Raw genomic sequence first — 230,686 nt, forward strand, 5'->3', positions numbered from 1 at the left:
AGGCATCTGCACATCGAGCACGATGACCGCGAATTCGTCCTTTAGCAAGCAGCGAAGGGCTTCTTCTCCGGAAGTTGCCTTAACCAGGCTATACCGCTCCGACTCCAGAACCGCCTCCAGCGCGAGCAAATTCTCGGGGCGGTCATCTACCAATAAGATATGGATTGGTTCTTTGAGCCCCATCGTCAAAACCTAACCCCCTATTTTATCTTCCGATATATTTTTTCTGTTCGGTCCAACGGCTCGTAGGCCTCGCTGAATTCCGTGAAATGCACGGACTCCTTGGAACCCAAAACAAGAATGCCGAAATGGCTCAGGCTTTCGTGAAACAACCCGTGCACGCGATTCCGCAATTCATCGTTGAAGTAGATCATGACGTTCCGGCAAAAAATGACGTTAAACTCGTTAAACGAGCGGTCCGTCGCCAAGTTGTGTTCGGCGAATATGATGTTTTTCCGCAAGAACGGGTGGAACATGACCGAATTGTATTTGGCCGTATAATACTCGGAGAAAACCCCTGTCCCGCCGGCCTCCAAATAATTCGTCGTATACAGCTTCATTTTTTCAATCCCATATACTCCTTCCTTAGCCTGCTGCAAGGAGCGGTCGTTCATGTCCGTGGCATAAATTCTGGCCTTGTCGTACAGTCCTTCCTCATGCAGCATGATGGCCATGGAATATACTTCTTCTCCCGTCGAACACCCCGCATGCCATATCCGGATATATGGATACGTGCGCAGCACGGGAATGATCTGTTCGCGGAACAGCCGGAACAATGACGGGTCTCGAAACATTTCGGTTACAGGAATGGACAGGGTATGGACGAACCGATCGAACGAGGAACGGTCATGGAGAATGCGTTCCTGCAACCCCGATATCGTTCCGACGCCCTCGGCATGGGCATAATGCCATATTCTTCGTTTGAGGGATGGCAGCGCGTAATTTCTGAAATCGTATCCGTACAATCGGTGCATCCCTTCCAGCAGCAGCTGGATTTCGATCAGTTCCCGCTCTTCTTCCTGAGGCATATTTGAAGGGCCCGTTTCCTTCTCCCTTGATTCCCACGATGTCATAATTTTTCTCCACTTCTATGTTTATGGTTGCACGTCATGGTACTGTTGTTTCTTCATTACCCCGTCCTGAGGCCTACGAATACAACCATACCCGCATTAATGACAATAATTGATCGGTCTGGATCGGTTTTTTCACATAATCGGAAGCCCCTGCCTCGATGCATTTGCCGCGGTCGTCCTTCATGGCTTTGGCCGTAAGGGCAATGATCGGCAGCTTCTCGAATCTCGGCATCTGGCGGATTCGCGTCATCGCTTCATAGCCGTCCATTTCCGGCATCATCATGTCCATCAGGACCAGGTCGATGTCTGGATTGGCTTCCAGAATGTCCAAGGCCTCCCGTCCGTTTTCGGCGAAAATGACCTCCATCCGATAGCCTTCGAGAACGCTGGAAAGCGCGAACACATTGCGGATATCGTCATCGACCAGCAATATTTTTTTGCCTTCGAACAATGTCTCCTTGTTATGCAGCTTCTGCAGAATCTTGCGTTTGTCTTCCGGCAGATTGGCCTCGACCCGATGCAAGAACAGCGTTGTCTCATCCAACAGCCGTTCCGGCGATTTCACGTCCTTGATAATAATCGATTCGGCGTATTTGCGAAGTCTCGTCTCTTCTTTGGTATCCAGATCTTTTCCGGTATAAATAATGATCGGCAGGTCATTCAGACCTTCATCGTCCCGAATTCGATCCAGCAGCTCAAAGCCGGTCATGTCGGTCAGCATCAAATCAAGCACCATGCAGTCGTACCGTTGACCATGGAGTTCATTCAACGCATCCTGCCCGGTGGAAACGGCCGTGATCGCTACATCGTCATGACCGATCAGCTCGATGATTGACTTCCGCTGCACCTCGTCGTCCTCAACGATCAGCAATCGTTTCAATTGTTGTTCCGTATAGGATTCAATATGAGAAAAAGCTTTATCCAGCGCTTCCTTGCTCGAAGGTTTTCGCAGGTAAGCAATGGCTCCCATCATTAAACCTTGTTTGACATCATCGATGACGGAAATGACATGTACCGGAATATGTCTTGTTGCGGAATTGCTTTTCAGCTCTCCCAGAATGGACCAGCCGTCCATAATCGGCAATTGAATGTCCAGAATGATGGCGTCCGGCAAATAGTGACGGGCCATTTCGAGCCCTTTGTCCCCCTGCAGCGCGACGATCGCCTTGAATCCGCGTCCTCTCGCCATATCCATCAAAATATGAGCAAATTTCACATCATCCTCGATGATCAGCAATACCTTGTCGCCTGCCGTGATATGCTGTTGATCATCGTCGATGGCCGCCTCGGCTGGCGGGTGTGGAACGTTCCTGCTGATGACAGGGCTTCCTTGTGTCCCCATCAGGCGGTTGTCCACGTTGTTCATCGCGGAGGTCCGGTGCTCGAAAAGCCTTGTTTCGCTTTCCCCCGCCTCCTGTAACGCACTCTCGGCGGAAGGCGCTGCCTCAGCCAATGCCCGATGATCAATCGACTCTGCATTGTTGTCGGGAAGATACAGCGTAAAGGCGCTGCCAACGCCTTCCGCAGATTCCACCTTGATGGCTCCGCCCAGCAAACGCGCCAGTTCCCGGCTGATGGATAGCCCAAGTCCCGTGCCGCCGTATTTGCGGCTTGTAGTGCCGTCCACTTGCTGGAAAGCCTCGAAGATCAGATCGGTCTTGTCCGGCGCGATGCCGATCCCTGTATCCTGCACGGTGAAGCTGACGTAATCTTGGTTTGCGTTCAAATATTCCGGAATTTCTCCGGCTTTCAGTTTTTTGGCGATCAGACTGACTTGGCCGCGATTGGTGAACTTGAAGGCATTCGACAGCAGATTCCGCAAAATTTGTTTCACGCGATGGCCGTCCGTATAAATCCAATCCGGCAGATTGGCGTCGAATTCGACGTTCAATCCGAGTTCCTTTTTGCTCGCGACCGGCCCGAAATTTTGTTTGGTGAACAGGGCCAAATCCTCCATGTGGACGGTCTCGTAGTTGATATCCATTTTGCCGGCATCCACTTTGGACAGATCCAGTATTTCATCGATCATCTTGAGCAAGTCCGCACCGGACATGTATATCGTATGTGCATATTCCCGCTGCTTTTCGGTCAGATTGCCGTCCTTGTTCTCGGACAACAACTGCGACAAGATGAGCAAACTGTTTAACGGGGTGCGAAGCTCGTGCGACATGTTTGCCAAAAACTCGGATTTGTACTTGCTTGTCATCGACAATTGCATCGCTTGCTGCTCCAGCTGCACCTTGGTCTGTTCGATCTCGTCGTTCTTCTCTTCGACTTCCCGAACCTGCTCTTCCAGCGCGCGCGTCTTGGCAATCAGTTCGGTATTAAAGTGTTCCAGCTCTTCCTGCTGCCGCTGCAGCAGCTCCTCCGAACGTTTCAGCGCGGCCGCCTGTTCCTCCAGGTTTTCGTTCGATCGGCGCAATTCCTCTTGCTGGGTCTGCAATTCCTCGGATTGCACCTGCAGTTCCTCGGTCAACGCCTGGGACTCGCGCAGCAGTTCTTCGACCCGCAGCCGTCTGCGAACGTTATTCAGGATAACTCCCAGATTGGAAACGAGCTGCGTGAACAGATTTTTTTGAAGGTCGCTAAAACCGTTAAAGGAAGCCAGTTCCACCACCCCGATCAATTCATCCTCAAACACGATGGGATGGATCATGATGCTTGTTGCCTGGGAATGGCCGGTCGCCGACGTGATGCGCACGTAATCCCCCGGGGCTTCTTCAAGCTGGATCGGCCGTTCGTCCAAAGCCACCTGACCAATGAGCCCTTCGCCGATCCGGTACGCTTTTTTGCCTGCTTCGCTCGTTTCTTCAAGCGCATAGACTCCGTAACGCCGGATTTCGTCGGGATGTTTCTCCTCGTCTATCAAATAAACGGCACCTGCCTGGGCACCGAGAACCGGGGCGAATTCGCTGATAAACATCTGCGAGATCTGGCGGATGGATCCGATGCCGCGCAGCAGCTCGGGAACCCTCGCGATGTTTGAGTTCGTCCAGTTCAAATCCTTCTGGGCCTGTAAATAGGCTTTCTCCACTTCCAGCTTCTCTTCCAGATCGCCCGATACGGCCTTGAGCACTTCGGCGACCTGGCCGATCTCGTCGCTGGATTTCACCCGAATGCGCCGGACCGTCCGGTAATGCCCCTTGCCCAAACTGGCGATCATCATATTAACGGTATTGAGGCCTTTGGTTATGCTGGGCAGCACCCAAAGGATAACTCCCAGAGCCAGCAGCAAACCGGCAATCGTAATCCCCGACGTGATCTGGACCGCGCGGGTATACTGTTCATTGGCCTGCGTAATTTGCGTATCAATCTCCTGATCCTGGTACCGGGAGAGGGCATTCATGCTGTCCATTGCTTCTTGCTGGACCTGCAGCCCGGTCGTATTGCGATATTGGTTCGCTTCCTCCACCCGTCCTTGGGACAACAGGTTGATCTGCCTTTCGGCGTACTTCTCGAACGCGTTCCAAGCCTCCTCCACCCGGTCGACCAGTTGGTGCTCAGACGCACTGCCTGCCCGTTCACGCACTTGCGCAAGAAACCGTTCGGCGTCCTCCACCATTCCACCCAGCTGATTGTTGGCCGTACTAACCGAATTGCTAGGATTGAGCAGCAAATTCGCCAGCACTTTGGCCACTTCGTTCACTTCGCCTCTTATCCCGGTCGAATACCTTACTTTCAGATAACGCTCTTGGTACATCTGGTCCAACTGCTGGTTGCTGTTGTGCAACCGTTCATAACTGACAAACGTCAACACGATCAAAATGGCCATCAGAGCGGTGAATCCGATCAGCAATTTGTTCCTGATTTTCATTCTGTCTCCGCTCCTTTATTTTTCAATGTGATCCATACCAGGCATTTGTCGTCGTCCCGCTCGGGCGGAGCTTCGGTTTCGAAAAACAAGGATTGCATTGCCGGCTCATCCCATTGGTGCGCACCCTTTAGGCGGGTTTTGAGAAACTCAAGCTGTGTGTCCTGGTCTCCCTGTACCGTCTCCAGCAGCCCGTCCGTATATAAAGCGATATGCCCTTCCCCCTCGTAATGGACCGTCTGCGGGTCAATTTCCATCTTGTCGAACAAGCCCACAGGGCAGCATACGCTGTCGAACGTATCCACAGTCCCGTCTTCCCGGAAAAAAAGCGCCGGCGGATGCCCTGCATTCACGTAATCGATCCGCTTCATCCGCGTATCTACAACCAGATAGATCGCGGTAAAATAGTACTGCACAAGCTGTTTTTCCAAATGCAGTTGATTGAATCTTCGGTTCAGCTCTTGAATGACTTTTTCCGGATCCACATACGTCGTTACGGTATCTTTTAACACGGATGCGATAAACATCGTAAACAGGGACGATGAGATGCCGTGCCCCATCATGTCCAGAAGCAGCACGCCGTAACGTCCTTCTCCCAACGGGTACCAGGAGTACAAATCTCCCGCCAGCTCGAACGAAGGTTTGTAGATCGCATTGACGTGAAATAAAGGATCTTCGATGGCAGGGCTCAAAACAGCATTCTGGACCATCGCTGCCAGCTTCAGCTCATCCTGAATTCGCTGATCGCGCTCCTTGTGCCAGTCCTTCTCCTGCTTCAACCGCAGCGCAAGCCGGATGCGGGCCATCAATTCGACTTTGTTAATAGGCTTGGTTACATAGTCGGACGCCCCGGCGTCAAGCGCTTCGGCCAGCTTTTTGGAATCGCCGATCGCGGTGACCATAATAATCGGAATATCTTTCAGATTATCGTATTTTTGCATGATCCGGCATGCCTCGATGCCATCGATCTCGGGCATCATCATATCCAGCAAAATCAGGTCGATATCCGATGGTTTGGAACGAATCTCGCCTCTCTCTTCGCCAATTCCCAGCACGTCGAACATTTCCATGGCGGAACTTGCGGCAACGACGTCACGATAATTCTCTTTTTTCAAAATCTCTCGAATGATGATGATATTTGTCGGATTGTCGTCAACAATAAGTATGCTCATTAGGATCTCCTTATCTGTGGCGTTCCGTATTTGTCGTTTCGAATCAGGTTATGCAAAGGTCCAAAACATGCATGATTCCACATTTTTCGGGATGGTCAACATAACATTTCCTACTATAACCATAAGCCAAAATGAAGGAAAGTGCATGGAGTGAAACGTTGCCAATCAACATTTTCCAGTCAAAAGAGTGCTTCTATGGAGCAGCTCTTCTCTCTCTATTAATGATATTTTGCGCTATCATGGGCCGCAACCCATATACTCGCAAAAACATAGCTAAGGAATGAGGATACCCCCATTCCTTAGCTATGTTTTTGATAAAGTCCGCTGCAATACCGCTAACAAACTTATGTTTACGTATCGATGCGGCAGAGCGATCCTACTCTTCCTTTTTAGCGATGACGAGCACCTTGCCTTTGTCCAGCTCGCTCTCGTAGAAGTCGGCCTCTGCTTGGGTGAAGCCCATCGACTCGATTTTCGCTCGAAGTTCATCGCCCCGGGATCTGAACAGATTGGCAATGGAGTCAAACAGACCTTCTTGCTTCATGCCGATTTCTTTGGCGTCCGCCGTATCGGCAATGCGGTCCGTGCGGTCCTCTTCATGGGCGAGAACGAAGATTTGATCAGCAAGGTAGCCGGCGCGCTGCAGTTCTTTCACTGCTTCTACCGCTTGAACTCCGTTTTCCACCACTTTGGCATATGCTTTTGCGTTGGTTGAATTCATCGTTTCCACTCTCCTCTGAACATCTTCATTTTCGGCCTCTAAGTTGAACCAATGATTTTTACACGGAGTTACTACGTGGTCAGAACCATCTTCCGATCGCTGTTATCCTCAGATTTTTTGAATCCCCTTATTTAAGGGGAACATCCGGTGATAAATGCGAACGCTTTGCTTCTCCAGATTCTTTCTGCCCCCTCCGTTAACGTGTAAATGTCTAGTTCAACATATATAGTATATAAACATGCCATCTTGTATTGAAACATATCATTCGATTCCAAAAAATCAGGTAACGGATTCATCAAATAAATCAATGCCCAGGATGCGTTCTGTTCCGGGAGCCATATACACTTTTAACGCCCGGTCTCCCCGCACAAACACCTCGCCGTCCTGCGCCTTGGAATAGGGCTGCCCCAGAGCATTCCGAATGGAGTCGATATCCATGTCAATCCATTGTTGATTTAGCATGAAGCGCTTCATGCGGCCTTCGACATGGATGTATTGAATGACATCCTCGTCCTGGCACACCCCGATGCGGGCATCCTCAAAATCAAATTCCGGGCAACCCAGATAAGGATCGTCCAAGCGTTTCAGCGGTTGTCCCTTTCGGGCCATGACGTCGGCCAGTCCGTGATCCAGCGAGATGCCGTTCAACGTACTGAACGACCCGAACTGCCCGGACCTTTCATCCGCAACGGTAACAACCTCTGTCACCTGCGGCTCCACTGCCGTCCATGACGTTTCGGGGGCAACCGGAAGAGCTGCCACCTGAACGGAAAAGGGAGAAATCACGCCAAACATCAGAAGCATCAGTTTCATCATTATTCTCACCCTCCATCGGTTTCGCTGGTTCACCGTCCTGACGAGTTACCCGAAATCAAAAATTTATTTTCTTATGCGCTGCCATATGCTTGCTGCAAGGTCGACGTATTTGAGCCACTCCTTACCGCCCTTTGCCCCTTGGTTATATGTAGCATCATAACTGTTCACCGTCCGGTCGACAGGCGTTGATGGCTGGTGGGCGGGATGCACGACGGACTTTTGTTCCCGTTCCTTCTCTGCGCGCTTGGTTTGAAACCGCGAAATCATCGTGGTCGACACCTGCTTTGCCGCAGCACTGACTTCATTCAATACGTCTCCCAGGTTTTGCACCGACTCCATGACCGGATCGATCTGCTTCATTTTGTGCTGTACGTCCGCAGTGATGTCATTGGCATGCCTTACCGTTTGTTTTACCTCGTAGCTCAACTCATCGATCGTTGTTCGTACCTCTTGCAGCGTTTGCGAGACATTGTCAAGCGAAGCCTGAGCGGACTTCAATGTACGAATCAGAAAAAACACAAGCACAGCAAATGCCACGGCAATGATCGCCACGCTAATTTGGTAGATCATAATCCAACCTCTCTTTCCTAATTGCATATCGATTTGTTAATGCTTTAGTTACCCGGCCGTTTCTGCGGCGAAACAATGGCATACGGCCGTTTCTTATCACACCTGCCGCTGCTCGCGTCGTGTGATTCAAGCGCTCTGGGCCCGGTTAAAGACAACTACACAAGGGCAGGGAGAGACTAAACGGCCCTTCCCATTCCAAAATGAAAGGATGATGACTTATGCTGAAATGGTCGGTCGTTTTTCTGATTATTGCTCTGATTGCAGGCATTTTCGGTTTCTTCGGCATCGTTGAAGCTGCAGCTTCCATTGCCAAGGTCCTGTTCTTCGTTTTCGTGGTATTGTTCATCATTTCCCTGATTACGGGACGAAGCGGCATGCGACGAAGCTAAACGGAATACCCGTTTCACTCGCTGTTCATTGTACGCACAAGGCCTGCCATGCTTGGAAAAGCGGCAGGCTTTTGCTGTGCTGCTTCATATGTATTTCCCTCCTTTTCGCTCTATTCCGCTGCCGCTGACCCCATTTGCAAATAGGACCTTTTTGTCATAGCCATCCCGGTTTTATGCCTCTCTGGTACGATAAAGATTCGGACCCACTTCTACCCAAATTTGACCAAAATGACTCTAGAGAATAAAAGAAAGTATTGCTAAAATTGTGATTCACAGGTGACCTTGCTTGGTTACTTTTATCACAGACAACATACTACATATCTAACCGAGGAGGAGTAACAAATGAAAAAAATCGTAAGTTTCGCTGCTGCCCTGACGCTGATGGGTTCCATGGCTGCCGCTGCGGGTGCCGAGGAAGCGGTTACCGGCACAACGACTCCGACAAGTTCCGAAGCAACGACTTCCCCTGCGATTGAGGTGAATGCCCCTGTCGTGGAAACGATCCAAGGCACCGTCGAAACGGCTCCGGGCTCACAAACCGCTTCCGAAGAAAGCGAGGGTGTAACCGGCCAAACTGCGGAGGGTACAACAACGGAAGCATCCACGTCTACGACAGACAAAATGTTCGACGAACCACTTGTTAAACCCGGCGACGAGGTTCAAGCGCCTACGATGCTGCTGAAGCTTCTGGAGCGCACATGGTTCTATGACGCCCCTAATGGCAAGCCGATCGGAGCGTTGGGCACCCAAATTGTCGACACCACAGGCGAAGTCGTGAATGGGTTCGACGGCGGCGAATGGGTTCAGATTTACACATGGAAAGGAAAAGGCTGGATTCACGTCTCCATTCAATAGTATCGTATTATCGTTGGAACGATAAGTCAAAAAGAGGATAGCCGCATTCGCGGCTATCCTCTTTTTCATCATGTATGCGCACCCCATGAAAAAGGGGTTTCAGTTATAGTAAACATCGCTTTGGAATGTCGGTTAGGTTCCCTGGGGAAGATTGTCCATTTTGGGTTCTACATGCACGTGAACATGCATGATATTATGCTTGTGTTTCAGACGTTCCTCGACCCGGTCACAGATTTGATGGCCTTCGATCAAACTGAGCCCGCCGTCCACTTCAATGACGACATCCACGAGCACATGGCTTCCATGAACGCGCGCCTTGACGTCCTTGATCAATTCCACGCCTGGCACGCGCGATACCGTCGTGCGAAGGTCTGTGAGCTGGTCTTGATCGAATCCGTCGGTCAGGCTATGCGTCGCATCCCTGAAAATATCCCATGCGGTTTTGCATATCATTAAACCAACCACGATGGCGGCGACCTTATCGAGCCAAGGCAAGCCGAATTGCGCGCCGACGATGCCCACGGCGGCCCCGATGCTGACCAGGGCGTCCGAGCGATTATCCTGGGCGGCAGCCAAGAGCGCCTGGCTGTTGATTTGCCGGGATAACCGGTAGTTGTAGCGATACACGCCCATCATCACCAGCGCACACACTGCCGCCACTCCGGCGGCCCACAGATTAGGCGCGGTGAACTCCCCCTGATACCAGGATCGAACCGCTTCGAAGAGTACTTGCAGGCCGACCATGGCCATGATGAAGGAAGCAATCAGTGCGGCAACCGTTTCTGCGCGAAAATGACCGTAAGCATGGTCGGAATCGGGCGGCTTTTGGGATATGCGCAATCCGATCAATACAGCCACGGAGGCCACGATATCGGTAAGGTTGTTGAAACCGTCCGCGAGCAAGGCGCTGGAAGCAAATATATATCCACAGATCAGCTTGAAAGTGGACAGCACGAGATAAGCAGCGATGCTAACCCAGGCTCCCCGCTCTCCCTTGCGTATTTCGTCATAAGCGTTCAACTTCAACGACACTCCTTTAACTTTCATAATACGTTGTTCCATGTTATCAAACGAAACTCGTGTGGGTCTACAGAAACAGTGTTGCCAAGCCGCAGTGCTGTAGGGATACCGAAAAAAAGTTGCAAAGCGTCATGGCTGTAAGCTTTGAGAAACAAAGTTTCATTAAGGAAAAATGGACACGTTCCGAATGATCACGCATTTTAACAGGTTGCCCTTGTACAGGCTTCGCAAAACGTATAAAATGGGAGCATCCCGTCCTTATTCGGACGGCTTATTGCAAGACCGGGAGGGATTCACATGAGCGACAATACGAACGAACCGCGCAAGATCAGTTTGCAGGATGCCATACGCCAAAAGCTGGCACAAAAAAAGGAGCAGGCCAAGAACGGCAATCAGGCCGGAGCTTACTTCGAGGGCGGAACCAAAACATTGAAAAGCCAAAACAACAAAAAGCCGAACAATCAGCGCCGCCGGACAGGCGGGTCCTAGCCTCAAAATTCACAATGAACGTTGCTTTTATGGCAAACAAAAAGAAGCGCCATTCTCCTTTCGGAGATTTGGCGCTTCTTTTATTATAAGGCAGAACAGAAATCAATTCCGTTGAAAGACCGATTGTTTACGCTTCGGCAGGGTACAGCTTTTGACGAAGCTCTTTGATTTCATCGCTTTCCAGATACTCGTCATAGCTCATTTGACGGTCAATAATGCCATTCGGCGTAATTTCGATAATGCGGTTCGCGATCGTCTGAATGAACTGATGGTCATGGGACGTAAACAGCATCGTGCCGTCGAAATCGATCAATCCGTTGTTCAATGCCGTGATCGATTCGAGATCCAAGTGGTTCGTAGGCTCATCAAGAATCAGCACGTTTGCGCCGGTTTGCATCATTTTCGCCAACATGCAGCGAACTTTCTCGCCCCCGGACAATACGTTTGCTTTTTTCAGCGCCTCTTCGCCGGAGAACAGCATGCGACCAAGGAAACCGCGCAGATACGTTTCATCCTGATCCTTCGAATACTGACGCAGCCAGTCCACCAAGCTCAATTCCACGCCATCGAAATACTTGGAGTTGTCTTTCGGGAAATAGGCTTGGGAAGTCGTAACGCCCCATGTATACTCGCCGCTGTCGGCTTCCGTTTCGCCCATCAAGATATCGAAAAGAAGGGACTTCGGAAGGCCGTTGGGTCCAACAAACGCAATTTTGTCGCCTTTGTTCACTACAAAGCTTACATCGTTCAACAATGGCTCGCCTTCCACCGCTTTGCTGATGCGATCGACGGTGAGCAGCTGCTTCCCGGCTTCGCGTTCAGGCTTGAAGTTGATGAACGGATATTTACGGTTCGACGGACGGATGTCGTCCAGCGTAATTTTATCGAGCTGTTTCTTCCGGGAAGTGGCCTGCTTCGATTTCGAAGCGTTCGCGGAGAAACGCTGGATGAATGCCTGCAATTCCTTGATTTTTTCTTCTTTCTTCTTGTTCGCGTCGCGTTGCAGGGCGATCGCCAACTGGCTGGACTCGTACCAGAAGTCATAGTTTCCTACGTACAACTGGATTTTGCCGAAATCGATATCCGCGATATGCGTACACACTTTGTTCAGGAAGTGACGATCGTGGGATACGACGATAACGGTGCCTTCATAATCCATCAGGAAGTTCTCGAGCCATTGGATGGACTCCAGATCCAAGTGGTTGGTAGGCTCATCGAGCAACAGGTTGTTCGGACGGCCGAACAGCGCCTGAGCCAGCAGGACACGGACTTTTTCGTTACCGCTCAGCTCTGCCATTTTTTTGTCATGCATGTCGCGGTCAATGCCAAGGCCAATCAGGAGTGCAGCCGCATCCGGCTCGGCATCCCAGCCGTTCAATTCCGCGAATTCACCTTCCAGTTCACCCGCACGCAAGCCGTCTTCCTCAGTGAAGTCCGCTTTGGCGTAAAGCGCATCTTTTTCCTTCATGATGGAGTACAGACGGCTATGACCCATGATTACCGTTTCAAGAACCGGGTACTCATCGTATTCGAAGTGGTTTTGCTTCAATACGGCCATGCGCTCGCCTGGGGTGATGTGCACCTCTCCCTGGTTTGCTTCGATTTCGCCTGACAAAATTTTGAGGAACGTTGATTTGCCGGCCCCGTTGGCGCCGATCAGGCCATAGCAGTTGCCTGGCGTGAATTTGATGTTCACGTCTTCAAAAAGTGCACGTTTTCCGTAGCGGAGCGTGATGCCGCTTGTACTGATCATTAAGCATTACCATCCTTTTTATTTGTTAATCTGCATATTGCATGAATAGCAGCTCGTATACTTACGGATTCAATAACCCTAAGCCTATTCCGGCACCATATTATAACACAAAAAAACGGCTAATTCGAAGATTGGCCGCTTTTTTACGCATTAAATATTTGGCATGGGACTGTTTCCGGTTTAGATGAACCATAAATCCATGTTGATGTGGAAAGAAAATCAGGTTTGCTCGTCCTCGCCATGGCGAATGCGCAGCGTCTCGCCGTGACCGAGAACCTGAATGCGCTCGGCGGCGATACCAAGGCGCTGTCGTTCGGCTTCCAGGCGATCCAGCGCCTCCCGCGGCGTATCGTCTGCCAGCCTGAACGTGCCGTAATGCATCGGCACCATCAGTTCGGAACCCGTTTCAACGAACCCCTGCAGCGCTTCTTCCGGCGTCACGTGCTGGGACGTCATGAACCATTCGGGTTCATAGGCCCCGATCGGCATAAGAGTGATGTCGATGTCGAAACGTTCTCCGATCGTTCGAAAACCGGGGAAATATCCGGTATCCCCGACGAAATAAACGGTGGGCGGAGATACGGAAAAGTGGTGGGCCGCTCCGCCTTCCGGTTTGCGAATGCCGCCTTTATTCCGGTGCTCTCTTGAACCCGATCCCGCTGACGTTTGAGGGCTCCCCTCATTCGAAGCTTTAGCAATCGCGCTTTCCGCTGCTGCAGGCGAAACCGTCGCAGCGCTCTCCAGAACATACCCGCCCCAATGGGAAGTATTCGTGTCGAACAACGTGCGGCGCGTCCAGTGCTGGGCAGGCACAAACGTAATTTTCACGCCGCCGACGGACAGATGCTCCCACCATTTCAGTTCGTGGCAGCGGTGAAACCCCTTGCGCACCATTTTTCTTTTGAGTCCGTCCGGCACGATCAGCAGCGTTTTGGCGGACACCAGTTTGCGCAAGGATGCCAAATGCAGGTGATCATAATGAGAATGGGAGATCAGCACCACATCCAGCGGCGGAATGTCCCGGATCGGAATGCCCGGAGGCCCAAGCCGACGCTGGAACCCCATCTTTTCGGCCCAAACCGGATCGGTGACGATGTTCAGACCGTTATATTGAATGAAAAAGGTGGAATGCCCCACCCACGTCACCGTTGTCTCTTCCCGGTTGGCATGCAGGAAATCCAGGTCAGGCGGGTGATGCGGCACCTTGAACGTATAATCCTTCGACTTTCTGCGCCGTTCCTCCCTCCACTGCCTGAATTCCTTCAACGTTTTGTCTGTGCTTACATTATCCAGATTGTTATAGCGGATTTTAGGCATGAAAGGACCTCCTCCCTTCACCTATTTTAACCCATATTTCGCCGAATTGAAAAAAGGCTAGTCCTTCGGATTGCCGCTTGCCGCCATATAGATGAACAAAAAAGCGATCGCTGCGACGATAATAAGCGGCGGAGCGTACATGATCGTGAACGTTTCGAAAAAACTTAATCCCGTTACGCCCGGAATGCCGGATGCGCCTTCTGCATACATCGTATTCATCCTTTCTTTTTCCCCGCTCGGCCTCGCACGTAATCGGCATCGAACAGGAACAGTCTCATGATCAGCACCAGCGACGGAATCAGCACCAACAACCCCAGACTGAACGCGGTAATCAGCGCGATTCCCATCGTGCGGTTCGTGAAGCTGTCGTAAATGTTAACGTACGGATACAGGATGTAGGGCAAATGCGAGCGGCCATACCCGTACCAGGCAAAAGCAAACTGCAGCATGACAGCTACGAAGCACCACCCCATGTACTTGCGTTTCCATACGAGTGATACCGCAATGACGAAGCAGACGAAGGAGGCAATAAACATCCATGAAATGCCCAGCATGTTCTGAAAATGCTGCGGGTTCTGCTTGTTGATTTGCAAAAACGCCAGAAAGCTGGCAAAGATGGTAGGCAGGCTCCATAGCAAGGCATATTCCCTCAATACTTCAAACGCTGTCTCATCTTCCGCTCTCTTGGCGTAGTAGGACAGGAACATGGCGGAAATATAAAGCACGCTCACCAATGCCAACAGCACGACAGACCATGTGTAAGGATTGGTCAAAAATTCGCCCCAGCTAAACAAAACCCTCTCTCCCGACTGCTCGATAATGCCCCCTTCGGAGATCGCCAAAATGGTGGAGAACACGGCGGGAATCAGCAGCCCTGTCGCCCCATACAAGGCCATGTATATCCGGCTGTTCTGGCCGTTGTTTCCATAGGTGTTATAGGCGTAATATACGCCGCGAATCGCAAGCAGCACGATGGCAAGCGAGCCGGGCACCAGCAGCGCAGTTCCATAGTAAAACGCGCTGTCCGGATAAAATCCGACCAATCCGACCACGAAAAAGATGAGAAAGACGTTCGTCACTTCCCACACCGGCGAGAGATAGCGCTGTATGATGTTGTGGATTTTATTCTCATGCCCGGAGAGCACACTGTAAAAGCTGAAGAACCCTGCGCCAAAATCGATCGACGCGACGATCAGGTATCCGAACAGAAACGTCCACAAAATCGCAATGCCCGCAATTTCAAAGCTCAATGCACGATCCCTCCCTCAAGCCCGAGCGACTCCAGCTCCTTCTCCGCTTCCTTGTTGCGAAACAGCTTGCTGAGGACACGGATGCAAGAGAAACAAAGGACCAGATAGAGCAAAATGAACAGAACAAGCATCCAGCCTACGGAAGTGGACGTCGTGGCAGCCTCGGATACCTTCATGTATCCGCGCAAAATCCACGGTTGGCGTCCAACCTCCGCGAACATCCAGCCGAGCTCGATCGCAATCATCGCTAGCGGTCCCAGAAACACGATGCCCATGAGCAGCCATTTCGGATACGGTTTGCGTCCCGGAAGCCAGCGCCGAAACACGTACAGGACAGGAATCAGGAAAATGATCACTCCTGTCGTCACCTTCAAATCGAACATATAGTGAATCGAGAGCGGCGGCCTCAGATCGGCCGGATACTCCTCAAGCCCCTTCACTTCGGTATCCGGCCGATTTCCGGCAAGGATGCTTAGCGCGTAGGGAATTTCAAGCGCATACTTGACTTCGTTGTTCTCGTCCAATATGCCTCCATATACGAGCGGCGCTTCTTTCATCGTTTTGAAATGCCATTCGGCCGCGGCCAGCTTCTCCGGTTGGTATTTGGCCAGAAATTTGCCGGAGGAATCCCCGAGCATAATAGTGCTGACGGCAAATACAAGTGCGCTGACGGTCGTCAGTTTCAATGCCTTTTTATAATAAACATGGCCCCTGCCCCGCAGCATGCTGAAAGCGGCAATGCCTGCAAGCAAACCCGCGCTGAGCGTATAGGAGGATGCAAGCACATGGGTTACCTTGGTTGGCGTAGCGGGATTCAGCATGGCCGCTATAGGATGAATGTCCTTCATGATGCCATCGATCAAGGTGAAGCCCTGCGGCTGGTTCATGAACGAATTGACGGTAGTGATAAAAATGGCCGATGCCGACGAACCGAGCGCAACCGGGATGAGCAGCAGCATGTGCGTGTATTTATTTTTGAAACGATCCCAGGTGTACAGGTATATGCCAAGGAATATCGCCTCTATGAAAAAGGCGAACGTCTCCATGAACAGCGGCAGGGCAATCGCCTGTCCCGCCACCCGCATGAACATGGGCCATAACAAGCTGAGCTGCAATCCAATCGAGGTGCCGGTTACTACGCCGACCGCTACGGTGATGACAAAGCCTCGCGCCCACCTGCGGGCAAGCAGGGTGTAGTGCACGTCGTTCTTGCGCAATCCACGCCACTCCGCAAGAGCGATCATGAGCGGCACGCCAACGCCGATCGATGCAAAGATAATATGTACAAACAGGGTTAATCCGGTCAATATCCGGCTTAGCAGAACAGGGTCCAGCGTTGTCATCAGGGTGACACTCCTCACTGTTAGTCAATGATAGGTTCCGGGCATCGCCCTTCTTCCTTCGAACAACTAATAATTCATGATGCGAATGATGCTCTTCACCACGGCGTAAAGTACTACGACCGCGGCAACCAGACAAACGATCACAAGCGTTTTCTCTTCTTTGCGAAACATATCACGCCTCCTCCCTTTAACGGATGCGAATGTCGTTTACCTATACCGTTTGCAAAAGATTCCTTTTTTATCCGCTTTTATCCGCGAATGTGAAAACTGACACAAAGAAGCCTTAACCGCTACTTGAATGCGATGCATCCAGTAGGGTTAAGGCTTTATCCCGTCAGCCGTCAATTATTCATACGAGCGCCTCTTGTTTGGGAAGCCGGACCTTGAACGTGCTCCCCTTGCCTGGCGCAGACATCACCGTCAGCTTCCCATGGTGATCTTCCACGATTTTACGCGAAATATATAACCCCAGACCCGTTCCGCCAATCTGGCGATGGTCCGAATTGTCCACCCGGTAAAACTTCGTAAACAGCATGTCCTGCACCTCTTCGGCAATGCCGATGCCGTAATCCCTTACATCGATGCATAACCACTTCTTCTCTTCCCATAACGTAATATCGATGCGATCGGCACCAGGCGAGTATTTGACCGCATTGCCAACGAGGTTGTGCAGCACCTGTGCCATCCGGTTCTGATCGGCATAAGCGAAGAAGTCCCCGTTAAAGGCATGCACATATATGCGTTGTACTGATTTGATGTTCCACTGTTCGGCCACGCCCTCCACCAGTTCCAGCATAGGAACATAGGTCATGTGATAGGTCAAGCTTCCGTTATCCAATCGTTGGATATCCAGCACGTCATCCAGCAAACTGCTGAGCCGGGCCCCCTCGGACGTAATTTTCCCTAAAAATTCAAGGCGCTGCGAGGCGGGAAGATCATACAGCATCATCAGTTCCACATACCCCATAATAGTGGCGACTGGCGTGCGAAGTTCATGTGAAACAACGCTGATCAGCTCGTGCTTCATGCGGTTAAGATGTTCTTCTTCCGTCCTGTCCCGGAACACCAGCAGGAAGCCATGGTTTCTGCCGGGTACGTCAATCTGTTTCATATATAGAGAAAAAACACTTTTGGACGCATTATCCAGAACAAATTCGGTTTCCGCAAAAGCCTGCTCGCCTTTCAGAAACGCGCGCGTCTGATCGAGCAGGTTGAAATTATCCGTGAGCACGGACCGCTCAATGGACAGGGCCAGATCTTCGATGGAGCGTCCAAGGAAATCCCCCAAACCGAACATCTCCTCAATGCGGCGATTGACGATCGTGATCGTTCCAGACCGGTCGGACATGACCAAGCCTTCGCGGACCGATTCAATGAACTGCTCGCTGATGTCGCGCTGTTCCTGAATGGCCTGTTTCTCGCGCATCAATTCGGCGTTCAGCTGTTCCAGCGCAAGCGCATCGCGCACGCGGTCCTCTTCAGCTCTTGTTCGCTCGGTAATATCCTTGATAAACAGATTGTATAATGACTCTTTGTTGCCTAAGCGAATTTCGACGATTTTGTATTCGATCGGAAAAACGGATCCGTCGCGCCTGATGCCGTAAATTTCCTCGATGTGGGTATGCCGCTTGCCTGTATTAAACTCGCGACGTTCAAGCTTTTGCTTGATTTCATCGCAAGTGGCTCCCTGAAACAGGGAAGGGGCATTTTTCTGATATACCACGTCTTCCCTCCGCAGCCCGAACATGCGCTCGGCCTCGGGATTGAACTCAATGATTTTTCCGCATGCATCGACAGCAATGATGCCCTCGATGGATGAATCTACGATGGCCCGCTTGATTTCTTCGCTGTTTCTCAGTTCCTTGGTACGCTCCCTTACACGGTCCTCCAGCGTTAACTTGTCCTGTCGAATCTGCTCGAACTGCTCAAGCAGCACGTCGGACATTTTGCGCAAGTTGCCGATCAAAATCTGGACTTCCGTTACATGGCTTATCGGCCATTTCATTTCCCCTTGTCGAATCAGCAGTCTGGAGAGTGCACTCGTCATAAGCGTAATCCGTTTCAATGGGCTTACGACTTTTTTGCTGATCGGCGCGGCAATGATCATGGATACCAAAATAATGACCAACAGGGATTGGATCGTGGTCAGATAGATTGATGCAATATGAGGATAAAACTTGGAAGGGCTTGACAGTACGATAAGACGATACCCCTCGGCCGGCGCCTGCCATTTCTCATTGATGAAAACCGCCTGCCTCCAGTAATCCAAAATATCGCTGGATGCCATGGCATCCGAGAGTAACAAGGGGTCGCCCCCTGCCTGCAAAACGTGTTCCTGCTTCGCTGGCAATGCTGCACCAACCGGGTAAAGCTCGGAGGACGAACCCACCACACGATCGTCTGATCCCAAAATGATGATGCCGACATCCATAAATTCGCTATATTGCCTCAGGGTTGATTGCAATTGTCCCGAGGGAACCACTGGAACCCCCACTTTCTTGTCAATCAGATCGGTAGCATGTCTTAGGCTGGTCACAATGGCATCCCGAATTTGATCCAGCTGTCTGCGGCTATCCGCCGACAACAGTACAAGTGAAACGGATACAACAAAGGCAACCACGTATTTAAACGCGATTCTGTGAAGAGGAATCGCGCCCGCACGCTTCATTGGATGCTCGCTGTGCGTAATCCAGAAGTCGACGACGATTCCCGCCAATAGCGCATTCACCATACCAACCAGAGCGGCATGCATATACGCAAATCTCAACTCATCCATTTCCATACCAAAGACAAAGTGGCCGAGACCGACAATCGGCAAAAACAATACTAGCCAAAACGTGGCGTTGGCCGTCATCATGCTGCCGTTTTTCCAACGCTTTTGCCACCCCAGCATCCAGATGAATTCCAAAGCATGGATCGCTGCACCGACCCAAATGCTGTAAGGCATGTCTAAGAGGAGACATTTTAAACCGAAAATGCCCACCAAAGCCATGCCGCCATACTTTCCGCCATGCAGGCGCAAGGCAACAAGCACTGCCGCACCGCCGAGCATCAATTGAACGCCGTAGAACATCGTGATGGCGTATACGCTGCCCAATGTACCCAGCACAACGAGCACCATCGTGGCGATCCAAGGAATGCGCAGCCGCGACAGCGTCCAATCCAGCACCGTTTTTCCGATTTTTGTGCGAATCATAGGCAATGTTTGGCCCAACCTATCATTTTACGTCTATTTTTTAGCAACTTCGTTTCCTCCCCATGCAAACAAACTGTTTCATTAACGCCCTATTTGACGAAAATACGTTAGGCTTCCGAATTGCGCTTGATTTGTCGAGTGTTTTTCGGGGTTCCCTTTTCTTCTCCAAATCGTTCTGATCCATTATACTGTAAATATGACATGGCATAGTTTTGGTAAATGTTGATGGATTTGCAAAAACTTCATACATGATAAAATGTTGAATTTGCGGTGCGTGGAATTGGGACAAGTCATCATATATACATGTACATGGGATGACCAAAACCGATCCGTACTCCATGCTTCGGCAATCTCTAACAAACTACATCCATTGGATTCCGTGTTTCTTTATAAATTTCCACCAGGAGTGTGACCTCTATGTCTATCAAAGTACTTCTTATAGAAGATGAAAAAAATCTTGCCGACATGATTGCTTTCTTTCTTGAGGAGGAAGGATACATTACAGAACGGGTTCATCATGCCCGCGAGGCACTTCAGCTTTTCCCCCGATTCCAGCCGGATATCGTCGTGACGGATCTGATGCTGCCCGAAACGGACGGAAATGCGCTGGTGGATGCGTTTCGTCAGCATTCGACTGTTCCGATTCTCATGATTTCGGCCAGCACGATGCTGAATGACCGTCTCAAAGCGCTTCATAACGGTGCCGATGACTTCCTGTGCAAACCGTTCAGCCTTAAAGAGCTGGATGCGCGGATCAAGGCACTCTTGCGCAGGTCTGCTCTCTCTTATTCGGGGAAAACGGTTCAAGACAGCAAGGAAGACACGCCAACGAATGCCGGTCATGTCAGTGTGAACGAGTATAGCCGAACGCTGTTTGTGGACGGAGAAGAAATCGAGGTTACGCACATCGAGTTTGAAATCATGAAAGAGCTGTATAAAAATCCTGGCAAAGTATTTACCCGCAACGAGCTGATGGACCGGATCAAAGGTTCGGAACGGGCATATCTGGACCGAACCATTGACGTCCACATTTCAAGCCTGCGCAAAAAAATCGAGCCTGATCCCAAAAAACCCCGTTACATCAAAACGGTGTGGGGCACGGGATACAAATATGTCATATAGCCCGTTTGTTGAAAGAGCCTGTTTGATTCATTTCGCTCTGGCATTCCCATGTTCTTGCGAAAGGTTCTGTCTGTTTACGGATTCAAGCCATTTCCGCATCTCTGACGCCATTTGCTGAGGATGTTGCACGTCCCAAAGAAACATTTTCATCGGTCCCGCACCCGTGATTTGCTGAAGATGGCGCTTGCGAATCATGGATTGAAAATCCGTAACGATCAACAATGGAACGTCCGGCATGAAGGCCCTGATCGCATTGGATGCCGAAACGGCCTGACCCGACTCCTGATAATCAATGATACAATAACGAGTCGTGTCCCACCCGGAGTCAGGGCTCTCATGCGAGTCCTCTCCTTCCATCCAGTTCTCAAGCTGTTCCATGATGTCGTCAAACGCAATACCGCGACTTTCGTCGGAGAGCACTGTAATGGATCCCATCGATTCATAACCTCCCGTAAAGATATTACACTATTGTGTCATGGTTGGTTTAAAAATGTTTGTGCATGATCATGAAAGAAGTGTTAACAAAATTCGCAATCTTCACATATTTCGCAGTTTGCACCCATTCATGTAAAATAGAGATATCCCTTTTTTGGGACAGGCATTTTTAAATCATTACCACACGGTACAGGAGGTTTATACCCTATGAATATTGTGTCTGTTGAACCGACACCAAGTCCGAATACAATGATGCTTCGTCTGGACGAACGTCTGGAGGACGGTATCCGCCGAACGTACACGCTGGATAATGAGCGCTCGGCGCCTGCCTTCATCCGGCAAATGCTTCACATTCCCGGCGTGAAAAGCGTTTTTCATACAACTGATTTCGTGGCCCTGGACCGTAAAGGCAATGCCGATTGGGCCGCCATTCTGGGCGAAGTGCAGAGCCGTCTTGGCCAGGAAGGGCTTGATCTGGAATGGATCGAATCCGAAGACGCAACCGGCGAACATTATGGCGAGGCCCAGGTATTTGTACAGTTTTTCCGGGGAGTCCCTATGCAAATCCGCGTAAAAGCCGGTGCGAAGGAGGAGCGCATCTCGCTCTCTGACCGATTCGTGCAAGCGGTGACCGAAGTAGCCAGTGCCACACTGATCAAAGAACGAAAATTGACGGACTATGGCGTTCGTTACGGCGAGCTGCCGGATATTGCCCGTGAAGTGGAACAGGAGATTGAAGCGGCATATCCGCCGGAACGGCTGAACCAAGTCATTAAACAAGCGATCGAGCATGGCACCAAAACGGAGGAGTTCGTTGAACGTCGCCGGCAGCTCGAGGGCGCAGAACTTGAACAAGCGCTGCGCGACGAAAACTGGAACGTTCGTTATGCTGCATTGGACGGCATGGAACCTACACCGGAGCGGCTTCCACTCATCGCACAGGCACTTGAGGACAGCAAAATGCAGATTCGCCGCCTGGCTGTCGTATATCTCGGCGATATTCGCACCCCTGAAGCCATGGAACTGCTGTACAAGGCGCTGAAAGACAGCTCCCCGGCAGTTCGCCGCACGGCGGGAGACACGTTATCCGATATCGGCGACCCTGCGGCGACTCCGGCCATGACGGCCACCCTTACCGACAGCAGCAAGCTGGTCCGATGGCGCGCCGCCCGTTTCCTGTATGAAGTGGGTACGGAGGAAGCGGAAGAGGCACTGCGCAAAGCTGCCGATGATCCGGAATTCGAAGTCAGCCTGCAAGCCAAAATGGCACTGGAGCGCATCGAATCGGGAGAACAGGCCGCAGGCACCGTATGGCAGCAAATGGCCGGACGCCACCGGAAAACCGAATAGTTTGTGCCCATTCCAACTTTTGTTATTGCGCTCGAAATCGATGAGCGTTATACTGAATGTCTGTTTGGATTATAGAACATCGTCTGTCATGTTCTGTTGTCAATAATTGCATACACATGTAGATACGCCTCATCCATGAATGGTGAGGTAGAGGTCGCGGATGCAATCAGTAAGCTGAGCGAGGCGTCAGGAAACCGCCGATGAACTCAGCCGAAAGGTGCATCCGCCGAAGCTTGCCGGACGTTTCCGTTCGAGATCCGGCAGAGCTGGGGCTGTCGCCGAAAGGCACAGAACTGTCACGGAACGATTATTATGCCGCATTGGCATGAATTGTTCCGTGTTGAGCTATCTTAAACATCAGGGACAAGGTGGATTTTGGACGATATAAGACCGCCGGCTCAGAGCCTGTGGTCTTTTTTCATGTATTTGCGCCATTGATTCAGTTCATTATCAGTACGCGAAATGAAGGAGTGTTTTCATTGCAAGACCGCGACAAACAAGGTGCGGCCGGTTCTTCCTTGAAGAAAGGGTTGCGCGCAAGACATATGACCATGATCGCCCTTGGGGGCTCTATCGGTACGGGGCTGTTCCTGGCCAGCGGTACAGCAATCTCAACTGCAGGACCTGGCGGAGCGTTAGTCGCGTACGCGGCTGTGGGCATCATGGTGTATTTCCTGATGACCAGTCTGGGAGAACTCGCCACGTTTATGCCGGATTCCGGCTCATTCAATACGTATGCTGCCAAGTTCGTCGATCCCGCCCTCGGCTTTGCCATGGGATGGAACTTCTGGTACAACTGGGCGGTCACGATCGCTGCGGAGCTCGCTGCGGCGACGGTGCTCATTAAATATTGGTTCCCGGACAGCAATTCCATGCTGTGGAGCCTGTTGTTTCTCGTCCTGATCTTCGCACTTAACGTTTTATCGGTCAAAGGTTACGGAGAATCCGAGTACTGGTTTGCCATCATCAAGGTTGCCACGGTTATCATTTTCCTAACGGTAGGCGTGCTTATGATTTTCGGCATTCTGGGCGGAGAAGCGGTCGGATTTTCCAACTTCACCGTAGGAGATGCTCCATTTAGCGGCGGTTTCTTTGCCGTTTTGGGGGTGTTCATGGCTGCCGGCTTTTCCTTCCAAGGCACGGAACTGATCGGGGTTGCCGCCGGAGAGAGCGACAATCCGCGCCAAAACGTGCCCCGCGCCATTCGCCAGGTATTCTGGCGCATCTTGATATTTTATATTTTGGCAATCACCGTGATCAGCCTGATCATTCCGTACACACATCCCAATCTGCTCAAAAGCGATCTGGAAAACATCGGAGTCAGCCCGTTCACGCTTGTGTTCGAAAAAGCAGGCCTTGCCATCGCCGCTTCGGTGATGAACGCCGTTATATTGACCTCCGTGTTGTCGGCAGGCAACTCGGGCATGTATGCTTCGAGTCGAGTGCTTTATGCCTTGGCACGGGATGGCAAAGCCCCGAAGTTTCTGGGCCGGTTGAACAAAAGAGGCATTCCGATGAATGCGCTCCTGGTTACGACCGCGGTCGGAATGCTCGCTTTTCTCGCTTCGCTGTTCGGAGACGGCATCGTGTACACTTGGCTGCTTAACGCATCGGGCATGTGCGGGTTCATAACGTGGCTGGGTATCGCCATCAGCCATTACCGCTTCCGGCGGGCTTATGTGGCTCAAGGCAGAGACTTGAATGACCTGCCATATCGTGCGCGCTGGTTCCCGTTCGGTCCGATTTTTGCGTTTGTGCTGTGCATCATCGTCATTCTGGGACAGAACTACCAGGCCTTTACGGGTGATCGGATCGACTGGAACGGAGCGCTCGTGGCTTACCTGAGCTTGCCGCTTTTCCTGATCCTATGGCTGGGGTATAAATGGATCAAGAAAACCAAAGTGGTTCCGCTTCAGGAATGCGACTTCACTTCCAACGATTAAGATCATCGTAGCGCAGCTTGAACGGCTGCTCTAATAAAATACAGGCAGCATCCTCTCTGACTGGAGAGAATGCTGCCTGTTTATTTTGCTTATAAAGTCCAATTGATTCTGACGCGCAGATCGGCCGTATCCTCCATCTTGGAAATATAATAGGAGATCGTCTTCATCCCGAGCTGGTACAGATCCTGCAAATCCTCCAGTAACCCTTCCTCGGTTCCCTTATACCTGAACGTCAGCGTAGTGCTGCCCTCTTTCAACACGTTTTGAACTTTCTCCAATAAAGCCTTATCGCTGCTGATGGCGTCCTTCTCATCATACAAGGAGTACTCCAGGGAGTGGTACAGCTTCCGGTATGTTTCCGCTTTCCCCCCGTCCGATTGCGCCAGATTAAACAAGGCTTGGCGATAGGGTTCGGGCGCAGCCGGGTAATTGTTGTTGTTCGTCCAAATATGATCCCGCGCCATCTCATCATCGCTAAGCAAATAGTATCGATGGCTCACCTTCCCTTTGCGATCCGGCGTGGGATCGTCCCAAGTCGTGTCCAGATGGTACCACTTCCCGTCCAAATTCACCAGATTCCAGGCATGAAGCTGCTCACCGGCCGTGCCTTCCACGATCCGATTTTCAATGCCCGCTTGTTCAAGCATCCGATAAGCCAACAGCGTATATCCCTGACATACCGTACTGCCGGTAACGAGTCCGTCATATGCCGTATATTTTTGCAGCGTTGTATCGTACGAAAGGTGGAGCACGATCCAGTCGTGAATGGCCTTTACTTTCTCATGGTCCGTCATGCCCGGTTCAATGATCCGATCCAGCACCTCGGTCGCTTTCCTGTTAACGTATTCCGTTTGCTCCTTCGTCTCCCGATACGTCAGTTTGACATGAACGTTTGCTGTGATGTTTGAGCCTTTGTAGTTAAATGCATAGCTTTTGACGGTATATTGGATGTAGGGATCGCTTTTCATGGCTGCATCGATGGAGATCTGCAACTGCTGTTTGAGGTCCTTCACATTGCCCCGGTACGTAAAATCAAGCTCTTCCGTTCGCTCAGCCATCGCGTCAAGCAACGTCTGCTGCAAATTCGAATTCGTGGTCGTGATTGACGTTTCCGATGCGGCAACCAACTGGTTTAAATCAACCGTGCGCGGAAGGGCTACGGCAATCAGGCAGCCTGCCAGCAGAATGGTAATGATGCGTCCTCCATTTTTGCCCATGAAAGGATACCACCTCTCTTCGCCAATATCTATTGACTCATTGTATCATAAAAGCCGTCCATTGCCGGGTTCTAGTTTTGTCGAAAAACAGGAAAGGGACCTCCCCCGGAAGGTCCCATAACCATATTGAAATTACAGCTAAATTCAGTACAGGCGGCTGCCGTCCATAAACGTATCCGTCTTACCTTGAAGCTTGGCCAACCGCTCCAGCACCTGAGCCGCTTCGGCCACCGTAACCTTGCGAGCAGGCATGAAACGGCCCTCGATGGAAGGCAACAGCCCCAATTTCAGACTGAGGGACGCTGCCCCCTTATTGGTAATGGATCCCGCATCGGCAATGTTCGGAAGGTCTGACGGCAAGGTATAAAATCCGGCCAGCTTCTCATAGCGCAAAATGCGTACGAGCAGAACAGCCAGTTCCTCCCGCGTCAGCTCCTCGTCGGGTTTCAAGCTGATTTCCGGATCTGAACCCGCAATCCAGCGTTGGTCGATCAGTACACGTATGGCTTGATAATATGGACTTTCCGGCGTGACATCCGCAAATAGCTTGCTTCCATCTCCGCTATGATAAATATCGAGATTCGGCTGAAGCGCTCGCGCCAAAACCGTGAACCATTCCCCGCGCGTAATCACACGGTCCGGCATCACCCGGCCCTGATCATCCGGAATGATCACTCCATGCTGCAGCATATTCCGGATCGAAGCCTCTGCCGCGTGTCCCTCGATATCACTCGCTTCTGCCTTCCCTGTGGAAGCATCGCTGCCGTACTGTTTCTTCCACTCACCCGTATTGGCATCCAAAACATCCATCAGAGGGGAGATGGATGTTTCACTGCTGGAAGGAACATAAGCAAGTTTGACCCCGAAAGGTACGGACTCTGCTCCTCCCAAAGAGTATCCTCCGTATCGGGAGAAAGCCAGAACTAAATGGAGTTGCTCAAGGTAGCTTGCCTTGGCCTTTTCATAAGAAATGGCCGGCTTCGTGTCTGTCGGCAATTGCTCCGGAGCAGCCAGCGCTCTGGTGTAGAATTCGCTGATCGTCCCATCCTCCAGAACCTGCAATTGGACCATATCATCCTGCACGACAATGTCTCCTACGTAGCGCTGGAAAACGAAGGTTGTCGCTCCCTCCAGTTCAAGCACCTGGGACAACTTGAATTCTTTTGCGGCATTCGGAACAAGCTCGATGACCTTATTCATCGCCAGCTGCTCGGCTGCCTCCTGATCCATCGTCTTGCCCGCCGATTCCTCTGCCTGCTGTTCTTCCTTGATGCCCGTCATGTTACGCTGGTATACGTTGTAGCTATAAATCTGTCCCGTTGCAGCATCCACCTGTGCAGAAATGTCCCGCATGAACATATAAGACGCGCTCGCATTACGATTGCTCCAGCTCAAGCTCCACACCTGACCGTTTGGATTCATATATTGGCTTTTATTTAGTTGGCTGTACTCCAGCTGGTAATTTTCAGGAATGTCAAAATGTTCTCTAACCCGTTCCTCCGCCTGCTTGGCAGTCAATTTCTCCCCGCTGTGGGCCGCAAAAGCATTGGCGCTGCCTTTCAAAGGCCGGTCTTTACGGGTCGATTCCTTGGTCGATGCCTTGCCTGTCATAGCATTGATGTGCTCGAGCGTACTCGCATCCATCGGAGTAAGGGTCATCCCTGCGGGAACATAGCCCAGAACGTATTTTTGCCCTGCGCGGGAAGAATACCGTTCTTTCGGAATGTATGCAAGCTGTACGTCAAATTGTTTCTCAAACTGCCGTCTCGCTTCTTCGGCGGTTGCTCCCGGTTTCGAAGACGGGTATTCCTTGCCGAGCGTTGATCTGGAAAATCCGGTAACGCTGCCCCGACTGTCCACGCTGACGTTGGCCGTCTCGGCATCGGACAGCAAACCGTCGCGTTTCAACTGGTAACTGTAATGATATTCGGTTCTACCGAACAGCGCTTGCGGCGAGACAGAAACGTAGCTCTCCTGAACGGGGACGTAATCTGTTTCTTTCAGCCCTGGAATGGCTTTGTACAGAAACTGTTCAGCCAACTTGTCCGCCTCGTCCGAAGTCAGGTCGTTCCCCGGTTCGCCATGCTGTCTGCTTAACAGCTCCGAAGGCAGATGGGCGCTGAGTACTTCGCCTGTCACGGCGTGCACGGTAGCACTGAAGCCCAGCGTATGATTACCCTCCGTAACCGAAAAGCCGATTTCCCATGTCTTGTACTCCGGCTGGGGGTATACGTGGCTTGAACCGAATTGCACGGATGCAATGGTTGCCCTTTTCAACACAGGGAATAGCTCAAGTATATGGTTTCTGGCCTGTTCCGAGGAAATCTTGGCTCCTTCAGGCACTTCATTGCTCGTTGAATCGGAACCTACCGTCGCCTGTACGGCAACGTCTGTAACTGGTTCCGCTTTAGCTGCAGACACGCTGCCGGCAAATCCCGGAGCTTGCGTCGCCAATAGCCATGCCGCCATCGTTGCGGCAGCTGCTTTGGCCGTCCCCCTTCTCAAACGGTCGTTCAAAAACAATGCTGGACCTCTCCCTTCAATTTCAGGCAAGTACAGGACATGCCTCCCTAAAAACTCGCACGAATATTGACAGTCTACTCTATGATACCATAAGCTTCCTTTTAGAAGGTCGTTTTCCCAAAAAGTTTACAAATGTTCATTTTCTGAGAACGCTCTGCACAACAAAAAAACGCCAACCAGCCAGGTTGGCGTCTATCGCTCGGCCTCATACTATGTAAATGCAGGCCGTTCCGAAGCCCCACATTCCATCTCCTGTGGGTTAACTGGATCTGAAGCAGACTCCTTTTGAACCCGGACATGGCTTTGAATAAACGGTATTACCGCTGCCCAAAATGCGGGATCTTCTTCAGAGCAACTGTGCCCGTCACTGTTAACCCAGAGATGCTCGACGGGTGGATCGGCTTTGGAAAGAAAGTACTCCAGCTCGCTTGGCGGAATAAAACGGTCCCCCTTGGAATGCACCATAAGGATCGGCAGCTGCATCATTCTGCGCCGTTCGTTCAGCAACAAAATCGGATCGTGCTGACGGTAGGTTTTGAGAGATTCGCCGAGCCGCCAAAACCAGATTCGGGGAATCACCTGAGCGAGCGGAAACTGGGGCAACCTCCGCCTGCGCAGCTCTGAGCTGACGATGACCTCGAACTGGGCAGGCATGGAATCCGTAATGACTGCCGCCACCGGAATTCCTTCCGTGAGGGCCATGATCGTTCCAAGGCCTCCGAGCGAATGTCCCAGCACTCCGATGGCTTGGGGATCAATTTCCGTTCTGGCGCAGGCATACCGCACTGCAGCCAGCAGATCATCCCTGAACAAATAAGCCGACGCGGCCTTGACCGGATCGCTGGCACCATGGCTTCTCACATCGTACATGAGCAGCGCATACCCCGCTTCCCAAATCGGCCGGGCGTAGCGCAGCACCCGCGATCTGTTGGAACCCCAGCCATGAGCAATAATAACCAATGGCCAAGGTTGAGGCACCGAAGCATCTGCCGGTATAAACCATCCATGCACGTTGCCGTCGCCGCTCTTAAAGGTGACGTCTTCGAACGGCATGGGTGGTTTCAGCGTAATGGGTATTTTCTTCGGCGTCTGGCTTTTCACCGCTGCTCTCCATAACCCTCCCGCAGTGACCGCAGCAACCGCGATCACTCCGCCAATCATCGTTTTGGCCTTCATGGGCACGCTCCTCTCCGTCTATTGCTTACGTTCAGCATACGAAAGTATCATCATCGCTCTTTAAAGCAAAGCATCATTTTATGTCAATCCTCTCGATCGCCCGCCGCTGCCCGAACAAAGGCTTTGGCCTGTTTCGCGATCTGCTCGCTGTTCCCGGCGGTCAAAGCCTGCTTGGGAAGCAATGCACTGCCAAGTCCAACCGCGGCCGCACCTGCTTCATAATACTGGGCGATATTGTCCAGATTGGCTCCGCCTGTCGCTAACAGTGGAATATGATTCAAAGGAGCTTTGACCTCTTTCAGGTAAGAGAGCCCCAAACTGGCCATCGGAAACAGCTTCACGACCCGGGCTCCTGCTTCGTGCGCCGCGACGATTTCGGTGGGCGTCATGGCGCCAGGCCAAATGTCTATCCCTTGTTCTACAGCATATTCAATGACGGAGAGATCGACATTGGGAGACACCAGAAATTGCGCTCCCGCCGCCACTGCCTCTTTGGCCATCTGCACATTAAGCACCGTGCCGGCGCCGATGTAAGCCTGTCCTTCATGGCGTGCTCGCCAGTCGGCAATGATGTGCTGCGCACCTGGCGTGTTCAAGGTAACCTCCATCAAGCGGATTCCGCCATCGGCCATTCCTTTTCCAGCGGTTACCGCTTCTTCACGGCTGATGCCGCGCACGATCGCTACAAGCCTGGATTCAATCAATACCTCTGATAAATTCATCATATCTACCCCTTAGTATGTAAATTTGGCACCAGAATTCATGCATGCTTCGAAAATCCGGTGATAAGTTATTGCTTCCGACGCCGCTTTCTTTCAGAAAAGCTTTTAAGCGAACACTTCGCTTCTTCAGATTGGTTCTGCCTCTCCGTTAACATGTATTTGTTCATTACGGCTTGTATAGATTCATTGTAAAGCATCTGCTTGCCCTATTGGAAATTTTTCGTCAAACCGCGGCATTGGCAAAATGCAAAAAGGCATCCGCCAAGGCGGAAGCCTGCTGCATGAATCTCTTCATTTAGTATAATAGCGAAGCCACGAATCAACGATATTGCGCCAAACGATCATTCAGACTGCGGGTTTGGCCGTATACTTCCTGATACAGCGCAAACAATTCATCGTATACCGCAACCGTCTCCGGATTCGGCTCATACGACTTCGCAGGACGGATAAATGCTGCCGCGCATTCCTGCAACGATGGGAACCAGCCGCAGCCGTAAGCCGCAAGCATCGCTGCCCCCATTGCCGGGCCCTGCTCGCTTTCCAGCTTCACCACTTTGGCGTTGAATACGTCAGCCTGCATTTGCAGCCAAGCTTCGTTCTTCGCGCCGCCGCCGATGGAGATGACTTCTTTGACGTCTTTGCCTGCGCCACGCAAAATGTCGATCGACTCGCGCAGCGAGAACGTAATGCCCTCCAGCACCGCGCGTCCGAAATGCTCCAGCTTGTGTCCTGCGTCCATGCCGATGAAGCTGCCGCGAATGTTGGCATCCGGATGCGGCGTGCGCTCTCCGACGATGTACGGCGTGAACAACAGCCCGTTGCTTCCGGCCGGAATGGCATCAATACCCTGCAGCAACAGATCAAAGGACTTATCCGCAGCAAATGTATCTTTAAACCAAGAAAGGCTGTAACCTGCAGCCAGCGTCACGCCCATAATATAGAAGGCATCTTTCTCGCCGTGATTGAAAAAGTGGACTTTGCCCTCGAAATCGAGATCCTTGCGCTCCTCGTAGGAAAGCACTACCCCGGACGTACCGATGCTGCACATGGTCTGTCCTTCGCTCAGAATGCCTGCGCCAATGGCACCGCATGCGTTGTCCGCGCCGCCGCCGAACACTTTCGTGCTCGCTTGCAGACCCGTCTGGTCGGCGATTTCCGGCAGCAATGTGCCCACTTCCTCGAACGACTCAACCAGTCGCGGACAGAGCGAGAACGGCAAATCAAAAGCGTCCGCAATCTCTTTGCTCCACTGTTTGCCCGCAACGTCCAGCAAAAGCGTACCTGCTGCATCCGAGTAATCCATGGCGTAATCGCCGGTGAGGCGATAACGAACGTAATCCTTTGGCAGCAGGAACAGCGCTGCCTGCTTCAGCAGCTCCGGCTCATTCTCTTGCACCCACAAAATTTTCGGCAGCGTAAAACCTTCCAAGGCACGGTTGCGTGCAATGCTTAACAATTGTCCGCCCAGCACCTTTTCGATGCGGCGGCATTGCGCCGTCGTGCGCGTATCGTTCCACAGGATGGCATTGCGCAGCGGTTTGCCTTCGCGATCCACCAAGACGAGGCCATGCATCTGTCCGGAAAAGCTCAGTCCTTCGATTTCGGATGGGTGAACACCGGAGACTTCAAGCAGCTTACGCAGGGATACAATGGTTTGCTCTACCCAATCCTCCGGATTTTGCTCACTGTATCCGGCTTTTGGCTGGTACAGCGGATAAGCCTCGGAAGCTTCAAACGCCACTTTTCCTTCACGGTTGACCAGCACGGTTTTGACCGCACTTGTCCCCAGATCGACACCAATTACATAACTCATTACGATATGCTCCTCTCTAATCCAAAAACCGTCCCCGCCTTCCCAGGGGAAAGTCGGGGACGGTCCGAATGTCCTGTAATTAGTCAGCCAAGATGTACTGGTTCAGTTTTGCTCTCAGCAATTCTTGACGTCCGGATTGGTTTTTGCGTGGGCTTTCGTTGTTCAATGCATATTCAGCCAGGGAAGCAAGCGTAGCTTTGCCTGCGACAACGTCAGCACCGATGCCTTCTTTGAAGCTGCTGTAACGTTGCTCGATGAAGTCGTCGAATACACGATCCTCGATCAATTTTGCAGCGACTTTCAGACCTTTGGCATACGTGTCCATACCAGCGATATGTGCCAGGAACAGATCTTCAGGCTCGAAGGAACCACGGCGAACTTTTGCATCGAAGTTGACGCCGCCACGGCCAAGACCGCCGTTTTTCAGCACTTCATACATGGTCAGTGTAGCATCGTACATATCAACCGGGAACTCGTCTGTATCCCAACCGATCAACAGGTCGCCTTGGTTCGCGTCCAGGGAACCGAGCATGCCGTTGATGCGTGCAACGCGGATTTCATGATCGAACGTATGGCCTGCCAGTGTAGCATGGTTCGCTTCAAGGTTCAGTTTGAAATGTTTGTCCAAACCGTATTTTTGCAGGAACGCAATGGATGTTGCCGCATCAAAGTCGTATTGGTGTTTCGTTGGCTCTTTTGGTTTAGGCTCGATCAGGAATTGGGCGTCAAAGCCGATTTCCTTCGCGTAATCTACAGCCATGTGGAACATGCGGGCGATGTTGTCTTGCTCCAGCTGCATGTCTGTATTGAGCAATGTGTCGTATCCTTCACGACCGCCCCAGAATACGTAGTTTTCCGCGCCAAGGCGTTTACCGACTTCAAGGCCTTTTTTGATTTGTGCCGCAGCGTGAGCGTACACGTCAGCGTTGCATGTGGAAGCCGCGCCGAACATGAAACGTGGGTTGGAGAACATGTTCGCCGTGTTCCAGAGCAGTTTCTTGCCGCTGGACTTCATGTGCTCTTCGAGCAAATCAACGATGGTGTCGATGTTGCTGTAGAATTCGCGCAGCGTTGCGCCTTCCGGAGCGATATCCACATCATGGAAGCAGTAGTAAGGCAGGTTCATTTTTTCCATGAATTCGAAAGCCGCTTCTACGCGAACTTTCGCTTTGTCCAGACCGGAATAGCTATCCCAGGAACGTACAGCTGTTTCTGCGCCGAACGGGTCGCTGCCGCCTGCAGTCAATGTATGCCAATATGCCATGCCGAAACGGAAATGCTCTTCCATCGTTTTGCCGGCTACAACTTCTTGAGGGTTATAGTGTTTAAACGCAAACGGGTTCGTGGAATCTTTGCCTTCAAATGCAATTTTATTAACGGATTCAAAATAGGCCATGTAAAATGCCTCCTCGGTAGTTTTAAAGAAATCGTTTACACCGATATCCTACCACATCGTATTCACTTTGTCTATTGGTTAAACAAAGTAAAAATAAAAATGTTTTTTCGTTGGAAGTTTGCGCTATAATAGTCGAATAGCTTGCGCTCGGATGTTATGTTAACCCTTTTATCCAAAGAATAGGAGTGCCTTTACATATGAAAATTACCGGAGACCAGATGCTGGTCAAAAAAATAAACAAGTCCATCGTGCTGGACACGATTCGGCGCAATGCCCCTCTCTCCCGCGCCCGGGTATCCGAAGTGACAGGCCTTAACAAAGCAACGGTATCCAACCTCGTCGCTGAACTGATTCAGGATGAGCTGGTGCAGGAAATCGGTCCCGGCGAGTCCAGCGGAGGCCGCAAACCATTAATGCTGTTATTTCGGGCTACCGCCGGATATGCCGTGGGCCTAGAATTGAGCGTCTCGCATTTGAAGGGTGTGCTTACCGATCTGGAAGGAAACGTCGTCGCCGAATCTACGGCGAAGCTGGAAGCCCATGATGTGCCTGCCGTCTTCGGTCAGCTGAAGCTGGCTGCATCGGAGCTGATTCAAGCTGCTCCCGCCTCGCCCCACGGCGTCATCGGGATCGGAATCGGCGTGCCGGGTATGGTCGACGAGGACGGCACCGTTCTGTTCGCGCCCAACCTTGGTTGGGAAGGCGTTCCGCTCCGTTCCATGCTGGAAGAAGCGTTCAACGTGCCGGTCACGATCGACAACGAAGCCAATGCCGGCGCTCATGGCGAACTGAATTTCGGAGCGGGCGTCGGTGTGCGCCACCTGATCTATATCAGCGCAGGCATCGGGATCGGGTCAGGCATTATGGTCGATGGCGAACTATACAAAGGCGCTTGGGGATATGCTGGCGAAACCGGCCACATGTCCATCGAAGCGGAAGGCCGTGCCTGCTCTTGCGGAAACCGCGGTTGCTGGGAGCTATATGCTTCGGAAAAAGCCTACGATCACCCCGAGCAGAAACTTAACCTGCCTGCCCATACGACGCGAGAACTGATCGAGTACGCCAAACTGGGGAACAGCTCCGTGCTGGCTCTCTATGAAGGAATCGGACGCAAGCTTGGCGTCGGCATTACCAACATCGTCAACAGTTTCAACCCGGAACGGATCATCATCGGCGGCCCGTTGTCCGAAGCCGGTCCCTGGATCGAATCTTCCTTGAAACAGGTGGTGGAGGAGCGCACGCTGCCGTACCACCGCCGCAGCCTGCAAATCGAATGGGCCGGGCTTGGCAGCCGTTCGACCCGGATCGGAGCCGCGTACTCGGCGATATCCCAATTTTTAGGAAAAATAAAAGTGTCTGTGTAATACAGGATGAAAATTGACAACATTTCGCCCCATTTTCTCCCTTTTTGCCAGAGAATTAGACGAGTATAATGGGAATATGTGATTTTTGTCATGGCAACATCATCGTTGCTGTGTTATACCCCTAACGAAACGGAGTTGAACACCTGTGACCTACGTGGATACATCAGATATCTCGGCGCAAATGTTTGTCACCGTACTCCTGTTCCTGATCGTCATCGCGCCTTTGTTCAGCCTTGGCATCCTGCGCCTGTTCCAGAGCAAAAAGAAGGCTGGTTTCATGTACATGCTGTCAGGCGTAGCGGTATACGTTGTGTTTCAGACCTTTATGAGCGTTGTATTTTAGCCTTTGCAAGTGAACATCCCGTAATATACACAAAGAACCGTACCATCGATGGTACGGTTCTTCCATATACAAACGGCTCGCGCGGGCCGGAAAGTTTCATGGTTCGCTTGTCGATCCAATCCCGTTAAGGGGAGGATTAAGCGTCCAGCACTTTTGCGAATTGCGTTTTGTTCATGCCCAGGATGCGGTGCTCGCCGATCACTGTCAGAGGTACTGCACGCACGCCCATATCCCATACTTGTTGCGCGAATTCATCGTTGGTTTCGATGTTGCGCTCTTCGTAAGAGATGCCTTTCTCAGCCAAAAACGTTTTAACCGATTTGCAGTTCGGGCAGTTGGTCGATGTATATACAATTACGTTTTCCATGTTCTCGTCACCTCATATTGTTTTTTGGGTTTTCAATGTGTATCCCATTGGAGACCGGTGTTACCGGCCTCCGAGGGGTTTTATCATTATTTGGTTACTGCAGCGTGCTCCAGACTTTCAATAAATTTCTCCACGTCCATGGCTGCCATACATCCGCTGCCTGCTGCGGTGATCGCTTGTTTGTAACGAGTATCCTGCACGTCTCCGCAAGCGAATACACCCGGAATGTTCGTTTCGGAAGTGCCTGGAGTCGTCAGGATGTATCCATGATCATCCGTAGTTACTTGTCCATTAAGGAAACCGGTGTTAGGCGTATGGCCGATAGCCACAAACACGCCGCTCGCCGTAATGATTTCCTCTTCGCCTGTTTCGTTGTTGCGGACTTTCAATCCGGTCACACCCGCGTCTCCGGCAATGACCTCCAGTGGCGTGCGGTTCAATGCCCAGTCCACTTTTTCGTTGCTGCGTGCACGATCCTGCATGATTTTGGAAGCGCGCAGTTCGTCACGACGGTGTACCAACGTTACTTTGGACGCAAAACGTGTCAGGAAGTTCGCTTCCTCCAGCGCGGAGTCCCCACCGCCGACAACGATGATTTCTTTGTTGCGGAAGAAGAATCCATCGCAAGTGGCACATGTGCTGACACCGCGGCCCACGTTGTTTTCCTCGCCAGGAATGCCGAGATATTTCGCGGAAGCGCCTGTGGACAACACGACTGTTTCGGATACCAATTCACCCATGCCTTCAACGGTCAGTTTGAATGGACGCTCGCTCAGGTCGATGCTGTTTACCCAGCCTGTGCGGAATTCCGCACCGAAGCGCTCTGCTTGTTTACGCATGTTGTCCATCAGTTCAGGTCCCATGATGCCTTCAGGGAAGCCCGGGAAGTTCTCCACTTCGGTTGTCGTTGTCAACTGGCCGCCTGGCTGCGGGCCTTCGATGACGAGTGGGTTCAGGTTGGCGCGTGCCAGGTAAATTGCTGCTGTCAGCCCCGCAGGGCCTGTTCCGATAATAATGGATTTATACATGTATAGTTCCTCCCCTGTCTTCTGCAAAAAGGTCATGCTCCATAAGGCATCAAATGTAAATGACTCAGCATACACTAAAGCGGAAAGTCCACCGTCATGTCCACTAAACCGGCCTATAGGATAACCAATGCCCTATGCAGAAATGGAAATGTAATTTATAATCATTCTAATCTGTTGTTCATTATGATCTGTTTTCTGAAAGGTGTCAATGCTCGGCAGCGATTATGAAGAAGTCTTCATCAGGAGGGAATAATGAAAGCATGAACGATGCACTCATAGGCAGCATTATCTCGGCCATGTCCACGGGCCTTGGTGCCGTACCCATTTTGTTTATGCGCAAAGTCACGCACCGTCTGCGCGATATTTTGCTTGCATACGCGGCAGGCATCATGACCTCGGCTTCTATGTACAATCTCATTCCGGAAGCGCTTGGCCAATCGAACTTATTCGTATTAACGCTTGGCGTATTGCTTGGCAGCATGGTGCTGTTAGTGTTGGAGATGAAGATTCCGCACGTCGATCTGGAAAATCCGGAGAAAATGCCTTTCAAGATCGAAGCGAAGGCTTTCATGATCATCGCGGCCATCACGATGCACAATTTGCCGGAAGGCCTCTCGGTCGGCGTCAGTTACGCCAGCACGGATGGGAACCTCGGCAACTTGATCGCCTTTTCCATCGGTTTGCAGAATGCGCCGGAAGGGTTTCTGGTTGCCCTCTTTCTCGTAAACCAGAATATCGGGCGTTTCAAAGCCCTCGGCATCGCTACGTTAACCGGTGCGGTGGAGATTGTGACCAGCATGATCGGATACAGTCTCAGCAGCCTGGTTGCGGGCCTGGTTCCTTACGGGCTGGCGTTTGCGGCCGGCGCGATGATGTTCATCGTTTACAAGGAGCTCATTCCCGAAAGCCATGGCGACGGCAATGCCCGCGTTGCGACCGTCTCCTTTTTGCTCGGACTGATTACGATGATTGGATTGACCGAGTTGTTCTAAGCAGGGGCGGAGAACCCCTGAACGTATGTTTAAGAACCCGGACGGACGGCGAACACGCCGCAGCCTTCCGGGTTCTTTTTTTGTTCACATATGAAGATTGCATGAAATAAATGGAGGTAAATCAAACCACCTCTCAACGCAGCAGGCGCAGCCCGTTCAAAATGACCAAAATGGTGCTGCCCTCATGCCCGACAACGCCAAACGGCAGTGCCACGTTCTGCAGAAAATTGGCTCCGATCAGAACCGCAATGACCGAAATCGCAAAAGCCATGTTTTGTTTCATCGTGCGCTGCGCACGGCGCGATTGTCGGATCGCCCAGGCGATCTCCTCGATGTTGTCGTTCATCAGCACCACGTCGGCCACGTCCAGTGCCGTGCCGCTTCCCGACATGCCCATGCCCATACCAACCGTGGCCGCCGCCAATGCAGGGGCATCGTTAACGCCGTCCCCCACCATCAGCACTGCCCCGTAACGTTCACGAAGCTCCTTCACCTGTGCAACCTTGTCTTCGGGAAGCAAGCCCGCATGGACATCGCATACCCCTGTCTCCCGTGCAATGACCGCGGCCGTTTCAGGACGGTCCCCCGTCAGCATCACCACTCGGACACCCATCGCTTCAAGTTTGCGTACTGCGGCGGCAGCCTGTGGCCGAACCTCATCCCGCATGGCGATCAGACCCGCGGGTTGACCATCCGCATTCACCACGGATATCGTTTTTCCCTGCTGCTGCAGCCGGTGGATGGCATCCTTCCAACCGGAAAGATCCGGAAGGTCATTCGCCTCAAGTTTGCCTACGCTCCAGTTCACTCCATTTACGCAGCCCTCAATGCCTGAGCCAGTCAAAGCCTGCACCTGCCCGGCATCCGGCAAGGCTAGCCCTTCCATCATGGCATGATCTACAATCGCGCGCGCCAAGGGGTGCATCGACTGATTTTCGATCGCAGCCGCCGCTGCAAGCACCTCATCACGTTCATAGCCATCCGCAATCAGCATATCCGTAACTTGCGGCGTACCCATCGTCAGCGTACCTGTTTTGTCGAAAGCAACGACACGGGTTTGAGCCAGATTTTCGACGTGTGCCCCGCCCTTGAACAGAATGCCTCTGCGCGCACTGCTCGACATCGTTGATAACATGACGGGCATAATGGAGGATACCAAAGCGCACGGCGATGCAACGACCAGGAAAACCATCGCTTTGTAAAACGCCTCTCCCCACGACCAGCCTAACAGGATCGGCGCCCCGCCAATGACCAGCAGCGTGGCCGCGACGACAACGCGGGCGTAGATTCCCTCAAAGCGTTCAATGAACCGTTGGGACGCCGGAACATCAGCCTGCGCTTCCTCTATCAATTTGATGATTTTACCGAATACCGAGCCTTCTGCCGACCGGGTAACTTCTATATATAAGGCTCCTTCCCCGTTCACCGTACCCGCATACACTTCGTCTCCATGGGATTTATCCACGGGCATCGGCTCCCCGGTAATGGATGCCTGATGTACGAACGAGCTTCCGCGGCAGACGACCCCATCCGCCGGAATAAGTTCGCCCGGCTTGACGAGCAGCAAGTCTCCCTGTTCAAGTTCATCAATGGTTACGCGGTTCAACTGACCGTCTTCCATGCGCAGAGCCGTCTCCGGTTTGAGTGCCAACAAGGATGAAATATCCTTGTGGCTGCGTTCCGTCGCGTAGCTTTCCAATGCACCGCTCAGGGCAAATATAAAGATGAGCATAGCCCCTTCGTTCCAATAACCAATCGCGGCCGCGCCAAGCGACGCAGCAATCATAAGCAAATTGACGTCCAAGTCCCGCTCCTTGACCAGTGTTTCTACGCCTTCCTTCGCTTTGGTCCATCCCCCCATGACATAAGCCGCGATATATAAAACCACGGATAGCACGCTTGACCACGAGGATATTCCCCATGCGAAGAGCATTAACAACCCGCTGCCAAGTGCAGCCTGCATTTCCTTATTTCGAAGCATGGCCCGGAAGTTCGGCCGACGGCCCCGGTTCGGTCCGGTAGAATTTGCCGGTCTACGTTCGTTTGCTTTGGTTTGTAAAGGCTGATGTACAGCTTGCATAAGGATCACGTTCCTTTCGTATGAAAAAATGTGTCGCCGTATTGAGAATGAGAGCCATTGTTACTGCCCCTAAAATGACACATGCTGCTGCGGGAATCCCGCAGCAGCATGCTGGTCAAAATGAGAATGATAATCATTTTTGTACTTATGCAATTATTTTTACTCAATACAACTTTTCTATATTATATGCCTGATCTTCCCCATTTGTAAATGGTCCCCATGCAAAAACTCCAACATCTGCCTGCGCAGACCAAAAACCGCCATCCAACGGATGACGGTTCCATATGCAAAAACGTTGAAGTTGCAAACACCATGCCAGCTTCATATCAAGGATTGCCCTGCGTTATCCCTGTTACGCGCCAACGCTCGCCCCCTGGCTTGCCTTGATGGCTTGTTCCAGGTCATGCAGAATATCCTGAATGTTCTCGGTTCCGATGGAAAGGCGGATCAATTCCGGATTGACCCCGGCGGCACGCTGCTCCTCCTCGCTTAGTTGCTGGTGTGTCGTGCTCGCCGGGTGAATGATCAACGACTTGGAATCGCCGACATTCGCCAGGTGAGAGAACAGCTTGACGTTTTCGATCAGCTTGCGGCCTGCTTCAAGGCCGCCCTTGATACCAAATGTGAGGATCGCGCCCTGTCCTTTCGGCAAATATTTTTGCGCGAGTTCATAGGATGGGTGACTTGGCAAACCGGCATAGCTCACCCACTGCACGTCCTCATGTTTCTCCAGATATTCGGCTACCGCCAAAGCATTGCTGCTGTGGCGTTCCACCCGCAGGTGCAGCGTCTCCAGTCCCTGCAGCAGCAACCAGGAGTTAAACGGAGAAATGGTCGCTCCAAGGTCGCGAAGCAGTTGTACGCGGGCTTTGATAATGTATGCAATCGGCCCAACCGCTTCCGTGTACACGACTCCGTGATAGCTCGGGTCCGGCTCGGTCAGCCCCGGGAACTTGCCGCTGGCTTTCCAATCGAATTTCCCGCTGTCTACGATCACGCCGCCGATGGAGGTACCGTGCCCGCCGATGAATTTCGTCGCCGAATGCACCACGATATCGGCTCCGTGTTCGATTGGACGAAGCAGGTACGGACTCGGGAACGTATTATCAACGATCAGCGGAATCTGATGTTCATGCGCAATGGCGGCCACGGCTTCGATATCAAGCACATTGCCTTGCGGATTGCCAATCGTCTCGGCATACAGCGCTTTGGTTTTGTCCGTAATGGCTGCTCGGAAATTTTCGGGATCGCTCGAATCCACGAATTTCACGTTCAATCCAAGCTTCGGCAGCGTGGTGGAGAACAGATTATACGTGCCTCCGTACAAGCTGGCGGAAGACACGATCTCGTCCCCGGCCCCGGCGATATTCAGCAGCGAAAATGTGATGGCTGCCTGACCAGAGGCGGTAGCCAATGCCCCAGCGCCTCCTTCCAACGCGGCAATGCGTTGCTCAAATACGTCGGTGGTCGGATTCATCAGACGTGTATAGATATTGCCAAACTCTTTCAGGCCAAACAGGTTGGCGGCATGGTCCGTATCCCGAAATCCATACGATGTTGTTTGATAAAGGGGTACTGCGCGTGCATTGGTGGTCGGGTCAATCTGCTGACCGGCATGAATGGCCAATGTTTCGAATGAAAGTTCACGTTCGTTTGACATATAATCGAAATCCTCCCTTGGCATAAGGCTTGAGATCCATGGTGTCTTCGCGTGGTGTCGCCTGTTTTTTCATATTCTCTCACAAGATGTGGCATTTGGAAAGAGATATTTCCGATTTTTCCGATGAGAAATATATTTTTTCAATTATCGACGCTACACATTGATCATGAACATACCATTCCATAGCTACCAAAAAAGCCTTTGCAGAAGGCAAAGGCTTTCGGTGGCTTCATATGGGCAACGAATCGGAACCACTATACATGTACGCCGCCCCATACTTCCCGTAAATGCTTGGCAGCCGGAACGGCCTGCTCTGCCGTCACGCCCTCGAGGGAAATGTCGATGTGCGGCTTATAGGTTTTCAGCAATTCGAAGAACAAAGGATAATCCAGAATGCCTTCGCCAGGCACCGGATTGAATTTTTCGCCTTGTGCATTGAAGGCCACGTCTTTGGCGTGGATCACGATAATGCGCTGATAGAGCGTCTCCATGACTTCTTTCAGAAATCCTGCCTGATCGGCTGCATGCTCCTGTTTAATCAGATTGCATGGGTCAAATAACATGCCAAGATTGGAAGACGGGATCTCCTCGAAAAGTCGAACCATATGCTCCCGCGTATGCAGCGTGTGTGTGGATACAGGCTCGATCGCGGCATGCACGCCCCATTTCTCCGCTTCCTCCGTCAGTTCTTCCAACGTTGCTTTCAATATTCCCCACGCATGCTCTTCATAATGATCGGGATGTGTGGTTTGGTACGTATCCAGACCCCCGGTCTCCGTAGCTACCATGCTGCAGCCGAAATCGCGCGCATAGCGCAAATGCTCCTTGAAACGGTCAATGTCGGCTCTCCGGCGAACCGGATCGGGATCGATCGGGTTAATGTAACAGCCGAGAACCGCAATCTTGACGCCCCGCCGGTCGAATTGTTCCCCGATTTCGTTCGCCAGCCCCGGGCTCAGCTTGCCGTTAGCCGAATCAACGTCGGACAGCGCCTTGGCGAGCGCCAGCTGCACGGAGTTGAAGCCATGGTCCGCTACGGTTTGTGCAAGCTGCGCTGTCGGCAGCTTTCCGAACGTATGCGCAAGTATGCCGAGCTTCATCGTATCGTCCTCCTCATGCATCAGAATCATTGCCAAACGTACGGACTAGCGGGCCATCCAGCCTCCGTCAACGTTAAGCACATGTCCATTCAAGTAATCCGAGGCTGCGGAAGCAAGGAATACGACCGGACCTTTCAAATCCTCCGGCGTTCCCCAGCGGCCGGCCGGAATACGTGCCGTAATGTCGTTGTAGCGCTGCTCATCGGCGCGAATCTGGCTTGTATTGTCCGTCACCATGTATCCAGGCGCAATCGCGTTAACCTGCACGCCTTTGCCTGCCCATTCATTCGCAAATGCTTTGGTCAGGCCCGCTACGCCATGTTTGCTTGCCGTGTATCCCGGCACGTTGATTCCGCCCTGATAGGACAGCATCGACGCGATGTTGATGATTTTCCCGCTGCCGCGTTCCATCATATGTCTGCCTGCCAATTGGCTCAGGAAAAAGACCGTGTTCAGGTTCAAACCAATAACATCATGCCAGTCCTGCTTGGCATGGTCCGCAGCCGGCGTCCGGCGAATGATACCGGCATTGTTGACCAAAATGTCGATCTTGCCTTGAAAGGACAATGCTTTTTCGAAAACATCCGCAAGCTCGTCCTCACGGCTCAAATCGGCTTTAAGCAAATAAGCCTTACGTCCAAGCACCTCTATGGCGCGGGCTGTCTCCTCGGACGACGAATAGGAGGCCAGCACGACGTCCGCTCCCGCTTCGGCAAGCCCGATCGCCATCCCTTGTCCTAAACCTCCTGTAGTACCGGTAACCATTGCCACTTTTCCATTCAAATCAAATGGGTTCATGATGGATTCCTCCGCATGTTATAAGATGCAAATCAAATGGTTGAACGTTCTAGCTGCAGGCGAACATGCCGCGCAGCAGCTTCGAACAAAGAGATCGTCAACTGCCATTGTCCACGCGGACGCCGCTCTGCTCATACAAGGCCGCCGTATCGGCATCCAGCCGGCTGTCGGTGATGATGCAATCCAGTTCCGAGCAATGCGCAAACGTGCGCAAGGCGAACTGCCCGAATTTGTGATGGTCAACGACGCCATAAACCTGCTGGGAAGCCGAGATCATCGCTTTCTTTAACGGAACCAGATCTCCCGTATAGATGGACAGGCCAAACTCCGGATGAACTGCCGTTGTGGAAATAAACGCTTTATGAATGTTAAGCCCCGATATAAAAGCCGCCGTATCGTCCCCCACCAGCATGTTTCTGACCCGGGCCCCACCCGGAACGACAAGACGAATCTGTTCCTTCTTGGTGAGCTCGGCAATGATGAACAGATCGTTCGTGATGACCGTCAGCGGCTGGTTGTCCAACCGCTTGGCCATTTCGAGCGTTGTGCTCCCCCCATCGAGAGCGATGATATCGCCCATCTGGATATAACCAAGCGCCCGCTCGGCAATCTCCGATTTTTCCGGTTGATGCTTTTCGTTTACGCTGCGCATGTTGAGAATGCCATACTGGTCATTCTGGGCCAACATGGCACCCCCGTGCACCCGCACAAGCAAGCCCATGCTCTCCAGTTTGTCCAGGTCTTCCCGCACCGTTTTGCCGGTCACCTGCAGCAGGTCGCTCAGATCGCTAACGGTCACTTCCTGGCGCTCCAGCAGTGCTTCCATAATTTTTTCATGTCTTTTCAATGAGTTCATATCGATCAACTTCCTATGCAAACATAATAATTTCGGATTCGGGCCGAAGCGGAAGCTGTCCTATTTCAGATCTTTCATCGCCACGCCGTCCATGTCTTCGAACGTTTGGTTCTCGCCGGCCATCGCCCAACAGAACGTATAGCTGCTCGTACCGACGCCGCTGTGAATGGACCAGCTTGGAGAAATGATCGCCTGACGGTCCCGTACGACCAAATGCCGCGTCTCTTGCGGTTCTCCCATCATGTGGAATACCACCGCGTCTTCCGGCAGGTTAAAGTACAAGTATACTTCAGAACGGCGATTGTGGGTATGCGCAGGCATTGTGTTCCACATGTTGCCCTTGTCGAGTTCCGTAATGCCCATCACCAGCTGACAGCTTTTGATCCCGCCTTCTCCTTGGTGGATGTAGCGGTAGATTGTGCGTTCATTGGAACTCTCGATGCTGCCCAGATGGTTCGGCTGTGCCTGCTCTTGCGTCGCCTTTGTGGTCGGATACGTATGGTGTGCAGGCGTGGACACAAAGTAGAACTGCGCCGCATCTTCTTGCCCGTTGCTTTTGAACACGACTTCCTTAACGCCCCGGCCGATGTACAAGCATTCCTTCGCTCCGATCTCATAACCCTGGCCATCCGCCGTAACCGTGCCATGTCCACCTACGTTGATGATACCGATCTCGCGGCGTTCCAGGAAAAAGTCTGTACCAATATCCTTCAGGTTAACTTCAAGCGTAATATCTTTTGATTTCGGGACAGCGCTTCCAACAATATAACGATCAACATGAGAATACACCGTAACGAGCTCATCGACAGCAAACAGCTGCTCCATCAGAAACTCTTCTCTCAATCTGGACGTGTCGTATTGCTTTACTTCATTCGGATGAGCTGCATAACGATTTTGCATGAAAACCATTCCCTTCATCTCATTAATAAGTTCGTATATGTTCATTTTAGTTCATTTCGTATCGTTTGTGTACCTTTTTTTGAATGTTGAAATAAAAAAAGAAACCCTGCCTCCTCTTTCGAGGTAGACAGGGTTTCTGCATTCATTAATGTGCTACAACGTTGTTCAGCATGATCCAAACGGATCCGACCACGATCGTCAGCATGATCAGCAATCCGAAGATCAGACCCATGACGTTCCAACGAGGCGACTTCTCTTCACGGATATGCATGAAGAAGAAGAGCTGCACGATGAATTGAAGTGCTGCCGTTACCAGTACGACAACCAACGTTCCGGTTTTGCCCATCATGTCGTTGAGTACAACCACCAGTGGGATGATTGTCAGGACGATGGACAGGATAAAACCGATGACATAAGACTTGAGCGAACCATGTTGTTCATGTCCATGGGCATCATGCGAGTTGTGCTGTGCCATCTTACATCACCCCCATCAGGTAGACGACCGACAGGAGGAAAATCCATACGACGTCCAAAAAGTGCCAGTACAAGCTGATCACGTTGACTTTACCACGCGTAACGTCGGTAATGCCGCGTTTCTTCAGCTGGAACATCAAACCGATCATCCAGATCAGACCAAGCGAAACGTGAAGTCCGTGCGTACCCACAAGGGTAAAGAACGCGCCGGAAGCTGCGCTAGTCGTGTAGTTGAAACCTTCGTGGATCATTTCGATAAACTCGGTAACCTCAAGCGCGATAAACCCTGCGCCGAGAAGGGCCGTAACGACCAACCAGCTGATCAACTGTTTCACTTTGCCTTGGTTCATGGCCAGAACGGCCAAACCGCTGGTAAACGAACTTGTTAACAAGATAAACGTTTCGGCGATAACCCCTGGCATTTTGATCAATTCTTCCAGCGTAGGACCGCCTGCCGTATTGTGGCGCAAAACGATGAACGTTGCGAACAATACGGAGAACAGGATTACGTCGGAAATCAGGAAGAACCAGAAACCGAGTACTTTCAATTCTTGCGGGTCATGGTGACCGTGATCATGACCATGTGCATGGTCATGACCTTTCTTAGCGGCTGCTTGAGCCATTATACCGACCCCCTTAACGACGCCTCTTCGGTACGCTTAATTTCATCGACCGGAATGTAATAGTCCGTATCGTAGGAGAATGAACGGGCAATCATGCAGATTCCGACGCCTGCGAGTCCAAGGATCGCCATCCACAACCATCCGAATACAAAACCGAAACCGGCGATGAACCAGAATACGGATTTGATGAAAGGAATGGCAGAGTTTTTAGGCATATGAATCGGCTCAAGCTTAGGCGCTGGCGGATTGATGCCTTTGCCGCGGCGTTGCTTCTCTTCCCACCATTCGTCCAGATCATTCACTTGCGGAGTTACCGCAAAGTTATATTCAGGCGCTGGCGATGGAATCGACCATTCGAGCGTACGGCCATCCCATGGATCGCCGGAAGCTTTGAGCGATTTGTATTTGCGAATGCCGTCTGCGATTTGAGCAACCTGGAACAGGAAGCCTGCACCCATCAGGAACGCACCGATCGTGGAAACGAAGTTGAGTTCCCACCAGCCGGTATCCCATCCGTATGTGCTCAGACGACGTGTCATCCCCATCAGACCGACAGCATACTGCGGCATGAAGCAGATGTAGAAACCGATGTTCCAGAACCAGAATGCCCATTTGCCCAGTTTCTCTTCGAGTTTGAAACCGAACATTTTTGGCCACCAGTAGTACAGACCAGCGAAGTAACCGAAGGCAACGCCACCGATCAACACTTGGTGGAAGTGGGCAATCAAGAAATAACTGTTGTGGAACTGGAAGTCAGCAGGAGCAACGGACAAGAGAACCCCCGTCATACCGCCGACGATAAAACAAGGAATAAATGCGATGGTCCACAACATCGGGGTAGCCATCTTGATTCTTCCTTTGTACAGCGTGAAGAGCCAGTTGAAAATCTTGACCCCCGTTGGGATCGCAATAAGCATTGTTGTCACTGCGAAGAACGCGTTGACATCGGCGCCCGAACCCATCGTGAAGAAGTGATGCGCCCACGTAAAGAAGGACAGGAACGCGATAATCAACATGGCGAATACCATGGATTTGTATCCAAACAGTTTTTTCTTCGCAAAGGTGCTTACGACCTCGGAGAATACACCGAATGCCGGCAGGACCACGATGTATACCTCAGGGTGACCCCACATCCAGATCAAGTTGATGTACATCATCGGGTTGCCGCCCAGATCAAGCGTGAAGAAGTGCGCCCCGCCGAAGCGGTCCAGGAAGAGCAGCGCAAGGGTCACGGTCAGGATCGGGAATGCAAACAGGATGATGATACATGTGGAGAATACCGACCATGTAAACATCGGCATTTTCATCCAAGTCATGCCTGGCGCACGCATTTTAATGATGGTAACCAAGAAGTTGATACCGGTCGCCAGGGAACCGATACCGGATATCTGTATACCCCATATATAGAAGTTCTGTCCTACCCCCGGACTATGTGAAAGCTCCGATAGAGGCGGATAACTTAGCCATCCTGCGTCCGGCGAACCGCCGATAACGAAGGACAGGTTGAACAGCATTGCTCCCAGGAAGAACAACCAGAAGCTGAGTGCGTTCAGGAACGGAAATGCAACGTCCCTTGCCCCGATCTGGAGCGGAACGATGACGTTAAACAAACCAAACATAAATGGCATCGCCATGAAGAGGATCATGATCGTACCATGTGTTGTAAAGACTTGGTTATAGTGCTCGGGATGCAAGAAATCCATGTTTGGCATAGCCAGCTGAAGGCGCATCATCAACGCGTCCACGCCACCGCGGAACAACATGATGATCGAAGCAAGGATATACATGATACCGATCTTTTTATGATCGACAGTTGTTAACCAGTTACGCCAGAGCCAGCCCCATTTTTTGAAATAAGTCAGCACCGCAACAATCGAGATCGTCGTAATACCGATCGCTACGTCCGCACCATAGATCAGCGGGTCGCCGGTTACGAAAAACTCGGATGCAAACTCCTTAATTCTGTCTAACATTGGGGGCCTCCTTTCGAATCATTAGTTAGCACTTTTGCCCGGTGTAAGGGACGTATTCATGCTTTCGTGGTTCATTTTAGTCGTATTATCGCCGGCGCCTGCAGCTTCGTCCGAACTTCCATGATTGTGGGCGCCAGAGCCTTCGACGACATATTTGGTTACGATGTCTTGGAACAATCCTTCTGGGAAGGAGGAATAGTAAGCCACATTGCTTGTTCCCGGTGTTGCCAGAGCATTGTATCCTTCTTGAGTGAGCGGCTGGGATTGCTGCTTCACTTCATTTACCCATTTGTCAAAATCTTCGTCTGAAGTCGCATTGACGTCAAAACGCATCTTGCCAAAATGTTCGCCGGTGAAGTTGGCGCCGGAGCCCCAGTACTTCCCTTCATGGTCGGCCTGCAAATACAGGGTCATCGCCATGCCCGACATCGTGTAAATCTGTCCGCCCAATTGCGGAATCCAGAACGAGTTCATCGGTGAATCCGCAGTGAGTTCGAATTTCACAGGTCGATCTGTCGGAATATTCACGGTGTTCACCGTAGCAATCCCCTGCTCCGGATACATGAACAACCATTTCCAATCCAAGGAAGATACCTGAATAGTAACGGGCGCTTTTTCCGAAGCCAGCGGCTTGGAAGGCTCAAGATCATACGTGTAACGAACGGTTACGATGGCAAGCAAACCAATGATAACGATTGGAATGGTCCACCAAATGACCTCGGCTTTCGTGCTATGAGCCCAGTTCGGCTCATAAGCGTTTTTGTTGTCCGGTCTCTCGCGGTAACGCCATACGATTACAGCAGACATAATCAGTACAGGAACGATAACGATCGCACAAAGAATGGTCGAAATCACGATCAGATCCCGCTGAGATGCACCGATAGGTCCCTTCGGATCCAGAACAACGTACTGTCCGCCTGCCAGCATTGGCCAAACGATCAGTGCAATTGTAACCAACGTCAGGACAATCGGAATGATGACCCGGGTAAGCAACCTAGGTTTCTTGTTCATCTTGATCCCCTCTCCTTAAATTCGCTAATACTAAAAAATTAGTATACTACTCTCTTCCTTCTAAAGATATCAGAAATGAGCAGGTTTTTTGTTCTTGTTAACAAATTTGTCGATTTTACACCCCAAATGTGTGAATTTTTTCTCACAAATCGCTTGCATGCTTGATATTTCCTTACAGTAAGACTTCACATCCGAAGTTAAAAATACGCCACGGGTGAGTCATTCTTGGTCAGGACGAGCCCATACAAAAATAAAACCCTTTGCAGTCCCGTTGAATCATTCAACGGATCCGCAAAGGGCTATTTGGGCTGGGATTCCGGAGACTCATCCAGCCTTATTATGTTCAAATCATTGAAGAATTATAATCAATCGGCACCTTCATCTTCTTTTCGTGAGTGAACCAAACCAATCGATTTGGCAATAACGTAAATGAACACACTGCCTACAAGAAAACCGATCCCTACCATCAAGCCAAGGTTGCGGTCGTTAAATTCGTTCAAGTTGATCAGGCACATGACTACTCCCGCAATCAATGCCACCCAGGCCAAAACGGTCATCGTCAACACTGCGCGCCGCATGTTTCTGTCTTTGCGCTCCAACTGGCTTACCATTGCTGTCTTCGATGCCATAGTAAACACTTCCTTTTCCATTTTTGTAAGTGCTTCCTTTTCATCAATATACCACATCAATATGAGTTTTAGTCATAAAATGTTCAAATTATTTTCGTTTTTTGGACACTTTATTTCTTGTCGAACTATTGACAAATAAGATAGCCCCTGAAATATTTATAACCCAAAAACCATCTCTTCATAACAACTTACGTTCCCTGGTCCTTGTCCAATTATGGAAAAGCGCTGAGCAAGCATGCCAAAAAAGGCAGAACCGCGGACGAACCGGATCCTGCCTCATGGCGAGACATGTGCTGTATAACATCCATTAACGCAATTCCAGCATTAACGGATTTCCAGCCAATTGTTTTTGATTACGTTCTGGTACCAGTAGTAGCTCTCTTTGGGCGTGCGTTTCAATGTGCGGTAATCCACATGGATGAGCCCGAAACGCATGCGATACCCTTCTGCCCACTCAAAATTGTCCATAAGCGACCACGCCATGTACCCTTTGAGGTTGATCCCGTCGCTGATGATCCGGTGAATCTGGGCCAAATGCTGCTCATAATACGAGATGCGGCGCTCGTCGTTGACGATGCCATTCTCGGGCTGATCGTTGATGCATGCACCGTTCTCGGTGATATACACTTCCACGTTTCCGTATTTTTGCAAATAGTGCATGAACTCGTACAAGCCGCGCGATTCGATCGGCCAGCCAATATCGGTACGCGTCAGACCCATGTTGAGTTCTTCCGATTGCAGCACGCCTGCTTCAGGGTTATACCGATTGATGCCCATGGTGTAATAATTAATGCCCAGCAGGTCAATCGGCTGCGAAATGATCTCCATGTCCCCATCCTGGATCGGTACCGTCGCCCCGGCTTGCTCGAACCAGTCCACCATGAATTGCGGGTAGGAGCCTTTATAGATCGGGTCAAGGAACCAGTCCGTGTTCAGCGCGATGGAGCGATCGCAGGCAGCCTGGTCTTCCGGCGTTTTGCTGTAAGGCTCAGCCCAGCATACGTTCGGAGCGATCCCGATTTTGCCTGTCGTGCCGAGACGACGGAACGATTGGACGGCTTTGCCGTGCGCAACGAGCAGGCCGTGGGCAACGTTCAGCGACGTTTGCAGGTCTTTGTTGCCCGGTGCGTGCACGCCCAGCAGATTGGACAGGAACGCGATGCACCATGGCTCGTTGAACGTCAGCCAGAAGTTGATTTTGCCGGAGAACTCTTTGAAGATGACTTCCGCATATTTCACGAAAGCATCTACCGTTCTGCGGTTGCCCCAACCGCCGATGTCTTCGAGCACTTGCGGCAAATCCCAGTGATAGAGGGTGCAGAACGGTTCGATTCCCGCTTCAAGCAATTTATCGACGAACCGATGGTAGAAGTCCAGCCCTTCACGGTTGATCTCTCCATCACCGTCCGGAATGATGCGCGGCCATGCGATGGAGAATCGATACGTATTGATGCCCAGTTTCTTCATTAACTCAATGTCTTCTTCATAACGATGGTAACCGTCGCATGCGATATCCCCGTTATCCCCGTTGAATACTTTGCCCGGCGTACGCGCAAACGTATCCCAGATGGATACACCGCGTCCTCCCTCTTGTGCTGCACCCTCTACTTGGTAGGAAGCCGTAGCCGTCCCCCAGCGAAAGTCTTTCGGAAATTGAAAAATGGTCATTGTACTCTCTCCCTGTCTTCGGCTGACACGCGGATCGTTTGTCCCGCGCCCACCATTAAATTCAATACATAATCTCCTTGCGGCGATTGCTCCACCTCTACCCCTTGCAAACCTTCCGCCAAAAGAGGTACTGCGCTGCGGATCGTCAGCGTTCCCTTGCGATCGGCCCGGATATTGGCCACGACCAATCGGCCATCGGCCCATTCCATATCCACGGTAAAGCCGCCTCTCGCACGCAGGCCGCTCACGCTGCCTTCTTTCCAGGCTCCCGGGAGCGAAGGCAACAGATGCAGCTCGCCCAAGTGGCTCTGCAGCAGCATTTCCGCAATACCGGCCGTGCCGCCGAAGTTGCCGTCAATCTGAAACGGCGGATGATCGTCGAACAGGTTCGGATGCGTCGATCTGGACAGCAGCGTGCGCACGAACCGATATGAATTGTCGGCATCCAGCAAACGTGCATGCAGATTGATCAGCCAAGCGCAGCTCCAGCCCGTATGCCCGCCCCCTTGGGAGATGCGGCGCTCCAGCGTAACGCGGGCCGCTTCCACAAGTTCAGGCGTACTGAGCCGATTGATCTGGTCTCCAGGGTATAAGCCATACAGATGGGATACATGGCGATGTCCCGGTTCGGACTCGGGGAAATCCTTGAACCATTCCTGCAGCTGGCCTTCTTTGCCGATCAGGAACGGATACAGCTTGCTGCGGGACTCACGAAGCTCCGTCACCAGCTCGTCATCCACGCCAAGCACGCCCGCTGCCTCGATGCAGCGGTCGAACAGCTCGCGAATCAGCGTCATGTCCATCGTGGACGCCATCGATACGCTGCGGGCCGTTCCGTCCTCTGCCACAAACTTGTTTTCAGGCGACGTGGACGGCGACGTCACCAAATATCCGTCCGGACCTTCCACCAGCCAATCCAGGCAGAACAAAGCGGCCTCCTTCATGATGGGATAAGCTTTCTCCGCCAGAAACGCCTCATCCCTCGTAAAGCTGTAGCGCTCCCAAAGATGCGCCGTCATCCATACGCCGCCCATCGGCCAGAATGCCCAGCTGGCATCCCCTCCGGTTGGCGTCGATTGCCGCCAGATGTCCACGTTATGATGCGTCGTCCAACCGCGTGCACCGTAAAGGATACGCGCAGCTCTGCGCCCGGTATGGCTAAGATCCTCGAGCATGGCAAACAAGGGGTCATGGCATTCGCTCAGGTTGCACACCTCTGCTGGCCAATAGTTCATTTCGACATTGATATTGGTCGTATAATCGCTGAACCATGGCGGCTCCACCTGATGGTTCCATATGCCTTGCAGGTTGGCAGGCTGCGTGCCAGGACGGGAACTGCCCATGAGCAGGTATCTTCCGTACTGGAAATACAAAGCCTCCAGCCCCGGATCGGCGGCGCCCCCTTGATACGCTGCCAAACGTTCGTCGGTTGGCAGCTCCGCATTGGCGGACGAGCCAAGGTCGATCGACATACGTGCGAACAACGAGCCATGGTCTGACACGTGCCGCTCACGAAGCTGCTCCAACCCGGTTTGGAGAGCCTGTCGCAGGATGGCATCGCATGTTTGTTCCAGTTCTGCGGCTTCCTTAACCGGCATCACATCATAGCCGGCAAATGCTGTTGCCGCAGTCAAGCACAACAGCACTCGGTCAGCGCCCTGAATGAGCAATGTGCCTTCGTCAGCGGAGATCACGGCTTTTTCGCCCAACGCTTGTACAGACAGTTTGGCGGCATATGCCATTCCGCGATCTTCTTCATAAACGACCGATTCCGGATGATCGCGGAAATAGTTCGACTCCACATGGCTCGGACATCGGCTGTACATCACGACGCTGTCACCGCTGGCCTGCACGGTATAGGGATGCGGGCTGTCCAACGTCAGACTGACGTTGACGGCCCCTGCACGATCCGCGGACAGGGACAGTACGATGACATCATCAGGCGCACTTGCATATATTTCGCGTGTATAGCGAATTCCTTCATATTGATAGCGGGTTGCGGCAATTCCCGTTTCCAGGTCGAGCTCGCGTTCGAAATGCTCAAGTTCAGCACGTTCCAATCCATTCTGCCGGAGCAATAAATGGCCCATGGGTTGATAGGCTTCCACGTCGTGCCCCAACATTTCGCGGTTCAGCAAATCTTCGGCTTCGCTGTACTGTCCGGCCGCGATCAATTCACGCGTGCGTTTCAAATATCTCTGGCTGCTGTAGTTCACCGTATCACGCGGGAATCCGGACCACAGCGTATCTTCATTTAATTGGATGCGTTCTTCCGCCGCACCGCCGTAAACCATGCCGCCAAGGCGACCGTTCCCGATCGGCAGCGCTTCTTCCCATTTTGCCGCCGGTTGACGATACCACAAGCGATTCATGCCTGTTGTTCCATTCGTTTGGCCCATATTCCGACTCCTGTTCATTGAGTATCGTTCTAAATATAAAACGTTTTCGTAATATCCAAAAAAATATAAAACTCACTTTTCCATAAGTCTTTTTTTGCTTTCATCCTACCGTCTCTGATACCGATCACCTGAAAGTGCTTACACCTGAAAATTATATTGGATTTCGAAAAAAGCGTCAATGGAAAGCATCACAACCGAAGCAAAATATATAATAACGAAAAAAGAGGCTCCATTGCTGGAACCCCTCTCCGATTCATCATGTATCTTTACGTATATGGCTGAACGTATTATTGTACGTCTTTGCCCGTCCACAACGACACGCGGTCTTTGACCCAAGTCGTATATTGTTTTTCCATCTCTACCGCGCCTGCTTTGTCCAGCTCGGCAAGGAAATCGTCATACACTTTGTCGAAGTTCTCCGGCGTTGTCAGAACAGCCTCTGGAATCCGTTTGCGTACGATGTCCTGTGTTTTTTGGAAAGTGACGTTATAGTCTGTATCAGAAGGAACCGGCATGTTGTATGCTGCTCCCCATTCTTTCAATGGAAGGTCTTCTTCCGCAGGGAAGAATTCTTTCCATGTCGTAATGCCGTAAGCCTTCAATGTTTCTTTCTCTGCCGGCGTGTAACCTGCCACGATCTGCTCAGGGAAGTTCGTAGTGTAATAGTTGCCCGTAGAGTCTTTCACGCCATCGCCGTATCTTGCGCTGAAAATGTTGTACATGCCGATTCCTGTTTCTTTGGAGAAGGCAGAGTTGTCATTCGTTTTGCGGTCCTGGATTTCGTCAGGAATGACGCGTTTGCCATCTTCCACTTTATAGTGTTCGCCTTCGATACCCCAGTTTCTGAGCACTTGTCCTTCATCCGAAGCAAGCCAGTCCATGAACTTGATGATGCGAACCGGATCTTCGGCGGAAGTTGTAATCCCGATACCGTAACCGTCAAAACCGGTTGGCTGGAACGAATGGTCGACGATCTGGTCGTTCAGGGATACGGAGAAGTGAGCATAAGTGCTGTCGTCTTTACCCGCAGCTTTCAGCGCGTTCTCAGCCTCTTGATAGTTCCACTCTTGGTCGATCAGACCAAGTACGCGGCCGCTGGCGATTTTGGATTTGTATTGGTCGTCTTTTTGCACGAAGGTGTCTTTATCAAGCAGTCCTTCATTGTACATTTTGTTCAACCAACGGAAATATTCTTTCTCTTCCGGACGTTTGTAGTGAAGCATCGCTTCGTACGTTTCCGGATTGATGTAGTACTCGCCGTCATCCGGTGCTCCCGTAGCTTGGAAAGCCGGGTTCGTTACGGTGATCATGATTTTCCAGTCGTCGGCATTCAGCGTCAGCGGAATCGTCGGCTGTCCGTCGATCGTCGGATGTTTTTCTTTATATGCTTTCAGCACGTTTTCGAAATCTTCAAGCGTTTTCACTTCAGGATATCCAAGCTCCTTCAGCACTTTCTGCTGAATCTCGAATCCACCTGTTGCGTCAAACGTCACATTATCTACACCCATGTTGGTTGGGATCGTATAAATCGCTGGATCTTCCTTGCTGTATTTCAGACGGTTCATCTGATCACCATAGATTTTCTTCAGGTTGGGAGCATGCTCCTCGATCAGATCCGTCAGGTCAAGCATTGCACCGGCATCAACGAGCTTGGACAAGTTTCCTTTCGGGAAAATAATGTCCGGGTAGTCGCCGCTCGCTGCCATCAGGGAAATTTTTTGCTCGCCGCCATTGTTGACGTCGAATTCGGCTTCAATGGTAACGCCCGTTTTTTCGGTAATCTTCTTGCCTACGGCATCCTGCATTTTGTTCCAGACCGGATTCGGATCGGCCCCAAAGAACGAAATCGTGATCGGCTCTGTTCCGGATGATTCACCGGATGAAGCGGATTCCTTGCTTCCCGAATTTCCGCAACCAGCAGTAACGAGCAACGCACTTGCAAGCAGCAGCATTGCAAAAGTCTTGGGTGTATTACCTTTCATTTTGCCTTTCATTGTCTAGTTCCCCCTATTTATGAAGGTTTTATCTGTATAACAGGCCAAGCCTGAAAATACCAAAGCATTTGGATCAACGATTCAAAGCAAATGAATGCGCTTTAAATTATGCGTGATACAGGTGTAACTGCCTCGATCCATCCGGGACAGGAAACTTCGCACTACACATAAGATAAAACGTTTTCGAAATTCACTTTAAAACGCTTACTGAAAGTGCTTACACGTAGATTATATGCTATATTTCGCCATCGGTCAATAGAAAAAAAGGGCTTCCGACGGAAACCCTTTTTTCAAGAAATTCAGCAGCTTATTGCGCTGTCCCTTCTTTTATTGAACGTCTTTGCCGGTCCACAGCGATACGCGGTCTTTGATCCAACCGGTGTATTGTTTTTCCATCTCCACCGCGCCTGCTTTGTCCAGCTCGGCCAGCATGTCGTCATACACTTTGTCGAAGTTTTCCGGTTTGGCAAGAATGGCTTCCGGGATCCGTTTGCGAACGATATCCTGCGTTTTTTGGAAAGCTACATTATAATCCGTATCGGAAGGAACCGGCATGTTGTATGCTGCTCCCCAATCCTTCATAGGCAGTTCATCTTCCGATGGGAAAAATTCCTTCCATGTCGTGATGCCATACGCTTTCAATGTTTCTTTCTCTGCCGGCGTGTAGCCCGCTACGATTTGCTCAGGGAAGTTCGTGGTGTAATAGTTGCCTGTAGAATCCTTCACGCCATCGCCATATCTTGCACTGAAGATGTTGTACATACCGATCCCTGTTTCTTTGGTGAACGCCGAGTTGTCATTCGTTTTGCGGTCCTGAATTTCGTCAGGAATGATGCGTTTGCCGTTTTCCACTTTGTAATGCTCGCCTTCAATCCCCCAGTTTCTCAGCACTTGCCCTTCATCCGAAGCAAGCCAATCCATGAACTTGATAATGCGAACCGGGTCTTTGGCGGAAGTCGTGATTCCGATGCCGTAACCGTCAAAGCCGGTTGGCTGGAAGGTATGATCCACGATCTGGTCATTCAAGGATACCGAGAAGTGTGCATACGTGCTGTCATCCTTACCGGCTGATTTGAGAGCGTTCTCAGCTTCTCCATAGTTCCATTCCTGGTCGATCAGACCAAGAACGCGCCCGCTGGCGATTTTGGCCTTATACTGGTCATCCTTCTGTACAAAGGTATCTTTATCAAGCAGTCCTTCATTATACATTTTGTTCAGCCAACGGAAATATTCTTTTTCCTCGGGACGTTTGTAGTGAAGCATCGCTTCATACGTTTCCGGGTTGATATAATATTCCCCGTCATCCGGCCCGCCTGTTGCTTGGAAAGCCGGGTTTGTAACTGTAATCATGATCTTCCAGTCGTCGGCATTCAATGTCAGCGGAATCGTTGGCTGGCCATCGATCGTTGGATGTTTCTCATAATAAGCTCTTAATACGTTTTCGTAATCCTCAAGCGTTTTTACTTCAGGGTAGCCCAGCTCTTTCAGCACTTTTTGCTGGATTTCGAATCCGCCCGTGGCATCAAACGCTACATTGTCTACACCCATGTTGGTCGGGATGGTATAGATCGCCTGGTCTTCCTTGCTGTATTTCAAGCGGTTCATTTGGTCGCCGTAAATTTTCTTCAGGTTGGGAGCGTGCTCCTCAATCAAATCGGTCAGGTCAATCATTGCGCCTGCATCAACCAGTTTGGACAGGTTTCCTTTAGGATAAATGATATCAGGGTAATCACCACTGGCAGCCATCAAAGGTATTTTCTGATCTCCGCCATTATTCACGTCATACTCGGCTTCAATGGTCACGCCTGTTTTTTCGGTGATCTTCTTGCCTACCGCATCCTGCATCTTGTTCCAGTTTGGACTTGCATCTGCGCCGAAAAACGTAAACGTTACCGGACTTGTCGTATCATCCGTTTCACCAGGCTTTTCCGAGGCCGTACTTCCTCCTGTGCTTCCGCATCCTGCCGTAATGGCAAGCGCGCTTGCGAGAAGAAGCATTGCGAACGTTTTTGGTGTTTTCCCCTTCATGTGTAATCCCCCTTATGGATATAATGAAGCATTATAGTGTATAACAGGCTGGCCTGTAGATACCATGGACTGGCGAAAAACCCTGCACTTTTTTTGCTTAAATGCAATTAAAAGCGTTTTCTTAAATGAATTCGACGATTCATCCTCGCCTCAATTGAAGTACAAGTTGCCATCAAAAAGACGTTTACATCGGTACAAGGATCCATGCTCAACTGAAATGTAAGTGCTTTCATACCTGAATAATAATACCTTGCATAACTCCTTGTCAATAACCAATTTTAAAAAATGAAAACGGTTTTGGGAAAACGTTTTAGGCATAAAAAAAAGACCCAAATCAATGGGTCCTTTCTTTTTTAAACTTGACTCGCCGCTCAAACGAGAAGATCTTACTGGCCATTCCACAGTTTTACGCGGTTTTGAATAAGCTCTGTATATTGTTGTTCCATTTTCGTAGCTCCTGCTGTCTCCAAATCAGCCAGCATCGTATCATACACACTGTCAAACTTGTCGACCGGACTCAGGATCGCTTCCGGAATGCGTTTGCGGATAATGTCCTGTGTCTTCTGGTAGATGACGTTATAATCCGAGTCGCCAGGAGTCGGCAAGTTGTAGGCTGCGCCCCACGCTTTAACCGGGAACTCATCCTCTTTCGGGAACAGATCCTTCCAGGTTGTTGCACCGTAAGCCTTGAGGGTTTCCTTCTCGGCATCGGAATAAGACGCTACGATTTGTTCAGGGAAGTTCGTTGTATAGTAGTTGCCTGTCGAATCCTTCACGCCATCGCCGTAGTGACCCGTCATGTTGGTGTACAGACCGATCCCTGTTTCCTTCTGGAAAGCCGCTGCATTGTTTACTTTTTGGTCCAATACATCTGCAGGGATAACGCGTTTCCCGTCCTTCACTTCATAGTGTTTACCTTCAACTCCCCAGTTTATCAATACTTGGCCTTCCTCGGACGCCAAATAATCAAAGAACTTGATCGTACGTACCGGATCGGGATTCGAAGTGGTGATTCCTACACCCCAGCCAGATACAAAGCCCGGATCTTGGAAAGAATGGTCCTTGATGTCGCTGGACAGCGTTACAGGGAAGTGGGAATATGTTGCTTCATCCTTTCCTGCCGCCTTAAGCGCGTTCTTGGCATCAGCATAGCCCCAATCCTGATCGATTACGCCAAGTACGCGGCCGCTGGCGATTTTCGATTTGTACTGGTCCGTTTTTTGCACAAAGCTGTCTTGATCAAGCAATCCCTCATTGTACATTTTGTTCAACCAACGGAAGTATTCTCTTTCCTCCGGACGTTTGTAATGAAGCATCGCTTCATACGTTTCCGGGTTGATGTAATATTCTCCATCATCCGGAGCGCCTGTGGACAAGAAAGCCGGATTCGTTACGGTAATCATGATTCTCCAGTCGTCCGCATCCAGCGACAGCGGGATGGTTGGCTGACCATCAATGGTTGGATGTTTTTCTTTGTAAGCTTTCAACACATTCTCAAAATCCTCAAGTGTCTTCACTTCAGGGTAACCGAGCTCTTTCAGTACACGGTGTTGAATACCGAAACCGCCGCCTGCGTCAAAATATTGCTGATCTACCGCGTAATACGACGGCAGCACATAAATGGCCTGGTCTTCGTTGCTGTATTTCAGCCGGTCCATGTAATCACCATACAGCTTTTTCAAATTAGGAGCATATTGATCGATCAGATCCGTCAGATCTATCATTGCACCGGCATCCACAAGCTTGCTGAGTTCACCTTTCGGTGAAACAATGTCGGGATAGTCTCCGCTTGCTGCCATCAAAGAAATTTTGTCCTGGCCGCCGCTTACCGCGAATTCTCCGTTAAGGGTAACCCCGGTTTTCTCTGTGATCACCTGGCCTACTTCGTCTTTCATACTGTTCCAGTTGGAACTTGGGTCAACGCTGAAAAAACTGAACGTAATTGGAGACGTATCCCCGCTTGTGTCCTCGTATGCTCCATTGCTGCTGTCACCGGCTCCGCCACCGCAGCCTGCGAGTAAAGACATCGCAAGCACGGGAGCCAGTGCGGCTTTCATTTTGAAATTCGCCATGATGGTAATTCCTCCCTAATCCATATGTCTATCTTGTGCGGGACTTTTTTGTCCCTGTCTATAGCTTCATGGATGCCGTCGCCGCAGCCCTATACGGTGAAACGCCAACCGAGGTTGGCATTTCGGGCATCCCGAGCTTTTTTATTATACTGTTTCTCTTTACAGTTATCTTTATCTCTGTATTTTCTGTGACTTTCTTATATCTGTGTTGACCAAGTCTTATGATTTTACAGCACCCAGCGTCATACCGCCCACAAAGTATCTTTGCAGGAACGGATACACGATCAGGATTGGAACCGTAACGACGATGGTAATCGCCATTTTGATGGACTCAGGAGAAACCTGTGCCATCTGCTGTGCCAAGTCGTTGACATTACGCCCTGCACCAGAGCCTTGTTGGGTACTTTGCAGTACCTTCATCAGCTCGTACTGGAGCGTAGTGAGATGCGCTTTCGAACCGTTGTACAGGTACGTATCGAGCCATGAGTTCCATTGCCCTACAGCCAGGAACAATGCGATCGTTGCCAGTACCGGCTTACAGAGCGGCAGGATGATTTTGTAGTAGATCGTGAAGTCATTCGCACCGTCCAGCTTCGCGGATTCCTGCAAGGCGTACGGCAGGCCGTCGATGAAGGAACGGATAACGAAGACGTTGAACGCACTGATCATGCCCGGCAATACGTAAACCCAGAACGTGCCGATCAGGTGCAGGTCGCGCATCAGGATGTATATCGGAATCAGACCGCCAGTGAAATACATCGTAATCGCCAGCGTAGTAGAAACGAATTTTCTCAATTTGAAATCAGGTCTGCTGAGCGTAAAGGCAATCATCGAAGAACTGATCAAACCGAGCAATGTACCTACAATCGTACGGAGAATAGAGATTTGCAAACCTTGAAGCAAGCTGTCATATTGAAAAATCGTTTTATAGTTTTCCAGCGTAAATTCCCGAGGCCATAAGTAAATTCCGCCACGCACCGTGTCCATCGAATCGTTCAATGAGATCGCGAGTACGTTCAGGAACGGATACAGCGTTACGATCAGCACCAGGGCCAGCACGAGAACATTGAATAGATCGAACAGTTTATCGCCACGAGTTGCATTGAATGATTTGTTCGCCATATGGTCTCCCCCTCCCTACATGATGCTTTCTTTCGTGAATTTTTTGAACAATCCGTTCGCCGTGAACAAGAGAATGATACTTACGACGGAGTTGAATATCCCGATTGCCGTACCGTATGAGAATCGTCCCAAGTTCAAACCATAGTTCAGCGCATATAGATCAAGGACTTCCATATAGTCGGTGACGAGGCTGTTACCCAGCAGCATCTGTTTCTCGAACCCGTTGCTGACCAAGTGACCGATGGACATGATAAACAATACGGAAATGGTTGTCCGGATACCAGGCAGCGTAATGTGCCACATCTGTCTCCAGCGGTTTGCACCGTCAACCCGGGAAGCTTCGTACAGCTCTTGGTCGATCCCCGTGATGGCCGCCAAGTAAATGATCGCGTTCCAGCCGCTTTCTTTCCACATGTCTGAAGCGGTTACAATGTACCAAAACAAGTTGCCTTTCGCCATGAACTGGATGGGTTGATCAATTAAATGCAGGCCCATCAAAATGTCGTTGACAATACCGCCGTCCGTCGAGAGCATTTTGGTAATAATCCCTGCAACAACGACCCAGGATACAAAGTGAGGCAAGTATGATACCGTTTGCACGGTACGTTTAAAGAATTTGCCTTTAAGTTCGTTCAGCAAGATCGCAAGGAAAATCGGCACAACGAAACCGACAATCAGTCCCATAAAACTCATTGCCAGCGTATTTCTAAGTACCAGATAGAATCGTTCGTCACTGAACAGCTCTGCAAAATGCTTGAAACCAACCCACTGCTGTTCCGAGAAACTTCTGGCCGGTTTATAATTTTGGAAAGCCATCGTCCATCCCCATAGTGGCAGATAGTTGAATACAAAAACCCAAACTACGAATGGCAATGACATGAGATAAAGAAACTTTTGTTGCTTGATACTCTCCCAAATTGCATTCCGCCGATTTGTGGGCGGTTTGGGGTCACTGCTCTTTTTCGCGGAAGCGGATTGTTTTGTCAGCGTTTCCATCTCCGTTCCCCCTCCTCTAATTTATAGATTAATCATACCTGATAGAGCGTTTTCAAAATACCAGCTTGATTTTAGAGAAAATCATATAAAAATTAGATATGGACCAGGTCAATGAGACATTTTGCATGCAAAATCAGTCATTATTCAGCCTTTTAATTTAATAAAATGAAACATTTTGGTAATTATAATTCGAAATGGAAAATAACGAAAACGTTTTTGGAAATCGTTTACCCGTGCTAAATCAAACGCACGTATTCATGTATTTCTCTCCACATTTCATTAGGAAGCCCTTCCCGTCTCTATATAAGCAGAAACAAAAAAAGAAGCCTTTGCAGGCTCCTTCAATCTATAACGCGAAACGAATGGGCTGCAGCTTCACCAGACCTAGCAGCTGCCCTGCCGAAATGGACGATTCCGGCCTAAATTCGTCCCCCAGCAGATAAGCAAGCATTTCTTGAAACAGAAAGCTCGCTTCCGGACGTTTCATCATCGCAATATCGGAAAAAGGAAATGTCGATAAGAGCAGTTTGCCCTTGCCTACGTTGGCCTCAAAAGCGTAGGCCAGCCGTTTCGCCCTGTGAAAGTGATCGATCACTTCAATTAAAGGCTGTACCCCTGCCAATGTGTCCAAACAGATCGCTGGCGTGCCCTGAATGAGATGATACCAATGCCAGTCGGACGCTTGATCATGGGGAAACCTTCCCAGCAATGGCAATCGATCAGGCAGGCATAGTCCCATGGTTGCGCCATGCTGGGTGGCAAACATAAGATAGTTCCAGAAGACGGGCAGGTATTTGGTCTCTACCGCATCATACAAACCCTCGGCATTCGTCTGGAGCCAAACACTTCCCCCATTGACCAAAACATCGAGTACATTGGGGGTCAAAGATGGCGTAATGATCAGGCCGGTACGATCTTCACGCAGCAAATGATGCCCGTTCAGATCATCCAACTTTCCTTCGTGAGCCCCCAGCAGGTAAGGCTGCAATTCGCTGATACTGTTCCAGATCCGGTGGCTCTGTTCATGGACCTGATACCGCGGGAATGACCACCCGTGCCAAACATTTGCAGCTATTACCTCTCCACGGGTTGACCTGATCTCCGCTTCGATGCAAAATCCGGTTGCCCCCTCCCGCGGGGCATTTACGTTCAACGTTCCCAGAGATCGGACAGATCCGCAAGCCACGTCATCGCAGCTCCATCCTCCTTCGCTTATCGTTTCGCCATCGCGGACCAAACGCCACTGCACCGATACGTTCTGAAGGGGCTCCGTTCCGTAATGCGATACGCTGACCTGGGCTTGAATGGCCTCCCCGCCAAAGAAGGTGCGCTGATCGCAGCCCAGCAGCAGAACGATTCCGGCATTGCACCGCCGGAATTCCTCGGGCTCAATCATGCCTTTGCTCTCCCAGAACACATCCAGGATGCCTGTCGTGGCATGTCCCTGCCCGGGAAAATCGCGAATATCAAGCAGCTGCAAGCCTGCTGCATCCGACGTCCGGCGCACCCGCTCCATGGCCTCCTTGAGCGAACGGACCAAATGCCGGCCGCTTGCCTGCTGATAACGCTCCAGAATGTCGCCCTTCATCCCTTGGCGAGATAGCGATTCTTCAATCGGCTCCAGCCAGCTTGGCCGAAGAACGCCCGTGTATTTACCCTTCTCTTGAGGACGCACGTACATGGTGAACTGCGCGTGTTCATGCCCGATGACCGGACGATCGGACAGCCGGGTCACCGCACGGTAATCAAGCGTGGTGTCAGGTACAGCAGACCATTCCGACTCCAACGGCGGGTGCCAATTCAACGACTGGATATAAAAATCCGCCATTCTGCCTTGGGCCGGCAATTGCCCGAACCCCGTGTTGTCCGTGTACAGCCGCGTTGAATCCATGCTGCGGGCATGCTCTACAAGCTCGTTCAGCTCGGGATGGCCATTCGGCCCGATGAGCTCGTTGCCCAGCGAAAAGAGCACGAACGATGGATGCTTCTGCAAAGCGTCAAGCAGCCCGTCCAGTTCGCGCTTCAGAAAAGAGAGGACATCTTTCGGAGCGGCCTGTTCCCGATTCTCGAACCATCTCGACCAATGCGGGAGCTCGGCCTGCACCAGCATCCCCTCTTCATCCGCGGCTTGCCAGAACGGTTCCGGCGCGCTCCAGCCGTGCAAACGAACATGATTGAATCCGTATGACTTGGCCGTCCGGAACTGTGAAATGTATTGCTCCTTGTCCCATACCGGATACCCTGTAAGCGGGAAAATGCAGCAGTCCACGTACCCTCGCAGGAACACAGGCTGTCCGTTCAAAAGAAACCGGGTTCCGCTCGCCTCGAAGGAGCGCATACCAAAGGTCAGTTCAACCCGGTCCAACTCCTGTTCTCCGTTCTGCAATCGAACAATCATCTTATACAACTGTGGAGAAACATCCGACCACAGGGCCACCTTTTTTTCCCGCCCCAGATCCAGCTCCCATGGCTGAAGCTGAACAGAACTACCAGCAAGCTCCGCCCGGTCATTCGCTTTTAAGATATCCGTGGTCACATCATGTACTTTTTCCGTTAGCCATGTGCCATCAGGATGCTGAACCCGCACATGCAGCTTAAGTTCATCAAACACTTGCCGATGAGGAAGGTTCAATGAACCACGGAGCGCCATCGTACCTCGTTCGGGATCCTGGTCTGCCTTCAGGCTCTCGATATGGTACGGCGGCATCGCATCCAGCCATATTCCTCCCGTCACGCCGCCCCACGCCGTTGCAGTATGCAGGGAATGAATATGACTGCCGCCAAGCGGATATTTCATCGTGTTGTCTACGCGCAGCACCACTTCGTTAGAGGTCCCTTGTTTGACCAGTGAAGTAATGTCCCACGCATGCTTGCAAACGAGGCTTTCCTGCAGGCCTGCATGCTGGCCATTGATCCAGAGATCGGTCGTCCAGCGAACCCCGTGAACCCTAAGCACATAATGCATGCCAGGATCAGCCGGGATATGTACCTCGCGCGAATACCAAGCCGCTCCCTCATATTCCCGAACCTTGGTCCATGTGTCGATTCGCTGGTACGTTGGCGCTTCGCCATACCCCTGTTCCTCCCATGAACCCGGAACTTGAATCTCCCCCCAATCCAGGTCAGGTAAAGCCAATGTCTGTTCTGGAGTCTGTTCGCCAGAATCAGGATCCAGCGCAAATTGCCATATGCCATTCAAATCCATCGTTTGCCGGGCCGTCCTCACTTCCAAAAAGGTCATCAATGTTCTCCTCCTCGCTCAAGGCCTACAAAGTACATCCAGTTTACGTTGGTTCTTCCAAGATCACCATTGCTTATCCATTGTTCTCGATGGACGATTTCATGAAAATCCGTCGTTCCCCCATTTCATGTACCAAGACCAAAAACCACCAACCCTTTTATGGCTGGCGGTTTTCATGTTTATATAGATCATGACCAAGATAACCGAAAACGTTTTATTTTATGAAGACGAAGGTGGATCGTCCGGAGAATTCGACAACAGATTATTCTCCTCCGGACTCCCCGGATTGACCTTTGGATTGCGAACGTGCCTGTTTATAGGCCGAAGGTGACTCACCCACGTATTTTTTGAATTTTCCGTGGAAATAGTCCACATTGGCATAACCGACTCTGGCCGCCACCTGATGAACCTTCAGCCCTTCGTCGAGCAATTCCTTCGCCTTTTCCATCCGCACCTTGTCCAAAAACGCATTGAAATACTCTCCCGTGTGGTTTTTGAACAATTTACCCAAATAGCTGCTGTTATAATTAAATACTTCGGCTAACACTTCCAGCTTGAGATTCTCTCCGGGATTACGCCGGATGAAATCAATCATCTGCTTCAGCACCGTATCTTTGCTGCCGCCGCCCATACGCCCGATCAATCCGGTAAGATGGCCTTCCGCCATGATTTTCAGATCGGACAAGGTTTGCTGATGGTATACTTCCGTAATCAACATGGAATGCTCCTGCATAATCGGCTGCATATGCTCGTTCGCTGCAGCAAGCTTGTTCAGGGCAAGGGAAAAAATTTGCGAGAACGCCGTTTTGATGGCCTGTTCTGACCGGTGATAGGGAACGATGCGCTCCTCCATCTCCGACAATACGCGCATAACCGATTCGCTGCTGCGAATGTCGAGCGCGTAGTAGAGCTTGTCTGCCAGCTCAGACTCGTCGGGCGCGCTCATTTCTTCCGCAGGCAAAGACGTGCCCCGTTTCAACTCGTCGCTCCACAGCATCACCCTTTTCTCCGCAAACAGAAAACGGTCGTTCAGCACCGCATTGGCTTGCTCGTAGGACAACGCCATGTCATGGACGGAATGCACGGGTTGGCCGGCGGCCGCATACATGCGGATCTCCCACTCTCCAAGCAGTTGGCTCCATTCTTCGTACAGCCCCTTGGCCGCTTCCTCGGTCGTCAGCGGTTCCCTGCACAGCAATCCCAATCCGGAATGGAAGGAAAAAACGATCCCCCTGTCCTTGTGGTCAAAGGCATCCACCAGTTTCCGTTTCACTGCATTGCTCCGCTGCACGTCCGGAGCCGCATGCAATTCGAACAGCACGATCTGGTACATCGGCCACCGCAGCCCGAGCGTGTCCGCTTCCCCGCGGCCCTCGAGATGATCGAACAGCAATGCTTCGATTTGATGTTCACGGTACGCCGTATCTTCGCCGACATGCCGGGTCAACGCTTCGCGCTCACGTTCAAACATCCCTGCAATACGCTGCAATTCAGCAATCATCTCTTCCTCGTCAACCGGTTTAAGCAGGTAACCGTCTACGCCGAAGCTGATTGCTTTCTTGGCATAATCGAAATCCGCATAACCGCTCAGGATCAAGAAATGCGATTCGGGATACTGCTTGCGGATCTCTTCAATGACGTCTAGTCCGGTCATGCCGGGCATGCGGATGTCGATGATCGTCAGATCGGGGCGGAGCTCCGGAAAAAGCGAGATGGCTTCCCTCCCGCTGCCAGCCGTGCCCGCAATTTCAAACCCGTATTGTTCCCAATCGATAATGGTGGTGAGTCCTTCGCGTATGCTCGGTTCGTCATCCACCAAAAACACTCTATACATGCTCGTCCCCTCCTGCAGGCAAGGTAAACGTAATTTCGGTCCCTTCCCCATACTCGCTTGAAATCTGTAATCCATGCTCCTCACCATAGGTCAGCGTCAGCCGCTGATGCACGTTCCTCAAACCGATTCTGCTCTTCTCCTGTTCCTCCGGCCCGCTGACGAATTGCATCACCTCAGCCAACCGTTCTTCCGTGATTCCGGCACCATCATCGCGTACGCGGACCTGAACCATGCCCCGTACCGGGCGAATGTCTACTTCGACATGAACCGTGCCTTCCTTATTTTCCAGGCCATGCACGATGGCGTTTTCAACCAAAGGCTGAATGATCAATGGCGGAATGTACATCTTTTCCAAGCCCGCATCGACGTGAATCCGGAACGCCAGGCGGTCAACGTACCTGAATTTCTGAATCTCCAGGTAAGAGCGCACCATTTCAAGCTCGGCCTGAAGGGTTGTTTTGCCGCTTCCGATCTCTAGGCTTTTCCGCATCAGCTTGCCCAACAGCCGAACGATATTGGCAATCTCCGCTTCGCCTTGAATATGCGCTTTCATGCGAATCGACTCCAGCGCGTTGAATAAAAAGTGCGGATTGATCTGGCTTGCCATCATTTTAAGTTTAATCTCTTTTTGGGCAATTTCCAATTGGTTGTTCTGCTCCGTGGTCTCCACGACCTGAACCATCAGTTCGTTGATGCTCTTCACCATGTAGTTGAACTGGCGGGACAGCTGTCCGATTTCGTCATTGCCGTCGATGCGCGAGGTCACATTCAAATCGCCCAGCGCAAGCTTGTTTAATTGTTTGCTCAGCCGCAAAAGCCGATTCGAAGTCAGAAACGAAATAATGTATACCAATAACAGGGCAATCATAAGCACAAGGATAATGAAAATAAGGCCGATCATGCTGATCATATTCGCATCTTTCACAATGTCCTTCGTTTCGAAAACCGAAATGATCTTGAGGCTGTTTATGCTCGAACCCGGCCGGAGCTCGTCAATGACGATATTGGACGGTTCACCCCGAAAGTCGGCTTCCAGCGTTCCCTTCGCCTGGTTCTGCAAATCGACGCCGAAATCGAGCTCATTGAGCGTTTTGCCGACCCAATTCGTATTTTTGGCTGCGATGACATATCCCTGCTCATCCGTAATCAACGTTTCGAAAGGCTCCTGCCGTAACAGCTCATTAAGCTCGTCCTGATTGATTTCGATCATCAGCACCCCTCGCGAACGATATTCAGGAAAAGGTACTTTTCGAACCAGGCTGAGCTTGTGCACCGGATTGTCTCCCTTGTCGGGAATGTAAAACCAGCCGATGCTGGTGGAGGTCAACGCCTTTTTGTACCAATAACTATCCCTGGTCTGCTCATCCACCGGAATAAACTCCAGATTGTTGATCAACGTCGGGTTGGTGGAATAGAAACGAATGCCCGCCACTTCGCGGTAAAGGCGCTTGTATTCCTGAAAATCCTTGTAGGCCAGATAGGCGCTGGTCAGTTCGACCACGCTCTCATAACGTTTGTTCACGATTTCCTTCAGGTCCTCGTTAAACATAAGAATGTTGGAAATGTCCGTAGGTACGCGCAGCAGCGTCGTCGTTTGGGTCTTCACTTTCTCCACGTTATTTACCGTCTGCTCGATGGCATTGTTCAATGCCTGCTGCCGGAAATAGGCCGTCACCGCCAGTCCGATAATTAAAACGGGAACCATCACGACAAGCACGTACGATATAAGCAATTTATGCTTCAATTTGAGATTGTTGGAGATCCGTATCAGCCTTCTCAGCATATTCTGCACCTTCTTCGTTGGTCTAAGCGCTTACAAATAGGGTACAGGATCACGGCAATCCTGCCCTTCTGAACTATCATACCATATCCTGAAAGCAAAGAGGCCGCCACTGCCATGGCGACCTCGTTATGCATTTATTTATTGCCCCTATACATTATGGGCGCGGCGTTTCCACGCCGTTCAAAATGAGGATGGGATGAATGTCCGCGCTGAGGGACGCGGAGACCGCGCAATATTTTTCTTCGGCCATTTGGATCGCTTTCCAAATCCGGTAGTCCGGAATATCTCCATCCACGCGGAAAATCAGGTCGACCGACGTAAACCCTTTGGGCATGCCTTCACTGCGCGTGCCTTGTGCTTCGATCTCGATGGATGAAATTTTGTCGAGGAAGGCATCCAGAATCATCGTGATGTCGATGCCCATGCAGCCGCCCAGGCCCGCAAGCAGCAATTCCATAGGGGTGGCTCCTTTTCCGTCGCCGCCGTATGCAGCCGTGGCATCCAAACCTACGGGGTAACCTGAAGGTCCTTCCGAGACGAAGGCGCGTTTGCCTTTCCATACCGTTGTTACGTTCATGTTGTTGTCCTTCTTTCCCTATTATAATAAATTCAAAATTCCGTCATCTGTTGTAAAAATCGGCGCGTGCGCTCCTGCTGCGGACGTTCGAAGAAATCCTTTGGGTTCGCTTCTTCCACAATGACGCCATCGGCCATGAACACGATTTTGTTCGCGACGTTGCGGGCGAACTTCAATTCATGAGTCACGACAAGCATCGTCATGCCTTCCTGCGCCAGCTCCTTCATGACGGATAACACTTCGCCGACAAGCTCGGGGTCAAGCGCCGAGGTCGGTTCGTCGAACAGCATGACTTCCGGCTCCATCGCCAGCGCCCGGGCAATCGCCACGCGCTGCTGCTGCCCGCCGGACAATCGCGAAGGATAGGCATCCTGCTTCTCAAGCAGGCCTACCCGATCCAGCAGCATGCGCGCACGGGCGGCCGCTTCGTCGCGTTTCACTTTTTTCACCGTGACGAGCCCTTCCATGACGTTGCCAAGCACAGTTTTATGCGGGTACAGATTGAATTGCTGAAACACCATGCCTGTACGGCGCCGGATATCCTGCACGCGGGCGCGCTGGGTTTTCGGCGCATCCTTGCTGTCCACAACGATGCCGCTGACTTCGACCCGCCCGCCGGTCGGCTGTTCAAGGCCGTTGATGCAGCGCAGCAATGTGCTCTTGCCCGAGCCGCTCGGCCCCAGCAGCACGACGATGTCTTTGGCATTGACATGCATGTTAATATTTTTGAGCACTTCATTTTGATTAAAGTGCTTGCTTAATCCCGTTATGTTAATCACCGGTACTCCCCCATTCAGTAAGCCCGGGCCAACCGGCGCTCCACCTGTTCCAAGATGGCCGAGAAACCGATGCTCATTATCCAATAAATTACGCCGATCGCCAAATAGAACGGCATGTTCACATAGTACTGCGATACGAGCAGCTGCGCGGAGCGAAGCAATTCGGTGACGCCGATGGCGGCCACGAGCGACGTTTCCTTCAGCATGCCGATGAAGGTATTCCCCATCGGCGGGATCGCGATGCGGACCGCCTGCGGAAACACGATCCTCCACATCGTTTGGGATCTCGACATGCCGGTAGCATAAGCCGCCTCGCTTTGCCCTTTAGGGACAGCCTGAATGGCACCCCGGAACGTTTCAGACAGGAAGGCCCCTGCGTTCAGACTGATAGCAAGACAAGCCGCCGTAAGTGATCCCAGCGTGACGCCGTAATCCACCAACCCGTAATATATGACGAATAATTGCACCAGCAGCGGGGTTCCCCGCATGATGGATACATAGAAGCGGGCGATCAGCCGGAGCCACACCGGACCTTTCAAGCGGGCGATGGCTACTAATATCCCGATAAAGAAGGCAAAGAACATCGATATTACCGTGACGTACAGCGTGTAATACGCCCCCTTCAGAAAGAAGGGGATATTTTCAAATACCAATTCCATGGATCAAACTTCCCTTCGTCCTGCATGTTTTTACTTCGCAGGCTCTTCCCCGAACCATTTTTTGAAAATGGTCTTGTACGTGCCGTCATCCTTCATGGCTTTCAGAGCTTCGTTCACTGCAGCTACCAGTTCCGGATTGTTTTTGCGGACCGCAATGCCGGCCTGATCGCTTTTAATCGCTTCCCCTACCGCTTTGATCTGGAATCCGTTCTCGTCCACGATCGGTTTGAGGGCGTACATGTTGTTGATGGTTGCATCGATTCGGCCTGCATCAAGATCCTTCAAGGAAGTGATGACGTCATCGTAGGTTTTGATCGTGAAGTCTCCGACTTTCGGCAGCACTTCATTGCGCAGATACGATTCATCGTTGGTGCCAAGTCCGACGCCGATCGTTTTCCCTTTGAAATCCTCCAGCTTGGCGATGTCGTTGTTCGTCTTTTTCACGATGATTTTAACTTCGTTCGTGATGTATGGATCGCTGAAATCCAGCGCTTTCTTGCGTTCATCCGTAATCGTCATCTGGCTGACGATGGCATCCAGCTTTTTGGATTGCAGGCTTGGGATCAGTCCAGAGAATTCCTGGGAAACAAACTCGACCTTAACGCCGATGCGTTTGGCTACCTCGCGCGCGATATCCGCGTCGAAACCGTCCATTTCCTTTTTATCGTTCAAGAAGTTGTACGGAGGGTATGTACCCATCATGCCTACCTTCATGACACCGGCCGATTTGATCTGCTCCAGTTCATTGGCGGCTTTGGCCTCGTTGCCGGTTCCGCTGTTGGACGTTTTGCTGCCACATGCGCTAAGTACAAGCACGGTCAACAGCAGCAGGGTCGTCGTCAGTGTCCAGCCTTTGCGATGTTTGATTCCATCGGATTTCGTACGAATATTCATGGGATTAACTTCCTCTCATTCATGTTGTTAATGATCTTGGGCCAAGTTCATTTGGCCATCAAAGGTGACGGGACGGGACATTAGCATTATTCCCCTTGCCCGGCTGAATCATGTAAACCTTGGAACGTAGCATACGTCCCGCTATGAACCGAGCAAACCGTAGAACTCAAAACTTGCCGCCTCGGAAGCAAGAGCTTCCGGGCTAATGTGCCCTACATCTGTGTGCAGTTCATCGGAGCCGAATAACCACCGTGTAATCATGCCTTCAATCATGCTTACAAGCAGCGCCGCCCTGACGGGAACATTCATCGTCTTTGGCAGCATGCCGAGTTCAATCGCACGTTCCATATTGTGTCGAAATGCCTTTTCCACCGCTCCACGTGTATCTTCCACAAGATGGCTGACCGATTCTTCTCTCACAATGCCGCGCAAGAGCAGTTCCATGAAATAACGATTTTCTGCGGCAAACGTAAACAAATCGATGAACAGACGTTCGGACGCCTTCACCATGTCTTCGATGCTTCCCGCATCCTTGCGGTATCCTTGGCCTATGGCCTCTAGCAGTTTCTCCCGCCCGGTCAGAACGATCTCCTCTGCGATGGCTGCCTTGCTCTTGAAATGCCAATAGAACGTTCCTTGAGCGACGCCGGCTTCGCGCACAATATCCGATATTTTGGTCTGTTGGTATCCCTGTACGGCAAAACGCTCCGTGGCAATTCGAATAATCTGGTCGCGGCGTTCTTCGCCCGGTTCCATTGGGTTGACTTTGGACATTTGAAATCCTCCCGATTGATCAGTCAGTCAATAGTAATATCCTATTGGATAACTGGGTTTTTGTCAATATGGTTTTAATTTCATAATTTCCTGCATATGTTGAAGTTAGAGGCGTTTCTGATCATAATAGATGTTAGTCTGGTTCAGCATGCGATTTCTGGACTGGCATTGTCAAGCAGGACAGGCTTTATGCCGTCGTCTGCATTTCAAGGAGGAAGAGCATTGGATATTTTATCATCGATTATTATGGGCATTATCGAAGGTTTGACTGAGTTTTTGCCCGTGTCCTCGACCGGACACATGATTCTGACTGCCCACCTGTTGGGCTTATCGGAGGACAACGAGTCAGTCAAAACGTTTGAGGTGGTGGTTCAACTCGGGGCCGTGCTTGCTGTAGTGGTGTTATATTGGAACAAATTCATCGATATGTTCCGCTTCACCGGGGGCAAGCGAAGTTATGGCAATCGTTTGAATCTCCTCCACATCTTCTTGGCAATGGTTCCTGCGGTGGTGATCGGTCTGGTCTTCCGGGATTGGATCAAGGCTCACCTGTTTGGACCGCAAACGGTCTTGTACAGCCTTGTTATCGGCGGGATCCTGATGATCGTGGCAGAGCTTTGGAGCAAACGCAGCCGCCGAATTACGACGCATGACGTCGATGATATTACCTATACCCAGGCATTTGTTGTAGGCCTATTTCAAATTTTGGCCCTGTGGCCGGGCTTTTCCCGCTCCGGATCGACCATCTCGGGCGGTTTGTTCGCCGGAATAAGCCGGGTCGCCGCAGCCGAATTCACCTTTCTCGTATCCGTGCCGATTATGTTCGGTGCCACAGGTTATGATCTATACAAGAGTATGGACCATTTGGCCACGACGGATTTCCCGGTGTTTGCCGTTGGTTTTATCGCCGCATTCATCGTAGCCATGCTGGCCATCAAAACGTTCCTTTCCGTTCTGAAGCGTTTGAGCCTTTCCGTATTCGCGGCGTATCGCTTCGTGCTTGCAGCAGTCTTTTTCTTCATCTTGATGTAACGCAAATGGCGGCCTTCGTTCCTTTCGGAACGCGGCCGCTATTTCATTGTTCTCCTATAGCTACAAATATATGTATACGACAAATTACGACCACTTCTTGGCTTGAACTTCCTTTCTCGACTTGCGGTACTCCAACCTTCGAAGCAGATTAAAGCGGTTCCGCTTCCTCTCCTCCAACATTTGCCTCATGCCTCGAATCAACAAACGGTATCTCAGATCGTCTTCATGGCTCAACTGATGCATTTCTTGAAAAAAAACTTTATTCATCATTGTCTCTCCCACTCCACAATTCTGTCTATACTCTATTCATTATATAGATACGTACTAAACAAAATCTCAACATAGCTCGTTTCTTGTCGAGAACTGCCTTTTTGAGTCGGAAAATAAAAAAACAAAAACCGCCTGAATGTAACTTTCAGGCGGTTTTTGTTGTCGCATGATTTATACTTTGGATTCCAGTGTCTCCAAATACTCGGAAATTTGTGCCGGGGTTTTTGCCCATTTGCTGTGAAGGTGAGCAAGCTTTTGTCCATCCTTGAACACCAGCAGGCTCGGGATGCCCCGTACGCCGTTTTCTTCAGCGATCGGCTGGAATTTCTCCGCATCCATGGCATAGAACGTTTTGTCTGCATGCTGATCGATGACGTCACCGATAAAACGGTCGAGGTTTTTGCAATCCGGGCACCAGGTCGTGTCGAATTTGATGACGGTCAGGCCGTCTCCTTGAATCAATTCCTGATATTGTTGTTCGCTTTGAATACGTTCCATAGGTTCTTCACTCCTTGATTGGTTTTTCTGATTTTAGGGTGCTGCCTTCTCATTGTACCTCTTTTGGTTACAATTGAAAACAGGCCTGCGTTGATCATCGATGCTGCGTGTACCGATTCGCCGGACGAATCGCTTGAATCTCTTCGATTTCGGCCGACGTAAGCGGTGCTGCATCCGCTGCCGCAATGTTGTGCAGCAGCTGTTCCCTTGAACTTGCACCCGGCACGACTGCAGCAACTGCCGGGTGAGCCAGCGCATACCGTATGGCCGTCTGGGCCATGCTCCGCTGTTCGCTTACAAACCGGGCGAGTCCTTCGCGAATGGCGAGCAGCTCTGCTGGCGTGTAGTCCAAGTACCCTTTTTCCACTTTGGTTGCCCCAGAATCGGCAAGCACGCCGCTGGCAACCGGACCGCGCGCAATCACGCTGATCCCGTTCTGCTTCAGCAGGGGCAATACTTCTTCTTCGGCACGGCGGTCTGCCACGCTGTACTGATTCATTACGCTCGCAATGGATGCTCTGCGCACATATTCCCGAATCACGTTGGGACGTATGGAGGAGATGCCGTAATAACGGATTACGCCTTCCTGCTTCAACTCCTCGAACGCCTCGATCGTCTCTTCGATTGGATCGTCGAGGGTTCCTCCGTGCAGTTGATACAAATCGATATAATCCGTCTTCAAACGCTTCAAGCTCTCATGAACCGCAGACTTGATATAAGCCTTGGACGGATCCCAAACCCAACCTTCTTTCCCGGGGTGACGCCGATTGCCTACCTTGGTAGCGACGATAACCCGATCGCGGCGGCCCTGGATGGCCTGTCCCACGATTTCTTCGTTCCGTCCGGCATCGTACAAATCCGCCGTATCCAGCAGGTTAACCCCACGATCCAACGCTTCATGGATAAGAGCCACCGCAGGCCCCATCTCGGTTCCGAGCGACATGCAGCCCAGGCCGATTTCTCCAACCATCAGCTCTGATGAACCCAATCGGTTTTGCTTCATTATGGTTCTTCCCTCCCATACGTTGCCTCATTTTGCACCATTCGATCCCATTCGATTTCTATAGAAACCTGCATTAATCAATTACACAAGGCCACTGCGAGTGCAGTACCATCTTCCGATCGCTGTTATCCCCAGATTTTTTTGAATCCCCTTACTAAGGGGAAAATCCGGTGATAGCCTATGCTTCCGATGCAGCTTTCTTTCAGAAAGCTTTTAGGCGACCGCTTCGCTTCTCCAGATTGGTTCTGCCTCTCCGTTAACGTATGTATGTTTATTGCGGTTTATATAGCGGGATACTTTGTTGCTCTACAGGTATCCATTGTAACATTGTTCATTGCAAAAATCGCTTCATTCGAAACGAAAAAGCAGCCTGTCCGACGAATTGCCGGGCAAGCTGCGGTTATGTGTTCGTTTTCCATCAATCCGTTGGCGTGGCTGCATGGGTCATTTCTTCGTGTTTATAAGTGGAGCCGTCCGCAGTCAGGTAGAAATGACCTGTCGGATGAAGATCATCATCAAGCTCATATACGAGCGGAATGCCTGTCGGAATGTTCAAATCCATGACGTCCGCTTCCGACATTTGATCCAGATGCATGACCAAGGAGCGGAGCGTATTGCCGTGAGCGGAAACCAGCACTCTTTTGCCCGATGCCACTGCCGGTTTAATCTCATTTTCCCAATAGTCCAGTACCCGCTTGGACGTGTCCATCAGGTTTTCGGTACGCGGAATGGTGCAGCCCAGCCGGGAGTATTTGTCCTGATCCTGCAAATAACGCTCATCGTTACCATCCAAGGGCGGCGGGGAAACATGAACGGAACGTCTCCATTCCCGAACCTGATCTTCCCCGTATTTGAGCGCGGTTTCCTGTTTGTTGAGCCCTTGGAGAGCGCCATAATGACGCTCGTTGAGCTTCCACGTTTTGGTGATCGGAATCCACATCCGGTCCATCTCGTCCAGCGCGATATCCAGCGTTCGGATGGAACGTTTCAACACAGAGGCATACGCGCAATCGAAATCAAAGCCCTGCTGCTTCAAAATCCTTCCCGCCTTGCGGGCCTCACCGTAACCATCCTCGGTCAAATCCACGTCGGTCCAGCCTGTAAACCGGTTTTCGACGTTCCACATGCTCTGTCCATGACGAATTAAAACGATCCGGTGCATCGTCGCGTTCCCTCCTTCCGAGCCTCATCTTTCATTGACTTAAACTTTTGGTGTGGCAGTGTATCGCTCCATCAATAGTAAGGTGCCATCATCAGGTAAACAACGACTCCCGTGGAACTGACGTACAGCCAGATCGGCATCGTCCAACGGGCAATTTTGCGGTGCTTCTGCAATTGGTTCGTCCAGCCCCACACCAGCGTAAAGAGTGCAAGCGGAACGATAATGGCCGCAAGGACGCTGTGCGTGATCAGAATGAAGAAATAAATGGAACGAATGATACCCTCTCCACCATATTTGGACGTCTCTGGAGAGAGATAGTGGAAGCTCAGATACGTCACCAGGAATAATAACGTGGTCGAAAACGCGGCCAGAATAAAACGTTTGTGCAGCTTCACGTTCCGCTTGATGATGGCGATCAGCGCCGCAAGCAAGAAAATGAAGGTGAAACTGTTAAACACCGCATTGAAGCGCGGCAGCACCGTAATATCGAAGTTGATGTCACCCTTGTAACCGATCGACGGCGCAAAAAACAGCAATAAAATAATGACATTGGCAAGAATGGAAATCGTGATAATGATGCCTGCAAAGTTTTTGTTCGTTGTCGGGGCCGGGGTATTGGCCTTCTTGCTCGGGTCCCCTTGATCATATTTGCCCAATGCAAAATCCTCCTCATATGCTACATCTATGCTCTATGTCATTATATCTTGCCAATTGTCGACTGTTAAGTGACAACACTTCGAACAAACCAGGCGGTATCCAGCATTTAATCTGCCCTTTTCTAGCGAATTCCATCCAAAGGTGCACTGGCCGTTTTGCCTTTAGCATCGTTATATGGTATAATTGAATAAATCACATATGAGCGTTAGAACTGGAGGAGCCTGTCACCAAGGGCTTCTCTTTGTCTTTTTCAGGGCATGTAGAGGCACTCACTTGAGCGTCGTTTTACATGCTTTTTTTATTTGAGAGAAACGCGCAATGAATGCATGTCCTTGGTACAGGTTATTTTAATAACGCTGCAGGAAGGAGCATTTCATGGAATTCATTTTGGTATTGGCCCTTATTTTAATATTCACCAAACTTGCCGGCGATTTATCGGTGCGTCTTGGCCAGCCCTCTGTGTTGGGAAAATTGATCGTTGGCGTGATTCTTGGACCTGCATTGCTTGGCTGGGTAGAGAACAGCGACTTCATTCATTACATGGCCGAAATCGGCGTTTTGCTGCTGATGTTCATTGCCGGTCTTGAAACAGACCTCGAACAATTGAAGAAAAACTGGAAAGCAGCGTTTGCCGTTGCGGTGGGGGGCGTGATCCTTCCGTTCATCGGAGGTTATGGCTCCGCTCTTGCTTTCGGCATGACGCAAGCGCATGCCTTGTTCTTCGGCTTGCTCTTCTGCGCCACGTCGGTCAGCATTTCGGTACAAACGTTGAAGGATATGAATCAGCTCGGCTCTCGCGAAGGAACGACGATACTCGGTGCGGCCGTGGTGGACGATGTGCTTGTTGTTGTTTTGCTTGCCGTCATGATGAGCCTATTGGGGACTGGGACAGGTGCCGAAGAGGTATCCATCGCGTTATTGATCGGCAAAAAGCTTTTGTTTTTCGTGGTGGTCATCGCCGCAAGCGTCTTCCTTGTCCCGCGCGTCATGAAATGGATGGCGCCCCTGCGCGTCACCGAAACCGTCATTACGGCAGGGTTGATTATTTGTTTCGGCTTTTCTTACTTTGCCGAATGGATGGGCGTTGCCGGAATTATCGGTGCATTTGCGGCAGGTATTGCCATCTCGCAAACCGGCTTCAAACAAGAGGTAGAGCATAAAATCGAGCCCATTGCCTACAGTATCTTCGTGCCCGTATTCTTTGTCAGCATTGGACTTAACGTTACTTTTGAAGGTGTAGGTTCGCAAATCGGCCTGATCGTCGTCATCAGCCTCGTCGCCATCGTCACGAAGCTGCTCGGGGGCGGTGCAGGCGCCTTATTAACCGGATTCGATCGGAAGTCGGCGCTGGCCATCGGTTCAGGCATGATTTCCAGGGGAGAGGTTGCCCTGATTATCGCATCGACGGGGCTTGCCTCCGGACTGCTGGACAGCCAGTATTTCACAAGCGTCGTCATTATGGTGATTGTGACCACTCTGGTAACGCCGCCGCTGTTGAAATTGACGTTTGCGAGGAAAAAAGGGACGGATCGGATTGAAGAAGACGTTAAACAGTCCGGTGTTCACGGATAATTATCTGTGTTATCCCCGTACTTTTCCAAACGGAATATTCGGTGAACAGTCCATGCTTTCCGATGCAGCTTTCTTTCAGTAAGCTTTTAAGCGACTGCTTCGCTTCTTCCCCCCGTATTAAGCATTCGCAATTGGACTCTGCTGAGAGACGATGTTATTGTCAATATGCTTTGTTACAGCTATACTGGATCTATCATATAATCCGGTCGTGAAGCACACGCCGCTTTGACATATATCCTTACCTTCATGGGTGAGGTGATTGTCGGAGCGGCTTTTTGCGTTCATGTTTATTGGCACGAGCGCTCGATGGTGCAGAACGCCGCAACCGTAGACGGTAGATGAAAGTGGATTAGAACATCATACGATCCAAACGATATGAAGGAGTTGAACAAGTTCAATGGCCATTGGTTTTGAGGAAACCTATGAGAAATGGTTACAATCGTTGTTGGCCGGAGAGACCAACCCGAGAAGGAGGACAAGAATTGAAAACGGTCTGGAACATGACACGTTGGAGTTTTTAGCAATGTCTGGTTTCCGGCTGTTGGAAGCTTCAGACACTTGCAGCCTGAAGGGGAGGTACGCGACTTTCACAACAGTTATCGATATCTCGATTTGGCCTACCTGCCCGGTAACGGTGTCAAAGGGGGCATCGAAATCCAGGGATATGGACCTCATGCCCGCGATCTGGACGTTCGCCGTTTCAAGGATTTATGCTAGAGGCATTGTCTACTCACACTAGATGGTTGGACCTTTCTACCGATTGCGTATCTCTCCATTAAGGACGAACCTAAACGGTGCCAACAGCTGGTGCTGGCGTTTATCGGCCCCTTGGCGCTGAATTGGGTCGAAGCAGAAACCGTGCGGTTTGCCAGACGTTTGCTGCGTCCCTTTACGCCGGCTGAGTTGGCTGCCCATTTGAGAGTGACCGACCAGCATGCGCGCCGAATTCTGCACAGTATGGTGGATCAACAGGTTCTGGAAGTAGCCAACGGCCAGGAAAGGTACCGTACCTATATGTTACGAACCTGAGACACCTTATTCCCTGCTTCTCGTGCAGGCTCATTTTCTAACGAACTTTAGACACGTTATTTGGGAGTTAAATGTATTTCTCTGGCCCAATACTCCAAATAGCGACGCTCAGGTTCGTTACAAGTATTAGCGCCCCTAAAACATATAATTAAGACGCCTCATGTTCGTTAGGGTTTGGGTAGCTGATTCGCGTTCACACGGGTAGGTTTATATCAACTATAAACCGAAAACAAAAAAGACCACTCCGTATAAAAAGAGGTCTTTGTCCTTGCCGTATACATCAGCTTGTCCATATCAAGTAATGACGCCTACGTAAAATCCGATCGAAATAAACACCACGCACCATATGAACGCACCAATGCCGGATACGACAACATATCTTCCAAAGGCCATACGGCTTATTCCCGAGAAGCAGCACATCAAATGGCGAATGCCGGGAATGAAGTATCCAAGAATGATCGACCAGTATCCATATTTCTGAAACCAGGTCTCTACCCTGATCAAACGTTTGGGGTTAACGCCGATCCATTTGCCGTACTTTTCCACCAAGGGCCTGCCTGCTTTTTTGCCGATGGTGTAGCTGAGCAGCCCGCCGGTAAAGGCCCCTCCAAAGCTGACAACGATGGATGCGGAATAATTCAAGACCGAGATCGAGGCGAGATAACCGACAAAGGTCATCATCACCTCATCCGGGATTGGCATGCCGATGACGCCAAGGGCCAGCAGTCCGTAAATGGCAAAGTAGCCGTACTGGCCGATAAACTCTTTTGCTAACTCCATACTGTGTCGCTCCTTACCTCTTGCTTCGATTCCACGAGATCCTTCTCTCTTGCGGGGCTAACACCTGTTTCAATGATGGAAAACGAATTTGGCTAACCATTAGTGCGGATAAAACGACAATAACCAGGTAAGCGACACCATGCGTAAAATACGGACTCCAGAGGGCGAAAAAGGACATCAACCCGCCCGCAAACGTAATCGGCATGCCGACAAAACCGTTCGTCGCCGTCTTCTGGCAATTGTAACGCGCCAAACGAAGCGCACCGCATACCGGGAACAATGCCGTCAGTGCCATGCCCAGCACACCCACGCTGCCCATGGAATTCAAATATAAAATCAGCACCGGGGCTGTCCCGAAGGATACGACATCCGCCAGAGAATCCAGCGCTTTGCCGAAGTCGCCCTCACAATGCAGTTTACGTGCGGCAAAACCGTCAAACAGGTCAAAAAACATCGCAACCCAAATCATCGTAACCGCCAGCGCGAATTCGCCATGAATGGCCATGATGATCGCCAGCATGCCCGAAGCCAGATTGCCCAGCGTTAAAATGGACGGTAAAGCTTTCATAGACTAACTCCCTTTCGTACTAATCATTAGGAAAAATAATATAAAAACGAACTCCATCAGGCGTGTTTTCCACGCCGTAGCTGCATCCGTGCAGGTCAAGAATTTGCTTCGCAATGGCCAGACCCAGACCGGTCCCGCCCATTTTGCGATTGCGGGAGCGCTCCACGCGGTAGAACCTCTCCCAAATATATTGGCGATCGGCTTCCGAAATGCTTTCTCCTTTGTTCTCGATGGAAATGCGCACCCGGCCTTCAAGCCTGTTGATTTCAATCATAATATCGGTTTTCGGCACGGCATGGCGGATCGCGTTCATTAACATGTTATATATGACTTGCTCCAGTTTGCCGCGATCCCCTTCCACCGTCTGTTCCGTTGTGGCAGCCAGCACCACGTCCAAATGTTTTTCTTTCAGCTGCGGGCCAAGCCGCCCGGCAATATCTTCAACCATGTCCACAAGGTCGACCGCTCCCATCGTTAACTTGATCGCTTGCGATTCCAGCCGAACGAGATCAAGCATCTCTTCCACCATCGTCTCCATCTTGGCGGCCTCATCGGCGATGATTTCGATGTAGCGTTCTTTTTTGCTTTCGCTCACACCATCCTTAAGGCCTTCAGAATACCCTTTGATGATGCTAAGCGGCGTTTTGAGCTCATGGGACGCATCGGCGAAAAATTCCCGCTGCCGCTTTTCGATACGCTGCTTCATTTCCATGTCTGATCGCATTTGGCTGTTGGCCTGCCGCAGTTCCTTAAGCGTCTGGTCCAGCGTTGTCGACAACGCGTTCAGACTATCGGACAGGCTGCCGATTTCATCGTTGCGCCGGATGGGCGACCGTACAGTGAAATCCAGCGTGGACATTTTTTTGGCCACATGGTTCAGCGAAAGCAGCGGTTTCGTAACAATCCGGGATAATAACAGGGACAGGAACACAATCAACACGACGGCTGCAATTCCGAAATAGGCATAGAACAACTGCGTTGCTTCGCCGGCCTCTCTCATTTCCTGCAAAGAGGTCAACGAAAACAACAATTGGTTTGGGGAACCGTTGCTGCTGTGCACGGCAGCGATGGTGATAACATTGCGCACGCCGCTCCAGCTGTCGGTCCATTCCTCACTGATCATTTTCCCATCTGCCAGGCTGAGCTGATCTTCCGTCGACAAGGGAAAGCGACTGTCCAGTGCCTGCACCAGCAAACCCTGCCGCTGGCTCCAGGTGGACAGATTCGGAAGAACCACTTCCGTAATGACGCCTTTCCAATCTTGAACGGGCTCCCCCAATTCCTGAAAATCCTCAATCCCCCACACGGTGGAACTGTCATCCCTGATCTTGAAAGGATAGACCATCGTATCGTCCTGGGCGGCACTCGCCGGACCCGTCACGTTCAACGGCTTCCCGAATCTCAGGTGCGTGGCAATCCATCCGGCATTTTCGCTGTTGATGAACAACGACAAAGATACTTTGATCTTGCTCCCGTCTTCCAGTTGCAGGGTAACGTGAAAAGGATCGTTTACCAGTTTGCCGGTCTTCGTCAGGATGACGAGATGCGACTGGCTTTGTCGCATGAATCTCCCCGTTTCCTTTGCCAGCTGCATGTCGCTCCATCCGCCCGCTGCATATTGGCGTTCGAAGTTGGCGAGTTTTTTCTTGACGCTGCTGATCTTCTGATGCTGATAAAAATCGGGAAACCAGGCCAGTTGGGCAACCATCGTCGTTCCGTATAAAAGAATAAGAAAGCCCGCCATGATCAGAAACAGCTTGATCGTAATGCCGTTGCGTCTCATACCTCCGCCTCGAACCGGTATCCGGTGCCGATGACGGTCCGGATGCATCTCGCTTCGTCCCCAAGCTTGCTGCGCAGCTTCTTGATATGGGTATCCACCACCCGGGAATCGCCGTCGAAATCGAATCCCCATACCCGATTTAATATAGCGTCACGGGATAACACGATGCCTTGATTGCGTGCCATGTAGAGCAGCAATTCATATTCTTTGGGCGCAAGCTCGATCTCCGCCCCGTTCTTCTCCAGCCTTCTTGCCCATGGGTCCAACACGGCTTCGCCGAAACGAATGACGCCCTGCTCCCTGCTGAGCGCGCCTTCCACCCGTTTCATTAGCGTCTCTGCCCGTGCGACCAGCACGCGTGGGCTAAAAGGTTTAGTCACATAATCGTCCACGCCAAGATGGAAGCCATGAATTTTGTCATCATCCTCTGACTTTGCCGTCAGCATGATAATAGGTACGGTCGATTTGGAACGAATATGCCCGCATAACGTCCAACCGTCCATTTCCGGCATCAGTACGTCGAGAATGACAAGGTCCACCTGGTGAAGTTCAAACAATTCCGAAGCTTCAACGCCGTTCTCCGCTTCGATCACGTTCCATTGTTCTTTTATGAAATAATCGGCCACAATCTCGCGAATGCGGCTCTCGTCTTCCACCAGAAGCACTGTTCTGACCATGACCGACTCTCCTTTTATCTTTCTTTCATTAACATAACGAGTCCATGTGTCGTTCATGTGTCCTCTCCAATGAAGGAAGGTATAATGATGTATACGAATAATACATGTAAGAAGTTACTAATTTAACCAAGGCTCCGCACAAAAAAAGGTTGTCAACGAGCCTGCCTGCCCATTGACAACCACCACATTCGATCCCTTTTTCTCAGGTTTGCTTCTAATTACGGCGTCTATCCGTTCTGTTTATCCAAACGGTGCGCCATATGCAACGTCGGGCCGACAAAACGATTCAGCGGGAATCCTCCGGCAATCGCTTTGGTTACGAAGGCTTTTCCTTCGCGAACGGCGTCCTTCACGGACAATCCGCGTGCCAGGCCTGCGGTTATTGCCGCAGAAGTGGTGCAGCCCGCGCCATGCGTATAACCGGAGCCCACGACATCGGCTTCAAACCATTCGTAGTTTTTACCGTCATAAAGAAGGTCCATCGCTTTTCCCGGATTGATCACGCCTCTGTCCTTAATCAGGACGTGCTTTGCTCCGTGATCGTGAATGGCGGCGGCAGCCTCCTCCATTTTCTCTTTGGAACGGATCGGACCACTCTTGGCCAATTGCGAAGCTTCGAACAGGTTCGGCGTCACCAGATCGGCGCCAGGCAGCAAAAATTCGATCATGGCTTCCGTATTTTCGGGTTGCAGCACTTCATCCGTGCCTTTACACACCATAACAGGATCAATGACGATCTGCGGCAAACCGCTGCGGCGAACGTGTTTGGCCACGAGCTCGATAATATCGACGGAACCGAGCATGCCCGTTTTCATGGCATCAAAGCCGATGCCGTCCAGGACCGTGCGAAGCTGCGCTTCCACCACATTCAGCTCCACCGGGAAAACCTGGTGATCCCATGTCTCGGGTTCCATAGCTACAACCGTCGTCAGCACGGTCATGCCGTAAACGCCAAGCTCCTGGAATGTTTTTAAATCAGCTTGTATTCCTGCACCGCCGCTCGTATCCGAGCCGGCAATAGTCAATGTTTTTGGAATTGTCATGATAGTCGCATTCTCCTTCGTGGTTCAGTTGACCTTATCCTATCCCTTGTAAGAGCGGATGTCAATGGCCTCAGAAGCCCGCTGGAGAAGGGGTTTCCCCGGATTTCAATGCACGTCCTTCATCTCCAGGCGATGCATGGACATCGAAGCAATCCACAGCCCAACGAGGCCAAGCGCAACAGGAATCACGATGATCGTATTGATGGATACGGAAGGACCGTTAACGCCCGAGCACACGACGAAAACAAGCAGGACGGAAGCAACGATCGTCGATGTCGCCGAATGTTTGCGCATGCCGAAAAATAAAGGAATGAGGGCCATTGCCGCGGCCGAAAGCGAACTGATTGTGTATTTTACCAACAGCAGACCGATCTCTTCCATAGTTACCGAGTCGCCGATAAATGGATAATAATGATTGACCGTCATCAAGGCAGCCCCCATCAGCAGGTCGGTAAACAGGATCATGGCAAACGTGAAGGCAAAAACGATGATCAATTTGGCGGCAATCAGCTTATGGCGTTTAATCGGATAAGTAAACATCACGCTCATCGTTTTATTTTTGTATTCACTGATGATCATCCTGGACAGCAAAGCCCCCGCAAATACGATATACACTGCCCTCGAAAACGTATCAATTAGGATGAAGGAAACAGCATGCGTTGAAAACGCGTAGTCTTCTGCTCCCCAATCCACAATTCCAATCATGATTAAAAAAGCGAGAATGATCGAATTCGCAATGGCTGCGTACATAAAGTTCCGGGAGAACCGATGTTTGCGCCATTCCAGTGAAATCAATTTAAGCAACGTCATCATCCCCCTTTACCAAGTTGATGAAGTGCTCCTCCAAAGAGTGTGCCCGTTTGAAGACCGATTCAATCGCCACGTCATGCCGGACTAACCCGGTTGTCAGGTCTGCCGGGGACAGGCCCGGATCGTACACGCGCAAAGTGCGCTCATTCAACAGCTTGTAATTGTTCAGCTTCAACTCGTGTTCCATCACGTAAGCCGCCCTGCTGGCATCGACGACCTGCAATTCAATGTACTCCCCATGCGTGGTGCGAATTTCCTCCATCGACACTTCCTCGATCAGCCGCCCGCGTCGAATGACGCCGACCGTGTCTGCCATCTGTTCGATCTCGCCGAGGATGTGGCTGGAGATGATCAGCGTAATCCGGTATTCCGAACGAAGCATCTTGAACAACTCGCGCAGTTCCTTGATGCCGATCGGATCAAGACCGTTGATCGGTTCGTCCAGAATAAGGAGTTCAGGTGTGGTGATCAGCGCTCTCGCTATGCCTAGCCGTTGTTTCATGCCCAGCGAGAAATCCCGGACCGGCTTATTACCCGTATCTTTCAGGCCCACCGTCTCCATCATGCTGCCAATAACCTGTTTGTTGTGAAATCCCATGTATTCGCAATGCAGCTCCAGGTTTTCCCTTGCGGAAAGCTTGTCGTAGAAAACAGGATATTCGATGATGCTGCCCATACGTTTGAGAACTTCATAGGAAGATGGGGTCAACTTTTCCCCGAACAGTTCGATTTCGCCGCCCGTCGGTTTCACGAGATTGGTCAACATTTTCATCAGTGTTGTTTTGCCTGCCCCGTTCGGACCCAGCAGCCCGTAAATTTCGCCCTGTTTGATATTCAGGCTGACATTGGATACGGCCTCTGATCCTTCATAAGCTTTGGTCACGCTAATCGTGCGCGCAATATATGTCATCGTTCTCGCATTCTCCTTTGGTACAGTCCCCGGCGGGTCGTTATATCTATATTATAAAGAGAGAAACCGTCATTTCTATTACTCGAAACTTACAAAAATCTTAAGCTCGGCATCATATCTCCCTAACAAAAACCCCGCGGGGCATCTAACCGCCCTGCAAGCAAACGGAAAATACGGTTTCCTCATACGGAACGCTGTGCAAACCGATGCTTCCGCCCATGCGCTCCACAAGCCGTTTGGTGATGGTCAAGCCGAGGCCGCTTCCCTGATAGAGCCGGTTTCGGGAATCTTCCAGCGTGTACATTCGCTCAAATACGTGATCGTGCTCCCGTTCGGGAATACCCCTTCCCTGATCGCGGACGCTGATAACGACCGTTCCGTTTTCCTGCTTATCGACCGACAGACCGAGCACTTTGCCGTCTGCCCCGTATTTCATGGCATTGGTCACGAGATTATCGAGCACACGTTCAAGGGCCTCTTCGTTGGCTCTGACGAACACGTCCTCATCGGGAATGGACAGCTCGACCTGCATTTCCAAGTTTGTCAACAACTCGTAAAACGAAAGCACCTTCAATCGGCACAGCTCGCTGGCATTGACCCGGTCCATAGTTAACTCCACATCCCCCGACTCCAGCTTGGCCAGGTTAAAAAAGGAAAGAATCAGGCGCAGCACCTCTTGCGTTTTGTCATGCAGCTTGGCGGTCATCGCCGCTCGTTCGGCTTCGGTAAGCTCTGTACGGTGAAGCAGCGTTTCGCTGTAACCGAGCACAACGGTAAGAGGTGTTTTCAAATCATGCGAAATGTTGGAGAGCATATGGCGTATTTCCTTTTCCTGATTGGCATAACGCGCGCCTGTCCGGTGTGCGTGGTCCAGCAGCAAGTTGACGTCGGTCAGAATTTGCCTGATCTGAGGGTCGCTGCTGAACAGCAGCACCCTCTCGTAACTGCCTTCGTTAAGAATGGATGCCACTTTGTCGTGGATGTAGGTTAACTGCCGAGATCGTTGATGAAGTTTGGTTGCCAAGATCGCAACGACCAGAACCAGAACGGCGCTGAAGCCGCATACCACCCAGATCACCCCTGCCCCACCTCCAGTTTGTATCCGATGCCCCACAGCGTTTTAATATATTGGGGCTCAGACGGGTCGGCCTCTACCTTCTCCCGCAAACGGCGCATGTGCACATTGATGATATTTTCATCGCCATAGTACATGTCCTCCCACACCGAAGCGTAGATTTGCGCCTTTGTATACACTTTGCCCGGATGGGCAGCGAGCAGTTTCAAAATGCCGAATTCCTTGGATGTCAGCTTTACAGGTATGCCGTCGCGTTCTACTTCATACGTCTCCAGATCAATGACAAGCCCGCCGATGGAAATGCGTTCCGATTTTGATTTTTCGGTTGCGGCCGGCGCCTGCGCTCCGGCATAGTTGGCCCGGCGAATCGCCGCTTTGATCCGGGCAGTCAATTCGATAAGCGAAAACGGCTTCGCCACATAATCGTCAGCGCCGAATCCCAAACCAAGCGCCTTGTCCACGTCTCCATCCTTGGCAGATAAAATCAACACGGGTACCAAACTAACGGCGCGGATGGCCTGAAGAACATCCATCCCGTTTTGATGCGGCAGCATGAGGTCAAGAATGACCAGATCGAAATCCTTCTGCCGATCCATAAACAACTTCTCCGCCTCCAGTCCGTCATATGCATAGTGCACCTCATAGCCCTCATTTTCCAAATAAGGTCCCACCATCTCGCTAATCGAGCGATCATCCTCTACTAGCAGCAATCGATAAGCCGGCACAAAATCCCCCCAACAAACGTTTTCTCTAATTACCGCACAGTTTGCGAAAATTGGCAATGAACGGCTGCATCACAACATCAGCATATCGATTCTGCTCTCCAGAATAAAGACGCAAAAACCCGGGGCACGCTTGTCGGGAAGCGATTCACCGGGTTTAAATCGGATACTTCATATCGTTAATCTTTATGCACTATGCCTTTTCGCTGCGAATCCAGCACATGCCGATGGTTCCCGCACCTGCATGGATGCCTACAACGGAGATGAACGGCATGATCTCGGTTTTCAGTTTGGGCAGAAGGGACGCGATCTGCTGTTTGATGGACAGTGCTTCCTCGTGATTATCGGCATGCATGATGCAAACATGCTTTATTTTCTCCATATCCAGTTTGAGCACGTCCAGAATGCGCTGCTTGGCGCGTTTGAACGTACGGATTTTATCGTTGACCACCACTTTGCCTTCCTCAAAGCGCAGCAGCAGATGTATCTTGAGCAGCTGGCTGAGGAGCAATTGCGTTCCCGATACCCTTCCGCTTCGATGAAGCTGTTGCAGGCTGGCCGGAATGATATAAAAAGACATTTGTTCGATCATGCCTTCGATGTGCGATTTGATCTCGGATGCGGTGCAGCCTTTTTTCTGCAATTCCAGTCCGGCCAAAATCATTTCCCGAAGAGGGTACGCCCCTGCCATGGAGTCAATTGCAGTCACCTCCACTTCCGCAATTTCCGCCGCTTGCATCGATGTGTTCAGCGTTCCGCTAAGGCCGGTTGAGCAATGTATGGCGATGATTTCGTCATACTCCCCCTTTAGCGATTCATATAAGGCAACGAATTCGCCTATGGGCGGCTGTGACGTGCTAGCCCGGGAAGCTTCGGCGAGCTTCTCGTAAAACTGCTCCGGCGATAGTTCCTCCGTCTCGCGGAAACATTCTTCTCCAAATACGATGCGCAGCGGCACAATATACACGTGGTTTTGCCGTGCGAAAGCGGGTTCGAGCGTGCTTGTGCTGTCGGTGACCCATGCAATTTTCTTCATGACATCCTTCTCTCTTGCCGGATTGGTGATCCTGCATTTTTTCTCCAATGACATGCCCGGCTTGTTATTTTTGGGGGTTAATCATTCATGGTGTAAACGATTACGACCATACCCTTCCAGTATATAAGAACAGACCTGCCGCTGTCTTGCCGGCCATCGCGGAAGCGCTTCATAAATACCGTATTTTTCTAAAAAAATGTCTTGCCCGTGAAGGAATAAATTGGTATGATGTTGTCCTTCTCTCTTTTTCGCCTTGACTGAAGTGAACGGAAACGCCGTTCAATACACTTATCGGAGGTGTCACATGCTTTATCTTACGTTGGCTTCCAAAGCCTACGCCCGAAATTTGCAATACCGCGGGGCCCATATGGTTCACAACCTGGCAAGCGCCATGTTTGGGTACATGTATGCCTGCCTCTGGATCGGGATCGGGGCCGATCATTCACTCGGGGAATACGGGACACAGGGGATGGTCAGTTACATTGCGTTTACGCAAGCTTCCCTCTGGATTTCGGGTTTCATGACTCAAGGCCTCGGCATACCGGCTGCGGTCAGGACAGGGCAGATTGCGCTCGACCTGATGCGACCGGTTCACCTGTTCACCCAATTGGTGGCTCGGGAATGGGGCCAAATCGCCTACCAGTTTTTGTACAAAAGCATCCCCATCTACTTACTCTTCACCATTGTTTTTTCCCTGTCATGGCCTTCACAGGCCGAAACCCTGTTTACTGCAGCAATGGCTCTCGCCGGTGCGTCCTACCTGTCGATCTGCATGAATTACCTGATCGGGGCCACCGCGTTGTGGACGACCGAATCATCGTGGCTGCAATGGGGCAACCATGCCATGATCAATCTGCTGGCCGGATTTTTCATCCCGCTGGAATGGCTGCCGGACTGGCTGGAACGTGTTGCATGGCTGTCGCCTTATCCTTATTTGTTATATGTACCCACCCGAATCTATCTGGGCTATGAAACCGGCTCCCTGCTCTGGGGAACCTTGTTTTGGTGCGTACTTATGACCGGGTCCTGTCTGCTTGCCACCCATTTGCTGCGGCGCAAGGTGGAGGTGCAAGGCGGATGAAAAAGACATCCTGGTTTTCGTTATATACCATGCTCATTCGGGCAAGCATCCGCAGCCGGATGCAGTACAAATTCAACTTCATCCTCGCTTCTGTCCTGGCCGCGCTGATTCAAATCTGCGAATTTCTCATGGTCGCCCTTGTCCTGCACAAATTCGGTGCCATTCGCGGCTGGTCGCTGCATGAAATCGGATATCTGTTCGCCATGATGACGCTGTCCAAAACGCTCTACCGCTCCTTCGCAAACGAAGTGCATCACCTGGAAAAATACCTGGTCGGCGGCGAATTAGACCAGCTGTTAACCCGGCCCATGCCCGTTCTCCTGGCGCTGCTTCCGCAAAACTTTCGCATTATGGCCGGCGAGGTGCTGCAGGGCGGTTTCATTCTGTGCTGGTCGCTCGCCGGCATGATGCAAAACGGACAGATTGGATGGACGGCCATCCCGCTATCTTTGCTTATGATCGTTACCGGGGCCGTGATCCTGTTTTCCATCGGTCTGGCGACCGCCACCCTTGGATTCTGGACGACACGCATCGAGGAACTGCAAACGATTACCGAGGATGCCGCACGTACGGCGGCGCAATACCCGCTGACGTTGTATCCCAAATGGATGTCAGGCTTCCTGCTGACGGTCATTCCCGTCGGTTTCGTCAATTACATTCCTTCGCTCTATCTGTTGCGGGGACAAGGAGGAGCGTGGGTATTGGCCGCTGTCGCTGCCGTTGCCGCAATCTGTCTGGCTGCCAGCCTCCGCTTCTGGAAATTCGGCATGACCAAATACCAAAGCACGGGAAGTTAAAGGAGGACATCTGCCATGAACATGATTACGGCAAACCAGTTGCAAAAGGAGTTTCGAACGCCAGTCGTGAGCGAAGGCCGCTTCTCCGGCTTGCGCACCCTGTTTTCAAGACAGTATCGCACCAAAGAGGCTGTCCGGGATATCAGCTTTGAGATCGCCCAAGGCGAATTTGTAGGGTATATCGGGCCCAACGGTGCAGGCAAATCCACCACAATCAAAATGCTGACAGGCATTCTTCACCCCACATCGGGGGAAGTTTTGCTGGCAGGCATGAACCCTCATCGCGAGCGCCGCAAAAGCGTGCGTCGCCTCGGCGTTGTATTCGGTCAGCGCAGCCAGCTCTGGTGGGACCTGCCGGTGAAGGATTCATACGACATTTTGGCTGAAATGTACGGGGTTCGTGCTTCCGACAAAAAACGGCGGCTGGACCAGTTCGCGGATCTGCTGGATCTGGAATCTTTCTGGGCTACGCCGGTCCGCAAGCTATCACTCGGACAACGCATGCGGGCCGATCTGGCCGCCTCCATGCTGCATGATCCGGAGCTGCTGTTTCTCGATGAACCCACCATTGGGCTCGACGTCAACGCCAAACGAAATATCCGTCAGTTTCTGAAAACATTGAATGAAGAATTCGGCAAAACAATACTGCTCACCACCCACGATATGGATGATATTGAGCAGCTGTGCAGCCGTGTCATGGTCATCAACCACGGCCAGCTTACGTATGACGGCAGCATTCCGGCACTGCGTGACACGATTGGCCTGCCTACGCTGATTCAAGTCACCTATCGCAATGGGTTCCGCAGGCCGCATACGTTACCTGCTTCGATTCACATCGCCAATGTGGAGGAACGGGTTGTCACGGTGGAAGTCAATCGGAAGGAATGGCGCACGATGGATATTCTGAAACAGCTGGAGCAATGGGGAGAGATTGAGGATGTCGAGATGAAGGAACCCGACTTCGAAGACATAATCCATCGCGTGTACTGAGCTATATCGCAAGCGTTGTTCGGCGGAAGCCCGATCTGGTCAAATTAGGCTCCTGCCTGTTCATTTGCCGTTTCGAACATGGGGGACATGACGTACTGTAGTAGTGGAGGTGAAGCGTCATGTTGGTCACAAAACATAGACTTGCGGCATCTACCCCCTATGCCACTCCCTACTATATAGTTAGAGCAGCCAGGCCGGGGCCGGTCATGATGATTACTGCAGGCATTCATGGAAATGAAACGGCGAGCATGACGGCCGCGCAGAAACTGGTAAACGATTGCGATACGGAAAGCGATTACATTCGGCGCGGGTTGTTGATTGTCGTTCCACGGGTGAACCAACAGGCATACAGTCGCAAAATCCGCGGCAAACCGGACCTGAATCGCACTTTTCCGCGAAAAAAATCAGGCAAAGCGACTCATCCACTCGCTTCAGCGCTATTCAAGCTTGCTTTAAAACATCACCCGGACTGGTGGCTTGACCTGCATGAAGCGAATGGATTATCCCAATTAAGCCGAAACGTGCTTGGACAGACACTCATCACCAATCCAGGAAGCAGCGCAATTCCTGCCTGCAGAAGGGCGATTCAGCGAATAAACCGGACCATTCCCAGACGTGATCTGCATTTCAACTTAAAGCAGCACGAATTGCCGGGGTCTGCCCGTACCGCAGCAAACCTGGTCCTTCAGGCACGTTCCGTGACCGTTGAAACGTGCTGGAGTCTGAAACGTTCGGATCGTATCCAATATCAGTCGGAAATGCTGCATCACTTCCTTAAGGAAGCTCGCATGATTTAAATCTAAGCATGGCGAAACCGCTGCGCTTTAGCGTAACGTTTGTTCAACGATAAAACCACCGTCTCCATAACTATGGAAAGCGGTGGTTTTTTGAATACATGCGATACCTATTTAGATATTGAACTCCAGATTCCATTTGCAAAGCTCTATTTGCATGCAGGGTCCGACCGAGAAAGCCGAGATGCCTGTGGCATCCGGACCAGGATAGATGCGCGCCGTCATCACCTGCTCTCCCCCCTGAATAAATACTTCAACCGAAGAGACGTCCACAAAAATTCGCAATTCCAATCGCCCCTGCTGCAATTCAACCTGCGTTGCCCGTTCTCCACCTGGGCCGCTTCCAGCTAGATCCCGATTAAGGGAAAGCCTCTGCCGTTCCACATCATACGAAATAACCGTTTCCTGTCCGTGGCCTGTGCGCAGCTTTAATCCAAACTGCTCGGCTTGCCCGGCTTCAAACACAGCATGCAGTTCGTAACAATTCCCATGCATGCCTGGATCACATGTCCCATCCAGCGAGGCACGGTACTGCTCCATGCCTTCTGCACGATAACGCGTAAGCTCCGCGACGGGCAAAAAATGCAATCGATCGCCCTTCAAGACAAGCTCGCGCGGCAAGGTCATTGCTCCAGCCCATCCGTGCCCTTGCTGCGTGGGTATATCCGTCTCCCAAGTTTCCATCCAAGCCATCATAATCCGGCGTCCTTGCTCATCCACCATCGTTTGGGGGGCGTAGAAATCAAACCCGCAATCCAGCGGATGGTATTGTTCATAGTCAAGCACGCCTCGTTCCACATCGAGGGAACCAACCATATATACTGTGGAATGCAAATTCCGATAGTTGTCCATCTGGGCCGGCATCCGCTGAGGTGACATGATTAGGACGTCCTTGCCACCAAGGGAAAACAGGTCGGGACATTCCCAATTGTCCCCAAGCGTTCCATCACTTTGCGCCAAAACGTTCACATAGCTCCATGTCTCGAGATCGTCAGAACGGTACAGCAGAATGACTCCCTGCCCTGCCCCATCATTCGAGCCCAATACGCAATAATAGCTGGCATCGCGCATAAACACCTTCGGGTCCCGGAAATCCTTGGAGCTGGTATGCTGCGGAATCTGATCCACACGGATGACCGGGTTCAGCGGGCTTTTGACGAAATCAATGCCATTGTCCGATACAGCCAGATTTTGCGTTTGGATATAATCGTTCTCTTTGTCGGGTCCAGTTATGACATGTCCGGTATACAGGAGCACCAAATTCCCATCCTTCACAATGGCGCTTCCAGAGAAGCACCCTCCGCTGTCGTATGTCTGATCCGGAGCGAGCGCAATCGGCAGATAGGACCACTTCACCAGATCCTTACTTACGGCATGTCCCCAATGCATCGGCCCCCATACTGGCGAATATGGGTAATGCTGATAGAAAACATGATAGAACCCGTTGTAATAGATCATCCCGTTAGGATCGTTCATCCACCCTGCTTCGGGCATCAAATGATAATTGAGCCGGTATGTTGGGTCGATATGGCTGTGCTGGTCCGCAATATATCCATCGGCTTTCTCCCGCGTGTACCTCGGTTGTTCGTTCGCCTGCAATGGGCCAGCCCACGCTTTCTTTTCAGATGATTCCTGATTCATTAGCCTTCCACTCCTGTCTCTCTATGTGTATCAACAGATCATCGTTATTTGATGGAGCCTTGCATTACTCCTTGAATGATATACTTTTGGGCAAACATATACACGAGCAGCACGGGCAGCAGCGTCAGCACCAAACCAGCCATCAGTGGCCCGTAATCGACCGTGTAGGTGCCATAGAAGTAAAACGTAGACAACGGCAGCGTCCGCTGCTCGGATGAAGTCAGCACCAGGGACGGAAGCAAAAAGTCATTCCATATCCATAACACATTCAGCACCGTAATCGTCACGCTCGTTGGTAAAAGCACCGGCAGTACGATTTTGAAAAACGTTTGAATCCTGCCGCAGCCATCCATTAACGCCGCCTCTTCCAATTCGAGAGGGATGCTTTTGATGAAACCGTGATAGATGAAAACCGCCAGCGGGCTGCCAAAACCGATATACATGTAAATGAGGGACCATTTGTTATCCAGCAGGTTAAGCGAACCGTAAATTTTCACCAAGGGGATCATAATCGCCTGGAAAGGGATAATCATCGCAGAAACCATCAGAAAAAAAAGGTACTGGTTAAGCCGGCTTTTATGCCGAACGAAGAAATGCGCCGTCATTGCCGCGAGCAGGGCAATCAGCACAACTGCAGTTATCGTGATCAGCAGCGAGTTCCCGAATGCGGATACATAACCCATTTTAGTGAACGCACTTACATAGTTATCCCATCGAAAGGCGGACGGCAGTCCCAGCGGATCGGACGTAATGACCTGGTTTTCCTTGAACGAATTGATGATCAGCAGCAAAAAAGGAAACACAAACAGAACAACGGCGATCACTAGTAAAAAGGATTTGCTCCAGGAGATGATGCGTGATTGTCCTGCCATTATGCCTCAACCTCCAGTTTTTTGCTAAAGTAGACCTGAAGCAGCGTAACGGTGGCAACAAGTATAAACAGTACAAATGCCTCCGCCTGGCCCAACCCGTAATCACGCGCCAGAAAAGCCTGTTCATAAACGTGCATCGAAACCATTTCCGTGCTTTTGAAGGGGCCTCCGCTCGTCAGTGAAACGTTAAGGTCGTACACCATAAAACCTCGTTGAAGGGAAAGAAACACACATACGATAAAAGAGGGAACCATCAACGGCAATACGATGCGCATTAACATTCTGCGGCTGCCAGCGCCGTCAATGCTCGCTGCTTCCATCACGTCCTTGGGCACATTCATGAGCCCCGCAATATAGATCACCATCATGTACCCTGCATACTGCCACACCGTAACAATCACGAGTGCCCAAAAGGCTTTGTCAGGGTCCGCGAGCCAGGAAGCGCCAAACAGCGCGATGTTCAGCTTTTGTCCGGCGAACACCAGCACCTGATTGAAGATAAATTGCCATATGAATCCCAACACAATGCCGCCGACCAGATTTGGAAGGAAAAATCCCGCCCGAAACCAGCCTTGTCCCCGCATTCCCCGAGTAACGGCATAGGCCAGCAAAAACGCGACGGCGTTGGTCAGCAATACGGTGATGAACACATATTCCAGCGTCATGGCAAACGAAGTCCAGAACACCTTATCCTTGAATACGCCAACGTAATTCGCCCAGCCGACAAAACTTTGCTCCACGGCGATGCCGTCCCAGTTGGTAAACGTCAAATAAATACCGTATAAAAAAGGAACAATCATCACAGTAGCAAAGGCCAGCAGCGTGGGTCCCGTAAAAACCAGTCGTGTGCGCAAGCGCGCCCACATTCCTTTTTCGGTCAGCATGGTCATCCTCCATCCACTTCCGGTTTTGAATGCCGTTTTTTCGGCCGGAGGCCAACCAGGTTTGGATCATCATTCTCTGCCTGGGGCACTCCGGCTTAACGGCTGTATGTTTAGGCATGCGTCAGAGTCAGTGCAGTTCAAGAGCCTCGTCTCACCACAACTCTTCCCTGTTACGGTTATTTCACGTTTGTCCAATAGGACTGGATTTCCTTCGCAAGTTCGCCCCGATCAATGACATCCGCCAAATACTTCTGCATGGATGCCCCTAATTTGGACCAATGATCTGCCGGCAGCGTACTGACGGATTCCTCGATCTTGCCTGCTTTGATGTATTCGCTAATCGACTTGCCCAGCGGATCATTGGGTTCAAGGGTGATATTTTTGAACGCCGGAATTACGCTCGCTTGATTGACCAGAAAATCCTGTCCTTTGTCCTGATAAACGATCCAATCAAGGAACTTCTTGGCGGCGTCCTGCTGCGCCGGAGTGCTCTTCTCTTTATCAATCAAAATGCGCTTGGACACGGCTGCGGAAATTTGTGTGTTGCCGAAATCCCCTGGATTGTTGCTTACAGGAACAGGGAGGAAACCGTATTTTCCATCCGCGGTATCGAAGCTGTGGATTTGCGGCCAAGCCCAGTTTCCTTGGAACCAGAGGCCCACTTCGCCTTTCCCTAAAACTTCCGGTCCGCGTTCATATGTGCCCGAAAGCGGAGACGCTTTGTCGATATTGTAGGTTTTCATCAAATCAAACGTATCCATAAGTCCGTTAAAAACCGCATTCGAAGCAAGATCGACCTGTCCTGCCTTGAGATTGGCGATGAACTGCTGTACCTGAGCCTGATCCGGCGATTGGCCTCCGTAGGCCAGTCCGAGATAATGCGCTCCAAGCGACCAGTCCATTGGCGAAATGATCAGCGGCGATTTCCCGGAAGCCGCGATCTTTTGAAACAGATCATCAAGCTGTGCCGTTGTCTGGATCGTTTGCGGATCGAATGTTCCGCCTACCGCCTGATCAAGCACGTTCTGGTTGTAAATAAAACCGTATCCTTCGATGGAGAACGGAAAAGCATAATTTTTGCCATCGAATGTCGTCGTTCCCGTGCTATTTTCCACAGCATCCTTCATCCACGTTTCATTCGTTAAGTCAAGGACGCGATCCTTGAATTTCTCGACATCCCCGGTGTCCAGCATCATCATCGTAGTCGGGTTGCCTGAAGCATACAGTGCCGAAGCCTTCTCAAAAGGGGATTGGCCGTTTCCTACAGGCACGATTTCCAACGTAATCTCCGGATGATCTGCATGAAAATCCTTTGCAGCCTGCTCCAATTGGCTGTTGATTTCAGCTTTGGAATTCAACAGGGTAATTTTGACGGAGCTATCGGAGGAAGCACCATCGTTGCTTTCAGTTCCTGTCTGCCCACCGCCGCAAGCTGATAGCAAAATCACCATAATTAATGATAAAACCGATAACTTCATCCATGTCCGCTGTGTTTTCATCTGTCTTTTGCCCCCGTTCGTTGAATTAAAAAGGAACCGCTTACAAAACCGATTATAGTGTCAAAGGTTTGACATGTCAATCGTTTGACATAAATAAAAAAAGAAAAACAACCTCGTCTCAGGTTGTCTCTCGTTCTACCATAGTCACAGGCAGGATATGTTCCATTTCTATCTCTTCCTCGGCCAATTGCTGCTGGATCAATTGAACCGCAAGCTCCGCCATGCTCTCGATCGGCTGCCTTACTGTCGTAATCGCCGGGACGACATACTCCGCTGCCCGAATATTATCGTAACCCACGATGGCAATGTCCTCAGGAACTTTTCGCCCATGATGCATGATCTGTTTCAATGCATGAATAGCCATCAGGTCACTGGTAAAAAACAGCCCATCGACCTCCGGATGGCCGACAAGAAGCTCTTCGACAAGCTTTGTGTATTGCTGCTGGCTAAACACGTTGAGATCGGTTTGATGAATCATGGTTGGGTTGATCCCATGGGCCTTCAAGGTATCCAGAAATCCCGTCGTTCGTCGATTGGATAGCATCTGCAGCTCCAGATTCCCGCAAATGTGGGCCAAATGCCGTCTGCCTTTAGAGATCAGCAGTTCGGCAGCCATCACACCTCCCTGGTAGTTATCCGAGGAAATGAAGGGGATATGCGCTCCGATTTGCCGGTCAAAGGTAACGATGGGCGAATGAAGATTCATATACTCGTCCACCTCAAGCGTATGGCTTCCCATAATAATGCCGTCAACGCGGTTTCCTTTGAGCATTTCCACATACTCACGCTCTTTGGCAGGGTCCATGTGGGAGTTGCACAACATAATCTTGAAGCCGTTCTGGTAGGCATGGTACTCAATAAAGCTTGCGAGTTCGCCAAAAAACGGATGCGAGACGTCTGGAATGATCAAACCTATGACGTTGGACTGCTTGCGCAGCAGCGAGCGGGCAATCTCGTTCGGACGGTAATTCAACTCGTCCATGCACTGATACACCTTGTCGCGTGTCTTCTGACTGATATAGCCCCGATTGTTCAATACACGGGAAACCGTCGTTACGGAAACCCCTGCCTTGAGCGCAACGTCATGAATTGTTGCCATAACAACCTCTTTTCCACTGCAATTTCATAATGTAATTATACAACCATCCTTGCACACAAACCCAATCTTCGTCCTATTCGCTGTACATCGTCATTCGACGATAATCTTTTTCTTCGGCATGCTGTGCATGGCGCCATGCGTGACATGAACCTGTACGATATACGTACCCGGCTCTTCGAATGTATGCTGGATTTCATATAAGCCCTTGTCCACTTCCATAGCATCCAGAGCCCCCAGTTCTTTCAAGTCCTCCGCAGTCATCAAGGCTTGCTCGGGAGCACCGTCAAGCTCATTCCATACCTGGAACTGGACGTGATCCGCCGCCTCAACAGGCTGCCCGCCCTGCGTCAGTTTAATTTGCAGCGCCACGGGCTTTTGCACGGTTGCTTTCTCAGGCACCACAAACTGGACCTTGATCATTTCCGGCATCTCGTTCGTCGCCGCATTTTCCGAACCGGTACACCCCGTAACCAATACGATTAGTATCGTGAGAACAGGTACTACCCATTTGACTTGTCCGAACATCCATGATCCGTCCTTTCCCGAATTAAGCGGATTTCGATGTTTTGCCGATGCCCCACAGCATCACGGTGATGATCATAAACGCAATGAGTGCCAGCAGCGGAATCGTGATAAATCCGAACCAGTTCAAATAGTCGGTATAACAAGGAATTTGTCCGCAAGCCACGGCGCTGCCTGTAGCCGAGTACACTCGCTGAATCACGACATGGTACAAGGAGATGCATCCTCCTATAATGCTTAGTGGCAGCACGTATCTTCCGATTTTGAAATCGTCCTTGAAGTAGGCAATGCCCAGCACAATCGTTAGCGGGTACATAAAAATACGCTGGAACCAGCATAGATCACATGGAATAAATCCTTTGATTTCACTGAAATACAGGCTGCCTCCTGTCGCAATGACCGAAACGGCCCAAGCCAAAAACAAACGTTTGTCCGCATGTTTCGCAGAGTGCCCGGTTGCGGATGGTGTACTCATCCAATCTGTCCTCCCCCAAAAATGTGCTCTTATCGGATAATCATACAATAATCACGGCGTTCATGGCTATTCTTGGCATGTCCATCCCGGCACACGCATGATTAGTATACCAAATATTTGAATATTTTGGATATGAATCTTACATCCCATGCCATCCTGGAGTACAATCATATCAAGGCCTCACGCCTTGGCAGAATACGTTCTTCAATGGAGGTTGTGCCATGACGATGCTTCCCTATATTTTGATCGTAACCATCGCCCTGTTCGGTGGAATTGCCACGCTGATGATCGGAAATTCCAAAGCCAATCAGAAGAGCAATCCCGAATATGATCGCAGAACCAAGCAAAATTTAAGCCGACTGACGTATGTATATATAGGTGCCGTGGTCTTTGGCATAGGCGGGCTGGTGCTGTATCTCGTTAACGGATGATTCCGCGTTGGTAATCTCATCAAGGTATTTTCACACCAATAGCGATTTATACTCCTCCAATATGTTCAACTGCCGTTCAATGTAGGAAACGTTAGGGGCACTTATCCCCTGCTCCATTACAAGCGCAAGCATTCCGCGCAGCAGCCATAGGTGCAACTGCTCAAATAAACGTCGGTTGTCCCACACCCTGTGCTCCTGCGCGTATCCTCGTTCGAAAAGAGAGAGTGACTTCTCCATCTCTGTTCTTGAAGCGGTTAAAGGGATGCTCGAAGTAATCACCGCTGCCAAATCAAAATGGCGATCCCCCATCCTTGCTTCCGCCATATCAATAATGAAAACATGCCGCTCAGTAAATAATAAATTCCATATTCCCAAATCACCGTGGATCACTGTCTCTCTATTAACGGAATAAGACTTGCATTGCATCATATGATTGCCCAATATTCGAATGTTAGATTCAGACGAATTCCGTATCTCCTGCCCCACAGCCTTCCATAACAAAAGAAGATCATAACGATCCTCCTGTTCTCCTAATCTCACTTCCCCAGTCAAGTGATGAAACTGGCCGACAAGCTTCCCCAATTGTAGGAAGTTCAGTTTTTTTGCTCTTGACTCGTTCACTGGGCCCTTATATTCTTGGATATTAAAATATACACCGAGGTATGTCGCATACGGCATTCCATTTTTCGCACAACGAATTTTCGGACTAATGTTTGTCGGCGCAAGCTTCTGCGTTAGTATATATTCTTTCCAGGCCTGCTGTTCGCTGCTCAATTTACGTAAAACAAACGCTCCCGCTTCCGTATCCACCAACATCGCATCAGAGGTATTCCCCTTGTTCAACGGTTTGCATGACTTGACTCTTCCGATATCATATTGCTTCAATACATCCGGTTGAGCAACCACATTATTCCCTCATTTCCTCATTCACGTATCCTTGATGATTTGTTGAGATGTACAAAATGATGCCGCGTCGCCGGCATCATAAACAATCCGGCTACGGTCAGATTGCCCCAATAATCCAATAACCAGTTGTTTTCCGGCAGTACGTCCCCCATTTCCGACAATTGGCTCAAATGTGCAGAAGACACTTTTCGTCTAAAGTCTGCTGCCGACAATTCCATCACAATCTCGCGCGTCCGTTGGCCGACAGCAGCTCGGTACGCGCGCAAAGAGGGTATATCCACTACGGAACTCAGGTGCACAAGCTGTTCAAGCGACATTCCATTTCCGGTATCGCGGACGTTCAAATGCATGGATTGCATCCACAAGTCACTATCGATAACCTGCTTCATTTGGGCCACCAGCACATTCATGGTCATGTCTTCGATCCGGGTCGAATGATAGATATGCCATGCAACCGAGTTGGCTCCAGAATCCGGGACATGTCGAAACCGGTTTTCAGTCATATGATCCAGTACTTCATCTTCAAAAGACCACGCAGCCCCATCTCTGCTTCGAGCCGAATGGACAGCCCCGTGCTGCAAAAGCAACCATTCCCGCGCATTCTCGTACTGTGCGGGCTTCGCCAACATGGACTTTAGCTCTTTTTGCCGCTGATTCCATAACTTCCGATCTTCAAGCACATGGATTCCCCCATCTTTATGACATTCCTTTCCAGGGATCATTATACACCTTGGCATTCTGCGGATGGATGATGAAGTTTACAAGTTGGATATAATTCAGAATTATTCTGGATATCTTCCGTGAGTAATATATAGCCATAAGGGACAGCGAGCCCGGACATCATAATCCACTACATCCATAAAGGAGCGTTATATCATGAACAAAAACATAAAAAAATCCGCAGCAGCCGTCATGGTGCTTGGCATGACATTAACCGGGGCGGCAGGCGTATTCGCAGGCACGCAATTGGAAAAAGTCTCGGCATACCTCAACCACGGCATCAGCTTCAACGTAAACGGCTCGGCCTACACTCCAACGGACGGCAGCGGCAACAAACTGGCACCGATCACCTACAACAATTCCACCTACCTGCCTGTTCGAGCGCTTGCCGATGCACTGCATGTACCTGTATCCTACGATAGCAAAAAAGGTCAGGTTATCATCGGCGAAGCTGCGAATGCGGAATTGACCTCCGTTTCTTACAGCGCAGCACAAAAACAAGCCATTCAAAAAGCATTTGCACAATTCGCCGGATTCGAAACGGCCTATGCTCCTGAGCAAATGATTGCCGGCGATACATTCAAAAGCGTTGGCGCAGGCGGAGACGGCGTGAACTTTGTGTTCGCACACATGAATGTTTCCATCTCTCCCAAAGATTACTCTTTCGATTACGAGGGCAAAACGGTTACATTGGCAAACGGAGTATCCGCCAAATGGTACACGCCTTCGGATACAGGCATGCTGACATTCAAACTGGATGATCGGTATGTGACGCTCAGCTCGCCGGATCACAAATTGACCCAAGCCCAACTGGAGCAGGTTGCCGTGAACGTCAACAAATTGGGCAGTAACAGCAATAATGGTTCCGACCAGGGTATCGCCGCTTATGCTGATGTAAACTACAACAAGTCCCAAGTCTCCGCGATTCAAAAAGCATTTGCGAAATTCCAAGGTTTCGAGACGGCTTATGCTCCGAAGCATATGGTTGCAGGTGACCAATTCAAAAGCGTCGCCGCTGGCGGGGACGGTGTAAGCTTTGTGTTTAACCACATGAAAGTGGATGTTTCGCCGAGAGATTACGCTTTCGACTATGACGGCAAAACCGTCAAACTGCCCAACGGCGTATCCGCCAAATGGTACAATCCCGACAAAACGGACATGCTGACGTTCCAATTGGATGACCGGTATGTAACACTCAGCTCGCCGGACCATTCCCTGACCCACGCCCAATTGGAGCAAATGGCCGCAGCCGTTCAAAAACTGAAATAATTGGCACGAAAACTCTGAAAATGAGCATGGGTAATATACCTGTTTTCGATAGAACAGGTATATTACCCATATTATTTTGCCTCTAGTTACATAAGATAGATCATCAAATATAAAGGATGATGTGTCCATGCCTACGTTCGATAACGTAAACGTGACGGGAAATGCCACAATTCAGCAGGATTTTCAAGTCAATGGCAATGCGACGTTTGGTCAAAATATACAGGTTAATTCTAACCAGACCGTGCAAGGCTCCTTGCAGGTGAATTCCAACGAAACGATCGCGGGAAGTTTACAAGTCAACGGAAGTGCGACAGTGAACTCCAATTTTGGTGTCAATGGCCAAGCAAGCGTCGGTGGTAGCTTGACGGCTGGGCAAAGACTGAACGTAACCGCTCTTCCTACCGCTCCAGGCGTTGCCTCAACCGCAGCCAATGTTCTCTTGTACCCTTCCGGCAACCCCAACCAACCGGGATTATTGCTCAAAGGGACCGACGGATCCAACTACGTGCTCTTCATTGATGCTTCTTCCGGCACGTTGGCCATTGGAATTCAAAAAGTCTGATTACGTCATCCTGCCGTTTCCAACGAAAAATGCGCGTCATATTTAAAGAGAGGTACCCCGGTCCTCTCTTATTCGTTCTCCGAGGATTCCAGCGCCTTCTTCACAGCCTTCAAATAAGCATATTCCCCGTCTTTATCCGGCTCCAAATACGCTCCTTCTCCCCACTCGTTCCATGCGTTAATAAACACAAATTCACTGCGATACAGCTGTCTGGCTCGTTTGAGCTGCCTCCTCAAATATTCTTCGAATTTATGAGGCGACGCGCCAAACCCGCTCTGCCCCTTCACACCGAGACGTGGTGTATTGTCCCAGCCAACAAAAGCCCCTGGAAAAATCATTTCCCCTTCCCGACGCGGCGAACGATTCAACATCAACCGCCACACTTCGTCGTAATCAAACACAAGATGTTCCCCGCCCATCGTGCGCATGGTGCTCCAAATTCGCTCCGAACCGCTGTGTCCGAAGGTGTAGTGGGGCTCGAACTCTACGCTGGCATCGAATCCTTCCTGTTTAGGCAACCCAAAGCCACCCAGCGTCCGTACCACGAAAAGGCCGTCCATCCCTCTGCGTAACGCGAGTCGCTTCCAGAAGGCCAACATCTCTTCGCAACAAGGAATGTTTCCGGGACGATAAATCAGGAATACCGGTTTGTTGTCGATACGAATATATCTTGGATCGCTAAATGCCTGCAGCAGATAGTCGAAATGCCGCTCCCAATCTTCCTCTTGACCATAATCCTGCCGAAGGATCAGTTCATTGTCGCTGCCATCCCATTTGCGGGTCCACGATTCATTCGCCCATGACAAACAAAAAGGAAAGTCCGGCTTCCCGGAGCTCAGCATCTGTTCCAAAGGCTGTTCCAACAGCTTTTTTCCTTTAAACCAGTAATGATAATAACAGAAGCCGTGCAGCCCGAATTTCTTCGCCAACCCGGCCTGCCATTGCCTTGCAGCCGGATCGGTCAGATCATAATAATAATCGTTATAAGGCTCCCTTGGTTGCCGATGCCCTTGGTATAACGGTACCGATTTCTTCGTATTAGTCCACTCGGTGAATCCTTCTCCCCAAGCGGCGTCATTTTCAGGAATCCGGTGAAATTGTGGCAGCAAATAGGCAATCAGTTTCAAAAGGCCTTCCTCCCGTTCATTCCCCGGCGGTGATTCTTTTAAGGAGCCGTAATATATTTTGAAAATAAGAGTAATCGTACTTGCTGCCCTCCAATGCCTTACTGGCGATTTTGCGCTTCAAGTCCGGATGATGCCTATAATATTCAAGGAGGTTGTGGAGCTCTGTCGTGGATTGAAAAGTGACAATGTTTTCGCCTGGACTCAAGTGCTCATAGAGATGCGGCTGATCCTGAACCATCTGAAAAGCGCCGCAAGCGGCTATGTCGAACAATTTTTGCGGGCAACGGCACGAATCGAAATGAATAATAACGTTCGCGCCGTTGTAACACGAATTTGCATCGTCCTCTGTATGAATGGAAGTAATGATCGGTTCGTTCTCCCACCCTTGCCCCATCGCATGCACCCGTCCTCCAGCAAAATGTCTTGCCACCTCGGATACATATGCGGATCGTTCCGGTACCGCATCCCCGATGATTAACACATCGGATTGGAACTCCCTTGAGACAGCCTGCGGATAAAATACGTTGCGGTCGGCAGCAAAAGGGTGATAGTACACACAGGGAACGCCCCCAGCCTGATAAACCGCCACATGTTCCAGATTTTGCGATAGAACTACATCACCCAAATGTGCCAGTTGCCAAGTCGCATCGTTCGTGCCATCCGCATCGTCAAGCCACATTACCTTGCGAGCCGGGCATGAGGCCAAGGCTTTCCGTTCCTCTTCCGAAAGCTTGCGCGAATTGCCGAGAAGCAGTACAAGATCCGGATTCAAATCCTGCAAACGCGTCGCCATGGAGGGTAGCAGCCCGACAGTCGTCACTTCACCCACAACCATTTTTAAATGCTCGACGATCACTTCTGCGGTTTGCCATCTGCAATCAGGAAGCACGGAAATCAGGCAAATCCGCAAGTTTTTGAGATCGGCCGGTTGAAATAAGGGATCGCTTATCTCTTCCACCTTTGGTTGTATCGTCGATTGTGTTCGCGAAGACTGTCCTTCGTTCGCGATCCACTGTGAAAACTGCGAGCTTAGCCATGGCTGGAGTTGTTCAAGCATTTCGCCGATCACCGCATCGACGATCTTGCGCTGCTTGGGAGGCAGTGCCGATTTACGCCGGGACATCCCGGATTTCGGCCGCCTCTCCCGCCCACTGACCTTTTTTTTCACCATGTCTTGTTCTCCTATGCCACGTGTCGTTCTTTTATCTTATGACGTGACCGCGATATTGTCTGAGACAGATGACCATTCTTCCCCATTCCGTTTTAATAAGGTGGTATCCCTAAGCTCGCAAAAGCAGTTAAAAAACAGCAAAAAAGCACAGCAACGTGGCTGTGCTCTTAGTACTTGCATGTAATCCTTAAAAACCGGAAGAATGGGGTGACCACAAACACCTGCACAGCCTCTTTATCGGTCATTTTTGAGAAGGAGCACAGGACGAAGAAATTTGAATGACTCGCCGATAATACATGCCATCGATGAGTTCCTCCCATTCCAGTTCGCCGATGTTGGCATCCCGATAATATACGACCGTAGCGGGCAAAAAACCGGCCACAGGACCAAGCCCCCCGCAGATCAAAGAGCCGCCGTCCCCACCTTTGGGCATAAGCTCTCCAGTCTGACTAAGCGTAAGCTCGCAACGATAGGGATCGCCTTCGAACCGGATGCCGAAGAAATTGGGCAGCTCCAGATCGTAAGCACGGCCGTCGTCCTCAACCATAGAAGGGTCCGGCTCCGCATTTTCATCCACGATGCCTGGAACGCCCTGTAAACTTCCGAAATGCTTCAGCTTCATCGTGTAGTCAAAGCTATCTCCCCACGGAAACAGCGTACGGCAGCCCCCGCCGTAAAGGTACTCCCACTCCTCTTCCGTCAGCAAGGAAAACCCTGTTTTCTCGGTTTCTTCCTTCAACCGCTCCAGCGTCGGGTCTTCGTTGAACCAAAAGATTCGTATACCTCCTTCATGGCGCACCAAACGAAAATGCTGGTAACGTTCGTACTCGCTGATGTCAGATTGTTTGAATTTCTCCCATTCTTTCGCGAGTTCCCCATCGTCCCAAGCCATAGCTTCTTCTTCGCTCACTTCAAACCAACCCAGGGAACGGGCCTGACATTCGACCAGCATCGGAGAAATGTGGACTTCTCTCACCGGAGACGAAAATTCGCGAAGATAAGCATCGATATCGTGTACGCCGTACCCACTGAAGGTTTCCCGAATATCGATGGCCGTCTCCTCGTTCATGCCTTCGTGCCAACCGTCCCACCCCAACGTCACGAGATCACCTGGAACAAATGCGAAGTCCCGTTGTTCATAGGAGAACACACCTGTCTCCGTGCACCGACCGTACCGTTCAAATTTCCGCAAGCCTTCGTACGCCATGCCTTCCGGAAGTTCTGTCAGCTCCTGCAAATATTGTTCCTTTTCAACTGATGAAAGAGCAGCCCACGCTGTACGGTTCAAATGTTGTAATTCCATATCCCCCGCCCTCTCCCTGAATGGTACTCTCGTCACTTGCCCGCTGCATGCAGCAATGCCTGCAGAAGCTCCTTGCGCCGGCCTTCGGCCTTTCGTGCCAAACCAGCCAGTTTCTCTACCTTTCCCCATATCGGATACAACACGCGCTGGACCTCATAAGCCTCTAATCCTTGCACCTGTTCTACCCATAAAGCCAGCTTGTCCTCATCTTCCAGCACAGGCTGAAGGGCTTTCAGCTTCAAACCATCGGTGGAACGTTTCAAACATGCGATGAGTGGCAGGAGCGATTGCTGCGTCAGTCCGTGTTGTTCGACAAAGGCTGCCGTGAACTTGTCCTGCACCATCTGATGCTCGTCATCCACCAGACCCATGTATGTCTCCACCAGAGGGAAATAACGCTCGTCCGCAAGGCCAAGTCCGAAGGTGGCGTAGGAACCAGGCATGCAATTTTTCTCTCCCTCCGTGTCCTCATACCATTCGAACTCCTCCATCACTTCGCGTGCGTATTCTTCCAACAGCGGATGCAATTCGGGATAACCCAGCGCATTCGCAAAAAAACGGTGGGTATCCGATTTCGCCAGTCCTTTGACCGGCAAGTAGTGCTTGGCTTTCGATTTCAGCTTGATTTTGTAGCTTTTGGGGAAACCCTGCTTCAGCAGACGGATGATGTATCCAAGCGCCTGTTCGTAAGCTTTCGCCGCTTCCTCGCGAACTACGATGGTGATGGTCGAAAAGACGTCATTGGCCGTGCATTCCACCTGTTCATTCCGCATTTGAATGTCTTCCTTGGCGAAGGTGCCGCTGCCCTCTTCCATCATGTGCGCGGCCTGACTGCTTCCAAGCTGCTCGGCAAGCTCAAGGAAGGTTACCCCCGTCGATTTGCTGTAATTGGGCTCATACCTTAGAATCATTACGGCTCCATATAACAGCAGCCTGACGGGATGATGATCAGCATCGTGTTCACCCAGAGACGCTCCTGGTTTAAGCGTATACTCATTGGATCTGTAAGCCGAGCGCTGGACGTCAAAATACAAGGGCAAAAACTGATTCTCCGCCCAGTTCCTCAAGCTTTGAGTAATATTTCTCCGATGCTCCGAGAGCGCTTCCTGGCGCCCCTTGTTCAACGCCTGAATGCGATCGTATTGCGCGATGATCCATGGCACGTCCAACTCCGGGAACAACACGGGATCGAGCAAATGCCGGACTAAAAAGAACGTTTCCAGCGGTTTCGTTGGATAAGACCCATTGGTCAGCTTCCGATCGACATAAGCATGTATCTGTTCAAGCAGCAACCGCTTTTTTTCCTCATTGACTGATTCAAACAGCGTGATCCGCAGAGAACCTTCGTCCGTCGGGAACTTGCCCCGAAAAGTAAATCGATAGTCAATCAGCGGCGTATCTGCCAAACGTTCCAGTCTCTCCTGAATCACCTGTGCCAAACGAGGACGGATTTCAGTCTGAACCTGCTCCACCGTAAAAACATCGTTCTTTCCGGGTCTCAATCCTTCTTCATCCATACCGAGATCCAGGCTGTCCACGGTTGTTCTTCCCGGCCGATAATCCAGCAGCACATCATCATAGATCCCTGATTGCAGCTTCGTTCGTTTCACTGTTGACTCGGCATCGTCCCGTTTCTCCGTTTGGTCGAACCATTGATGGATCTCCGCGATCATCTCCTCCACGGCCTCTTCTACAATGATGCTCATTGATCCGTCTCCTCCTTATATGGACATGTTCCCCTTAAAATGCACCACTACTTCTATCACAAATATGCGCATCTACGTTCGTATCCTGCCTATTATTGTACTATCGCTTGCCAGGCCTAAACAATAAGTCTCACGTACGGTTGTCCGCCGTCCTGCCCGCTTCGACGATCAACTCCAGATCGCTCATTAAACTCCCCCGGCAGAATAAAAAACACCGAAATCAAGGCCTGTTCCAGCCCGATTCCGGTGCAATTGCGAAAATGATTATTGATTGTAATCCTTTAGTACGACTTCTTTCAAACCACTTAATTTACGGTTTTGAACCATTCGTTCACTTCGACCGTAATGTCATCGCCGCCCATCGATTTCCATTTTTCCACGAATGCGTCGAACTCATCGATGCCGACTTGGCCGTAGATGATTTTGCTGAACGTGTCCTTCTCCAGCTTGTCGAGAGCATCCTTTTTCATTTTCATCGTATCGGTCGGCGCACCGGTGAACTTGTTCTTGATCGCATCGTCTTTGTGTGCCACGACGACCTCTGCAGCGGCGAACACTTCCGGTTTGTTGGCCATGCTCGTGTTTTTCTCGAACGGCGTTTCGGGCTCCTTGCCGGTGGCCAGTTCCGCGAGCGTATCCATCATCAGGTTCGGAATGCGCGCGCCGTCATACGTAATGGTGTACTTGAGCGGCGATACGCCATCCTTGAGATCGGCTTCGCCGACGACTTTGCCGTCCACGATATCGAAGTCGTACCCCTGGGCAAAGCCGTGCTCGAATTCGCCGCCCACTTCCGGGTTCGCAAAATGATCGAACAAGTAATTTTGATACGTGAAGAAAATTTCGGGATTCGCCATGTCCTTGTTGATCAATACTACGCCATTGCTTGCGCCGGAACCATGGTGGTGGCTTTCGCCAGTCGGGCCTGTCGGCAGCGCAATGGCTTTGTAGGCAGCGCCCTCCACGTTTTTCTTCACATCGTCGATCGGCCAGTTCGGCATCCAGTGCGGCCCGACGATGATGCCGGCTTTGCCTGCGGTAAACAGCTCGGCAGCTTTGATTTCATCGTAAACGCCGGCTTCCTTCGGCAGGTAGCCTTTGTCCAGCCACTCTTTCATCGTAGCGAGCCCTTGCTTCACGCCAGGCTGGATCGAGCCGTATTCAAGCGTGCCGTCCGCGGCTTCGTTCCATTGTCCGGGCATCGTGCCGTACATGCCGAAGATCCAGCCGGATTCCGTCATCCACGTATTCAGCGCGTTCTTCATGCCGACGGTCAAGCCGTACGTATCCTTTTTGCCATTGCCGTCCGGGTCCTGGTTCGTGAATGCGTCCATGACGGCCACCAGTTCGTCGATCGTTTTCGGCTCTTCCAGCCCAAGCTTTTTCAGCCAATCCTCGCGAATGAACATGACCGGATCGCCGTTGTAGGCATAATCGAAAATCGGAATGCCGTACCTTTTACCTTCGTACATGTAAGGGTACCACTCTTCCGGCGCGGAGGCGGCCGCCTCTTTCCACGTATCCGAAGCGTATTTGTCGAACAGCTCGCCAGCATCGGCGAACTTGCCGGACTCGATCAACTCCCGGACCAGATTATAATCGCCCCGGATCGAAACGATGTCCGGCAGCTCCTCGTTGGCCGACAACGACAGACGCAGCTTGGTATAGAACGCATCGTTGGTCACCGATACCGCCCATGGCGTGCTCAGCTCGATGCCTAACCGTTCCTTGGCCCACTTGGTGTGCACGTTGCTCTGGGCGGTTTCGCCGTTTTTGAACCGGGTATCGTCGTTCCAGGCACGCAAGTAGCTCATCTGCACCGCCGGCTCATATTTCCCGTCCTTCAGGGCAAGCGGTGCCGCCGCTTCCGGCGCGGCTTCTTCCTTGGCTCCCGAGCTGCATGCAGTCACGACGACCATCGTCAGCGCGAGCAGCGCCGTCATCATTTTTCTATACATGAAAACCCCTCCTCAGTGACTGTGTATCCCCTTACATGAAAAGGATAGTTCAGCCGGGAAAGCAAACAAATATCACAATTTCAATGTTCATATCGATTTGTTAACCGTTCCGGAAATCCTGCGGCGTCAGCCCATAGTGCTTGCGGAACACTTGAATGAAATAAGGGGTGTTGTTGTAACCCACCTCCTGGCCGACCTCATAGATCTTCATCGAGGTATGCTTCAACAGGTGTACCGCCCGGTCCATCCGGGAACGCATAATGTAATCGCTGATGCCTTCGCCGGTGGATTGTTTGTACAGTTTGGACAAATACACCGGGTGCAGATGCACCTCACCGGCAATGACCTGCAGGGACAAGTCCTCGGACAGATGGCGGTCGATCCATTGCTGCACCTGGCGAATCAATGGCGGAACGTTGTCCTGGCGATCTTCCTGCGCGCTTGTCTCCCACTGAAGCATCACTTTCTTCGTCCATGCATCGAGGCTGCGCAGCGATACGCCGTATCCGTCCTTCAGCAGCTGCTGATACTCTTCGCCGAGCACCTCGGACAACTGCCTCCCTTCCCGATGCGCCATATAGGAGAACGCGGCCGCCAAATAGTGAAAAGCGACATACACATGCTCCGGAAATACGCTGCCTGACAGCTCCGCAAAGATGCCGTCGATTTTACGCTGTGCCTCATCTACTCTTCCCGCCTCCAACAGCGTGGTGAGTGCAGGCGGTTCATAGAGCGACGACAACGATTTCAGCGCCGTTCCCCGAGGTTCGGCGGTCGCTTGAAGATGCAGGCCCTTTCCGGCATCCGCTTGTTTGCGAAGGGCGCTGACGGCCTGCAGGTACAGCTGGGGGACATGTTCGGGAAAACGCCCCATTCGGCTCGAAGACACCGAAATGCTTGCATTCAGATACTGCCTCACGCTGTGGATCAGCCGATCCCCCAGCCTGCCGAGCAGCAGCTCGGCATCGTCCCCCTCCTGCTTCGGGCTGACCATGAATACAAGGTCATCGTAAGCATCTTCGGTATGGCACAGATGATAGCTGCCGCCGAAGATTTCCTCGACCACGTTGGAGATGGCGTATTTCATCAGGCGGAACGCTTGGTGCGCCTCTTGCGCGTCATCGTAGCGAACGATAAGCACCTGCATTTTATCCTGCGGGCGAAAGCCGATCTCGAGCTGTTCCAGCTTCGCCGTCAATTCCCCATCGGCAAATCGCCGTCCCAACAATACGTCTTTCATCAGTTCCGCCCGCTTCGCCGGCAGATGCTCCCTCACCGAATACATGGCGCGCTGATGCATCATGCGTTTCTCCCCTTCAAGCCTGATCTGCACGGAAGCCTGCTGCACCGCTTCAATAAGTTCTTCGTCCCTTACGGGTTTGAGCAAATAGCTGACCGTGCCGTGCTTGAGCGCCTGTTTGGCATAGTCGAAAGAGGCGTGGCCGGACAAAATAATGCACTTGACCTGCTCCCACCGCTGCCTGACATGGCCGACCAGATCAAGGCCCGACAAGCCCGGCATGCGAATATCCGTGATGATGATATGAACGCTGTGCTCGGCCATCGTCTGCAAAGCCTCCTTTACGGAATAGGCTTTGAATACCCGGCCAATGCCATGCTCCCTCCACGGAATGGACGCAGCAATCGATTCCACCGCCGAATGTTCGTCATCCACGACCATCAAATTCATCATGGGAAAGTTCCTCCTTAAACCATCGTATTTCAACGCTAAGCCCTCCCTGCGGAATCTCCGCAAAATGAAGCCCTGATGACAACCCGTATCGCGTAACCAAGCGCTGATGAACGTTCCACGTCCCCGTGCCGATCTCTTCGCCCATCGGTTCGTGCAGTTCCCGTTCGAGCCGCTCGATCGCCTGCGGCGTCAGCGCGACGCCATCGTTGTCCACGAACAAGCTATAACGCGCATAGGTTTTGCTGTCGATCTGCTCGCGGGCAACCATGCCTGTCACCACGATATGGCCGCTGCCTTCCATCGGCTCAATGCCGTGGATGACCGCATTCTCCACGATCGGCTGAATGAGCAAGCGGGGAATGCGCTGCTGCATCAGTTCTCCGGGAACATCGATTTCATAGGAGAGCCGATTCGTGCGCATCTGCTGGATGGACAAATAATTGTTCAGCAGCTCCACTTCCCGTTCGACGGTAGTCATGTCGTTCTGGTCCTTCGTGATGTAACGGTAATAATCGCCAAGACTGAGCGCCATGGCTACGACCGCTTCGCGGTTGCCGAGCTGGGTCATGTTTTTGATGTAAGACAGGCAATTGTACAGAAAGTGAGGGTTGATCTGGGACTGCAGATGCTTCAGCGTCGCTTCCCGCGAACGAATGCGTTCCTCGTACACCTTCTCGATCAGCTCCTGAATTTGCTCCGCCATATGGTTGAAGCTTTGGGTCAAATAACTGAATTCGTCCCGTGAATGGTCGACCGCAATCCGGGTGGAAAGCTGTCCCTTGCGAATCTGCTGCAACCCTCTCATCAGGCGGTAGATCGGGATCTGTACCTTGCGGTAGAGCAGCAGGGCCGCCCCGATGCTAAGTACAAGCAGCAGCAGGATGGACGTCACGAACATGTTCCTGCTCTTGTCCATCGGATTAAGCAGGTCGTCCAGCACGACCGGGTTGACATATATCGCATCCAGCTGTTTGGAGCGGACGTAGCTGACGAGATATTGCTTGCCGTCCGCTTCGAGCTGCCAATTCCCGGCGTCCTGCCCCAGCGCATCCAGCGGCATACCGCGCCGAATGGCTTCCACCAGTTCCGGCTCCGCACTGCGATTGACGAACGGGTCGCTATTCGGGACGAGCAGAAACGGATCGCCGCCCTGCGTCTCCTTGAAATCGTCGAGCATGGCCACAATGTTCATCGGGTCGAAGCTGATTTCCATGACCGTCCGCACGCCCGTTTCAGCCGGTTTGTCGCTCCATTCATAATGGTCGGTGAAAAAATACGTAAAGCTCCCTTCGTTCAGCTTCCACGCACCCGGCTCCGGATACTTGAGCATGCTTTCTTTAAACACCGTAAGATTCGCCTTTGTGGATAATACAAGCTCCGCCTGCGGCAGCACAATCGTGATGTCGTTTTTCCACTGGCTGGTGGACTGGTACAACGACAATTTGTCGAGAATATCGAGATAAATGCTGTTTTTTTCGTATTGGCTCGTTGCATCGTTCATGTAGCGATAATGCAGTATGCTCGGATCGCGCAGCAAGGTCAAAGCGTATAACGAGAGCTGCTCTATGTTTTTGTCCACCTGTGAACTGAAATAACTGAACTGGTTCAGGCTGGACTGCTGCTTCTCCTCCACGACCATATCCACGTTCGCCTGATTCGCATAACTGTAGAGCAGCAAAATCGGTACCAGCAGGCACACCAGCAGCACGACCGTTTTGGCGAACACCGTCAATCTCATGACTCCACCCTGCTTCCGGTTAAGAATAGGAAAACACCGAAGTCCTATTTTATATTGAAACCCCTTACATATCCATATTGAATTTTGGTTAACAAATCAACATCCGTCTTGAAAAGTTGCTCTATAGCCGGCCTGTTTCCATTGCTATAATTCAGTTGCTCCACCCGTGCAGAGGCGATTCTGCCTTGATTTCTGGCACGGCTGGACGATCAAAGGAGGGACCTGATGGCTATGGAACAACCGATAACAAGCCCTGCTCCGGCAAGCCGGATAAACGGGCAACCGCGCAAGCGCACCCGCTGGAATTGGAAACGGACCTGGCCGCTGCACCTGATGCTGCTGCCTGCCGTATTGCTTACTTTGCTGTTCGCCTATGTCCCCATGGGCGGCATCGTGATCGCTTTCCAGGATTTCAAACCTTGGCTCGGCTTGACCGGGTCCAAGTGGGTCGGCTGGGAAAACTTCCGTTTCATGTTCGAATATCCCGACAGCGTGCAGGTCATCTGGAACACCGTGCTGATCGCTTCGATGAAAATCGTGGCCGGACTGGTCGCTCCGGTCGTCTTTGCGATTTTGCTGAACGAAGTCCGCCATTCCGCGTTTAAACGTTTCTCGCAAACGCTCGTATACCTGCCGCACTTCCTGTCTTGGGTCGTGTTGGGCGGTATCTTGCTCGACATGCTGTCCCCCGAAGGCGGACTTGTGAACCGGGTGCTGGCGGCGGCCGGCATCGAACCGATCTTTTTTCTGGGCGACGGCGACTGGTTCCGCGTAACGGTGGTGATCAGTGATGTGTGGAAAGAGTTCGGATTCGGGACGATTGTATTCCTCGCTGCACTGGCGGGCATCAATCCCGCGCTTTACGAGGCTTCCGAGGTGGATGGGGCTTCGAGGCTCAAGCAGACGCTGCACATTACGCTGCCTGCGCTGGTTCCAATGATTATCGTAGTAGGTACACTGTCGCTGGGCAACATCCTGAATGCAGGCTTTGACCAGATTTTCAATCTGTACAACCCGCTGGTCTATGAAAAAGGGGACATTATCGATACGTTCGTGTACCGTATGGGGATTTTGAGCGGGAAGATGAGCTTTGCGACCGCCGTCGGATTATTTAAATCCTTCGTGGCGATGTTCCTGATCATTACGGCCTACCGGATGGCTTACAAAATCGCCAATTACCGCATTTTCTAAGGAGGAATCAAGGTGTACCACAAAACGACCGGCTACCGTATCTTCAACGGATTCAACTTGTTCTTCATCGCGGTGCTCTCGCTCCTGTGCGTGCTGCCGCTCATCCATATTCTGGCGGTGTCCTTCAGCGGCAAAGCGGCGGCATCCGCCAACCTGGTCACGTTCTGGCCCATCGACTTCACGGTCGATGCCTATGCCAAAACGTTCGGCAACAGCAACTTCCTGAATGCGCTCTGGATTTCGGTTCAGCGGACCGTGCTCGGCACACTGCTCAGCATGGTGCTGGTCATCCTGACCGCCTACCCGTTGTCCAAAGAAAGCCTGCATTTCAAGGGCCGCTCGCTGTACGCATGGTTTTTCATCTTCACGATGCTGTTCAGCGGCGGACTCATTCCTTCCTACATTCTGATTCAGAAGCTGGGGCTGACGAACACGCTATGGGCACTTATTCTGCCCGGAGCGGTCGCGGTATGGAATCTGATTCTCATGATGAACTTTTTTCGCAACGTGCCGAAGGAACTGGAGGAAGCTGCGTTTATCGACGGAGCCAACCATATTACTACCCTGTTTCGCGTTTACTTGCCGGTATCCATGCCGGCCATCGCCACGATCTCGCTGTTCACGATGGTGGGACAGTGGAATTCCTGGTTCGACGGACTGATCTATATGAACGATGCGTCCAAATATCCGCTCGCCACGTTGATGCAAACCATTATCGTGCAGCAGGATTTCTCCAATATGAATGTGGACGCCACCCAGCTTCAGAACATGTCACAACGGACGGTCAACGCTGCCCAGATCTTCATTGGTGCGCTGCCGATCCTGCTCGTTTATCCGTTCCTGCAGCGTTTCTTCGTGAAAGGGATCGTTCTCGGAGCGGTCAAAGAGTAAGACCTTATTCGCCTAAATCAGCCTCATGGCAAAACCAAGGCACCCCGGAAAGTGAAGGCAGTTGCCCGGTTCACTTGCTGCGGGATGCCTTTTTTCGGTACATCATCTCGTTGTATTCATTGATCAACTCATCCAGAAGCATCGACTGGCGAATGACATCCGGATGCCATAATTCGGCATGGGCGCTGGCGATCTGATGCAGCTTCCGTCTCGCTTTTTCAATGCATTCCTGAATGGTTTCCGGATTCTTCACCATACTCCCGCCCCCTGTTGACATTCCGATATTTCATCCAAAAAAGACCATCTAATATAATATTCGGAACAAAGAGGGCCAATAATTACCCCAAAATTAAATTTATCATTGAAAGCGAGAAGACTCCCTCCACAAAAGCGTCAGCTTTAGGTGTGGGATGAATCGCCATTTTTTTCTATTCGAAACCGAACATATGTGCTATAATAACTGCAAGGAACGGAGGTGTATGGCATGCTCTTCCATAAAGCATACAAGTATCGGATCTACCCCAATCGTACACAGCAGCAGCTAATCCATCAGATGTTTGGATGTTGTCGTTTTGTGTTCAACTATTTTCTGGGACAATGGAAGGATACGTTTGCCGCCGCGGGTAAGGGCTTGTCGTACCATGCTTGTGCCACGCAGCTTCCAGATCTAAAGCAAGAACATCCTTGGATGAAAACAACGGATAGTATTGCTCTACAATCGGCTGTTCGGCATGTAGCCGATAGCTTTGATCGTTTTTTCAAGAAGCAGACGCAGGCTCCGCGTTTCAAAACCCGTAAACATCCGTTGCAAAGCTACACCACCCGATATACGAATGGAAATATCGCTGTGAATGGGAGTAAGCTGAAGCTCCCCAAGCTGGGGTGGCTGCGGTTTGCAAATTCCCGCCCCTGTGAAGGACGCATTCTCTCGGCGACGGTACGGCGAAATGCCGCAGGTAAGTATTTTGTTTCGCTCGTCTGTGAAGTCGAGATGGAGCCCTTACCGCATAACGAGAAGTCGGTAGGGATCGATCTGGGACTTAAAACGTTTGCGGTATCTTCCGAGGGGATGCGGGATACTCATCCGAAAGCCTGGAGCCGGTATGAAAAGAAGTTGGCAAGCTGGCAGCGGAGGCTGGCCCGGCGTACGAAAGACGGATTCAATTGGCAAAAAGCCAAACGGAAGATCGCCCTGATCCACGAGAGAATGGTGAATATCCGCCATGACTTTTTGCACAAGCTGTCCACCAAGCTGATTCGTGAAAACCAAACGATCAGTACCCTAGGACTTAAAGGTGTCTAACATGCTCAAGAATCACAAGCTGGCCAAATCGATTGCCGATGCGTCCTGGAGTGAGTTTAGAAGGCAGCTCACGTATAAAGCGGAATGGTATGGGCGCACCCTCAAGATTGCGAATACGTTTGCTCCGACAAGTCAAACCTGCCATGTATGCGGAGCGCTGCACCGAGAAGTGAAAGATCTTTCGGTACGGCAATGGGTGTGTCCCTCCTGCGAGACCCTCCATGATCGGGATGTCAATGCAGCCCGAAACATTAAGGATGTTGCCATATCGATCGTCATAGCGGCCGAGAACTGTGGGGACCACAGGGATCGCTTGGTCCACTTCGAACCAAGAGGTTCGATGACCCAAGAATCCCCCACTTCAAGCAAAGGCTAAGTGGTGGGAGTGTTCAAATGGAAAATGCAAAAAAATACCGTTCAAAGCTTTGCAGCCTAAACGGTATTTCCCAACCTGTTTGCAGCAGGGCATGCTGCCCTCGCTTTTGCTTACCTGAGTCCGATATCGCCGAAACGGTTGCTGATCGTCTCTGCAAACGCCTCCCGGATCGCATCGACCGCCTTTTGTTCAGTTTCTGCTGCTCTTTGGAGTAGTACGCTGACCTTGCGAACGAAAGATTTTTTCTTATCCTGCCAAGCCGCCGTCGAGTCTTCCATGGCCTCCTCGATTTTCGAATGAATAGTGGCCAGCCGTTCATATTCCTGAATGACATACGGCATCCGTTCCGACAGATGCTCCAGTTCGGCGGCATATCTGGCCATATCCTGCCGCGACCCGGCATAATAACGCAACGTCAGAGCAGCCTCTTCCGGTGCGTAATTCCCCGTTTCCAGCGCCTCCACCATGGCGGCATAAGCCGCGGAACCGCAGAAGTAGTCTTCCGGGGGCAGCATCGGATCATGCACCTCCCATTTGAACACGGCCTGAATGAGCGATTCCTTGCACACCTCCCACATATCCACCGTTTCTCGGGATTCGAGCACCTGATAGTACCAGTACGGCGTGCCGTTCTCCCCGAATGCGTCATAAGGCAAACCGCGGTATTCATCCCCGTCGCTGTCGCAGATCCACAATGTTTGCTCTTCATCGTCGTATCCGGTTACGATCACGAAAGGATTGTGCCATAGAATCGCCCCCGTGCCGCGATCAATCGATGCCTTGATATCGAGCAGAGCCTGTGCGCGATAAAGCGGGAACGTAGGCTCGAACGTAAATCCGGCCGACTGGCTTGCCGTAATTCCGATCAAGTCTGCCGCGACGAATTGTTCTGCCATCCAGTTGTACGCCGTGGTCGATTCCACGCTCATACGCCGATCCGTGACAAGCCGAAAGGCGCTCGCCGTCATGCCGGCGATCATATGTCGTGGAAACGATGTCCACCCTCGATGGACTAAGAGTCGATGCAATGCAGCCGAGTACGTTCCCCTCGTTTGCGATTCCGGGCCATCCCGTATGACGGGAGGCAGGTCAAGCTTACTTTTGCCCATGGTCCTTCCTCCTATCTTGCCGAATGCATGCCCCAACGCGGTACGGTAGAACGTTTGCGGTCCGGGTGGCGCGCAGAGATCTGACGGAAAATGCATACGGCCCGTTCTTCAAGCTCTTGCGCCTGCGGAAGCAAATGCGCGAGATGGTGGGCCATCTCCCGTGGTATGCTCTTGGTCTGTTGTTCACGAGAGAGGCAGCGCTTCATTTCGGACATCTGCTCCTCAAGCTGCTCGTAACACGCAAGCGCTTCGTCCAACCCGTTGCAAACAGGCCGTGCGTCACGCAAATAATGCTGAATTTCCATCCGGGAATGGCAGTAAGAATCTAGAATATAGGCCGCGCCCGCCTCATCGTATTCTCCGCCAAGCAATGCTTTTCTCCAGACTTCGTACGCCTTCCTGCCAGAAGCAATCGTCTTATCCGGCAGCAGACGATAAGGCGTATCCCAGTCCTCAATCGCCAGCCTCAACGATTCAAGTATCTGTTGATCTTCGGCAATCTGAACCCGATCACCGAAGATTTGGCAGTACCAGAACCCCGTATGATTCAGTCCAAAGTTATCGTACAGCACGACCTGGGACTCTTCGCTCCACCCATCCTGCACGTAGAATACGCGATCCGTATCGTCATACCCGTAAATCACTCCGAATTCGGGAATCCAATAAATGATGCCTTTCCCCTCGTCCAAGCTCTTTCTGACCCAATTCACCGCATCTTGTTGATAATGTTCAAAAGTGGAATGCCTTGTTCGCCCGGCGTCCCACACCGTAAATATGCCCAAATTATCCATGCCTGGCTTATGGGAATCGCCCCACTGGCCATATGCCGTCACAGACATCGGCAGCAGTCGTTCATGGATGGATAACTTGAATGCCATGCCTGTATAACCAGATAATGCATACTTTGGCCCACGGAACAATTCCGCATGGGTCAATACGGCATGCAAACTGTCCGTGTAGGATTTGGATTCCCGCTTCATGCTCAGGCCTTGTAATATAACATCTGCCAATGCGAGCTCCCCTCACTTTCACTACGGATTCAACTTCCGTTCGTCCTGTCCAATCTGGCCGCCATACGTGCAATATGGTTCTGAAGCCGCTGCCTGAGCCATTTTGGGGCAAGCAGTTCTTCCCATTCGCTTGTGAACAGATGCTCTTCGAATGTATCGGCATCATAAAATTCAATGGTATGAACCCGATCCTTTCGTTCCCGAATACGGTATCCCATCCACATATCCGCGTCGCAGATTTCGGGCAGAAGGATTTCAGCCAGGAACGGCTTGCGGACGGGCAGCGGCCTTTCCCAGATGGACTGATTCGCTGCTGCATCGCAGACAAATCGTTCATCAGATAATCGGATGCGGCGCACCCCTTCCAGTCGCAGCAGCATGTTTTGAAGTGGATCCGTTTCGTAACCCGCCACATAGTCCGCATTAAACCTTGAAACAAATCCAAGCGGGCAAAACGGAAATTGGCGCTCTCCCTCATGATCCTGGTAGTGCATGTGCACTACGCGGAATTCTTTGATCGCATGTGATAACAGCTCCCTATATTGCAACTGCCTTGGAGCGGCCGAAAATGAAGGGAACGCCTCCTTGATGCCCTCACTTTCCGAATCCTCTACGGTAAAACGCTCCAACAAATGGGCTACGCGCTTCACCGCATCAGAGCGATCATAATCGTAGTGGCGGTATCGATGCGCCAAATATTTCAGGACACGCTGTTCTTCTTCCGTCATATATAACTGGGGTAACCGATAAGTTTGATCCTCGTAACAGTACCCCCGGTATTTCGCCATGTAGACCAAGGGGGCACGGAGGGTGGCTGCCATATATTCAATGTCGCGTTGAGCCTGACGCCTGGAAATTTCGAATTCCCGGGCAAGCAGGCTGCTGTTCGGATAACGGCCGCTCCGAATCTGTTCGTCGAACCAGTGAATTCGGTGCATGTTGCTCATGGTTCTTCCCTCCCTGGTCATTGATGTGTTCTATTATAGTCTTCAGACGGTAAGGAAAACAGCGTGCCTTGCTGCCTTTCCCAGCGCTGCAGAAACCATGCAATGACCTTGGTTGTACGCATAGATGGTTTCTTTCCCCCTACTCCCTGCATCCGGTCATCGTTAAGCCTGATCGACTCTGGACTGGGCGGCTTTTGAGCATTTTTTGCAGACTTTCAGGCTCGTGCCATCCGTCTTCGTCTGCGTGTACAACAGTTTGATGCGCGTGCTTCCGCACACGGGACATGTTCCCCTTCCCCTGGAAGGCAGGTTCCACAATACGCGTCCTCTTTTCGTTTTTGCCAATGCTGGTGCCCCTTTTCTAAATTGGTTTGTCGTTCACCGTTATTATAAAGGGCATGGTACGACATAGAATGTCGCAGCAGTCGGCGTGAAAACACTGGCTGACACATAAAAAATGCCCCTTCTTCGGCTGAAGAAAGGACATCGTTCAAGATTGCTTATCCACCGACTCGGCCGCCGCCCGCAGCAAAGGCTGCAGCAGCCCGGGAAAACGCGCCTCCAAATCCTCGGATCGCAGCGTGATGAAATGCTGCGTCCCTTGAACGCGCACCCGAATGACCCCCGCTTCACGCAGTGTCCGCATATGGTGCGACAGCGTCGATTTCACAACAGGCGCCTGGAAATAGCTGCATGGCTGTTCCCCGATGCGTGACGCTTCAACGACGATGCCAAGCCTCACAGGATCGCTCAGTGCGTTCAGGACCGTGGACAATTCAATATCTTCAGCCTGCGGATGATGTAAAATTTTCATGCAAAGGTCTCCTTTTTTACATGAGATCCATTGTATTTTAGCACAATTCCATGATATATTTCTAATGTTCGATATCAATCGAACTTAAATCGATGAAACTTCCCCTGATTGCCAGAATCGGTTTCATTGCGATTGCACGTTTTTGCAAACATTACATCTCGTTTCTGAAACGTTCATTATTTTGCATTATTTAATATTCAACTATTTATGGATCAGGAGGTTACTTATGAGCAATACCGCAAATGCAACATCGGCAGGAAGGCCCGTCGGGATTCAGGAAGGGTTAATCGTAGGACTGCTGGGCTTCACGGTTGTGCTCGTCGTGATGAACACGATGATGTTCAATCTGGCCTTGCCCCGGATTTCGGTTGATTTCCGTCTGTCGTCCGTCGCCTCATCCTGGATCGTTACCGGGTATTCCATCGTGTTTGCCATTTCGTCCATTACGTTTTCGCGCCTGTCCGACTTCGTGCCAATCCGCACGCTCTTTACGATCGGCCTGACCCTGCTTGGCAGTGCATCGATCCTTGGCTTTTTCAGCGATCATTTCGTTATCCTGCTCTGCGCACGGCTGATTCAGGCTGCGGGCGCCGCATCCGTTCCCGGGCTGGCCATCGTATTGATTACGCGTTACATCCCCAGCGACCGCCGCGGCAAATCGATGGCCGTCATCATGTCAGCCAGTTCGCTTGGCCTCGGGCTTGGCCCCGTCATCGGAGGCAGCATCACCGAGTTCCTCGGTTGGCATGACCTGTTCATCGTTACTGGCTTGACCCTTGTTTTGATTCCGGTATTTTTCCGGCTGTTGCCGGGCGAAATGCCGCAAAAAGGTTCTTTTGACGTATGGGGCGCCTTGCTGCTGGCGATCGGAACGACAGGCATTCTGTTGTTCCTCACCACCCGCAGCTGGATCACGATCGTGATCGGTGCTGCTTCGCTGGTCCTGTTCTGGATCCGCATTCGCCGGGCAGCAGACCCGTTCGTGCAGCCAACGCTGTTCAAAAACAAAAAATACATGATGCTCAGCTCGCTCGGCATCGTGTCCTACATCAACAACTTTGCGACGTTATTCCTGCTGCCGCAGGTTCTGGCACATCTGTATGATTTGACGCCTGCCCAATCGGGCCTGGTTATTTTCCCGGGTGCCCTGGTGTCCATGCTGATGTCCAACCGGATCGGACGTATGATCGATCGCCACGGCAACACGCTGCTGCTCAAATTCGCGCCATGGCTGCTGCTGGCCGCCGCCGGACTTTTTGCCCTTTTCGCCGGCAGCAGTCTCTACGCGATCATGGCCGTTTACGTGCTGCTTAGTGTCGGCTTCTCCGCCTTGACCACGAGCGTGTCCAACGAGCTGTCGAACAGCCTCACGCAAGATGAAGTCGGAGCAGGCATGGGTCTGTTCCAATTGAGCCAGTTCTTCAGCGGAGCCTTCAGCGTCGCTGTGACCGGCGTGGCACTGACGGCCATGCAGCAGCTTTCGTTGTCCTCCGCGTACGCCTGGATTTTCTGGGGCATGACAATCATCGCTTTGGGCGCCGTCGTCTTCTCATGGGCTTATCTGCAGATGCAGAACCGCAAAACAGCAGCATCCAAAGCTTAAACTCAATGAACTGTACATTGCCGTCGCACAGTCCCGGCATTGCCCGGATGCAAAGTTGGGAAACGCGCCGCCTTTTCCCTAACCCGAACACCCCAAGCGTGTTTCACGCATGGGGTGTTTTTTTGCTTTGTCTTATTCAATCCTATTCGACCAGATCGAAACGAAGGCGTTTCAAGCTGGTGTACTTGATGACCCATTGTCCGTCGATGTTCACGTATGTTTCATGATAATGTCCGTATCCGTGAAACGATTTGTTCTCGTTTCCTTCAGGGAACGTCACCAGATCCTCCATAGGCGAGATGACTTTTGCCTCCGTGTCGGAGATGAATTCCACTTCCGCGCCGTGCACGTGATGCACGGTAACAGCCGGATCAACCAGATCCTTAAATACCTGCACGATCGTTTCGCGACCCGTCAACAACGGGATCGGATTGCCTTCCGTGCTGAAATCGGCCACGGCGTCCGGAGCGAACACTTCACCCAGTGAATCCCACTGCTTGGTATCAATCAGTCGGCAATAACGCGCCTTGGTGTTGCGTATATTTTCCAGTGCAAGCAGTTGTTCCAGTCCCGTGATGGTTGATTGGCTCATGTGTTGTCCCTCCAGCGATGTAAGATATTTGTTGGAATATGTATTTAAAATTGCCCTTCCTTATTGTACCACCCTGCTTGTCATGGGTACAATGTCGTATTCTCTTTCCTCCCTGTCAATCTGAGAAGCGTTGTCCACATTTCGTAAAGCACAAAAAATCCTTTCCTACAGAGGACGAAAAGGATTTTTCATTATTATGTCATATGCCGATTGTATTGGATTCAATGCATTGTCCCTTGGGAGCCCGCTTTCCAGTCTTTCATCTGAGAGGCGATTTCGGACATTTTGCGATTGCCCAAATAACTTTCCATCTGCTCTTCGGCGCGAACCATCACCTGCTGAATCAGACAATTCTCGTTATGGTCCTGAGAGCATTCGAACAGGGATGCCTGTCCTTCGATCGCTTGGATAATGTCGAGAAAGGACGGGTCCGGGTTCCTCCGGCTGAGGCGATACCCCCCGTTGGCCCCCGAGGTCGACTCGATCATGCCTGCTTTGACCAGCTTGGTCAAAATTTTGGACAAGTAGGTTGGCGATACCTTTTGCAGCTCTGCAAGCTGATGGACGCTGATCAATTCCTCCGGCTCCGTCGCCACGAGATGGAGGATCGTATGCAGGGCATAGTTCGTTGCTTTGGAATATTTCATGAGACCACCTCATTGTTACGGACTTTATGCATCCATAATAGTCCTGATCAAACATGCTGTCAAACGCCCCTGTTCCCTATCCAGGCTCCATAACCCGAAATAAAGACTAATTATGGTACAATCCCCGGTACTCCGTCGGTGTCATGCCTTCATGTGCCATGAATTGGCGATTGAAATAACTCGCATTCGGATAACCGGCCTCCTCGGCAATCTGTCCGATATTGGCGGTAGGTCGTTCCAACAACCACTGTTTCGCCATTTGCAGGCGGGACCGCGTGATGAATTCCATCGGCGTCATTTCAACGGCGCTTTTGAACAGCTTGCAAAAATAATACGTGCTCACGCCCGCCAGATCGGCCCAATCCTGCAGAAGGAACGGCTGGCAAGCCTCCTGCTGCATTCTTGGCAGCAGTGCAAGAATACGGCCTTCCGGATTGCCCGTACGCATGCTTTTAAGCGGTACCGCATGCTGGATGAATTCAGCCAGCACGGCATACGTCAACGTGGACAGCTGCGCCGGGCGCAGCATCCGGTTCTCCTCCGCCTCCGCGAGCAATGCCAAGTGTGCTTCCTCCCATGAATCCCGCTGCCGCAAGGTCCACAATCGGTTGCGATGCAAGCCCCTCTCGATCATGTAATCATGAAGCCGTTCGCCATAGAAATGCAGCCAGCGCACATCCCAAGGATCGTCCTCGCTGCTGTAGTAATGCTGGCGCTGCTGCGGAAAATAGAGCACTGCCTGGCCTGCCCTGAGCTCATGGACGACGCCGTCTTCCTCCACGTATCCTTTGCCGCTGGCCACATAGTGAATATTGAAGTTGCCCAGCGCTCCTATCTCGCGCAGAACGCTGTGCTGAGGATGTTCTGTGTAATGTCCCACCGACTCGGGATAACAGAAATACGGAATATCCTGCAGCGTCAGCAACACGGTTTGTCTCATCATGACGTTATCCCCCTAACCAACAATATCGTGTTAACAAATCTCAATATATTATCATTTTCATTCAATCATCTATTTCATATAATCACAATATACATTTATCCAAAGGAGGATACCCACGATGAATTCCAATCGCAAATTACGCTGGGGCATTCTTGGCGCCGCCAATATCGCCGTAGGCTCCGTCATTCCCGGCCTGCAGCAATCCGAATTGAATGAAGTCGCCGCCATTGCCAGCCGGGACGAAGAGAAAGCCAAGGAAACTGCCGATCGCCTCGGAATTCCGCAAGCCTATGGCAGCTACGAAGCGCTGCTGGCGGATGATTCCATCGATGCCGTATATATCCCGCTCCCCAACCATCTGCACCGGGAGTGGACGATTCGCGCCGCAGAAGCGGGCAAACATATTTTGTGCGAGAAACCATTGGCACTAAACGAACAGGAAGCAAGCGAAATGGTTCAAGCTTGCGAACAAGCCGGCGTACATTTGGCCGAAGCCTTCATGTATCGCCACCATCCGCGATACGATCAAATTCGCAGCATCATCGAAAGCGGCGAGATCGGTACGATCCGCGGCATTCACAGCACCTTTTCGTTCAACAATTCCGGTTCGTCCGGCAACGTTCGTTTCCGCAAAGAATGGGGTGGCGGCGCGTTGTATGACATCGGCTGTTATTCCATCAGCGCGGCACGGCTATTGCTGGGAAAAGAACCCACCGCGGTAACGGTCGTCGGCCTGTTCTCCCCGGAACATGATCACGTCGATATGATGGCTTCCGGTCTGATGGAATTTGGCGACAATGTCGGCGTAACGTTCGACAGCAGCATGTGGGCCGCCTTCCGCAATACGCTTGAAGTGCTCGGTTCGGACGGGATCATTGAAGTACCATCCGCTTATATCAGCCGTCTGGACAACACCTCCAATTTTTACGTCACGAAAGACGGTGAACGCACGGAAATCGAGGTGCCGAAGGTCAACCATTATTCCCTGCAAGGGGACGACATGGCAAGGGCCGTGCTGCAAGGCAAGCGGCTGCGTTTTGCGCCGTCGGATGCCGTAGCCAACATGAGAGTGCTCGATGCCTGTCTTCGCTCGGCAGAGCAGCGTCAACGAATCACACTTTAAGGAGGACTGAACGCTCATGGAATACATTAACATTGCAGGTACGGATAAACGCATCTCCAGGTTGATCAAAGGTTCCGATTATTTTGTTCACGATGCCTACGAAAAGGCTTCTGCCAACATGGATGCCTTTCTCGCGATCGGCGGAAATACCGTGGATACGGCTCATATCTACTGCGGCGGACAGAGCGAAGAAGTACTGGGCCGCTACATGCAGGATAAGGGAAACCGCGACCAAATTGTTATCCTCACCAAAGGAGCCCATCACGACAGCCAAGGCCCTCGCGTAAATGCCGAGGCGATCCGCAGCGATCTGCTGACAAGCCTGGAGAGGCTCCAGACGGATCACGTCGAGTTGTATGCCCTGCACAGAGACGACCCAAACATGCCGGTCGGCGTCATTCTGGAAGCGCTTAACGAGCATGTGGAAAGCGGAAAAATCGGTGCCATCGGCGCTTCCAACTGGACGTGGCAGCGGCTTGAGGAAGCGAATGAATATGCCGCCTCCCATGGATTGAAGGGCTTCACCTTCAGCAGTCCCAACCTGAGCCTCGCCAAAGCCAATGAACCATTCTGGGCCGGCTGCGTATCGGCAGACGCCGAAACGCTGGCGTGGCATGAGCGGACGCAGCTTCCGCTGCTCTCCTGGTCTTCGCAAGCACGGGGATTCTTTACAGGCCGCTTCACGCCCGAAGTCCGCGACAATGCCGACCTCGTGCGCGTATTCTACAGCGACGGGAACTGGGAAAGGCTGCGCCGTGCCGGAGAATTGGCCGAGACAAAGCATACGACGGCGATTCAGATTGCGCTGGCTTATGTATTGAACCAGTCCTTCCCGACCTGTGCGCTGATCGGTGCGCAGAATCGCGAAGAGCTGCTGTCCTGCGATGAAGGCTCCCGCTTGACCCTGTCAGCGGATGAAATCGCCTGGCTTGATCTTGCGAGCGATGTCAAACCTGGCGTTTAATCCGGTTCTGGAAGGGCGAAGCAATCCATATCGACCGTATCAACCGCCATATTACCACGGTCTACCATGCTTTCAAGCAGGTGGGCCTTCTTCCTTTTCAGCCGTTTACCCACATCCCTGTATAAGCGTCTTTAGTGAGAAAGAACATAAAGAGGGCACCAGCCAGAGAAACGCTGGAGGTACCCTCAAGAGAACATATATAAGCGATCTGGATAATTCCGTCTTACAGCTTAACGATTTGGCCTGTTTTCTCGGATTCGAATGCGGCCAGAATGACCTTCAGCGAAGCCAGTCCTTCTTCTCCGGAGATCGAAGGCGGTGTTTGCGTAACGATCGATTCCACGAAAGCGTCGATGACGCCGCTCGGTACTTGCTTCTCGTTCGTCGCCATGGCACCGACTTTGTACGTTTCTACCGTACCGTTCGTCAATTCAACGATAACTTCGTCGCCGTCCACCGTACCGATCTTCATCACGCCGTTCTCGCACCACAGCACGGTGCTGTTGTCGCCGGCTCTGTATTGAGTCCAGCTGGCTACCAGCGTGCCGATGGCACCGCTCTTCATACGTACGATGCATGTAGCGTTGTCGTCGACTTTGGTATCCTTTTTGTCCAACGTGCTGATGAATCCAGCCACTTCAGCGACTTCATCACCCAGCAAATAACGGATGAAATCCGATTTGTGCACGCCCAGGTCGCCCATGGCGCCCATAATGGCTTCTTCTTGACGGAAGAACCAGCTGCCTGCACCGTCCACGCTCCATGCTTCCGGTCCGGGGTGACCAAACGACGTACGGAAGTTCAGCACTCTGCCCAGCTTGCCGGAATCCAAAATTTCTTTGGCTTTCACGTGAGGAGGCATGAGGCGCTGGTTGTGTCCAACCATCAGGTACACGTTGTTTTTCTTTGCTGCCGCGATCATTTGCTCCGCCTCTTCGGCTGTGCTGGCCATCGGCTTTTCAACCAATACGTGTTTGCCGGCGTTCGCGGCGGCAATCGTCATCGGGGCGTGCAGGTAGTTCGGCGTGCATACGCTCACTGCATCCACGTTTTCTTTGGCAAGCAATTCTTCGTAACTGGAATAGGCCGTTCCACCATACGTTTTGGCCATTTCTTCCGCACGCTCCACGATCGGATCGGCAAAAGCGACAAGCTCCACGTTTTCGTTGGCAGCATACTCCGGAATGTGTCTGCGTTGGGCGATCGCGCCGCAACCAAATACGGCAACCTTGATTTTGCTCATATGTTTGAAGTCTCCTTTTGGCAATGGATTAGAATTGGTTCAAATAGTTTTGCTTCAGCCAGTTGTAGCTGTTGGTCACGCTTTCAAGAGGTGGATTCTGACATACGTCCTGTTCCACGATCAGCCACTCCACGCCTGCATTCGTAGACGCTTCGATAACTCCCTTCAGGTCGACAACGCCTTGTCCAAGCTCGAGCGTTTTCATCTGGCCTTGTTCGTCTTTGCTGAAGTCCTTCAGGTGAAGCAGCGGCAGACGGCCCGCATATTTCTGAATATACTCGATCGGATTTTGTCCCGCAAACTGTACCCAGCATACGTCCATTTCCACTTGTACGGCCTCTGGCGCAGTCTCGGCGAACATCGCGTCGAATGCGTTTTCGCTGCCGACCTGGCCGTGGAATTCGAAGTCATGGTTATGATATCCGAAGATCAGTCCCTGTTTGGCTGCTTCCGCACCATATTGCTGCAGTTCGGCAAACAGTTTGCTCCAGCCTTCCGCCGTCTCCGGGCGATCTTCAGGCATCAGGTAAGGGCAGATCATATATTTTGCGCCAATCGTTTTGAGGTAGTCGATTTCTTTTTGCAAATTTTCGCGCATGGCATGCAGCGATACGTGGCTGCTGAACCCTTTCAAGCCAAGCTCATCGAGAAGCGCTTTCATTTCCTCTGCCGGAATGTCTCCGTAACCGGCGAATTCAACGCCTTCATAGCCCAATTCGGCTACTTTGCGCAGGGTTCCAGGGAAATCTGCCGCTGTCTCGTTGCGGAGCGTAAACAATTGCAAACCGATGTTAAGTTTTTTCATGAACTGTACACCTCTGCTATTCAATTTGTTGGGATTGCTCTATCTGGTACCATCCTACCTCAAAACAGGCTAGAATGAACATATACAATATCGTCAAACCATGAACTATCTGGTCATTTTTTAAAGCGAAAGGTTGGATTATTTTGGAGACGGCCGTATTGATCTGCGATTACTCCTATCATTATAAAGCGTTTAACCATAATATGAGGGGCGGCTTGCAGTCCTACCTGTTCCGTTTACAAACAGAAGGTTCTTGCAAGGTATACGCCCGGAATGAGGAGTTCGTATTGTCGGGAGGGGATCTCCTGCTGCTCAAACCCGGGGACGACTATCATTTGGTCGTGGAAGATCCTCACAAAGAAGGGCGGTTGTCGAGCGGCGATTATTATCTGTTCTGCGAAGGCGCCTGGATCGACGAATGGTGGAAAAGGCTCAAACGCCCGCCGGTCAACCGAATCGGGTTGGATGACAAACTGATTGGCCTGTGGCGCAACATGCTGCTGGAGAAACGCCGCGGCCCGCTGGAGGAGGATGCAGAGTTGAAAGATGCCCTGCTCCGGGGATTGTGCCTGTACATTGACCGGGCGATCAAGGAGAACCTGCAAACCGATCGTAAAATTTCCGCCACGCTCAAGCTGAAGCGGTACATCGAAGAGCATGCCACCATTACGTTCAAGCTCGAAGAGGCCGCCCGTTACGCGGGGCTAAGCTTGTCGCGCGCCGTGCGGCTGTTCAAGGAGCAATACGGCAAAACGATGATCCAGTATGCGATCGAAATCCGGCTGAACGCCGCGCTGGAACGCATCAAATACAGCGAAATGACGCTGGAGCATATCGCCGAAACATGCGGCTTCGCGAGTTACTCCTATTTTCACCGGGTATTTCGTGCACACTTCGGCATCTCCCCGGCGGAATACAGGGAAACGGAACAGGCCTCCCTTCCTTAACAACAAACGGGCAACAATTTCTCTATGACTCTCTTCGCATTCCCATGTATAGTAATATTAGATTTTCCATGAATTGGAGCGAAAACCATGCATGATGCACGAAAAGTGTTAATGATCGAAGACGAGCAGGATATCGCCCGCATTGTAAGGGACTATCTGAACAAAAACCGATATGAGACCGCCATCGCAGGCACGGCGGAAGAAGGGCTGCAGATGATGGAGCTGCTGCAGCCGGATTACATCATTTTGGATATCATGCTTCCCGACCGGGATGGCATCGAGGTATGCCGTGAAATCCGGCGCAGGAACAATATCCCCATTTTGATGCTCAGCGCGCGTGGGAGCGATACGGACAAAGTGCTCGGCCTTGGATTTGGCGCGGATGATTATATGACCAAACCGTTCTCGCTAAGCGAGCTGCTGGCCCGGATCAATGCCCATTTCCGCCGCTATGACCGCCTAATAGCCGAACGAACGGAAGGGCATGTGCTTCGGTTCGGCGACTTAACGATCGACAAAAAAGCGTACCAGGTCACGCGGAACGGCTTGGAGATTCCTCTTTCCGCGAAGGAATTCGAAGTGCTTCATGTTTTGGCAAGCCATAAAAACCAGGTCTTTTCCAAAGCCCAAATTCTCGATGCCGTTTGGGGATATGCCTCCTATGGCGACGAGAATACAGTTACGGTGTACATCCGAAGATTAAGGGAAAAAATCGAAACAGACCCCTCTCACCCCCAACTGCTGAAAACCGTCTGGGGTGTAGGCTATAAATTCAACGTGGATTAAACCCCGGATTGGAGTCAAAGCACATGTCTCTGAACGCCTGGTCCAAACGATGGCTCATCGGCGCATTGCTTACTTTATTGCTGCTCGCCGCATGCAGCCTGCCGTTGGCGCTAAAAACGAATTCGCTCAACGAAGCAGGCGGGACGGAACCGTACGTCAAGCAGCTTCGATTGATTGCCAATCCACTGCTGCTTGAATTGGAAAACCGACAGCACCAGCTTAAAAATCCGGCCTTCCGGGAGAAGCTTCGTTCCTTGGCCCGCGAAATCGGGATAACGTTGACCTATGCTGCACTGGATGGCGAAATCCTGCTGGATTCGAATCCCTCTGCGGAAGGCAAACATCTCAATCTGCGAACGCTGCTGTACGGAGAAGGTGATGATTTTCCCCTCCTGCCAACGAACGAAGGAAATTCGTTTACCGTTGCGTTTCCCGTAATGGACGATCCCTCCGGGATCCGTCAGGTCGGCCATGCCGTAATTTCCGTCCCTGTATCGTTGCTTTCTTCCGCCCATTCCGCACCGATTCCTTATACGTTCATGCTCAGCGGCGTATTCATCCTCTTGCTGGCCATGATGCTGATCATCATGAGAATAAAGGTAAAGAAACGCCTGATTTCCCCCATCAGGGAACTGCGGCAGCACGCAGAGTCGATCCTGAAAGGGAACTATGCCGAGCAAGTCCGGTATTCTCGCCCGGATGAAATCGGTGATTTATATGCCATGTTTGACCTGATGCGCACGGAAATTGAACACCTGCACCACCGGCGCAACCGGCAAGAACAAGCGCAAAAAGAACTGATCACGAATATATCCCACGACCTTCGCACGCCCATTACAACCTTGAAAACATATATCGAGGCCATTATGGACGGCATAAGCCCCGATCACGACACGCTTATGGAATACATGCAAGTCATGCGTACAAATGCGGATAAAACGGCAAGTCTCGTCGAAGATTTGCTTCTGCATGCCCTTCAGGAGCTCGGCCACATTTCCGTGGAAAAACGCGAGACTTACAGCCGTCCGGTCTTTGAAGCCATGCTCGCCCCCATCGGGCATATGGTGCATTTGAAAGGCCTTCACTACGAGGGGCCTGCCCGCATTCCCAACGTGCTGATCCGCATGGACCCGACAAGGATGGAGCAGGTCATCTCCAATCTCGTTGCAAACGCGCTTAAACACACGGAAACCGGAGACACTCTGCGGATCAGTACAGAGCTCGAATCGGGGCGTTTCATAATAGCGATCGAAGATACCGGCAAAGGCATTCGTCCCCAAGACATGCCGTTTGTGTTTGAACGTTACTTCAAGGGGCAAGCATCGCCGGCAGCCGGTCACGTTCATGAAGGTACGGGACTGGGATTGTCTATATGCAAAAACATTATCGAGGCGCATGACGGGCACATCTCTTTCTCCAGCCAAGAGGGCAAAGGCACCCGCTTTCGGATCGACCTGCCCATCGTGTAATACTTTATTCATATTTCGATAAGTCTTTCTCAATATCCCCTGCCTACAATGAAGGCATAACTTACGAACCGGGAGTGATCGGCTTGTCCAAAGAAATGAAAGTTCCCCTCATCCGGGCACGCAATCTCTGCAGAACCTACAGCACCGGGACGGAACAATTCCATGCGATCCGAAACATCGATCTCGATATTTATGAAGGGGATTTTACCGTCATTATGGGCAACTCCGGCTCCGGCAAATCCACGCTGCTGTATCTGCTCAGCGGCCTTGACCGCGTGACGGCGGGAGAAGTCCATTTCCGCGACGAACAGATCGACAGGTATTCCGAGCGCAAAATGTCCGAGTTTCGTGCCCGCAGGATCGGCTACATTTATCAAAGCAGCAATCTCGTCCCGGACCTGCCTATTCGGGAAAACATTTCGCTGCCCGGTTATATCGCGGGCCGAAAAAAAAGCGAAGTCCGCGCCAAGGCCGATCAACTTATGGATCGCATGGATATCGCCGGCCAGCGCAACCGTCTCCCTTCCGAAACGTCGGGTGGGCAGCAGCAAAGGGCAGCCATCGCCCGGGCGCTGATCAATTCGCCGGACGTCGTTTTTGCCGACGAACCGACGGGCAGCCTGAATTTCGAGCATGGTCAGGCCGTACTGGACATTCTGACGGAAATAAACCAGGCAGGTCAATCCGTCGTGATGGTTACGCATGACATGAAGGCGGCATGCAGGGCGGACCGGCTCATTTTCATCCAGGACGGCAAGGTCGGCGGCATCCTCGAATTCGACAAATATGACGGAACGCGCCTTCCGGAGCGCGAATCCATCATTTTTGCTTTTGTATCGGGGAGGGAATAGACATGCTGGCCGTGCTGAAACTGAGTTTCTCCCGTCTGCGCAAAAGCAAGCTTCAAAATGTTTTCATTGCCCTGCTCATCCTGCTCTCAACCCTGCTTGTATCCACGGCTTTCATCGTATTGGCCAACACGGGCAACCAGTTCGAAGAAATGCATGCCCGCACCAACGGCTCGCATCAGGTGCTGACCTTTGAAAAAGGCTTGAACGATCCCCAGGCCGACCACGACTGGTGGACCTCCCAAAAAGGCGTCGACGTCTCTCCACTGCTCAGATATCGGACGTTGTCGGGAATCACCTTCCATGGTGAGCAATTCCCCAACATATACCTATATATGATCGATACGCCGGAGCAGCCTTGGGCCGTTGATAAACCCGTTTTTGCGGATGGTACACCCTCTGATGTCCCTGCGCGGGGCACGATCTGGATTCCAACCTCCATGTCGAACGCATACGACATATCCTTAGGCGATACTGTCAGCTTTAACGCAGACGCAGCAACCATCGATTTGGTCGTCAGCGGCATTCGGATTGACGTGCCTTATGGCGCCCCGTTCACCAATACTGCCCGGATCTGGATGAACGAAGCGGATTACCGCAACGTATTCTCCGGAAGCGGCAAAGATTATTCCATGATAGGCCTCCATTTCGATGACTACGAGACGAGTCCAAGGTACTGGGATCGCTATGCCGACGAAAACGGAATCCCCTTCCTCGAAACGAAGATGGAATTCGAGAGCATCGCTTCCTTTTATCTGATCATCCATCAAATCGTCGGTTTTATCATGATTTTTCTAGGCATTGTCATGTTGATTATTGCATTGATGACCATCGGGTTCACGATTTCGGATTCGATTCTGGCGAACTATAGAACGATCGGAATTTTGAAGTCCCTCGGCTTCACATCCCTTTCGACCATCGGCACTTATGCGATTCAATACGCCCTGCTCGCTTTCGCTGCCATCCTTCCCGGAACTGCGCTGAGCCTCATCATGTCCAGGTTCATCATCGGCATTTCCACGTCATCCCTTCTTGCAGGCAATGAAGATTTGGCGATTCGGGGAACAGGCTTGGTACTGATGTTGGCCGTGCTGCTTTTCCTGCTTGTCATCCTGTTCGTCATCGTATATGCCTCAAAAGCAGGCCGCATCCAGCCTGTACAGGCCATCCGGTACGGCATGTCGGAAACGGACCATGCCCGCGCAGCGCGAAGAATGAATTTATCGCTGACGCGCTGGATGAGTTTTGCCACGATACCTGTTGGCGCTGCGGTCGGCATGCGAAACATCATGAAATACGGAAAAAGTTCACTTCTATTGCTGCTGCTTACCACCATGGCCTCCTCCGTGCTGGTCTTCGGGTATGGGTTAATGACAAGCATCACTGAGATTCATCAAACTGCCGCCAAGTGGGGTTATGATCAGGCGGATATTGCGGCAGTCATCGTGGACAAAGGCGCCTTTCCGCGCGCCGAAATGGAACGGGCCTTGGAAGAGGAAGCACAGATCGAGAACGTGGCGTGGCAAGGGAATGTCACTGGAATTACGGTACCCGAAACGAATCATGCCAATCAGCACGATTCGGTTAGCCTGGCGCTCAGCGTGCTGGACGGAAACTATCGGGAGCTTGGATTCGAAACGCTGCACGGCAATGACCCTGTGCGGAAAAATGAGATTTCGATCGGCGTAGGGGTTAGCCGCATGTTAAACAAAGATGTAGGGGACCTCATCGAGCTGTATATCGAAGGCCAAAAACGTACGTTCATCATCACTGGCACGTATCAGGCCATTGCCAACATGTCCATATCCGGGCGCATCACGGCCGAGGCCATGCGAACCGTCGATCCGGATTACAGCGATGCCGACGTCGCGTTCATTCAAGTCCGAGACAAAACGGATGCCGCTGCGGTCGCCAAACGGTTGAATGAGCCATTCCAGGGATCGGCCTCGGTCGTCACCCAGAAAGTACTACTTGATTCTGTATATACCGAGGCCGCCAACGTGCTGATCTATCCGATGAGCCTGATCGGAATGCTGTTCCTTGCCGTTACGTTCATCATCATTTTCAGCACTTGCCGAATCAACATTCGCAAAGAATCGCGGACGTATGGCATCTACAAATCCTTGGGCATGACGTCGCGTCAGCTCCGCCTGTCGATTGCCGCTGCTACCGCGGGCCTGGCGTTGATCGGTTCCCTTTTCGGAATCGCGGTAGGCGTATATTTGCTGCCGTTTCTGCTTGAAACGGTCCTCTCAGGATACGGCATTGTCGATCTGCCCCTTATTTTGAACGGATCCGGCATCCTGATGTTTTCCAGCTTGAGCATACCGGCTGCCGCGCTTGGATCGTGGGCATCTTCACGAGTGATCAGGGAAGCCTCTCCACGGGATCTGGTCGTTGAATGAACAGTTATACGCAAATGAAAGCAGGCTGTCCTTCTTATCTGGAAGATCAGCCTGCTTTCATGCCTTCATGCGTTCATTCGTTATTGCGTCGACGATCCCGGGTTGGTGATGTTTACTTTCACGTCATACGTAATGGGCACTGTGCTGAAAACTTCGTCCCAATCCTTTTTTACCTTTTTCCAAACCTTTGGATAATGAATGCGCAGGCTCTCCCCGAAATCGCCTACATCCACTTTATGGGTATGCTGCATCTTGTACAGGACCTGTTTGATCTGCTGTTCGGCCAATTCGGCAAAGTCCTTTTCCAGTTCCTTCAGGTAAGCGCCCTTTTCTTCCTTCTCGGGCGCGGTCCAGTCTTCCATCATCCATCCTTCCGATTTCACGTCCACATGAAACGAAATTTCGTTGCCGCGGACATGCGGAATGACCTTCGTTTTTTTCTTTTTCATCTCGTAAACGATGGTAAAGCCGTTCTTTCTATAGCTTTTCAACACTCCCCCGCCGGATCTGTCCGTGATCCATGCTAACCCTTCCAGGTCGGTTTGGCTAAGCTCTCCGATGAATTTGGTCGTTTTGCCATCGATAATGCTCGCCCCCGAAAACTTGTCCTCTCCATCGTAGGAAAGCACGTTCTGCAGCAGAAAGCTGGAACCGGCCTGCATTTTGGCATCCACCATGGCGAGCGTCACCGGTTCCATAATTTTCGTCGTCATATAGGCATTGCGGGTTGTGTTGGTCAGGTAGAATGCAGGGATGCGGGTAGGATCTTGGGAAGTCAACACTTCCCTGGCGCTGCGATGGCTGATGATGACCAGCGTGTTAGGCCGAATGTCATTATCCCGCAGCACGAAATCAAGCAGTTGGTCCATCCTGTATTTTTTCAAAACGTCTTTGGATATGACGATGACCTTCAAATGATGCCCGATTAACGGACGATCCCGCCGAAGGGCAAATTGGCGAAAGATTTGCAGCAGCGAATCCCCGCTGAGCTGTTCGTTGGAATACGATGTTTTTCCGGACGAAGGAGAGCCCGATCCTCCGCCCTGTTGTTGTTTGGAAAATCCCGGCGCAATTTGGACCGTCGCTGTCACGTTATTTTCCTTCGAGTAGTTGCCCCCTTGGGAAGCGATGTTTTTTTCGAATGCCGTCTCCTCGCCGACGTCGAGGCCGAGGCCCACGTAAACGCTCAATTCCTCGATCTCCCTGCTGCTCCAGCAACCCGATATAATCAGCAGTGCAGCAAGTGCAGCCATAATGCGCAACAAGGAACGCACTTGATTCATGCCTGTTTTCCTCCTTTCTTGCGAATCATGCTGAGAAGCAAAAGAAGCAGCGGCAGAACGGCAAACAGGGCTATCGAGATCGTTCCCAGCATGTCGCCTAAAGCAAAGGTTTCATCCAAATTTTTCGGCATCAGCGCAGCGATATAAATGACGGGAAGCAGCAGGTACATGATGAAATGGGTCTTCTTGGACCGAAACAACTCGCGAATGCCGATCGAAGCACAATAATGCGTAATGGTACACGTGGAGAACATTTGCATAATCCAGAGAACCAAAAGCAGGGATTCAAAACGTTCGAAAACAAGTCCCTTGATTTCGAAGCTTCGGACCAAATCCAGAGTCGGCCACGTTCGGGTCTGGATGCCATCCAGCGAAAGACTGCCTACAACCATAACCACCGTAATCAAATAAATGATGGTGGAAATGCTGACTCCCCAAGCAACCGCCCTATTGCTCGTTTTTGGATTTTTCATGTACGCGGTCAGAATAAACATCGCTTCATACCCTGTAAATGACAGGAGCGAGGGCTGTAATCCCTTGAAGACCGGCATGATTCCTTCGCCAAGCACAGGACGCAGATTGCTGATTTCAAACAACTGCATCCCCAGCAAAATTTGCACGACGAAAATCACCAACGTCAGGGGCAAAATGATCTCGAGCACCCGAATGATGACCTGGAGTCCTCCCGTGATCAGATAAATACCGATCCACATAAATACCATGACCATGGCCCAGGTAGGGGTCCTTTCCAACAAATACATGCCCGTCACATCCGCCATGATGCGAATTTCGAACGCGGAGATCACGATAAAGTAAACAATCATCGCGAATCCCAAGATGAAGGCAATCCATGTGCCGGTTATTTCTCCCATGAATTCGAAGACCGTCTTTCCCGGAAATCTCTTGCACAAGGTGACCAGAATGAGACCGACGCCCGTGATGACCAGGCCGGACAACAGGATCGAAATCCATACGTCGGGTGTCCCGACTGCTTTGCTCGTCGTGCGGGGCAGTGTCAATATGCCCGCACCAAGCATGTAGTTTACGATGACCACGACAGCCTGAGCCGTACTAATCTTTTGCTGGGAGCCTTCCATTCTGTCTCACCTCCATGCCTCATTGTTTATTTGTGCGATCTTCGTCCTCCGGATTGGCCAATTTCGGCCGCAATCTCATCATTCGGATAGGAGCGCGAATGATGAAGTCTTTCCAGTCCCGCAGACTGTAAGGAACGGCCGGAGCCACGTAAGGCGCACCGAAGCTCGACAAACGGGCCAAATGCGTGCAAATCAACAGGAAAAACATGACCACGCCGAACAGCCCAAGCACCGCCGCGCTGAACATGGCTGCAAAACGCAATATCCGCAAGGTCAATCCCGCGCTGTATACCGGGATGGTAAACGAAGAAATGGCCGTCACGGCAACGACAATAACCAGGAACTGACTGATGATCCCTGCCTGCACGGCAGCCTGTCCGATAATCAAACCGCCAACGATGCCCATCGCAGGCCCGATCGGTTTGGGCAGCCGGATTCCGGCTTCGCGAAGGATCTCGATCGAAAGCTCCATGATGAGCACCTCGATAATCGACGGAAACGGCACCCCCGTCCTGGTTTCGATAATCGTTAGAACAAGCTTGGTCGGAATCAGTCCGGGGTGGAACGAGATAAACGAAATGTACAAGGCGGGGGCAAGCAGTGCCAACATCGCCGCCAGAAATCTCAGCATTCTCAAGAAAGTCCCCGGAATCCAGCGTTCGTAATAATCCTCGGGGGACTGAAGCAGCATGCTGAAGGTCACCGGAACGACGAGTACAAAAGGCGTGCCGTCCAGCAATATGGCCACCCTTCCTTCCAGAAGCGCACCCATAACCCGGTCAGGCCTTTCGGTGTTGAGCACTTGCTGAAAAGGACTAAACGTGTTGTCCTCGATCAGCTGCTCCACATATCCGGACTCCAGCATAATATCCATTTCCATCGCATTGACCCGTTCTCTGACTTCCTCGACCAATTTGGGGTCCGCAATATCCTGCATGTACGCAATCGCCAGATCTTTTTTGACCCGGGTGCCTACCTGATACTTCTCAATAAATAAGCTTTGATCGCTTCCATATCGACGCAATATGCCCGTGTTGTCGCTCAACTGCTCCGTGAATCCGATTCGCGGTCCACGGAGAAGCGCCTCTGATAAGGGTTCATCGATGCTGCGGGTCTTTCCCTGCGGTCCCCCGATAATGAAAGCTTTAGGCACGCCGTCCACAATCAATCCCGTTTTACCCCCGAGGACGCCCAGAGCGAACTTCTGCAGCGATTGCGTCTCTTCGTATACACTCACCATAAGCAAGCGATTCAACAGAAACGATTCGAGGAGGCTGGATCCCTCGGCTTGGGAAAAGCGCTCGAGCTCTTCCTCAGGGATACCATCCGTCATAAGCGGTGCCATCAGGGACTGGTCGAAGAGACTGGGATCGATCAATCCTTCGGTAAATACGGCCGCAATTCGGATGTCGGTCCCCTTGATCGTCAGCTCCCGAATGTAAACGTCCGCATTCCGGGCCACCGTTTCCCTGATACTAACGATGTCCGTGGAATATTTCCCGCTTATTTTGATGTTGGCATATCTCCCCGTTTCCGGATGCTGGTCTTGCTCCGATGCGCTCCCTGGAGAAGCTCCCCCCGCCCGCTCCAGATTTGAAGGTTTTGCCTTTTTGAAGCTGCCTCTCTTAATGGCATCATTCAACCAACGGGAAACGTACAGTATGACGACGGGAACGATGACCAATACGATGGCTTGAAACCATACGGAACCTTCCGGTATATAACTGAGCAGCTTAGACCACATCTTCCTCCCCCCAATACCATGGCTTCTCATAGCTACTGACTTCCTTGCCTCTGAAAGAAAATCCCGCAGTTGTTACAAAAGGCATGATTTAAATGCAAGGCATCGCCATAAGCTTTTGAGTTTTCCAAAGTATTGTGTCCCCGTCGGCTCACAATAATTCCCGTTTTTGCAAGCTTTTCGCACGTTGCCTTGCATCGGCAACGGCAAAAGGGCAGATTCCGTATTCGGGAATCTGCCTGTATTTTTAAATCAGGAATTGACCATCGCCTGGTTCATACCATTTTGGATACGTGCCCTGCCTTGATGTCGAGCAGCTGCGCGGATTCCGCCGTGTTCGTAAAGTCCCGAAGCGTAACCTCGATCTGTTTTTCGCTTTGTTCTACATACTGTCTTACCTGCTCGGTGCCTTTGGAAATGTTGTGAATTTCCTGGGTGATCCCTTGCACGCTGTCGCGGATTTCGTTGATGGAGTTTTCAACCATGGCGGACAGCTTTTTCACTTCCTTCGCCACGATATCGAAGCCTCTTCCATACTCCCCGGCATGCGCCGCCTCAATGGCAGCATTCAGCGCCAATAGTTGCGTTTGCGAAGCAATGTCCCGGACCGTTTTGACTACGCCCTGAATGTCAGCCGCCTGCTGCTGCAGATGGGCAAGCGTGGATTGGTTGTTAGCAGCCACCTGGGAGATCAGTGCTATGCTGGAGAGCAGTTCTTTGCTTCGCGCCGTTCCCTCTTCCGCCTGCTCGTTCAATCCGTGGGATAACGTTTTCAATTCATTAACAACGGTGGCGATGCTGTTCTGTCGCTTCGTAATATTCGTAGCTATTTTGGAGACCCCTAGAATGCGTTCGTTCTTTTTATCATAAATCGGCATGTAGGTCGCTTCCAGCCAGACAGAACTCCCCTGTGCATGTTTGCGTTCAATCTTGTCCTGGAAGCTGTTCCCGTTTAAAATGCTCTTCCAGAACGCTTCGTACTCGGGTCGGTTTACAAATTCGTCAAAACATAGCTGCCTATGGCTCATGCCAATCATCTCTTCCTTGGTATAACCCATAGTGGATGCAAATACATCATTGACATACACTACCTGACGATTCAAATCAAAACGAATGATGGCCAAACTTCTCTCGATGGCCTTAACAACCAAATCATCAGTGACCGCATCTTCCTTCAGCGCCTCTAACACAGTAATGGATCCCTCCGCCTAAATACTGTAATGCAGCGATCATACAACATTCGGATCATTTATTCTATGACCTTATGTGACAATATTTGCAACTAAACGACAAAAAAGCCGCGCAACGCACGCGGCTTATGTCGATGCAAACATAGACATCTTAATTAGAGGCCCCGTTATCCTCTAGGCAACTTGTCCGCATAACGGCTGCGCAGTTCGCCAAGCCGCTCCAACTGGGCTAACGCCTGTTCTTTCTGTTTCAATCCGACAGCGAGCACCATCTGTTCCATCAATAATAGCGGCGTGACCATGGAATGGAACTCCCCAAGCTCTCCCCGGCTGACATAGAACGAAATCGATGCCCCCATCCCGTATAACAAATCTTCCCTGTCTGTCACCAAAACGGCCTGGCTGCCCGTATTGCTGGCGTAATCGAGAATCACCTCGGCTTCCGGAAGCAAGCGGGTAAAGCAGAGCAGCAGCACCACATCCTCCTTCTGCATATGCATCAGCGTTTCCAGCAATTCATGTCCGCCTCCTGCCAATCGGACAACGGTCATCCCGAATCTGGACAAACGGAAGGACAGCAGCTCAGCCAATCCTGCCGAAGGTCCTGGGGCATAGACATATACCCTTCTCGCTTCCGAGAAAAGAACGGCGGCCTGCTCCAGATCTCCGCTCTTCATGCGAGAGAGCGTTTCCTGTAAATGCGCGACGGATGCCTCCAACAATTGAACGGGCAGGCTGTCGGTGTCCATGCGGGATATCGTTTTATTCAGTTTGAGGGCGGGAGTGGTATCCTCCGAAGTCCGTAGACGGATCTTGAACGCTTTGGCATTGTCGTAGCCGACGGCACGCCAAAAACGGGATACCGTGGCGATGCTGGTTCCAAGCCTGTCCGCGATTTCCTGCTCGGTCATGAATAACATGTCCTCCGGGTGGCGCTCAATGAAATCGGCGATTTTTTGATGTCCTGGCGATAGCTGATCTTTATGGGCAAACAAGTTCATATCCCTTGCACTCCTTTGAGGTCTCTGCAACCAGTATACCAGCAGCGCGAAACGAAAGCGGTTTGTTTCTGTAATATTTTTTTCATTAATTATGTAATGTTGTAATAAAAATTACGTTTGATTTACAAATCTCTTCTCCCCCGTTAATATTCCGGCTCTAGACTGTGGCTATGATCCACTGATCGATAAACTTTTCGGGAGGTATGACCAATGAAGAAGATGACTGAGCGTTATACGCTGACGTCTTCGCAGAAAATGATGGTGTTTGTGCTGTCCATGTCGCTGTACGGTTTGTCCAACATGTTCACCGAGTTGATTCCGAAATTGCAGCTGGGCCCCATCGAATTATCCGTAGAATATTTTGCGTTCATTCCGCTTACGCTGTGCATTTTGTTCCATCCGATGATTGCGGCCGTTGGCGCAGCCATGGGTGAGGTCATCTTTGGAGAATTAATGCTGGGGCAATTCGGGGGACTGGGCGAGCTGGAGAAGTTTATCACGTTCTCGTTTGCCATGTACGTCGCAGGCCGCATGGTGAGTGATCCCCGTAACCGCAGACAGGTTGGCGTCGCAGCGATGACGGGTGTCATCATACACCAGTTTCTCAGCTCGTTGGTCGATATCGGAAAGGTATGGATCGGCGTGGAACAGCTTGAAGCCGTTTCCGGGCTCGCCGAGAGCATCGTTGTTATTGAAGGCGTCGGGTTTCTGAATGACGTGTTGTTTTCGGGCATCCTGTTTGCCCTGCTGCCAACGCTCTACCTCGTTCCGATGCTGTATGGCAAAATCGAACCGCTGCTGGGCATCAAACCCCGCAATCCCGGCATGAAGTACGAAGGACTGGGCCTGTTCCGTCCAAAGCTTCTGTTGATCGGGCTGCTGCTGTTCCTGTTTGCCTTCGGGGCCGAGTCGCTATCCGAGATGGACATCAACTTCGCGGTATGGGAGACGGATTACGCGGACGAGTATGGCTCGGCCTCCATCTGGATCAGCATTGGCGCTGCAGCCGTCATCGCGCTGATTACCCTGCTGTTCATGCGGGCCAGACGCGGGAAAAGCAAAGTCGCGCCAGGGACGGAGAATCGTCCTTATGCGTAAATTCATGTCATTCTGGAGCACAAAGAAACCCGGTGAGCGCCTGGAGGAGCTTCACTTCAAAACGGGGCCCCTTTCTGGCCAAAACATCCATACCGACATCGAAAGGACTGCCCCGCGGAACGAGCCAAGCGAGTTTCTGGATGAGGGGGAGGTGCACTCTCACGAGGATATCCTTCCCTCCAGTGCCGTGGACGTTCGGAACGTAACCTTTACCTATCCCGGCTCTGCGGAGCCTGTCCTGAACGGACTGACACTTGAACTGGCACGGGGCAGCTTCACGGCTATCATCGGAGGCAACGGATGCGGCAAGTCCACCATGTGCAAGCTGTTCAACGGCCTGATTCCCCAATTCTATACGGGGGATTTCTCAGGAGAAGTCCATGTGCTTGGCATGCCGGTCGAAGGGCGGAACGTGGCCGAACTTTCCCGCAGCATCGGTTACGTTTATCAGGATTTCGATAATCAACTCGTACGTCCGACCGTACTGGATGAAGCCTGTTTTGCGCCGCTCAATTACGGTTTGCGCAACTACCGCGAACTCGGCGAACGCGCTCTCGCGATGTGCGGGCTCGAAGGAATCCAAGACCGTTACATCTGGGAACTGAGCGGCGGGCAAAAGCATCTGCTCGCTCTCGCTGGTGCACTTTCGATGGACCCGGAAATCCTGATCGTGGATGAACCGGTTTCCCAACTGGATCCGCAGCATGCCAAACAGATCTACGAGTGCCTGAAACGGCTGAACACCGATTATGGCAAAACGCTGATCGTTATTGAACATCATACCGAGTTTATCGCGGATTTTTGCCATGATGTCGTATTGATGGATCAGGGGCGTGCCTTATGGAAGCTGCCTGTTCAGGAGGGCCTTAACCGCGTAAGCGATTTGGAGCGGCTGGGGATTCAGCCGCCGGATGTTACCCGGGCAGCTATGGCTGCCGCCAAAGTTGGCTTGACCGTAGAACCCGTTGGGACACCAGCGTGTGCCACCGTCGGCACGATACCAACTTCCTACTGGCAGAATGGAACGGCGCCGTTCCCCGTCACCGTGGAGGAGGCAGCCATTTACTTTGCCGAGCGGTACATACTGGAAGCCCGTGCTTCACGAACAACGCCGGACGAGGCGACCGCTTCCGACTTGTCCGGGCAGGCCAACCATCCCAAGGCGGATCGTGAAGGGTATGATGCGTCCATAGCTCCACTGGTTCGCTTTAACGACACTCGTTTGCGATACAGGGGCCTTGGCAAACAGGAGCATGAGGTGCTTCGCGGCATAAATATTTCATTGCATGAAGGAGAACGGGTCGCGCTCATCGGCAACAACGGTGCAGGGAAATCCTCTCTCCTGAAATTGATTGCGGGTATTCATCTGCCCCAGGAAGGCAGCGTGACTGTGCTGGGGGAAAAGACGAATCGCTCTTCCATGGAACATCTGGCGGGAAAAGTGGCTTACATCTTCCAACAGTCGGCCGAGATGTTCATTCAGGACAGCGTCCGCAAGGAGGTCGGCTACTACTTGAAGGCTCGCGGCATGAAAGATGCCGATTCACGTATTGCCCATATGCTCGATCGGTTTCGACTGATTGATCTGCAGGATCGCGATGCGCGCCTGCTTAGCGGCGGACAGCAGCGCCGCGTCACCTTGGCCATCGGTGCAGCCATGCACCCCCGCCTGATGCTGCTGGACGAACCCACCGCCAATTTGGACATGGCTACACGCGAGGAACTGATTGGGGTGCTCTCCGAGCTGGATGAGCATGTGCGAACCACGGTCATCGCCACGCATGACATGCAGCTGGTCACCCAATGGGCCAGCCGCGTCATTGTGCTGCACAACGGACGAGTCGAAGCGGATGGGACGCCTGCCGACATTTTCTCCGATGCAGCGCTGCTTCGCCGGGCCGGTCTGGCGCTTACCCAAATTATGGAGCTGTCGCACCGCCTGAACATGCCTGGGCTTTGTCCAACGGCAGAGGCTTTTGCTGCCCGGCTGCTGCCATTGAACCATGCTGAACCGCTGAAAAAGGAGGCACATCATGCAGCTTGTCCGCAACTGGCTTGATAAAATTTCAATCGAACGCATTCAACTGGAGTTAATGAATACCGTATATGGAAGCGGGCATGCGAGCCTTTCGCGGCTTGACCCGAGGGTAATGCTGATCTGGTACCTTTTCTTTGCCATCGCGCCCTGGTTCATCCATAACGGAACGGTGCTGCTCGGATTGTTCCTGTTGATGGTCACCACGACCATTCTGTCTAGGGCAGCCATCTTTATCATCATCATTCTATGTCTTGGCCTGATTGGTCAGGTCGGCTGGATGTTCGTCATTTCACTGTTCTTTGGCGGGAGTCTGGAATCGGCGCTTCCTTTATTGCTGTTGACGCTGAAATTGTCCATCGTTTCGCTCGCCAGCATTACGGTGTTCTCGGGCATGGACCCCGAACGCATCGGGGACGGACTGCTCGCGCTGGGCATGCCGGCCGCGTTTTCCTTCAGCATGTCGTACGCCTATCGCATCCTGCCCGTATTGTTCGGGGAGTTCCGCAACATCATGTTGTCCTACAAGCTGCGCGGCCGGGCGCCATCGAAACATGGCTGGTTATATTGGAGATCGGTCGTTTATTACATGAAACTGCTGATGTTCTCGTTTTTCCCATTAATGCTGGCCACCGCCAAACGTTCGCGCACGACCGTTGAAGCATTGGAAACGCGCGGTTTCTCCTACGGGATGAACAACCCCGCGTCCAAACGGCTGAAGTTGGCCCACCTGCACATCGCCCCCCGCGATATTGCGTTCCTGACCGGGTCGGCGCTGTATGTCGCGCTGCTCTTCTGGGCCGGCGGGCAGTATGACATTTTATAATTTTTTATATAGGTTGAATTAGACAGTTACACGTTAACGGAGTGGGCAGAAAGAATCTGGAGAAGCGAAGCGTTCTAAAAGCTTTCTGAAAGAAAGCTGCATCGTAAGCATAGGCTTATCACCGGATTTTCCCCTGGAATAAGAGGATCAGAGGGATAAGAGTGATCGGAAGATGGTTCTGACCACGTAGTGGCTCCGTGTAAAAATTATTCGTTCAACTTATATAATCTAGAAAATTCATTACATCAATCATTCACGGTATGAAAGGAAGTGCCTTGCCTCATGCGCATTGACCTGCACACTCACGGCAAATTGTCCAAAAACTCCGATTTCTCCGTCGATTATTTCACGGAAATGATTCATGAAGCCAAAACGAACGGACTTGACGCGCTCGCCTTGACCGAGCATTTCAATACCCGCCATTTCTATGATGTCTACGAAAACCTGGATCGACTCTACCCGTACAATGGGGAGTATTACGATGCAGACGGGCTGCGCATCTTTCCCGGCATGGAAGTGGATATCGCGGAAACCGGACATATTCTGCTCATCGGCCAAAAGGAACATATTCTCGCCGTGCGCGGCGCATTGGAAAACTATACGGCCAAAGGGTCATTCATTCCTTTTGCCGACCTGCTCGACCTGGCCGAAGCCCGGCCCCTGCTGAAAATCGGGGCGCATCCGTTCCGCGAGTCCACCCCGCTGCATTCACTGGATCGTGCGTTGCTTGCACGCCTGGATGCCTTTGACCTGAACGCCAAGGACATGTACAAAGTCGGCATCCAGGCCACTCGCGATCAAGTCGGGCAATTCGCCGAATCGCTTGGCAAACCGGTAACGGCCGGCAGCGACACCCATCAATGCCTGCAATACGGCAGTGTATTTAATGTGCTGAAACGTCCCGCCGGCTCAAACGCCGAGCTGAAGGAACTGATTTTGGCAGGGGCCTATTCGATTGAAATCTCCGACGATCTGCCGCTTCGCGTCAAAGCTTCCGTCATGCTCAAAAAGCTGATGAAACGCCTTGCCAAGCTGGAAGCAGCCCGTTTCCAGGAGGCTTAATTCTCTGAATCGCTCATGACAGTAACGGGAACAGGATACAAAGACACCGTATTTAAAGGATGTGCTCCCTTGAGCATATCCTTTTTCACTTTTGTCACGCCGGGCGAGCTAATCTTTTGTTGCTTGGTTTTAATTTTGTAGTGCCCGCCGCGTATCCAAGGTTAAGAGGTAATTGTACTTAGTGGCATGTTTGATTTCATCCGTAATGATCTCAAACAGCATATCTCTGTAGTAACGGTCTGGAAGCCCTGCCCGAATATCCCGATAGCGTTCCACCGCGGCCAGCTCTCCAAAGAGCGCCTTGCGGACCCCGTCAATGTACGACGCCGGCTTCTCGAACGGCACGCTTTCAGGCGCGGCGATGACCCGGCCCGTAAAATGCTGATAAATCTGGCGGAACATGCGGTTATGCTTGCGTTCGTCGTCGCGAATGCTCTCGATGATTTCCTTTTCCTCATCCGAAGGAGCAACCGAGATCAGGTAATCGTAGAACATTTCGTCCTCTTTCTCACCCTCGACCGCTTTTTGGATCAACGCCAGTGCCTCTTCCAACGTTTTGTAGGACGACGACGTTTCCTGCCGCATATCGCCATAATAGGCGTAACCATAGTAAGCTTGGGCAGGGTAACCATAAGGATAAGAGGTGTAAGACAAATGCGCAGCATAATAAGGATAAAACTCGTTGTTCAGATGACTCATAAGCTCTCCCTTCGAAAACAGGATATTTATTCCATAGCCTATTATCCGTCCCGCCGAATGGTATCATGTCCCCTGCCGTTAAAACGATGAAATATTGGCCTGGGAATATATGCTACAATGAATGTAGAGTTATAATCTCAAAGGAGGCTTTGACATGATTGAAAGACCGACCACAGAGGAATATGCCGCTTTTTATGAAGGGTACATCCGACTTGTTCCTGAAGGCGACGTGATCGAGTTGCTGGAGAAACAAGCGAACACCGTACAAGCCTTGCTCTCCTCCTTGACGGAGGAACAAGGTGATTACCGTTACGCCGAAGGCAAATGGAGCGTGAAAGAGGTCATCGGCCACCTTGTGGACAACGAACGCATTATGAGCAACCGTTTGCTCCGCATCGCCAGAGGCGACGTCACGCCCCATCCGGGTTACGATCAGGACGTGCTCATGCAGAGCCATCCTTTCGACACGTACACGTTGACGGATCTAAGCGAAGAATATGCCGCTGTGCGACGCTCAACGATCCTCATGCTCCGTCACCTCACACCGGAAGCCTGGCTCCGTAAAGGCATCGTCAGCGATAATACGGCCTCGGCCCGGTCCATCGCCTTCGTCTTGGTTGGCCATGAGCTGCACCACTTGTCGGTGCTTCGCGATCGGTATTCGGTCGATTTGAAATTATAGTTGGGGTTCACAACATATTGGAATAACAAAACAAATAAACACCAGCTTTTGAAAGACATTCCCTTGGGTAGATCACTCGATCTGCCGGGGACGTAGTTCATTGAGCCGGTGTTTTTTATGGGCATGATCGTCATTTCTTGTTCGCCAAAATTGCTGCAAGACGAACTGCTGTAAAGAGTTCAGACATCCTCGAACCAGCCGGTCGTCTGCCTCTTCGCGTAATTCGCCAAAAAATCAAGCCCTCTCGCATCGTCGTTCAGGCACAATGTCGTGCCGTACCCTTCCGGATTACCCCGCCTTGGGCGAATTGTTCCCACCCCTACATGCCAAAGTTACTGCAGCATCTCCAAACCATCCGTTATAAAGCCCGGCGCGGCAACGAACGGCCGTTTGACCCCTGCTTCGATAATGCCGCAGCTCATCCGCCGTGGATGGCCTGATCCGTCTTGAATGCATGGCAATCATCCAATTTTTGGTTTTCGTTTACTTCACCGTATGGTATCACAAGAACATAATCTACTCCAAGGACAAAAACAACGACTTGTTGACACTGATTTAACGATTTGCAGAACTTCGGATGGAGATCTGGCAAGCATTCCATTGGTTTGTTATAGAACACTGCTGCATCAGAAACAAAAAAGTCCTGATGACATGACGTCATCAGGACTTTTTTAGCAGCATAGCTTGCTCGTTTTCTTGCTCCTTACTCCACCGTTACGCTTTTCGCCAGGTTACGTGGTTTATCCACATCGTGGCCCAGAGCGAGGGAAGCGTAGTAAGCCAGCAATTGCAGCACAACGACGGACAATGCCGGGTTCAGCAATGGCAGCGTCTTAGGAATCGCAAACGCTTGGTCTACGGATTTCAACAGCGTAGCCACATGCTCTTCGTACGTGATTGCCAGTACGTCAGCGCCGCGTGCTTTCACTTCTTTGATGTTGCTCACGGTTTTCTCCAGCACGTTCTCTTGCGTTGCCAAAGCAATCACAGGAATGCCTTCTTCGATCAACGCCAGCGTACCGTGTTTCAGTTCACCCGCAGCATACGCTTCGGAGTGGATGTAGGAGATCTCTTTCAGCTTCAAAGATCCCTCTTGCGCCACAGCGAAGTCCAGACCGCGACCGATGAAGAACAGGTGCTGGTGTTTGGAAATTTGCTCTGCATAATCCTTGATGGAATCTGCTTTTGCCAGCATGGATTCCACTTGCTCAGGCAATGCTTGCATTGCAGCGAGTGTGTGCGCGATCTCTTCCGCTGTTTGCGTACCGCGCACTTGCGCCAGATACAATGCAAACAGGTTGAACGCGATCAACTGCGATGTGTATGCTTTGGTCGATGCTACGGCAATTTCCGGTCCTGCCAAAGTAGCAATGACATCATTCGCATCACGCGCAATGGAGCTGCCCACTACGTTCGTGATGGCCAGTACGTGTGCACCATTGGCCTGTGCTTCACGCAGTGCAGCCAGCGTATCCGCCGTTTCGCCGGATTGGCTCACCACGATCACCAGCGTATCTTTGCCCACGATTGGGGAACGATAGCGGTACTCGGAAGCTACATCGGTTTCTACCGGAATGCGCACCAATTGCTCGATTACGGTACGTCCTACGAGACCTGCATGGTATGCAGTTCCGCAAGCAATGATTTGAATGTTGCGAATATTTTTAATTTGTTCCTCGGTCATTTTCAACTCAGGGAACAATACTTTTTTGCCTTCGCTGTCGATGCGGCCCAGCATCGTATCACGGTATGCTTTTGGCTGCTCATGAATTTCTTTCAGCATGAAGTGCTCGAATCCGCCTTTTTCTGCGGTTACGGCATCCCAATCGACACGAATCATTTCCCGAGAAATAAAATTGCCTTCAATCGTCATCAATTCGACAGCATCATGTGTCAAAACAGCCATCTCGCCATCGTTCAGGATGTATACATTGCGTGTATGCTCCAGAATCGCCGGGATATCCGAACCGATAAAGTTCTCGCCTTCACCAATACCGATAATAAGCGGGCTCGCTTGACGCACGGCAACCAATTTATTCGGCTCATACTCCGTCAATACGCCCAGGGCAAACGCACCGCGCATCAAAGTGATGACTTTTTGTACGGCTTTCACGATATCGCCTTCGTACTCACGTGCAATCAGGTGAGAAATAACCTCAGTATCCGTTTCGGAAGAGAACGTATGACCTTGAGCGATCAGTTCGTCTTTCAGCTCCAGGTAGTTCTCGATGATCCCGTTGTGTACAACGGAGAATTTTTGGCTCTCATCCGTGTGTGGATGGGAATTCTCATCCGATGGTTTACCGTGAGTTGCCCAACGTGTATGACCGATACCCGCATTCCCGACCAGCGGTGCGCCTTCCAGTTTCGCTTCAAGGTTCGCGAGACGGCCAAGCGCTTTGGTGATTTGCAGGCCTTCTGGCGTAAATACGGCGATCCCTGCGGAATCGTACCCGCGATACTCCAGCTTTTTCAGACCTTCGATCAATACCGATTGAGTGTTTTTGTTACCAATATATCCAACAATACCGCACATAGTTTAGTTCCTCCGTTTATATATGAATGCAGGACGCATGAATGAGAAACGAGCCATCGCGGTACGAGGAAATGATGGAAATATTCTCCCGTAATCCTATGGAAAACGGTGATCTATTCAATTATCAATGATCTGAACGGACCGATCCCGTTCATAGGTCATCCTTATCATCGTTCTGGATGAAATCATGAATGCACATCATTTCCCGTCCGCACACGAATCGTGTTCTCTGCGCACATTCACTTGAATTTTTTGTTGATAATCCATGTTGCACCTACCGGCGCGTTGTGTGGACAGTCACCCATCCATTTTCCGCAAATCCGGTTTACGGCTCTGGTGCATCACCGGGAGGTCCCCGCCGAACATTCCGAACACCTCCACCTCGTCAGCTTGATTGCCGTGAACGTTATCGATCCGCCTTACCAAAGACATCTCGCACAACGTTCTCCCCGCGCAATGGTTCAAGCTCTGGCGCTTGTATAACTGTAACCTCACAACCCTCGCTTTCTGTGTCTGAATGACGACTCCACTCATTATATGCATGTCGGGTTCATTTTGCAATGGAGCAAAGTACCTGTGACCATTTCATCAGATTTCTATCAGTTTTACCCACGGTCCCGACCTGGAAAACGGGCTACCGACTCACCAGCTCGGGACGAAGGGTATATATCATATTTATGGAAATAACCCATAATAAGGCTGGATCAATGACTTAAACCAGTTCTTTTTGCACAACGTCCGCAATCTGCGATACGAATTGCTCCAGTTCCGCTTTGTCCGGGCCTTCCGCCATAACACGGATCAGGGACTCGGTACCGGAGGCCCGTACAAGCACGCGGCCATTGTCGCCAAGCTGTTTTTCCACAACGGCAATGGCTTCACCGATGGCGGCGTTGCCCTCGTACTTGGATTTATCCTTTACGCGAACGTTCACCAGTACTTGCGGGTATTGCTTCATCAGGGATTTCAGCTCGCTCAGCTTTTGGCCGGATGCTTTCAGGGTGTCCACCAATTGAATGGCTGTCAGCATGCCGTCTCCGGTCGTGTTGTAATCCAGGAAAATGACATGTCCGGACTGCTCTCCGCCAAGGTTATAGCCTCCGCGACGCATTTCTTCCATGACGTACCGGTCGCCTACTGCCGTTTTCGCCGTTTTGAGCGACAGCTTCTCTGCTGCTTTGTAGAAACCGATGTTGCTCATCACCGTAGATACGATCGTGCTATCCTTAAGTTTGCCTGCACGGTTCATCGCATCCCCGCAAATGCACAGGATGAAGTCGCCGTCCACTTCGGCTCCCGTCTCATCAATGGCAATCAGACGATCCGCATCCCCGTCAAACGCCAGGCCCAGATCGGCTTGGTGTTTGATCACCTCTTGCTTGAGAGCTTCCGGATGGGTCGATCCGCATTGTTCGTTAATGTTCAGGCCGTTTGGCTCAGCGCCGATGGCAATGACTTCTGCACCTAGTTCGGCGAACAATTTGGGAGCCAGCTCGTAAGCTGCGCCATTCGCGCAGTCCAGTACGATTTTAAGCCCGGAGAACGATTCGCTCACCGTTGTTTTCAAGTAATCGAGATAGCGATAACGAGACTCCTCATCCACGGTCACCGTGCCCAAACCGGCACCTACAGGGCGTGGCAGCTCATCCTTTTCCGCATCCATCAATTCTTCAATCCGATTTTCCGTCTCGTCAGACAGCTTGAAGCCATCTCCGCCGAAAAACTTGATGCCATTATCCTCCACCGGATTGTGGGAGGCCGAGATCATCACCCCTGCATCGGCTTTCAGCAACCGCGTCAAATAGGCGACACCCGGTGTCGACACTACGCCAAGACGGATTACATCCGCACCGATGGACAATAGTCCTGCAACCAAGGCAGATTCAAGCATGAGTCCGGAAATACGCGTATCCATGCCGATGACCACCTTAGGTCTCTCTACGCCGCCTGCAAGCACATAACCGCCGCATCGCCCGATGCTGTAAGCCAGTTCTGCGGTCAGCTCTTTATTGGCAACCCCTCTTACACCGTCTGTCCCAAAATATTTCCCCATGATCTAACTCCTTCTGTTCGCATCATATCAAGACATCATCATTATTTTAAAATTCCTGTTCATTTGACTGAAAAAGTTACGGATTCGAACCAGCGTCGTTTCCAAGGTTACTGCTCGTACCCGGGGTCGTAACACTTCCCTGGGTCTCCTGCTCCGGATTGTCCGTATTCGATTCAGGCTCCTCCTCCTCGGTAGCAGGGTCAGTCCCTCCGTTATTCTCTACCTCCGCTGGCGAAGGCTTAGGACCCAATGTATCGCCCTCACCACCGGATGTTTGCCCATCCGGGGCTGCCGACGTTTCATCTGCCTTCTCGGTAAGCTGAACCGTGGCATGAAGAGTGCCGGACGAATCATCAAGCTTGGCAAAACGGGGCAGCTCTGCCTGCAGCTGCACATTGTGCGTGCCGCTGTCCAAACCTGTAAGGTCTGCCGTCAGTTTGATATCGCCTTCCGACACGCCTTGCAGCATGCTTTCCGGTCCGCGCAGCGTAACGTCAAGCCCACCGCTTTTGGGTGTAACCAGGGTGCCTTCCAATCCTTCACCGATCCCTGCCAGCGTAATCGGAATGTTGGAAAACACCTTGGTGGTCTCCTCAGCTTCATTGTAAGGCGAGATCGTAACCTTGAGTTGAATCGAACTAGGCTCGATTTTCTCAAAACCGGAAGGCGGCGTCAAGTCCACGTTAACTGTGGAGGTACCTGCCTGATCAAACTGGGTGAGATCCAGGGTCACTTGGTCGTAGGACTGTATGCCCGCCAATGCCTGCTCGTTCCCATATACCATGACTTCTTTCACGTTCGGCTCTACGCTGGACAACACCAAGTCCTCCGGCAGTTGGCCTGAATATGTGATTCTTAAGGGTATAGAAACATAGGGCTGATTGACCGGAATCCGTACATCCACCGTTTCCGGTGCAATCACTGCATTTTCAATCACTTTGCCTTCGGTATCATAGGCTTGAAGTTTAACTTTTTTCTGCACGATGTCTTCTTTGGCATCCTTGATGCTTACGGTACCCTGAACTTTGGCCACAGCGTCCATTTGCCCCTCGGGTAACGTCACTTTAACCTGGCCGGAAGGCTCCACGACCGGAGTCCCGACGGTGTATCCTTCCGCGGCTTTCCCTTCCGGTACAATATTCACATCGAATGATTTCGTGCTCAGTTTCTCCACGTTCACCGTCACCATCGAAGGCTCCATGCTGACGACCTCAACGCCTGATGGCAGATCGGGCACGAGCGGCAGCGTGTTGGATCCGTCTTTCACGCCGCTCAGATCCACGAGCACTTTGTAGTCGTCGTTCGTGAATATGGACGTCAGTCTTGAACGTTGGCCCTTGATTTCTAAACGAACCTCATCGGTGCTTAACGACGTCAGCACATACGCGCTGCTATCCAGCCCGTAGGGCTGAATGGCTACCGTTCGCTCCACAACGTGGCTGCTCGTTCCCGTAGTGATCGTTGGCGTCGTAGGCACTTCGTCCAAATGAATCATGAACCAAAGCAGCAAGCTTACGGCCAAAGCAAGGACCTTGGCAAAATTGTTGTTATTGAACCATTTATCCATTACGCCGTCCCTCCTTCCGTCTCAAGAGGAACGCCAGTCCCTTTTTCTTGGACAAATTGGAGGTTGGCCGAAGTTCTTCATACAGTTTGGCAATCAATGATTCTTCCTTGATGTCGCGCACGATCTGACCATTCATGGCCAAAGACACTTGCCCTGTCTCCTCGGAAACGATGAGGCATACCGCATCCGCTACCTCCGTAATGCCAATCGCCGCACGATGGCGAGTTCCGAGTTCCTTGCTGATAAACGGATTTTCGGACAATGGCAGGTAACAGGCTGCGGCAGTGATTTGTTTGCCCTGAATAATGACCGCCCCATCATGAAGCGGCGTATTCGGAATAAATATGTTGATCATCAGTTCAGAGCTGACCAAGGACTGCATTTGAATGCCTGATTCCGTATAATCGTTCAATCCGGTTTCACGCTCAAATACGACCAGAGCCCCGATTTTCCGGCGCGACAAATAGTTCACGGACTTAATGATCTCTCCAATAAGCACGGTTAACTCCTCGTCGCTGGCTGCGGTCGACCGGCCAAACAGTTTGCCCCGGCCCAACTGCTCCAAACCGCGGCGAAGCTCGGGCTGAAAGATGATAAAGACGGCAACGACGCCGAACGTAAACATCTGATTCATCAGCCATTTCAACGTATACAGGTTCAGCCAAGTGCTCAACGCCCAGATCAGGACAAGAAACAAAATGCCCTTAAGAAGCTGGACGGCCCGCGTACCCCGTACAAGCAAAATCAGTTTGTACATAATATAGGTAACGATTAATATATCGATAATGTCCTTGATGGACTCTTGCCAAGTCAAGTCAGCAAAATAGTTCATAACCCAGCCCCCGTTGTCCCAATGGTGAGTAAACCATGCTCCGATATTTACCCCTTCAGGGATTTGTATGACCAAGATTCTCTTCGCAACCGGTATGTTCCCGATCGAAAAGAAAGCAAGAGAAACTCTATATGTAGTATTATGTTCTCTTTAGTATCTAGGTTATAACGTTAACGTTCATGTTGCAAGTTGCGTCGGTCTTAAACTGCACATATTACGCGAAATTCCCATAAATTTCATAGAAATTGACTCCGCAGCTCCTCATACGGAACCAGGAACCTGACTTTGATATAAAATTCCTTCCTCATAACTACAAAAAGGCACCCCCTAGTTATCGGAGGTACCTGCCTGGCATTTTACCATGAACGAATTTGCCGACCTAGCGATAGGCCACTTCATTCACCATATTGGTTATTTTGTACCAGAACCAGTCGAGTGCTTGATCAATGCTTTTGACCTGACCGGAAATATGAGCCGTCGACGCCTGATACAGCTGTCCATCAATCACCGTCAGATTGCCATTCACTTCACCGTACACCTGGGCGGTTCCATTTTCTATTGTAAGATCGCCCGCAATTGACTTGCCTTCCGGAACAATAACCTTATTGCCTTCAATGACAATCTGGTCCAGATTCTTGCCTTTAACGACCATTTCGTTATTTTGATTCCAGAAACTCCAAGCGCTAAAGAGCATCACGACCAAAAAGAAGGCTGCCGCCGTCAGCGCAGGATGTCCTTTGATCCATTTGAACCATTTCTGCTGTCTTTTAGGCTGGGGCAGAGCGTTCATAATCCGATTGGTCAGCTCATCCGAGGCAGACGGCGAATAATGTTTCATGGCAAAGAGCAGCATTTCCGTCTGTTCCAACTCTTTAAAGCGCATGCGGCACTCTGAACAGGTGATAAGGTGACTTTTCAGTTCAACCTTCTGCGCCGGGGACAACGACTCATCCAAACATTCATGCATTAAAGAGACGGCCGAGTTGCAATCCATATGAGAGCCAATCCTTTCTTCAATCACTTAGTCCATGCCCCTGTAAGAAGCAGGCATAAGACTTGCACACATTACATACGTATCCGATTCGGATATGTTTCAAAATAATTCGCCCAAAAAAATGCTGCGAATTATAACTTGAATTCCAGTTTTTTACGCAAAAATTCCCGGCCCCGATGAACGCGCGTCTTGATCGTTGTTACGGGCATGCCGGTGACATCGCTGATTTCCTGCAGCGACAGGTCCTGTAAATATCTCAATACCATGACCGACTTGTACTTGGCCGGAAGACTGTCAATCGCTTCGCGGATCAGTGTTTGTGTCTCGGAAAGCAGAGCTTCGCTCTCCGGCGTTCGATCATCGCTTGGGAGCATGGCATAGCCGTCGGTTCCCTCTTGATCATTCAATTCCGCATCCAAGGAAAACGACGGCTTCTTCCTGCGCAATCGGTCGATGCACAGATTGGTAGCTATACGATATATCCAGGTTGAGAACTTTTGGTTGGGATCATACTTTTCCATATTACGGAACACGCGCAAAAAGGTTTCTTGTACAACGTCTTCCGCTTCATGTCTATTGCTCAGCATGCGGTATGCCAAATGAAACAGTTTGTCCTTGTATAATTCTACGATTTCTGCAAAGGCCCGCTGGTCACCCTTAAGCACCAGCTTGACGAGCCTGTTCTCCAAATTGTCCACCTATATTCCCCCAGACATGCTGATGGGTTTTCCGTCTTCTGATACCCGTCCACACTTGTAATTCACCAATCAAATCGTAAATCAACTTTGGTCAAAAATCAAGACTGTGTCCGCAATTATCCGTTAAAAACAGTAAAAAACGGGAACTCCCTAAGGAGTCCCGTTTCCCCCTCCTTATGGAAAGGAAGGATTGAACCATTTATTAGATCATCGATATTTCCAAATCAGCCGGTGTTCCGAAGTCCGGCTGCGATTCCGTTAATGGTCAACAGCACTTCACGCAGCAGTTCCGCATCGTCGTCGCCACGTTCACGCAGTTCTCTCAGTTCGCTGAGAAGCTGCACTTGCATATAGGACAACGGATCGACGTAAGGATTACGCAGTCTGATGGATTCTTGAATCACCGGCACGTCGTTCAAAATTTCGGTTTCGCCGGTAATTTTCAGAATCAAATCCTTGGTCAAATTAAACTCGGCTTCAATCAGGCCATAGATGCGGTCACGCGCTTCTTTGTTGGAAGTCATGGCCGAGTATTCCTTGGCGATGACGAGATCCGCCTTGGCCACTGCCATTTGTACCGTATCGATCAATGTCCGGAAGAACGGGAAGTTTGCATACATGTCTTTCAGAACAGCCAAATTCTCTTCTTTGCCCTGATAATAGCTTTGCAGTCCTGTTCCCGCCGCATACCACGCCGGCAGCAGATAACGGCTTTGCGTCCATGCAAACACCCACGGGATCGCTCTCAGATCCTCGAACTTGTCGCTGTTTTTCCGTTTGGATGGACGGGAACCGATGTTCAGTTCGCCAACCTCAGGCAGCGGCGTCGATTCTTTGAAGAAAGTGAAGAAATCCGGGTCGCGGAAAATCAGATCCTGATATTTGCGCAGCGACACCTCGGAAATATCCTTGATGATGCTGTCCCAATGACGCTCGGATGCCGATTCCTGCGGTTCCAAACTGTTCAATGCAGCAGTAATCAGCGCAGATGTTGCTTGTTCCAAACTGCGGTAAGCGATCCCTTTCAAGGAATAACGGGACGAGATGACCTCGCCTTGCTCCGTAATCTTGATGCCTCCGCCAATCGTATGCGGCGGTTGGGCCAGAATACTGCGGTTCAGCGGCATACCCCCGCGGCCAAGCGCTCCACCGCGGCCATGGAAGAACTTCAGCTTCACGCCGTGTTCATTGCCCACCTCGGTAATGGCGTTCATCGCTACCCGCAGTTCCCAGTTGGCGGTCACTACGCCGCCGTCCTTGTTGCTGTCCGAATAGCCGAGCATGATCTCGTGCAATTCGTTCCGCGCGCTTACGCTGGCACGATATACAGGAAGCTTGAACAGCTTCTGCATAATGTCGGATGCTGCATGCAGATCGTCAATGGTTTCGAACAGCGGCACTGCCTGAAGGGTAGATACGATCTTACCGTCGCTTCCTTTCTGGAAGAGGCCGACTTCTTTCGCAAAAACCATCACTTCCAGCAGGTCGCTTGCCCCTTGGGTCATACTGATCAGGTAACTGGTAATGCATTCTGTGCCGAACTCGTTCTGTGCACGCTTGATCGTGCGGAATACGTCCAGACACTCCTTTGTTCCCTCGGTGTATTGATGATATGCAGAAGTCAGCGGACGCGGATCTTCAAGCAAACGGGCCAGCAGATCCACTTTGCCGTCTTCCGTAAGGCGTGCATAATCTTCAACCACATTCATTTTGGCCAAAATCTCGGCCATCGCATTTTCATGCTCCTGGCTATGCTGGCGCACATCCAGCGCTGCCGTATGGAAACCGAATAGTTCCACTTGGCGAATCATTTTGCGAACCGTGGTATCTGCCACGTAATCGGCGAAATGATGACGCAGGCTGCGGTCGATGATCATCAGATCGGCGATCAGCCCTTGTGCGTTATCATAGCGGTCAGGTTGACCGATTTTGTTTTCATCAAGCACATTGTTGAGCTTGGCGATCATGTAGGCCAACTTGATGCGGTATGGCTCCTTCTCGTTGCGCCAAATGTCGACCTTTTTCAACGTAACGTGTTTGCGATCCTCTTCAATGGATTGCAGCAATTCATCGGATACATTGATGATGTTCGTGCTGAAACTGAGATGGCCCATCAGTTCGATCATGATCCGCTGGTACTCGCGCATCGCGAGCTTGCGCTGCATGAGCAGCGTTTGCCACGTTACGTCTGAAGTTACCGATGGATTTCCGTCCCGGTCTCCCCCAATCCAGGAACCGAAGCGCAAATACGTCGGTACATGCCAGTTGTGGCCAGGGTAATATTTTTGCAGGCAGCGTTCAAGCTCCTGATATACGTCCGGAAGTACGTGGAACAGCGTTTCGTGAAAGTAATACATCCCGTTGCGGACTTCATCAAGCACGGTCGGCTTGCGGTCCCGAAGCTCATCGGTCTGCCACAAGGTGATGACCTCATTCAGCAGCTTTTCTCGCAACTGTTCACGTTCACGCAACGTCAGCGTAGGATTATCAAGCAGCATGACGTCTTCAGAAATCCGTTTATGAATATCCAAAATGACGCGTCGCATAGCTTCTGTAGGGTGAGCCGTCATAACCAACTCCAGAGACAGTTCCTCCAGAATCTGCTCGACTTCCGTATGAGACAGCCCGCGCTCTTTCAGATCCTGAACGGCCTTTTCGATTGATCCAGGCTGCACGCTGTCCCCAGCAGAACGCTCATAATCCCGCTTGCGCCGAATCCGATGATTTTGTTCAGCGATGTTCACCAATTGAAAATAAATCGCAAAAGCCCTGATTACCTGATGACGGTTCTCCGAGTCTAATTCCTGGATCATCGTTTTGAACTCTGCATAGAGCTCTGGCAAAAATTCTGCGCGCAAAGATTTGCTGGTTTCCCGAATTTTCTCAACGACATCAAGAAGTTCCGTGCCGCCTTGATGGACTAGAACTTCTCCAAGTATGTTGCCCAGGAACCGCACGTCTCGCCGAAGCAGGTTGTTGGACTGGCTTTTGCTGGCGGTTACCATAGTTTCAGTCATGCTTATCCTCCCATCTGATCGTTCGCTTTCGTACACGAAAATTTGACACCTTCATAACATCATACAATAAAACGTTACGAAAATCTTTACTTTTCTACTAGAAAAAAAGGGGGTTTTCCTTGATTTCTAGCATAAAAACACGCTTTTTTATTCATTTTCTTGCTCTGCTTCGACATATGGGGCGGGCCCTTCTGCATGAACCATTTTTCACATATAAACCACACATGGGCAGATTCATTTTCATGCCAAAAAAATTATAAATATGCAATCTAGAAGCACGTTCCTTGTGCTCACCATATGCAGCTGGAAAATCCGTCGTCCCTGAAGCAGGAGTATATCCAATGAAACCTGACCGGCAAAGCAAGCTTTTGTATACTTTATCACAGTGATGCAATAAATTAAAGAGTCTTTTTTAATTTTTTTGCTTGTTGGGGATGGATTCAGTAGAAATTAGAGCCAGCACTTTGGACGGATCAAAGTCTATTTTGCATGTCCAGCAGCATCTTCATACACTGGAAATCCAAAGGACTGGGGATATGTTGCCACAACTTTGTTAACTCTTTGATGGACAATACGAAGTAAAGGAAGGATCACGGTCATGAACAAACTCATGCGAGGAAAACTAAAAACGATGATCTTCTGCTATGCAGAAGATCATCGTTTTGCTGAAGCGGGTGATGGGAATCGAACCCACGCTACCAGCTTGGAAGGCTGGAGTTCTACCATTGAACTACACCCGCAAATCATTAAAATCGGGATGACACGATTTGAACATGCGACCCCCTGGTCCCAAACCAGGTGCTCTACCAAGCTGAGCTACATCCCGATATGAAATGGCGCGCCCTGAGAGATTCGAACTCCCGACCTTTTGATTCGTAGTCAAACGCTCTATCCAGCTGAGCTAAGGGCGCATATTTGGAGCGGACGACGGGAATCGAACCCGCGACCCTCGCCTTGGCAAGGCGATGCTCTACCGCTGAGCCACGTCCGCTTAATAAGGATGCGCGTGGAGGGACTTGAACCCCCACGTCAAAGACGCTAGATCCTAAGTCTAGTGCGTCTGCCAATTCCGCCACACGCGCATATCGAAGCCGAACATTTGATGCAAGGCTTTCACCTAACTGTAATTACGTTGTTTTTCGATCCAACGTATCTCGTTAGCGACAAGAATGATCTTACCATATAATACGTATATGAGTCAAGCATTTACGCAAAAAAATCTTTTTTTTCATTCTCCCCCCCTTTTTTGAATGTCTGTCGTGTGTATCTCTTTTAGACTTACTCCTGTCCCGTCCCACCAAATGATTACAGACGTAACTCTTAAAACCTATAGTAAGCCTCCTAAATAGGCTTCTAAACCGTTCCATCGGCTTAGAGCATTTCCCCATATAGATTGAAGCAAATTACTTTAAAACGGCAATCTTGAGCCTCTCCGCTGCATGTTGTCTCCTTCTCTGGTTTTACTCCAATTCAGAGAACCTTTGTCATGTCAAATGAAATACGGTAACTTACCTGGTTGTTGACGTCAGACTTGTTCAGAACCGCGTTACCGGAAAGAAGAGCGCACACCCTGTGATAGTTGTTATGCTTAGAGCTAAGCGAGCCCTGTGGTTCCATGGCGGTCTTAGAAGAAGACTAGCCTCATCTGCCGCAGCTGCTCGGCTAAGATGTCGTACCACTCTTGACTCCCGTTTGTTGATAGAAAGCAGTTCTTTGAAATAGTCAGTGATTCTTTATCCCTGGATCGTTTATAACCGAAAATGCTGGCCGATTACACGTGGACAGGGAGACTCATTCGTGCTTTTTAATTGTCTACAGCGCTGCTAACCATAAACAATCAATCTAAAAGATGCAAACATATATCAAAAAGGCCCACTATTCATTCGCAAAAGTGAGCCAAAATAAAAAAAACACCCTCATTGCATTCCGCAAGAACATGTTTTGAATGGATATAACTGGTGAGCCATGAAGGACTCGAACCTTCGACACCCTGATTAAAAGTCAGGTGCTCTACCAACTGAGCTAATGGCTCTCACTGAAGTTAAAATGGCTGGGGATATAGGATTTGAACCTATGCATGACGGAGTCAAAGTCCGTTGCCTTACCGCTTGGCTAATCCCCAATAACAAAATGATGGAGGCTGAGGGGTTCGAACCCCCGACCCTCTGCTTGTAAGGCAGATGCTCTCCCAGCTGAGCTAAGCCTCCATAATACTATGACCCGTAGGGGATACTCTCACTTCGTTCGAGACTGCGAAGTCTAAGCTAACGAAGTTATCCTCCGACGAACCTTTGGGGTTCTCACCCCTTTTATTGCAATGGAATTACAATGACCCGTAGGGGATTCGAACCCCTGTTACCTCCGTGAAAGGGAGGTGTCTTAACCCCTTGACCAACGGGCCTTATTCAAAGCTCTCAACCGGGATCGAACCGGTGACCTCATCCTTACCATGGATGCACTCTACCTACTGAGCTATGAGAGCAAATGGCTCCCCGAACAGGACTCGAACCTGTGACAACTCGATTAACAGTCGAGTGCTCTACCAACTGAGCTATCAGGGAATATGGTGCATTTGCATACGCAAATGCAATTCATCGTACAACGTCAACATATTGTTTTCTATGTATGATGAAAGAGTTCGCTTGGCGGCTTCCTACTCTCCCAGGACCCTGCGGTCCAAGTACCATCGGCGCTAGAGGGCTTAACGGTCGTGTTCGGGATGGGTACGTGTGGAACCCCTCCGCCATCGCCACCAAACGATTTTTCACTCAGAGATTGCTCTCTGAAAACTGGATTCGAAACGAAATCTGCGATCTTAGAACCTGCATTTCTTTGGATAAGCCCTCGACCGATTAGTACTGGTCAGCTCCATGCATTGCTGCACTTCCACCCCCAGCCTATCTACCTCGTCGTCTTCAAGGGGTCTTACATACTGGGAAATCTCATCTTGAGGGGGGCTTCACGCTTAGATGCTTTCAGCGCTTATCCCGTCCGTACATAGCTACCCAGCGGTGCTCCTGGCGGAACAACTGGTACACCAGCGGTACGTCCATCCCGGTCCTCTCGTACTAAGGACAGCTCCTCTCAAATTTCCTACGCCCACGACAGATAGGGACCGAACTGTCTCACGACGTTCTGAACCCAGCTCGCGTACCGCTTTAATGGGCGAACAGCCCAACCCTTGGGACCTACTTCAGCCCCAGGATGCGATGAGCCGACATCGAGGTGCCAAACCTCCCCGTCGATGTGGACTCTTGGGGGAGATAAGCCTGTTATCCCCAGGGTAGCTTTTATCCGTTGAGCGATGGCCCTTCCATGCGGTACCACCGGATCACTAAGCCCGACTTTCGTCCCTGCTCGACTTGTAGGTCTCGCAGTCAAGCTCCCTTATGCCTTTGCACTCTTCGAATGATTTCCAACCATTCTGAGGGAACCTTTGGGCGCCTCCGTTACTCTTTAGGAGGCGACCGCCCCAGTCAAACTGCCCACCTGACACTGTCCCCGTACCCGATTAGGGCACCAGGTTAGAACCTAGATACGATCAGGGTGGTATCCCAACGGTGCCTCCACACAAGCTGGCGCTCATGCTTCTCAGGCTCCCACCTATCCTGTACAGATCGTACCCAAATTCAATATCAAGCTGCAGTAAAGCTCCATGGGGTCTTTCCGTCTTGTCGCGGGTAACCTGCATCTTCACAGGTATTAAAATTTCACCGGATCTCTCGTTGAGACAGCGCCCAAGTCGTTACGCCATTCGTGCGGGTCAGAATTTACCTGACAAGGAATTTCGCTACCTTAGGACCGTTATAGTTACGGCCGCCGTTTACTGGGGCTTCGGTTCACAGCTTCGGGATAAATCCCTAACCGCTCCCCTTAACCTTCCAGCACCGGGCAGGCGTCAGCCCGTATACTTCGCCTTACGGCTTCGCACAGACCTGTGTTTTTGCTAAACAGTCGCTTGGGCCTTTTCACTGCGGCCCCCTCGTGCTATTCACACTACCGGGGCACCCCTTCTCCCGAAGTTACGGGGTCATTTTGCCGAGTTCCTTAACGAGAGTTCTTCCGCGCGCCTTAGAATTCTCTTCTCGCCTACCTGTGTCGGTTTGCGGTACGGGCACCTTCATCTGGCTAGAGGCTTTTCTTGGCAGTGTGAGATCATGACCTTCGCTACTGTAATTTTCACTCCCCATCACAGCTCAGCCTTACGGTTAGCGGATTTGCCTACTAACCAGCCTCACTGCTTGGACAGGCATCCATCAGCCTGCGTCACTACCCTACTGCGTCCCCCCATCGCTCGTAACGATTTACGGTGGTACAGGAATTTCGACCTGTTGTCCTTCGACTACGCCTTTCGGCCTCGCCTTAGGTCCCGACTTACCCTGAGCGGACGAACCTTCCTCAGGAACCCTTAGGCTTTCGGCGGATCAGATTCTCACTGATCTTTTCGTTACTCATACCGGCATTCTCACTTGTATGCTCTCCAGCGCTCCTTACGGTACACCTTCAACGTACATACAACGCTCCCCTACCCCTGGATCGACTTCACTCCAGCTTCGAAGCCCTGTGTTTATCCCCTGGGAAGCATTTGGTCATTCAAGATTATTTCTCTTGCCTGACAAAAATGTCCTAATGGTAAACACCGCCTCAAAGAAGCAGTGAAGTCGATCCAAGCCATAGCTTCGGTGGTGTGTTTAGCCCCGTTACATTTTCGGCGCAGAGTCACTCGACCAGTGAGCTATTACGCACTCTTTCAATGGTGGCTGCTTCTAAGCCAACATCCTGGTTGTCTGTGCAACTCCACATCCTTTCCCACTTAACACACACTTGGGGACCTTAGCTGATGGTCTGGGCTGTTTCCCTTTTGACAATGGATCTTAGCACTCACTGTCTGACTCCCGGAAGTAAGTCTATGGCATTCGGAGTTTGACTGAGCTTGGTAACCCTTGCGGGCCCCGCACCCAATCAGTGCTCTACCTCCACGACTCTGTTTTCCGAGGCTAGCCCTAAAGCTATTTCGGGGAGAACCAGCTATCTCCGAGTTCGATTGGAATTTCTCCGCTACCCCCACCTCATCCCCGCACTTTTCAACGTGCGTGGGTTCGGGCCTCCAGTGCGTGTTACCGCACCTTCACCCTGGACAGGGGTAGATCACCCGGTTTCGGGTCTACGTCCACGTACTATGTCGCCCTATTCAGACTCGCTTTCGCTGCGGCTCCGGCTTCTCACCTTAACCTTGCACGGGAACGTAACTCGCCGGTTCATTCTACAAAAGGCACGCCATCACCCCTAAAATGGGCTCTGACTTCTTGTAAGCACACGGTTTCAGGTTCTATTTCACTCCCCTTCCGGGGTGCTTTTCACCTTTCCCTCACGGTACTGCTTCACTATCGGTCGCTAGGAAGTATTTAGCCTTGGCAGATGGTCCTGCCGGATTCATACGGGGTTTCACGTGCCCCGCACTACTCGGGATCCGTCTCGGAGGGAGCAGACTTTCAATTACAGGGCTTTTACCTTCTATGGCGGGCCTTTCCAGACCTCTTCGTTTAACCGGCTCCTTTGTAACTCCATGTGAGACGTCCCACAACCCCAGAGAGCAAGCTCTCTGGTTTGGGCTGTTCCGCGTTCGCTCGCCGCTACTGACGGAATCACTATTGTTTTCTCTTCCTCAGGGTACTTAGATGTTTCAGTTCCCCTGGTATGCCTCTCCTGCCCTATGTATTCAGACAAGAGTAACTGGGTATTACGCCAGCTGGGTTTCCCCATTCGGACATCCCCGGATCAAAGCTTGCTTACAGCTCCCCGAGGCAGTATCGTTGTTCGCCACGTCCTTCATCGGCTCCTAGCGCCTAGGCATCCTCCGTGTGCTCTTAGTAGCTTAACCATGTTACTCGTAAAGAGTAAGATGCAATCTACCGTTTTATTGAAACTTGTTTTGACACAAGTTCAGCTAAAAGGAATGTTCTAATTCGCATTTTTCGTTTCGATATCCAGTTTTCAAGGAACAATCTCGTTTGCTTTCGGGCCGTTCACGGAATGTGTCGGTCGAAAGTTACGAGCATGTGTTTGAGAGTTTGAACTCTCAAAACTGAGCAACGAGTGAGTAAGTTTGCAGCTGAGCTGCTTATTTGAATGTCTTCATCGCAGAAGACGATTCTCCATAGAAAGGAGGTGATCCAGCCGCACCTTCCGATACGGCTACCTTGTTACGACTTCACCCCAATCATCTACCCCACCTTCGGCGGCTGGCTCCTTGCGGTTACCCCACCGACTTCGGGTGTTGTAAACTCTCGTGGTGTGACGGGCGGTGTGTACAAGACCCGGGAACGTATTCACCGCGGCATGCTGATCCGCGATTACTAGCAATTCCGACTTCATGCAGGCGAGTTGCAGCCTGCAATCCGAACTGAGACCGGCTTTTTAGGATTAGCTCCACCTCGCGGCTTCGCAGCCCGTTGTACCGGCCATTGTAGTACGTGTGTAGCCCAGGTCATAAGGGGCATGATGATTTGACGTCATCCCCACCTTCCTCCGGTTTGTCACCGGCAGTCACCTTAGAGTGCCCACCCGAAGTGCTGGCAACTAAGATCAAGGGTTGCGCTCGTTGCGGGACTTAACCCAACATCTCACGACACGAGCTGACGACAACCATGCACCACCTGTCTCCTCTGTCCCGAAGGAAAGGTACATCTCTGTACCGGTCAGAGGGATGTCAAGACCTGGTAAGGTTCTTCGCGTTGCTTCGAATTAAACCACATACTCCACTGCTTGTGCGGGTCCCCGTCAATTCCTTTGAGTTTCAGTCTTGCGACCGTACTCCCCAGGCGGAATGCTTAATGTGTTAACTTCGGCACCAAGGGTATCGAAACCCCTAACACCTAGCATTCATCGTTTACGGCGTGGACTACCAGGGTATCTAATCCTGTTTGCTCCCCACGCTTTCGCGCCTCAGCGTCAGTTACAGCCCAGAGAGTCGCCTTCGCCACTGGTGTTCCTCCACATCTCTACGCATTTCACCGCTACACGTGGAATTCCACTCTCCTCTTCTGCACTCAAGTCATCCAGTTTCCAGTGCGATCCGGGGTTGAGCCCCGGGATTAAACACCAGACTTAAATGACCGCCTGCGCGCGCTTTACGCCCAATAATTCCGGACAACGCTTGCCCCCTACGTATTACCGCGGCTGCTGGCACGTAGTTAGCCGGGGCTTTCTTCTCAGGTACCGTCACCTTGAGAGCAGTTACTCTCCCAAGCGTTCTTCCCTGGCAACAGAGCTTTACGATCCGAAAACCTTCATCACTCACGCGGCATTGCTCCGTCAGGCTTTCGCCCATTGCGGAAGATTCCCTACTGCTGCCTCCCGTAGGAGTCTGGGCCGTGTCTCAGTCCCAGTGTGGCCGATCACCCTCTCAGGTCGGCTACGCATCGTCGCCTTGGTGAGCCGTTACCTCACCAACTAGCTAATGCGCCGCAGGCCCATCCTCAAGTGACAGATTGCTCCGTCTTTCCAGTTCTCTTCAGGCGAAGAAAACAAGTATTCGGTATTAGCTACCGTTTCCGGTAGTTGTCCCAAGCTTGAGGGCAGGTTGCCTACGTGTTACTCACCCGTCCGCCGCTAAGCATCAAGGAAGCAAGCTTCCTATCAACTCCGCTCGACTTGCATGTATTAGGCATGCCGCCAGCGTTCGTCCTGAGCCAGGATCAAACTCTCCAATAAAGATGAATTTCGGTCACGAGGTTAATCGTGATGAAAATCATCTGAGGTATTGAAAAGAGCGATTAGCTCATTTTGAATCTGACGATATAAAATATCTCAATGTCGCTCCGGTTTTTATACAGTCATACGACATGTACCAAAAACCTTCGCATTACTCACTCGTTGTTCAGTTTTCAAAGATCAAACTTCGTTATATTCGCCCTCGCTGTTTTTCAGCGGCGACTTTTATAATATAACACATTCAGAACTTCTTTGCAAGAACTTTTTTTTCCTATTTTTCATAGAAAATCATCTTGCTAGAAAAACGAATTCCTAAAAAGGAACGAATGTTAATTTATCATATGCTCCGCCAAAGGTCAACCCTTTTCGGAATATTTCTTCCCTGCTTCTCCAAAAAACTTATATATACGGAGGCGTGCCCTACGATCCTGTGCAAACACCTCCGCCTGCCTGACAAAACCGTGAAACTATTTCCCCTTCTCCTAAGCTTCATGATTTGAAATTTTTAACCTTGCCGCCTCTCGCATATTTGGACAACTCTTTGGGAGGTGCGAACCTTGCATACATGCGGAACACCGTTTTGTATCGGCTTGCAATCGCGTATTTGATTTCCTGGTCAAGTCGGTGATCACTTAAGTCAAACAGCATTTCATCCAGCTCTTTGCGTAAAACATAGTCCAATTCCTTGCATTCCTTATCGTTAAACAGCATACCCAGCATTAGAGTTCTCCTTTTTCAGCATATGGATAGTTATGTCATCTCTCGCCTTTCCCGCAAACAAAGGCATTCTATTTGACAACGCGGCGTCAGCAGCGGTTGTCGTTCCTCACTGAAGATTTATTGTAACTGCTGGCACCCGTTTTATTGTTATGGTCAACTTTCAGAAAAATTATGAATGTAATTGCATACAAATTTATCCACGCACAATGCTATACGTAATCGTGCTCTCTATAATGGCGGCAATAAATAACAGAATAACAATCCAACATGAAGCGGCTATCGTCATACGCAGAAATTGTGCCCATTGCCGACCGGTCTGTTGACGTTTCTGGCCGCCAAGCTGAATCAAACTACGCAGCGCCAATCCGCCAAATTTCAGCCCAAATGCGCAGGCAATAATAATTACAGGTATTTCGATAATGCCATGAGGCAGCAATCCTTTAACAACGATATCGAACAGACTTGCACCATTACTCGTCGTAACATTAACGAGAAATCCGATCACCATCCCATTAATCAGGAGAAAAACCACTGGCAATATTCCAAAGAAAATACCGGCATATATGACCAGCACACTTTTAATGGCATTGTTGAAGAAAATGAACAAGAAAAAGTTCCACTGCACGTTGCCCCCTTGCTCCAATTGCTCACTGGCTTCGCGCAAGCCCCTGATCTGCCCCAATAATACATCTTCAAGCGCTCCCGTACTGATCCACCCAATACCGATTCCTGCGGCAAACAATATGAACGACCATACAATCGCGCTCCGAATGGAGCCCATACCTTCTAGAAAGGTGCTGAATTTAAACATGAATACCTCCTGCGAATTCTATTTTTTTCGAATTTGTACGTAAACAACCTTCCGGCTTAAAGAATAACTGGGCGGTACGAGCATACATTGAAAAGTAAACAAGCATTTCTTAGGGGAGAGGGGCGCTTAGCGAAATGAACTCGTTCTATGTATTCAGCGGCAAAAAAATCAAACGGTATCTGATCGTGCTGGCTGCTGCCGTGTTTGCGATTGGAATCATCTATTTGGAAACCGGGGACGTTTCCGTATTTTCGGAGGACACGCCATCTGCTGTGTATAGTGTACCCACCGAGAAAAAAGTGATCGCTCTTACCTTTGACATCAGTTGGGGCGACAAACGCACAGAACCGATCCTGAAAGTGCTCAAAGAGAACAACGTGCAGAAAGCAACCTTCTTTCTATCATCTCCTTGGAGCAAAACACATCCTGAAATCGTCAGTGCAATCAAAGATGCAGGGTACGAAATCGGCAGTCATGGCCACAAACACGACAACTACAGCAGAATGACGGAAGAAGAGATTCGCAAACAAATTATGACAGCTCACAGCATTTTAACCGATTTGACGGGAAAAGAACCAAACCTCCTGCGTCTGCCGAATGGCGATTTTGACAAACGTGTGCTCCAGGTCGCGAGCAGTCTGAACTATCAGGTGGTGCAGTGGGATACGGATTCCCTCGACTGGAAGAATCCAGGTGCACAGACCATTGTGGACCGCGTTGTCAGCAAAGCCCACCCCGGAGACATCGTTCTACTTCATGCAAGCGATTCTTCCAAACAAACGCATGAAGCGCTTCCTGCCATTATCGCCAAACTGCGCCAACAAGGCTACGAGTTTGCCACCGTGTCCGAACTGCTGAACCATTCCAACGTAAAGGGATCTGAAGTTCGCGATCAAGCCATTTCTCAGTAACCGCCCGAAAGGCCAAACGAAAAGAGCTAACCCGGTTAGCTCTTTTGTCATGTATCCATATACGTTTATCGACTGCTTTATGCTTCAATTTTAGGACTTCTGCCTTTACTGCTTATCGGCTGAGCTAATCCCTGCCCCTCCACAAGTCTGTGCAGCAGCAGGATCTGGTATGCATTGCACAGAAGCAATGGAACGACAATAAACACGGTGGCTGCATTAACATCGATGCGGAGTACGCCGATTGTTTCCACGATCGTTGCTGCAATCATGAAAAATAGCGTAGGCACCAGCGCGGAAATGTGGGTTTGCTTCACCTTTACGTAAGCGGTAACAATTGCCGCCGCCAAAATGATGATGCCGAGCACAACGTCCGACCATCTTTCTTGCCCCCCTGCGACAAACAACCGCAAAAACATGACATCCAGCAGCGCAAATATGGTTAGCACAATTTGAATGATTTGCCAGGCACGTTTAGGGAAAACGCCTTTGCCCATGTAATTCAAGATCAGATAAGCGAAAAAACCCATTTGCGAATACACGCTAATCATTACGCCCGAGCCGAGCAGTATGAGGAGATAAAGCAGAATATCGGCGAGACCATTCGTCCTCTCCCCGTTGAACAACATCATAGCAATACCGGTAAAGAGGGAACCAACTGCCCCAATCAGCAGGGCTGTCCAAAACAGAAACAACCATTTACGCAAATTCAAATGTTTTCCACCCCCCGATTGTTTATTTTACCAACCTTCACAGTAAAAAACCATCATCGGCCAACATATTTCGAAGGCGCTTATCACATACTACATCCAGTATCTCATCAAGGAGGGATTATGCCTATGAAACGGCCTTTATGGCAGCTTTGCGGCGTTATGCTGGGCCTCTCCGTCGCACTGGCGGGCTGTGGTTCAGATCAGAATTATTCGGCCCCCCAGGGCAGTTATAAAGAGATGAAAACAATGGTCGTCGATATTCTCAAAAGCGATGAAGGCAAAAAAGCCGTGGAGGAGGCCATAACTGGCCAAAGCTCTTCTGGGGCCGGGGGACAAGGTTCTGGCCAAGGCGGAGGAGGAACAGGGACGATCGGCATGAAAATGCTGATGCCTGCGCAATCCTCAGAGCAGATCCGCATCGCGGTGAAGGATACAATTACGGCTCCGGAGTACCAGAAGGAATTTGAAAAGATCATGACGGATCCGCAATTTGCGGGAGAATTCGCCAAAGTGGTCAATGCGCAAAGCAAGCAGCTTCATATGCAGCTTATTAAAGACCCTACGTACCAAAAGTCGATCGAGGACATCATGAAGTCCCCCGAGGTGTCCAAAATGTTCATGGACATGACGAAAACACCCGAATACCGTAAACAAACCATGACGGTTATGCAGGAAGTAATGCAAAATCCGCTTTTCCGCATGGAAGTGTTAACACTGCTCAAAAAGGTTGTGCAGGATGAGTTGCAGCCGAAAGTCGAAAGCGGCGGACAACAGAAGCAGGAAGGCCAAAGCGGCCAAGGTCAAGATAGCGGCGACGGCGGGAAAGATGGAGGCGGCGGCGGCGACGGTGGTGGCGGTGGCGGCCAAGGTTCATAAGACAGCGAAACAAACGTTTATAACAACGGGGCAGGACATCATCCACATATATTTTGTTATAAAAGACGTCGAACTCGGCTCGCTTTAATTGGGGGACGGATTGTAATGATCAGAAAGCAATCGATCAGCCTGGGCTTTAGCGGAAATGCTGATTCAACAATAGCTCGCACCCTTCATGGATGCGAGCTTTCCTTTTTAGTCTTCAGAACTCGTTATCGATCAATTGAGCAACCTCATCATACAGAGCTCCAATACGCGTATCCGCCTTGAATACCGATGGCGAGAAATCCGGCTCTGAGACGTGGTTATCCGGTGAGCCAAGCGGAATCTGGGCAAGCAGTTTGGTGTGCAGGCTTTCAGCAAGCTGTCCGCCCCCGCCACGACCGAATATGTATTCTTTTTCCCCGCATTTGCCGCACTCGTGGTAAGCCATATTCTCCACAACGCCGAGCAGTTCGTGATTGGTCTGAATCGCCATCGCTCCCGCACGGGCTGCTACAAATGCAGCGGTGGCATGAGGCGTCGTGACGATGATTTCTTTGCTCTGCGGCAGCATCTGATGAACGTCCAGAGCCACGTCGCCGGTTCCAGGCGGCAGGTCCAGCAACATATAATCCAGTTCTCCCCAATTCACGTCGGTAAAGAACTGCCGTAACATGCGTCCAAGCATGGGACCCCGCCAAATTACAGGATTGTTCTCCCGGATGAAAAATCCCATGGACATCACTTTGACGCCAAACCGTTCAACAGGCTGGATAACGCCATCCTCCACGACAGGGTATTCCTCGATGCCCATCATGTCCGGCACACTGAAACCGTAGATATCCGCATCGATCACCCCTACCTTCTTGCCTTGCCGTGCAAGCGCTGTCGCCAAATTCACCGTAACGGTTGATTTCCCCACGCCACCCTTGCCGCTTGCAATTGCAATGAAGCGTACTCCGGATTCCGGGTCAAGCAATTCATGGCCGTCAAGTCCGGCTGCATGGCCTTTTACAAGGACTTCATCCTCCTCTTCCGGTATAGAAGATTCCCCCAATACCTTAACCCGTTCGTGCTCGGATGCCGCACGGAGCCGGATATGTACATCCTCGATCCCATGCTGCAATAAAATGGCTTGTACAGCATCACGAAGAGTTTCTGTGTCCTCCGGCTTATTGTCCAGCGTTACGATGGTGAGGGACACATGATGTTCCTTTACCATGACATCTCGAATCCATTGCAGCTCCGTCAAACTAACGCCCAGTTGTGGCTCTTGCAAAGGCTGCAATAGTTCAAGGATCTGTTCCTTTGATAACATCATCAGACAGCACCTCAGCTTTATCTATTGGCATGTATTTAAATATGCTGCCTTAATTATACCACTCTCATTCTCGCCTGTGGCTACCTTTTGGACCTTTCCCCGGACGAGTACCGCAAGATGCCGTTATAGATGGATGCGGCGACCTTCCGCTGATAGTTCTCATCCGCAAGCAGTCGTGCTTCCTCAGGGTGCGACAAGAAACCAACCTCTACCAGGGCGGAAGGAATTTTCAGTGCCTGCAAAAGATACACCGTATTCACCGTTTTGGCGATCCGGTCGGTGTTTTCGAGATTGCGAATAATCTCGGACTGCAACAGATTGGCCAATGCTTCATTGTCAGGGTGGTTAGGTGTATAGAACACCTGCGCCCCGCTCCACCGGTTGGAAGGAACGCTGTTCATATGAATGCTGATAAAGAGGTCTGCCTGCTTATCCTCAATCCGTCTAACCCTCTGCTTGAGGTCCTCCGTTTTACGTTTGGAGTATCCCTTGGTGTCCGGGGAAGCCAAGTCCTGATCAATCTCCCTGGTCATGACTACCAACGCGCCAGCTTGCTGCAAGTAGTCACGAACATACAGAGCGATGGACAGGTTAATATCTTTCTCGATGACCCCCTGCTTGCTTACGGCCCCTCCATCCGGTCCTCCATGTCCTGCATCAATGGCAATGACTTTGCCGGCCAAAGGCAAGCTCCAGTATCCCGACGTTTTGGCAGAAGGGAGTTCATAAGAGACTACCGCTACAAACATGGCAAGAAGGCACAGACTGAATAAGAGCCGTTTGACCGTGCGTAAACGAATCCACAATACGAAATGTTTACCCACCTTTTTACGCATACAAAAACCACCTCGTCCCATATAAATGACTCTAATCATCTATATGGGACAAGGTGGACAAATATACCCCTGAGCGCTAGACGCTTACTTGGTCCGTCATTTCTTCGATCAGGATCTTGGCGACCTCAGAACACGTAATTCCAGTGGAGGGCACTCTCCGTTACGGAGCAAACCACGCACTTTTGTGCCAGACAGCGTCAGATGCTGCGATTTGTCGTGCGGGCACGTTTTGCTCGATGCCATGTTGCTGCATTTGGTGCAAAAGAAGCTATGTTCAAGAACAATGGCGTAATGCCCAATTCTTCAGCCGTAAAGTTCGAGAAAATCTCTTGTGCTTCATACGTGCCGTAGTAGTCACCTACACCTTCATGGTCAGTTTCTCGCTGTCCCGCAGCAATTGTTCACGTTCTTCTCCTTGTGTGACACGCTGTACCAGCGTACCTCCATGAGGCAGAATCGTAGTTATCCTGTCAGCTCGCTGTATCGAATATGGTTATTTGTGCAGCCCGCACTCTGTTTTCTCGTTTCCGGACCAGCGGCCCGCACGTGGATCTTCGCCAGGCATGACCTGACGGGTGCAATGTTCGCAGCCGATGCTTGGATAGTTCTGATCATGAAGCGGATTGTAAATGACATTGTTCGCACGGATGTATTCCCAGACATCATCGGAAGTCCAATGGGCAATCGGATTGAATTTCATCAGCCCGAATTTCAAATCGTATTCTACCTTCTTCGCATTGGCGCGTGTAGGTGCCTGGTCCCGTCGAATTCCTGTAATCCATGCATCGTACTGGGACAAAATCCGAGTCAGCGGTTCTACTTTACGGATGTTGCAGCACGCATTCGGGTCAGATTTCCATAACTCATCCCCATGCTGTGCAGCTTGTTCCTCTGGCGTAATTTTAGGGGAAACACGAACAAAGTCAAGATTATACCGCTCTTTCAGTTTATCGCGAGTCTCATACGTTTCCTTAAAGTGAAAATCGGTATCTAAATAAAAAATGTCCGTAGACGGGCTGATCTTTTGCAGCATGTCTACAAGCACAACGTCTTCTGCACCGAAGCTGCATGCAAACGTAATGTTCGGAAATGTCTCGATCGCGTAACGAATTATATCCTCGGGACTTGCGTTCTCCAACTCCTCGGCCTTCGTGCGCGCAAGCTCTTCCTTTTCGAACAAATTCATGATTGAATATCCCCCCAATCTGCTTTTCAAAAAACATAAAACCGACTAAACAAATATGAATTATACATAGTATAAATCTTTCATTGGCATTGTCAATGCCTGACATTTGGCAAAAATGGCCCTCCAACGCCTGTTAAGGGCTATTATTTTTATTCACTTCAGCTGCAGCTTTCATCAGTTTTACATTGCCAGCGAAAAAAAGTGCAAACGCAGGTCCTGACTAAAGGGAGCGCATTTCGAACAGCTGCATTCAAAGGCGTTGCTGGAGCAAGGCTTTACGAATTGTTCATCATACATCCTTTCAGACTAAAACGTTCCACGCTTCATATCAGAACGAAATTAAGGGAATAAAATGCAAGCCTGAGATGTCCTGTATTCTGTCGTTATCTCTAAGTAATGCTGATGAAATCCATAAGAAATCCTGATGACTTTCATCCATTATGAATTTAACGACAGTTAAATCATGGTTGCAGCCCCTTTCCCTTCATCCATTCATTAAATCTGTGCCTTCCTTTGAAAGATAAAAAAAACCTCTGGCCATAGGCCAAAGGCTTTTGTCGTACAAATTAACGCTTGGAGAACTGAGGAGCGCGACGAGCCGCTTTGAGACCGTATTTTTTACGTTCTTTCATGCGTGGGTCACGAGTCAGGAATCCAGCTTTTTTCAGGGATGCACGGTACTCCGGATCTGCTTTCAGCAGAGCACGGGAGATCCCGTGACGGATTGCACCGGCTTGACCGGAGATTCCGCCGCCATGAGCGATAACCAGAACATCGTAGTTGTTCAATGTTTCAGTCAAAGTCAGTGGTTGTTTTACGATCAGTTTAAGAGTTTCCAAACCGAAGTATTCATTGATATCACGTTTATTGATGACAATGCGTCCTTCACCCGGTACGAGACGAACACGAGCTACCGAATGTTTACGACGACCTGTCCCATAGTATTGTACTTGTGCCATGAAACTGTCCTCCTTTTAATTAACCGCGAAGTTCGTAAACTTCTGGTTTTTGTGCTGCATGTGGATGCTCTGTGCCTCTGTACGCTTTGAGTCTCAGCTTCATTTGCTCGCCCATGCGAGTTTTAGGAAGCATGCCGCGAACAGCCAATTCCAACATACGTTCAGGTTTGTTTTTAACCATCTCTTCAGCAGTAGTTACTTTCAAACCACCTGGGTGCATCGAGTGACGGTAGTATTTTTTATCGGACATTTTTTTACCAGTCAATACGATTTTCTCCGCATTGATGATGATAACGAAATCACCAGTATCCACATGTGGAGTGAATTGTGGCTTATGTTTGCCGCGGATCAATGCAGCTGCTTCGCTTGCCAGGCGTCCGAGCGTTTTGCCTTCAGCATCAATGATGTGCCATTTGCGCTCAACTTCGTTTGGCTTCGCCATGTACGTGGTACGCATGAATAGTTCCTCCTTAATTGTTTCCAATCATCATTTTCATTTATCTTCGTTCGTTAAGTTATAACTTTAGGTGTTGATGGATAGTTGTTCATTGTGCAGCTCTTAATTGGGGCTGTGGGAAAGCCATTAAGAAAACACAACTTTTATATTACAGGATAAGGGACAAAATCGCAAGTATAAATTGCAGTTTCGTAAACCAAATTTATTCTTTCTTGTATTCCAGATCCCATAACATCAAACCGTGACTTACCGCAGTAGGACCTGCAGCAGCACGATCGCACGCAGCAATCATCTTTGGCACATCAGAGGCTTTCCGCTTGCCCTCTCCGATCTGCAGCAGCGTGCCCACCATGATTCGGACCATATGCTGCAAAAAACCGTTACCGGTCACATAAATGTGAATCACACCTTGATCACGCGGGTTATCTCTGCACATGGAACGATCCACCTCAAGCCAGGCGTCGTATATGGAACGGACATGGTTATCCTTCTGCGAGTGCCTCGAAGCGAAGGTCGTAAAATCATACGTCCCTATAAAATGACGCAACCCTTCCTGCATGGCCGCGATATCCAGCTTTGCATGGTGATGGTATTGCAGCCTCCTGTTGAACACATCCGCGAATTGGTTCGCATTGATGGTATAGCGGTACGTTTTTCTTTTCGCCTCATATCGGGAGTGAAAATCAAGCGGCACCTCGATCGCATCGATCACGACAATGTCGGAAGGCAAACGGGAGTTTAACGCTACGCACCATCGTTCCACCGGAATTTGGGAAGACGTGTGGAAATTGAAAATTTGCCTGCGGGCGTGAACGCCTGCATCGGTCCTGCCGGAGCCTGTAATCTTGACCTTTTCTCCGGTTAGCTCAAAGATGGCCTTTTCAATATAATCCTGGATCGTATTCCCGTCCCGCTGCGACTGGAAGCCGTAATAAGCCGTACCGTCATAGGTCAACGTCATACACAAGTTGCGCATCATTACCTCACCTTTGTTCCATACTAAGCCTGTTCCTGTCCCGAACAGCAAAAGAAGCCCCTTTCGGAGCTTCAATTACAGCGCGGAATCCGAAATGAAGAGAAAAAAAGGGATGATCCAAAATCCTCAGATTCTGTCCCCTTTCTTATCCCATCTGTTTTTACGCGCGGTCTACCAGTTCCAGGTAAACCATAGGAGCTGCGTCACCACGACGAGGTCCCAGTTTCAGGATACGAGTGTATCCGCCTGGACGCTCAGCGTAACGAGTGGACAGTTCGCTAAACAGTTTTTGGATTGCATCTTGCTCTCCATCGATTGTTTCGCGACGAACGTAAGCTGCCACTTGACGGCGGGCATGAAGATCACCTTGCTTCGCTTTCGTGATCAGTTTTTCAGCAATAGAGCGAACCTCTTTTGCTTTAGCCTCAGTTGTCTGAATGCGTTCGTACAAGAACAGGTCGGTTACCAGATCGCGGAACAAAGCTTTACGCGCGCTGGAGTTACGGCCCAACTTTTGGTATGCCATTGTTTTCCCTCCTCCACACAAGCACTCGGCTGGTTATTCTTCTGTACGAAGTCCCAGTCCCAATTCCTCGAGCTTCTCTTGAACTTCTTCCAAAGACTTGCGACCCAGGTTGCGCACCTTCATCATGTCTTCTTCCGTTTTCGTGGTCAGCTCTTGTACCGTGTTGATGCCGGCACGTTTGAGGCAATTGTAGGAACGAACAGAGAGATCCAACTCTTCGATCGTCATTTCGAGCACTTTTTCTTTTTTGTCTTCTTCTTTTTCAACCATGATCTCTGCGTCTTTCGCTTCGTCTGTAAGACCTACGAAGAGCATCAGATGCTCGGTCAAAATTTTAGCGCCAAGGCTTACTGCCTCTTCCGGACGAATACTTCCGTCAGTCCAAACTTCCAACGTGAGCTTGTCATAGTTGGTTACCTGGCCGACACGCGTATTTTCCACGGCATAATTGACGCGACTGATCGGGGTAAAGATCGAATCGACAGGGATGACGCCGATCGGCTGGTCATCGCGTTTGTTCCGATCTGCCTGGACGTAGCCGCGACCGCGATTGGCAAAAATACGCATATGAAGTCTCGAACCTGGTCCAAGCGTAGCGATATGCAGATCCGGGTTAAGGATCTCCACGTCGGAATCCGCACGAATGTCTCCTGCCGTTACAACTCCTTCGCCTTCAGCATCAATCTCGAGCACTTTCTCCTCGTCCGAATGAATCTTCAGCGACAAAGCTTTCAGGTTCAGGATAATTTCCGTCACATCTTCCATTACGCCAGGAACTGTAGCAAATTCATGTAGAACGCCATCGATTTGAACCGAAGACACTGCCGCACCCGGCAGCGAGGAGAGCAAAATACGGCGAAGCGAGTTGCCCAGCGTCGTACCGTACCCGCGCTCCAGCGGTTCTACTACGAATTTCCCATAGGTGCCATCATCGTTGACGTTTACCGTCTCAATTTTCGGCTTTTCGATTTCAATCACTGCAATACCCCTCCTTCAAAACGTCGGTCCTCTATGAAACATTTACCTTCTCTTGCGAAAACATGTAGTAGTATGCCTAAACAACCATTATTAGCAGATTGCACGGTTTTTATACCACACGCAGGGGCAAATCTCATTAGACACGACGACGTTTTGGAGGACGGCATCCGTTATGCGGGACTGGAGTCACGTCTTTGATCAGGTTAACTTCAAGACCAGCGGCTTGCAAAGAGCGGATCGCAGCTTCACGGCCAGCGCCTGGTCCTTTAACCATAACCTCAACGGCTTTCATACCATGTTCCATTGCAGCTTTGGCAGCAGTCTCAGCAGCCATTTGTGCAGCAAACGGAGTCGATTTACGGGAACCTCTGAATCCGAGGCCGCCGGAACTTGCCCACGAAATTGCGTTTCCGTGAGGATCCGTAATGGTAACGATGGTGTTATTGAACGTGGAGCGGATATGTGCCACGCCAGATTCAATATTTTTACGGTCACGACGTTTAGTACGTACGACTTTTTTCGGTTTAGCCATTTTCTCTTATCCCCCCTTATTATTTCTTCTTGTTCGCTACAGTACGACGAGGACCTTTACGAGTACGGGCATTCGTTTTCGTACGTTGTCCGCGAACAGGCAGACCACGACGATGACGAACTCCACGGTAACATCCGATCTCCGTCAAACGTTTAATATTCAAAGAGATTTCACGACGCAGGTCACCTTCTACTTTGACCTCTTTGTCGATACTTTCACGCAATTTGCTGACTTCATCTTCCGTCAAATCACGAACACGAGTGTCCGGATCGATGCCTGTAGAGCTCAGAATTTTCTGGGAAGTCGTTTTACCGATTCCGAAAATATAAGTCAAGGCGATCTCAACGCGCTTATCACGTGGCAAATCCACACCAGCTATACGTGCCATTTTACGCTACACCCCCTTCATTAACCTTGTTTTTGTTTGTGTTTCGGATTTTCACAGATAACCATTACATTCCCTTTGCGGCGAATGACTTTGCATTTTTCGCAAATCGGTTTGACCGAAGGTCTTACCTTCATGTGAATTACCTCCTCAAAGTTTTGCTTAGCAAAACTCTCTTCGTAAGCATTGACCTGGTTTTACCATTGTAAAACCGGCTTCGAAGCTTTCGCAAGTTTTGCCGGGCAAAACCCGCTCATAAGCTTCACAGTTCATTGCAACTGTCTACAACTATTTACGGTAAGTTATGCGACCTTTTGTCAAGTCATAAGGCGATAACTGTACAACCACTTTGTCTCCAGTCAGGATCCGGATGAAGTGCATCCGCAACTTGCCGGAAACGTGAGCGAGAATTTGGTGACCATTCTCAAGCTCAACCTTGAACGTCGCGTTCGGAAGCGGTTCAAGGACGGTACCTTCCACTTCAATGACATCTTCCTTGGCCATAATTCAGTCTCCTTTCTCTTCAGCTTGAATGTTGGTGGATTCCAGAAACGAATGCACCGCATAGCGCAGCTTTCCGTTCGTCACCCGCCCACTCTCGTTTAAACTGTTTACGACCTCGCTGCTAATCATCGGCTGGAGCTCCAGATGAAGAATATTTTTCTTCTTGGGCTGATCAAACTTACGTTTGTCTCCATCCGCAATATATACGAACCTGCTGTCCGCGATAGCAACAATTACTGCGGCTTGGTCCGCATTGCGGCCTTTACGGATCTTCACAAGTTGACCGAGCTGCGGAGTAGAGGTATTGTTCATGCCTTATCACCTACGCATTCAGTTTTGTGAAAATTTCCATGCCATCGGGCGTAACTGCCACGGTGTGTTCAAAGTGGGCGCATAATGAGCCATCTACTGTGACGACGGTCCAATTATCCTCCAATGTTCTCACATACCGTTTGCCTGCGTTAACCATCGGCTCAATGGCCAGCACCATGCCCGCTTTGAGCCGTGGTCCCCGATCAGGGAGACCGTAGTTCGGAATATCAGGATCTTCGTGCAGCTCTGCGCCTATGCCGTGACCGGTATATTCGCGAACAACTGAAAAGCCTGCATCCTCGATATATTTTTGAATCGCATGAGATATTGTAAACAAGCGAACGTCCGGTTTAACCAGCGCCAGACCTGCGTATAACGAAGCCTCGGTAACGTCCAGAAGACGCTCGGCTTCTTCGGAAATACGGCCGACTGGATAAGTCCAGGCAGAATCTCCATGATACCCCTGGTACTGCGCGCCAATGTCAAACGTAACGATATCGCCTTCGTTCAACTTGCGTTTGCCGGGAAATCCATGCACCAACTCTTCATTGACTGAAGCGCACACACTGGCAGGAAAACCGTTATAACCTTTGAAAGACGGCACAGCTCCTTGACTACGGATATATTGATCGGCCATATGGTCAAGTTCACCAGTCGTAATTCCGGGAGCGATATGCTCTGCCAGGAGCCGATGCGTTTCCGCAACAATCCTCCCTGCTTCCCTCATCAAGCCCAGTTCCGTTTCTGACTTACCAATGATCATTCAATTAACCCCGCAACAAGGACACGATTTCTTGAGAAACCTGTTCGATCTCTTGCTCTCCGTCAATTTGGCGAAGGAGATCCTTGTTCTCATAGAACGTGAGGAGTGGTGCTGTTTTGTTGATATATTCGTCAAGGCGTGTGCCTACGCTCTCCTCGTTATCATCCGAGCGTTGGTATAACTCGCCTCCGCATTTATCACAAATACCTTCCTGCTTAGGCGGATTAAACACGACATGATAAGTAGCTCCGCAATTTTTGCAAATCCGGCGTCCGGTAAGACGAGCCAGCAGCTTGTTGCGGTCTACCTTCAGATTGATGACATGATCCAGACCAGAGTTCAAACGTTCCAGAATGCCATCCAGCGCTTCTGCTTGGGAAAGGGTTCTTGGAAATCCATCCAAGAGAAAACCTTCCTTGCAATCAGGCTGCTGCAAACGTTCTTCAACGATGCCGATGGTCACATCATCCGGTACGAGCAAACCTTGATCCATGTATTCCTTGGCTTTCAGGCCAATGGGAGTTCCCTGTTTAATCGCGAGGCGAAATGCATCGCCTGTTGAGATATGGGGAATACCGAACTCTTTCACGATGACGTCTGCTTGCGTTCCTTTTCCTGCCCCCGGAGGGCCCATGAATAGGATGTTCACGTTATGTCACTCCCTCCAAGACTACCCTACATCAACAAACAGCACAATAGGTGCCGGGCAAGTAAATGTTAGCTTGACCGGTACCTATTGCCTATTTATTGATAAAACCTTTGTAGTGGCGTTTGATCAATTGGCTTTCGATTTGCTTCATCGTATCCAGCGCAACACCGACAACGATCAGGAGGGAAGTTCCTCCAATTTGCGCGGATTGAGGCAAACCAGAAAGTGCGCCCAAGATTACAGGCAGTACGGAAATGACAGCCAAGAAGATGGCTCCGGCCATTGTCAAACGAGTCATGACGCGGGTCAAATATTTCTCAGTTGCTTTCCCCGGGCGAATGCCTGGGATGTAACCGCCGTTCTTTTTCATGTTATCAGCCATCTGCTGCGGATTCATCTGTACGAAAGTATAGAAGAAGGTGAAACCAAAGATCATGACAACATACAATACCATACCGAGTGGTTTGTGCGTTGTCAGGTTGGCTCCGATCCATTGTGCCCAAGCACGGTCAGCCCAGAAGTTTGCGATGATCGTAGGGAACATCAGCAGTGACGAAGCAAAGATGACAGGAATTACACCAGCTGCATTAATCTTCAGCGGAATGTGAGTATTCTGTCCACCGTACATTTTGTTGCCTACAACGCGTTTGGCATATTGAACCGGAATTTTCCGAATCGCCTGCTGAATGTAAATGACCCCCATGATAATCAATACAATCACGATTGCAATGATTACACCTTTCAGGATGTTCATAAACAATTGATCAGCTTGGATGAAATCGGACTCGATGGTTTGTTTGATAATGTTAGGCGCTGTTGCCAGGATACCTGCAAAGATCAAAATCGAAATCCCGTTTCCGATGCCCTTCTCGGTGATCTGCTCACCAAGCCACATCAGGAATGATGTACCCGCTGTAAGAACAATTGCGATCAGGATATAATCTGCAAAGGTTGCATTCGGTATCATTTGAGTATTGTACAAGCGATTGAATCCGATCGAAGTACCAAACGCTTGAATCAATGCCAAAGCTACCGTTAAGTAACGCGTAAGCTGTGCCGATTTTTTCTTACCCTGCTCGCCCTGCTTAGCCCATTCTGTCAATTTAGGAATGACGTCCATGGACAGCAGCTGCACGATAATCGATGCTGTAATGTAAGGTACGATCCCGAGTGCAAAAATCGAGAACTGGAACAGCGCTCCACCCGAGAACGTATTAAGCAGCCCAAAAATTTCCTTACCTGCAGAGTTTGTTGCTTCAAAAACTGCTTTGTCAACTCCCGGTACAGGAACGAACGATCCGATGCGATAAATGATCAGGACAAAAAGGGTAAATAATACCCTTTTGCGCAGATCTTCAACCCGCCAGATATTCTTTAGGGTCTTGAACATTAAATCACCTCGGTTTTACCGCCGGCAGCTTCAATTTTCTCCACCGCAGATTGAGAAAACTTGTTAGCTTTAACAGTCAACTGTACAGTGACTTCGCCGTTACCCAGAATTTTGATGCCGGACTTAGCGTTTTTAACAACGCCGTTTGTCAGCAGCAATTCTGGAGTTACTTCAGTACCCGCAGCAAAACTGTTCAGGTCTTCAATATTCACAACCGCATATTCTTTGCGAGTTGGGTTTACGAAACCGCGTTTTGGCAAGCGACGATACAATGGATTTTGTCCACCTTCGAAGCCCGGACGCACACCACCGCCGGAACGAGCGTTTTGTCCTTTGTGACCGCGACCTGATGTTTTACCCGTACCGCTACTTGGACCGCGACCTACGCGTTTGCGCTCTTTGCGGGATCCAGGAGCTGGGGAAAGCTCATGTAACTTCATCGTTCGTTGCACCTCCTTAAAGATTTGTGGGATTTACCCGTCTTAAGCCTCGATTTCTTTAACAGAAACCAGGTGGCTTACTTTGTTGATCATACCACGAATGGCAGGATTGTCGTTTTGAACCACTTTGCTGTTGATTTTGCGCAAGCCCAATGTTTTCACAGTTGTTCTTTGCGTCTCCGGACGTCCGATCAAGCTGCGGACGAGGGTAATTTCCAATTTAGCCATGAGATTCCCCTCCTTAACCCAGAAGCTCTTCGACGGATTTGCCGCGCAGTTTTGCAACATCTTCAGCACGTTTCAAACGGGACAAACCTTCCAAAGTCGCATTGACCATGTTCATGGAATTCGAAGAACCCAGAGATTTTGTCAAAATGTCGCCCACACCAGCCAGCTCGAGAACCGCACGAACCGGACCGCCGGCGATAACTCCAGTACCTTCAGCAGCTGGTTTCAACAGAACGCGTCCTGCGCCGAATTTACCAGTTACCAAGTGAGGAATCGAAGTTCCTACGAGTGGTACGTGGATCAGATTTTTCTTAGCATCTTCGATACCTTTGCGAATCGCGTCAGGTACTTCGCCTGCTTTACCGATACCAGCTCCAACCCAGCCATTGCCGTCACCGACAACAACCAGTGCGCTGAAGCTGAAACGACGTCCGCCTTTTACTACTTTAGCTACGCGATTAATATTTACAACTCTTTCAGTCAGTTCCAAAGTATTCGGATCTACACGCAACAAGTCGTTAACCTCCTTTTGAAAAATATCTTAAAACTCAAGTCCTGCTTCACGAGCCGCTTCAGCCAATGCTGCGATGCGACCATGGTACAGATAACCGCTACGGTCAAATACGATGTTCGATACACCTTTGTCTTTCGCACGTTTAGCGACGAGTTCGCCAACTTTACGAGCAGACTCAACAGATGCGCCGTTTTTGATGTCGCTGCTCAGTTCTTTGTCTACAGTAGACGCGGAAGCGATCGTTACACCAGCTACGTCATCGATGATTTGAGCGTAAATATGTTTACCAGAACGGAAAACGTTCAAACGAGGACGCGCTGCCGTTCCTTGGATTTTCTTACGAACGCGCAGATGTCTTTTCAGACGTGCCTTGTTTTTATCCTGTTTCGTAATCATCTCTGGATTTCACTCCTTTCAGGTTACCTCGCAGGCTTCAGAGATGAAGCCACGGGGTATATTAGATACACGAGAAGCAAGCAAGCCGAAAGCCGCGCAAAGGCGGTAAGAGAAATTTTATTTCTTCTTACCGGCTTTACCTTCCTTACGGATGATACGCTCGCCTTCATATTTAATACCTTTACCTTTGTACGGCTCAGGTTCACGAACGGAACGGATTTTAGCAGCGTAAGCACCTACGCGCTCTTTGTCGATCCCGCGAACGATGATTTTCGTATTCGAAGGAACTTCGAATTCGATTCCCGCTTCCGGAGTGATTTCAACCGGGTGGGAGTATCCAACGTTCAGTACGATTTTATCTCCGGATTTGCTTGCACGATATCCGACCCCAACCAGTTCCAGAGATTTTGCGAAACCTTCAGTTACGCCACTCACCATGTTGTTTACAACGCTACGCGTAGTTCCGTGCAGGGAACGGTGAGTTTTGTTGTCGGAAGGACGCACAACTGTAATTTCGTTGTTTTCAACTGTGACCTTCATGTCTTTGTGAAGTTCACGAGTCAACGTTCCTTTTGGACCTTTAACCGTAATAACGGAGTTTTCCAAAGTGATGTCTACACCACTTGGTACAGTGATTGGTTTGCGACCAATACGGGACATATGTTGCACCTCCTATCTTGTGACGTTATATTACCAAACGTAGCATACGACTTCGCCGCCGGCTTTTGCTTGACGAGCTTCTTTGTCCGTCATAACACCTTTGGATGTCGAGATGATCGCGATTCCGAGACCGCCGAGTACGCGAGGTACTTCGTTGCTTTTCGTGTAAACACGAAGACCTGGTTTACTGATTCTTTTCAGACCAGAGATAACGCGCTCGTTGTTTTGTCCGTATTTCAGGAAAACACGGATAATCCCTTGTTTGTTATCATCGATATATTCTGCATCACGGATGAAACCTTCACGCTTCAGAATGTCAGCGATTTGTTTTTTCATCGTCGAAGCAGGCATTTCTACCGTTTCGTGACGAACCGTGTTCGCGTTACGAATACGAGTAAGCATATCTGCAATTGGATCAGACATAGTCATTGTGAGTTAACCTCCTTCCCGTTCAGAACTTTTTACCAGCTTGCTTTTTTCACGCCAGGAATCTGGCCTTTATAAGCTAATTCACGGAAGCAAATTCTGCAAATTTTGAACTTCTGCAGCACCGAGTGTGGACGTCCGCAACGCTCACAGCGTGTATAAGCACGTACTTTGAACTTAGGTGTGCGTTGTTGTTTAACTTTCATCGAAGTTTTTGCCACTTAGCCTGACACCTCCTAAATAATTTCGGAGAAAAGGGAGTCTTTCCAGACACCCGGAAACGTTACGTCAACTTATTTTACGAAAGGCATTCCCAGTTGCGTAAGCAACTCGCGGGACTCTTCGTCAGTTTTTGCAGTAGTTACGATAACAATGTCCATACCGCGAACTTTGTCTACTTTATCGTACTCGATCTCTGGGAAGATCAATTGCTCTTTCAGACCCAGAGTGTAGTTACCACGGCCGTCAAACGCTTTGCTGGACACACCGCGGAAGTCGCGGACGCGTGGCAAAGTTACGTTGAACAATTTATCGAGGAAGTAGTACATACGCTCACCGCGCAGCGTTACTTTCACACCGATTGGCATGTTCTCACGCAGTTTGAAACCTGCGATGGATTTTTTCGCACGAGTGATTACAGGTTTTTGACCTGCGATCAGCTGCAAATCGTTTACAGCCGAATCCAACACTTTGGAGTTTTGGACTGCATCGCCCACACCCATGTTGATTACAACTTTCTCGATTTTCGGCACTTGCATTACCGTCGTATAGTTAAACTTCTGCACCAAAGCAGGAGTGATTTCGTTCAGGTAACGTTCTTTCATTCTTGATGCCATGAATCATAGCCCTCCTTTCTTGATCGGTTCGATTAGTCGATGATTTCTCCGGAACGTTTTGCAACGCGAACTTTTTTACCGTTATCCAATACTTTGTAACCGATACGGGTTACTTTTCCGCTCTTTGGATCGATATGCATCACGTTGGAAACATGAATCGGAGCTTCTTTCTCGATGATGCCGCCTTGCGGGTTTTGTTGGTTAGGCTTCTGGTGTTTTTTCACCATGTTCACACCTTCCACAAGGACGCGGTTCTCACGAGGATAAGCAGCGATGACACGGCCTTTTTTGCCTTTGTCTTTACCGCTGATCACCATAACTGTGTCTTCCTTTTTCACGTGAAGTTTGTTGTTATGGGATTCCAGAACTTTTTTCACTCTTGGCATTTCGTACACCTCCTGTTTCTCACATCACGAGCTAAGCTATTAGATAACTTCTGGAGCCAAGGAAACGATTTTCATGAAATCCTTCTCGCGAAGTTCACGAGCAACAGGTCCGAAAATACGTGTTCCGCGCGGGCTTCTGTCTTCTTTGACAACAACCGCTGCGTTTTCGTCAAAGCCGATGTAGGAACCGTCTTTACGACGTACAGAACGTTTCGTACGAACGACAACCGCTCTTACTACATCACCCTTTTTGACAACGCCGCCTGGTGTTGCTTGTTTTACAGAGCAAACGATCAGATCGCCGATTTGAGCTGTACGACGTCCCGTACCACCCAGTACACGGATACACATCAGTTCCTTCGCACCAGAGTTGTCGGCTACAGCCAAACGTGTAAATGGTTGAATCATTTAGTTTTCCTCCTTTCAGCTATGCTGCCGAGTCATTAGATGATAACCGCTTTTTCAACGACATCAACCAGTCTCCAGCGTTTATCTTTCGAAAGCGGACGAGTTTCCATGATTTTCACGGTGTCACCGATTTTCGCAGTGTTTTCTTCGTCATGCGCTTTGAATTTTTTTGTGTATTTAATGCGTTTATGGTACAAGTCGTGTTTTTTGTAAGTTTCTACAGCAACAACGATTGTTTTGTCCATTTTGTCACTAACCACTTTACCGATTTGCACTTTACGTGCGTTACGTTCTTCGCTCATTGTTGGCCTCCTTCCTGATCACGGACGGAATATCCATCCGGTCGATATTAACCGATTCCCAGTTCTCTTTCACGGATAATGGTTTTAGCACGAGCTATTTCTTTCCGCACATCACGGATCCGAGTCGGGTTATCCAGCTGACCGGTAGCAAGTTGAAAGCGCAGATTAAAGAGTTCTTCTTTAAATCCGGCAATCTTTTGCTCGATTTCAGCAGAGGTTAGGTTGCGAAATTCAGTTGCTTTCATTTGCTTCACCACCCACTTCTTCACGTTTCACAAACTTCGTTTTGATCGGCAGTTTGTGAGCAGCCAGACGCATTGCTTCACGAGCAACTTCTTCTGGTACGCCAGCAAGTTCGAACATGATCTTGCCTGGTTTCACAATTGCTACCCATTTTTCTACGTTACCTTTACCGCTACCCATACGAACCTCGAGAGGCTTTTGAGTGATCGGTTTATCAGGGAAAATTTTGATCCATACTTTACCGCCACGTTTGATATAACGAGTCATCGCGATACGAGCCGCTTCGATCTGACGGTTAGTAATCCAAGCTGGTTCCGTTGCTTGCAGACCGTATTCGCCGAAGTTCAGCGTAGTTCCGCCTTTAGCTTGGCCTTTCATGTGACCGCGTTGTTGCTTACGGTGTTTTACACGTTTTGGTACCAACATGATTAGTTGCCTCCTTCCTTAGCAGCTTGTTTCTTAGCCGTAGGAAGAACCTCTCCACGATAGATCCATACTTTTACGCCCAGACGACCGTAAGTAGTATGAGCTTCAGCTGTACCGTAGTCGATGTCGGCACGAAGCGTATGCAGTGGAACAGTTCCTTCGCTGTAGCCTTCCGAACGTGCGATCTCAGCACCGCCAAGACGTCCGCCCACTTGAGTTTTGATCCCTTTAGCACCGGAGCGCATAGTTCTTTGAATTGCTTGTTTCAGAGCACGACGGAAAGAAACACGGCGTTCCAGTTGTTGTGCAATGCTTTCAGCAACGAGGACTGCGTCCAGGTCTTGGTTTTTGATTTCAGAGATGTTGATGTGAACTTTTTTGCCACCTGCGATTTTGGTGATTTGACCACGCAGATTTTCAACTTCCGAACCACCTTTACCGATAACCATACCTGGTTTCGCGGTGTGGATTGTTACGTTCACACGGTTTGCCGCTCTCTCGATTTCGATGCGAGATACAGCGGAGTCTTTCAGTTTATTTTTAAGGAATTCACGAATCTTCACGTCTTCCAACAAGAGATCACCGAAGTCCTTGCCTGCATACCATTTCGATTCCCAGTCACGAATAATACCGACACGAAGTCCGACTGGATTTACCTTTTGGCCCACACGTTTTCCCTCCTTCTATTTTTCAGATACCACCAAAGTGATGTGGCTAGTACGTTTGTTAATACGACTTGCACGTCCCATTGCACGAGGGCGGAAACGTTTCATTGTCGGTCCTTGGTTTACGAACACTTGAGAAACAACCAAGTTATTAACATCCATAGAGTAGTTGTGTTCCGCATTCGCAATCGCCGAGTTGAGCAATTTCTCAACAACCGGAGAAGCGGATTTCGGAGTATGGCGAAGAATGGCAACCGCCTCACCAACTTGCTTGCCGCGAATCAAGTCAACAACGAGTTGAACTTTACGAGGAGCAATGCGGATAAACTTAGCATGTGCTTTTGCTTCCATTGTGTAACCTCCTCTCAAACGTTAGAGATAATCAATTTATCTTCTTGTTTTCTTATCGTCATCTGTATGGCCTTTGTACGTACGGGTTGGAGCGAACTCACCCAGTTTGTGTCCGACCATATCCTCAGTAACATAAACCGGCACGTGTTTACGACCATCGTAAACGCCAAATGTATGTCCGATGAATTGCGGGAAAATTGTAGAACGACGGGACCACGTTTTGATGACAAGTTTCTTGCCGGAAGCGTCCATGTCTTCTACTTTTTTGAGCAGGTAGCCATCAATAAAAGGCCCTTTTTTCAAACTGCGACTCATGGTAAAATCCTCCCTTCAACCGTTGCTATTATGCATCCGTAGATGCCTCACGAAGTTATGCACAGTGTGTATTACTTCGTGCGGCGACGGATGATGTATTTATCAGAAGCTTTGTTTTTCTTACGCGTTTTGTAACCAAGAGTTGGTTTACCCCATGGAGACATAGGCGATTTACGTCCGATTGGAGCGCGGCCTTCACCACCACCGTGAGGGTGATCGTTAGGGTTCATTACTACCCCGCGAACTTCAGGACGTTGGCCCAACCAACGGCTACGACCGGCTTTACCGATTTTCACGAGCTCGTGGTCTTCGTTACCTACGGAACCGATTGTTGCACGGCAAACTTTCAGAATACGGCGAACTTCTCCGGAAGAGAGACGAACGGAAACGTATTTTTCTTCTTTACCGAGCAATTGAGCTTCTGTACCAGCAGCACGAACCAACTGTCCGCCTTTACCTGGTTTCAACTCGATGTTGTGGATAACGGTACCTACTGGAATGTTTTCCAATGGGAGCGCGTTACCGATTTTGATGTCGGCTTCTGGTCCAGAGAACACTTGATCGCCAACTTTCAGACCTTTAGGCGCGATGATGTAACGTTTCTCACCATCTGCATAGTGGATCAGGGCGATGTTCGAAGTACGGTTTGGATCGTACTCGATTGTAGCAACGCGGCCCGGTATTCCATCTTTGGTCCGTTTGAAGTCAATGATACGGTATTTACGTTTGTGTCCACCACCGTGGTGACGAACCGTAATTTTACCTTGGTTGTTGCGGCCTGCCTTTTTACTCAAAGGAGCGAGCAACGATTTCTCCGGCTGATTTGTGGTGATTTCCTCAAATGTCGATACGGACATATTCCGTCTTGCCGGGGATGTCGGTTTATACTTTTTGATTGGCACGAGTTTTCCCTCCTTACTTTAGCAAGATCAATTAAACAGTTTCAAAGAACTCAAGCGATTTGCTGTCCGAAGTCAGCGTAACGAACGCTTTTTTCCACTCGGAAGTGTAACCACTGTAACGGCCATAGCGTTTTGGTTTCGCCGGAACACGAAGAGTGTTCACGTTTTTCACTTTCACGCCAAAGATCGCTTCTACAGCTTTTTTAACCTCGGTTTTGTTTGCACGGATATCGACTTCAAATACATATTTCAAGTCGTTCATCATGTCAGCAGTACGTTCCGTAATAATCGGACGTTTGATAATATCACGAGGATCCTTCATTACGCGAGCACCTCCTCTACCTTCTGAACTGCTTCCTTCGTAATGATCAGTTTGTCGTGCGCGAGCACGTCAAGAACATTAATGCCGTCAGCTGCAACGAATTTCACGCCTGGAATATTCCGTGCGGAAAGTGCAACATTATCATCGAAGCTAGGAGCTACGATCAAAGCTTTGCGGTCAACATTCAGTTTGCTCAGAATGTTAACAAATTCTTTGGTTTTTGGCGTGCTCAGTGCAAGAGCGTCCAATACGATAATGTCTTTGTCGACAACTTTGGAAGAAAGAGCCGATTTGATCGCCAAACGACGAACTTTTTTAGGCAGTTTGAACGCATAGCTCCGAGGAGTCGGACCAAATACGATACCGCCGCCTTTCCATTGTGGAGAACGAATCGAACCTTGACGAGCGCGACCTGTACCTTTTTGTTTCCAAGGCTTACGTCCACCGCCACGGACTTCGGAACGTCCTTTTACTTTGTGAGTACCCGCACGCAGGGAAGCGCGTTGCAGCAATACTGCATCGTGAAGAACATGCACGTTCGGCTCGATACCGAATACTGCATCATTCAATTCTACTTCGCCAACTTGGCTACCTTCAACATTGTAAACTGCTACTTTTGGCATTTCGTGTTCCTCCTTTCTTTAGTGGTTATTTTTTCACCGTTTCTTTAACATTCACGAAGCTGTTTTTAGGTCCTGGGATGGAGCCTTTAACGAGCAGAACGTTACGCTCAGCGTCGACTTTAACAACTTCAAGACGTTGGATCGTTACTGTTTCATGACCCATGTGTCCTGGCAAGTGTTTGCCTTTAGGAACGCGGTTCGCTTGGATGGAACCCATGGAACCCGGACCACGGTGGTAACGCGAACCGTGAGACATAGGACCAGTGCTTTGTCCCCAACGTTTGATTACGCCGGCAAAACCTTTACCTTTGGAAATACCCGTTACGTCAACAAACTCGCCTTCTGCGAAAATATCAGCCTTCAACTCTTGGCCAACTTCATAATCCGCAAGGTTGATTCCGCGAAGTTCACGAACGTAGCGCTTAGGGGCAGTGTTCGCTTTTTTGGCGTGCCCTGCTTCTGGCTTGTTAGCATTTTTCTCTTTCTTATCAGCATAGCCGATTTGAATTGCTTCGTAGCCATCATTCTCAAGATCTTTCTTTTGCAAAACAACACAAGGTCCTGCTTCGATAACTGTTACAGGAATAACATTACCTTCAGCCGTAAACACTTGAGTCATTCCAAGTTTTTTTCCTAAGATACCTTTCATGTTGACACCTCTTTTCCTTTGTACATGAGATTTATTTCATCTATTACAGTTTGATTTCGATATCTACACCGGACGGCAGATCCAAGCGCATCAAGGCATCCACAGTTTGTGGAGTCGGGTTAACGATGTCGATCAAACGTTTATGTGTACGCTGCTCGAACTGTTCCCGAGAATCCTTGTACTTGTGCACCGCACGAAGAATAGTAATGATTTGTTTTTCAGTCGGAAGCGGAATCGGACCGGATACACCAGCACCGGAACGTTTTGCTGTTTCAACAATTTTCTCCGCGGATTGATCAAGAATTCTGTGGTCGTAAGCTTTCAAACGAATACGAATTTTTTGCTTTGCCATTTTAGTCCCTCCTTCTATCGCCCAATTTGGTATCGGACATACTCCGTGAAAATTTTCCGACCACCCTCCCATGGCAAAGGGGCCGGGTGTGTCAGTAACCTCTCACATCATCGCAACGTCTCAGAACAACATTCATTATTATACAGAAAAGATAGGCGTATTGCAAGCATATTTAAGAAATACATTTAAAAGAATAATTCTTTGCAGAAACAACTCATTCAAATGTTCATTTGCTATGCCTGTTGCCTTTACCGTTTCTTCTCGTCAATGTTTGCTGTTATTCCCTGACGCCCGTTCCGATTCATAAAACAAAAGAGTTCTTTACCCGATATCGGATAAAGAACTCTTTTCCGAAGCTTCGTTCCAGTACAGCGTTACTCGTTCCAGTACAATGTTACATATAATCATTCAGCAAGAAGCCGAATTATTTTTGGATTGTTGCTACCGCACCGGCACCAACTGTACGGCCACCTTCGCGGATCGCGAAGCGAGTACCTTCTTCGATCGCGATTGGAGCGATCAGTTGTACAGTTACTGTGATGTTGTCGCCTGGCATTACCATTTCAGTACCTTCTGGCAGGTTGATGATACCTGTTACGTCAGTTGTACGGAAATAGAATTGTGGACGGTATCCTGTGAAGAAAGGTTTGTGACGTCCACCCTCTTCTTTAGTCAGGACGTAAACTTGAGCTGTGAACTCAGTGTGTGGCTTAACGGAAGCCGGTTTGGACAATACTTGTCCGCGCTCGATTTGAGTACGGTCAACACCACGCAGCAATGCGCCGATGTTGTCACCCGCTTGAGCGGAATCCAGCAATTTACGGAACATTTCAACGCCCGTAACGACGGATTTTTTAGTTTCTTCGTGGATACCAACGATTTCAACCTCGTCGCCGACTTTAACTGTACCACGCTCTACGCGGCCAGTAGCAACTGTACCACGACCAGTGATGGAGAATACGTCCTCGACTGGCATCAAGAATGGTTTTTCAGTGTCGCGCTCTGGAGTTGGGATGTAAGTATCGATTTCTTTGAACATCTCAACGATTTTTTCAGCCCAAGGACCTTCTGGGTTTTGCAGAGCTTCACGAGCGGAACCGCGAGTGATTGGAGTGTCATCGCCTGGGAACTCATATTCGTTCAACAGGTCGCGAACTTCCATTTCAACCAGTTCAAGCAACTCTTCGTCTTCAACCATGTCGCATTTGTTCAAGAATACGACGATGTAAGGAACGCCTACTTGGCGGGACAACAGGATGTGTTCGCGAGTTTGTGGCATTGGGCCGTCAGCTGCGGATACAACCAGGATCGCTCCGTCCATTTGAGCCGCGCCAGTGATCATGTTTTTAACATAGTCGGCGTGACCTGGGCAGTCAACGTGAGCGTAGTGACGAGCGTCAGTTTCGTACTCAACGTGTGCTGTGGAGATTGTGATACCGCGTTCGCGCTCTTCTGGAGCTTTGTCGATTTGATCAAAAGCGATCGCTGCGCCACCGTAAGTTTTGGACAATACAGTAGTGATTGCAGCAGTCAGAGTTGTTTTACCATGGTCAACGTGACCGATAGTACCAATGTTAACGTGTGGTTTATTACGTTCGAATTTAGCCTTTGCCATTTGAACGTGGCCTCCTTATAATAATTTGATTTATGTTTGCATCAGGTGGTATGGACTCACACGCTCATAGAGCCGTGAGCACACGTTCACCTGATGTGGAGAAACTATTCGCCGCCTTTGTTCTTGGATACAATTTCTTCAGCGATCGATTTAGGAACTTCTTCGTAGTGAGAAAGCTCCATCGAGAACACGCCGCGTCCTTGCGTACCGGAACGAAGAGTTGTAGAGTATCCGAACATTTCGGACAAAGGTACTTTAGCACGGATGATTTGGGCTCCACCACGGGAATCCATACCTTCAATGCGGCCACGACGGGAATTCAACATACCCATAACGTCACCCATGTACTCTTCCGGAACGGTTACTTCAACTTTCATGATTGGCTCAAGCAGTGCTGGTTGTGCTTTATCTTTCGCCGCTTTCAGTGCCATCGAACCGGCGATTTTAAACGCCATCTCGTTGGAATCGACATCATGATAAGAACCATCCACGATGGTAGCTTTAACGTCTACTACCGGGAAGCCTGCAATGACACCATTTTTCATTTGCTCTTCGATCCCTGCCAAAGCTGGTGCGATATACTCTCTAGGAACGGAACCACCGACGATTTTGCTGTCGAATTGGTTACCTGTACCTGGCTCGAGAGGTTCGAACTCAACCCATACGTGACCGTATTGACCACGACCACCGGACTGACGAACGAATTTACCTTCAACCCGAGCTGGCGCACGGAATGTTTCGCGGTAAGCTACTTGCGGTTTACCCACAGTCGTTTCAACCTTGAACTCACGACGCATACGGTCGATGATGATATCAAGGTGAAGCTCACCCATACCAGCCAAGATGGTTTGGCCTGTTTCTTCATCAGTATGTGCGCGAAGAGTTGGATCCTCTTCAGTCAACTTACCGAGAGCAACACCCATTTTATCTTGGTCAGCTTTAGTTTTAGGTTCTACGGCGATTTCGATTACCGGATCAGGGAAGTTCATGGACTCCAGGATAACCGGATGTTTCTCATCACACAGTGTATCACCTGTACCAGTATCTTTCAAACCTACGGCAGCTGCGATATCACCGGAGTAAACTTCAGTGATCTCTTGACGGCTGTTCGCATGCATTTGAAGGATACGGCCGATACGTTCGCGTTTACCTTTAGTAGCGTTCAATACGTAAGAACCGGATTGAAGTACGCCGGAGTAAACACGGAAGAACGTCAACTTACCAACGTAAGGATCTGTCATGATTTTAAAAGCCAATGCGGAGAATGGCTCTTCATCAGAAGATTTACGAACCGCTTCAGTTCCGTCTTCCAGAACACCTTTGATGTCCGGTACGTCAACTGGAGCTGGCAAGAAGTCGATTACGGCATCCAGCATCAACTGAACACCTTTGTTGCGGTACGAGGAACCACAGATAACCGGGAAGATTTTAACTTCGACTACACCTTTACGGAGAGCGGCTTTGATCTCATCAACTGTGATCTCTTCGCCTTCCAGGTATTTCATCGTCAAATCTTCGTCGAGTTCTGCAACGCGCTCGATCAGTTCGTTACGGAGTTCTTCGACTTGGTCAGCGAATTCCGCAGGAACGTCCACAACATCGATATTTTGTCCCAGGTCATCCTGGTACATATGAGCTTTTTGCTCAATGATATCGATGATGCCTTTGAAATCATTTTCCGCGCCGATTGGCAGTTGGATTGCAACAGCGTTCGCTTGAAGGCGATCACGCATGTCAGCAACAACGTTCAAGAAGTCGGCACCGATGATATCCATTTTGTTTACATATGCGATCCGAGGTACGCCATAACGGTCAGCCTGTCTCCATACGGTTTCGGACTGAGGCTCAACGCCTTCTTTCGCACTGAATACACCTACTGCTCCGTCCAATACACGAAGGGAACGTTCAACTTCAACAGTGAAGTCAACGTGTCCCGGGGTATCGATGATATTGACGCGGTGGTTTTTCCAAGAAGCGGTAGTCGCAGCGGAAGTAATCGTGATCCCGCGCTCCTGTTCCTGTTCCATCCAGTCCATTGTCGCAGCGCCTTCGTGAACTTCACCGATTTTGTGCGTACGGCCTGTGTAGAACAAGATCCGCTCAGTTGTAGTGGTTTTACCCGCGTCAATGTGAGCCATGATCCCGATATTACGTGTATTTTTCAAGGAGAACTCTCTTGCCATGAAATGGGTCTCCCTTCAAAATTGAAGTTTTTAGTATGAACTGAATCCTACCAACGGTAGTGAGCAAACGCTTTGTTCGCTTCAGCCATTTTGTGCGTGTCTTCGCGTTTTTTAACGGAAGCGCCTGTGTTGTTGGAAGCGTCGATGATCTCAGCCGCCAAACGCTCTTCCATCGTTTTCTCACCGCGGTTGCGGGAGTAGTTCACGAGCCAACGTAATCCCAGGGAAGTACGTCTCTCTGGTTTTACCTCGATTGGTACTTGGTAGTTGGCACCGCCGACACGGCGAGCTTTAACTTCCAGGACTGGCATGATATTTTTGATTGCTGCTTCAAATACTTCCATCGGGTCATTACCCGTACGTTCTTGAATCAACTTGAACGCATTGTACAGGATGCTTTGAGCAACACCGCGTTTTCCGTCGAGCATGATGCGGTTGATCAAACGAGTAACCAACTTGCTGTTGTATACCGGATCTGGCAACACGTCTCTTTTCGTAACTGGACCTTTGCGTGGCATGGATATCCCCCTTTCTTTCTTGTTCGGCTAATCCGGCTTATCTGGCAGCAGCCAGAATCATGCCGAGATTGCCGCTATTCTTCAATTAGGCTTTTTTAGCTTTTGGACGTTTCGCGCCGTATTTGGAACGAGCTTGCATACGGTTGTTCACGCCTGCAGTATCAAGAGCGCCACGAACGATGTGATAACGTACCCCCGGAAGGTCTTTTACACGACCGCCACGGATCAGCACAACGCTGTGCTCTTGCAAGTTATGTCCGATACCCGGAATGTAAGCCGTCACCTCTACGCGGTTCGTCAAGCGAACACGAGCGTATTTACGAAGCGCGGAGTTCGGTTTTTTCGGAGTCATTGTACCTACACGAGTGCAGACACCACGTTTTTGTGGGGCACTGATGTTAGTAGCTTCACGTTTCAGAGCGTTGAACCCTTTTTGCAAGGCTGGCGATTTGGACTTGTAGATTTTAGCTTGGCGTCCTTTACGAACCAGTTGGTTAATAGTTGGCATGTGATTGCCACCCCCTTCCTCAATTATTCATGTTTCTTTATAAACCTTTACTCTAAGCCCACAGACCCAGGCGGTTCATAAAAAGACAAATGAAAAGTTTTTGCCTTTGAGAATCCATAAAAATGTTCCCTGACAAAAACGTTCCTAACATTATTTAACGACAGCTACCATTGCTGCCCCTACTCCAATCCCGCATGCCTTGCCGAGATTTTTCATCGTGTCCACTTTTGTGTACTTGACATTGTGCTCTTCGCACAAAGCGATGATTTTGGAAGTAAGCTGCGGATCGCAATCCTCAGCCACATAGACTTCGGAAGCCATTCCTGACTGAACCATCCGCATGGTCTGTTTGGTACCAATCTTGACATGAGCATCTTGCAGACCTTTTTCATTAGGCATCGTACATTCCTCCGAAATTGGATCAAATACAATCATCTGCTCACGCACCTTTGATATATTAGCATCTAGCGCAAGCATTGTCAATGCTAATCACAAACATTTATCATAAAGTTTTGCAGCATCAGAGGACGTATAGGCACAAGCTCATGCCATCATCCCCTGATGCCCAACACTCTATTTCTTTGTTCAGGTGCTAGAAAAAGCGATTAATCTACGGATACCGGCTCCAGCTCTTCTACCGAAGATTCGCCGTCTTCCGGACCGGCAAACTCGATGCTGCGGTAACGGTTCATACCCGTACCTGCAGGAATCAGTTTACCGATAATTACGTTTTCTTTCAGACCGAGCAACTGATCGACTTTTCCTTTGATCGCTGCATCTGTCAGGACACGTGTCGTCTCCTGGAAGGATGCCGCGGACAGGAAGGAATCGGTCTCCAGGGATGCTTTGGTGATCCCGAGCAGGATCGGTTTGGCAACCGCTGGCTCTTTGTTGCTGAGGAATGCCGCTTTGTTTGCTTTTTCGTACTCGTGGGTATCCACGAACGATCCTGGCAACAAGTTGGTGTCCCCTGCATCTACGATGCGGATTTTGCGCAGCATTTGACGGATCATGACTTCAACGTGTTTATCGTTGATTTCTACACCCTGGTTACGGTATACGCGCTGTACTTCCTGCAAAATGTAGTTCTGCACGCCACGTACGCCTTTGATGCGCAGCATTTCTTTCGGATCGATGGAACCGTCCGTCAACTCGTCGCCCGCTTCGATCTCCATGCCTTCGCTTACGCGCACACGGGAACCATAGGTAACCGAGTATACTTTGGACTCCGCTTCACCTTGGATTTCGATCTCGCGACGATCTTTCGCCTCGCGGATCTCTTTAACGACACCGTCAATCTCACTGATCGTAGCCTGACCTTTAGGGTTACGGGCTTCGAAGAGCTCTTGGATACGCGGCAAACCTTGCGTGATATCGTCTCCGGCTACACCACCGGTGTGGAATGTACGCATCGTCAACTGGGTTCCTGGCTCACCAATGGATTGTGCAGCGATAATACCGACTGCTTCCCCGATCTCCACATGTTTACCTGTCGCCAGGTTGCGACCGTAACATTTTTTGCAGACACCATGACGAGCACGGCAGCTGAGTACGGAGCGAATTTGCAGTTTCGTTACGCCCGCTTTGACAATCGCTTCCGCTTTATCGGAATCGATCAATTCATTGCGGTGCGCAATGATTTCATTCGTTTCCGGATGACGAACCGTCTCAAAGCAGTATCTGCCTTCGATACGGTCATAGAGATCCTCGATAACCTCTTTGCCGTCCTGGATACGGCTAACCGTGAAGCCTTTATCCGTACCGCAATCGTCTTCGCGTACGATGACATCTTGGGCTACGTCTACGAGACGACGAGTCAAGTAACCGGAGTCCGCTGTACGAAGGGCCGTATCGGCCAAACCTTTACGGGCACCGTGCGTCGAGATAAAGTACTCGAGTACCGTCAGACCTTCACGGAAGTTCGATTTGATTGGGAGTTCGATAATCCGGCCGGATGGGTTGGCCATCAGACCACGCATACCGCCCAGCTGGGTGATCTGCGATTTGTTACCCCGCGCTTTGGAGTCAACCATCATCATGATGGAATTGTAACGGTCCATCGACTTCATCAGGATATCGGTGATATCGTCTTTCGATTTCGACCAGATATCGATGATGCGATCATAGCGCTCTTCGTTCGTGATCAGACCGCGGCGGTACTGATTCGTAACGATTTGGGCTTTTTCTTCGGACTGCTTGAGAATATCGATTTTTTCATCAGGCACGACAACGTCCGACACGGCCACGGTAATACCGGCACGGGTCGAATACGTAAATCCGAGTTGTTTGATTTTATCCAGAATAACGGCTGTTTCCGTTGTGTGATAAATTTCGAAACAACGCGCGATGATCGAACCGAGATACTCTTTTCCGACACCGCCAGCCTGAGGAGCATTCATGATCGCTTCTCTCAGATCGGCGCCTTTCTCATATACAAACGAGTGCTCCGCAGTACCTTGATAAAGGTTAGCACGTGTAGCATCGTTGATGTACGGGAAGCTCGCAGGGAAAATTTCGTTAAAGATGATTTTGCCGACCGTTGTCAGCAGCATCGCCTCTTGTTGTTTCTCCGTGAAGCTTGTTTTGCCCAGTGCTTTAACAGGAATAGCCACGCGTGCATGCAAACCTGCAGTACCGCGTTGATATGCGGATACAGCTTCGTTCACCGTACGCAAAATCATGCCTGTTCCCTTTTCTTCCTTGTTGTCCATGGTCAGGTAGTAAGAACCGAGGACCATATCCTGGGAAGGGGTAACAACCGGTTTACCGTCTTTCGGGTTCAAAATGTTGCCCGATGCAAGCATCAGAATCCGCGCTTCTGCTTGAGCTTCCGCAGACAAAGGTACGTGCACGGCCATCTGGTCACCGTCAAAGTCGGCATTATACGCCGTACATACGAGCGGGTGAAGACGAATTGCCTTACCTTCAACCAGAATCGGTTCAAATGCTTGAATACCAAGACGGTGAAGCGTAGGGGCACGGTTGAGCAGAACCGGATGCTCTTTAATGACTTCTTCAAGAACGTCCCAAACTTCCGGGCTTACGCGTTCGACTTTGCGTTTAGCGCTCTTGATGTTGTGGGCAAGCCCTTTATTCACAAGCTCTTTCATCACGAAAGGCTTGAACAGTTCAAGCGCCATATCTTTAGGCAGACCGCACTGATACATTTTCAGGTAAGGTCCTACGACGATAACCGAACGACCGGAGTAGTCAACACGTTTACCGAGCAAGTTTTGACGGAAACGTCCTTGTTTACCTTTCAGCATGTGGCTGAGGGATTTCAAAGGACGGTTACCAGGACCCGTTACCGGGCGTCCGCGACGGCCGTTGTCGATCAATGCGTCAACCGCTTCCTGAAGCATCCGTTTTTCGTTTTGCACGATAATGTCCGGTGCGCCAAGATCCAACAGGCGTTTCAGACGGTTGTTACGGTTGATTACACGGCGATACAGGTCATTGAGGTCAGACGTTGCGAAACGTCCGCCGTCCAGCTGTACCATTGGACGAAGTTCTGGCGGGATCACTGGAAGTACATCCATGATCATCCACTCAGGCTTATTGCCGGAATTGCGGAAAGCTTCAATGACTTCCAAACGTTTGATCGCACGGTTGCGACGTTGTCCTTGCGCAGTGCGAAGCTCTTCTTTCAGGAAGTCGAGCTCTTTTTCCACATCAAGGTCTTGAAGCAGTTTTTTGACTGCCTCTGCACCCATGCCGGCCTGGAATCCATATCCGTATTTTTCACGGTAGCTGCGATATTCTTTCTCGGACAGCAGTTGTTTTTTCTCCAGTGGAGTTTCTCCTGGATCGGTTACTACATAAGATGCAAAATAAATAATCTCCTCAAGAGATCTTGGAGACATATCCAAAGCAAGACCCATACGGCTCGGAATACCTTTGAAGTACCAGATATGCGATACCGGAGCAGCAAGCTCGATATGCCCCATCCGTTCGCGACGTACTTTCGCACGTGTTACTTCAACGCCACAACGGTCACAGACGACGCCTTTATAACGAACGCGTTTGTATTTACCGCAATGACATTCCCAGTCTTTCGTAGGGCCAAAAATCTTCTCGCAGAACAGCCCTTCTTTTTCCGGTTTCAACGTACGATAGTTGATCGTTTCCGGTTTCTTCACTTCTCCGCGGGACCAAGAACGAATTTTTTCAGGGGAAGCAAGCCCGATCTTCATGTATTCGAAATTGTTGACGTCCAACAAGGAGCAACCCTCCTTAACCAAGTCCTGTATTCTAGGTTACGCCCTCCCCGGCCGAAGCCGGAGAAAGACGCGAGCCTGATGAAAAAAGCGCCGGTCAGCTATGCCCGAAGGCGATTATTCCGCTCCGACCTCTGCACCCTCGAGGTTGAGGCTGAGTTTGTCGTTCGCAGCGTCATCTTCATCGTCGATTTCTTTCATTTCAATTTCCTGTTCGTCTTCGCTCAGGATTTTGACGTCCATACCCAAGCTTTGCAGCTCTTTGATCAAAACTTTGAACGATTCAGGAACACCCGGTTCCGGAACGTTCTCGCCTTTGACGATGGACTCATACGTTTTCACACGACCTACAACGTCATCGGATTTGACGGTCAGGATTTCTTGAAGCGTGTAGGCTGCGCCGTAGGCTTCAAGCGCCCAAACCTCCATCTCCCCGAAACGCTGGCCACCGAATTGGGCTTTACCGCCCAGCGGTTGCTGCGTAACCAGAGAGTAAGGACCTGTGGAACGGGCATGGATTTTATCGTCAACCATGTGCGCCAGTTTGATCATGTGCATGACACCGACCGTAACTTCACGTTCGAAGCGTTCTCCCGTGCGGCCGTCGTACAGAACCGTTTTACCATTGCGCTGCATGCCTGCTTCTTCCATCGTATCGAAGACGTCATACTCCTTCGCTCCGTCGAATACAGGCGTTGCCACGTGAATACCCAGCTGCATCGCAGCCATACCAAGATGGACCTCAAGCACCTGACCGATGTTCATCCGCGATGGTACGCCCAGCGGGTTAAGAACGATCTGTACCGGAGTACCGTCCGGCAGGAACGGCATATCCTCTTCAGGCAAAATACGTGCCACGACCCCTTTGTTACCGTGACGTCCGGCCATTTTGTCACCCTCAGAGATTTTACGTTTCTGAGCGATATAGACACGAACCAGCTGGTTAACGCCTGGAGGCAGCTCGTCGCCGTTTTCGCGTGTAAACACTTTAACGTCGACTACGATACCGTCCGTACCATGAGGTACGCGCAGGGAAGTGTCACGAACTTCACGTGCTTTCTCACCAAAGATCGCATGCAAGAGGCGTTCCTCGGCAGTCAGTTCCGTTACGCCTTTAGGCGTTACTTTACCAACCAGGATGTCGCCGGCTGCGATTTCGGCACCGATGCGGATAATTCCGCGCTCATCCAGATTGCGAAGAGCCTCTTCGCCGACGTTCGGGATGTCACGCGTAATTTCTTCCGGTCCAAGCTTCGTATCACGTGCCTCGGACTCGTATTCCTCGATATGGATGGATGTGTACACATCTTCCTTCACGAGTTTTTCGCTCAGCAGGATCGCATCCTCGTAGTTGTAACCTTCCCAAGTCATGAAGGCAACGACTACGTTGCGGCCCAGTGCCAATTCGCCCATTTCCGTGGATGGGCCGTCAGCAAGGATATCTCCCGCTTTGACGACGTCGCCGCGTTTGACGATTGGACGTTGGTTAATGCATGTTCCTTGGTTGGAACGCATAAATTTGTGTAATTTATATTTAACGATATCGCCCTTGACCTCTTGGCCATCGATCGCTTCTATGCGACGGAGCCAGATTTCATTGGCAGAAGAACGTTCGATAATCCCGTCGTATTTGGAAACAATACATACACCGGAATCTTTTGCGGCTTTGTGTTCCATACCCGTTCCGACAAGCGGAGCTTTAGGCACGAGCAAAGGAACGGCCTGACGCTGCATGTTGGATCCCATCAACGCGCGGTTGGAGTCATCGTTCTCAAGGAACGGAATGAGCGCCGTCGCAACGGATACGACCTGCTTCGGAGATACGTCCATGTAGTCAACGCGCTCGCTCGGCATCGTCAGGATGTTATCCGACTGTTTGTTGTAACGCACGATGATCGACTCTTCGGCAAACGTTCCGTCCTCGTTCAACTTCGCATTCGCCTGAGCGACAACGTAGTTATCTTCTTCGTCTGCCGTCAGGTAGTCGATTTGCTCCGTGACTACGCCTGTTTTCGGGTCAACCCAACGATACGGCGCTTCGATGAAGCCATATTCGTTCACGCGGGCAAATGTCGACAGGGAGTTGATCAAACCGATGTTCGGTCCCTCCGGCGTCTCGATCGGACACATCCGGCCATAGTGGGATGGATGGACGTCACGGACTTCCATGCCGGCACGCTCACGCGTCAAACCGCCCGGTCCGAGTGCGGACAGACGACGTTTATGCGTCAACTCACCCAACGGGTTCGTTTGATCCATAAACTGCGACAACTGAGAGCTGCCGAAGAACTCTTTAATCGATGCAATGACCGGACGGATGTTGATCAAAGCCTGCGGCGTGATCACGTTAGCGTCCTGGATGGACATTCTCTCGCGCACAACGCGTTCCATACGGGAAAGACCGATGCGGAATTGGTTCTGCAAGAGCTCGCCCACGGAACGCAAGCGACGGTTACCCAGATGGTCGATGTCATCCGTGCTTCCGATGCCATGCAACAAGTTCAGGAAGTAACTGATGGACGAGATGATGTCCGCAGGCGTGATGTTTTTAACCGATTTATCGATGTTCGCATTAGCAATCAGCTTGACTACTTTGCCGTCTTCAATCGGAGAGAATACATCAATCGTCTGTACCGGAATATCATTGGCATCCAATACACCGTTTGCCACATGGTATGTGCGGAACCCGACGCTTTTCTCAAGGTAGGACATGATTTCATCCAACAAGCGGCGGTCTACCATTTGGCCCGCTTCAGCGATGATCTCGCCAGTGTCCGTATCGATCAAGGACTCCGCAAGACGCTGGTTGAACAAGCGGTTTTTGATGTGAAGCTTTTTGTTGATTTTGTAACGACCTACGTTGGCGAGGTCATAACGTTTTGGATCAAAGAAGCGCGCTACGAGCAAGCTTTTCGCGTTATCCAGCGTTGGCGGCTCGCCCGGACGGAGACGCTCGTAAATCTCGATGAGTGCTTTCTCCGTGGAATCCGTGTTGTCTTTGTCCAGTGTGTTGCGAATATATTCGTCATTACCGAGAAGATCCAGAATCTCAGCGTCTGTGCCGAAACCAAGTGCACGCAGCAGAACCGTCACCGGTATTTTGCGTGTGCGGTCGATCCGGACGTAAACGATGTCCTTCGCGTCCATCTCAAGTTCCAGCCAAGCGCCACGGTTAGGAATCACTGTAGCGGTATACGTTTTTTTGGCGTTTTTATCTACTTTTGTGCTGAAGTAAACGCTAGGAGAGCGAACCAACTGGCTGACAATAACCCGTTCCGCACCATTAATAATAAATGTGCCGGTTTCGGTCATCAGCGGGAAATCTCCCATGAATACTTCCTGCTCTTTGACTTCGCCGGTTTCCTTATTAATGAGCCGGACTTTGACCCGAAGCGGTGCTGCATAAGTAACGTCACGCTCTTTGGCGTCGTCTACTGTATACTTCGGTTCACCGAGACTGTAATCGATAAATTCCAAAATCAAGTTGCCTGTGAAATCCTGGATCGGCGAGATATCCTGGAACATTTCGCGCAACCCTTCCTCCAAAAACCAATCGTAAGATTTTTGTTGGATTTCAATCAGGTTCGGAACTTCGAGTATCTCGTTAATTCGTGCATAACTGCGCCGAGTGCGTCGACCATATTGAACAAGATGTCCTGCCAACTTAAACTCACCCCTCAATGTCTACTCACATAAAAATTTCGTTGCGAACCTCTGTTTGTAACCTTATAATGGTACACATACAGAGCAAAGCAATGCATCCACAAATAAAGAAAAGCCCTTACTCGAATGTCGTTCGAAAAAAGAGCAACCTTGTATTCGGTGGATATCTTGCCAATCATACTTATCCCCAGTTTGCCCAAAATGTACATATTATACGCCAAACGTAGGCATAATATGCCCGTTCGGCGCAAAAAAGGTGGACATTTTTAGTTAGCTAAAGCCAAGTAGGGCATCTTAATACTGACATTTTATAATAATACCACGACTGGTTTTTCAAGTCAATAGTCCTATTGCTAAAAAATCTTATGCCTGCTTACTTTACAAAAAACGAAGAAAAGATTATGAAACCACCACTTCGTCCTTTGTAGCTTTAAAAATGCGATAACCTTTGTCCTTCGTAACCTCTTCCACCCTTGCAAACAAAGACTCCAGTTTAGCCTTGGCCGACGGCGCTCCTTGCTTTTTCTGAATGACCACCCATAGTGAACCACCCATCTTCAAATGATCGTACGCCTGCTCAAAAATAGCATGAACCGTGTCTTTGCCGGCTCGGATGGGCGGATTGGTCAGAATGACGTCAAAATCCGTTCTCTCCACTTCAGCAAGTAGATTGCTTTGCATCACCGTAACATTGGCAACGCCATTCGCCCGTGCATTTTCCTTGGAAAGCTCAACCGCTCTCTCGTTGATATCAATCATGGTGACATGTCCATTCGGCACAAGCTTTGCTGCCGTGAGCCCGATCGGCCCATATCCGCAGCCAACATCCAAGACAAGCGCACCTGCAGGCAATTCCATCGCATCGATCAATACTCTGCTGCCATAATCAATTCCGTTTTTGGAAAACACCCCTGCGTCCGAAACGAACCGCATTCCAAACCCGCGCAGCAGCGATTCATTCACTTTTCTGTCATGCGCCACTTGCGGTTTATCCGAATAATAATGATTGGACATGTCCTCACTCGCTTTCCATGTACAATTACAGCAACAAACCCCTTGAAGTAGTTCAAGGGGTTTGTTGTTTTGTTTAATAATGTTAGCTAGAATAAGCTAAATTATTTAACTTCGATTGTAGCGCCTGCTTCTTCCAATTTAGCTTTGATGGATTCAGCTTCTTCTTTGCTTACTTTTTCTTTCAACGCTTTTGGAGCGTTGTCTACTACTTCTTTCGCTTCTTTCAGGCCCAGACCTGTAATTTCGCGAACTGCTTTGATTACGTTGATTTTGGACGCACCAGCGTTAGCCAGGATTACGTCGAATTCGGATTGCTCAGCTTCAGCTGCAGCAGCGCCGCCGCCTACAACAGCTACTGGAGCTGCAGCAGTTACGCCGAATTCTTCTTCGATTGCTTTAACGAGATCGTTCAGTTCCAGTACAGTCATGCCTTTGATTGCTTCCAAGATTTGCTCTTTGCTCATGATTGAACCTCCATATATAGTTTAGATTTTTTTTATTTCATTACCGCTTAAGCAGCATTCAGATCAAGAAGCTTACGCGCCTTGCTCTTCTTTTTCTGCAACAGCTTTAACCGCAAGCGCGAAGTTGCGCACTGGCGCTTGAAGCACGCTGAGGAGCATGGAAAGGAGACCTTCGCGGGATGGCAGTTCTGCCAGCGCTTTGACTTCCTCTACACCCACTACGCGACCTTCAACAACTCCACCTTTAAGTTCCAGCTTGTCGTTCTTTTTAGCGAAGTCGTTCAGAATTTTGGCTGGAGCCACAGCGTCTTCTCCGCTGAATGCAATCGCAGTAGGACCTGTCAGAACGCTATCGAGTTCAGTCAGTTCTGCTGCAGCAGTCGCACGGCGAAGCAACGTGTTTTTCAGCACTTGGAATTCGATTCCGGCTTCACGAAGTTGCTTACGCAACTCAGTTACTTGAGCAACGTTCAATCCGCGGTAGTCAACCACAACTGTCGTTGCGCTCTCGCGCAATTTTGTCGTAATTACTGCAACGGACTCTTCTTTTGCTTGAATCACTTTTGCATTTGCCAAACTGTACACCTCCTGTCAAATTTCACGTCCGGCACACCGGACTTATCCCAATAAGAAAAGCCTCCGTAGAATCACGAAGGCTTGATATATACTCATAACCGATCCGAAATCAGTCTAAGCTCTATAATCACACCTCGGTAGGAAATTAAGCCCTGAGGCACCTACTGTCTACGGTAAGCATATTCAAATATCAACGGTCAGTCACTCGGACTCACAACTCTTATAGCATATCAGAACAGAACAAGTCTGTCAACAGATATTATCTAAAAGCAGCTGCGTTCACGCGTGCGCCAGGGCCCATCGTGGAAGAAAGAGAAACGTTCTTCAGATAAACACCTTTTGCTGCCGCCGGTTTAGCACGGTTCAGAGCGTCCATGAGAGCTTTCAAGTTCTCGTTCAGTTGCTCTGCAGTGAAAGAGGCTTTACCGATCGGTGCATGAATTTGACCTGCACGATCCAGACGGTATTCGATTTTACCAGCTTTGATTTCTTGAACAGCTTTGGTTACGTCGAAAGTTACCGTTCCGGCTTTAGGGTTAGGCATCAGGCCTTTACCGCCGAGCAGACGGCCCAATTTACCTACTTCGCTCATCATATCAGGTGTCGCTACGCAGACATCGAATTCGAACCAGCCTTGTTGGATTTTGTTGATCATATCTGCATCGCCAACATAATCCGCGCCAGCCGCTTCCGCTTCTTTCGCTTTGTCACCTTTTGCAAATACCAGTACGCGTTGTGTTTTACCTGTACCATGCGGCAGGACAACAACACCACGTACAGCCTGGTCTTGTTTACGAGGGTCTACGCCCAAACGCACTGCAGCTTCGATGGTTTCATCGAACTTAGCAGTGGCTGCCTTTTTCACAAGCTCAACAGCTTCTGAAGGCTCGTAAGTTGCTTCGCTGTCGATCAGCTTGGCAGCTTCCAGGTATTTTTTACCGTGTTTAGCCATGTTATATTCCTCCTTTGTGGTTTTAGCGGATATACCTCCCACATTGACCGGCCGCGAATCGGCCGGCTTTACGAAGCCATGTTTCCTAAGAAAAATTAGTCTTCGATGGTGATACCCATGCTACGGGCAGTACCTTCGACCATACGCATAGCGGACTCAACGTTCGCTGCATTCAGGTCAGGCATTTTTTGCTCCGCGATTTGGCGAACTGTGTCGCGTTTAACGGTAGCAACTTTTTTCTTGTTCGGTTCGCCGGAACCTTTTTCGACTTTCGCCGCAACTTTCAGCAGGACTGCTGCTGGTGGAGTTTTGGTGATGAACGTAAAGGAACGGTCCTCGAATACTGTAATTTCAACAGGAATAATCAATCCCGCTTGATCAGCTGTACGCGCATTGAACTCTTTACAGAATGCCATGATGTTGACACCCGCTTGACCCAAAGCCGGACCTACTGGAGGCGCTGGATTCGCTTTACCTGCTGGAATTTGCAGTTTTACCATTTTGATTACCTTTTTTGCCATGATTGACACCTCCTTGCGAAATAGTGGTCACCGGACCTTCCGGTCCTCCCACAAGAAACTTGAAGAGCTATATCTTCTCCACTTGGGTATATTCCAACTCAAGCGGCGTTTCCCGTCCAAACATGTTCACATGAACCTTCAACTTGCTTTTGTCTACCAAAATTTCTTCCACGGAGCCCACAAAATTCGCAAAAGGACCCACTTTGATGCGCACGGATTCCTTAATATCGAATTCAATTTTCGGCTTCGGTTCAACCATGCCCATATGCTTCAGAATTTGTTCCACTTCTTCGGGCAGCAAGGCGGTTGGCTTGGACCCGGAACCTGTCGAACCGACAAATCCCGTAACCCCTGGCGTGTTGCGAACAACATACCAAGAATCGTCCGTCTGGATCATTTCCACCAAAACATATCCGGGGTAAACTTTACGCATGACGGTTTTTTTCTTGCCGTCCTTGTTTACCACTTCTTCTTCCATAGGAACAAGAACGCGGAAAATTTTGTCTTCCATGCCCATGGACTCTACGCGTCTTTCCAAATTGGCTTTGACCTTATTCTCATACCCGGAGTAGGTATGAACAACGTACCATCTTTTTTCCATATCAAGCCACCTGGGACCCTTCTTAAATAATCGCTTCGATCACAGCGGAGATGCCGATATCAACGACCCAAAAAAACAGCGTCATAACCACAACAGTGCCTAGAACGATCAATGTGTAGTTGGTCAGCTCTTTACGATTAGGCCAGCGAACCTTTTTAAGTTCAGCCCAGCTTTCGGAGAAAAAGGAAAACAGAGATTTGAAACTGCGTTTCACGCCGACTACACCTCCCAAAAACTATCTGGTTTCGCGATGAGAAGTCTGCTCGTTACAAAACTTGCAAAATTTCTTCATCTCCATGCGGTCGGGGTGATTACGCTTGTTCTTTGTCGTTGTGTAATTTCTTTGTTTGCAATTTGTACAAGCCAAAGTAATAATTACCCGCATGATGTACACCTCCCGAAGACTTCCACTTTGAAGCAGAGTCTCTTAATTGAACCTAAAAAAAAGCCGCGAATTTAGGCCTACCTAAAACACTTTATCATAAGGGTATTTCCATGTCAACGAAAGAATCACCTTTCAGAACCTGGTAAAAGTTCCGGCCGTTACGCAGCCGCTTCACCTCTCCTTTTTTTCCTCTGCTCCTGCTCGAACCAAGCGATTACTAGTATAGTCATTTTCAAATTTTCTAAACGAAAGACAAGCAAAAAAAGACTCAACTTCCGAGCCTTTTCCGTCAACGACAACTTCTTATCCAGCTCAATGATCACGAACTTCCAAATACTTCTCCAGCTTGCGCTTGACGCGCTGAAGCGCATTATCAATCGATTTCACATGCCGATCCAGGTCTACGGCAATTTCCTGATAGGATCTTCCGTCCAAATACAGCATCAGCACTTTTCGTTCCAGGTCGCTCAGAATCTCCGACATTTTGTCTTCCAGGCCAACAAACTCTTCCTGGTTGATGATCAGTTCCTCTGGATCGCTAACCTGTGTTCCACAAATTACGTCGAGTAACGTACGATCGGATTCTTCGTCATAAATTGGCTTATCAAGTGACACATAGGAATTCAGCGGAATGTGCTTCTGCCGCGTCGCTGTCTTGATTGCCGTAATAATCTGCCTGGTAATGCACAGCTCGGCAAACGCTTTGAACGAGGCCAGCTTGTCCCCTTTGAAGTCCCGAATAGACTTGTAGAGGCCGATCATCCCTTCCTGAATGATGTCCTCCCGATCAGCCCCAATCAGAAAATAAGATCTCGCCTTGGCGCGTACGAAATTCCGATATTTGTTGATCAGATATTCCAGCGCTTCGCTCTCACCTTCACGGACCGCTTCGACAATGTCTTCGTCGCTTTGGTAATCATACTTGGATAACATGATATCTTTGAGGTCGACACTCACAGACAATCCCTCCGGCTGCAACGCAAGGTACCCCCGTTACTCTACTCTATGAAATATACGAACAGTATATATGATGCCACCTCACACCGTCAACCACGCCGTCCCTAAAAAAGATCATGAATAACATAATTGTCAAGAGTTTCAAGATTGAAATTTATGCCAGACATCGCCGAATTTCCCCGGATCACTCCCGGCGCCAGCGTTCGAATTGCTTTAATATTTCGGGACTCAGCTTGGCCCCAAGCGTATTTCGCGTGGATTTCGCCTGATCTTCTTCGAGCCGCTTTTGCAGTTCTTTTTCATTCTGCTCGACCTCGATGAGCAGCTCCCTGGCAGATACCCTTAGCGCTCCCTGACCGAAAATGACATGCTGTTCCACCATATCGCTGGTAGCTACGTAGATTTGGCGTCTTCGCGTGCTCAACTCCCGAACGAGTCTCTCGATGCATTCATCGGCCGTCTCTTTTTCCTTGGTAAAATAAATCTGAACCTTGCTCTGGGAATACGACTTGCCGAGTCCGGGCACGAGGTATGCGTCAAACACCACGATGACCCGGCGGCCGGAAAATGCCTGATAGTCCGCAAGGCGGGAAAGAAGCCGATTCCTCGCTTCCTCCAGCCCGCTTTCCGCCAATCGGGTCAGTTCCGGCCAGTCACCGATCATGTTGTACCCGTCCACAAGAAGCACATCACGGGAATCAGCCATGGCTGTTATCCTTGCGCTTGGCGCGACCGGAGCACTTCATACATGACAACGCCCGCAGCTACCGAAGCGTTGAGCGAATTGATCTGGCCTTGCATCGGCAGTTTGATGAGCACGTCGCATTTCTCGCGAATGAGCCGGCCCATGCCTTTGTTTTCGTTTCCGATCACAAGCGCTACGGGACCCGTGAACACGCCGTTGCCAAACACGTTCTCTGTCGCGGCAACGTCCGTGCCGACTACCCATACCCCTGCCTCTTTCAGCCGATCAATCGTTTGGCCCAGGTTGCTGACCCGGGCTACAGGCACGTATTCCACCGCTCCTGCCGAAGTTTTGGACACCGTAGCCGTAACGGCCGCCGAGCGGCGTTTGGGCACAATGACGCCATGAGCTCCCGTGCAGTCTGCCGTACGCAGGATGGAACCCAGGTTATGCGGATCTTCAATCTCGTCCAGCAAGATCAGGAAAGGAGGCTCGTCCTTTTTCGCAGCCGCGGCCAAAATGTCTTCTACTTCGACGTAAGCGTAGGGAGCGGCTTGGGCCACCACGCCCTGATGCTGAATGCCTGGGACCGCTTGGTCCAGCTTGCGTTTGTCCACGTGCTGGATAACGATCCCCAGTTTTTTGGCTTCCGCAATGATCGGTCCTGTCAAATGTTTTTGCGCCGTATCTGCAATCCATATTTTGTTGATGGTCCGGCCTGAACGCAGCGCCTCTGTGACGGAGTGTTTGCCGGCAATCCATTCTTCTTCCATGTTTCGTTCTATCCTCTCTGTAGCGCCAAGTTGTTGGGTCGGGCCGATTCGACAGCCTGTCCCCATGCTCAACTTCGCGCATTTCGTTGATTTTCCGTTTATTTCGTCAAGCTTTGGGCGTGTTCGATGCCCTGTGTAATCAACTCGATCATCCGTTCATGTTGTCCGCTGCTGTACAAATAGCCGATCAGGCATTCCAGCGCCGTGGCATGCCTGTACTCGAGCACGTCTGCATTTTTCGGAACGCTGCCCGACTTGGCGTTGCGTCCCTGCCGGACGATATCCTGTTCTTTTTCGTTCAGCAAACTTTCGATGCCTGCCAAAATTCGACTCTGGGCCTTGGCCGACACCAGCCCCGTCGCACTTCGATGCAAATGAGCGGGTCGCATATTGGGCTTGGACAGCAAATATTGTCGAACCGCGACTTCGTAAACCGCATCGCCGATGTAAGCAAGAGCGATCGGCGGAATCAGATGGGCCGGACGCGAAGGGGGATACGGGAACCAGCCCCCGGCCGAGCGTTCCGCCGAACGACCGCCGGACGAATCCGCCGCCCCGCCTGCCGGCTCAGCCTGCAGATCCGCGTCGTGTCCAGTCGTTTCAGCCACGTTGGGAGCGGTGGAGTCTATGGACGTTTTCTTCAGGCCCTCGCTCATTTGCGCCGCCATCTCATGCCTTGTGCCGTATCCTCCAGCAAAATGCCTTCTGCCGACAAAATGTCGCGAATTTCATCGGCTCTTGCCCAGTTTTTCGCTTTGCGCGCTTCGGTGCGCTCTTCGATCAAACGCTCGATCTCCTCGTCCAGAAGCTCCGGCTCCGCTTCCGTATAAAGGCGGAGCACGGCGTTCAATTCCGCGAACAATTCCAGCAGCGCGCGAATGTCTCCCGCATTGACCACATCCTGCTGCAGCAGAAGGTTGGCCTCGGCAGCCCATTCGAACAATGCCGTGATCGCGTCAGGCGTATTGAAATCATCCTGCATCTTCTCATGATACTGGCTGCGAATCTGTTCCAGGCGGGCTGCCAGCTCCGCCGAAGTTTCCCGTTCCATCGTCACGGCCTGCAGACGGTGCTTGAGGTTGCCCACAGCGTTCGCGATCCGGTCTACGCTTTTCTGAGCTTGCTCCATCGTATCCTCCGTAAAGTTCAACGGATTGCGATAATGCGTCGACAACATAAAATAACGGATGGCCTCGCGTTTGTATTGTGTTCGCAAATCTTTGACCAACACGCCGTTTCCGAGCGATTTCGACATTTTTTCGTTATCGATGCGGATAAAGCCGTTATGCATCCAATAATTGGCCAGCGGCTTGCCGGTCAGCACTTCGGATTGCGCGCATTCGCACTCATGGTGCGGGAACTGCAAATCCTGTCCGCCGCCATGGATATCGAGCGTGTCGCCCAAATATTCGCGCGCCATGGCCGAGCATTCGATATGCCAGCCCGGACGCCCGTCTCCCCATGGGCTCGACCAATAAATCTCTCCCGGCTTCGCAGCCTTCCAAAGCACGAAATCTTCGGGATGTTCCTTGCGCTCATCCACGCCGATGCGGATGCCGAACTGCAGCTCTTGCAGGTTTTGCTTGGACAATTTGCCATACTCGGGGAACTTGCCCGTGCGGTAATAGACGTCCCCTCCGTTTTCATAGGCATACCCTTTGTCGACCAACTCACGGATAAAATCGATGATAAGCGGCATGTTCTCCGTTACGCGCGGATTGCTGCTCGCTCTCGGAATGCCCAATCCTTCAAGGTCTTCATAATACGCCGCGATGAACTTCTCGGCGACATGAGGCACATCTGTTCCAAGCTGCTCTGCTTTGCGGATGAGCTTGTCGTCGACATCGGTAAAATTCACGACATAATTCACTTCATGGCCGATCTGTTCAAGATAACCGCGAACCGCGTCGAAAAAGATCACCGGCCGGGCATTCCCGATGTGAATATAATCATATACGGTCGGGCCGCATACATACATTTTTACCTTCCCCTGCTCTTGGGGAACAAATTCTTCCTTCACACGACTCATCGTATTATAAATATGAAGCGTCATAGTCACTTTCCTTTCGTCCGTTTCCGTATATAAAACCTGAACCTAAAATTCTGAACGTTAATCACCGTTCTTTGGCACGGGAGAGCGATCGTATCAACAGCCGCTTAACCGGTGCAAGCCTCTGCCAAATTAACCTTTGCTTCCCCCGTTAATTGTATCACGCTCGCGCTCGGTTTCGCGCGCTGATTGCATTGTACGCATTTCGTCCCGCAATCGTTCGATTTCCTGCTGCATGCTGCGCAAGGAGTCAACGACCGGATCGGGAAGCTGCTGGTTCAAGCGATCCACCCGTTTGCCGTCCCGTTTGACGATCTTTCCCGGAATGCCCACCACCGTACTGTTTGGCGGAACTTCCTTCAGCACGACCGAATTGGCGCCGATATTGCTCTGATCGCCGACGCGAAATGAACCCAGCACCTTTGCACCTGACGAGATAACCACATTATTGCCAATTGTGGGGTGTCTCTTTCCCTTTTCTTTCCCGGTCCCCCCGAGGGTCACCCCCTGGTAGATGACGACATCATCGCCGATCTCGCACGTTTCGCCAATCACGACGCCCATGCCGTGGTCAATGAACAACCGCTCGCCGATCGTTGCGCCAGGGTGAATCTCAATACCTGTCATAAAGCGGCTGACTTGCGAAATAACCCGTGCCAAAGAAAACCATTTCCGTTTGTACAACGCGTGTGCCATGCGGTGTGCCCATATGGCGTGCAAGCCGGAATAGGTAAACACCACCTCAAACCAACCGCGCGCCGCCGGATCGTTTTCAAATACCGCCTGAATATCCGATCTGATCTTTTTGAACATGTTCTTCCCCTCTTGTTCAGTTCTGCGTTCTCCCGCTTGCGCAGGAAACAGGATCTTCATGATCGTGCGCCAAGCTCGAATCCTCTCTCATGCATTGGTGTACCGGGATTTTTAAAGCGAACCACCATCGCGCACCCTAATGGCTTCCGCAGGATAATCGTGAGTCCGCGCTCCCAGGTGCAATAAAAAAACGCCCCTGCAGCCCGAAGCTGCAGAGGCGTTGGTCGCGGTCCCACTCTGCTTGGTTCTTTCGTAAGCAACGCAAAATATGCGTAACGCACGCAAGAACCCTCTTGCGGTCCGGTAACGGGAACCACTCGGCATAACCTATCCTGACGTTTTCCTGATCTATTCGTGCTCAGGCGGGGCCGGATTCGGCTGTGCGGCTCACGGGCGCAATTCGGCTGACGGACAGCGGATGGCTCGCAGCCACCGCTCACAGGCCTTTTCAACCCTGCGAACGGGACCATCCTCTCTGGTGCTGTCCGGTTCAGCGTACTCCTCCCGGTCCTTGCCGTTTGTATGATTAACGTAAATTGAACATCTAAAATCAAAACTTATGCCTTTGTGTTGCTATTATAGCGAAAAGGACAGAGACTGACAATAACGTTCCTTGCCTCAGACGCACAAAATGTTAAACGAGTTACGCGCCTTGAACCTGTGCGTGCAGACGCTCGATGACCGTATCCTTGCCCAGCAGCACGATCGTTTGGTTCAAATCGCGACCATGGGTTTGACCGGTCAACGCTACACGAATCGGCATAAAGAGCTGTTTGCCCTTAAACCCGGTTTCCTTCTGCACTTCCTTGATCAAAGCAGCCATTTTGCTTGGCGTGAATTCATCGCTGTCCTGTACCTTATCGGCAAAAGCCTTCAGCACGGTCGGCACTTGCTCCTCTGCCAGAACAGCACTTGCTTCCTCGTCCAGTTCCAGGCTCGAGCGGAAAAACACCTCAGACAAGGCCACGATGTCGGAAGCAGCCGTCATTTGCTCTTGGTACAAACGTACAAGCGCGTGCGCCCATTCCCGCTGCTCGGACGACAATTCGGCCGGAAGGCGGCCCGCTTTTTGCAAATGCGGAATGGCCATTTCGGCAATTCGTTCCGGATCGGCATTTTTGATGTAATGGTTGTTCAGGTAGGCCAGCTTGTTCGTATCGAAAACTGCCGGGCTCTTCGACAGGCGCTTCGTATCAAAAATGGAAATCAGCTGCTCTTGCGAGAAAATTTCTTCTTCCCCTTCCGGAGACCAGCCAAGCAAGGAAATGAAATTGAACAACGCTTCGGGCAAATAACCGAGCTCTTCATACTGCGAGATGAACTGAATGACGGATTCGTCGCGTTTGCTCAGCTTTTTGTGGTTCTCGCCTACGATCAGCGTCATGTGGCCGAATATCGGCGGCTCCCAGCCGAGCGCTTCGTAAATCATCAGCTGACGCGGCGTGTTCGAAATATGATCCTCTCCCCGCAGCACGTGGGTGATTTTCATCAGATGATCGTCAATGGCAACGGCATAGTTGTACGTGGGAATGCCGTCTTTTTTTACGATGACGAAGTCTCCGCTCTCTTTGCTGTTAAACGAAATAGTGCCCTTCACCATGTCATCGAACGTGTATACCCGCTCTTCAGGTACGCGGAAACGGATGCTAGCCACGCGGCCCTCGGCCTCGAACGCCTCAATTTGCTCCGGAGTCAGGTTCCGGTGCTTGCCTGAATAACGCGGCGTTTCGCCACGCGCGGTCTGCTCCTCACGCTCCTGCTCCAGTTCTTCTTCCGTGCAGTAGCAGCGGTATGCCAGCCCTTTATCCAATAATTCCTGCGTATATTTCCGGTAGATGTCAAGGCGCTCGGTTTGGCGGTACGGTCCGTATTCGCCGCCCACATCAATGCTCTCGTCCCAATCCATGCCCAGCCATTTCAAATATTTCAGCTGGCTTTCTTCCCCGCCCGCAATGTTGCGTTTCACGTCCGTATCCTCGATACGGATGATGAATTTTCCGTTATTGTGTTTGGCATACAAGTAGTTAAACAGCGCGGTCCGGGCATTCCCGATATGCAGGTGCCCCGTCGGACTCGGCGCATAGCGCACACGAACTTCCGTGCTCATACTATCCCCTCCGTCTCTAATTCGTTGATGATACCACGGGTCCCCGAACCAGGCAAACCACGGATTGGGCAGCTATGCCTTCTCCTCGGCCCGGGAATCCAAGCTGCTCGGTCGTCGTCGCTTTGACGTTGACTTGCTCCACGTCCGCTTCAAGCGCCTTGGCAATGATCTCCGCCATTTGAGGGATATACGGAGCCATTTTCGGCTTCTGGGCAATGATGGTCGAATCAATGTTACCCAAACGGTATCCACGCTCTTTGGCGAGCTTCCATACATGCTCAAGCAGCTTCAGACTATCGGCATCCTTGAATTCGGGATCCGTATCCGGGAAATGCTTGCCGATGTCTCCCAGAGCAAGCGCCCCGAGAATGGCATCGCTGATGGCATGCAGCAGCACGTCGGCATCGGAATGCCCCAGCAAACCTTTGTCATGCGGGATCGTGACTCCGCCAATAATGCACGGGCGCCCCTCTACCAGTTGGTGTACGTCAAACCCTTGTCCTACGCGTATCATTGTTTCTTCTCTCCCCCCAGCACAAATGCGGCATAATGCAAATCTTCCGGTGTAGTCAATTTGATATTGGTATAACTGCCTTCCACAACTTTGACGGACATGCCGTGGCGCTCCGCCAGCATGGCATCGTCCGTTCCCAGAAATCCGTCCCGTTCCGCCGACTCGTGCGCATGGAGCAGGGAAGAAAGACGAAAAGCCTGCGGGGTCTGAATGCTCCACAGACTGCTGCGTTCGGGCGTTGCAATGACGATGCCCTCAGCATTGACTTGTTTGATCGTATCCTTCACCGGTACAGCCAGCACGGCAGCTCCAATGTCTATCGCGGCCTGCATGCAAGCCCGAATCTGTTCCCCGCTCACAAAAGGACGAACCCCGTCGTGAACGAGGACCCACTCGGTGCCCAGAGCTTTTAAGCCTTCATGCACCGAATGTTGCCGCTCCTTCCCTCCGGGGATGACGCGTACGCGCGATTCCAGACGATATTCCTTTACCCATTTCAGGCAGCGTTCAACGTCCGCCGCTCCAGTCACCAGCACGATTTCGCCAATGTCGTCCAAAGCGGCAAACACTTCAAGCGTATGTATGAAAACGGGCTTGTCCTGCAGCAGCAGAAACTGCTTGCTCTCATCGGTACCCATTCGGGTTCCCCGTCCTGCTGCCACAACGACAACGCCCCATTCTTTCCTCATGCCGCGATCCCTGCCTTGTCTGTCAGTTTATCGCTGATCGATATTCCCGCGCCTCGGGACGCGTTCGGGCTATCGCCAAACGACACACTACCCATCATACCGCTTTATTGGGCTTTTTCCAACAGTTTCGGTTTCGCAAAAATCATTCGTCCCGCAGAAGTCTGCAGTACGCTGGTGACGAGCACCTCCATCATCAGGCCGATGTAATCGCGCCCGCCTTCAACTACGATCATGGTGCCGTCATCCAGATAAGCGACGCCCTGACCGTTTTCCTTGCCGTCCTTGATGATCTGTACCATGATCTCTTCGCCAGGCAGCACCACCGGCTTCACTGCATTGGCAAGGTCGTTGATGTTCAGCACCGAAACCCCTTGAAGCTCGCACACTTTGTTGAGGTTGAAATCGTTGGTTACCACTTTGCCCTGCAGTACTTTGGCCAGCTTGACCAGCTTGCTGTCGACCTCGGAAATCTCTTCGAAATCTCCTTCGTAGATCAAAACTTTAACGTCGAGCTCTTTCTGGATTTTGTTCAGAATGTCCAGACCACGCCGGCCGCGGTTACGCTTGAGCAGATCCGAGGAATCGGCAATATGCTGCAGCTCCTCCAGCACGAATTCCGGAATGACGATGGTTCCCTCAATAAATCCGGTTTTGCAGATATCCGCGATGCGGCCATCGATGATGACACTCGTATCCAAAATTTTGTGCTCCTCGAGCCGTCTCTCTTCTTCTGCACCATCGCCGTGTCCCCAGCGTCCGGACATCCAGAAGGCTGCCAGATCCTCTTTCTTTGCCATGGCCAGCATGTATCCCGAATACGCACTGATCATCGTCAAAGCCAGCTGAAGCACTTCCCCGGATGTTCCCAACCATGCCAGGCACGGGGAGAGCAGCAGCGCAACGACAAGTCCTGTGAGGATGCCGGCTGCACCAGCAGCCAGTTCGTTCATCGGAATTTTGGCCAGTGCATCAATGCCATGATTCAATTTCGCGGCAAGCATTGTTCCTCCAATGCTGCATAATGCGATGAACAGCACCGCACCGAGAATGGTCGCTATGCCTGCGCCCAACAATCCTGCCGATTGAATCCATTCCGCCATCCAAGGGACCGATTTTCCAGCCAGTTGATATGCCGTGTAACCAAACCATGCACCGCACAATCCCGTAAAAGTTAAAATGCCTCTTTTCCACATAAGTCCCCTGCACCTCCTTCAAATGTTTTCTCATATCCAGTATGATCCAATTCGTGGATTGCTAATCCGTTAAACAAGAACTTTTTGGAAGTGAAGCAATCCTTGGTTGAAGGAGGTAAATTATTGGCATATAATGAATTCAATTCATAACCGAGGTGAGTGGGCAAAATGAGTACGCCAAGTTTACAGGCATTTCAGGATCAGGTTTCCGAGCTGTTGCTTCGTCATCGCAGTCTGATTGATGTACTGTCCAAAACGGGACAAGCCGGTGCTTCCGTGAACCGTGCCGTGTCCAAGGCCATTACCGAGTGTGGCTGCATTGAACTGCACGCCACCAAGCAGAAGTATGCTCCCGAGCGCAATATTGCGCAAAATACGCCCTTGCTCGAGACCCATGTGGAAGGTGAATTGTGCGAAAACTGCAAGGAGGTTATCAGCTCCGAACTGGGCCGCAACCTGTTTTATATGTCGGCACTCTGCAATCTGCTGAACATTAGCATGGAAGACGTCGTCGAAAGCGAGTCCCAGAAATGCTCGACGCTTGGCATGTTTAATTTGTCTTAAGTAAAATACAGATCACACGGCTTGCAAATCGTTAAGTTAATATCACTTGCATAAATCATTTCCTGGCACCTAGGTGGCATGGAAAATAAATTCAAAAAAGCACGCCTCTTTCCTTTCGGAAAATGCGTGCTTTTCTCATGTTTCTTGGATCGGCTATGCAATAATAATGAACGGCACAACGTCAATTGGAATCACCGGGAGGATTTTTCGTCCTTGCGCTTTTTGGCCCGGTTTCGGGACGCGGTGGTTCGCATGCTATGTTTCATTCCGTAGAGTGCGTATAACACCAAGGGGATAAAAATCAGTTTGGATAACTGCTCCGGGAACATCACCGCCATCCCCACGGCCAGCAATACAACCCAGGGTGCGATCCATATCGCCTTTCGCGGAAAGCCCACTTTTTTGAAATTGGGATACTTGAGGGAGCTGACCATAAGATAAGACAACAAGAGCGTGGCAATCATCATGCTGACCGGACTGATGTCTTTATTGAACAACGTCAGCGTTGCAAGCACGCCTCCGGCTGCCGGAATCGGAAGACCCGTAAAATACCCCGGGATTCCGGGACGTACGTTAAAGCGAGCCAGACGGATCGCGCCGCAGATGGGGAAGCTTGCCGTGGCGATCCATGCCAGCATGGGCAGGGTGTCCTGAAACGATACCATGAACATGATCAGCGCTGGCGCTGCTCCAAACGAAACCATGTCCGAAAGGGAATCCAATTCTTTCCCGAAGTCGCTTTGAGCATCTAGAGCCCGGGCCACCCTGCCATCCAAACCATCCAGCAGCATGGCGATGATGACCATAATGGCAGCCAAGCTGTAACTTTCGTTGATTGCCAGCAGAATCGCCATCATTCCAAGAAACAGATTGCCCAGGGTAAAGAGATTCGGAATGAATCTTGTTATCATCGTTGTTCACCTCATCGTCTTGGAACCATTCTCGCAGAACCCTATTCACGTTCAAATATTCCATTCTTACCTGTTTACGGCACCGTGGAGTTAAGGGTTACATCTGTCTGTCAATGAACATCTGCTCCTGCAGACGTTTCAGGCCTTCCTTGATCGTTCGGGCACGGACTTCACCGATGCCGTCCACCTCATCCAATTCTTCGATCGTTGCCATGATCACGTGCGGAAGCTGTTCGAACCGTTCCACCAAATTGTGAATGATCACGTTGGGAAGACGAGGTATCTTATTCAATACCCTGAATCCGCGAGGCGCAACCGATTCTTCGGATGTCGCAGCGGAGGAAGGATAACCTAACAAACGCACGATATGATGCGCGTCCAGCAATTCGTCGTCAGACAACCGTTTCAATCCCAAAATGATATCGCGGATTTTTTCATCGCTATCGTCGCGCGCATAATCCTTATAGAGCAACCAGGCTTCTTCCTCCGTTGTGCCGACCAGTTCCTCCATTTGCATCGAAATCAGCCGTCCTTCGTTGCCAAGCTCGTGGATGTAACGTTTGATTTCCATTTTGATGCGCATGACCATCTCGGTCCGTTGGATGACATTGACCACCTCCGGAATCGTCACCAGCTCTTCGAATTCCGATGCGCTAAGATTCGTCAGAGCTTGCGTGAGAACCGCCTTGTATTTCTCCAGCGTCTGGATGGCCTGATTCGCTTTCGTCAAAATGACTCCGATCTCCTTGAGCGAGTATCGCAGCGTTCCTTGATAAAGAGTAATGATATTTCTCCGTTGGGAGATGGAAACGACGAGTTTTCCCGTTTGCTTTGCCACACGTTCCGCTGTTCGGTGACGAATGCCCGTCTCTGAGGACGAGATCGATGAATCCGGGATCAGCTGAGTATTGGCATATAAAATGCGCTTCAAATCTTCGCTAAGAATGATGGCGCCGTCCATTTTGGCAAGCTCATACAAATAGTTCGGGGAGAAGTCGCAATTAATGGAGAATCCTCCATCCACCACTTCCATAACCTCGGGACTGTAGCCGACGACCAGCAATGCTCCCGTTTTGGCGCGCAGCACGTTCTCCAACCCTTCCCGGAACGGTGTGCCTGGCGCGATCAGCCTTAATAAATCATTCATTTTATCCAGTTGGCTCGAATCCTTCATCTCTTATGCCCCCTAATCTAAAGCAACCGCTAGTGCATCTGCCACAGTATTCACACCGATCAACTGTATTCCGCGGGGATGCTTCCATCCCTTCAAACTTTTTTCGGGTAAAATGACCCGTTTAAATCCAAGCTTTTCCGCTTCCTTTACGCGCTGTTCTGCACGCGATACCGCTCTGACCTCCCCCGTCAGGCCGATTTCGCCAAAAATGACGTCATCCGGCTTGGTCGGCACATCCCGCAAGCTGGATGCTATACTGACCGCGACGGCCAGGTCAACAGCCGGCTCATCCAGACGGACTCCGCCCGCCACGTTCAGATAGGCGTCTTGCGTTTGCAAAAACATGCCCATCCTTTTCTCCAGCACGGCAATGATCAGGTTTAAACGATGATGATCGATGCCTGTCGCCATCCGGCGCGGGGATGGAAAGTGGGTTGCCGATATCAGCGCCTGCAGTTCCACAAGCATCGGCCGCGTGCCTTCCATGCTGGCGACGACGGTAGATCCTGCCACGCCGAGCGGACGCTCCGACAAAAACAATTCGGAAGGGTTGCCCACTTCGCGCAGCCCATCCTCGCCCATTTCGAAAATGCCGATCTCGTTCGTTGAGCCGAAACGGTTTTTGACCGCTCGCAACAAGCGATACGTGTGGTGACGCTCTCCCTCGAAATAAAGAACGCAATCCACCATATGCTCCAGCAAGCGGGGACCCGCAATGGCTCCTTCCTTCGTAACATGCCCCACAAGTACGGTTGCAATGCCCTTGCCTTTCGCAATTCGCATGAATCGCGAGGTACACTCCCTGACTTGGGCAACGCTGCCGGGGGCGCTGGTCACCTCGGGCAAGTACACGGTCTGGATCGAATCGATGACAAGAAAATGCGGTTGGATCTGCTCCACCGCCTCTTCAACACGTTCCATATTCGTCTCGCATAAAACGTACAATTCGGGCGATAACGCATTGAGGCGATCTGCCCGCAATTTGGTTTGTTTCACCGACTCCTCCCCCGAAACGTATAACACCCTCAAACCTGAATGGGTTAACGCATGGGATGTCTGAAGCATCAGCGTGGATTTCCCGATTCCGGGGTCTCCCCCTACCAATACAAGGGAGCCTGGAACGATGCCGCCGCCCAGCACGCGGTTCAACTCACCGATGCCCGTATGCACGCGAGGTTCCTGGCCACTATCTATGTTTATGATGGGAAGGGGTTTATCTTTACTGTCAAACAGAGGTGAATTTCTTCCCTGCGTTTTGACAATTGTTTCCGTTTCCTCCACCATGGAGTTCCAGGATTGGCAGCCTGGGCATTTGCCGTACCACTTCGGGGCTTCGTAGCCGCATTCTGTACACTGAAACTTGGTTTTTGTTTTAGCCACTTCAGCCTCCTGAAAAGTTTTATTTTATTTCAACGTTTTGCATTTTTCGACGAATTTTGACCCGAACATCCTGACAGGCAGGCATACTAAAAGTTTACCATTGTTTGAGATTTTTCGTAAAGGATTATCGCAAACTTTACACATGTTGTTGCATAGCAAAAAGAGGCCCGCCAAAAATCGGCAGGCCTCTTTGTACTTAACGTCCGATCGGCCGAAGCCGAAAGGATTAACTTTATGGTCGGATCTAGGACGGAACCCGTCCATGAAGATCCGCTTATTTGGTTTCGATTTCCTCGTTGGCAGGAGCAATTTCCTTTTTCGTAACCGACAGCTCGCCGTCTTTTTCATCAATCAACAACGAATCGCCTTTCTTTACGCTGCCTGTGAGCAATTCTTCGGACAGACGATCCTCGATGTGCTTCTGAATGGCCCGGCGCAATGGACGTGCACCGTAAGCGGGATCAAAGCCTGCTTTAGCCAGGAACGCTTTGGCCGAATCCGTCAATTCGAAGTCCACATCGTAATCACGCAGACGTTTGCGCAGTTCTTCGCTCATAAGAGAAACGATCTCGGCGATATGTTTCTCTTCGAGAGAATGGAATACGATGATTTCGTCGATCCGGTTCAAGAACTCCGGACGGAAGCTTTTCTTCAGCTCATCCATCACTTTGCCCTTCATGTTGCTGTAATCGGCGCCCGCATCCATAACCGCGGTGAAGCCGAGCGTGGAATTGCGTTTGATCGCTTCAGCTCCGACATTGGATGTCAGAATGATGAGGGTATTGCGGAAGTCGACAACCCGGCCCTTGGAATCGGTCAGGCGTCCATCCTCCAGCACCTGCAGCAAGATGTTGAACACTTCAGGGTGTGCCTTCTCAACTTCGTCCAGCAATACGACGGAATATGGTTTGCGGCGCACTTTCTCGGTCAGCTGACCGCCTTCTTCATAACCAACGTATCCTGGGGGCGCTCCGACCAGACGAGCCGTGGAGTGTTTCTCGCCATATTCGGACATGTCGATGCGGATTACCGCATTTTCGTCACCGAACATCGCTTCTGCCAAGGCACGAGCCAGCTCGGTTTTACCGACCCCGGTTGGACCGAGGAAGATGAAGGAGCCCATTGGACGCTTCGGATCTTTCAGACCGGCACGTGCGCGGCGTACGGCACGGCTCACGGATTTAACGGCTTCATCCTGACCGATGACGCGTTCATGCAAAATTTGCTCCAGATTCAGCAAACGCTGAGTTTCTTCTTCTTTCAGCTTGTTCACCGGAATGCCGGTCCAGTTCGCTACGACTTGAGCGATGTCTTCCGGTGTTACTTCGGAATCGGTGCGCCCCTGTTTTTCTTTCCATTGGTTTTTGGTCAGATCCAGTTCTTCGCGAATTTTTTGTTCAGTATCGCGCAGCGCTGCCGCCTTTTCGAATTCCTGGCTTTGGACGGCTGCGTCTTTCTCCTTGCGGATATCTTCAAGACGGCCTTCCAGCTGTTTCAGATTCGGCGGAATGGTATACGAGTTCAGCCTTACTTTGGAACCCGCTTCGTCAATCAGGTCAATCGCTTTGTCCGGCAGGAAACGATCCGTAATATACCGATCGGACAGTTTCACGGCCTGTACAATGGCCTCATCCGTAATTTTCACGCGGTGATGCGCTTCGTAACGATCACGCAAGCCGTGCAAAATTTGAATGGCTTCTTCCGGAGAAGGCTGATCCACCGTAATCGGTTGGAAACGGCGCTCCAACGCAGCGTCTTTCTCGATGTATTTGCGGTACTCATCCAGCGTTGTTGCCCCGATGCATTGCAGCTCACCGCGTGCCAGCGCCGGTTTCAGGATGTTGGAAGCATCGATGGCGCCTTCGGCTCCACCTGCACCAATCAGGGTGTGCAGCTCGTCAATGAACAGCACGATGTTGCCTGCCTGACGAATTTCGTCCATGATTTTTTTCAAACGATCTTCGAATTCGCCCCGGTATTTCGTACCTGCAACGACCGAACCCATATCCAGAGTCATTACGCGTTTGTCTCGCAGCGTTTCCGGAATTTCGTTATTGATGATTTTTTGGGCAAGGCCTTCGGCAATCGCCGTTTTACCTACGCCCGGCTCCCCGATCAATACCGGGTTGTTTTTGGTGCGGCGGCTCAACACCTGAATTACGCGTTCGATTTCCTTGCTGCGGCCAATAACCGGATCAAGGTTGTTTTCTTTCGCGTATGCCGTCAAATCGCGGGCCAAGCTGTCCAGCGTTGGCGTGCTAACGTTCGCAGGTGCTCCATTATGGCTGGATACCGCTTCGCTGCTGCCAAGCAATTGCAATACTTGCTGACGAGCCTTGTTGAGGCTGATACCCAAATTGTTGAGCACACGTGCCGCAACGCCTTCACCCTCGCGGATCAGACCAAGCAAAATATGTTCTGTGCCCACATAAGTGTGGCCCAGCTTGCGTGCCTCATCCATGGACAATTCGATCACTTTTTTCGCACGAGGCGTATATGCAATGTTCGTAGGCTGCTCCTGGCCGCGGCCAATCAGCGTCTCTACTTCATCTTGAATTTTTTCCAATCCGAGTCCCAGGCCGATCAGCGCTTTGGCCGCAATGCCTTCGCCTTCTCGAATGAGGCCGAGCAAAATATGCTCTGTACCGATGTTATTGTGACCGAGACGGACAGCTTCTTCCTGCGCGAGTGCGAGCACCTTCTGGGCCCGTTCCGTAAATCTTCCAAACATCATATCTCCTGCACCTCCATGGTTTTGGATATAAGCGGGACCATTCTAATCAAAGGCTCCGCTGTAGTAATCTTTGTTGTGATGCTTTTTTGCGGCCATATGCCGCGAATAATATCATTATATAAAAGCCGCTTTAACGCGGACGTGAAACCCAAATCGATTCTCTGGTGAAGCTGTTAGGAATTTTTGGTTGTACTGATCGTATCACGAATCAGCTGCGCACGGTAGATGTCCCGTTCATCCGCTCGCATGTCTTCCCCGAACGTTTTCTGCAAAAAGCCGGGTTGCGTCATGACGTTAAGCTCATTCATGACGGGGATGGACAATCCATCAAGGAGACCAAGGTCCACACCCAACCTGACGTCGGAAAGGCGCTGTGCCGCTTCTTTGGAATCCATGACAGCCGCATAGGACAAAATACCGTAAGAACGCATCACCCTATCCGTGATTCGCAGCCTGGAGTCCGTCATCAAACGTTTTCTCGCTGTACGTTCATGCTCGATAATTTGGAGCACCACGCCGTGCAGATTGTCGATGACTTCCTGCTCCGTCTGTCCAAGCGTAATCTGGTTGGAAATCTGGAACAGGTTTCCCATCGCCTCACTGCCTTCCCCATAGATGCCTCGTACGGTAAGCCCCACTTGGGAAACGGCCGTCAAAATACGGCCAATCTGCTGTGTCATGACCAGTGCAGGCAGATGCATCATGACCGATGCTCTGACCCCTGTGCCTACATTCGTCGGACAGCTGGTCAGATAACCTCTTCGATCATCGAAGGCATAATCCACATGGGCTTCAAAAGCATCATCGATCGAAGATGCCCTCTCCCACGCTTCCTTCACCTGAAATCCCGGATAAAGACATTGGATGCGCAGATGGTCCTCTTCGTTAATCATGATGCTGATGGATTCATCCTCGCTCAGAATGACGGCGCCATTTCTGGACTCGCTCGCCAAGCTGGGACTGATCAGATGTTTCTCGACGAGCACCCTTTTATCAAGGTCAGGGACATCTGCCAATTCCAACGTGTGGAAGTTGGCAAAAGCCCGAATATCATCATGTTGAAGCACTTCGCTCAGTTTGTTCAGCACTTCTTCGGATTGCTGGTTGGTGGCCAGCATCGGAAACGGATAGTGCTGCAGGTTGCGGGCGATTCGAACGCGGCTGCTGATGACGATTTCGGAATCGGCTGCATCGCTTCGCATCCAGTCGCTTAGTGCCTGTTCCGTGAAGCGCAGACTAGGCATTTGCATATCCCTCCTACTCATGACTCTTGACCAAACTTTACTCCTGAGCCAGCCGTTTTTCAAGCTCCCGGATCTGATCGCGGATCCCCGCGGCGGCTTCGAATTCCTCTCCGGCAATGCTTTCCTGAAGGTCCTTCTTCAGATCGGCGATTTGCCGTTTCAGCTTGATGCGTCCCCCCGCTCTCGCAGGGACCTTACCCACATGAGAGGTGCTGCCATGCACCCGCTTGAATAACGGATCCAGCCGACTGTCGAAATATTTATAACATGAGCTGCAGCCGAATCGGCCGATTTTGCTAAACTGTGAATAGGTCATTCCGCACTCTTCGCATCTCAGCGATTGTGGAGAGGATGCGCCTGCGGAGCCGTTTTTGCCGGCAGGATCGAAATCAAGCAACCCCGACAACAGGTTGTGAATCGAGAATCCGCCTGCTGTTCCGGGGATAATCTCCCCTTTTTCGCGAGCACATGACTCGCAAATATGAAATTCCGTCTTTTCTCCATTTACGATTTTCGTGAAATGAAGTGTCGCCGGACGTTTGTTGCATTCTTGGCACAGCATAATGATGTACCCCCCAAACGTTTTATTTACCGAGCAACGAGATGATCATTGCTTTCAACATTCTGGCACGAATTTGATCCCGGTAAGGAAGTTTGACCATTATAATTTCCCTCGACATCGCGGCACGCATTAAAGCTGCCTCCCGCTTGCTCAGGAAACGCGCTTCCTCAAGTTGATAAATCAGCCCCTCAGCCGCCGTCTGCCCGATCTCCTCGCCTATGCTATGGTGCAAATGGTGATGTAGGTCCGAATGTGCGGGCAATTCGATCCGCTGTATCCGGACATAACCGCCGCCACCACGTTTGCTTTCGACCAGGTAACCTTTTTCGAGCGTAAAACGCGTGCTGATGACATAGTTGATCTGCGAAGGCACGCATGAGAATTGATCAGCAAGGTCGTTGCGCTGAATCTCAATCATCCCCTCGGGACTTTCATGCAAAATACTCTTCAGATATTGTTCGATAACATCAGAGATATTACGCATCGACTCATCCTCCACTGTTTGAAACGTTAAGTCAATTAGGACCCACACGCCCCCACAGAGTACAACCTCTCCCCCATTTTAACCATTCAAGGAAACAACGAATCTGCATTCCAAGCCGGCAACCGGTGGGTGAGGACGCTTGAAGTTCTGATGGAAATTCGCCTTATCACCACAAGATCAAGGCTGATTTCGACTTTCAGTTGACTTTGACTTTCTTTGACTTTGTTTACATTATAACATATTCTGTGGTTTTGCCAAGAGGGGTCTTCCTTCATTTTTTACGATTTTACACGAAATATTCCGCATATACAAAAAAACCTCTCTCCATCGTGGAAAGAAGTCCTTTTGTCTTCCATTTTCTCCGTATCTCTCGTTAAGCGTACCATGCCCCAATCGGGAATTCCTCGCTCCCCACCGTTTCCGGCAGGACATCTCAAAAAAAGTCCAGCAGATACGTCTCCCTATTCGGAATGGCCCGTTCCAGTGCGGCCACACTCTCCGTATTGCCTTCAATACGACCCATAGCCAACAGCTCCGAAGGTCTTTTATAGCCCAAAAGCATCGTTGTTAGCGTCTGAATGCTGACCTTGACGTCTTGGCCGTTCGCGTTCGTTTCTGCAGAAGACTTCCAGATGGAGGCCGTGCCGTTTAACGCAATATTCAATTCCCATACGCCCTCATTCCACGGAGCATGTTCGTCCTGGACTTGAAGCATAAGACGAATCGGGGAATCCAGGTCTGCAAAAGGGTACTGCGATACAAACTGCTCCACGCTCACGATTCGCGCCATAAAGTATGGAACGATCTCCTGCTGGATTCGCGGATTATCCAGTCGAAAAGCAAGATCATCGCTCGCAGGCGCCTGAAGCGTCACCTCTTCGATCATGGAATCGTGGTTGGCAATGAATGTCC

General features: G+C 50.6%; 215 protein-coding genes, 11 tRNA genes, 3 rRNA genes, 3 pseudogenes, 1 riboswitch and 1 other annotated feature (2 of these 234 only partly in view). Of the genes and pseudogenes, 38 read left to right on the forward strand and 194 right to left on the reverse strand.

The window, feature by feature from the left end; all coding sequences use genetic code 11:
• From SNR34_RS26795 to SNR34_RS26825, 7 genes are all read right to left on the reverse strand, one after another.
• Positions 1-183: the 5' end (the start) of a response regulator gene (locus SNR34_RS26795; RefSeq protein ID WP_236420592.1), read on the reverse strand. It extends 1,494 nt beyond the left edge of the window; 183 of the gene's 1,677 nt are visible here — the first part of the coding sequence; its start codon is at positions 181-183; its stop codon lies beyond the left edge, outside the window.
• Positions 184-200: 17 nt separating this feature from the next.
• Complete coding sequence (locus SNR34_RS26800) at positions 201-1,028, reverse strand: CheR family methyltransferase (RefSeq protein WP_486180574.1); 828 nt, start codon at positions 1,026-1,028, stop codon at positions 201-203.
• A gap of 118 nt (positions 1,029-1,146) precedes the next feature.
• On the reverse strand, positions 1,147-4,887 hold the full coding sequence (locus SNR34_RS26805; RefSeq protein ID WP_486180575.1) for a response regulator: 3,741 nt from the start codon (positions 4,885-4,887) through the stop codon (positions 1,147-1,149).
• Positions 4,884-6,056, reverse strand: a complete 1,173-nt coding sequence (locus tag SNR34_RS26810; RefSeq protein WP_236420543.1) for a PP2C family protein-serine/threonine phosphatase — start codon at positions 6,054-6,056, stop codon at positions 4,884-4,886. The genes SNR34_RS26805 and SNR34_RS26810 overlap by 4 nt, the downstream gene beginning before the upstream one ends.
• A 376-nt stretch (positions 6,057-6,432) precedes the next feature.
• Positions 6,433-6,777 carry a YflT domain-containing protein gene (locus tag SNR34_RS26815; RefSeq protein ID WP_236420542.1) on the reverse strand — a complete coding sequence of 115 codons (345 nt, stop codon included), beginning with the start codon at positions 6,775-6,777 and terminating at the stop codon, positions 6,433-6,435.
• Between the two features lie 279 nt (positions 6,778-7,056).
• Positions 7,057-7,593, reverse strand: coding sequence for a hypothetical protein (locus SNR34_RS26820; protein ID WP_486180576.1), 537 nt, complete (start codon positions 7,591-7,593; stop codon positions 7,057-7,059).
• A 63-nt stretch (positions 7,594-7,656) separates the two neighbouring features.
• Positions 7,657-8,163 (reverse strand): DUF948 domain-containing protein, encoded by a 507-nt coding sequence (locus SNR34_RS26825; RefSeq protein ID WP_486180577.1) that lies wholly within the window; start codon positions 8,161-8,163, stop codon positions 7,657-7,659.
• A 218-nt stretch (positions 8,164-8,381) separates the two neighbouring features.
• Here SNR34_RS26825 and SNR34_RS26830 point away from each other — a divergent pair, with 218 nt between their 5' ends.
• On the forward strand, positions 8,382-8,552 hold the full coding sequence (locus SNR34_RS26830; RefSeq protein WP_236420539.1) for a DUF1328 domain-containing protein: 171 nt from the start codon (positions 8,382-8,384) through the stop codon (positions 8,550-8,552).
• 342 nt (positions 8,553-8,894) lie between these two features.
• The gene (locus SNR34_RS26835) at positions 8,895-9,407 is read left to right on the forward strand and encodes a hypothetical protein (protein ID WP_236420538.1); all 513 of its coding nucleotides are present in this window, start codon (positions 8,895-8,897) and stop codon (positions 9,405-9,407) included.
• Between the two features lie 132 nt (positions 9,408-9,539).
• On the opposite strand, the gene SNR34_RS26840 is transcribed toward SNR34_RS26835, so the two are convergent.
• On the reverse strand, positions 9,540-10,454 hold the full coding sequence (locus tag SNR34_RS26840) for a cation diffusion facilitator family transporter (RefSeq protein ID WP_290371494.1): 915 nt from the start codon (positions 10,452-10,454) through the stop codon (positions 9,540-9,542).
• A gap of 270 nt (positions 10,455-10,724) precedes the next feature.
• Between SNR34_RS26840 and SNR34_RS26845 the strand changes: the two genes are divergently transcribed.
• Positions 10,725-10,916: a hypothetical protein gene (locus tag SNR34_RS26845; RefSeq protein ID WP_236420537.1), complete on the forward strand. Its 192-nt coding sequence runs from the start codon at positions 10,725-10,727 to the stop codon at positions 10,914-10,916.
• 127 nt (positions 10,917-11,043) lie between these two features.
• On the opposite strand, the gene SNR34_RS26850 is transcribed toward SNR34_RS26845, so the two are convergent.
• From SNR34_RS26850 to SNR34_RS26875, 6 genes are all read right to left on the reverse strand, one after another.
• Positions 11,044-12,669 carry an ABC-F family ATP-binding cassette domain-containing protein gene (locus SNR34_RS26850; protein WP_339274664.1) on the reverse strand — a complete coding sequence of 542 codons (1,626 nt, stop codon included), beginning with the start codon at positions 12,667-12,669 and terminating at the stop codon, positions 11,044-11,046.
• A 219-nt stretch (positions 12,670-12,888) separates the two neighbouring features.
• On the reverse strand, positions 12,889-13,986 hold the full coding sequence (locus SNR34_RS26855; protein WP_486180578.1) for an MBL fold metallo-hydrolase: 1,098 nt from the start codon (positions 13,984-13,986) through the stop codon (positions 12,889-12,891).
• Positions 13,987-14,043: 57 nt separating this feature from the next.
• Positions 14,044-14,205, reverse strand: coding sequence for a cytochrome bd oxidase small subunit CydS family protein (cydS, locus tag SNR34_RS26860; RefSeq protein ID WP_486180579.1), 162 nt, complete (start codon positions 14,203-14,205; stop codon positions 14,044-14,046).
• A complete protein-coding gene (locus SNR34_RS26865; RefSeq protein WP_236420533.1) occupies positions 14,202-15,236 on the reverse strand; it encodes a cytochrome d ubiquinol oxidase subunit II in 1,035 nt (344 codons plus the stop codon). The genes cydS and SNR34_RS26865 overlap by 4 nt, the downstream gene beginning before the upstream one ends.
• The gene (locus SNR34_RS26870) at positions 15,233-16,579 is read right to left on the reverse strand and encodes a cytochrome ubiquinol oxidase subunit I (protein ID WP_236420532.1); all 1,347 of its coding nucleotides are present in this window, start codon (positions 16,577-16,579) and stop codon (positions 15,233-15,235) included. Before SNR34_RS26870 ends, SNR34_RS26865 begins: the two co-directional genes overlap by 4 nt.
• A gap of 349 nt (positions 16,580-16,928) precedes the next feature.
• The gene (locus SNR34_RS26875; protein WP_486180580.1) at positions 16,929-19,775 is read right to left on the reverse strand and encodes an ATP-binding protein; all 2,847 of its coding nucleotides are present in this window, start codon (positions 19,773-19,775) and stop codon (positions 16,929-16,931) included.
• Positions 19,776-20,192: 417 nt separating this feature from the next.
• Between SNR34_RS26875 and SNR34_RS26880 the strand changes: the two genes are divergently transcribed.
• Positions 20,193-20,897 carry a response regulator transcription factor gene (locus tag SNR34_RS26880; RefSeq protein WP_236420531.1) on the forward strand — a complete coding sequence of 235 codons (705 nt, stop codon included), beginning with the start codon at positions 20,193-20,195 and terminating at the stop codon, positions 20,895-20,897.
• Between the two features lie 27 nt (positions 20,898-20,924).
• Here SNR34_RS26880 and SNR34_RS26885 read toward each other — a convergent pair whose 3' ends face one another.
• The gene (locus tag SNR34_RS26885) at positions 20,925-21,332 is read right to left on the reverse strand and encodes a hypothetical protein (RefSeq protein ID WP_343261995.1); all 408 of its coding nucleotides are present in this window, start codon (positions 21,330-21,332) and stop codon (positions 20,925-20,927) included.
• 207 nt (positions 21,333-21,539) lie between these two features.
• Here SNR34_RS26885 and SNR34_RS26890 point away from each other — a divergent pair, with 207 nt between their 5' ends.
• Positions 21,540-22,682, forward strand: a complete 1,143-nt coding sequence (locus SNR34_RS26890) for a virulence factor (RefSeq protein ID WP_339274669.1) — start codon at positions 21,540-21,542, stop codon at positions 22,680-22,682.
• Between the two features lie 140 nt (positions 22,683-22,822).
• Positions 22,823-23,038, forward strand: a riboswitch (Lysine riboswitch).
• A 114-nt stretch (positions 23,039-23,152) separates the two neighbouring features.
• Positions 23,153-24,625, forward strand: a complete 1,473-nt coding sequence (locus SNR34_RS26895; protein ID WP_438286882.1) for an amino acid permease — start codon at positions 23,153-23,155, stop codon at positions 24,623-24,625.
• Positions 24,626-24,714: 89 nt separating this feature from the next.
• Here SNR34_RS26895 and SNR34_RS26900 read toward each other — a convergent pair whose 3' ends face one another.
• The 6 genes from SNR34_RS26900 to xylA form a co-directional block, all read right to left on the reverse strand.
• On the reverse strand, positions 24,715-25,842 hold the full coding sequence (locus tag SNR34_RS26900) for a transglutaminase domain-containing protein (protein WP_486180581.1): 1,128 nt from the start codon (positions 25,840-25,842) through the stop codon (positions 24,715-24,717).
• Between the two features lie 144 nt (positions 25,843-25,986).
• Positions 25,987-28,395, reverse strand: a complete 2,409-nt coding sequence (locus tag SNR34_RS26905; RefSeq protein ID WP_486180582.1) for a YcdB/YcdC domain-containing protein — start codon at positions 28,393-28,395, stop codon at positions 25,987-25,989.
• Positions 28,396-28,575: 180 nt separating this feature from the next.
• Positions 28,576-29,541, reverse strand: a complete 966-nt coding sequence (locus SNR34_RS26910; RefSeq protein WP_486180583.1) for an alpha/beta hydrolase — start codon at positions 29,539-29,541, stop codon at positions 28,576-28,578.
• An 83-nt stretch (positions 29,542-29,624) separates the two neighbouring features.
• The gene (locus SNR34_RS26915; RefSeq protein ID WP_486180584.1) at positions 29,625-30,263 is read right to left on the reverse strand and encodes a bifunctional 4-hydroxy-2-oxoglutarate aldolase/2-dehydro-3-deoxy-phosphogluconate aldolase; all 639 of its coding nucleotides are present in this window, start codon (positions 30,261-30,263) and stop codon (positions 29,625-29,627) included.
• A 319-nt stretch (positions 30,264-30,582) separates the two neighbouring features.
• Complete coding sequence (gene xylB / locus SNR34_RS26920; RefSeq protein ID WP_236420525.1) at positions 30,583-32,076, reverse strand: xylulokinase; 1,494 nt, start codon at positions 32,074-32,076, stop codon at positions 30,583-30,585.
• A gap of 79 nt (positions 32,077-32,155) precedes the next feature.
• The gene (xylA, locus tag SNR34_RS26925) at positions 32,156-33,472 is read right to left on the reverse strand and encodes a xylose isomerase (RefSeq protein WP_236420524.1); all 1,317 of its coding nucleotides are present in this window, start codon (positions 33,470-33,472) and stop codon (positions 32,156-32,158) included.
• 197 nt (positions 33,473-33,669) lie between these two features.
• Between xylA and SNR34_RS26930 the strand changes: the two genes are divergently transcribed.
• Both SNR34_RS26930 and SNR34_RS26935 read left to right on the forward strand, forming a co-directional pair.
• The gene (locus SNR34_RS26930) at positions 33,670-34,836 is read left to right on the forward strand and encodes an ROK family transcriptional regulator (RefSeq protein WP_236420523.1); all 1,167 of its coding nucleotides are present in this window, start codon (positions 33,670-33,672) and stop codon (positions 34,834-34,836) included.
• Between the two features lie 145 nt (positions 34,837-34,981).
• The gene (locus SNR34_RS26935) at positions 34,982-35,179 is read left to right on the forward strand and encodes a hypothetical protein (protein ID WP_236420522.1); all 198 of its coding nucleotides are present in this window, start codon (positions 34,982-34,984) and stop codon (positions 35,177-35,179) included.
• Between the two features lie 136 nt (positions 35,180-35,315).
• On the opposite strand, the gene SNR34_RS26940 is transcribed toward SNR34_RS26935, so the two are convergent.
• Positions 35,316-35,546 carry a glutaredoxin family protein gene (locus SNR34_RS26940; protein WP_236420521.1) on the reverse strand — a complete coding sequence of 77 codons (231 nt, stop codon included), beginning with the start codon at positions 35,544-35,546 and terminating at the stop codon, positions 35,316-35,318.
• A gap of 86 nt (positions 35,547-35,632) precedes the next feature.
• Positions 35,633-36,574, reverse strand: a complete 942-nt coding sequence (trxB, locus tag SNR34_RS26945) for a thioredoxin-disulfide reductase (RefSeq protein ID WP_236420520.1) — start codon at positions 36,572-36,574, stop codon at positions 35,633-35,635.
• Between the two features lie 260 nt (positions 36,575-36,834).
• On the opposite strand from trxB, the gene SNR34_RS26950 reads away from it, so the two are divergent.
• Positions 36,835-37,566, forward strand: coding sequence for a ZIP family metal transporter (locus SNR34_RS26950; RefSeq protein ID WP_236420519.1), 732 nt, complete (start codon positions 36,835-36,837; stop codon positions 37,564-37,566).
• Positions 37,567-37,699: 133 nt separating this feature from the next.
• Here SNR34_RS26950 and SNR34_RS26955 read toward each other — a convergent pair whose 3' ends face one another.
• From SNR34_RS26955 to SNR34_RS27080, 26 genes are all read right to left on the reverse strand, one after another.
• A complete protein-coding gene (locus SNR34_RS26955; RefSeq protein WP_486180585.1) occupies positions 37,700-39,646 on the reverse strand; it encodes a heavy metal translocating P-type ATPase in 1,947 nt (648 codons plus the stop codon).
• Between the two features lie 352 nt (positions 39,647-39,998).
• Positions 39,999-41,306 (reverse strand): homocysteine synthase, encoded by a 1,308-nt coding sequence (locus SNR34_RS26960; RefSeq protein WP_339274686.1) that lies wholly within the window; start codon positions 41,304-41,306, stop codon positions 39,999-40,001.
• A gap of 254 nt (positions 41,307-41,560) precedes the next feature.
• Positions 41,561-42,436 carry a sugar phosphate isomerase/epimerase family protein gene (locus tag SNR34_RS26965; RefSeq protein WP_486180586.1) on the reverse strand — a complete coding sequence of 292 codons (876 nt, stop codon included), beginning with the start codon at positions 42,434-42,436 and terminating at the stop codon, positions 41,561-41,563.
• Between the two features lie 15 nt (positions 42,437-42,451).
• The gene (kduD, locus tag SNR34_RS26970; protein ID WP_486180587.1) at positions 42,452-43,204 is read right to left on the reverse strand and encodes a 2-dehydro-3-deoxy-D-gluconate 5-dehydrogenase KduD; all 753 of its coding nucleotides are present in this window, start codon (positions 43,202-43,204) and stop codon (positions 42,452-42,454) included.
• Positions 43,205-43,301: 97 nt separating this feature from the next.
• Positions 43,302-44,060 (reverse strand): DeoR/GlpR family DNA-binding transcription regulator, encoded by a 759-nt coding sequence (locus SNR34_RS26975; RefSeq protein WP_236420515.1) that lies wholly within the window; start codon positions 44,058-44,060, stop codon positions 43,302-43,304.
• Positions 44,061-44,120: 60 nt separating this feature from the next.
• The gene (gene kduI / locus SNR34_RS26980) at positions 44,121-44,960 is read right to left on the reverse strand and encodes a 5-dehydro-4-deoxy-D-glucuronate isomerase (RefSeq protein WP_236420514.1); all 840 of its coding nucleotides are present in this window, start codon (positions 44,958-44,960) and stop codon (positions 44,121-44,123) included.
• Positions 44,961-45,105: 145 nt separating this feature from the next.
• Positions 45,106-45,435, reverse strand: a complete 330-nt coding sequence (gene cyoD / locus SNR34_RS26985) for a cytochrome o ubiquinol oxidase subunit IV (RefSeq protein WP_236420513.1) — start codon at positions 45,433-45,435, stop codon at positions 45,106-45,108.
• 1 nt (position 45,436) lies between these two features.
• Positions 45,437-46,057, reverse strand: a complete 621-nt coding sequence (gene cyoC, locus SNR34_RS26990) for a cytochrome o ubiquinol oxidase subunit III (RefSeq protein WP_236420512.1) — start codon at positions 46,055-46,057, stop codon at positions 45,437-45,439.
• Positions 46,057-48,030 (reverse strand): cbb3-type cytochrome c oxidase subunit I, encoded by a 1,974-nt coding sequence (locus SNR34_RS26995; protein ID WP_486180588.1) that lies wholly within the window; start codon positions 48,028-48,030, stop codon positions 46,057-46,059. The genes cyoC and SNR34_RS26995 overlap by 1 nt, the downstream gene beginning before the upstream one ends.
• A 21-nt stretch (positions 48,031-48,051) precedes the next feature.
• Positions 48,052-49,041, reverse strand: coding sequence for a ubiquinol oxidase subunit II (cyoA, locus tag SNR34_RS27000; protein WP_236420510.1), 990 nt, complete (start codon positions 49,039-49,041; stop codon positions 48,052-48,054).
• A 365-nt stretch (positions 49,042-49,406) separates the two neighbouring features.
• Positions 49,407-49,670, reverse strand: coding sequence for a hypothetical protein (locus SNR34_RS27005; protein ID WP_339274692.1), 264 nt, complete (start codon positions 49,668-49,670; stop codon positions 49,407-49,409).
• Positions 49,671-49,994: 324 nt separating this feature from the next.
• Complete coding sequence (locus SNR34_RS27010) at positions 49,995-51,338, reverse strand: GH1 family beta-glucosidase (RefSeq protein ID WP_236420508.1); 1,344 nt, start codon at positions 51,336-51,338, stop codon at positions 49,995-49,997.
• The gene (locus SNR34_RS27015; protein ID WP_486180589.1) at positions 51,335-53,737 is read right to left on the reverse strand and encodes a glycoside hydrolase family 95 protein; all 2,403 of its coding nucleotides are present in this window, start codon (positions 53,735-53,737) and stop codon (positions 51,335-51,337) included. The genes SNR34_RS27010 and SNR34_RS27015 overlap by 4 nt, the downstream gene beginning before the upstream one ends.
• A 287-nt stretch (positions 53,738-54,024) precedes the next feature.
• Entirely contained in the window at positions 54,025-55,731 is a 1,707-nt protein-coding gene (locus tag SNR34_RS27020) for an ABC transporter substrate-binding protein (RefSeq protein WP_438286883.1), read from the reverse strand.
• Between the two features lie 327 nt (positions 55,732-56,058).
• Entirely contained in the window at positions 56,059-57,759 is a 1,701-nt protein-coding gene (locus tag SNR34_RS27025) for an ABC transporter substrate-binding protein (protein WP_343262007.1), read from the reverse strand.
• A gap of 386 nt (positions 57,760-58,145) precedes the next feature.
• The gene (locus SNR34_RS27030; RefSeq protein ID WP_236420505.1) at positions 58,146-59,831 is read right to left on the reverse strand and encodes an ABC transporter substrate-binding protein; all 1,686 of its coding nucleotides are present in this window, start codon (positions 59,829-59,831) and stop codon (positions 58,146-58,148) included.
• Positions 59,832-60,050: 219 nt separating this feature from the next.
• A complete protein-coding gene (locus SNR34_RS27035) occupies positions 60,051-60,953 on the reverse strand; it encodes a carbohydrate ABC transporter permease (RefSeq protein ID WP_236420504.1) in 903 nt (300 codons plus the stop codon).
• A gap of 15 nt (positions 60,954-60,968) precedes the next feature.
• Positions 60,969-61,949 (reverse strand): ABC transporter permease, encoded by a 981-nt coding sequence (locus SNR34_RS27040; protein ID WP_339274695.1) that lies wholly within the window; start codon positions 61,947-61,949, stop codon positions 60,969-60,971.
• Between the two features lie 346 nt (positions 61,950-62,295).
• Complete coding sequence (locus tag SNR34_RS27045; RefSeq protein WP_486180590.1) at positions 62,296-65,190, reverse strand: glycoside hydrolase family 2 protein; 2,895 nt, start codon at positions 65,188-65,190, stop codon at positions 62,296-62,298.
• A gap of 262 nt (positions 65,191-65,452) precedes the next feature.
• On the reverse strand, positions 65,453-67,024 hold the full coding sequence (locus tag SNR34_RS27050) for a response regulator transcription factor (RefSeq protein ID WP_486180591.1): 1,572 nt from the start codon (positions 67,022-67,024) through the stop codon (positions 65,453-65,455).
• On the reverse strand, positions 67,017-68,807 hold the full coding sequence (locus SNR34_RS27055) for a sensor histidine kinase (protein WP_486180592.1): 1,791 nt from the start codon (positions 68,805-68,807) through the stop codon (positions 67,017-67,019). Before SNR34_RS27055 ends, SNR34_RS27050 begins: the two co-directional genes overlap by 8 nt.
• A 154-nt stretch (positions 68,808-68,961) precedes the next feature.
• Positions 68,962-69,384: an OsmC family protein gene (locus SNR34_RS27060; protein WP_486180593.1), complete on the reverse strand. Its 423-nt coding sequence runs from the start codon at positions 69,382-69,384 to the stop codon at positions 68,962-68,964.
• A gap of 32 nt (positions 69,385-69,416) precedes the next feature.
• On the reverse strand, positions 69,417-70,163 hold the full coding sequence (locus tag SNR34_RS27065; protein WP_486180594.1) for an amino acid ABC transporter ATP-binding protein: 747 nt from the start codon (positions 70,161-70,163) through the stop codon (positions 69,417-69,419).
• 14 nt (positions 70,164-70,177) lie between these two features.
• Positions 70,178-70,822, reverse strand: coding sequence for an amino acid ABC transporter permease (locus tag SNR34_RS27070; RefSeq protein WP_236420497.1), 645 nt, complete (start codon positions 70,820-70,822; stop codon positions 70,178-70,180).
• Between the two features lie 30 nt (positions 70,823-70,852).
• A complete protein-coding gene (locus SNR34_RS27075; RefSeq protein WP_236420585.1) occupies positions 70,853-71,689 on the reverse strand; it encodes a substrate-binding periplasmic protein in 837 nt (278 codons plus the stop codon).
• A 168-nt stretch (positions 71,690-71,857) separates the two neighbouring features.
• Positions 71,858-72,490: a TetR/AcrR family transcriptional regulator gene (locus SNR34_RS27080; protein WP_236420496.1), complete on the reverse strand. Its 633-nt coding sequence runs from the start codon at positions 72,488-72,490 to the stop codon at positions 71,858-71,860.
• 189 nt (positions 72,491-72,679) lie between these two features.
• Here SNR34_RS27080 and bacA point away from each other — a divergent pair, with 189 nt between their 5' ends.
• The gene (bacA, locus tag SNR34_RS27085) at positions 72,680-73,522 is read left to right on the forward strand and encodes an undecaprenyl-diphosphate phosphatase (protein ID WP_236420495.1); all 843 of its coding nucleotides are present in this window, start codon (positions 72,680-72,682) and stop codon (positions 73,520-73,522) included.
• A gap of 84 nt (positions 73,523-73,606) precedes the next feature.
• Here bacA and SNR34_RS27090 read toward each other — a convergent pair whose 3' ends face one another.
• The 5 genes from SNR34_RS27090 to SNR34_RS27110 form a co-directional block, all read right to left on the reverse strand.
• Positions 73,607-73,789, reverse strand: coding sequence for a hypothetical protein (locus SNR34_RS27090; protein ID WP_339274704.1), 183 nt, complete (start codon positions 73,787-73,789; stop codon positions 73,607-73,609).
• Positions 73,790-73,963: 174 nt separating this feature from the next.
• A complete protein-coding gene (locus SNR34_RS27095; RefSeq protein WP_236420493.1) occupies positions 73,964-74,290 on the reverse strand; it encodes a thioredoxin family protein in 327 nt (108 codons plus the stop codon).
• Between the two features lie 94 nt (positions 74,291-74,384).
• Positions 74,385-75,293 carry an aldo/keto reductase gene (locus SNR34_RS27100; RefSeq protein WP_236420492.1) on the reverse strand — a complete coding sequence of 303 codons (909 nt, stop codon included), beginning with the start codon at positions 75,291-75,293 and terminating at the stop codon, positions 74,385-74,387.
• A gap of 418 nt (positions 75,294-75,711) precedes the next feature.
• Positions 75,712-76,455, reverse strand: coding sequence for a 2,3-diphosphoglycerate-dependent phosphoglycerate mutase (gpmA, locus tag SNR34_RS27105; RefSeq protein WP_236420491.1), 744 nt, complete (start codon positions 76,453-76,455; stop codon positions 75,712-75,714).
• Positions 76,456-76,526: 71 nt separating this feature from the next.
• Entirely contained in the window at positions 76,527-77,111 is a 585-nt protein-coding gene (locus SNR34_RS27110) for a DUF420 domain-containing protein (protein WP_236420490.1), read from the reverse strand.
• Positions 77,112-77,487: 376 nt separating this feature from the next.
• Between SNR34_RS27110 and SNR34_RS27115 the strand changes: the two genes are divergently transcribed.
• Positions 77,488-78,684, forward strand: coding sequence for a cation:proton antiporter (locus tag SNR34_RS27115; RefSeq protein ID WP_486180595.1), 1,197 nt, complete (start codon positions 77,488-77,490; stop codon positions 78,682-78,684).
• 397 nt (positions 78,685-79,081) lie between these two features.
• Positions 79,082-79,713 (forward strand): annotated as a pseudogene (locus SNR34_RS27120) (transcriptional regulator).
• 294 nt (positions 79,714-80,007) lie between these two features.
• Here SNR34_RS27120 and SNR34_RS27125 read toward each other — a convergent pair.
• From SNR34_RS27125 to SNR34_RS27170, 10 genes are all read right to left on the reverse strand, one after another.
• Complete coding sequence (locus tag SNR34_RS27125) at positions 80,008-80,493, reverse strand: DedA family protein (RefSeq protein ID WP_339274710.1); 486 nt, start codon at positions 80,491-80,493, stop codon at positions 80,008-80,010.
• A gap of 13 nt (positions 80,494-80,506) precedes the next feature.
• Positions 80,507-81,061, reverse strand: a complete 555-nt coding sequence (gene pssA / locus SNR34_RS27130; protein WP_236420487.1) for a CDP-diacylglycerol--serine O-phosphatidyltransferase — start codon at positions 81,059-81,061, stop codon at positions 80,507-80,509.
• A 19-nt stretch (positions 81,062-81,080) separates the two neighbouring features.
• Entirely contained in the window at positions 81,081-82,844 is a 1,764-nt protein-coding gene (locus SNR34_RS27135; protein WP_486180596.1) for a sensor histidine kinase, read from the reverse strand.
• Positions 82,841-83,521, reverse strand: coding sequence for a response regulator transcription factor (locus SNR34_RS27140; protein ID WP_236420485.1), 681 nt, complete (start codon positions 83,519-83,521; stop codon positions 82,841-82,843). Before SNR34_RS27140 ends, SNR34_RS27135 begins: the two co-directional genes overlap by 4 nt.
• 227 nt (positions 83,522-83,748) lie before the next feature.
• The gene (thiD, locus tag SNR34_RS27145; RefSeq protein ID WP_236420484.1) at positions 83,749-84,564 is read right to left on the reverse strand and encodes a bifunctional hydroxymethylpyrimidine kinase/phosphomethylpyrimidine kinase; all 816 of its coding nucleotides are present in this window, start codon (positions 84,562-84,564) and stop codon (positions 83,749-83,751) included.
• 105 nt (positions 84,565-84,669) lie between these two features.
• Positions 84,670-85,368, reverse strand: coding sequence for an ABC transporter permease (locus tag SNR34_RS27150; RefSeq protein WP_236420483.1), 699 nt, complete (start codon positions 85,366-85,368; stop codon positions 84,670-84,672).
• Positions 85,361-86,284 (reverse strand): ABC transporter ATP-binding protein, encoded by a 924-nt coding sequence (locus SNR34_RS27155; protein WP_343262014.1) that lies wholly within the window; start codon positions 86,282-86,284, stop codon positions 85,361-85,363. The genes SNR34_RS27150 and SNR34_RS27155 overlap by 8 nt, the downstream gene beginning before the upstream one ends.
• A gap of 145 nt (positions 86,285-86,429) precedes the next feature.
• A complete protein-coding gene (locus SNR34_RS27160; RefSeq protein ID WP_486180597.1) occupies positions 86,430-87,362 on the reverse strand; it encodes a sensor histidine kinase in 933 nt (310 codons plus the stop codon).
• Positions 87,359-88,033: a winged helix-turn-helix domain-containing protein gene (locus tag SNR34_RS27165; protein WP_438286884.1), complete on the reverse strand. Its 675-nt coding sequence runs from the start codon at positions 88,031-88,033 to the stop codon at positions 87,359-87,361. The genes SNR34_RS27160 and SNR34_RS27165 overlap by 4 nt, the downstream gene beginning before the upstream one ends.
• A gap of 241 nt (positions 88,034-88,274) precedes the next feature.
• Positions 88,275-89,117 carry a DegV family protein gene (locus tag SNR34_RS27170; protein ID WP_486180598.1) on the reverse strand — a complete coding sequence of 281 codons (843 nt, stop codon included), beginning with the start codon at positions 89,115-89,117 and terminating at the stop codon, positions 88,275-88,277.
• 304 nt (positions 89,118-89,421) lie between these two features.
• On the opposite strand from SNR34_RS27170, the gene SNR34_RS27175 reads away from it, so the two are divergent.
• The 4 genes from SNR34_RS27175 (at position 89,422) to SNR34_RS27190 (ending at position 92,782) form a co-directional block, all read left to right on the forward strand.
• On the forward strand, positions 89,422-90,198 hold the full coding sequence (locus SNR34_RS27175) for an ABC transporter permease (RefSeq protein WP_339274715.1): 777 nt from the start codon (positions 89,422-89,424) through the stop codon (positions 90,196-90,198).
• Positions 90,195-90,995 (forward strand): ABC transporter permease, encoded by an 801-nt coding sequence (locus SNR34_RS27180; RefSeq protein ID WP_236420478.1) that lies wholly within the window; start codon positions 90,195-90,197, stop codon positions 90,993-90,995. Before SNR34_RS27175 ends, SNR34_RS27180 begins: the two co-directional genes overlap by 4 nt.
• 21 nt (positions 90,996-91,016) lie before the next feature.
• On the forward strand, positions 91,017-91,985 hold the full coding sequence (locus SNR34_RS27185; protein ID WP_236420583.1) for an ABC transporter ATP-binding protein: 969 nt from the start codon (positions 91,017-91,019) through the stop codon (positions 91,983-91,985).
• Positions 91,986-92,104: 119 nt separating this feature from the next.
• Positions 92,105-92,782, forward strand: coding sequence for a succinylglutamate desuccinylase/aspartoacylase family protein (locus tag SNR34_RS27190; protein WP_486180599.1), 678 nt, complete (start codon positions 92,105-92,107; stop codon positions 92,780-92,782).
• Positions 92,783-92,893: 111 nt separating this feature from the next.
• On the opposite strand, the gene SNR34_RS27195 is transcribed toward SNR34_RS27190, so the two are convergent.
• The 7 genes from SNR34_RS27195 to SNR34_RS27225 all read right to left on the reverse strand — a co-directional run bounded on the left by SNR34_RS27195 (position 92,894) and on the right by SNR34_RS27225 (position 99,771).
• A complete protein-coding gene (locus SNR34_RS27195) occupies positions 92,894-94,420 on the reverse strand; it encodes a glycoside hydrolase family 32 protein (RefSeq protein WP_486180600.1) in 1,527 nt (508 codons plus the stop codon).
• Between the two features lie 44 nt (positions 94,421-94,464).
• Positions 94,465-95,292 carry a carbohydrate ABC transporter permease gene (locus SNR34_RS27200; RefSeq protein WP_486180601.1) on the reverse strand — a complete coding sequence of 276 codons (828 nt, stop codon included), beginning with the start codon at positions 95,290-95,292 and terminating at the stop codon, positions 94,465-94,467.
• Positions 95,292-96,176 (reverse strand): carbohydrate ABC transporter permease, encoded by an 885-nt coding sequence (locus SNR34_RS27205; RefSeq protein ID WP_339274722.1) that lies wholly within the window; start codon positions 96,174-96,176, stop codon positions 95,292-95,294. The genes SNR34_RS27200 and SNR34_RS27205 overlap by 1 nt, the downstream gene beginning before the upstream one ends.
• A 176-nt stretch (positions 96,177-96,352) precedes the next feature.
• The gene (locus tag SNR34_RS27210) at positions 96,353-97,627 is read right to left on the reverse strand and encodes an ABC transporter substrate-binding protein (RefSeq protein ID WP_486180602.1); all 1,275 of its coding nucleotides are present in this window, start codon (positions 97,625-97,627) and stop codon (positions 96,353-96,355) included.
• A gap of 166 nt (positions 97,628-97,793) precedes the next feature.
• Positions 97,794-98,774 (reverse strand): LacI family DNA-binding transcriptional regulator, encoded by a 981-nt coding sequence (locus tag SNR34_RS27215; RefSeq protein WP_339274726.1) that lies wholly within the window; start codon positions 98,772-98,774, stop codon positions 97,794-97,796.
• 90 nt (positions 98,775-98,864) lie between these two features.
• Positions 98,865-99,299: a FixH family protein gene (locus SNR34_RS27220; protein ID WP_486180603.1), complete on the reverse strand. Its 435-nt coding sequence runs from the start codon at positions 99,297-99,299 to the stop codon at positions 98,865-98,867.
• Positions 99,300-99,321: 22 nt separating this feature from the next.
• Positions 99,322-99,771, reverse strand: coding sequence for a disulfide oxidoreductase (locus tag SNR34_RS27225; protein WP_343262021.1), 450 nt, complete (start codon positions 99,769-99,771; stop codon positions 99,322-99,324).
• Between the two features lie 221 nt (positions 99,772-99,992).
• On the opposite strand from SNR34_RS27225, the gene SNR34_RS27230 reads away from it, so the two are divergent.
• Positions 99,993-100,202, forward strand: coding sequence for a hypothetical protein (locus SNR34_RS27230; protein WP_486180604.1), 210 nt, complete (start codon positions 99,993-99,995; stop codon positions 100,200-100,202).
• 30 nt (positions 100,203-100,232) lie between these two features.
• Here SNR34_RS27230 and SNR34_RS27235 read toward each other — a convergent pair whose 3' ends face one another.
• Positions 100,233-101,087 (reverse strand): phosphotransferase, encoded by an 855-nt coding sequence (locus tag SNR34_RS27235; RefSeq protein ID WP_486180605.1) that lies wholly within the window; start codon positions 101,085-101,087, stop codon positions 100,233-100,235.
• Between the two features lie 38 nt (positions 101,088-101,125).
• Complete coding sequence (locus SNR34_RS27240) at positions 101,126-101,788, reverse strand: DinB family protein (protein WP_486180606.1); 663 nt, start codon at positions 101,786-101,788, stop codon at positions 101,126-101,128.
• A gap of 196 nt (positions 101,789-101,984) precedes the next feature.
• Here SNR34_RS27240 and SNR34_RS27245 point away from each other — a divergent pair, with 196 nt between their 5' ends.
• Together SNR34_RS27245 and SNR34_RS27250 are read left to right on the forward strand one after the other, a co-directional pair.
• The gene (locus SNR34_RS27245; protein ID WP_486180607.1) at positions 101,985-103,097 is read left to right on the forward strand and encodes a stalk domain-containing protein; all 1,113 of its coding nucleotides are present in this window, start codon (positions 101,985-101,987) and stop codon (positions 103,095-103,097) included.
• A gap of 127 nt (positions 103,098-103,224) precedes the next feature.
• Positions 103,225-103,659 carry a hypothetical protein gene (locus SNR34_RS27250; protein WP_236420465.1) on the forward strand — a complete coding sequence of 145 codons (435 nt, stop codon included), beginning with the start codon at positions 103,225-103,227 and terminating at the stop codon, positions 103,657-103,659.
• Positions 103,660-103,727: 68 nt separating this feature from the next.
• Here SNR34_RS27250 and SNR34_RS27255 read toward each other — a convergent pair whose 3' ends face one another.
• The 7 genes from SNR34_RS27255 to SNR34_RS27285 form a co-directional block, all read right to left on the reverse strand.
• Positions 103,728-104,786: a glycosyltransferase WbsX family protein gene (locus tag SNR34_RS27255; protein ID WP_343262024.1), complete on the reverse strand. Its 1,059-nt coding sequence runs from the start codon at positions 104,784-104,786 to the stop codon at positions 103,728-103,730.
• Positions 104,787-104,802: 16 nt separating this feature from the next.
• Positions 104,803-105,957: a CgeB family protein gene (locus tag SNR34_RS27260; RefSeq protein WP_343262025.1), complete on the reverse strand. Its 1,155-nt coding sequence runs from the start codon at positions 105,955-105,957 to the stop codon at positions 104,803-104,805.
• Between the two features lie 241 nt (positions 105,958-106,198).
• On the reverse strand, positions 106,199-107,260 hold the full coding sequence (locus tag SNR34_RS27265) for a hypothetical protein (RefSeq protein ID WP_486180608.1): 1,062 nt from the start codon (positions 107,258-107,260) through the stop codon (positions 106,199-106,201).
• Between the two features lie 32 nt (positions 107,261-107,292).
• Complete coding sequence (locus SNR34_RS27270) at positions 107,293-108,966, reverse strand: DUF6138 family protein (protein ID WP_486180609.1); 1,674 nt, start codon at positions 108,964-108,966, stop codon at positions 107,293-107,295.
• A 305-nt stretch (positions 108,967-109,271) separates the two neighbouring features.
• The gene (locus SNR34_RS27275; protein WP_236420460.1) at positions 109,272-110,924 is read right to left on the reverse strand and encodes an extracellular solute-binding protein; all 1,653 of its coding nucleotides are present in this window, start codon (positions 110,922-110,924) and stop codon (positions 109,272-109,274) included.
• Between the two features lie 100 nt (positions 110,925-111,024).
• Positions 111,025-112,617 (reverse strand): response regulator transcription factor, encoded by a 1,593-nt coding sequence (locus SNR34_RS27280; RefSeq protein WP_236420459.1) that lies wholly within the window; start codon positions 112,615-112,617, stop codon positions 111,025-111,027.
• Positions 112,592-114,355: a sensor histidine kinase gene (locus SNR34_RS27285; RefSeq protein WP_486180610.1), complete on the reverse strand. Its 1,764-nt coding sequence runs from the start codon at positions 114,353-114,355 to the stop codon at positions 112,592-112,594. The genes SNR34_RS27280 and SNR34_RS27285 overlap by 26 nt, the downstream gene beginning before the upstream one ends.
• Before the next feature lie 225 nt (positions 114,356-114,580).
• Here SNR34_RS27285 and SNR34_RS27290 point away from each other — a divergent pair, with 225 nt between their 5' ends.
• Positions 114,581-115,546, forward strand: a complete 966-nt coding sequence (locus SNR34_RS27290; RefSeq protein WP_236420457.1) for an ABC transporter permease — start codon at positions 114,581-114,583, stop codon at positions 115,544-115,546.
• A 12-nt stretch (positions 115,547-115,558) separates the two neighbouring features.
• Positions 115,559-116,437, forward strand: a complete 879-nt coding sequence (locus tag SNR34_RS27295) for a carbohydrate ABC transporter permease (RefSeq protein WP_236420456.1) — start codon at positions 115,559-115,561, stop codon at positions 116,435-116,437.
• A gap of 70 nt (positions 116,438-116,507) precedes the next feature.
• Here SNR34_RS27295 and SNR34_RS27300 read toward each other — a convergent pair whose 3' ends face one another.
• Positions 116,508-116,693 (reverse strand): aspartyl-phosphate phosphatase Spo0E family protein, encoded by a 186-nt coding sequence (locus tag SNR34_RS27300; RefSeq protein WP_236420455.1) that lies wholly within the window; start codon positions 116,691-116,693, stop codon positions 116,508-116,510.
• 228 nt (positions 116,694-116,921) lie between these two features.
• Here SNR34_RS27300 and tnpB point away from each other — a divergent pair.
• Positions 116,922-118,008: pseudogene (gene tnpB / locus SNR34_RS27305) on the forward strand (IS200/IS605 family element RNA-guided endonuclease TnpB); the annotation flags it as partial.
• A gap of 218 nt (positions 118,009-118,226) precedes the next feature.
• On the opposite strand, the gene SNR34_RS27310 reads toward tnpB, so the two are convergent.
• The 5 genes from SNR34_RS27310 to SNR34_RS27330 form a co-directional block, all read right to left on the reverse strand.
• Positions 118,227-119,225 carry a hypothetical protein gene (locus SNR34_RS27310; protein WP_486180611.1) on the reverse strand — a complete coding sequence of 333 codons (999 nt, stop codon included), beginning with the start codon at positions 119,223-119,225 and terminating at the stop codon, positions 118,227-118,229.
• Positions 119,226-119,236: 11 nt separating this feature from the next.
• Positions 119,237-120,235 carry a cysteine peptidase family C39 domain-containing protein gene (locus SNR34_RS27315; RefSeq protein ID WP_486180612.1) on the reverse strand — a complete coding sequence of 333 codons (999 nt, stop codon included), beginning with the start codon at positions 120,233-120,235 and terminating at the stop codon, positions 119,237-119,239.
• Positions 120,236-120,264: 29 nt separating this feature from the next.
• Entirely contained in the window at positions 120,265-121,182 is a 918-nt protein-coding gene (locus tag SNR34_RS27320) for a helix-turn-helix transcriptional regulator (RefSeq protein ID WP_486180613.1), read from the reverse strand.
• A 162-nt stretch (positions 121,183-121,344) separates the two neighbouring features.
• Entirely contained in the window at positions 121,345-121,527 is a 183-nt protein-coding gene (locus SNR34_RS27325; protein WP_236420451.1) for a hypothetical protein, read from the reverse strand.
• 145 nt (positions 121,528-121,672) lie between these two features.
• A complete protein-coding gene (locus SNR34_RS27330; protein WP_486180614.1) occupies positions 121,673-121,996 on the reverse strand; it encodes an ArsR/SmtB family transcription factor in 324 nt (107 codons plus the stop codon).
• A 226-nt stretch (positions 121,997-122,222) separates the two neighbouring features.
• Here SNR34_RS27330 and SNR34_RS27335 point away from each other — a divergent pair, with 226 nt between their 5' ends.
• Positions 122,223-123,599 (forward strand): MFS transporter, encoded by a 1,377-nt coding sequence (locus tag SNR34_RS27335; RefSeq protein ID WP_486180615.1) that lies wholly within the window; start codon positions 122,223-122,225, stop codon positions 123,597-123,599.
• Between the two features lie 142 nt (positions 123,600-123,741).
• Here the strand turns inward: SNR34_RS27335 and SNR34_RS27340 are convergent, their stop codons facing one another.
• The 3 genes from SNR34_RS27340 to SNR34_RS27350 form a co-directional block, all read right to left on the reverse strand.
• The gene (locus SNR34_RS27340; RefSeq protein ID WP_486180616.1) at positions 123,742-124,191 is read right to left on the reverse strand and encodes a nuclear transport factor 2 family protein; all 450 of its coding nucleotides are present in this window, start codon (positions 124,189-124,191) and stop codon (positions 123,742-123,744) included.
• A 221-nt stretch (positions 124,192-124,412) separates the two neighbouring features.
• Positions 124,413-124,838, reverse strand: a complete 426-nt coding sequence (locus SNR34_RS27345; protein ID WP_236420447.1) for an Rrf2 family transcriptional regulator — start codon at positions 124,836-124,838, stop codon at positions 124,413-124,415.
• Positions 124,839-124,944: 106 nt separating this feature from the next.
• Complete coding sequence (locus tag SNR34_RS27350; RefSeq protein ID WP_339274748.1) at positions 124,945-125,781, reverse strand: AraC family transcriptional regulator; 837 nt, start codon at positions 125,779-125,781, stop codon at positions 124,945-124,947.
• A gap of 118 nt (positions 125,782-125,899) precedes the next feature.
• On the opposite strand from SNR34_RS27350, the gene SNR34_RS27355 reads away from it, so the two are divergent.
• Both SNR34_RS27355 and SNR34_RS27360 read left to right on the forward strand, forming a co-directional pair.
• Positions 125,900-126,904: a Gfo/Idh/MocA family protein gene (locus SNR34_RS27355; RefSeq protein ID WP_236420445.1), complete on the forward strand. Its 1,005-nt coding sequence runs from the start codon at positions 125,900-125,902 to the stop codon at positions 126,902-126,904.
• Positions 126,905-126,920: 16 nt separating this feature from the next.
• Complete coding sequence (locus SNR34_RS27360) at positions 126,921-127,868, forward strand: aldo/keto reductase (protein WP_236420444.1); 948 nt, start codon at positions 126,921-126,923, stop codon at positions 127,866-127,868.
• Between the two features lie 223 nt (positions 127,869-128,091).
• On the opposite strand, the gene SNR34_RS27365 is transcribed toward SNR34_RS27360, so the two are convergent.
• A complete protein-coding gene (locus SNR34_RS27365; protein ID WP_236420443.1) occupies positions 128,092-129,111 on the reverse strand; it encodes a Gfo/Idh/MocA family protein in 1,020 nt (339 codons plus the stop codon).
• A 28-nt stretch (positions 129,112-129,139) separates the two neighbouring features.
• Positions 129,140-129,916 (reverse strand): sugar phosphate isomerase/epimerase family protein, encoded by a 777-nt coding sequence (locus SNR34_RS27370; RefSeq protein ID WP_236420442.1) that lies wholly within the window; start codon positions 129,914-129,916, stop codon positions 129,140-129,142.
• Between the two features lie 143 nt (positions 129,917-130,059).
• Here SNR34_RS27370 and SNR34_RS27375 point away from each other — a divergent pair, with 143 nt between their 5' ends.
• The 5 genes from SNR34_RS27375 to SNR34_RS27395 all read left to right on the forward strand — a co-directional run bounded on the left by SNR34_RS27375 (position 130,060) and on the right by SNR34_RS27395 (position 136,371).
• Entirely contained in the window at positions 130,060-130,863 is an 804-nt protein-coding gene (locus tag SNR34_RS27375) for a helix-turn-helix transcriptional regulator (protein ID WP_236420441.1), read from the forward strand.
• A gap of 87 nt (positions 130,864-130,950) precedes the next feature.
• Positions 130,951-131,649, forward strand: a complete 699-nt coding sequence (locus SNR34_RS27380; protein WP_339274752.1) for a response regulator transcription factor — start codon at positions 130,951-130,953, stop codon at positions 131,647-131,649.
• Between the two features lie 23 nt (positions 131,650-131,672).
• Positions 131,673-133,118 (forward strand): sensor histidine kinase, encoded by a 1,446-nt coding sequence (locus SNR34_RS27385; RefSeq protein WP_486180617.1) that lies wholly within the window; start codon positions 131,673-131,675, stop codon positions 133,116-133,118.
• A gap of 95 nt (positions 133,119-133,213) precedes the next feature.
• Positions 133,214-133,969, forward strand: a complete 756-nt coding sequence (locus SNR34_RS27390) for an ABC transporter ATP-binding protein (protein ID WP_486182518.1) — start codon at positions 133,214-133,216, stop codon at positions 133,967-133,969.
• A 2-nt stretch (positions 133,970-133,971) separates the two neighbouring features.
• Positions 133,972-136,371, forward strand: coding sequence for an ABC transporter permease (locus tag SNR34_RS27395; protein ID WP_486180618.1), 2,400 nt, complete (start codon positions 133,972-133,974; stop codon positions 136,369-136,371).
• Between the two features lie 80 nt (positions 136,372-136,451).
• Here the strand turns inward: SNR34_RS27395 and SNR34_RS27400 are convergent, their stop codons facing one another.
• The 5 genes from SNR34_RS27400 to SNR34_RS27420 all read right to left on the reverse strand — a co-directional run bounded on the left by SNR34_RS27400 (position 136,452) and on the right by SNR34_RS27420 (position 142,683).
• A complete protein-coding gene (locus SNR34_RS27400; RefSeq protein WP_236420437.1) occupies positions 136,452-137,654 on the reverse strand; it encodes a Ger(x)C family spore germination protein in 1,203 nt (400 codons plus the stop codon).
• On the reverse strand, positions 137,651-138,751 hold the full coding sequence (locus SNR34_RS27405; RefSeq protein WP_236420436.1) for a GerAB/ArcD/ProY family transporter: 1,101 nt from the start codon (positions 138,749-138,751) through the stop codon (positions 137,651-137,653). The genes SNR34_RS27400 and SNR34_RS27405 overlap by 4 nt, the downstream gene beginning before the upstream one ends.
• Before the next feature lie 19 nt (positions 138,752-138,770).
• Positions 138,771-140,495 (reverse strand): spore germination protein, encoded by a 1,725-nt coding sequence (locus tag SNR34_RS27410; RefSeq protein WP_486180619.1) that lies wholly within the window; start codon positions 140,493-140,495, stop codon positions 138,771-138,773.
• A 272-nt stretch (positions 140,496-140,767) separates the two neighbouring features.
• Positions 140,768-141,682 (reverse strand): methyl-accepting chemotaxis protein, encoded by a 915-nt coding sequence (locus SNR34_RS27415; RefSeq protein ID WP_339274763.1) that lies wholly within the window; start codon positions 141,680-141,682, stop codon positions 140,768-140,770.
• 167 nt (positions 141,683-141,849) lie between these two features.
• Positions 141,850-142,683, reverse strand: a complete 834-nt coding sequence (locus tag SNR34_RS27420; protein ID WP_486180620.1) for a MurR/RpiR family transcriptional regulator — start codon at positions 142,681-142,683, stop codon at positions 141,850-141,852.
• A 210-nt stretch (positions 142,684-142,893) separates the two neighbouring features.
• Between SNR34_RS27420 and SNR34_RS27425 the strand changes: the two genes are divergently transcribed.
• The 4 genes from SNR34_RS27425 (at position 142,894) to SNR34_RS27440 (ending at position 147,704) form a co-directional block, all read left to right on the forward strand.
• Positions 142,894-143,781 carry a DUF8171 family membrane protein gene (locus SNR34_RS27425; RefSeq protein WP_486180621.1) on the forward strand — a complete coding sequence of 296 codons (888 nt, stop codon included), beginning with the start codon at positions 142,894-142,896 and terminating at the stop codon, positions 143,779-143,781.
• Entirely contained in the window at positions 143,774-145,840 is a 2,067-nt protein-coding gene (locus SNR34_RS27430; protein WP_486180622.1) for an ABC transporter ATP-binding protein, read from the forward strand. Before SNR34_RS27425 ends, SNR34_RS27430 begins: the two co-directional genes overlap by 8 nt.
• Complete coding sequence (locus SNR34_RS27435) at positions 145,815-146,642, forward strand: energy-coupling factor transporter transmembrane component T family protein (RefSeq protein WP_486180623.1); 828 nt, start codon at positions 145,815-145,817, stop codon at positions 146,640-146,642. Before SNR34_RS27430 ends, SNR34_RS27435 begins: the two co-directional genes overlap by 26 nt.
• 282 nt (positions 146,643-146,924) lie before the next feature.
• Positions 146,925-147,704: a PHP domain-containing protein gene (locus tag SNR34_RS27440; RefSeq protein WP_486180624.1), complete on the forward strand. Its 780-nt coding sequence runs from the start codon at positions 146,925-146,927 to the stop codon at positions 147,702-147,704.
• Between the two features lie 129 nt (positions 147,705-147,833).
• Here SNR34_RS27440 and SNR34_RS27445 read toward each other — a convergent pair whose 3' ends face one another.
• The gene (locus SNR34_RS27445; protein WP_343262045.1) at positions 147,834-148,403 is read right to left on the reverse strand and encodes a ferritin-like domain-containing protein; all 570 of its coding nucleotides are present in this window, start codon (positions 148,401-148,403) and stop codon (positions 147,834-147,836) included.
• 154 nt (positions 148,404-148,557) lie between these two features.
• Here SNR34_RS27445 and SNR34_RS27450 point away from each other — a divergent pair, with 154 nt between their 5' ends.
• Positions 148,558-149,085, forward strand: a complete 528-nt coding sequence (locus SNR34_RS27450; RefSeq protein WP_339274773.1) for a DinB family protein — start codon at positions 148,558-148,560, stop codon at positions 149,083-149,085.
• Between the two features lie 179 nt (positions 149,086-149,264).
• Here SNR34_RS27450 and SNR34_RS27455 read toward each other — a convergent pair whose 3' ends face one another.
• From SNR34_RS27455 to SNR34_RS27575, 25 genes are all read right to left on the reverse strand, one after another.
• The gene (locus tag SNR34_RS27455) at positions 149,265-149,402 is read right to left on the reverse strand and encodes a hypothetical protein (RefSeq protein ID WP_486180625.1); all 138 of its coding nucleotides are present in this window, start codon (positions 149,400-149,402) and stop codon (positions 149,265-149,267) included.
• A 386-nt stretch (positions 149,403-149,788) separates the two neighbouring features.
• Positions 149,789-151,621 (reverse strand): glutamine--fructose-6-phosphate transaminase (isomerizing), encoded by a 1,833-nt coding sequence (glmS, locus tag SNR34_RS27460; RefSeq protein ID WP_236421525.1) that lies wholly within the window; start codon positions 151,619-151,621, stop codon positions 149,789-149,791.
• A gap of 297 nt (positions 151,622-151,918) precedes the next feature.
• Positions 151,919-152,053 carry a hypothetical protein gene (locus SNR34_RS27465; protein ID WP_290371515.1) on the reverse strand — a complete coding sequence of 45 codons (135 nt, stop codon included), beginning with the start codon at positions 152,051-152,053 and terminating at the stop codon, positions 151,919-151,921.
• 280 nt (positions 152,054-152,333) lie between these two features.
• Positions 152,334-153,674, reverse strand: a complete 1,341-nt coding sequence (glmM, locus tag SNR34_RS27470) for a phosphoglucosamine mutase (protein ID WP_339274776.1) — start codon at positions 153,672-153,674, stop codon at positions 152,334-152,336.
• Positions 153,675-153,750: 76 nt separating this feature from the next.
• Positions 153,751-155,241: a CdaR family protein gene (locus SNR34_RS27475; protein WP_339274777.1), complete on the reverse strand. Its 1,491-nt coding sequence runs from the start codon at positions 155,239-155,241 to the stop codon at positions 153,751-153,753.
• Entirely contained in the window at positions 155,234-156,073 is an 840-nt protein-coding gene (gene cdaA / locus SNR34_RS27480; protein ID WP_236421522.1) for a diadenylate cyclase CdaA, read from the reverse strand. Before cdaA ends, SNR34_RS27475 begins: the two co-directional genes overlap by 8 nt.
• Positions 156,074-156,452: 379 nt before the next feature.
• On the reverse strand, positions 156,453-157,067 hold the full coding sequence (locus SNR34_RS27485) for a zf-HC2 domain-containing protein (protein ID WP_236421521.1): 615 nt from the start codon (positions 157,065-157,067) through the stop codon (positions 156,453-156,455).
• Between the two features lie 131 nt (positions 157,068-157,198).
• Positions 157,199-157,765 carry an RNA polymerase sigma factor SigW gene (sigW, locus tag SNR34_RS27490; protein ID WP_236421520.1) on the reverse strand — a complete coding sequence of 189 codons (567 nt, stop codon included), beginning with the start codon at positions 157,763-157,765 and terminating at the stop codon, positions 157,199-157,201.
• Between the two features lie 224 nt (positions 157,766-157,989).
• Positions 157,990-160,782, reverse strand: a complete 2,793-nt coding sequence (gene ppc, locus SNR34_RS27495) for a phosphoenolpyruvate carboxylase (RefSeq protein WP_236421519.1) — start codon at positions 160,780-160,782, stop codon at positions 157,990-157,992.
• Positions 160,783-161,451: 669 nt separating this feature from the next.
• Positions 161,452-161,522 (reverse strand) — tRNA-Gly (locus tag SNR34_RS27500).
• Between the two features lie 12 nt (positions 161,523-161,534).
• Positions 161,535-161,608 (reverse strand) — tRNA-Pro (locus SNR34_RS27505).
• An 8-nt stretch (positions 161,609-161,616) separates the two neighbouring features.
• Positions 161,617-161,693, reverse strand: a tRNA-Arg gene (locus SNR34_RS27510).
• A 5-nt stretch (positions 161,694-161,698) separates the two neighbouring features.
• Positions 161,699-161,773: transfer RNA gene (locus SNR34_RS27515), tRNA-Gly, on the reverse strand.
• 10 nt (positions 161,774-161,783) lie between these two features.
• Positions 161,784-161,864, reverse strand: a tRNA-Leu gene (locus SNR34_RS27520).
• Positions 161,865-162,738: 874 nt separating this feature from the next.
• Positions 162,739-162,814, reverse strand: a tRNA-Lys gene (locus tag SNR34_RS27525).
• Positions 162,815-162,829: 15 nt separating this feature from the next.
• Positions 162,830-162,904, reverse strand: a tRNA-Gln gene (locus SNR34_RS27530).
• Positions 162,905-162,916: 12 nt separating this feature from the next.
• Positions 162,917-162,989: transfer RNA gene (locus tag SNR34_RS27535), tRNA-Val, on the reverse strand.
• A 122-nt stretch (positions 162,990-163,111) separates the two neighbouring features.
• Positions 163,112-163,183, reverse strand: a tRNA-Glu gene (locus SNR34_RS27540).
• A gap of 8 nt (positions 163,184-163,191) precedes the next feature.
• Positions 163,192-163,264: transfer RNA gene (locus SNR34_RS27545), tRNA-Thr, on the reverse strand.
• A 3-nt stretch (positions 163,265-163,267) separates the two neighbouring features.
• A tRNA-Asn gene (locus SNR34_RS27550) sits at positions 163,268-163,343 on the reverse strand.
• A 79-nt stretch (positions 163,344-163,422) separates the two neighbouring features.
• Positions 163,423-163,539: ribosomal RNA gene (rrf, locus tag SNR34_RS27555) — 5S ribosomal RNA — on the reverse strand.
• Positions 163,540-163,614: 75 nt separating this feature from the next.
• Positions 163,615-166,663 (reverse strand): 23S ribosomal RNA (locus SNR34_RS27560).
• A gap of 280 nt (positions 166,664-166,943) precedes the next feature.
• A 16S ribosomal RNA gene (locus tag SNR34_RS27565) occupies positions 166,944-168,495 on the reverse strand.
• Together the 16S, 23S and 5S rRNA genes with 6 tRNA genes alongside form the textbook arrangement of a ribosomal RNA operon.
• A 489-nt stretch (positions 168,496-168,984) precedes the next feature.
• Positions 168,985-169,215: a hypothetical protein gene (locus SNR34_RS27570; protein WP_236421428.1), complete on the reverse strand. Its 231-nt coding sequence runs from the start codon at positions 169,213-169,215 to the stop codon at positions 168,985-168,987.
• A gap of 193 nt (positions 169,216-169,408) precedes the next feature.
• The gene (locus SNR34_RS27575; protein ID WP_486180626.1) at positions 169,409-170,026 is read right to left on the reverse strand and encodes a stage II sporulation protein M; all 618 of its coding nucleotides are present in this window, start codon (positions 170,024-170,026) and stop codon (positions 169,409-169,411) included.
• A 134-nt stretch (positions 170,027-170,160) separates the two neighbouring features.
• Here SNR34_RS27575 and pdaB point away from each other — a divergent pair, with 134 nt between their 5' ends.
• Positions 170,161-170,937 (forward strand): polysaccharide deacetylase family sporulation protein PdaB, encoded by a 777-nt coding sequence (gene pdaB / locus SNR34_RS27580; protein WP_236421426.1) that lies wholly within the window; start codon positions 170,161-170,163, stop codon positions 170,935-170,937.
• A gap of 77 nt (positions 170,938-171,014) precedes the next feature.
• Here pdaB and SNR34_RS27585 read toward each other — a convergent pair whose 3' ends face one another.
• Entirely contained in the window at positions 171,015-171,647 is a 633-nt protein-coding gene (locus SNR34_RS27585; protein ID WP_486180627.1) for a KinB-signaling pathway activation protein, read from the reverse strand.
• Between the two features lie 126 nt (positions 171,648-171,773).
• Between SNR34_RS27585 and gerD the strand changes: the two genes are divergently transcribed.
• Complete coding sequence (gene gerD, locus SNR34_RS27590) at positions 171,774-172,523, forward strand: spore germination lipoprotein GerD (protein ID WP_486180628.1); 750 nt, start codon at positions 171,774-171,776, stop codon at positions 172,521-172,523.
• Positions 172,524-172,725: 202 nt separating this feature from the next.
• Here the strand turns inward: gerD and SNR34_RS27595 are convergent, their stop codons facing one another.
• The 63 genes and pseudogenes from SNR34_RS27595 to SNR34_RS27905 all read right to left on the reverse strand — a co-directional run bounded on the left by SNR34_RS27595 (position 172,726) and on the right by SNR34_RS27905 (position 220,721).
• Positions 172,726-173,823, reverse strand: coding sequence for an Mrp/NBP35 family ATP-binding protein (locus SNR34_RS27595; RefSeq protein WP_486182519.1), 1,098 nt, complete (start codon positions 173,821-173,823; stop codon positions 172,726-172,728).
• Between the two features lie 83 nt (positions 173,824-173,906).
• On the reverse strand, positions 173,907-174,662 hold the full coding sequence (gene cwlD / locus SNR34_RS27600; RefSeq protein ID WP_486180629.1) for an N-acetylmuramoyl-L-alanine amidase CwlD: 756 nt from the start codon (positions 174,660-174,662) through the stop codon (positions 173,907-173,909).
• 108 nt (positions 174,663-174,770) lie between these two features.
• Positions 174,771-175,060 (reverse strand): annotated as a pseudogene (locus SNR34_RS27605) (hypothetical protein).
• A 95-nt stretch (positions 175,061-175,155) separates the two neighbouring features.
• Positions 175,156-175,848 (reverse strand): phosphoadenylyl-sulfate reductase, encoded by a 693-nt coding sequence (locus SNR34_RS27610; protein WP_339274785.1) that lies wholly within the window; start codon positions 175,846-175,848, stop codon positions 175,156-175,158.
• Positions 175,849-176,414: 566 nt separating this feature from the next.
• Complete coding sequence (gene rpsI, locus SNR34_RS27615; protein ID WP_236421421.1) at positions 176,415-176,807, reverse strand: 30S ribosomal protein S9; 393 nt, start codon at positions 176,805-176,807, stop codon at positions 176,415-176,417.
• Between the two features lie 19 nt (positions 176,808-176,826).
• On the reverse strand, positions 176,827-177,264 hold the full coding sequence (rplM, locus tag SNR34_RS27620; protein ID WP_236421420.1) for a 50S ribosomal protein L13: 438 nt from the start codon (positions 177,262-177,264) through the stop codon (positions 176,827-176,829).
• A 202-nt stretch (positions 177,265-177,466) separates the two neighbouring features.
• Positions 177,467-178,240, reverse strand: a complete 774-nt coding sequence (gene truA, locus SNR34_RS27625) for a tRNA pseudouridine(38-40) synthase TruA (protein ID WP_486180630.1) — start codon at positions 178,238-178,240, stop codon at positions 177,467-177,469.
• Positions 178,241-178,400: 160 nt separating this feature from the next.
• Positions 178,401-178,766: a 50S ribosomal protein L17 gene (gene rplQ, locus SNR34_RS27630; protein WP_236421419.1), complete on the reverse strand. Its 366-nt coding sequence runs from the start codon at positions 178,764-178,766 to the stop codon at positions 178,401-178,403.
• 33 nt (positions 178,767-178,799) lie between these two features.
• Positions 178,800-179,744 carry a DNA-directed RNA polymerase subunit alpha gene (locus SNR34_RS27635; protein ID WP_236421418.1) on the reverse strand — a complete coding sequence of 315 codons (945 nt, stop codon included), beginning with the start codon at positions 179,742-179,744 and terminating at the stop codon, positions 178,800-178,802.
• A gap of 136 nt (positions 179,745-179,880) precedes the next feature.
• Positions 179,881-180,276 (reverse strand): 30S ribosomal protein S11, encoded by a 396-nt coding sequence (gene rpsK / locus SNR34_RS27640; protein WP_017692100.1) that lies wholly within the window; start codon positions 180,274-180,276, stop codon positions 179,881-179,883.
• Between the two features lie 19 nt (positions 180,277-180,295).
• Positions 180,296-180,664: a 30S ribosomal protein S13 gene (gene rpsM, locus SNR34_RS27645; RefSeq protein ID WP_486180631.1), complete on the reverse strand. Its 369-nt coding sequence runs from the start codon at positions 180,662-180,664 to the stop codon at positions 180,296-180,298.
• Positions 180,665-180,684: 20 nt separating this feature from the next.
• Positions 180,685-180,798 carry a 50S ribosomal protein L36 gene (rpmJ, locus tag SNR34_RS27650; RefSeq protein WP_003333770.1) on the reverse strand — a complete coding sequence of 38 codons (114 nt, stop codon included), beginning with the start codon at positions 180,796-180,798 and terminating at the stop codon, positions 180,685-180,687.
• Positions 180,799-180,949: 151 nt separating this feature from the next.
• Complete coding sequence (infA, locus tag SNR34_RS27655) at positions 180,950-181,165, reverse strand: translation initiation factor IF-1 (RefSeq protein ID WP_017692098.1); 216 nt, start codon at positions 181,163-181,165, stop codon at positions 180,950-180,952.
• Between the two features lie 3 nt (positions 181,166-181,168).
• Positions 181,169-181,477 (reverse strand): KOW domain-containing RNA-binding protein, encoded by a 309-nt coding sequence (locus tag SNR34_RS27660; RefSeq protein ID WP_236421417.1) that lies wholly within the window; start codon positions 181,475-181,477, stop codon positions 181,169-181,171.
• A 10-nt stretch (positions 181,478-181,487) separates the two neighbouring features.
• On the reverse strand, positions 181,488-182,240 hold the full coding sequence (gene map / locus SNR34_RS27665; RefSeq protein ID WP_339274787.1) for a type I methionyl aminopeptidase: 753 nt from the start codon (positions 182,238-182,240) through the stop codon (positions 181,488-181,490).
• Between the two features lie 4 nt (positions 182,241-182,244).
• Positions 182,245-182,889: an adenylate kinase gene (locus SNR34_RS27670; protein ID WP_236421415.1), complete on the reverse strand. Its 645-nt coding sequence runs from the start codon at positions 182,887-182,889 to the stop codon at positions 182,245-182,247.
• A 91-nt stretch (positions 182,890-182,980) separates the two neighbouring features.
• A complete protein-coding gene (gene secY / locus SNR34_RS27675; protein ID WP_236421414.1) occupies positions 182,981-184,279 on the reverse strand; it encodes a preprotein translocase subunit SecY in 1,299 nt (432 codons plus the stop codon).
• Positions 184,279-184,719, reverse strand: a complete 441-nt coding sequence (gene rplO, locus SNR34_RS27680) for a 50S ribosomal protein L15 (protein WP_236421413.1) — start codon at positions 184,717-184,719, stop codon at positions 184,279-184,281. The genes secY and rplO overlap by 1 nt, the downstream gene beginning before the upstream one ends.
• Positions 184,720-184,761: 42 nt before the next feature.
• A complete protein-coding gene (rpmD, locus tag SNR34_RS27685; RefSeq protein WP_236421412.1) occupies positions 184,762-184,947 on the reverse strand; it encodes a 50S ribosomal protein L30 in 186 nt (61 codons plus the stop codon).
• Between the two features lie 13 nt (positions 184,948-184,960).
• Positions 184,961-185,458 carry a 30S ribosomal protein S5 gene (gene rpsE, locus SNR34_RS27690; RefSeq protein ID WP_236421431.1) on the reverse strand — a complete coding sequence of 166 codons (498 nt, stop codon included), beginning with the start codon at positions 185,456-185,458 and terminating at the stop codon, positions 184,961-184,963.
• 30 nt (positions 185,459-185,488) lie between these two features.
• A complete protein-coding gene (gene rplR / locus SNR34_RS27695) occupies positions 185,489-185,857 on the reverse strand; it encodes a 50S ribosomal protein L18 (RefSeq protein WP_236421411.1) in 369 nt (122 codons plus the stop codon).
• Positions 185,858-185,974: 117 nt separating this feature from the next.
• Entirely contained in the window at positions 185,975-186,517 is a 543-nt protein-coding gene (gene rplF, locus SNR34_RS27700) for a 50S ribosomal protein L6 (protein WP_236421410.1), read from the reverse strand.
• Between the two features lie 30 nt (positions 186,518-186,547).
• Positions 186,548-186,946, reverse strand: a complete 399-nt coding sequence (rpsH, locus tag SNR34_RS27705; protein ID WP_236421409.1) for a 30S ribosomal protein S8 — start codon at positions 186,944-186,946, stop codon at positions 186,548-186,550.
• 32 nt (positions 186,947-186,978) lie between these two features.
• Positions 186,979-187,164: a type Z 30S ribosomal protein S14 gene (locus tag SNR34_RS27710; RefSeq protein WP_013312154.1), complete on the reverse strand. Its 186-nt coding sequence runs from the start codon at positions 187,162-187,164 to the stop codon at positions 186,979-186,981.
• Between the two features lie 72 nt (positions 187,165-187,236).
• Positions 187,237-187,779: a 50S ribosomal protein L5 gene (rplE, locus tag SNR34_RS27715; RefSeq protein WP_236421408.1), complete on the reverse strand. Its 543-nt coding sequence runs from the start codon at positions 187,777-187,779 to the stop codon at positions 187,237-187,239.
• A 32-nt stretch (positions 187,780-187,811) separates the two neighbouring features.
• Complete coding sequence (gene rplX / locus SNR34_RS27720; protein ID WP_090924672.1) at positions 187,812-188,165, reverse strand: 50S ribosomal protein L24; 354 nt, start codon at positions 188,163-188,165, stop codon at positions 187,812-187,814.
• 39 nt (positions 188,166-188,204) lie between these two features.
• A complete protein-coding gene (gene rplN / locus SNR34_RS27725) occupies positions 188,205-188,573 on the reverse strand; it encodes a 50S ribosomal protein L14 (RefSeq protein WP_236421407.1) in 369 nt (122 codons plus the stop codon).
• A gap of 35 nt (positions 188,574-188,608) precedes the next feature.
• Positions 188,609-188,875 carry a 30S ribosomal protein S17 gene (rpsQ, locus tag SNR34_RS27730; protein WP_236421406.1) on the reverse strand — a complete coding sequence of 89 codons (267 nt, stop codon included), beginning with the start codon at positions 188,873-188,875 and terminating at the stop codon, positions 188,609-188,611.
• Between the two features lie 47 nt (positions 188,876-188,922).
• Positions 188,923-189,120 (reverse strand): 50S ribosomal protein L29, encoded by a 198-nt coding sequence (rpmC, locus tag SNR34_RS27735; RefSeq protein WP_236421405.1) that lies wholly within the window; start codon positions 189,118-189,120, stop codon positions 188,923-188,925.
• Positions 189,107-189,544 (reverse strand): 50S ribosomal protein L16, encoded by a 438-nt coding sequence (rplP, locus tag SNR34_RS27740; RefSeq protein ID WP_236421404.1) that lies wholly within the window; start codon positions 189,542-189,544, stop codon positions 189,107-189,109. The genes rpmC and rplP overlap by 14 nt, the downstream gene beginning before the upstream one ends.
• A gap of 2 nt (positions 189,545-189,546) precedes the next feature.
• On the reverse strand, positions 189,547-190,212 hold the full coding sequence (rpsC, locus tag SNR34_RS27745; RefSeq protein ID WP_236421403.1) for a 30S ribosomal protein S3: 666 nt from the start codon (positions 190,210-190,212) through the stop codon (positions 189,547-189,549).
• 15 nt (positions 190,213-190,227) lie between these two features.
• Entirely contained in the window at positions 190,228-190,560 is a 333-nt protein-coding gene (rplV, locus tag SNR34_RS27750; RefSeq protein ID WP_236421402.1) for a 50S ribosomal protein L22, read from the reverse strand.
• Between the two features lie 36 nt (positions 190,561-190,596).
• Positions 190,597-190,875 (reverse strand): 30S ribosomal protein S19, encoded by a 279-nt coding sequence (gene rpsS, locus SNR34_RS27755; RefSeq protein ID WP_236421401.1) that lies wholly within the window; start codon positions 190,873-190,875, stop codon positions 190,597-190,599.
• A gap of 71 nt (positions 190,876-190,946) precedes the next feature.
• On the reverse strand, positions 190,947-191,777 hold the full coding sequence (gene rplB, locus SNR34_RS27760; protein WP_236421400.1) for a 50S ribosomal protein L2: 831 nt from the start codon (positions 191,775-191,777) through the stop codon (positions 190,947-190,949).
• A gap of 31 nt (positions 191,778-191,808) precedes the next feature.
• A complete protein-coding gene (rplW, locus tag SNR34_RS27765; protein ID WP_236421399.1) occupies positions 191,809-192,099 on the reverse strand; it encodes a 50S ribosomal protein L23 in 291 nt (96 codons plus the stop codon).
• Positions 192,099-192,722: a 50S ribosomal protein L4 gene (gene rplD / locus SNR34_RS27770; RefSeq protein WP_236421398.1), complete on the reverse strand. Its 624-nt coding sequence runs from the start codon at positions 192,720-192,722 to the stop codon at positions 192,099-192,101. The genes rplW and rplD overlap by 1 nt, the downstream gene beginning before the upstream one ends.
• A gap of 25 nt (positions 192,723-192,747) precedes the next feature.
• Complete coding sequence (gene rplC, locus SNR34_RS27775) at positions 192,748-193,371, reverse strand: 50S ribosomal protein L3 (protein ID WP_236421397.1); 624 nt, start codon at positions 193,369-193,371, stop codon at positions 192,748-192,750.
• A 43-nt stretch (positions 193,372-193,414) separates the two neighbouring features.
• Complete coding sequence (rpsJ, locus tag SNR34_RS27780; protein ID WP_017692074.1) at positions 193,415-193,723, reverse strand: 30S ribosomal protein S10; 309 nt, start codon at positions 193,721-193,723, stop codon at positions 193,415-193,417.
• A gap of 424 nt (positions 193,724-194,147) precedes the next feature.
• Positions 194,148-195,338 carry an elongation factor Tu gene (tuf, locus tag SNR34_RS27785; RefSeq protein ID WP_236421396.1) on the reverse strand — a complete coding sequence of 397 codons (1,191 nt, stop codon included), beginning with the start codon at positions 195,336-195,338 and terminating at the stop codon, positions 194,148-194,150.
• 104 nt (positions 195,339-195,442) lie between these two features.
• The gene (gene fusA / locus SNR34_RS27790; RefSeq protein WP_236421395.1) at positions 195,443-197,521 is read right to left on the reverse strand and encodes an elongation factor G; all 2,079 of its coding nucleotides are present in this window, start codon (positions 197,519-197,521) and stop codon (positions 195,443-195,445) included.
• A gap of 47 nt (positions 197,522-197,568) precedes the next feature.
• On the reverse strand, positions 197,569-198,039 hold the full coding sequence (rpsG, locus tag SNR34_RS27795) for a 30S ribosomal protein S7 (protein ID WP_007432586.1): 471 nt from the start codon (positions 198,037-198,039) through the stop codon (positions 197,569-197,571).
• Positions 198,040-198,124: 85 nt separating this feature from the next.
• The gene (rpsL, locus tag SNR34_RS27800; protein ID WP_236421394.1) at positions 198,125-198,547 is read right to left on the reverse strand and encodes a 30S ribosomal protein S12; all 423 of its coding nucleotides are present in this window, start codon (positions 198,545-198,547) and stop codon (positions 198,125-198,127) included.
• Positions 198,548-198,697: 150 nt separating this feature from the next.
• Positions 198,698-198,946, reverse strand: coding sequence for a ribosomal L7Ae/L30e/S12e/Gadd45 family protein (locus SNR34_RS27805; RefSeq protein WP_236421393.1), 249 nt, complete (start codon positions 198,944-198,946; stop codon positions 198,698-198,700).
• A gap of 206 nt (positions 198,947-199,152) precedes the next feature.
• Positions 199,153-202,767, reverse strand: a complete 3,615-nt coding sequence (gene rpoC / locus SNR34_RS27810; RefSeq protein WP_236421392.1) for a DNA-directed RNA polymerase subunit beta' — start codon at positions 202,765-202,767, stop codon at positions 199,153-199,155.
• A 114-nt stretch (positions 202,768-202,881) separates the two neighbouring features.
• Positions 202,882-206,427 carry a DNA-directed RNA polymerase subunit beta gene (gene rpoB, locus SNR34_RS27815; RefSeq protein WP_236421391.1) on the reverse strand — a complete coding sequence of 1,182 codons (3,546 nt, stop codon included), beginning with the start codon at positions 206,425-206,427 and terminating at the stop codon, positions 202,882-202,884.
• A gap of 399 nt (positions 206,428-206,826) precedes the next feature.
• Entirely contained in the window at positions 206,827-207,441 is a 615-nt protein-coding gene (locus SNR34_RS27820) for a class I SAM-dependent methyltransferase (RefSeq protein ID WP_236421390.1), read from the reverse strand.
• 101 nt (positions 207,442-207,542) lie between these two features.
• A complete protein-coding gene (gene rplL, locus SNR34_RS27825; RefSeq protein ID WP_236421389.1) occupies positions 207,543-207,905 on the reverse strand; it encodes a 50S ribosomal protein L7/L12 in 363 nt (120 codons plus the stop codon).
• 72 nt (positions 207,906-207,977) lie between these two features.
• Positions 207,978-208,481, reverse strand: a complete 504-nt coding sequence (gene rplJ, locus SNR34_RS27830) for a 50S ribosomal protein L10 (RefSeq protein ID WP_236421388.1) — start codon at positions 208,479-208,481, stop codon at positions 207,978-207,980.
• Positions 208,482-208,525: 44 nt separating this feature from the next.
• Positions 208,526-208,673, reverse strand: a sequence feature (ribosomal protein L10 leader region).
• A 67-nt stretch (positions 208,674-208,740) separates the two neighbouring features.
• Positions 208,741-209,433 carry a 50S ribosomal protein L1 gene (gene rplA, locus SNR34_RS27835; protein ID WP_236421387.1) on the reverse strand — a complete coding sequence of 231 codons (693 nt, stop codon included), beginning with the start codon at positions 209,431-209,433 and terminating at the stop codon, positions 208,741-208,743.
• 95 nt (positions 209,434-209,528) lie between these two features.
• Positions 209,529-209,954 (reverse strand): 50S ribosomal protein L11, encoded by a 426-nt coding sequence (gene rplK / locus SNR34_RS27840; protein WP_236421386.1) that lies wholly within the window; start codon positions 209,952-209,954, stop codon positions 209,529-209,531.
• Positions 209,955-210,021: 67 nt separating this feature from the next.
• Positions 210,022-210,555 carry a transcription termination/antitermination protein NusG gene (gene nusG, locus SNR34_RS27845; protein WP_236421385.1) on the reverse strand — a complete coding sequence of 178 codons (534 nt, stop codon included), beginning with the start codon at positions 210,553-210,555 and terminating at the stop codon, positions 210,022-210,024.
• A 22-nt stretch (positions 210,556-210,577) separates the two neighbouring features.
• The gene (gene secE / locus SNR34_RS27850; RefSeq protein WP_236421384.1) at positions 210,578-210,769 is read right to left on the reverse strand and encodes a preprotein translocase subunit SecE; all 192 of its coding nucleotides are present in this window, start codon (positions 210,767-210,769) and stop codon (positions 210,578-210,580) included.
• Positions 210,770-210,790: 21 nt separating this feature from the next.
• Entirely contained in the window at positions 210,791-210,940 is a 150-nt protein-coding gene (rpmG, locus tag SNR34_RS27855; protein WP_072735843.1) for a 50S ribosomal protein L33, read from the reverse strand.
• Between the two features lie 312 nt (positions 210,941-211,252).
• Positions 211,253-211,897, reverse strand: coding sequence for an RNA polymerase sporulation sigma factor SigH (gene sigH / locus SNR34_RS27860; RefSeq protein ID WP_236421383.1), 645 nt, complete (start codon positions 211,895-211,897; stop codon positions 211,253-211,255).
• Positions 211,898-212,081: 184 nt separating this feature from the next.
• Entirely contained in the window at positions 212,082-212,603 is a 522-nt protein-coding gene (locus SNR34_RS27865; protein WP_343262750.1) for an NYN domain-containing protein, read from the reverse strand.
• 5 nt (positions 212,604-212,608) lie between these two features.
• Positions 212,609-213,355, reverse strand: a complete 747-nt coding sequence (gene rlmB, locus SNR34_RS27870) for a 23S rRNA (guanosine(2251)-2'-O)-methyltransferase RlmB (RefSeq protein ID WP_339274795.1) — start codon at positions 213,353-213,355, stop codon at positions 212,609-212,611.
• A 98-nt stretch (positions 213,356-213,453) separates the two neighbouring features.
• A complete protein-coding gene (locus SNR34_RS27875) occupies positions 213,454-213,828 on the reverse strand; it encodes a Mini-ribonuclease 3 (RefSeq protein WP_236421430.1) in 375 nt (124 codons plus the stop codon).
• Positions 213,829-214,007: 179 nt separating this feature from the next.
• Positions 214,008-215,408, reverse strand: coding sequence for a cysteine--tRNA ligase (cysS, locus tag SNR34_RS27880; RefSeq protein WP_486180632.1), 1,401 nt, complete (start codon positions 215,406-215,408; stop codon positions 214,008-214,010).
• 129 nt (positions 215,409-215,537) lie between these two features.
• Positions 215,538-216,218, reverse strand: a complete 681-nt coding sequence (cysE, locus tag SNR34_RS27885) for a serine O-acetyltransferase (protein ID WP_236421379.1) — start codon at positions 216,216-216,218, stop codon at positions 215,538-215,540.
• A 643-nt stretch (positions 216,219-216,861) separates the two neighbouring features.
• Positions 216,862-218,325, reverse strand: a complete 1,464-nt coding sequence (gltX, locus tag SNR34_RS27890; RefSeq protein ID WP_236421378.1) for a glutamate--tRNA ligase — start codon at positions 218,323-218,325, stop codon at positions 216,862-216,864.
• Between the two features lie 16 nt (positions 218,326-218,341).
• A complete protein-coding gene (ispF, locus tag SNR34_RS27895) occupies positions 218,342-218,839 on the reverse strand; it encodes a 2-C-methyl-D-erythritol 2,4-cyclodiphosphate synthase (protein ID WP_236421377.1) in 498 nt (165 codons plus the stop codon).
• Complete coding sequence (gene ispD / locus SNR34_RS27900) at positions 218,836-219,528, reverse strand: 2-C-methyl-D-erythritol 4-phosphate cytidylyltransferase (RefSeq protein ID WP_236421376.1); 693 nt, start codon at positions 219,526-219,528, stop codon at positions 218,836-218,838. The genes ispF and ispD overlap by 4 nt, the downstream gene beginning before the upstream one ends.
• A gap of 104 nt (positions 219,529-219,632) precedes the next feature.
• The gene (locus tag SNR34_RS27905) at positions 219,633-220,721 is read right to left on the reverse strand and encodes a PIN/TRAM domain-containing protein (RefSeq protein ID WP_236421375.1); all 1,089 of its coding nucleotides are present in this window, start codon (positions 220,719-220,721) and stop codon (positions 219,633-219,635) included.
• Positions 220,722-220,889: 168 nt separating this feature from the next.
• Here SNR34_RS27905 and SNR34_RS27910 point away from each other — a divergent pair, with 168 nt between their 5' ends.
• Positions 220,890-221,285: a nucleoside triphosphate pyrophosphohydrolase family protein gene (locus SNR34_RS27910; protein ID WP_236421374.1), complete on the forward strand. Its 396-nt coding sequence runs from the start codon at positions 220,890-220,892 to the stop codon at positions 221,283-221,285.
• A 191-nt stretch (positions 221,286-221,476) separates the two neighbouring features.
• On the opposite strand, the gene pssA (SNR34_RS27915) is transcribed toward SNR34_RS27910, so the two are convergent.
• From pssA (SNR34_RS27915) to SNR34_RS27950, 8 genes are all read right to left on the reverse strand, one after another.
• Positions 221,477-222,196: a CDP-diacylglycerol--serine O-phosphatidyltransferase gene (pssA, locus tag SNR34_RS27915; RefSeq protein ID WP_236421373.1), complete on the reverse strand. Its 720-nt coding sequence runs from the start codon at positions 222,194-222,196 to the stop codon at positions 221,477-221,479.
• A gap of 97 nt (positions 222,197-222,293) precedes the next feature.
• Positions 222,294-223,370 (reverse strand): DNA integrity scanning diadenylate cyclase DisA, encoded by a 1,077-nt coding sequence (gene disA, locus SNR34_RS27920; RefSeq protein WP_236421372.1) that lies wholly within the window; start codon positions 223,368-223,370, stop codon positions 222,294-222,296.
• Between the two features lie 12 nt (positions 223,371-223,382).
• Complete coding sequence (gene radA, locus SNR34_RS27925) at positions 223,383-224,750, reverse strand: DNA repair protein RadA (protein WP_236421371.1); 1,368 nt, start codon at positions 224,748-224,750, stop codon at positions 223,383-223,385.
• A gap of 274 nt (positions 224,751-225,024) precedes the next feature.
• A complete protein-coding gene (gene clpC, locus SNR34_RS27930) occupies positions 225,025-227,484 on the reverse strand; it encodes an ATP-dependent protease ATP-binding subunit ClpC (RefSeq protein ID WP_236421370.1) in 2,460 nt (819 codons plus the stop codon).
• Between the two features lie 173 nt (positions 227,485-227,657).
• Complete coding sequence (gene mcsB / locus SNR34_RS27935; protein ID WP_236421369.1) at positions 227,658-228,728, reverse strand: protein-arginine kinase McsB; 1,071 nt, start codon at positions 228,726-228,728, stop codon at positions 227,658-227,660.
• Between the two features lie 37 nt (positions 228,729-228,765).
• Complete coding sequence (gene mcsA / locus SNR34_RS27940) at positions 228,766-229,290, reverse strand: protein-arginine kinase activator protein McsA (RefSeq protein WP_236421368.1); 525 nt, start codon at positions 229,288-229,290, stop codon at positions 228,766-228,768.
• Between the two features lie 22 nt (positions 229,291-229,312).
• Positions 229,313-229,774 carry a CtsR family transcriptional regulator gene (locus SNR34_RS27945; protein ID WP_236421367.1) on the reverse strand — a complete coding sequence of 154 codons (462 nt, stop codon included), beginning with the start codon at positions 229,772-229,774 and terminating at the stop codon, positions 229,313-229,315.
• 433 nt (positions 229,775-230,207) lie between these two features.
• A protein-coding gene (locus SNR34_RS27950; protein ID WP_343262755.1) for a GNAT family N-acetyltransferase crosses the window boundary here: on the reverse strand, positions 230,208-230,686 show its 3' portion. It continues 700 nt past the right edge of the window; the window shows 479 of its 1,179 coding nt (coding positions 701-1,179); the start codon falls outside the window, past its right edge — the gene reads right to left on this strand; its stop codon occupies positions 230,208-230,210.

Source organism: Paenibacillus sp. XP01 (assembly GCF_057364885.1).

Coding starts and splice junctions, on each gene's coding strand:
- rpsK (WP_017692100.1), bottom strand. CDS start 180,276: ATGGCTAAACCGAAAAAAGTCGTACGTACTAAACGTCGTGACCGTAAA.
- SNR34_RS27090 (WP_339274704.1), bottom strand. CDS start 73,789: ATGAATAAAGTTTTTTTTCAAGAAATGCATCAGTTGAGCCATGAAGAC.
- SNR34_RS26835 (WP_236420538.1), top strand. CDS start 8,895: ATGAAAAAAATCGTAAGTTTCGCTGCTGCCCTGACGCTGATGGGTTCC.
- fusA (WP_236421395.1), bottom strand. CDS start 197,521: ATGGCAAGAGAGTTCTCCTTGAAAAATACACGTAATATCGGGATCATG.
- rpsG (WP_007432586.1), bottom strand. CDS start 198,039: ATGCCACGCAAAGGTCCAGTTACGAAAAGAGACGTGTTGCCAGATCCG.
- SNR34_RS27115 (WP_486180595.1), top strand. CDS start 77,488: ATGGAATTCATTTTGGTATTGGCCCTTATTTTAATATTCACCAAACTT.
- SNR34_RS26965 (WP_486180586.1), bottom strand. CDS start 42,436: ATGATTCTGATGCATGAGGAGGACGATACGATGAAGCTCGGCATACTT.
- SNR34_RS26825 (WP_486180577.1), bottom strand. CDS start 8,163: ATGATCTACCAAATTAGCGTGGCGATCATTGCCGTGGCATTTGCTGTG.
- SNR34_RS27135 (WP_486180596.1), bottom strand. CDS start 82,844: ATGAGACGCAACGGCATTACGATCAAGCTGTTTCTGATCATGGCGGGC.
- cyoC (WP_236420512.1), bottom strand. CDS start 46,057: ATGGCTCAAGCAGCCGCTAAGAAAGGTCATGACCATGCACATGGTCAT.
- SNR34_RS27035 (WP_236420504.1), bottom strand. CDS start 60,953: ATGGCGAACAAATCATTCAATGCAACTCGTGGCGATAAACTGTTCGAT.
- rplA (WP_236421387.1), bottom strand. CDS start 209,433: ATGGCTAAACACGGTAAAAAATACCTGGAAGCTGCCAAGCTGATCGAC.
- SNR34_RS27285 (WP_486180610.1), bottom strand. CDS start 114,355: ATGAGATTGACGGTGTTCGCCAAAACGGTCGTGCTGCTGGTGTGCCTG.
- SNR34_RS27335 (WP_486180615.1), top strand. CDS start 122,223: ATGAGCAATACCGCAAATGCAACATCGGCAGGAAGGCCCGTCGGGATT.
- SNR34_RS27030 (WP_236420505.1), bottom strand. CDS start 59,831: ATGGCGAATTTCAAAATGAAAGCCGCACTGGCTCCCGTGCTTGCGATG.
- SNR34_RS27055 (WP_486180592.1), bottom strand. CDS start 68,807: ATGCTGAGAAGGCTGATACGGATCTCCAACAATCTCAAATTGAAGCAT.
- cyoD (WP_236420513.1), bottom strand. CDS start 45,435: ATGGCACAGCACAACTCGCATGATGCCCATGGACATGAACAACATGGT.
- SNR34_RS26800 (WP_486180574.1), bottom strand. CDS start 1,028: ATGCCTCAGGAAGAAGAGCGGGAACTGATCGAAATCCAGCTGCTGCTG.
- bacA (WP_236420495.1), top strand. CDS start 72,680: ATGCCGTCGTCTGCATTTCAAGGAGGAAGAGCATTGGATATTTTATCA.
- rlmB (WP_339274795.1), bottom strand. CDS start 213,355: ATGGAAGAAGAATGGATTGCCGGCAAACACTCCGTCACAGAGGCGCTG.
- secY (WP_236421414.1), bottom strand. CDS start 184,279: ATGTTCAAGACCCTAAAGAATATCTGGCGGGTTGAAGATCTGCGCAAA.
- SNR34_RS27360 (WP_236420444.1), top strand. CDS start 126,921: ATGGAATACATTAACATTGCAGGTACGGATAAACGCATCTCCAGGTTG.
- disA (WP_236421372.1), bottom strand. CDS start 223,370: ATGAAGGATTCGAGCCAACTGGATAAAATGAATGATTTATTAAGGCTG.
- rplE (WP_236421408.1), bottom strand. CDS start 187,779: ATGGCATCAAGAATGAAAGAACGTTACCTGAACGAAATCACTCCTGCT.
- SNR34_RS27245 (WP_486180607.1), top strand. CDS start 101,985: ATGAACAAAAACATAAAAAAATCCGCAGCAGCCGTCATGGTGCTTGGC.
- mcsB (WP_236421369.1), bottom strand. CDS start 228,728: ATGCCTAGTCTGCGCTTCACGGAACAGGCACTAAGCGACTGGATGCGA.
- pssA (WP_236420487.1), bottom strand. CDS start 81,061: ATGAAAGCTTTACCGTCCATTTTAACGCTGGGCAATCTGGCTTCGGGC.
- rpsH (WP_236421409.1), bottom strand. CDS start 186,946: ATGACTATGTCTGATCCAATTGCAGATATGCTTACTCGTATTCGTAAC.
- SNR34_RS27385 (WP_486180617.1), top strand. CDS start 131,673: ATGTCTCTGAACGCCTGGTCCAAACGATGGCTCATCGGCGCATTGCTT.
- SNR34_RS27100 (WP_236420492.1), bottom strand. CDS start 75,293: ATGAAGCAAAACCGATTGGGTTCATCAGAGCTGATGGTTGGAGAAATC.
- gpmA (WP_236420491.1), bottom strand. CDS start 76,455: ATGCACCGGATCGTTTTAATTCGTCATGGACAGAGCATGTGGAACGTC.
- SNR34_RS26855 (WP_486180578.1), bottom strand. CDS start 13,986: ATGCCTAAAATCCGCTATAACAATCTGGATAATGTAAGCACAGACAAA.
- rpsM (WP_486180631.1), bottom strand. CDS start 180,664: ATGGCACGTATAGCTGGTGTGGATTTGCCACGTGATAAGCGCGTTGAG.
- SNR34_RS27195 (WP_486180600.1), bottom strand. CDS start 94,420: ATGAATCAGGAATCATCTGAAAAGAAAGCGTGGGCTGGCCCATTGCAG.
- pdaB (WP_236421426.1), top strand. CDS start 170,161: ATGAACTCGTTCTATGTATTCAGCGGCAAAAAAATCAAACGGTATCTG.
- SNR34_RS26805 (WP_486180575.1), bottom strand. CDS start 4,887: ATGAAAATCAGGAACAAATTGCTGATCGGATTCACCGCTCTGATGGCC.
- SNR34_RS26930 (WP_236420523.1), top strand. CDS start 33,670: ATGAAAATTACCGGAGACCAGATGCTGGTCAAAAAAATAAACAAGTCC.
- SNR34_RS27595 (WP_486182519.1), bottom strand. CDS start 173,823: ATGTTATCAAAGGAACAGATCCTTGAACTATTGCAGCCTTTGCAAGAG.
- ppc (WP_236421519.1), bottom strand. CDS start 160,782: ATGACTGAAACTATGGTAACCGCCAGCAAAAGCCAGTCCAACAACCTG.
- SNR34_RS27180 (WP_236420478.1), top strand. CDS start 90,195: ATGAAAAAGACATCCTGGTTTTCGTTATATACCATGCTCATTCGGGCA.
- thiD (WP_236420484.1), bottom strand. CDS start 84,564: ATGACAATTCCAAAAACATTGACTATTGCCGGCTCGGATACGAGCGGC.
- pssA (WP_236421373.1), bottom strand. CDS start 222,196: ATGATAACAAGATTCATTCCGAATCTCTTTACCCTGGGCAATCTGTTT.
- ispF (WP_236421377.1), bottom strand. CDS start 218,839: ATGATACGCGTAGGACAAGGGTTTGACGTACACCAACTGGTAGAGGGG.
- SNR34_RS27310 (WP_486180611.1), bottom strand. CDS start 119,225: ATGGGCAAAAGTAAGCTTGACCTGCCTCCCGTCATACGGGATGGCCCG.
- rplW (WP_236421399.1), bottom strand. CDS start 192,099: ATGAAGGATCCTCGTGATATTATCAAACGTCCGATTATTACGGAACGT.
- cysS (WP_486180632.1), bottom strand. CDS start 215,408: ATGACGCTTCATATTTATAATACGATGAGTCGTGTGAAGGAAGAATTT.
- rpsI (WP_236421421.1), bottom strand. CDS start 176,807: ATGGCACAAGTACAATACTATGGGACAGGTCGTCGTAAACATTCGGTA.
- xylA (WP_236420524.1), bottom strand. CDS start 33,472: ATGGCCTATTTTGAATCCGTTAATAAAATTGCATTTGAAGGCAAAGAT.
- SNR34_RS27370 (WP_236420442.1), bottom strand. CDS start 129,916: ATGAAAAAACTTAACATCGGTTTGCAATTGTTTACGCTCCGCAACGAG.
- SNR34_RS27155 (WP_343262014.1), bottom strand. CDS start 86,284: ATGACATATATTGCGCGCACGATTAGCGTGACCAAAGCTTATGAAGGA.
- SNR34_RS27610 (WP_339274785.1), bottom strand. CDS start 175,848: ATGAATTTGTTCGAAAAGGAAGAGCTTGCGCGCACGAAGGCCGAGGAG.
- SNR34_RS27025 (WP_343262007.1), bottom strand. CDS start 57,759: ATGAAGGGGAAAACACCAAAAACGTTCGCAATGCTTCTTCTCGCAAGC.
- tuf (WP_236421396.1), bottom strand. CDS start 195,338: ATGGCAAAGGCTAAATTCGAACGTAATAAACCACACGTTAACATTGGT.
- SNR34_RS27050 (WP_486180591.1), bottom strand. CDS start 67,024: ATGTATAGAGTGTTTTTGGTGGATGACGAACCGAGCATACGCGAAGGA.
- SNR34_RS27215 (WP_339274726.1), bottom strand. CDS start 98,774: ATGGCAACAATTCATGACGTTGCGCTCAAGGCAGGGGTTTCCGTAACG.
- SNR34_RS27220 (WP_486180603.1), bottom strand. CDS start 99,299: ATGTTCGGACAAGTCAAATGGGTAGTACCTGTTCTCACGATACTAATC.
- SNR34_RS26870 (WP_236420532.1), bottom strand. CDS start 16,579: ATGACAACGCTGGACCCTGTTCTGCTAAGCCGGATATTGACCGGATTA.
- rplP (WP_236421404.1), bottom strand. CDS start 189,544: ATGTTGGTACCAAAACGTGTAAAACACCGTAAGCAACAACGCGGTCAC.
- rplR (WP_236421411.1), bottom strand. CDS start 185,857: ATGATTACGAAACAGGATAAAAACAAGGCACGTCTGAAAAGACATCTG.
- SNR34_RS26830 (WP_236420539.1), top strand. CDS start 8,382: ATGCTGAAATGGTCGGTCGTTTTTCTGATTATTGCTCTGATTGCAGGC.
- trxB (WP_236420520.1), bottom strand. CDS start 36,574: ATGTATAAATCCATTATTATCGGAACAGGCCCTGCGGGGCTGACAGCA.
- SNR34_RS27485 (WP_236421521.1), bottom strand. CDS start 157,067: ATGGATTGCAACTCGGCCGTCTCTTTAATGCATGAATGTTTGGATGAG.
- SNR34_RS27475 (WP_339274777.1), bottom strand. CDS start 155,241: ATGGATAAATGGTTCAATAACAACAATTTTGCCAAGGTCCTTGCTTTG.
- SNR34_RS26960 (WP_339274686.1), bottom strand. CDS start 41,306: ATGTCAAACGAACGTGAACTTTCATTCGAAACATTGGCCATTCATGCC.
- SNR34_RS26815 (WP_236420542.1), bottom strand. CDS start 6,777: ATGAATTCAACCAACGCAAAAGCATATGCCAAAGTGGTGGAAAACGGA.
- SNR34_RS27040 (WP_339274695.1), bottom strand. CDS start 61,949: ATGGAAACGCTGACAAAACAATCCGCTTCCGCGAAAAAGAGCAGTGAC.
- SNR34_RS26940 (WP_236420521.1), bottom strand. CDS start 35,546: ATGGAAAACGTAATTGTATATACATCGACCAACTGCCCGAACTGCAAA.
- rpmG (WP_072735843.1), bottom strand. CDS start 210,940: ATGCGGGTAATTATTACTTTGGCTTGTACAAATTGCAAACAAAGAAAT.
- SNR34_RS27020 (WP_438286883.1), bottom strand. CDS start 55,731: ATGAAAGGCAAAATGAAAGGTAATACACCCAAGACTTTTGCAATGCTG.
- SNR34_RS27225 (WP_343262021.1), bottom strand. CDS start 99,771: ATGAGTACACCATCCGCAACCGGGCACTCTGCGAAACATGCGGACAAA.
- rpmC (WP_236421405.1), bottom strand. CDS start 189,120: ATGAAAGCAACTGAATTTCGCAACCTAACCTCTGCTGAAATCGAGCAA.
- SNR34_RS27320 (WP_486180613.1), bottom strand. CDS start 121,182: ATGAGCAACATGCACCGAATTCACTGGTTCGACGAACAGATTCGGAGC.
- SNR34_RS27250 (WP_236420465.1), top strand. CDS start 103,225: ATGCCTACGTTCGATAACGTAAACGTGACGGGAAATGCCACAATTCAG.
- SNR34_RS26885 (WP_343261995.1), bottom strand. CDS start 21,332: ATGGGATCCATTACAGTGCTCTCCGACGAAAGTCGCGGTATTGCGTTT.
- SNR34_RS27450 (WP_339274773.1), top strand. CDS start 148,558: ATGATTGAAAGACCGACCACAGAGGAATATGCCGCTTTTTATGAAGGG.
- glmS (WP_236421525.1), bottom strand. CDS start 151,621: ATGTGCGGTATTGTTGGATATATTGGTAACAAAAACACTCAATCGGTA.
- infA (WP_017692098.1), bottom strand. CDS start 181,165: ATGGCCAAGGAAGATGTCATTGAAGTGGAAGGTACCGTCCTTGAACCG.
- SNR34_RS27015 (WP_486180589.1), bottom strand. CDS start 53,737: ATGGGCCAAACGAATGGAACAACAGGCATGAATCGCTTGTGGTATCGT.
- SNR34_RS27435 (WP_486180623.1), top strand. CDS start 145,815: ATGCAGCTTGTCCGCAACTGGCTTGATAAAATTTCAATCGAACGCATT.
- xylB (WP_236420525.1), bottom strand. CDS start 32,076: ATGAGTTATGTAATTGGTGTCGATCTGGGGACAAGTGCGGTCAAAACC.
- rpmD (WP_236421412.1), bottom strand. CDS start 184,947: ATGGCTAAATTGGAAATTACCCTCGTCCGCAGCTTGATCGGACGTCCG.
- SNR34_RS27200 (WP_486180601.1), bottom strand. CDS start 95,292: ATGGCAGGACAATCACGCATCATCTCCTGGAGCAAATCCTTTTTACTA.
- SNR34_RS27290 (WP_236420457.1), top strand. CDS start 114,581: ATGGCTATGGAACAACCGATAACAAGCCCTGCTCCGGCAAGCCGGATA.
- SNR34_RS27125 (WP_339274710.1), bottom strand. CDS start 80,493: ATGGAGTTAGCAAAAGAGTTTATCGGCCAGTACGGCTACTTTGCCATT.
- SNR34_RS27140 (WP_236420485.1), bottom strand. CDS start 83,521: ATGGTCAGAACAGTGCTTCTGGTGGAAGACGAGAGCCGCATTCGCGAG.
- cysE (WP_236421379.1), bottom strand. CDS start 216,218: ATGTTCAAAAAGATCAGATCGGATATTCAGGCGGTATTTGAAAACGAT.
- SNR34_RS27185 (WP_236420583.1), top strand. CDS start 91,017: ATGATTACGGCAAACCAGTTGCAAAAGGAGTTTCGAACGCCAGTCGTG.
- SNR34_RS26850 (WP_339274664.1), bottom strand. CDS start 12,669: ATGATCAGTACAAGCGGCATCACGCTCCGCTACGGAAAACGTGCACTT.
- kduD (WP_486180587.1), bottom strand. CDS start 43,204: ATGAACCCATTTGATTTGAATGGAAAAGTGGCAATGGTTACCGGTACT.
- SNR34_RS27210 (WP_486180602.1), bottom strand. CDS start 97,627: ATGGTGATTTTGCTATCAGCTTGCGGCGGTGGGCAGACAGGAACTGAA.
- rplC (WP_236421397.1), bottom strand. CDS start 193,371: ATGAAAGGTATCTTAGGAAAAAAACTTGGAATGACTCAAGTGTTTACG.
- SNR34_RS26875 (WP_486180580.1), bottom strand. CDS start 19,775: ATGATTCGCACAAAAATCGGAAAAACGGTGCTGGATTGGACGCTGTCG.
- SNR34_RS27095 (WP_236420493.1), bottom strand. CDS start 74,290: ATGGAACGTATTCAAAGCGAACAACAATATCAGGAATTGATTCAAGGA.
- SNR34_RS27060 (WP_486180593.1), bottom strand. CDS start 69,384: ATGAACGTAACAACGGTATGGAAAGGCAAACGCGCCTTCGTCTCGGAA.
- rpsS (WP_236421401.1), bottom strand. CDS start 190,875: ATGAGTCGCAGTTTGAAAAAAGGGCCTTTTATTGATGGCTACCTGCTC.
- SNR34_RS27070 (WP_236420497.1), bottom strand. CDS start 70,822: ATGGAATTGGTATTTGAAAATATCCCCTTCTTTCTGAAGGGGGCGTAT.
- rpmJ (WP_003333770.1), bottom strand. CDS start 180,798: ATGAAGGTAAGACCTTCGGTCAAACCGATTTGCGAAAAATGCAAAGTC.
- SNR34_RS27355 (WP_236420445.1), top strand. CDS start 125,900: ATGAATTCCAATCGCAAATTACGCTGGGGCATTCTTGGCGCCGCCAAT.
- SNR34_RS26950 (WP_236420519.1), top strand. CDS start 36,835: ATGAACGATGCACTCATAGGCAGCATTATCTCGGCCATGTCCACGGGC.
- SNR34_RS27300 (WP_236420455.1), bottom strand. CDS start 116,693: ATGGTGAAGAATCCGGAAACCATTCAGGAATGCATTGAAAAAGCGAGA.
- truA (WP_486180630.1), bottom strand. CDS start 178,240: ATGCGCAACTTGTGTATGACGTTGACCTATGACGGTACGGCTTATTAC.
- SNR34_RS27905 (WP_236421375.1), bottom strand. CDS start 220,721: ATGTGGAAAAGAGGCATTTTAACTTTTACGGGATTGTGCGGTGCATGG.
- SNR34_RS27805 (WP_236421393.1), bottom strand. CDS start 198,946: ATGCCTAATGAAAAAGGTCTGCAAGATGCTCATGTCAAGATTGGTACC.
- SNR34_RS27575 (WP_486180626.1), bottom strand. CDS start 170,026: ATGTTTAAATTCAGCACCTTTCTAGAAGGTATGGGCTCCATTCGGAGC.
- SNR34_RS26900 (WP_486180581.1), bottom strand. CDS start 25,842: ATGGGCAAAAATGGAGGACGCATCATTACCATTCTGCTGGCAGGCTGC.
- rplX (WP_090924672.1), bottom strand. CDS start 188,165: ATGCCAAGAGTGAAAAAAGTTCTGGAATCCCATAACAACAAACTTCAC.
- rplO (WP_236421413.1), bottom strand. CDS start 184,719: ATGAAGTTACATGAGCTTTCCCCAGCTCCTGGATCCCGCAAAGAGCGC.
- cyoA (WP_236420510.1), bottom strand. CDS start 49,041: ATGAACAAGAAACCTAGGTTGCTTACCCGGGTCATCATTCCGATTGTC.
- SNR34_RS26820 (WP_486180576.1), bottom strand. CDS start 7,593: ATGATGAAACTGATGCTTCTGATGTTTGGCGTGATTTCTCCCTTTTCC.
- rpsL (WP_236421394.1), bottom strand. CDS start 198,547: ATGCCAACTATTAACCAACTGGTTCGTAAAGGACGCCAAGCTAAAATC.
- SNR34_RS27405 (WP_236420436.1), bottom strand. CDS start 138,751: ATGGAAGGCTCCCAGCAAAAGATTAGTACGGCTCAGGCTGTCGTGGTC.
- ispD (WP_236421376.1), bottom strand. CDS start 219,528: ATGAGGAAAGAATGGGGCGTTGTCGTTGTGGCAGCAGGACGGGGAACC.
- nusG (WP_236421385.1), bottom strand. CDS start 210,555: ATGGAAAAAAGATGGTACGTTGTTCATACCTACTCCGGGTATGAGAAT.
- cydS (WP_486180579.1), bottom strand. CDS start 14,205: ATGAATACGATGTATGCAGAAGGCGCATCCGGCATTCCGGGCGTAACG.
- rplQ (WP_236421419.1), bottom strand. CDS start 178,766: ATGGCATACCAAAAGTTGGGCCGTAACTCCAGCGCGCGTAAAGCTTTG.
- rplK (WP_236421386.1), bottom strand. CDS start 209,954: ATGGCAAAAAAGGTAATCAAAATGGTAAAACTGCAAATTCCAGCAGGT.
- SNR34_RS27425 (WP_486180621.1), top strand. CDS start 142,894: ATGAAGAAGATGACTGAGCGTTATACGCTGACGTCTTCGCAGAAAATG.
- rplD (WP_236421398.1), bottom strand. CDS start 192,722: ATGCCAAAAGTAGCAGTTTACAATGTTGAAGGTAGCCAAGTTGGCGAA.
- SNR34_RS27345 (WP_236420447.1), bottom strand. CDS start 124,838: ATGAAATATTCCAAAGCAACGAACTATGCCCTGCATACGATCCTCCAT.
- clpC (WP_236421370.1), bottom strand. CDS start 227,484: ATGATGTTTGGAAGATTTACGGAACGGGCCCAGAAGGTGCTCGCACTC.
- SNR34_RS27260 (WP_343262025.1), bottom strand. CDS start 105,957: ATGGTGAAAAAAAAGGTCAGTGGGCGGGAGAGGCGGCCGAAATCCGGG.
- SNR34_RS26910 (WP_486180583.1), bottom strand. CDS start 29,541: ATGAAGGCCAAAACGATGATTGGCGGAGTGATCGCGGTTGCTGCGGTC.
- SNR34_RS27045 (WP_486180590.1), bottom strand. CDS start 65,190: ATGACCTTTTTGGAAGTGAGGACGGCCCGGCAAACGATGGATTTGAAT.
- SNR34_RS27945 (WP_236421367.1), bottom strand. CDS start 229,774: ATGCGTAATATCTCTGATGTTATCGAACAATATCTGAAGAGTATTTTG.
- cdaA (WP_236421522.1), bottom strand. CDS start 156,073: ATGAACTATTTTGCTGACTTGACTTGGCAAGAGTCCATCAAGGACATT.
- SNR34_RS27170 (WP_486180598.1), bottom strand. CDS start 89,117: ATGAAGAAAATTGCATGGGTCACCGACAGCACAAGCACGCTCGAACCC.
- SNR34_RS27400 (WP_236420437.1), bottom strand. CDS start 137,654: ATGAATCAAGTGCGTTCCTTGTTGCGCATTATGGCTGCACTTGCTGCA.
- SNR34_RS27430 (WP_486180622.1), top strand. CDS start 143,774: ATGCGTAAATTCATGTCATTCTGGAGCACAAAGAAACCCGGTGAGCGC.
- SNR34_RS27420 (WP_486180620.1), bottom strand. CDS start 142,683: ATGAACTTGTTTGCCCATAAAGATCAGCTATCGCCAGGACATCAAAAA.
- SNR34_RS26880 (WP_236420531.1), top strand. CDS start 20,193: ATGTCTATCAAAGTACTTCTTATAGAAGATGAAAAAAATCTTGCCGAC.
- map (WP_339274787.1), bottom strand. CDS start 182,240: ATGATCATTGGTAAGTCAGAAACGGAACTGGGCTTGATGAGGGAAGCA.
- SNR34_RS27350 (WP_339274748.1), bottom strand. CDS start 125,781: ATGATGAGACAAACCGTGTTGCTGACGCTGCAGGATATTCCGTATTTC.
- SNR34_RS27445 (WP_343262045.1), bottom strand. CDS start 148,403: ATGAGTCATCTGAACAACGAGTTTTATCCTTATTATGCTGCGCATTTG.
- SNR34_RS27330 (WP_486180614.1), bottom strand. CDS start 121,996: ATGAAAATTTTACATCATCCGCAGGCTGAAGATATTGAATTGTCCACG.
- SNR34_RS27340 (WP_486180616.1), bottom strand. CDS start 124,191: ATGAGCCAATCAACCATCACGGGACTGGAACAACTGCTTGCACTGGAA.
- SNR34_RS27205 (WP_339274722.1), bottom strand. CDS start 96,176: ATGCTGACCGAAAAAGGAATGTGGGCGCGCTTGCGCACACGACTGGTT.
- SNR34_RS27005 (WP_339274692.1), bottom strand. CDS start 49,670: ATGGCATCGAAGACAGCAATGGTAAGCCAGTTGGAGCGCAAAGACAGA.
- SNR34_RS26890 (WP_339274669.1), top strand. CDS start 21,540: ATGAATATTGTGTCTGTTGAACCGACACCAAGTCCGAATACAATGATG.
- rplM (WP_236421420.1), bottom strand. CDS start 177,264: ATGCGTACCACGTACATGGCGAAGCCAAACGAAGTTGAGCGCAAATGG.
- SNR34_RS26810 (WP_236420543.1), bottom strand. CDS start 6,056: ATGAGCATACTTATTGTTGACGACAATCCGACAAATATCATCATCATT.
- SNR34_RS27280 (WP_236420459.1), bottom strand. CDS start 112,617: ATGATGAATTTGATGGTCGTGGATGACGAACATTCGGCGGTGGAATCG.
- SNR34_RS27175 (WP_339274715.1), top strand. CDS start 89,422: ATGCTTTATCTTACGTTGGCTTCCAAAGCCTACGCCCGAAATTTGCAA.
- SNR34_RS27365 (WP_236420443.1), bottom strand. CDS start 129,111: ATGAGCAAAATCAAGGTTGCCGTATTTGGTTGCGGCGCGATCGCCCAA.
- SNR34_RS27275 (WP_236420460.1), bottom strand. CDS start 110,924: ATGTATAGAAAAATGATGACGGCGCTGCTCGCGCTGACGATGGTCGTC.
- rpsJ (WP_017692074.1), bottom strand. CDS start 193,723: ATGGCAAAGCAAAAAATTCGTATTCGTTTGAAAGCTTACGACCACAGA.
- rplV (WP_236421402.1), bottom strand. CDS start 190,560: ATGGAAGCAAAAGCACATGCTAAGTTTATCCGCATTGCTCCTCGTAAA.
- SNR34_RS27190 (WP_486180599.1), top strand. CDS start 92,105: ATGTTGGTCACAAAACATAGACTTGCGGCATCTACCCCCTATGCCACT.
- kduI (WP_236420514.1), bottom strand. CDS start 44,960: ATGCAAAATCGTTATGCAGCTCATCCGAATGAAGTAAAGCAATACGAC.
- gerD (WP_486180628.1), top strand. CDS start 171,774: ATGAAACGGCCTTTATGGCAGCTTTGCGGCGTTATGCTGGGCCTCTCC.
- SNR34_RS27910 (WP_236421374.1), top strand. CDS start 220,890: ATGAGTACGCCAAGTTTACAGGCATTTCAGGATCAGGTTTCCGAGCTG.
- SNR34_RS26915 (WP_486180584.1), bottom strand. CDS start 30,263: ATGAATTTATCAGAGGTATTGATTGAATCCAGGCTTGTAGCGATCGTG.
- SNR34_RS26845 (WP_236420537.1), top strand. CDS start 10,725: ATGAGCGACAATACGAACGAACCGCGCAAGATCAGTTTGCAGGATGCC.
- SNR34_RS27080 (WP_236420496.1), bottom strand. CDS start 72,490: ATGTCCAAAGTCAACCCAATGGAACCGGGCGAAGAACGCCGCGACCAG.
- SNR34_RS27865 (WP_343262750.1), bottom strand. CDS start 212,603: ATGGCTGATTCCCGTGATGTGCTTCTTGTGGACGGGTACAACATGATC.
- SNR34_RS27660 (WP_236421417.1), bottom strand. CDS start 181,477: ATGAACAATACCTCTACTCCGCAGCTCGGTCAACTTGTGAAGATCCGT.
- SNR34_RS27390 (WP_486182518.1), top strand. CDS start 133,214: ATGAAAGTTCCCCTCATCCGGGCACGCAATCTCTGCAGAACCTACAGC.
- rplL (WP_236421389.1), bottom strand. CDS start 207,905: ATGAGCAAAGAGCAAATCTTGGAAGCAATCAAAGGCATGACTGTACTG.
- SNR34_RS27010 (WP_236420508.1), bottom strand. CDS start 51,338: ATGACCATTTTTCAATTTCCGAAAGACTTTCGCTGGGGGACGGCTACG.
- rplN (WP_236421407.1), bottom strand. CDS start 188,573: ATGATTCAACCATTTACACGTTTGGCTGTAGCCGACAACTCTGGTGCG.
- SNR34_RS27465 (WP_290371515.1), bottom strand. CDS start 152,053: ATGTCTTTGGTAAGGCGGATCGATAACGTTCACGGCAATCAAGCTGAC.
- SNR34_RS27570 (WP_236421428.1), bottom strand. CDS start 169,215: ATGCTGGGTATGCTGTTTAACGATAAGGAATGCAAGGAATTGGACTAT.
- SNR34_RS27165 (WP_438286884.1), bottom strand. CDS start 88,033: ATGGTGGGACCTTATTTGGAAAATGAGGGCTATGAGGTGCACTATGCA.
- SNR34_RS27395 (WP_486180618.1), top strand. CDS start 133,972: ATGCTGGCCGTGCTGAAACTGAGTTTCTCCCGTCTGCGCAAAAGCAAG.
- SNR34_RS27230 (WP_486180604.1), top strand. CDS start 99,993: ATGACGATGCTTCCCTATATTTTGATCGTAACCATCGCCCTGTTCGGT.
- glmM (WP_339274776.1), bottom strand. CDS start 153,674: ATGGGGAAATATTTTGGGACAGACGGTGTAAGAGGGGTTGCCAATAAA.
- mcsA (WP_236421368.1), bottom strand. CDS start 229,290: ATGCTGTGCCAAGAATGCAACAAACGTCCGGCGACACTTCATTTCACG.
- SNR34_RS26955 (WP_486180585.1), bottom strand. CDS start 39,646: ATGCAAGCTGTACATCAGCCTTTACAAACCAAAGCAAACGAACGTAGA.
- SNR34_RS26840 (WP_290371494.1), bottom strand. CDS start 10,454: ATGAAAGTTAAAGGAGTGTCGTTGAAGTTGAACGCTTATGACGAAATA.
- SNR34_RS27410 (WP_486180619.1), bottom strand. CDS start 140,495: ATGTGGTCTAAGCTGCTCAGTTATATACCGGAAGGTTCCGTATGGTTT.
- SNR34_RS27270 (WP_486180609.1), bottom strand. CDS start 108,966: ATGAGCATCATTGTAGAAGAGGCCGTGGAGGAGATGATCGCGGAGATC.
- rplF (WP_236421410.1), bottom strand. CDS start 186,517: ATGTCCCGTATTGGTCGCAAACCAATCACTGTACCAAGTGGTGTAGAC.
- SNR34_RS26995 (WP_486180588.1), bottom strand. CDS start 48,030: ATGTTAGACAGAATTAAGGAGTTTGCATCCGAGTTTTTCGTAACCGGC.
- SNR34_RS27265 (WP_486180608.1), bottom strand. CDS start 107,260: ATGGAATTACAACATTTGAACCGTACAGCGTGGGCTGCTCTTTCATCA.
- rpsQ (WP_236421406.1), bottom strand. CDS start 188,875: ATGAGCGAAGAACGTAACGCACGTAAAGTGCAAATCGGTAAAGTGGTT.
- SNR34_RS27820 (WP_236421390.1), bottom strand. CDS start 207,441: ATGTCCAATCATTATTATTCGGATAAACCGCAAGTGGCGCATGACAGA.
- SNR34_RS27440 (WP_486180624.1), top strand. CDS start 146,925: ATGCGCATTGACCTGCACACTCACGGCAAATTGTCCAAAAACTCCGAT.
- gltX (WP_236421378.1), bottom strand. CDS start 218,325: ATGAGCACGGAAGTTCGTGTGCGCTATGCGCCGAGTCCGACGGGGCAC.
- SNR34_RS27380 (WP_339274752.1), top strand. CDS start 130,951: ATGCATGATGCACGAAAAGTGTTAATGATCGAAGACGAGCAGGATATC.
- SNR34_RS26975 (WP_236420515.1), bottom strand. CDS start 44,060: ATGAACTCATTGAAAAGACATGAAAAAATTATGGAAGCACTGCTGGAG.
- cwlD (WP_486180629.1), bottom strand. CDS start 174,662: ATGCGTAAAAAGGTGGGTAAACATTTCGTATTGTGGATTCGTTTACGC.